At 35.8% G+C, this 228635-nt stretch carries 253 protein-coding genes, 5 pseudogenes, 4 riboswitches and 1 other annotated feature (2 of these 263 running past the window's edge); of the genes and pseudogenes, 177 read left to right on the plus strand and 81 right to left on the minus strand.

All coding sequences use genetic code 11. The features are described 5' to 3' along the window. The 3 genes from AB1280_RS00630 to AB1280_RS00640 all read right to left on the minus strand — a co-directional run. A protein-coding gene (locus AB1280_RS00630; protein WP_429754571.1) for a DUF4303 domain-containing protein crosses the window boundary here: on the minus strand, nucleotides 1–296 show its 5' portion. The gene continues 214 nt to the left of window position 1, outside the view; the window shows 296 of its 510 coding nt (coding positions 1–296); it begins with the start codon at nucleotides 294–296; its stop codon lies beyond the left edge, outside the window. 118 nt (nucleotides 297–414) lie between these two features. Continuing rightward, nucleotides 415–2088, minus strand: coding sequence for a single-stranded-DNA-specific exonuclease RecJ (gene recJ, locus AB1280_RS00635; protein WP_429754572.1), 1674 nt, complete (start codon nucleotides 2086–2088; stop codon nucleotides 415–417). A 147-nt stretch (nucleotides 2089–2235) separates the two neighbouring features. Then, nucleotides 2236–2580, minus strand: a complete 345-nt coding sequence (locus tag AB1280_RS00640; protein ID WP_429754573.1) for a helix-turn-helix domain-containing protein — start codon at nucleotides 2578–2580, stop codon at nucleotides 2236–2238. Nucleotides 2581–2759: 179 nt separating this feature from the next. On the opposite strand from AB1280_RS00640, the gene AB1280_RS00645 reads away from it, so the two are divergent. From AB1280_RS00645 to AB1280_RS00685, 9 genes are all read left to right on the plus strand, one after another. After that, on the plus strand, nucleotides 2760–3176 hold the full coding sequence (locus AB1280_RS00645) for a hypothetical protein (protein WP_429754574.1): 417 nt from the start codon (nucleotides 2760–2762) through the stop codon (nucleotides 3174–3176). Further along, the gene (locus AB1280_RS00650; RefSeq protein ID WP_429754575.1) at nucleotides 3157–4878 is read left to right on the plus strand and encodes a TnsD family Tn7-like transposition protein; all 1722 of its coding nucleotides are present in this window, start codon (nucleotides 3157–3159) and stop codon (nucleotides 4876–4878) included. The genes AB1280_RS00645 and AB1280_RS00650 overlap by 20 nt, the downstream gene beginning before the upstream one ends. A gap of 99 nt (nucleotides 4879–4977) precedes the next feature. Beyond that, nucleotides 4978–5475: a hypothetical protein gene (locus AB1280_RS00655; protein ID WP_429754576.1), complete on the plus strand. Its 498-nt coding sequence runs from the start codon at nucleotides 4978–4980 to the stop codon at nucleotides 5473–5475. Continuing rightward, the gene (locus AB1280_RS00660; RefSeq protein WP_429754577.1) at nucleotides 5472–5978 is read left to right on the plus strand and encodes a hypothetical protein; all 507 of its coding nucleotides are present in this window, start codon (nucleotides 5472–5474) and stop codon (nucleotides 5976–5978) included. The genes AB1280_RS00655 and AB1280_RS00660 overlap by 4 nt, the downstream gene beginning before the upstream one ends. Before the next feature lie 299 nt (nucleotides 5979–6277). Then, the gene (locus AB1280_RS00665; protein WP_429754578.1) at nucleotides 6278–7102 is read left to right on the plus strand and encodes a TnsA endonuclease N-terminal domain-containing protein; all 825 of its coding nucleotides are present in this window, start codon (nucleotides 6278–6280) and stop codon (nucleotides 7100–7102) included. Nucleotides 7103–7263: 161 nt separating this feature from the next. Further along, nucleotides 7264–9414: a DNA-binding protein gene (locus AB1280_RS00670; RefSeq protein ID WP_429754579.1), complete on the plus strand. Its 2151-nt coding sequence runs from the start codon at nucleotides 7264–7266 to the stop codon at nucleotides 9412–9414. Further along, a complete protein-coding gene (locus AB1280_RS00675) occupies nucleotides 9395–11008 on the plus strand; it encodes an ATP-binding protein (RefSeq protein ID WP_429754580.1) in 1614 nt (537 codons plus the stop codon). Before AB1280_RS00670 ends, AB1280_RS00675 begins: the two co-directional genes overlap by 20 nt. 30 nt (nucleotides 11009–11038) lie before the next feature. Further along, nucleotides 11039–11992 (plus strand): TnsD family Tn7-like transposition protein, encoded by a 954-nt coding sequence (locus AB1280_RS00680; protein WP_429754581.1) that lies wholly within the window; start codon nucleotides 11039–11041, stop codon nucleotides 11990–11992. A gap of 482 nt (nucleotides 11993–12474) precedes the next feature. Further along, on the plus strand, nucleotides 12475–13104 hold the full coding sequence (locus AB1280_RS00685; protein ID WP_429754582.1) for a hypothetical protein: 630 nt from the start codon (nucleotides 12475–12477) through the stop codon (nucleotides 13102–13104). 284 nt (nucleotides 13105–13388) lie between these two features. On the opposite strand, the gene AB1280_RS00690 is transcribed toward AB1280_RS00685, so the two are convergent. Beyond that, entirely contained in the window at nucleotides 13389–13772 is a 384-nt protein-coding gene (locus AB1280_RS00690) for a hypothetical protein (RefSeq protein ID WP_429754583.1), read from the minus strand. A gap of 128 nt (nucleotides 13773–13900) precedes the next feature. On the opposite strand from AB1280_RS00690, the gene AB1280_RS00695 reads away from it, so the two are divergent. From AB1280_RS00695 to AB1280_RS00730, 8 genes and pseudogenes are all read left to right on the plus strand, one after another. After that, nucleotides 13901–14605, plus strand: a complete 705-nt coding sequence (locus tag AB1280_RS00695) for a hypothetical protein (protein ID WP_429754584.1) — start codon at nucleotides 13901–13903, stop codon at nucleotides 14603–14605. Between the two features lie 244 nt (nucleotides 14606–14849). Beyond that, nucleotides 14850–15077 (plus strand): annotated as a pseudogene (locus AB1280_RS00700) (competence protein ComG); the annotation flags it as partial. Continuing rightward, entirely contained in the window at nucleotides 15074–15508 is a 435-nt protein-coding gene (gene comGD, locus AB1280_RS00705) for a competence type IV pilus minor pilin ComGD (protein ID WP_429754585.1), read from the plus strand. The pseudogene AB1280_RS00700 and the gene comGD, both read left to right, overlap by 4 nt. Beyond that, nucleotides 15498–15815, plus strand: a complete 318-nt coding sequence (locus tag AB1280_RS00710) for a type II secretion system protein (RefSeq protein WP_272186853.1) — start codon at nucleotides 15498–15500, stop codon at nucleotides 15813–15815. Before comGD ends, AB1280_RS00710 begins: the two co-directional genes overlap by 11 nt. Then, nucleotides 15787–16242 (plus strand): competence type IV pilus minor pilin ComGF, encoded by a 456-nt coding sequence (comGF, locus tag AB1280_RS00715; RefSeq protein WP_429757249.1) that lies wholly within the window; start codon nucleotides 15787–15789, stop codon nucleotides 16240–16242. The genes AB1280_RS00710 and comGF overlap by 29 nt, the downstream gene beginning before the upstream one ends. Continuing rightward, a complete protein-coding gene (comGG, locus tag AB1280_RS00720; protein WP_429754586.1) occupies nucleotides 16239–16616 on the plus strand; it encodes a competence type IV pilus minor pilin ComGG in 378 nt (125 codons plus the stop codon). The genes comGF and comGG overlap by 4 nt, the downstream gene beginning before the upstream one ends. Before the next feature lies 1 nt (nucleotide 16617). After that, nucleotides 16618–17115 (plus strand): shikimate kinase, encoded by a 498-nt coding sequence (locus tag AB1280_RS00725; protein WP_429754587.1) that lies wholly within the window; start codon nucleotides 16618–16620, stop codon nucleotides 17113–17115. A 36-nt stretch (nucleotides 17116–17151) separates the two neighbouring features. Beyond that, nucleotides 17152–17352: a YqzE family protein gene (locus tag AB1280_RS00730; RefSeq protein WP_272186856.1), complete on the plus strand. Its 201-nt coding sequence runs from the start codon at nucleotides 17152–17154 to the stop codon at nucleotides 17350–17352. Between the two features lie 250 nt (nucleotides 17353–17602). Here AB1280_RS00730 and AB1280_RS00735 read toward each other — a convergent pair whose 3' ends face one another. After that, the gene (locus AB1280_RS00735; RefSeq protein WP_429754588.1) at nucleotides 17603–18226 is read right to left on the minus strand and encodes a VC0807 family protein; all 624 of its coding nucleotides are present in this window, start codon (nucleotides 18224–18226) and stop codon (nucleotides 17603–17605) included. Nucleotides 18227–18460: 234 nt separating this feature from the next. Here AB1280_RS00735 and AB1280_RS00740 point away from each other — a divergent pair, with 234 nt between their 5' ends. Continuing rightward, on the plus strand, nucleotides 18461–18691 hold the full coding sequence (locus AB1280_RS00740; protein WP_272186858.1) for a hypothetical protein: 231 nt from the start codon (nucleotides 18461–18463) through the stop codon (nucleotides 18689–18691). A gap of 92 nt (nucleotides 18692–18783) precedes the next feature. Further along, a complete protein-coding gene (locus AB1280_RS00745; protein WP_090996252.1) occupies nucleotides 18784–18930 on the plus strand; it encodes a hypothetical protein in 147 nt (48 codons plus the stop codon). Nucleotides 18931–18981: 51 nt separating this feature from the next. On the opposite strand, the gene AB1280_RS00750 is transcribed toward AB1280_RS00745, so the two are convergent. Together AB1280_RS00750 and AB1280_RS00755 are read right to left on the minus strand one after the other, a co-directional pair. Beyond that, the gene (locus AB1280_RS00750) at nucleotides 18982–19776 is read right to left on the minus strand and encodes a YqhG family protein (protein ID WP_429754589.1); all 795 of its coding nucleotides are present in this window, start codon (nucleotides 19774–19776) and stop codon (nucleotides 18982–18984) included. Further along, a complete protein-coding gene (locus tag AB1280_RS00755; protein WP_429754590.1) occupies nucleotides 19763–21445 on the minus strand; it encodes a DEAD/DEAH box helicase in 1683 nt (560 codons plus the stop codon). Before AB1280_RS00755 ends, AB1280_RS00750 begins: the two co-directional genes overlap by 14 nt. Before the next feature lie 259 nt (nucleotides 21446–21704). On the opposite strand from AB1280_RS00755, the gene gcvT reads away from it, so the two are divergent. The 7 genes and pseudogenes from gcvT (at nucleotide 21705) to AB1280_RS00790 (ending at nucleotide 27003) form a co-directional block, all read left to right on the plus strand. Next, nucleotides 21705–22805: a glycine cleavage system aminomethyltransferase GcvT gene (gene gcvT, locus AB1280_RS00760; RefSeq protein WP_272186862.1), complete on the plus strand. Its 1101-nt coding sequence runs from the start codon at nucleotides 21705–21707 to the stop codon at nucleotides 22803–22805. 20 nt (nucleotides 22806–22825) lie between these two features. After that, nucleotides 22826–24169, plus strand: coding sequence for an aminomethyl-transferring glycine dehydrogenase subunit GcvPA (gcvPA, locus tag AB1280_RS00765; RefSeq protein WP_272186863.1), 1344 nt, complete (start codon nucleotides 22826–22828; stop codon nucleotides 24167–24169). Further along, complete coding sequence (gcvPB, locus tag AB1280_RS00770) at nucleotides 24166–25641, plus strand: aminomethyl-transferring glycine dehydrogenase subunit 2 (protein WP_429754591.1); 1476 nt, start codon at nucleotides 24166–24168, stop codon at nucleotides 25639–25641. The genes gcvPA and gcvPB overlap by 4 nt, the downstream gene beginning before the upstream one ends. Before the next feature lie 271 nt (nucleotides 25642–25912). Continuing rightward, nucleotides 25913–26137 (plus strand): DUF3929 family protein, encoded by a 225-nt coding sequence (locus AB1280_RS00775; protein ID WP_098914792.1) that lies wholly within the window; start codon nucleotides 25913–25915, stop codon nucleotides 26135–26137. A 58-nt stretch (nucleotides 26138–26195) separates the two neighbouring features. Next, nucleotides 26196–26387 carry a hypothetical protein gene (locus tag AB1280_RS00780; protein ID WP_020061612.1) on the plus strand — a complete coding sequence of 64 codons (192 nt, stop codon included), beginning with the start codon at nucleotides 26196–26198 and terminating at the stop codon, nucleotides 26385–26387. Nucleotides 26388–26486: 99 nt separating this feature from the next. Continuing rightward, a pseudogene (locus AB1280_RS00785) lies at nucleotides 26487–26866 on the plus strand (GntR family transcriptional regulator). 5 nt (nucleotides 26867–26871) lie between these two features. After that, nucleotides 26872–27003, plus strand: a complete 132-nt coding sequence (locus AB1280_RS00790; protein ID WP_429754592.1) for a hypothetical protein — start codon at nucleotides 26872–26874, stop codon at nucleotides 27001–27003. A gap of 255 nt (nucleotides 27004–27258) precedes the next feature. On the opposite strand, the gene AB1280_RS00795 is transcribed toward AB1280_RS00790, so the two are convergent. The 5 genes from AB1280_RS00795 to AB1280_RS00815 form a co-directional block, all read right to left on the minus strand. Continuing rightward, nucleotides 27259–27456 carry a DUF3975 family protein gene (locus AB1280_RS00795; protein WP_429754593.1) on the minus strand — a complete coding sequence of 66 codons (198 nt, stop codon included), beginning with the start codon at nucleotides 27454–27456 and terminating at the stop codon, nucleotides 27259–27261. Nucleotides 27457–27469: 13 nt separating this feature from the next. Then, nucleotides 27470–27784, minus strand: a complete 315-nt coding sequence (locus AB1280_RS00800) for a DMT family transporter (protein ID WP_272186866.1) — start codon at nucleotides 27782–27784, stop codon at nucleotides 27470–27472. Nucleotide 27785: 1 nt separating this feature from the next. Further along, nucleotides 27786–28118, minus strand: a complete 333-nt coding sequence (locus AB1280_RS00805) for a DMT family transporter (RefSeq protein ID WP_429754594.1) — start codon at nucleotides 28116–28118, stop codon at nucleotides 27786–27788. A gap of 75 nt (nucleotides 28119–28193) precedes the next feature. Beyond that, nucleotides 28194–28775 (minus strand): TetR/AcrR family transcriptional regulator, encoded by a 582-nt coding sequence (locus AB1280_RS00810; protein ID WP_272186868.1) that lies wholly within the window; start codon nucleotides 28773–28775, stop codon nucleotides 28194–28196. Between the two features lie 101 nt (nucleotides 28776–28876). Further along, on the minus strand, nucleotides 28877–29854 hold the full coding sequence (locus tag AB1280_RS00815) for a LacI family DNA-binding transcriptional regulator (protein ID WP_272186869.1): 978 nt from the start codon (nucleotides 29852–29854) through the stop codon (nucleotides 28877–28879). Nucleotides 29855–30102: 248 nt separating this feature from the next. Between AB1280_RS00815 and AB1280_RS00820 the strand changes: the two genes are divergently transcribed. Next, a complete protein-coding gene (locus AB1280_RS00820) occupies nucleotides 30103–30687 on the plus strand; it encodes a DNA polymerase III subunit delta (protein WP_429754595.1) in 585 nt (194 codons plus the stop codon). A gap of 31 nt (nucleotides 30688–30718) precedes the next feature. On the opposite strand, the gene AB1280_RS00825 is transcribed toward AB1280_RS00820, so the two are convergent. Then, on the minus strand, nucleotides 30719–31108 hold the full coding sequence (locus AB1280_RS00825) for a rhodanese-like domain-containing protein (RefSeq protein WP_272186871.1): 390 nt from the start codon (nucleotides 31106–31108) through the stop codon (nucleotides 30719–30721). Between the two features lie 167 nt (nucleotides 31109–31275). Here AB1280_RS00825 and AB1280_RS00830 point away from each other — a divergent pair, with 167 nt between their 5' ends. After that, a complete protein-coding gene (locus tag AB1280_RS00830; RefSeq protein ID WP_429754596.1) occupies nucleotides 31276–32112 on the plus strand; it encodes a lipoate--protein ligase family protein in 837 nt (278 codons plus the stop codon). A gap of 71 nt (nucleotides 32113–32183) precedes the next feature. On the opposite strand, the gene AB1280_RS00835 is transcribed toward AB1280_RS00830, so the two are convergent. Continuing rightward, complete coding sequence (locus tag AB1280_RS00835) at nucleotides 32184–33032, minus strand: hypothetical protein (protein ID WP_429754597.1); 849 nt, start codon at nucleotides 33030–33032, stop codon at nucleotides 32184–32186. A 529-nt stretch (nucleotides 33033–33561) separates the two neighbouring features. Here AB1280_RS00835 and mntR point away from each other — a divergent pair. Further along, nucleotides 33562–33990 carry a transcriptional regulator MntR gene (mntR, locus tag AB1280_RS00840; protein ID WP_429754598.1) on the plus strand — a complete coding sequence of 143 codons (429 nt, stop codon included), beginning with the start codon at nucleotides 33562–33564 and terminating at the stop codon, nucleotides 33988–33990. 39 nt (nucleotides 33991–34029) lie between these two features. Here mntR and AB1280_RS00845 read toward each other — a convergent pair whose 3' ends face one another. Both AB1280_RS00845 and AB1280_RS00850 read right to left on the minus strand, forming a co-directional pair. Next, entirely contained in the window at nucleotides 34030–34434 is a 405-nt protein-coding gene (locus tag AB1280_RS00845; protein ID WP_272186875.1) for an SA1362 family protein, read from the minus strand. Between the two features lie 81 nt (nucleotides 34435–34515). After that, nucleotides 34516–35439, minus strand: coding sequence for a DUF1385 domain-containing protein (locus tag AB1280_RS00850; protein WP_429754599.1), 924 nt, complete (start codon nucleotides 35437–35439; stop codon nucleotides 34516–34518). A 239-nt stretch (nucleotides 35440–35678) separates the two neighbouring features. Between AB1280_RS00850 and AB1280_RS00855 the strand changes: the two genes are divergently transcribed. From AB1280_RS00855 to efp, 4 genes are read left to right on the plus strand one after another with little or no spacing between them, the layout of a single operon-like run. Next, nucleotides 35679–36164: a YqhR family membrane protein gene (locus tag AB1280_RS00855; protein WP_272186878.1), complete on the plus strand. Its 486-nt coding sequence runs from the start codon at nucleotides 35679–35681 to the stop codon at nucleotides 36162–36164. A gap of 51 nt (nucleotides 36165–36215) precedes the next feature. Further along, nucleotides 36216–36656, plus strand: a complete 441-nt coding sequence (gene aroQ / locus AB1280_RS00860) for a type II 3-dehydroquinate dehydratase (protein WP_429754600.1) — start codon at nucleotides 36216–36218, stop codon at nucleotides 36654–36656. Nucleotides 36657–36659: 3 nt separating this feature from the next. Next, nucleotides 36660–37721, plus strand: coding sequence for a Xaa-Pro dipeptidase (pepQ, locus tag AB1280_RS00865; RefSeq protein WP_429754601.1), 1062 nt, complete (start codon nucleotides 36660–36662; stop codon nucleotides 37719–37721). A 20-nt stretch (nucleotides 37722–37741) separates the two neighbouring features. Further along, nucleotides 37742–38299: an elongation factor P gene (efp, locus tag AB1280_RS00870; RefSeq protein ID WP_272186881.1), complete on the plus strand. Its 558-nt coding sequence runs from the start codon at nucleotides 37742–37744 to the stop codon at nucleotides 38297–38299. Between the two features lie 143 nt (nucleotides 38300–38442). Here the strand turns inward: efp and AB1280_RS00875 are convergent, their stop codons facing one another. Next, nucleotides 38443–38763 carry a hypothetical protein gene (locus AB1280_RS00875; RefSeq protein WP_429754602.1) on the minus strand — a complete coding sequence of 107 codons (321 nt, stop codon included), beginning with the start codon at nucleotides 38761–38763 and terminating at the stop codon, nucleotides 38443–38445. A gap of 199 nt (nucleotides 38764–38962) precedes the next feature. Here AB1280_RS00875 and AB1280_RS00880 point away from each other — a divergent pair, with 199 nt between their 5' ends. Genes AB1280_RS00880 through AB1280_RS00920 form a run of 9 tightly spaced genes read left to right on the plus strand, consistent with a single transcriptional unit; the run spans nucleotide 38963 to nucleotide 44351 of the window. After that, on the plus strand, nucleotides 38963–39244 hold the full coding sequence (locus tag AB1280_RS00880) for a YqhV family protein (RefSeq protein WP_035429538.1): 282 nt from the start codon (nucleotides 38963–38965) through the stop codon (nucleotides 39242–39244). Between the two features lie 21 nt (nucleotides 39245–39265). Then, a complete protein-coding gene (spoIIIAA, locus tag AB1280_RS00885) occupies nucleotides 39266–40189 on the plus strand; it encodes a stage III sporulation protein AA (protein WP_272186883.1) in 924 nt (307 codons plus the stop codon). After that, on the plus strand, nucleotides 40186–40701 hold the full coding sequence (gene spoIIIAB, locus AB1280_RS00890) for a stage III sporulation protein SpoIIIAB (protein WP_272186884.1): 516 nt from the start codon (nucleotides 40186–40188) through the stop codon (nucleotides 40699–40701). Before spoIIIAA ends, spoIIIAB begins: the two co-directional genes overlap by 4 nt. A gap of 12 nt (nucleotides 40702–40713) precedes the next feature. Then, complete coding sequence (gene spoIIIAC / locus AB1280_RS00895; protein ID WP_272186885.1) at nucleotides 40714–40917, plus strand: stage III sporulation protein AC; 204 nt, start codon at nucleotides 40714–40716, stop codon at nucleotides 40915–40917. Between the two features lie 20 nt (nucleotides 40918–40937). Next, nucleotides 40938–41324: a stage III sporulation protein AD gene (gene spoIIIAD / locus AB1280_RS00900; protein ID WP_081625659.1), complete on the plus strand. Its 387-nt coding sequence runs from the start codon at nucleotides 40938–40940 to the stop codon at nucleotides 41322–41324. Nucleotides 41325–41335: 11 nt separating this feature from the next. Continuing rightward, on the plus strand, nucleotides 41336–42508 hold the full coding sequence (gene spoIIIAE, locus AB1280_RS00905) for a stage III sporulation protein AE (protein ID WP_272187005.1): 1173 nt from the start codon (nucleotides 41336–41338) through the stop codon (nucleotides 42506–42508). Nucleotides 42509–42520: 12 nt separating this feature from the next. Continuing rightward, entirely contained in the window at nucleotides 42521–43150 is a 630-nt protein-coding gene (spoIIIAF, locus tag AB1280_RS00910; RefSeq protein ID WP_429754603.1) for a stage III sporulation protein AF, read from the plus strand. Then, on the plus strand, nucleotides 43143–43781 hold the full coding sequence (gene spoIIIAG / locus AB1280_RS00915) for a stage III sporulation protein AG (RefSeq protein WP_429754604.1): 639 nt from the start codon (nucleotides 43143–43145) through the stop codon (nucleotides 43779–43781). Before spoIIIAF ends, spoIIIAG begins: the two co-directional genes overlap by 8 nt. A 12-nt stretch (nucleotides 43782–43793) precedes the next feature. Further along, on the plus strand, nucleotides 43794–44351 hold the full coding sequence (locus tag AB1280_RS00920) for a SpoIIIAH-like family protein (RefSeq protein WP_272186888.1): 558 nt from the start codon (nucleotides 43794–43796) through the stop codon (nucleotides 44349–44351). A gap of 4 nt (nucleotides 44352–44355) precedes the next feature. Here AB1280_RS00920 and AB1280_RS00925 read toward each other — a convergent pair whose 3' ends face one another. Further along, nucleotides 44356–44568 (minus strand): DNA recombination protein RecO, encoded by a 213-nt coding sequence (locus tag AB1280_RS00925; RefSeq protein WP_429754605.1) that lies wholly within the window; start codon nucleotides 44566–44568, stop codon nucleotides 44356–44358. Between the two features lie 763 nt (nucleotides 44569–45331). Between AB1280_RS00925 and accB the strand changes: the two genes are divergently transcribed. From accB to spo0A, 14 genes are all read left to right on the plus strand, one after another. After that, nucleotides 45332–45808, plus strand: coding sequence for an acetyl-CoA carboxylase biotin carboxyl carrier protein (gene accB, locus AB1280_RS00930; RefSeq protein WP_272186890.1), 477 nt, complete (start codon nucleotides 45332–45334; stop codon nucleotides 45806–45808). Between the two features lie 17 nt (nucleotides 45809–45825). Next, nucleotides 45826–47178 carry an acetyl-CoA carboxylase biotin carboxylase subunit gene (gene accC, locus AB1280_RS00935; RefSeq protein WP_035429950.1) on the plus strand — a complete coding sequence of 451 codons (1353 nt, stop codon included), beginning with the start codon at nucleotides 45826–45828 and terminating at the stop codon, nucleotides 47176–47178. A 22-nt stretch (nucleotides 47179–47200) separates the two neighbouring features. Then, nucleotides 47201–47593, plus strand: coding sequence for an Asp23/Gls24 family envelope stress response protein (locus AB1280_RS00940; protein ID WP_272186891.1), 393 nt, complete (start codon nucleotides 47201–47203; stop codon nucleotides 47591–47593). 346 nt (nucleotides 47594–47939) lie between these two features. Beyond that, nucleotides 47940–48323: a transcription antitermination factor NusB gene (gene nusB, locus AB1280_RS00945; protein ID WP_272186892.1), complete on the plus strand. Its 384-nt coding sequence runs from the start codon at nucleotides 47940–47942 to the stop codon at nucleotides 48321–48323. Between the two features lie 181 nt (nucleotides 48324–48504). Then, the gene (gene folD / locus AB1280_RS00950; RefSeq protein ID WP_272186893.1) at nucleotides 48505–49365 is read left to right on the plus strand and encodes a bifunctional methylenetetrahydrofolate dehydrogenase/methenyltetrahydrofolate cyclohydrolase FolD; all 861 of its coding nucleotides are present in this window, start codon (nucleotides 48505–48507) and stop codon (nucleotides 49363–49365) included. 27 nt (nucleotides 49366–49392) lie between these two features. Next, nucleotides 49393–50751: an exodeoxyribonuclease VII large subunit gene (gene xseA, locus AB1280_RS00955; protein WP_429754606.1), complete on the plus strand. Its 1359-nt coding sequence runs from the start codon at nucleotides 49393–49395 to the stop codon at nucleotides 50749–50751. Beyond that, a complete protein-coding gene (locus tag AB1280_RS00960) occupies nucleotides 50741–50971 on the plus strand; it encodes an exodeoxyribonuclease VII small subunit (protein ID WP_098914750.1) in 231 nt (76 codons plus the stop codon). Before xseA ends, AB1280_RS00960 begins: the two co-directional genes overlap by 11 nt. Beyond that, nucleotides 50971–51864 (plus strand): polyprenyl synthetase family protein, encoded by an 894-nt coding sequence (locus tag AB1280_RS00965; protein ID WP_429754607.1) that lies wholly within the window; start codon nucleotides 50971–50973, stop codon nucleotides 51862–51864. Before AB1280_RS00960 ends, AB1280_RS00965 begins: the two co-directional genes overlap by 1 nt. A gap of 306 nt (nucleotides 51865–52170) precedes the next feature. After that, nucleotides 52171–54063, plus strand: coding sequence for a 1-deoxy-D-xylulose-5-phosphate synthase (gene dxs / locus AB1280_RS00970; RefSeq protein WP_429754608.1), 1893 nt, complete (start codon nucleotides 52171–52173; stop codon nucleotides 54061–54063). Between the two features lie 3 nt (nucleotides 54064–54066). Further along, the gene (locus AB1280_RS00975) at nucleotides 54067–54906 is read left to right on the plus strand and encodes a TlyA family RNA methyltransferase (RefSeq protein ID WP_429754609.1); all 840 of its coding nucleotides are present in this window, start codon (nucleotides 54067–54069) and stop codon (nucleotides 54904–54906) included. Nucleotides 54907–55061: 155 nt separating this feature from the next. Beyond that, a complete protein-coding gene (gene argR, locus AB1280_RS00980) occupies nucleotides 55062–55511 on the plus strand; it encodes an arginine repressor ArgR (RefSeq protein ID WP_028411221.1) in 450 nt (149 codons plus the stop codon). Between the two features lie 279 nt (nucleotides 55512–55790). Continuing rightward, entirely contained in the window at nucleotides 55791–57530 is a 1740-nt protein-coding gene (gene recN, locus AB1280_RS00985) for a DNA repair protein RecN (RefSeq protein ID WP_272186898.1), read from the plus strand. A 119-nt stretch (nucleotides 57531–57649) separates the two neighbouring features. Continuing rightward, nucleotides 57650–58951 carry a SpoIVB peptidase gene (spoIVB, locus tag AB1280_RS00990; RefSeq protein WP_429754610.1) on the plus strand — a complete coding sequence of 434 codons (1302 nt, stop codon included), beginning with the start codon at nucleotides 57650–57652 and terminating at the stop codon, nucleotides 58949–58951. A 345-nt stretch (nucleotides 58952–59296) separates the two neighbouring features. Next, nucleotides 59297–60091 carry a sporulation transcription factor Spo0A gene (spo0A, locus tag AB1280_RS00995; protein WP_272186900.1) on the plus strand — a complete coding sequence of 265 codons (795 nt, stop codon included), beginning with the start codon at nucleotides 59297–59299 and terminating at the stop codon, nucleotides 60089–60091. A gap of 201 nt (nucleotides 60092–60292) precedes the next feature. Here the strand turns inward: spo0A and AB1280_RS01000 are convergent, their stop codons facing one another. Next, the gene (locus tag AB1280_RS01000; RefSeq protein WP_081904752.1) at nucleotides 60293–60439 is read right to left on the minus strand and encodes a YycC family protein; all 147 of its coding nucleotides are present in this window, start codon (nucleotides 60437–60439) and stop codon (nucleotides 60293–60295) included. Between the two features lie 563 nt (nucleotides 60440–61002). Between AB1280_RS01000 and AB1280_RS01005 the strand changes: the two genes are divergently transcribed. Further along, on the plus strand, nucleotides 61003–61731 hold the full coding sequence (locus AB1280_RS01005) for a glycerophosphodiester phosphodiesterase (RefSeq protein WP_429754611.1): 729 nt from the start codon (nucleotides 61003–61005) through the stop codon (nucleotides 61729–61731). A 238-nt stretch (nucleotides 61732–61969) separates the two neighbouring features. Here the strand turns inward: AB1280_RS01005 and AB1280_RS01010 are convergent, their stop codons facing one another. Further along, complete coding sequence (locus AB1280_RS01010; protein ID WP_272186916.1) at nucleotides 61970–62203, minus strand: DUF2627 domain-containing protein; 234 nt, start codon at nucleotides 62201–62203, stop codon at nucleotides 61970–61972. A gap of 139 nt (nucleotides 62204–62342) precedes the next feature. Between AB1280_RS01010 and AB1280_RS01015 the strand changes: the two genes are divergently transcribed. The 18 genes from AB1280_RS01015 to AB1280_RS01100 all read left to right on the plus strand — a co-directional run bounded on the left by AB1280_RS01015 (nucleotide 62343) and on the right by AB1280_RS01100 (nucleotide 79913). Next, nucleotides 62343–64415: a sigma 54-interacting transcriptional regulator gene (locus tag AB1280_RS01015; protein WP_429754612.1), complete on the plus strand. Its 2073-nt coding sequence runs from the start codon at nucleotides 62343–62345 to the stop codon at nucleotides 64413–64415. Nucleotides 64416–64612: 197 nt separating this feature from the next. Beyond that, the gene (gene yqiS / locus AB1280_RS01020; protein WP_429754613.1) at nucleotides 64613–65512 is read left to right on the plus strand and encodes a phosphate butyryltransferase; all 900 of its coding nucleotides are present in this window, start codon (nucleotides 64613–64615) and stop codon (nucleotides 65510–65512) included. Between the two features lie 104 nt (nucleotides 65513–65616). Then, nucleotides 65617–66717, plus strand: a complete 1101-nt coding sequence (locus AB1280_RS01025) for a leucine dehydrogenase (RefSeq protein ID WP_090913935.1) — start codon at nucleotides 65617–65619, stop codon at nucleotides 66715–66717. An 87-nt stretch (nucleotides 66718–66804) separates the two neighbouring features. Next, nucleotides 66805–67908 carry a butyrate kinase gene (gene buk, locus AB1280_RS01030; protein WP_272186919.1) on the plus strand — a complete coding sequence of 368 codons (1104 nt, stop codon included), beginning with the start codon at nucleotides 66805–66807 and terminating at the stop codon, nucleotides 67906–67908. Between the two features lie 5 nt (nucleotides 67909–67913). After that, nucleotides 67914–69335 (plus strand): dihydrolipoyl dehydrogenase, encoded by a 1422-nt coding sequence (gene lpdA, locus AB1280_RS01035; protein WP_429754614.1) that lies wholly within the window; start codon nucleotides 67914–67916, stop codon nucleotides 69333–69335. Between the two features lie 81 nt (nucleotides 69336–69416). Then, nucleotides 69417–70418: a 3-methyl-2-oxobutanoate dehydrogenase subunit alpha gene (gene bfmBAA, locus AB1280_RS01040; protein WP_429754615.1), complete on the plus strand. Its 1002-nt coding sequence runs from the start codon at nucleotides 69417–69419 to the stop codon at nucleotides 70416–70418. Between the two features lie 13 nt (nucleotides 70419–70431). Further along, nucleotides 70432–71415: a 3-methyl-2-oxobutanoate dehydrogenase subunit beta gene (bfmBAB, locus tag AB1280_RS01045; protein ID WP_035429503.1), complete on the plus strand. Its 984-nt coding sequence runs from the start codon at nucleotides 70432–70434 to the stop codon at nucleotides 71413–71415. A gap of 15 nt (nucleotides 71416–71430) precedes the next feature. Then, nucleotides 71431–72744: a dihydrolipoamide acetyltransferase family protein gene (locus AB1280_RS01050; protein WP_429754616.1), complete on the plus strand. Its 1314-nt coding sequence runs from the start codon at nucleotides 71431–71433 to the stop codon at nucleotides 72742–72744. 251 nt (nucleotides 72745–72995) lie between these two features. Then, entirely contained in the window at nucleotides 72996–73700 is a 705-nt protein-coding gene (locus tag AB1280_RS01055; RefSeq protein WP_429754617.1) for a DUF421 domain-containing protein, read from the plus strand. Between the two features lie 76 nt (nucleotides 73701–73776). Beyond that, the gene (locus AB1280_RS01060) at nucleotides 73777–74238 is read left to right on the plus strand and encodes an NUDIX hydrolase (RefSeq protein WP_429754618.1); all 462 of its coding nucleotides are present in this window, start codon (nucleotides 73777–73779) and stop codon (nucleotides 74236–74238) included. A 140-nt stretch (nucleotides 74239–74378) separates the two neighbouring features. After that, nucleotides 74379–74786 carry a YjdF family protein gene (locus tag AB1280_RS01065; protein WP_272186925.1) on the plus strand — a complete coding sequence of 136 codons (408 nt, stop codon included), beginning with the start codon at nucleotides 74379–74381 and terminating at the stop codon, nucleotides 74784–74786. Between the two features lie 152 nt (nucleotides 74787–74938). Beyond that, nucleotides 74939–75352 carry a BrxA/BrxB family bacilliredoxin gene (locus AB1280_RS01070; RefSeq protein ID WP_272187008.1) on the plus strand — a complete coding sequence of 138 codons (414 nt, stop codon included), beginning with the start codon at nucleotides 74939–74941 and terminating at the stop codon, nucleotides 75350–75352. 234 nt (nucleotides 75353–75586) lie between these two features. Next, nucleotides 75587–76366 carry a transporter substrate-binding domain-containing protein gene (locus AB1280_RS01075; protein WP_272186926.1) on the plus strand — a complete coding sequence of 260 codons (780 nt, stop codon included), beginning with the start codon at nucleotides 75587–75589 and terminating at the stop codon, nucleotides 76364–76366. Between the two features lie 36 nt (nucleotides 76367–76402). After that, a complete protein-coding gene (locus AB1280_RS01080) occupies nucleotides 76403–77062 on the plus strand; it encodes an amino acid ABC transporter permease (RefSeq protein ID WP_272186927.1) in 660 nt (219 codons plus the stop codon). Beyond that, complete coding sequence (locus AB1280_RS01085; protein ID WP_429754619.1) at nucleotides 77055–77777, plus strand: amino acid ABC transporter ATP-binding protein; 723 nt, start codon at nucleotides 77055–77057, stop codon at nucleotides 77775–77777. Before AB1280_RS01080 ends, AB1280_RS01085 begins: the two co-directional genes overlap by 8 nt. A 103-nt stretch (nucleotides 77778–77880) precedes the next feature. After that, nucleotides 77881–78849 carry an aromatic acid exporter family protein gene (locus AB1280_RS01090; RefSeq protein ID WP_429754620.1) on the plus strand — a complete coding sequence of 323 codons (969 nt, stop codon included), beginning with the start codon at nucleotides 77881–77883 and terminating at the stop codon, nucleotides 78847–78849. Nucleotides 78850–78866: 17 nt separating this feature from the next. After that, on the plus strand, nucleotides 78867–79454 hold the full coding sequence (locus AB1280_RS01095) for a L,D-transpeptidase (RefSeq protein WP_429754621.1): 588 nt from the start codon (nucleotides 78867–78869) through the stop codon (nucleotides 79452–79454). A 219-nt stretch (nucleotides 79455–79673) separates the two neighbouring features. After that, nucleotides 79674–79913, plus strand: a complete 240-nt coding sequence (locus AB1280_RS01100) for a DUF3894 domain-containing protein (RefSeq protein WP_272186931.1) — start codon at nucleotides 79674–79676, stop codon at nucleotides 79911–79913. A 25-nt stretch (nucleotides 79914–79938) separates the two neighbouring features. Here the strand turns inward: AB1280_RS01100 and prli42 are convergent, their stop codons facing one another. After that, on the minus strand, nucleotides 79939–80031 hold the full coding sequence (prli42, locus tag AB1280_RS01105; RefSeq protein WP_429754622.1) for a stressosome-associated protein Prli42: 93 nt from the start codon (nucleotides 80029–80031) through the stop codon (nucleotides 79939–79941). A gap of 400 nt (nucleotides 80032–80431) precedes the next feature. On the opposite strand from prli42, the gene AB1280_RS01110 reads away from it, so the two are divergent. Further along, nucleotides 80432–81550: a tripeptidase T gene (locus AB1280_RS01110; protein ID WP_272186932.1), complete on the plus strand. Its 1119-nt coding sequence runs from the start codon at nucleotides 80432–80434 to the stop codon at nucleotides 81548–81550. 272 nt (nucleotides 81551–81822) lie between these two features. Here AB1280_RS01110 and AB1280_RS01115 read toward each other — a convergent pair whose 3' ends face one another. Beyond that, complete coding sequence (locus AB1280_RS01115; protein ID WP_429754623.1) at nucleotides 81823–82743, minus strand: MBL fold metallo-hydrolase; 921 nt, start codon at nucleotides 82741–82743, stop codon at nucleotides 81823–81825. 361 nt (nucleotides 82744–83104) lie between these two features. Here AB1280_RS01115 and AB1280_RS01120 point away from each other — a divergent pair, with 361 nt between their 5' ends. Continuing rightward, nucleotides 83105–84343, plus strand: coding sequence for a DNA polymerase IV (locus tag AB1280_RS01120; RefSeq protein WP_429754624.1), 1239 nt, complete (start codon nucleotides 83105–83107; stop codon nucleotides 84341–84343). Nucleotides 84344–84578: 235 nt separating this feature from the next. Here the strand turns inward: AB1280_RS01120 and AB1280_RS01125 are convergent, their stop codons facing one another. Both AB1280_RS01125 and AB1280_RS01130 read right to left on the minus strand, forming a co-directional pair. Next, nucleotides 84579–84866, minus strand: a complete 288-nt coding sequence (locus AB1280_RS01125; RefSeq protein ID WP_429754625.1) for a hypothetical protein — start codon at nucleotides 84864–84866, stop codon at nucleotides 84579–84581. A 271-nt stretch (nucleotides 84867–85137) separates the two neighbouring features. Next, on the minus strand, nucleotides 85138–85386 hold the full coding sequence (locus AB1280_RS01130; protein WP_429754626.1) for a DUF3932 family protein: 249 nt from the start codon (nucleotides 85384–85386) through the stop codon (nucleotides 85138–85140). A 169-nt stretch (nucleotides 85387–85555) separates the two neighbouring features. On the opposite strand from AB1280_RS01130, the gene rnz reads away from it, so the two are divergent. The 3 genes from rnz (at nucleotide 85556) to sdaAA (ending at nucleotide 88399) form a co-directional block, all read left to right on the plus strand. Continuing rightward, a complete protein-coding gene (gene rnz, locus AB1280_RS01135) occupies nucleotides 85556–86479 on the plus strand; it encodes a ribonuclease Z (RefSeq protein ID WP_429754627.1) in 924 nt (307 codons plus the stop codon). Nucleotides 86480–86842: 363 nt separating this feature from the next. Continuing rightward, entirely contained in the window at nucleotides 86843–87502 is a 660-nt protein-coding gene (gene sdaAB / locus AB1280_RS01140; RefSeq protein WP_429754628.1) for an L-serine ammonia-lyase, iron-sulfur-dependent subunit beta, read from the plus strand. An 18-nt stretch (nucleotides 87503–87520) separates the two neighbouring features. Further along, the gene (gene sdaAA / locus AB1280_RS01145) at nucleotides 87521–88399 is read left to right on the plus strand and encodes an L-serine ammonia-lyase, iron-sulfur-dependent, subunit alpha (RefSeq protein WP_272186939.1); all 879 of its coding nucleotides are present in this window, start codon (nucleotides 87521–87523) and stop codon (nucleotides 88397–88399) included. 32 nt (nucleotides 88400–88431) lie between these two features. Here the strand turns inward: sdaAA and proI are convergent, their stop codons facing one another. Continuing rightward, complete coding sequence (gene proI, locus AB1280_RS01150; RefSeq protein WP_429754629.1) at nucleotides 88432–89271, minus strand: pyrroline-5-carboxylate reductase ProI; 840 nt, start codon at nucleotides 89269–89271, stop codon at nucleotides 88432–88434. Between the two features lie 174 nt (nucleotides 89272–89445). On the opposite strand from proI, the gene AB1280_RS01155 reads away from it, so the two are divergent. Together AB1280_RS01155 and AB1280_RS01160 are read left to right on the plus strand one after the other, a co-directional pair. Beyond that, nucleotides 89446–90396: an MBL fold metallo-hydrolase gene (locus AB1280_RS01155; protein ID WP_429754630.1), complete on the plus strand. Its 951-nt coding sequence runs from the start codon at nucleotides 89446–89448 to the stop codon at nucleotides 90394–90396. 9 nt (nucleotides 90397–90405) lie between these two features. Continuing rightward, complete coding sequence (locus AB1280_RS01160; protein WP_429754631.1) at nucleotides 90406–91200, plus strand: SDR family oxidoreductase; 795 nt, start codon at nucleotides 90406–90408, stop codon at nucleotides 91198–91200. A 165-nt stretch (nucleotides 91201–91365) separates the two neighbouring features. Here AB1280_RS01160 and AB1280_RS01165 read toward each other — a convergent pair. Together AB1280_RS01165 and AB1280_RS01170 are read right to left on the minus strand one after the other, a co-directional pair. Beyond that, a pseudogene (locus tag AB1280_RS01165) lies at nucleotides 91366–92071 on the minus strand (FtsW/RodA/SpoVE family cell cycle protein); the annotation flags it as partial. 263 nt (nucleotides 92072–92334) lie between these two features. Beyond that, nucleotides 92335–92520, minus strand: coding sequence for a YqzH family protein (locus AB1280_RS01170; RefSeq protein WP_429754632.1), 186 nt, complete (start codon nucleotides 92518–92520; stop codon nucleotides 92335–92337). A 235-nt stretch (nucleotides 92521–92755) separates the two neighbouring features. On the opposite strand from AB1280_RS01170, the gene argC reads away from it, so the two are divergent. The 7 genes from argC (at nucleotide 92756) to AB1280_RS01205 (ending at nucleotide 98791) form a co-directional block, all read left to right on the plus strand. Further along, the gene (argC, locus tag AB1280_RS01175; RefSeq protein ID WP_429754633.1) at nucleotides 92756–93793 is read left to right on the plus strand and encodes an N-acetyl-gamma-glutamyl-phosphate reductase; all 1038 of its coding nucleotides are present in this window, start codon (nucleotides 92756–92758) and stop codon (nucleotides 93791–93793) included. A 12-nt stretch (nucleotides 93794–93805) separates the two neighbouring features. Beyond that, nucleotides 93806–95029: a bifunctional glutamate N-acetyltransferase/amino-acid acetyltransferase ArgJ gene (argJ, locus tag AB1280_RS01180; RefSeq protein WP_429754634.1), complete on the plus strand. Its 1224-nt coding sequence runs from the start codon at nucleotides 93806–93808 to the stop codon at nucleotides 95027–95029. 11 nt (nucleotides 95030–95040) lie between these two features. Beyond that, nucleotides 95041–95835: an acetylglutamate kinase gene (gene argB / locus AB1280_RS01185; RefSeq protein ID WP_429754635.1), complete on the plus strand. Its 795-nt coding sequence runs from the start codon at nucleotides 95041–95043 to the stop codon at nucleotides 95833–95835. After that, on the plus strand, nucleotides 95804–96958 hold the full coding sequence (locus AB1280_RS01190; RefSeq protein ID WP_429754636.1) for an acetylornithine transaminase: 1155 nt from the start codon (nucleotides 95804–95806) through the stop codon (nucleotides 96956–96958). The genes argB and AB1280_RS01190 overlap by 32 nt, the downstream gene beginning before the upstream one ends. A 13-nt stretch (nucleotides 96959–96971) precedes the next feature. Further along, nucleotides 96972–97922, plus strand: coding sequence for an ornithine carbamoyltransferase (argF, locus tag AB1280_RS01195; protein WP_272186951.1), 951 nt, complete (start codon nucleotides 96972–96974; stop codon nucleotides 97920–97922). Nucleotides 97923–98026: 104 nt separating this feature from the next. Beyond that, nucleotides 98027–98578, plus strand: a complete 552-nt coding sequence (locus AB1280_RS01200; RefSeq protein ID WP_272186952.1) for a DUF2062 domain-containing protein — start codon at nucleotides 98027–98029, stop codon at nucleotides 98576–98578. A gap of 54 nt (nucleotides 98579–98632) precedes the next feature. Then, a complete protein-coding gene (locus AB1280_RS01205) occupies nucleotides 98633–98791 on the plus strand; it encodes a hypothetical protein (RefSeq protein ID WP_272186953.1) in 159 nt (52 codons plus the stop codon). 24 nt (nucleotides 98792–98815) lie between these two features. Here the strand turns inward: AB1280_RS01205 and AB1280_RS01210 are convergent, their stop codons facing one another. Both AB1280_RS01210 and AB1280_RS01215 read right to left on the minus strand, forming a co-directional pair. Continuing rightward, nucleotides 98816–99262 (minus strand): MarR family winged helix-turn-helix transcriptional regulator, encoded by a 447-nt coding sequence (locus AB1280_RS01210; protein ID WP_272186954.1) that lies wholly within the window; start codon nucleotides 99260–99262, stop codon nucleotides 98816–98818. 379 nt (nucleotides 99263–99641) lie between these two features. After that, nucleotides 99642–100421 carry a GDSL-type esterase/lipase family protein gene (locus tag AB1280_RS01215; protein WP_429754637.1) on the minus strand — a complete coding sequence of 260 codons (780 nt, stop codon included), beginning with the start codon at nucleotides 100419–100421 and terminating at the stop codon, nucleotides 99642–99644. Nucleotides 100422–100722: 301 nt separating this feature from the next. Here AB1280_RS01215 and AB1280_RS01220 point away from each other — a divergent pair, with 301 nt between their 5' ends. Next, the gene (locus AB1280_RS01220; protein ID WP_429754638.1) at nucleotides 100723–102921 is read left to right on the plus strand and encodes a bifunctional 2',3'-cyclic-nucleotide 2'-phosphodiesterase/3'-nucleotidase; all 2199 of its coding nucleotides are present in this window, start codon (nucleotides 100723–100725) and stop codon (nucleotides 102919–102921) included. Here AB1280_RS01220 and AB1280_RS01225 read toward each other — a convergent pair. Next, nucleotides 102869–103249: pseudogene (locus AB1280_RS01225) on the minus strand (Na+/H+ antiporter NhaC family protein); the annotation flags it as partial. The gene AB1280_RS01220 and the pseudogene AB1280_RS01225 sit on opposite strands and share 53 nt — an antisense overlap. Before the next feature lie 10 nt (nucleotides 103250–103259). Further along, nucleotides 103260–103481 (minus strand) — a binding site (T-box leader). Nucleotides 103482–103612: 131 nt separating this feature from the next. Between AB1280_RS01225 and AB1280_RS01230 the strand changes: the two are divergent. The 8 genes and pseudogenes from AB1280_RS01230 to AB1280_RS01265 all read left to right on the plus strand — a co-directional run bounded on the left by AB1280_RS01230 (nucleotide 103613) and on the right by AB1280_RS01265 (nucleotide 110396). Beyond that, a complete protein-coding gene (locus AB1280_RS01230; RefSeq protein WP_272186957.1) occupies nucleotides 103613–103960 on the plus strand; it encodes a hypothetical protein in 348 nt (115 codons plus the stop codon). A 123-nt stretch (nucleotides 103961–104083) separates the two neighbouring features. Then, nucleotides 104084–105463 (plus strand): adenosylmethionine--8-amino-7-oxononanoate transaminase, encoded by a 1380-nt coding sequence (gene bioA, locus AB1280_RS01235; protein WP_429754639.1) that lies wholly within the window; start codon nucleotides 104084–104086, stop codon nucleotides 105461–105463. After that, nucleotides 105463–106191 carry a dethiobiotin synthase gene (bioD, locus tag AB1280_RS01240; RefSeq protein ID WP_429754640.1) on the plus strand — a complete coding sequence of 243 codons (729 nt, stop codon included), beginning with the start codon at nucleotides 105463–105465 and terminating at the stop codon, nucleotides 106189–106191. Before bioA ends, bioD begins: the two co-directional genes overlap by 1 nt. After that, complete coding sequence (bioF, locus tag AB1280_RS01245; protein ID WP_429754641.1) at nucleotides 106157–107344, plus strand: 8-amino-7-oxononanoate synthase; 1188 nt, start codon at nucleotides 106157–106159, stop codon at nucleotides 107342–107344. Before bioD ends, bioF begins: the two co-directional genes overlap by 35 nt. Next, nucleotides 107341–108063 carry an alpha/beta fold hydrolase gene (locus AB1280_RS01250; protein WP_429754642.1) on the plus strand — a complete coding sequence of 241 codons (723 nt, stop codon included), beginning with the start codon at nucleotides 107341–107343 and terminating at the stop codon, nucleotides 108061–108063. Before bioF ends, AB1280_RS01250 begins: the two co-directional genes overlap by 4 nt. Continuing rightward, nucleotides 108056–108913, plus strand: coding sequence for a malonyl-ACP O-methyltransferase BioC (gene bioC, locus AB1280_RS01255; RefSeq protein WP_272186962.1), 858 nt, complete (start codon nucleotides 108056–108058; stop codon nucleotides 108911–108913). The genes AB1280_RS01250 and bioC overlap by 8 nt, the downstream gene beginning before the upstream one ends. Next, on the plus strand, nucleotides 108867–109865 hold the full coding sequence (bioB, locus tag AB1280_RS01260; protein WP_272186963.1) for a biotin synthase BioB: 999 nt from the start codon (nucleotides 108867–108869) through the stop codon (nucleotides 109863–109865). Before bioC ends, bioB begins: the two co-directional genes overlap by 47 nt. A gap of 191 nt (nucleotides 109866–110056) precedes the next feature. Further along, a pseudogene (locus AB1280_RS01265) lies at nucleotides 110057–110396 on the plus strand (hypothetical protein). A 98-nt stretch (nucleotides 110397–110494) separates the two neighbouring features. Here the strand turns inward: AB1280_RS01265 and ribH are convergent. From ribH to ribD, 4 genes are all read right to left on the minus strand, one after another. Continuing rightward, nucleotides 110495–110956 carry a 6,7-dimethyl-8-ribityllumazine synthase gene (gene ribH / locus AB1280_RS01270; protein WP_098310647.1) on the minus strand — a complete coding sequence of 154 codons (462 nt, stop codon included), beginning with the start codon at nucleotides 110954–110956 and terminating at the stop codon, nucleotides 110495–110497. Nucleotides 110957–111161: 205 nt separating this feature from the next. Continuing rightward, a complete protein-coding gene (locus AB1280_RS01275) occupies nucleotides 111162–112355 on the minus strand; it encodes a bifunctional 3,4-dihydroxy-2-butanone-4-phosphate synthase/GTP cyclohydrolase II (protein ID WP_429754643.1) in 1194 nt (397 codons plus the stop codon). A gap of 13 nt (nucleotides 112356–112368) precedes the next feature. Next, a complete protein-coding gene (gene ribE / locus AB1280_RS01280; protein WP_429754644.1) occupies nucleotides 112369–113013 on the minus strand; it encodes a riboflavin synthase in 645 nt (214 codons plus the stop codon). Continuing rightward, nucleotides 112994–114106: a bifunctional diaminohydroxyphosphoribosylaminopyrimidine deaminase/5-amino-6-(5-phosphoribosylamino)uracil reductase RibD gene (ribD, locus tag AB1280_RS01285; RefSeq protein ID WP_429754645.1), complete on the minus strand. Its 1113-nt coding sequence runs from the start codon at nucleotides 114104–114106 to the stop codon at nucleotides 112994–112996. Before ribD ends, ribE begins: the two co-directional genes overlap by 20 nt. A gap of 303 nt (nucleotides 114107–114409) precedes the next feature. Then, nucleotides 114410–114553, minus strand: a riboswitch (FMN riboswitch). A 167-nt stretch (nucleotides 114554–114720) separates the two neighbouring features. Here ribD and AB1280_RS01290 point away from each other — a divergent pair. Next, entirely contained in the window at nucleotides 114721–115125 is a 405-nt protein-coding gene (locus tag AB1280_RS01290; protein WP_429754646.1) for a fluoride efflux transporter FluC, read from the plus strand. Beyond that, nucleotides 115122–115475 (plus strand): fluoride efflux transporter CrcB, encoded by a 354-nt coding sequence (crcB, locus tag AB1280_RS01295; RefSeq protein WP_429754647.1) that lies wholly within the window; start codon nucleotides 115122–115124, stop codon nucleotides 115473–115475. Before AB1280_RS01290 ends, crcB begins: the two co-directional genes overlap by 4 nt. A 36-nt stretch (nucleotides 115476–115511) precedes the next feature. On the opposite strand, the gene AB1280_RS01300 is transcribed toward crcB, so the two are convergent. Then, nucleotides 115512–115715, minus strand: coding sequence for a CDGSH iron-sulfur domain-containing protein (locus tag AB1280_RS01300; RefSeq protein ID WP_020059450.1), 204 nt, complete (start codon nucleotides 115713–115715; stop codon nucleotides 115512–115514). A 143-nt stretch (nucleotides 115716–115858) separates the two neighbouring features. Here AB1280_RS01300 and AB1280_RS01305 point away from each other — a divergent pair, with 143 nt between their 5' ends. Then, the gene (locus tag AB1280_RS01305; RefSeq protein WP_090914031.1) at nucleotides 115859–116101 is read left to right on the plus strand and encodes a DUF2552 family protein; all 243 of its coding nucleotides are present in this window, start codon (nucleotides 115859–115861) and stop codon (nucleotides 116099–116101) included. 160 nt (nucleotides 116102–116261) lie between these two features. Here the strand turns inward: AB1280_RS01305 and AB1280_RS01310 are convergent, their stop codons facing one another. Then, on the minus strand, nucleotides 116262–117359 hold the full coding sequence (locus tag AB1280_RS01310) for a serine hydrolase (protein ID WP_429754648.1): 1098 nt from the start codon (nucleotides 117357–117359) through the stop codon (nucleotides 116262–116264). Nucleotides 117360–117633: 274 nt separating this feature from the next. On the opposite strand from AB1280_RS01310, the gene AB1280_RS01315 reads away from it, so the two are divergent. Further along, nucleotides 117634–118092, plus strand: a complete 459-nt coding sequence (locus tag AB1280_RS01315; protein ID WP_429754649.1) for a DUF4352 domain-containing protein — start codon at nucleotides 117634–117636, stop codon at nucleotides 118090–118092. An 8-nt stretch (nucleotides 118093–118100) separates the two neighbouring features. Here the strand turns inward: AB1280_RS01315 and AB1280_RS01320 are convergent, their stop codons facing one another. After that, entirely contained in the window at nucleotides 118101–119024 is a 924-nt protein-coding gene (locus AB1280_RS01320) for an alpha/beta hydrolase (protein ID WP_429754650.1), read from the minus strand. Nucleotides 119025–119370: 346 nt separating this feature from the next. Here AB1280_RS01320 and AB1280_RS01325 point away from each other — a divergent pair, with 346 nt between their 5' ends. Together AB1280_RS01325 and AB1280_RS01330 are read left to right on the plus strand one after the other, a co-directional pair. Beyond that, nucleotides 119371–120537, plus strand: coding sequence for a cation:proton antiporter (locus AB1280_RS01325; protein WP_429754651.1), 1167 nt, complete (start codon nucleotides 119371–119373; stop codon nucleotides 120535–120537). Between the two features lie 113 nt (nucleotides 120538–120650). Next, nucleotides 120651–121595 carry a LacI family DNA-binding transcriptional regulator gene (locus AB1280_RS01330; RefSeq protein WP_429754652.1) on the plus strand — a complete coding sequence of 315 codons (945 nt, stop codon included), beginning with the start codon at nucleotides 120651–120653 and terminating at the stop codon, nucleotides 121593–121595. A gap of 144 nt (nucleotides 121596–121739) precedes the next feature. Here the strand turns inward: AB1280_RS01330 and AB1280_RS01335 are convergent, their stop codons facing one another. Further along, nucleotides 121740–122741 (minus strand): alpha/beta fold hydrolase, encoded by a 1002-nt coding sequence (locus AB1280_RS01335; protein WP_429754653.1) that lies wholly within the window; start codon nucleotides 122739–122741, stop codon nucleotides 121740–121742. A gap of 168 nt (nucleotides 122742–122909) precedes the next feature. On the opposite strand from AB1280_RS01335, the gene AB1280_RS01340 reads away from it, so the two are divergent. Then, a complete protein-coding gene (locus AB1280_RS01340) occupies nucleotides 122910–123368 on the plus strand; it encodes a ribbon-helix-helix domain-containing protein (protein ID WP_429754654.1) in 459 nt (152 codons plus the stop codon). 80 nt (nucleotides 123369–123448) lie between these two features. Here AB1280_RS01340 and AB1280_RS01345 read toward each other — a convergent pair whose 3' ends face one another. Continuing rightward, on the minus strand, nucleotides 123449–125038 hold the full coding sequence (locus tag AB1280_RS01345) for a bifunctional metallophosphatase/5'-nucleotidase (RefSeq protein WP_429754655.1): 1590 nt from the start codon (nucleotides 125036–125038) through the stop codon (nucleotides 123449–123451). A gap of 367 nt (nucleotides 125039–125405) precedes the next feature. Here AB1280_RS01345 and AB1280_RS01350 point away from each other — a divergent pair, with 367 nt between their 5' ends. Beyond that, nucleotides 125406–125666: a YqkE family protein gene (locus tag AB1280_RS01350; protein ID WP_272186976.1), complete on the plus strand. Its 261-nt coding sequence runs from the start codon at nucleotides 125406–125408 to the stop codon at nucleotides 125664–125666. Between the two features lie 24 nt (nucleotides 125667–125690). Then, nucleotides 125691–126206 carry a GrpB family protein gene (locus tag AB1280_RS01355; RefSeq protein ID WP_429754656.1) on the plus strand — a complete coding sequence of 172 codons (516 nt, stop codon included), beginning with the start codon at nucleotides 125691–125693 and terminating at the stop codon, nucleotides 126204–126206. A gap of 39 nt (nucleotides 126207–126245) precedes the next feature. On the opposite strand, the gene AB1280_RS01360 is transcribed toward AB1280_RS01355, so the two are convergent. Continuing rightward, nucleotides 126246–127211 carry a quinone oxidoreductase family protein gene (locus tag AB1280_RS01360; RefSeq protein ID WP_429754657.1) on the minus strand — a complete coding sequence of 322 codons (966 nt, stop codon included), beginning with the start codon at nucleotides 127209–127211 and terminating at the stop codon, nucleotides 126246–126248. 308 nt (nucleotides 127212–127519) lie between these two features. Continuing rightward, nucleotides 127520–128266, minus strand: coding sequence for a class I SAM-dependent methyltransferase (locus tag AB1280_RS01365; protein WP_429754658.1), 747 nt, complete (start codon nucleotides 128264–128266; stop codon nucleotides 127520–127522). 246 nt (nucleotides 128267–128512) lie between these two features. Here AB1280_RS01365 and AB1280_RS01370 point away from each other — a divergent pair, with 246 nt between their 5' ends. Continuing rightward, nucleotides 128513–129088 (plus strand): DinB family protein, encoded by a 576-nt coding sequence (locus AB1280_RS01370; protein WP_429754659.1) that lies wholly within the window; start codon nucleotides 128513–128515, stop codon nucleotides 129086–129088. Between the two features lie 195 nt (nucleotides 129089–129283). Further along, nucleotides 129284–130111, plus strand: coding sequence for an aldo/keto reductase (locus tag AB1280_RS01375; protein WP_429754660.1), 828 nt, complete (start codon nucleotides 129284–129286; stop codon nucleotides 130109–130111). A gap of 27 nt (nucleotides 130112–130138) precedes the next feature. Here the strand turns inward: AB1280_RS01375 and AB1280_RS01380 are convergent, their stop codons facing one another. Beyond that, nucleotides 130139–131053 carry an aldo/keto reductase gene (locus AB1280_RS01380; RefSeq protein ID WP_429754661.1) on the minus strand — a complete coding sequence of 305 codons (915 nt, stop codon included), beginning with the start codon at nucleotides 131051–131053 and terminating at the stop codon, nucleotides 130139–130141. 53 nt (nucleotides 131054–131106) lie between these two features. Beyond that, nucleotides 131107–131235 carry a Z-ring formation inhibitor MciZ gene (gene mciZ / locus AB1280_RS01385; protein WP_429754662.1) on the minus strand — a complete coding sequence of 43 codons (129 nt, stop codon included), beginning with the start codon at nucleotides 131233–131235 and terminating at the stop codon, nucleotides 131107–131109. Between the two features lie 74 nt (nucleotides 131236–131309). On the opposite strand from mciZ, the gene AB1280_RS01390 reads away from it, so the two are divergent. Continuing rightward, a complete protein-coding gene (locus AB1280_RS01390) occupies nucleotides 131310–131849 on the plus strand; it encodes an NUDIX hydrolase (RefSeq protein WP_429754663.1) in 540 nt (179 codons plus the stop codon). A 63-nt stretch (nucleotides 131850–131912) separates the two neighbouring features. On the opposite strand, the gene AB1280_RS01395 is transcribed toward AB1280_RS01390, so the two are convergent. Beyond that, nucleotides 131913–132464 carry a GNAT family N-acetyltransferase gene (locus AB1280_RS01395; protein WP_272191178.1) on the minus strand — a complete coding sequence of 184 codons (552 nt, stop codon included), beginning with the start codon at nucleotides 132462–132464 and terminating at the stop codon, nucleotides 131913–131915. A 124-nt stretch (nucleotides 132465–132588) separates the two neighbouring features. Here AB1280_RS01395 and spoIIM point away from each other — a divergent pair, with 124 nt between their 5' ends. From spoIIM to corA, 9 genes are all read left to right on the plus strand, one after another. Further along, the gene (gene spoIIM, locus AB1280_RS01400) at nucleotides 132589–133239 is read left to right on the plus strand and encodes a stage II sporulation protein M (protein ID WP_429754664.1); all 651 of its coding nucleotides are present in this window, start codon (nucleotides 132589–132591) and stop codon (nucleotides 133237–133239) included. A 107-nt stretch (nucleotides 133240–133346) separates the two neighbouring features. Continuing rightward, nucleotides 133347–133802 carry a Fur family transcriptional regulator gene (locus AB1280_RS01405; RefSeq protein WP_272191175.1) on the plus strand — a complete coding sequence of 152 codons (456 nt, stop codon included), beginning with the start codon at nucleotides 133347–133349 and terminating at the stop codon, nucleotides 133800–133802. A gap of 319 nt (nucleotides 133803–134121) precedes the next feature. Beyond that, complete coding sequence (locus AB1280_RS01410; RefSeq protein WP_429754665.1) at nucleotides 134122–134352, plus strand: YqzK family protein; 231 nt, start codon at nucleotides 134122–134124, stop codon at nucleotides 134350–134352. 6 nt (nucleotides 134353–134358) lie between these two features. Continuing rightward, nucleotides 134359–135249, plus strand: a complete 891-nt coding sequence (gene xerD / locus AB1280_RS01415; protein ID WP_429754666.1) for a site-specific tyrosine recombinase XerD — start codon at nucleotides 134359–134361, stop codon at nucleotides 135247–135249. 136 nt (nucleotides 135250–135385) lie between these two features. After that, complete coding sequence (locus tag AB1280_RS01420) at nucleotides 135386–136132, plus strand: FixH family protein (protein ID WP_429757250.1); 747 nt, start codon at nucleotides 135386–135388, stop codon at nucleotides 136130–136132. 403 nt (nucleotides 136133–136535) lie between these two features. Beyond that, on the plus strand, nucleotides 136536–137720 hold the full coding sequence (gene deoB / locus AB1280_RS01425; protein WP_272191171.1) for a phosphopentomutase: 1185 nt from the start codon (nucleotides 136536–136538) through the stop codon (nucleotides 137718–137720). A gap of 12 nt (nucleotides 137721–137732) precedes the next feature. Then, the gene (locus AB1280_RS01430; RefSeq protein WP_272191170.1) at nucleotides 137733–138554 is read left to right on the plus strand and encodes a purine-nucleoside phosphorylase; all 822 of its coding nucleotides are present in this window, start codon (nucleotides 137733–137735) and stop codon (nucleotides 138552–138554) included. Between the two features lie 7 nt (nucleotides 138555–138561). Further along, nucleotides 138562–139866: a pyrimidine-nucleoside phosphorylase gene (locus tag AB1280_RS01435; RefSeq protein ID WP_429754667.1), complete on the plus strand. Its 1305-nt coding sequence runs from the start codon at nucleotides 138562–138564 to the stop codon at nucleotides 139864–139866. A gap of 77 nt (nucleotides 139867–139943) precedes the next feature. Continuing rightward, nucleotides 139944–140906, plus strand: a complete 963-nt coding sequence (corA, locus tag AB1280_RS01440; protein ID WP_272191167.1) for a magnesium/cobalt transporter CorA — start codon at nucleotides 139944–139946, stop codon at nucleotides 140904–140906. Nucleotides 140907–140937: 31 nt separating this feature from the next. Here corA and AB1280_RS01445 read toward each other — a convergent pair whose 3' ends face one another. Next, a complete protein-coding gene (locus AB1280_RS01445; RefSeq protein ID WP_272191165.1) occupies nucleotides 140938–142227 on the minus strand; it encodes an NCS2 family permease in 1290 nt (429 codons plus the stop codon). Nucleotides 142228–142361: 134 nt separating this feature from the next. Next, complete coding sequence (locus AB1280_RS01450) at nucleotides 142362–143021, minus strand: SIMPL domain-containing protein (RefSeq protein ID WP_272191164.1); 660 nt, start codon at nucleotides 143019–143021, stop codon at nucleotides 142362–142364. Between the two features lie 161 nt (nucleotides 143022–143182). Between AB1280_RS01450 and AB1280_RS01455 the strand changes: the two genes are divergently transcribed. Further along, on the plus strand, nucleotides 143183–143602 hold the full coding sequence (locus AB1280_RS01455; RefSeq protein ID WP_272191162.1) for a MarR family winged helix-turn-helix transcriptional regulator: 420 nt from the start codon (nucleotides 143183–143185) through the stop codon (nucleotides 143600–143602). Nucleotides 143603–143838: 236 nt separating this feature from the next. Beyond that, nucleotides 143839–144384, plus strand: coding sequence for a hypothetical protein (locus AB1280_RS01460; RefSeq protein ID WP_429754668.1), 546 nt, complete (start codon nucleotides 143839–143841; stop codon nucleotides 144382–144384). A gap of 12 nt (nucleotides 144385–144396) precedes the next feature. Here AB1280_RS01460 and AB1280_RS01465 read toward each other — a convergent pair whose 3' ends face one another. From AB1280_RS01465 to AB1280_RS01490, 6 genes are read right to left on the minus strand one after another with little or no spacing between them, the layout of a single operon-like run. Next, nucleotides 144397–145464, minus strand: coding sequence for an ABC transporter permease subunit (locus AB1280_RS01465; RefSeq protein WP_429754669.1), 1068 nt, complete (start codon nucleotides 145462–145464; stop codon nucleotides 144397–144399). Between the two features lie 50 nt (nucleotides 145465–145514). Beyond that, nucleotides 145515–146585, minus strand: coding sequence for an ABC transporter permease subunit (locus tag AB1280_RS01470; RefSeq protein ID WP_429754670.1), 1071 nt, complete (start codon nucleotides 146583–146585; stop codon nucleotides 145515–145517). 12 nt (nucleotides 146586–146597) lie between these two features. After that, nucleotides 146598–147656, minus strand: a complete 1059-nt coding sequence (locus tag AB1280_RS01475) for an ABC transporter permease (protein ID WP_429754671.1) — start codon at nucleotides 147654–147656, stop codon at nucleotides 146598–146600. 48 nt (nucleotides 147657–147704) lie between these two features. Continuing rightward, on the minus strand, nucleotides 147705–148787 hold the full coding sequence (locus AB1280_RS01480; protein ID WP_429754672.1) for an ABC transporter permease subunit: 1083 nt from the start codon (nucleotides 148785–148787) through the stop codon (nucleotides 147705–147707). After that, nucleotides 148777–149658 (minus strand): ABC transporter ATP-binding protein, encoded by an 882-nt coding sequence (locus AB1280_RS01485; RefSeq protein WP_429754673.1) that lies wholly within the window; start codon nucleotides 149656–149658, stop codon nucleotides 148777–148779. Before AB1280_RS01485 ends, AB1280_RS01480 begins: the two co-directional genes overlap by 11 nt. Beyond that, nucleotides 149624–150043 (minus strand): GntR family transcriptional regulator, encoded by a 420-nt coding sequence (locus tag AB1280_RS01490; protein ID WP_429754674.1) that lies wholly within the window; start codon nucleotides 150041–150043, stop codon nucleotides 149624–149626. Before AB1280_RS01490 ends, AB1280_RS01485 begins: the two co-directional genes overlap by 35 nt. A 166-nt stretch (nucleotides 150044–150209) precedes the next feature. On the opposite strand from AB1280_RS01490, the gene AB1280_RS01495 reads away from it, so the two are divergent. From AB1280_RS01495 to AB1280_RS01550, 12 genes are all read left to right on the plus strand, one after another. Then, the gene (locus tag AB1280_RS01495) at nucleotides 150210–151394 is read left to right on the plus strand and encodes a D-alanyl-D-alanine carboxypeptidase family protein (protein WP_429754675.1); all 1185 of its coding nucleotides are present in this window, start codon (nucleotides 150210–150212) and stop codon (nucleotides 151392–151394) included. A 195-nt stretch (nucleotides 151395–151589) separates the two neighbouring features. Then, a complete protein-coding gene (gene spoIIAA / locus AB1280_RS01500; protein WP_098914605.1) occupies nucleotides 151590–151940 on the plus strand; it encodes an anti-sigma F factor antagonist in 351 nt (116 codons plus the stop codon). Further along, nucleotides 151941–152381: an anti-sigma F factor gene (gene spoIIAB, locus AB1280_RS01505; RefSeq protein WP_272191148.1), complete on the plus strand. Its 441-nt coding sequence runs from the start codon at nucleotides 151941–151943 to the stop codon at nucleotides 152379–152381. Between the two features lie 12 nt (nucleotides 152382–152393). Then, nucleotides 152394–153158, plus strand: coding sequence for an RNA polymerase sporulation sigma factor SigF (gene sigF, locus AB1280_RS01510; protein WP_429754676.1), 765 nt, complete (start codon nucleotides 152394–152396; stop codon nucleotides 153156–153158). A 90-nt stretch (nucleotides 153159–153248) separates the two neighbouring features. Next, nucleotides 153249–153869 carry a stage V sporulation protein AA gene (locus AB1280_RS01515; RefSeq protein WP_429754677.1) on the plus strand — a complete coding sequence of 207 codons (621 nt, stop codon included), beginning with the start codon at nucleotides 153249–153251 and terminating at the stop codon, nucleotides 153867–153869. Then, the gene (locus AB1280_RS01520) at nucleotides 153862–154278 is read left to right on the plus strand and encodes a stage V sporulation protein AB (RefSeq protein WP_429754678.1); all 417 of its coding nucleotides are present in this window, start codon (nucleotides 153862–153864) and stop codon (nucleotides 154276–154278) included. The genes AB1280_RS01515 and AB1280_RS01520 overlap by 8 nt, the downstream gene beginning before the upstream one ends. Before the next feature lie 11 nt (nucleotides 154279–154289). Next, a complete protein-coding gene (gene spoVAC, locus AB1280_RS01525) occupies nucleotides 154290–154745 on the plus strand; it encodes a stage V sporulation protein AC (protein WP_272191144.1) in 456 nt (151 codons plus the stop codon). 37 nt (nucleotides 154746–154782) lie between these two features. Continuing rightward, nucleotides 154783–155790: a stage V sporulation protein AD gene (gene spoVAD, locus AB1280_RS01530; RefSeq protein WP_429754679.1), complete on the plus strand. Its 1008-nt coding sequence runs from the start codon at nucleotides 154783–154785 to the stop codon at nucleotides 155788–155790. A gap of 158 nt (nucleotides 155791–155948) precedes the next feature. Then, on the plus strand, nucleotides 155949–156299 hold the full coding sequence (gene spoVAE / locus AB1280_RS01535; protein WP_429754680.1) for a stage V sporulation protein AE: 351 nt from the start codon (nucleotides 155949–155951) through the stop codon (nucleotides 156297–156299). 5 nt (nucleotides 156300–156304) lie between these two features. After that, the gene (locus AB1280_RS01540) at nucleotides 156305–156883 is read left to right on the plus strand and encodes a stage V sporulation protein AE (protein WP_272191141.1); all 579 of its coding nucleotides are present in this window, start codon (nucleotides 156305–156307) and stop codon (nucleotides 156881–156883) included. Continuing rightward, nucleotides 156861–158333 (plus strand): spore germination protein, encoded by a 1473-nt coding sequence (locus AB1280_RS01545; RefSeq protein WP_272191140.1) that lies wholly within the window; start codon nucleotides 156861–156863, stop codon nucleotides 158331–158333. Before AB1280_RS01540 ends, AB1280_RS01545 begins: the two co-directional genes overlap by 23 nt. A gap of 91 nt (nucleotides 158334–158424) precedes the next feature. Then, on the plus strand, nucleotides 158425–159231 hold the full coding sequence (locus AB1280_RS01550; protein ID WP_429754681.1) for a Cof-type HAD-IIB family hydrolase: 807 nt from the start codon (nucleotides 158425–158427) through the stop codon (nucleotides 159229–159231). An 80-nt stretch (nucleotides 159232–159311) separates the two neighbouring features. On the opposite strand, the gene AB1280_RS01555 is transcribed toward AB1280_RS01550, so the two are convergent. Then, nucleotides 159312–160178 (minus strand): DUF1002 domain-containing protein, encoded by an 867-nt coding sequence (locus AB1280_RS01555; protein WP_429754682.1) that lies wholly within the window; start codon nucleotides 160176–160178, stop codon nucleotides 159312–159314. Between the two features lie 339 nt (nucleotides 160179–160517). Here AB1280_RS01555 and AB1280_RS01560 point away from each other — a divergent pair, with 339 nt between their 5' ends. Continuing rightward, a complete protein-coding gene (locus AB1280_RS01560; protein WP_272191137.1) occupies nucleotides 160518–160955 on the plus strand; it encodes a peptidylprolyl isomerase in 438 nt (145 codons plus the stop codon). A gap of 442 nt (nucleotides 160956–161397) precedes the next feature. Continuing rightward, nucleotides 161398–161763 carry a GNAT family N-acetyltransferase gene (locus AB1280_RS01565; RefSeq protein ID WP_429754683.1) on the plus strand — a complete coding sequence of 122 codons (366 nt, stop codon included), beginning with the start codon at nucleotides 161398–161400 and terminating at the stop codon, nucleotides 161761–161763. A 17-nt stretch (nucleotides 161764–161780) separates the two neighbouring features. On the opposite strand, the gene AB1280_RS01570 is transcribed toward AB1280_RS01565, so the two are convergent. Further along, entirely contained in the window at nucleotides 161781–162299 is a 519-nt protein-coding gene (locus AB1280_RS01570) for a DUF309 domain-containing protein (RefSeq protein WP_429754684.1), read from the minus strand. A gap of 126 nt (nucleotides 162300–162425) precedes the next feature. Next, nucleotides 162426–162521 (minus strand): YjcZ family sporulation protein, encoded by a 96-nt coding sequence (locus AB1280_RS01575; RefSeq protein WP_098914571.1) that lies wholly within the window; start codon nucleotides 162519–162521, stop codon nucleotides 162426–162428. A 169-nt stretch (nucleotides 162522–162690) separates the two neighbouring features. Here AB1280_RS01575 and AB1280_RS01580 point away from each other — a divergent pair, with 169 nt between their 5' ends. The 6 genes from AB1280_RS01580 (at nucleotide 162691) to phnF (ending at nucleotide 168080) form a co-directional block, all read left to right on the plus strand. After that, complete coding sequence (locus tag AB1280_RS01580; RefSeq protein ID WP_272191134.1) at nucleotides 162691–163422, plus strand: segregation/condensation protein A; 732 nt, start codon at nucleotides 162691–162693, stop codon at nucleotides 163420–163422. Nucleotides 163423–163510: 88 nt separating this feature from the next. Continuing rightward, a complete protein-coding gene (gene scpB, locus AB1280_RS01585; protein ID WP_429757251.1) occupies nucleotides 163511–164083 on the plus strand; it encodes an SMC-Scp complex subunit ScpB in 573 nt (190 codons plus the stop codon). A gap of 78 nt (nucleotides 164084–164161) precedes the next feature. Then, nucleotides 164162–165064 carry a ComEC/Rec2 family competence protein gene (locus AB1280_RS01590; protein WP_429754685.1) on the plus strand — a complete coding sequence of 301 codons (903 nt, stop codon included), beginning with the start codon at nucleotides 164162–164164 and terminating at the stop codon, nucleotides 165062–165064. Nucleotides 165065–165487: 423 nt separating this feature from the next. Further along, nucleotides 165488–166630: an N-acetylglucosamine-6-phosphate deacetylase gene (gene nagA / locus AB1280_RS01595; protein WP_429757252.1), complete on the plus strand. Its 1143-nt coding sequence runs from the start codon at nucleotides 165488–165490 to the stop codon at nucleotides 166628–166630. Next, the gene (locus AB1280_RS01600; protein WP_429754686.1) at nucleotides 166631–167419 is read left to right on the plus strand and encodes a glucosamine-6-phosphate deaminase; all 789 of its coding nucleotides are present in this window, start codon (nucleotides 166631–166633) and stop codon (nucleotides 167417–167419) included. Continuing rightward, nucleotides 167349–168080 carry a phosphonate metabolism transcriptional regulator PhnF gene (gene phnF, locus AB1280_RS01605; protein ID WP_429754687.1) on the plus strand — a complete coding sequence of 244 codons (732 nt, stop codon included), beginning with the start codon at nucleotides 167349–167351 and terminating at the stop codon, nucleotides 168078–168080. The genes AB1280_RS01600 and phnF overlap by 71 nt, the downstream gene beginning before the upstream one ends. A gap of 29 nt (nucleotides 168081–168109) precedes the next feature. Here phnF and AB1280_RS01610 read toward each other — a convergent pair whose 3' ends face one another. Then, nucleotides 168110–168925, minus strand: a complete 816-nt coding sequence (locus AB1280_RS01610; RefSeq protein WP_429754688.1) for an HAD family hydrolase — start codon at nucleotides 168923–168925, stop codon at nucleotides 168110–168112. 163 nt (nucleotides 168926–169088) lie between these two features. Between AB1280_RS01610 and glcT the strand changes: the two genes are divergently transcribed. The 4 genes from glcT (at nucleotide 169089) to ptsP (ending at nucleotide 174438) form a co-directional block, all read left to right on the plus strand. After that, nucleotides 169089–169937, plus strand: coding sequence for a glucose PTS transporter transcription antiterminator GlcT (glcT, locus tag AB1280_RS01615; protein WP_429754689.1), 849 nt, complete (start codon nucleotides 169089–169091; stop codon nucleotides 169935–169937). A gap of 326 nt (nucleotides 169938–170263) precedes the next feature. After that, on the plus strand, nucleotides 170264–172324 hold the full coding sequence (gene ptsG / locus AB1280_RS01620) for a glucose-specific PTS transporter subunit IIBC (protein ID WP_272191128.1): 2061 nt from the start codon (nucleotides 170264–170266) through the stop codon (nucleotides 172322–172324). Between the two features lie 138 nt (nucleotides 172325–172462). Next, a complete protein-coding gene (ptsH, locus tag AB1280_RS01625) occupies nucleotides 172463–172726 on the plus strand; it encodes a phosphocarrier protein HPr (RefSeq protein ID WP_020059386.1) in 264 nt (87 codons plus the stop codon). Next, nucleotides 172726–174438: a phosphoenolpyruvate--protein phosphotransferase gene (gene ptsP, locus AB1280_RS01630; protein WP_272191127.1), complete on the plus strand. Its 1713-nt coding sequence runs from the start codon at nucleotides 172726–172728 to the stop codon at nucleotides 174436–174438. The genes ptsH and ptsP overlap by 1 nt, the downstream gene beginning before the upstream one ends. 301 nt (nucleotides 174439–174739) lie before the next feature. On the opposite strand, the gene AB1280_RS01635 is transcribed toward ptsP, so the two are convergent. From AB1280_RS01635 to AB1280_RS01645, 3 genes are all read right to left on the minus strand, one after another. Next, nucleotides 174740–175042 (minus strand): DUF3915 family protein, encoded by a 303-nt coding sequence (locus AB1280_RS01635; RefSeq protein ID WP_429754690.1) that lies wholly within the window; start codon nucleotides 175040–175042, stop codon nucleotides 174740–174742. A 226-nt stretch (nucleotides 175043–175268) separates the two neighbouring features. Beyond that, nucleotides 175269–175487 carry a hypothetical protein gene (locus AB1280_RS01640; protein WP_429754691.1) on the minus strand — a complete coding sequence of 73 codons (219 nt, stop codon included), beginning with the start codon at nucleotides 175485–175487 and terminating at the stop codon, nucleotides 175269–175271. A gap of 332 nt (nucleotides 175488–175819) precedes the next feature. Next, nucleotides 175820–176437, minus strand: coding sequence for a nitroreductase family protein (locus AB1280_RS01645; RefSeq protein WP_429754692.1), 618 nt, complete (start codon nucleotides 176435–176437; stop codon nucleotides 175820–175822). A 325-nt stretch (nucleotides 176438–176762) separates the two neighbouring features. Between AB1280_RS01645 and AB1280_RS01650 the strand changes: the two genes are divergently transcribed. The 4 genes from AB1280_RS01650 to AB1280_RS01665 all read left to right on the plus strand — a co-directional run bounded on the left by AB1280_RS01650 (nucleotide 176763) and on the right by AB1280_RS01665 (nucleotide 180502). After that, nucleotides 176763–178058, plus strand: a complete 1296-nt coding sequence (locus AB1280_RS01650; RefSeq protein WP_429754693.1) for a sensor domain-containing diguanylate cyclase — start codon at nucleotides 176763–176765, stop codon at nucleotides 178056–178058. Nucleotides 178059–178156: 98 nt separating this feature from the next. After that, nucleotides 178157–179284, plus strand: coding sequence for a serine hydrolase domain-containing protein (locus AB1280_RS01655; protein WP_429754694.1), 1128 nt, complete (start codon nucleotides 178157–178159; stop codon nucleotides 179282–179284). Further along, the gene (locus AB1280_RS01660; RefSeq protein WP_429754695.1) at nucleotides 179281–180165 is read left to right on the plus strand and encodes an NAD(P)-dependent oxidoreductase; all 885 of its coding nucleotides are present in this window, start codon (nucleotides 179281–179283) and stop codon (nucleotides 180163–180165) included. The genes AB1280_RS01655 and AB1280_RS01660 overlap by 4 nt, the downstream gene beginning before the upstream one ends. A gap of 4 nt (nucleotides 180166–180169) precedes the next feature. After that, on the plus strand, nucleotides 180170–180502 hold the full coding sequence (locus tag AB1280_RS01665) for a DUF3909 family protein (protein ID WP_429754696.1): 333 nt from the start codon (nucleotides 180170–180172) through the stop codon (nucleotides 180500–180502). A 28-nt stretch (nucleotides 180503–180530) separates the two neighbouring features. Here AB1280_RS01665 and AB1280_RS01670 read toward each other — a convergent pair whose 3' ends face one another. The 6 genes from AB1280_RS01670 to AB1280_RS01695 form a co-directional block, all read right to left on the minus strand. Then, entirely contained in the window at nucleotides 180531–180809 is a 279-nt protein-coding gene (locus AB1280_RS01670; protein ID WP_272191121.1) for a hypothetical protein, read from the minus strand. 274 nt (nucleotides 180810–181083) lie between these two features. Continuing rightward, nucleotides 181084–181614, minus strand: coding sequence for a 1,2-dihydroxy-3-keto-5-methylthiopentene dioxygenase (locus AB1280_RS01675; RefSeq protein ID WP_272191120.1), 531 nt, complete (start codon nucleotides 181612–181614; stop codon nucleotides 181084–181086). Next, nucleotides 181592–182230, minus strand: a complete 639-nt coding sequence (locus AB1280_RS01680) for a methylthioribulose 1-phosphate dehydratase (protein ID WP_429754697.1) — start codon at nucleotides 182228–182230, stop codon at nucleotides 181592–181594. The genes AB1280_RS01675 and AB1280_RS01680 overlap by 23 nt, the downstream gene beginning before the upstream one ends. Continuing rightward, nucleotides 182227–182886, minus strand: coding sequence for a 2-hydroxy-3-keto-5-methylthiopentenyl-1-phosphate phosphatase (locus tag AB1280_RS01685; RefSeq protein ID WP_429754698.1), 660 nt, complete (start codon nucleotides 182884–182886; stop codon nucleotides 182227–182229). Before AB1280_RS01685 ends, AB1280_RS01680 begins: the two co-directional genes overlap by 4 nt. Then, on the minus strand, nucleotides 182883–184127 hold the full coding sequence (gene mtnW, locus AB1280_RS01690) for a 2,3-diketo-5-methylthiopentyl-1-phosphate enolase (protein WP_429754699.1): 1245 nt from the start codon (nucleotides 184125–184127) through the stop codon (nucleotides 182883–182885). Before mtnW ends, AB1280_RS01685 begins: the two co-directional genes overlap by 4 nt. A gap of 65 nt (nucleotides 184128–184192) precedes the next feature. Then, a riboswitch (SAM riboswitch) is annotated at nucleotides 184193–184299 on the minus strand. A gap of 51 nt (nucleotides 184300–184350) precedes the next feature. Then, the gene (locus AB1280_RS01695) at nucleotides 184351–185541 is read right to left on the minus strand and encodes a pyridoxal phosphate-dependent aminotransferase (protein WP_429754700.1); all 1191 of its coding nucleotides are present in this window, start codon (nucleotides 185539–185541) and stop codon (nucleotides 184351–184353) included. A 103-nt stretch (nucleotides 185542–185644) separates the two neighbouring features. On the opposite strand from AB1280_RS01695, the gene AB1280_RS01700 reads away from it, so the two are divergent. From AB1280_RS01700 to AB1280_RS01710, 3 genes are all read left to right on the plus strand, one after another. Next, complete coding sequence (locus AB1280_RS01700) at nucleotides 185645–186436, plus strand: carbon-nitrogen family hydrolase (protein ID WP_429754701.1); 792 nt, start codon at nucleotides 185645–185647, stop codon at nucleotides 186434–186436. 63 nt (nucleotides 186437–186499) lie between these two features. Continuing rightward, nucleotides 186500–186643: riboswitch (SAM riboswitch) on the plus strand. A gap of 86 nt (nucleotides 186644–186729) precedes the next feature. After that, nucleotides 186730–187914, plus strand: coding sequence for an S-methyl-5-thioribose kinase (gene mtnK / locus AB1280_RS01705; protein ID WP_429757253.1), 1185 nt, complete (start codon nucleotides 186730–186732; stop codon nucleotides 187912–187914). Nucleotides 187915–188063: 149 nt separating this feature from the next. Beyond that, a complete protein-coding gene (locus tag AB1280_RS01710) occupies nucleotides 188064–188225 on the plus strand; it encodes a YvrJ family protein (RefSeq protein WP_272188339.1) in 162 nt (53 codons plus the stop codon). 73 nt (nucleotides 188226–188298) lie between these two features. Here AB1280_RS01710 and AB1280_RS01715 read toward each other — a convergent pair whose 3' ends face one another. Further along, nucleotides 188299–189075, minus strand: coding sequence for a 3-hydroxybutyrate dehydrogenase (locus AB1280_RS01715; protein ID WP_429754702.1), 777 nt, complete (start codon nucleotides 189073–189075; stop codon nucleotides 188299–188301). Between the two features lie 166 nt (nucleotides 189076–189241). Here AB1280_RS01715 and AB1280_RS01720 point away from each other — a divergent pair, with 166 nt between their 5' ends. Then, the gene (locus AB1280_RS01720; RefSeq protein WP_429754703.1) at nucleotides 189242–189574 is read left to right on the plus strand and encodes a PadR family transcriptional regulator; all 333 of its coding nucleotides are present in this window, start codon (nucleotides 189242–189244) and stop codon (nucleotides 189572–189574) included. A gap of 41 nt (nucleotides 189575–189615) precedes the next feature. Then, nucleotides 189616–189759, plus strand: coding sequence for a hypothetical protein (locus tag AB1280_RS01725; protein WP_429754704.1), 144 nt, complete (start codon nucleotides 189616–189618; stop codon nucleotides 189757–189759). A gap of 94 nt (nucleotides 189760–189853) precedes the next feature. Here the strand turns inward: AB1280_RS01725 and AB1280_RS01730 are convergent, their stop codons facing one another. Genes AB1280_RS01730 through AB1280_RS01740 form a run of 3 tightly spaced genes read right to left on the minus strand, consistent with a single transcriptional unit; the run spans nucleotide 189854 to nucleotide 191303 of the window. After that, nucleotides 189854–190462, minus strand: coding sequence for an ImmA/IrrE family metallo-endopeptidase (locus AB1280_RS01730; RefSeq protein WP_272188337.1), 609 nt, complete (start codon nucleotides 190460–190462; stop codon nucleotides 189854–189856). Nucleotides 190463–190516: 54 nt separating this feature from the next. Continuing rightward, nucleotides 190517–190813, minus strand: coding sequence for a hypothetical protein (locus AB1280_RS01735; RefSeq protein WP_429754705.1), 297 nt, complete (start codon nucleotides 190811–190813; stop codon nucleotides 190517–190519). A 31-nt stretch (nucleotides 190814–190844) separates the two neighbouring features. Further along, nucleotides 190845–191303 (minus strand): hypothetical protein, encoded by a 459-nt coding sequence (locus AB1280_RS01740; RefSeq protein WP_429754706.1) that lies wholly within the window; start codon nucleotides 191301–191303, stop codon nucleotides 190845–190847. Between the two features lie 309 nt (nucleotides 191304–191612). On the opposite strand from AB1280_RS01740, the gene AB1280_RS01745 reads away from it, so the two are divergent. From AB1280_RS01745 to AB1280_RS01770, 6 genes are all read left to right on the plus strand, one after another. Beyond that, a complete protein-coding gene (locus AB1280_RS01745; protein WP_272188334.1) occupies nucleotides 191613–191906 on the plus strand; it encodes a DUF3928 family protein in 294 nt (97 codons plus the stop codon). A 127-nt stretch (nucleotides 191907–192033) separates the two neighbouring features. Continuing rightward, nucleotides 192034–192483, plus strand: coding sequence for an NUDIX hydrolase (locus AB1280_RS01750; protein ID WP_429754707.1), 450 nt, complete (start codon nucleotides 192034–192036; stop codon nucleotides 192481–192483). 274 nt (nucleotides 192484–192757) lie between these two features. After that, entirely contained in the window at nucleotides 192758–193933 is a 1176-nt protein-coding gene (locus tag AB1280_RS01755) for an acetyl-CoA C-acetyltransferase (RefSeq protein WP_429754708.1), read from the plus strand. A 161-nt stretch (nucleotides 193934–194094) separates the two neighbouring features. Next, nucleotides 194095–194838 (plus strand): hypothetical protein, encoded by a 744-nt coding sequence (locus AB1280_RS01760; RefSeq protein WP_429754709.1) that lies wholly within the window; start codon nucleotides 194095–194097, stop codon nucleotides 194836–194838. Nucleotides 194839–195098: 260 nt separating this feature from the next. Beyond that, the gene (locus tag AB1280_RS01765; RefSeq protein ID WP_429754710.1) at nucleotides 195099–195608 is read left to right on the plus strand and encodes an N-acetyltransferase family protein; all 510 of its coding nucleotides are present in this window, start codon (nucleotides 195099–195101) and stop codon (nucleotides 195606–195608) included. A gap of 70 nt (nucleotides 195609–195678) precedes the next feature. Continuing rightward, complete coding sequence (locus AB1280_RS01770; RefSeq protein ID WP_429754711.1) at nucleotides 195679–196053, plus strand: hypothetical protein; 375 nt, start codon at nucleotides 195679–195681, stop codon at nucleotides 196051–196053. Between the two features lie 14 nt (nucleotides 196054–196067). Here the strand turns inward: AB1280_RS01770 and AB1280_RS01775 are convergent, their stop codons facing one another. Then, entirely contained in the window at nucleotides 196068–196496 is a 429-nt protein-coding gene (locus tag AB1280_RS01775) for a DUF3997 domain-containing protein (RefSeq protein ID WP_429754712.1), read from the minus strand. A gap of 145 nt (nucleotides 196497–196641) precedes the next feature. Between AB1280_RS01775 and AB1280_RS01780 the strand changes: the two genes are divergently transcribed. Next, nucleotides 196642–197097 carry an RDD family protein gene (locus AB1280_RS01780; protein WP_429754713.1) on the plus strand — a complete coding sequence of 152 codons (456 nt, stop codon included), beginning with the start codon at nucleotides 196642–196644 and terminating at the stop codon, nucleotides 197095–197097. Between the two features lie 471 nt (nucleotides 197098–197568). Beyond that, nucleotides 197569–198042 carry an SDR family NAD(P)-dependent oxidoreductase gene (locus AB1280_RS01785; RefSeq protein WP_429754714.1) on the plus strand — a complete coding sequence of 158 codons (474 nt, stop codon included), beginning with the start codon at nucleotides 197569–197571 and terminating at the stop codon, nucleotides 198040–198042. Nucleotides 198043–198088: 46 nt separating this feature from the next. Here the strand turns inward: AB1280_RS01785 and AB1280_RS01790 are convergent, their stop codons facing one another. Continuing rightward, nucleotides 198089–199189 carry an ABC transporter ATP-binding protein gene (locus AB1280_RS01790; protein WP_429754715.1) on the minus strand — a complete coding sequence of 367 codons (1101 nt, stop codon included), beginning with the start codon at nucleotides 199187–199189 and terminating at the stop codon, nucleotides 198089–198091. Between the two features lie 274 nt (nucleotides 199190–199463). Here AB1280_RS01790 and AB1280_RS01795 point away from each other — a divergent pair, with 274 nt between their 5' ends. Next, nucleotides 199464–201140, plus strand: a complete 1677-nt coding sequence (locus AB1280_RS01795) for a glycoside hydrolase family 13 protein (RefSeq protein WP_429754716.1) — start codon at nucleotides 199464–199466, stop codon at nucleotides 201138–201140. A 79-nt stretch (nucleotides 201141–201219) separates the two neighbouring features. On the opposite strand, the gene AB1280_RS01800 is transcribed toward AB1280_RS01795, so the two are convergent. Next, on the minus strand, nucleotides 201220–202980 hold the full coding sequence (locus tag AB1280_RS01800; RefSeq protein ID WP_429754717.1) for an alpha-glycosidase: 1761 nt from the start codon (nucleotides 202978–202980) through the stop codon (nucleotides 201220–201222). Nucleotides 202981–203284: 304 nt separating this feature from the next. Here AB1280_RS01800 and AB1280_RS01805 point away from each other — a divergent pair, with 304 nt between their 5' ends. The 4 genes from AB1280_RS01805 to AB1280_RS01820 all read left to right on the plus strand — a co-directional run bounded on the left by AB1280_RS01805 (nucleotide 203285) and on the right by AB1280_RS01820 (nucleotide 208387). After that, a complete protein-coding gene (locus AB1280_RS01805; RefSeq protein WP_429754718.1) occupies nucleotides 203285–204547 on the plus strand; it encodes a sugar ABC transporter substrate-binding protein in 1263 nt (420 codons plus the stop codon). 78 nt (nucleotides 204548–204625) lie between these two features. Then, a complete protein-coding gene (locus AB1280_RS01810; RefSeq protein WP_429754719.1) occupies nucleotides 204626–205927 on the plus strand; it encodes a carbohydrate ABC transporter permease in 1302 nt (433 codons plus the stop codon). Continuing rightward, nucleotides 205928–206770 carry a maltosaccharide ABC transporter permease MalD gene (gene malD, locus AB1280_RS01815; protein WP_429754720.1) on the plus strand — a complete coding sequence of 281 codons (843 nt, stop codon included), beginning with the start codon at nucleotides 205928–205930 and terminating at the stop codon, nucleotides 206768–206770. A 588-nt stretch (nucleotides 206771–207358) separates the two neighbouring features. Next, entirely contained in the window at nucleotides 207359–208387 is a 1029-nt protein-coding gene (locus AB1280_RS01820) for a LacI family DNA-binding transcriptional regulator (RefSeq protein WP_272188318.1), read from the plus strand. 15 nt (nucleotides 208388–208402) lie between these two features. Here AB1280_RS01820 and AB1280_RS01825 read toward each other — a convergent pair whose 3' ends face one another. Together AB1280_RS01825 and AB1280_RS01830 are read right to left on the minus strand one after the other, a co-directional pair. Continuing rightward, nucleotides 208403–209560: an aminotransferase A gene (locus tag AB1280_RS01825; protein WP_272188317.1), complete on the minus strand. Its 1158-nt coding sequence runs from the start codon at nucleotides 209558–209560 to the stop codon at nucleotides 208403–208405. Between the two features lie 107 nt (nucleotides 209561–209667). Then, entirely contained in the window at nucleotides 209668–209868 is a 201-nt protein-coding gene (locus AB1280_RS01830) for a hypothetical protein (protein ID WP_272188359.1), read from the minus strand. A gap of 215 nt (nucleotides 209869–210083) precedes the next feature. Between AB1280_RS01830 and AB1280_RS01835 the strand changes: the two genes are divergently transcribed. Beyond that, nucleotides 210084–211370, plus strand: coding sequence for an ATP-binding protein (locus tag AB1280_RS01835; RefSeq protein ID WP_272188316.1), 1287 nt, complete (start codon nucleotides 210084–210086; stop codon nucleotides 211368–211370). 23 nt (nucleotides 211371–211393) lie between these two features. On the opposite strand, the gene AB1280_RS01840 is transcribed toward AB1280_RS01835, so the two are convergent. Then, on the minus strand, nucleotides 211394–212152 hold the full coding sequence (locus AB1280_RS01840) for a DUF3967 domain-containing protein (protein WP_272188315.1): 759 nt from the start codon (nucleotides 212150–212152) through the stop codon (nucleotides 211394–211396). A 260-nt stretch (nucleotides 212153–212412) separates the two neighbouring features. Between AB1280_RS01840 and AB1280_RS01845 the strand changes: the two genes are divergently transcribed. Then, the gene (locus AB1280_RS01845; RefSeq protein ID WP_429754721.1) at nucleotides 212413–212847 is read left to right on the plus strand and encodes a NucA/NucB deoxyribonuclease domain-containing protein; all 435 of its coding nucleotides are present in this window, start codon (nucleotides 212413–212415) and stop codon (nucleotides 212845–212847) included. Nucleotides 212848–212878: 31 nt separating this feature from the next. Beyond that, nucleotides 212879–213265, plus strand: coding sequence for a competence protein ComJ (comJ, locus tag AB1280_RS01850; RefSeq protein WP_429754722.1), 387 nt, complete (start codon nucleotides 212879–212881; stop codon nucleotides 213263–213265). 190 nt (nucleotides 213266–213455) lie between these two features. On the opposite strand, the gene metE is transcribed toward comJ, so the two are convergent. Then, nucleotides 213456–215747 carry a 5-methyltetrahydropteroyltriglutamate--homocysteine S-methyltransferase gene (gene metE, locus AB1280_RS01855; RefSeq protein ID WP_429754723.1) on the minus strand — a complete coding sequence of 764 codons (2292 nt, stop codon included), beginning with the start codon at nucleotides 215745–215747 and terminating at the stop codon, nucleotides 213456–213458. Nucleotides 215748–215875: 128 nt separating this feature from the next. Then, a riboswitch (cobalamin riboswitch) is annotated at nucleotides 215876–216063 on the minus strand. A 628-nt stretch (nucleotides 216064–216691) separates the two neighbouring features. Further along, complete coding sequence (locus AB1280_RS01860) at nucleotides 216692–218227, minus strand: MDR family MFS transporter (RefSeq protein ID WP_429754724.1); 1536 nt, start codon at nucleotides 218225–218227, stop codon at nucleotides 216692–216694. Between the two features lie 434 nt (nucleotides 218228–218661). Between AB1280_RS01860 and AB1280_RS01865 the strand changes: the two genes are divergently transcribed. Further along, entirely contained in the window at nucleotides 218662–219186 is a 525-nt protein-coding gene (locus AB1280_RS01865; RefSeq protein ID WP_429754725.1) for a hypothetical protein, read from the plus strand. Nucleotides 219187–219487: 301 nt separating this feature from the next. On the opposite strand, the gene AB1280_RS01870 is transcribed toward AB1280_RS01865, so the two are convergent. After that, the gene (locus tag AB1280_RS01870) at nucleotides 219488–219718 is read right to left on the minus strand and encodes a phage holin (RefSeq protein WP_429754726.1); all 231 of its coding nucleotides are present in this window, start codon (nucleotides 219716–219718) and stop codon (nucleotides 219488–219490) included. Between the two features lie 567 nt (nucleotides 219719–220285). Between AB1280_RS01870 and AB1280_RS01875 the strand changes: the two genes are divergently transcribed. From AB1280_RS01875 to AB1280_RS01885, 3 genes are all read left to right on the plus strand, one after another. Continuing rightward, entirely contained in the window at nucleotides 220286–220414 is a 129-nt protein-coding gene (locus AB1280_RS01875; RefSeq protein WP_429754727.1) for a hypothetical protein, read from the plus strand. Nucleotides 220415–220886: 472 nt separating this feature from the next. After that, the gene (locus AB1280_RS01880; RefSeq protein WP_272188356.1) at nucleotides 220887–221675 is read left to right on the plus strand and encodes a peptidoglycan-N-acetylglucosamine deacetylase; all 789 of its coding nucleotides are present in this window, start codon (nucleotides 220887–220889) and stop codon (nucleotides 221673–221675) included. Between the two features lie 56 nt (nucleotides 221676–221731). Continuing rightward, the gene (locus tag AB1280_RS01885) at nucleotides 221732–222352 is read left to right on the plus strand and encodes a YkyA family protein (protein WP_272188355.1); all 621 of its coding nucleotides are present in this window, start codon (nucleotides 221732–221734) and stop codon (nucleotides 222350–222352) included. Nucleotides 222353–222383: 31 nt separating this feature from the next. Here the strand turns inward: AB1280_RS01885 and AB1280_RS01890 are convergent, their stop codons facing one another. After that, nucleotides 222384–222842 (minus strand): YkyB family protein, encoded by a 459-nt coding sequence (locus tag AB1280_RS01890; RefSeq protein WP_272188308.1) that lies wholly within the window; start codon nucleotides 222840–222842, stop codon nucleotides 222384–222386. Nucleotides 222843–223158: 316 nt separating this feature from the next. On the opposite strand from AB1280_RS01890, the gene AB1280_RS01895 reads away from it, so the two are divergent. Together AB1280_RS01895 and AB1280_RS01900 are read left to right on the plus strand one after the other, a co-directional pair. Continuing rightward, the gene (locus AB1280_RS01895) at nucleotides 223159–224697 is read left to right on the plus strand and encodes a Ppx/GppA family phosphatase (protein ID WP_272188307.1); all 1539 of its coding nucleotides are present in this window, start codon (nucleotides 223159–223161) and stop codon (nucleotides 224695–224697) included. A 110-nt stretch (nucleotides 224698–224807) separates the two neighbouring features. Continuing rightward, a complete protein-coding gene (locus AB1280_RS01900) occupies nucleotides 224808–226916 on the plus strand; it encodes an RNA degradosome polyphosphate kinase (protein ID WP_272188306.1) in 2109 nt (702 codons plus the stop codon). 194 nt (nucleotides 226917–227110) lie between these two features. On the opposite strand, the gene AB1280_RS01905 is transcribed toward AB1280_RS01900, so the two are convergent. Then, complete coding sequence (locus AB1280_RS01905; protein WP_272188305.1) at nucleotides 227111–227323, minus strand: hypothetical protein; 213 nt, start codon at nucleotides 227321–227323, stop codon at nucleotides 227111–227113. Between the two features lie 106 nt (nucleotides 227324–227429). Further along, nucleotides 227430–228296: a metallophosphoesterase gene (locus AB1280_RS01910; RefSeq protein WP_429754728.1), complete on the minus strand. Its 867-nt coding sequence runs from the start codon at nucleotides 228294–228296 to the stop codon at nucleotides 227430–227432. Between the two features lie 198 nt (nucleotides 228297–228494). Between AB1280_RS01910 and fadH the strand changes: the two genes are divergently transcribed. Further along, nucleotides 228495–228635, plus strand: the beginning of a protein-coding gene (fadH, locus tag AB1280_RS01915) for a 2,4-dienoyl-CoA reductase (protein WP_272188303.1). Its footprint extends 624 nt past the window's final position; the window shows 141 of its 765 coding nt (coding positions 1–141); the start codon lies at nucleotides 228495–228497; the stop codon falls past the right edge of the window.

Raw genomic sequence — 228635 nt, forward strand, 5'->3', positions numbered from 1 at the left:
ACGGTTTCATGATATTTCTTAATAATTTTGTTCACTTCATCAAACATTCCGAAATCGTCCCATTCGCTCCACTCAACAGCTCCATATCTATAATAATTGTATAAAGGGTCCGATTTATTAACTTTGATCAGTCTTTCTTTATTAGCCACTGGTCCAATGCTATTAACACAATCGTCTGTTAATATGGAGTACCCATATATTGTGTCAACACCACACCTAGTTATAAGTTCGTTATAATGACAACGAATTGCATTTTTCAACTCAACATATAAACTTTCTTGAAGATGCATTTTCACCGTATTTCCTCCGTTCTTTTTGTAGCGACATGTTGTTACATACTTCAATCTTAACATGAAAGTCAACATTAAACGTTAACTGAGCCAAAAGAAAAAAGAGTACATGAAGAATAATTTCTTAGGTACTCTTTTTTCCTACAGTTACGTCATGTATTAAAAAGCTTCTTTTTATGTAACAATTAATTGAATATAAAATATTAAATCTATGTCTTTGAGAAAGAATACTATGCATATTTTGATTATTATAAGCATGAGCATGATATTTTTCTATTCTTATCTGTACATGTTCTTTGTTGTTGCCGAATGTCTTCCAGTTGACAGGCTGAATGTAATTTGAAAGAAATATGGGTTTTATGTTTTTTATACCAAACGGCTCAAGAGCATACATATCATCAAAAAAAAATTGTGGGATCTCTTGTATAGATAATTGGCTACTATAACGAATCAATGGGCTGTGGAGTTCTTGTTTCATAGCAGCTATTTGAATAGCGCTTCGAAATTGTTCAATGTGTATTAATTCATTTTTTATAGAAAAGCCTGCAGCACATGTGTGACCGCCATATTTTTTAAGATAACTTTTACATTCATCGATAACTTTAATAATAGAAAATGATGTTCCGTTTACACTTCGAGCAGAACCAACACCTTTTTGAGAAATTATAATAGTTGGTTTTTTGTAGAATTCAGCAATTCGAGAAGCTAATAATCCAATTAGTCCATAATGATAATCGCCATATAATACAATGACTTTATCCAAATGATAATGTGATTTCTGAATGTGTTGCTGCGCAATTAAAAATTGTGTTTGTGTAAGAACTTTCCGTTGTTGGTTTATGGAAATTAATTTTTGGACGTCTTGAATAGTTGCTCCAGATTGTTTTAACATATTAGCTGCGATATTGGGATCTCCAATTCGACCAATGGCATTAAATATAGGTGCAATTTGAAAAGAAAGAACATTACTATCAATTTTTTTTATTTTGAGAAAATCAAATAGCATTCTTAATACATAATGAGGGCTATAATTCATTTTTCTAATCCCTAGTGAACAAATTGTTCTATTTTCACCACATAAGGGCATTAAATCAGCAATGGTACCTAAAGCAGCAAGCTCTAAATGCTCAAAAGCATATTTTTCCCAAGGAATATTAGCTTTTTGCAAAATAGCTTGTGTGAGTTTCAAAGCCACTCCGGCTCCGGACAAATCTGAGAATGGATAGGAATTATCTTTTCTTTTAGGATTAATGAAAGAATAGCAGTTAGGTCTTGAGCCTAGTACCTCATGGTGATCGGTTACAATTACATCAATATTCCTTTCCCTAGCCAAATCTACTGCTGGGTAAGCACTAGACCCGTTATCTACAGTAATAATAAGTCCAATATCATCTCGTAGGCGTTGTACAAATTCGATTGAAAGTCCATATCCATTTTCGCGGAGCGGTAAGTATGTATAGACATGAGCTCCTAACTTTTTTAATGTAGAAAATAATATAGAAGATGAGGTAATCCCATCGCAATCATAGTCACCGAATATTACAATTTTTTCTTTATTCTCAATTGCTTTCATAATTCTATGTACAGCCTGATCCATTTCATTCATTAAAAAAGGATTGTGCAAATGAGAAATATTTGGATAAAAATAATCTTCTAATTGTTTTTTACAAGTTAGCCCCTGTATATATAAATGATATATAAGGAGGGGATGTATATCAAAATGACGTGATAAATAATAAATCCAGCTTTTTTCGGGATGGTTATCTAAAGAGTGAAACATCGGTATCCATTTATTCATGTGAATCCTCCCATATAATATAAAAAACGAGAACATAATCCATTTAATAGGTATGTTCTCGTTTTTTATTGAATTATATTCATTTAAATAAAATTTTCATTTATATGAATATAATCTTCTTTTATTGTCAAATATGGAGAAGAATATTTATTCCTTATCTGTATGGTAAATAGATAAAGCTTCTTCGAGCGTATCTAACCAAAAATCAAAGGCTTGAGGGTTAGATTCTTGAATTTGGATGAACTTACGAAAAACTTCGGATACTCTGCGGTCTGGGTACATTGCCAAATCTGAAATATAGTTGTCGTTTTCAAAGATATTCAATTTTTTTTGGATTTGGGATAGCAGTGATAGCTGGATTGTATCCGTTTTATTTGTCTCCAAGTTACTTAAATATCCAGGTGACACATTTAGTGTTTCGGCAAATGAATTTAAGGTAATCCCTTTTCGCTTTCTGTATTCTCGAATAGTAGCACCTAGATTCTTTTCCATTTATTTTCCCTCCGTTTATAATTTGAAGTTGTAATGGATGCTAAATTTTTTTACTTTATGCAGATACAGGTTGTCTATATTCATGGATTTTTTTATAAGATAGGATGATGTTGTAAACATTCCATATTGCTAAAAGAAATTCCTTCTAAAGCTAAATGAAGAAAGGATTGGTACTTCAAATGAAAGTAAATTTAAATCAGTTAATGGCAGGAAGTTACGAGGATGGTAAGCGTTTAAAGTGTTTTTTATATCAAAGTAAAAAAACGGGAGTATTATTTTATGAACCAAGTGTTTTTGAAATGAATGCCCAAATAGAATTTGATTTATACTTTGTGCATCAAGTAAGTAGAAAATCTGCAACTAATGCTTTCCCAATACCTGTTCAAGAATATTATGTGAATGAAAAACAGTTAGACCAATTTCATTATCTGAAAGATTACTTTGATAGATATTATAATGGAAGAGCAACTTTTTCATATAGTCAGTTTAAGTTGTACTCAGTGTTCTGGGGCACAAAATATGTTTGGTATTATAAAAAAGAGGGGCAACAAAAATATTGGGAGAATGTCGAGGGATATGATTCATTTTCATCCTAATAATTATCATGACGAATTAGTATATAGCATTGTGGCTCGTTATCATCGGATGAGTCCGAATCTTTTTAATTCACAGACAACAACGGACTTATTTGGAACAAAAATTACTTATTCATTTGCGGAGCTCCCTCTCCATATGAAATATTTTTCTGATTGTCTAGGATTATGCTTTGATGATGTTATTTACAATCACACTATGTTCCCATTGTATGCACCATTTATGAGTAAGGAAAAAGCTGAGGCAATTTATCGACGAATGATAGGAAAGAATGACAGTAGTAAAAGGGTTGATTCTGGAATTTATCAATGTGGGATTCCGTATACTAGGACATTAAAGTATTGTTCTATTTGTAAAAATGAAATGGAAGAAAAAGTAGGGGTTTCTTATTGGAGAAGAATACATCAGGTTTTTGGTGTGAAGATATGTCCGATTCATAGGATATGGCTGTGTGACAGCGGTATTATCGTTCCTAATAAAAAGAATTTCTTGGATTTACAAATACTTCCCTGTGAAATAGTGCAGCAAAAAACAGAAAAAAATGATGCGAATTATAATAATTACTTAGCTTTAGCTGAAGGGGTTCATTTTCTTTTAAATAACAAATTAAATAATTTATGTAAAAATGAATTAACAAGAAGATATATAGTTCTACTTCAACAAAAAGGAATGGCTTTTGGAAATGGACGAATAAAAATTAAAGAGCTCATTGAAGAATTACAGCTTTTTTACGGAGAGGCATTACTTAAAGAAGTAAATTGTGATTTTCAAAACGGACATAGATTTTCGTGGCTTGATCGTCTATTGCATGGAAGGGGCTCTTTTTTTCACCCGATACAACATTTACTACTTATTAACTTTTTAGATGATAATACTACAACTTTTTTAGATAAGAAAAATGAAACAATACAGTATCTTCCTTATGGATCAGGTCCATGGTATTGTATGAATCCAGTGTGTGACTTCTATAAACAAAGAGTGATATCCACATGTAATTTAAAGCAAAGAAAGGGATTAAAACATCCAATGGGCTCTTTTCGATGTTTATGTGGATATACTTATTCGAGAAAGAAACCGATTCAAAATGAAATGAATCGAAATGAAATTAGGGTACTGAAGTACGGAAATGTATGGGAACAAAAATTACGTTTAATGATTGATAAAGAAAAAATGTCTATTAAGAAAGCTGCTAAGCAATTAGCTGTTACATCATTAACTGTTACCAGATACATTAATAAACAAGAGAAAGCTTTAGTTGAAAAAAAAGAATCAAATGAATTCACAAAGCTAAAGCAAAGAAAGAAATGGCTGGAGATAATGGATAAGTATCCCAATTTAACTCGAACACAATTAAGAAAGTATTTACAGAAGGAATATATATGGTTGTATCGTTATGATCGCCAGTGGTTAGAAGAAAATTCGCCACCCTCTACTAGAGCGGTATGTAAGGAAGACAAAATCGACTGGGGTGAGAGGGATATTTTATTGTCAGAAAAAATTCCTAATGCTGTAAAGAATATAAAGGGTAGGAAGGATAAATTACAAAGGGTTACTATTACTACAATCGCTAAGTATATAGATGGTTATTCATATATTCCTAAATATCTTTCTAAGCTACCCCGAACTAAAAAGAAAATTGAGCAATTTATTGAAAATGACAAAGAATATTTGGAAAGAAAAAAGAGTAAATATAATGTCGAATAGACCCAACTCATTATAATTATATAAGAGTTGGGTCTATTTTGTTTAAGAATACAGAAAATTGTTAATAAATAGAAGTAAAATTAATGCGAGGGTTAAACAATGCTTTTATCGGAAGAGGTAAGAAAGTATTTAGAAGATATTCAAAAAAATGATCGACAATTTAATAGGTTTATTCATGATTTATATCAGATAAGTAAATCTGAAGCGAATATTAAATTACAACGCAATGAATTTAAATCTCAAGCCGAAAAATTTATTAATAAAGAAAGAGGCATGAACATTAATTCGTTTGATTTATATGTCCTAGCATTGAATAAAGAATATGATACAGAAATAATTTCTATTATTCCTATAAATGAGATGAATAATTGGCGGAAAGTTTTTCTCAGTATCACTAATGATATTGTGTTTCCTTATCAAATTGATTATAAAAATCCACAAAATAAGCAACTTCTAGTAGATCTGAAAGCTGCATTTATTAATTTAATATTATATTCTAGAGGGAAAACAGTGGCGGAATTTAAGGAGAATATAAGATTAGTGAACCAAATGATAGCTATTGGGATAGGGAATGCAAATAAGGGGATTGAAAAATGAATCGAAATATTCTTTTGTCTGAAAAAGTAAGGAAACGAGTTAAATATTTAAAATCTAATAGTACAGAATGGAATCAATTTATATTAAATGTTCAAGAAGTAATTCAATTATATGAAGAACGATTAGTGGAGCAAAAAGAAATTTTAAATCTGTTGAATAGGTATATTTATGAGGGAATTGTTAGTATGAAGGAATTTGATTATTATATTATGGCTTTAAATAAAATGAAACATATAGAAGTGGTTACTGTCTATAGTTTTCGTCATGATGATAAATTGTATAGAGCAACTAAGCAGGCAACTCAAGAAATAAGAAACAGATATCATTTAGAATATAAAAAATCTAAGGAAGAATTATATGATGTATTAATTAATATGATATTTACGATTATACAGTATTGTGAAGCTGAAGAAAAAGACGCATTCATTAAGAATCTGTTGGATTTAAATAAATTTTTTAATATTGGAATACAGCAAAGAATGGTACACCAAGGTAAGGAGTAATTCACAATATTAAAAAAGCATCCTATTGGACCTTCCGGATAGGATGCTTTTTATTTATAAGGAAGTTTGTTAAGAAGCAACTCAGTTTTTATTCTGAGTTGTTACGTATTTTGTCATACAAGAATGGAAAAAATCTGAGTAGATAGAATCTATTTTTCATAGTCGCTATTGGATTTAAAGTATACATACATATTAAAAGGTGAACTATAATAGTCTTTTTTTACCTAAATTTAACCAGTAGAATATTGTTTTTTTTGAGTTAATATTTTGGTGAATAGTTTATAGGAGATGAACTTATTATGGCAAAAAGAAGAAGTAAAGGATGGACAGAGAGAAAAATAAAACGATATGTCCAACAAGGTCGTGGAAAAGGTAGGCTGGAAAGCTATAAACCATGGTTAACAATTCATGATTTTTCATCCAAAGGGTTGGTATCACGTGTAAACGGTTGGAAAACAAATCGTGTACATCACTTTTTCTCTAATTTGGAATTACATTTATTTTATATTTTGGAATGGTCAGATGAAGTCATTGATATACAGGAACAATTCCCATTGGGACGAGAAAGAACAATGGAAATTGCCGATCAAAAGGGAATAGCACATCCTATTGATCCAAAAACAAAAGTTTTAATTGTCATGACTAGCGATTTTCTTATTACAATAAAAAAAGATAATGTAATCTATAAAATTGTTAGGTCTGTAAAACCGAAAAATCAATTACAAAATAAAAGAGTAATTGATAAATTAGAAGTCGAAAGAGAATATTGGGAGTCCGTAGGTGTTGACTGGGGAATTGTAACAGAAGATGAGTTGCCAAAGGTGCTAATTCATAATATTGAATTGTTCCACCCTTATTATTGGATTGAAACATTAGGAAGTGTAAGTGAAAAACAGCAAACATTATTACGAGATGTTCTAAAAGAAAGAATTCTTAATGCCAATAAGTCAATTTTAGCGGTTACCCAGGAGTTTGATATAGAGTTTGATTTGGAAGCAGGTACAGGATTGTTATTATTAAAAAATTTAATTGCCCGTAAGTATATTTTGTTTAATATGGATAAGAAATTTGTACCTAAACATTCAGTCGATTATTTAGAGATGAAATCAAAAGAAGAAAAATAAGGTATAGTTTCTTTGAAAATATAATAACGCATTTGTATTCATTTTAATGAAAAATTCATTTTTATGAATAAAAACCCCTTTAATTGGGGAATATATATATTACGACGAACTAAATGTGGAATCAGTATAAATGAATAATTGGTAAACAGGAGAGAGTTGTAATGTTACTGGTTAATCAACTTTTATATTGTAATAAAGAGGAGAAACTCTTCCGTATATTATGGATTGATGAGGGATACGTTATTTGTTACCTCATTGAAGTAGAAGCATCAAAAGGGTTTCCAGAAAAAAGGTTAATTTCTAATTTAGAAAAAATGCTTGAGCATGAAGAAATGCAACTTATAAAAAGTGATCCCTTTATAAGTTGTTTACAAGAAGATGAAATTAATCCAAAAGATAAAATGATAAGAAATAAAGCTTGGAGTATATTGGAATATTTAATGGATCAAAAAGATGAAAAAGATTTGTTCGAAAGAGAAAAAAGAGGACAATTCGTAAAAGAAGCATCAATTAAATATAATACAGCCCCTAAATATATCTACCAATATTTACGTCGATATTGGCAGCGGGGACAAAATAAAAATGCTTTATTACCAGATTATCGAAACTGTGGTGCTGCTGGTAGGGAAAGAAAAAGCGGAGAGAGGAAAAGAGGACGACCCCAAAAATATCCTGTATATGGAGTCGGTATAAATATAACCGATGAGGTCAAACAATTTTTTAGAATCTCTATTAATCGTTATTATCATAATTTAAACGAAACGTCGCTTAAATTTGCTTATCAATCAATGCTCAGTGATTTTTTCTTAAAAGAAGATGGCACCTTACAAGAAGAAATCCCCACAATTAGACAATTTCGATATTGGTATGAGAAAGAATATAGTATAGAACAAAAAATAAAAAAACGCCAAGGTGAAAATATCTATAATTTACAACATAGGGCTGTTTTAGGGTCGTCTACATTTAATATCGAAGGTCCTGGAGCGCGTTATCAAATTGATGCAACAACGGCAGATGTATATGTAGTATCAGATTTCAATAGAACCTGGATTATTGGGAAACCAGTTTTATATGTTGTAATTGACGTTTTCAGCCGCATGGTAGTAGGTGTACACGTAGCGTTAGAAGGTCCCTCATGGCAAGCTGCAATGATGGCATTAGTTAATGTAGTTACTAATAAAGTAGAGTTCTGTAAAAAATATGATATCAACATTAAGCAAGAAGAATGGGACTGTCATCATTTACCTAATGCAATCTTAGCGGATAGAGGAGAATTTGAGGGTAAATCAGTAGAAACGCTAATTAATACATTAAAAGTACGAATAGAAAATACACCACCGTTTCGAGCGGATTGGAAAGGAATTGTCGAACAACATTTTCGACTAATTAATGAACGTGTGAAGCCACTCTTACCAGGGGTTGTTAGACCTGATTTTGGAAAAAGAGGTGCACGTGATTATCGACTAGATGCGAAGTTAACTTTAAAAGAATTTACCAAAATTATTATCAACTGCATACTTTCACATAATAACAATAAATTAATAGCAGATTATCCCCTAGATAAAGAAATGATTGAAAGTGAAGTACGCCCTGTCCCTATGGAGTTATGGAAATGGGGAAGAACAAATCGAGCTGGTAAACTACGTACTTGTGATGAAGATATTGTTAAGCTTAGTTTATTACCGATTCACTCGGCGGTTATTACAAGAAGGGGGATTGAATTTAGAAAGATGTTATATTCATGTGAGAGAGCCATTAAAGAGTTTTGGTTTGAATCTGCGCATGCTAAAGGAAGAAAACGTATTAAAGTTTCTGTAGATCCGCGTAACATAAATAACATTTATATTCGCTCGAAGAACGGCTTAGATTATGATGTGTGTTATTTATTAGATCACCAAGAAAGATATAAAGATATGTCATTAGATGAAACAGAGTATTACCAAGCAGTAAAGAATATGCAGAAAAAAGAGTTGGAAAAGAAAGAATTAGAAAATGATATTAAATTGAATAAAGAGATTACATCAATTGTAGAAAAAGCTGTCCAGAAAACTAATGAGTTTAGCATACAAACTGTTAGTGATAGTGAGAGAAAACGGAATATTAAAGAGAAAAGATTCGAAACACAGGACGTTATTCGACAAGAAGAGGCATTTGTATTAAGTAAAGTTGTGGAAAACTTAGATCAAAGAGAAGAGCAGCAATCATTGCGAGATAACGAGGGAGAAGAAATTGCTAGTGTTGAAAATGACGGAAGATTAAATCTATTTAGAAGTGTAAGGAGGGAAAAAATGCATGGAAAGAAAGCAGAATGATAATTTAAATTTAGATATTCATAAGGCGATTTATACTGAACAATGTATTGAAGATTTTAAAGGGAATCCATTAATAGAAGCTTTGCCTCCCATTTTGACTGAAATGGATGTCATTGAAAAATTGTCCACATACCCTATCTACAATAAAAAAGAACTGGAATTAGATGCTCGTTATAGGTTTCATTGCGTCCAGCGATTAAAACGATATTTTCAGCCACTACCTGTACATTTAGAGTTGGAAGAAAAGTTTTCGAGAGCGATTCGTCAGGGATATTTAGCGAGAAATCCGCTGCATAGAAATCATGTAAAAGCGTTGAACGAGGGACATCATTTGATTCAAAGCGGTGAATATATACTAAATTATCAATCCAGTATGAAGACATCTTCTTATGGTTTTTGTTTTATTGGGATATCAGGAATGGGGAAAACAACAACAATGAACCGTATTTTAAATTTATATCCGCAGGTAATTGAACATACCTCCTATAAAGGTATACCACTTCCAATGTATCAAATTACACATATAGTTTTAGAATGTCCGCATGATGGTTCATCATTGAAAGGATTATGTATTAATTTTTTTCAAAAAATTGATGAAGCATTAGGGACAGAATATAGCAGAAAATTTGGGAGTAGAAATAGCTCTGAAAGTATTTTAATGGCACAAATGGCGCAAATTACAAGGTTACATTCGATTGGAATGTTAGTTGTAGACGAAATTCAACATTTAACCAATGCTAAATACGTTCGATCGGAAAGAATGATTAATTTCTTAGTTACCTTAGTAAATGAAATTGGGATTCCTGTTGTTCTAATTGGGACACCCAGAGCGCTAAGTATATTGCAATCAAAATTTCGAGAAGCGAGAAGGGCTATGGGGGATCAAGGAGAGGTATTATGGGATCGATTTATTAAAGATGAATCTTGGGATGTATTGGTTGAAGGGCTTTGTGAGTACAATTGGACTGAAAATGAACTGTTATATTCAGATGAATTGAGTGAGGTTCTTTATTATGAGAGCCAAGGCATTTTAGATATTGTTATTAAACTTTTTATGATGGTACAAATGTATGCTATTCGTAATAATATTAAACAAATTACACCTTCATTGATAGGGAAAGTTGCAGAAAAGGAACTCAAATTAGTCAAGCCAATGTTAGACGCTTTACGATCAGGTTCTTTACTAGATATCTCTCAATATGAAGATTTAAATCCGCTAGATATTGATAAATTTATTGCAGCGTTAGAACCCAAATTAGAATTGAAGGAGAAAGTAAAATTGTTAAAAGAAGCAATGAAAAACAAGAACAAAGAGAAAGAATATGAAATTGAAGAAGAGATTGTTCTTGGATTGTTGCATCTTTCATTAACCAATGAAAGAAATGCTAAAAGACTAGCAAAGCATGTTGTCGGTGAGTTCGGAGTAGATTTAAAACCAGGTGAAGCTGTTAAGTTGGCGATCAAAGAATTATATACTCAGACGCAAGAGAAGACAAACAATCATAAAAAAACTAAGAAAGTTATGAGTAATAGCAAGTTGCATAAAGAAGGAGCTATTGAAGCTTATACTAAAGAGAAGAAAATTCTCCCATAAATTATAGATAGAAAGCCTGAGGAAGAAAAAATGATTATGTATTTTCCATATCCATATCCGGATGAATTAGTATTTAGTTTAATGGCACGTTATCATATTCATTCTGCTAATCAAAACCGTGCTCAAACATCTCGTGATTTATATCAATTTTTAAATATACCAATCCGAAGTGGATTTCCAAATAATTTGGGGAGATTTATGGAGAGCATGCCGAAAAATTGGGAACTAAAAATGGATGATCTTATTCAAAAACATACTGTATTTCCATTATATAAAGCATTTTTACCGAACAAAACATCACTTTATATCGACATGAAAATTTCGGAAAATGCTGTTAATCCTGTTAATAATGTTATACCAAGTATTGATTTTAAATTGTATCCTAAGTTTTGGCAGTATTGTGATCGTTGTGTAAATGAGGATATTGAAATTTATGGTGAATCGTATTTAAGGAGAATACATCAAATCTTAGGATTTCCGATTTGTTTAATTCATGGAGATGAATTACTAAGGAGTAGTGCCAGTGTGAGTGATCATAACAATTATACTGTTGCATTAAGAGGGAGTTATTTTCTGGGTAATACGAGGTTTGAGAGCTTAGGTTCCATTGCTAAAGATATTGCATGGATTTTTCATCATATGCCACAGCCGGAAGAAATAAATTGTTCAGAAATATATCAGGAATATTTACTTAATAGCACAGATTTTGTTGATTATAAAGGGGATATAGAATTTAGAATTTTAGCTAAACAAATAGAGGAATTCTATGGTGAAACTTGTATTAGTCATATCGTTTATGAAATATTTGATCATACAGTTAAGGTTGAAGAATGGTTACAAAGGTTGATTTATCGACCTGACATAAACAGTCATCCCATTTTACACTTATTATTAATACATTTTTGGGGATTAACATACGAAGAATTTTTAAATCAAAGTTGTTTAAAAAGCAATCACGAATTGTGTGAAACGGTTCTCGTGTAAGAATTATTTTAGGGAAAGTTCTCGTCTAGATTTTCAACACTATCCACCAGAAACTTCTGAAAATGTTACGGAACCGAAGTTTGATTATAATAAAGAGATGTATGAAATTAAGAAGAAAGAAGTATGTGAGTAGATTACGTGTTAATTCAATTTATTATTGATTTTATAGGGTTTATGGACAAATTGAAGTTAAGATAGAATCGTAATTCGGATTATTTTTAGCAGGGTGACATAGGTTATTGTCACTCTGTGAATTTATTTGTCAATTCTATGCTAATTGCTATATTAAATTTTGTATTTCTGTGTAGGAAAAAGGAGGTTTTCTGGATATTTATGTTGAAATTGATAGGGAATATTCTTCAAATAACAAGATAGTTTAGTTAAAGAAGGCTTCTTAGCGTTTTTGGAAATCTATTGTGAAACTTTCGCTATATTTTCCCGTATATTTAATAAGTTCTATAAGCTTTGAAGGGAGTAATCTGATGACTGTTCTAATAGCTATTGCTTCAAATCCAAATACAGACCAAGTTCCGTATATTTTAATGGGATCCGATTCCTTAGAAATCAACCTAGACAAAGACTTAACTTTAATGAGTAGAAATGAAGATGCTAACAAAATTTATAAAATTAAAGATAAATTAGTTAGTATTTCGGGTCGATTTGATCCTAGCTTTAGAAATAGTTTCCTTGAATTCTTGAAAGAAAAAGACTGTGGGCTATCTAAGTTACATATGTTAGCCTATCAATATGTATATGAGCATATGGTAAATGTAGAAATAAATCCTGATGCTAAATGTGCTATCTACATAGGTTGTTGCAATAATTCAGTTCCAGAATTGGTGGAAATTAGAATTAAAAAGAGTGATCTTTCCAATACAGTTTGTACATATGAAGTTGCTGAAAAAACTCAATTTATAGTAAAGGTTGCAGGAAGTATAAGAGTTCCTAATGATGATGACCTCTCTGATCAATTTATGAGTAGGGTGGCAGAAAGATGCCCAACATTATCTTTAACTTGTGTTAGGAGAGCAGCTGAGGAATATCTAAACAAGGCTGCGGCAAGATATCCTGAAACTTGTAATCAAAATATTAAATTTGAAAGGTTACGGTAAAATAAGCTAGCGGTGCTTTATGTTGAATAAATAGGTATAAAAATGCTCTGAGCGAAAAAACTCTGAGCATTTTTATACTTTTATTTGCTTATGAAGTCGATAGCTAACTTTATAATGAATTTAACCACTGATTTCAATGGTGTATCTGAAAACTAAACTAAAATATCTGCAATTTGTACTAAAAAATAGCATATTATTTTACGTTTGGCATCTCACAAGTAAATCCATTAAATGAGAGTATAGAAGGTTTTTTAAAGGATACGAAAAGTTAATAAATATAAAATTTACATAAGTAACTCGAAAATCTCTAATTTATCTCTATTTAATAACACTTGGACAAGTTTTATTTTATTTAACATTTTACAAGTAGATGCTTTATTTTTTTTAAAAGTATCTATAAAGTCGGTAAATTCCTTGTGTATTATAATTGAAATATCTTCAGTTAAATGAAAAGTTTTTAATCTGAAGTTTAAATCTGGGTCCCAATAAATTTTCACGCCTTTGCCGCCGTTATGGTATAAATGACCAAACCATATACAAAAATCACTTGTAAATTCAATATTTAATTGTTCTCTCCAATAACGATTACTTGTAGGTTTTTCGAAGTATTTATCCATTATTTTGTAGGCGAAATTCTCTAGCTTTTCTTTTAATAAATTATTATCCATCAACATCCCTCCTCATAAGTTTACATTATTATTAAATATTAAAAGTCCTTGGAAATATTTTATTTTAATAACTGGATGCGTTGTGTAATGTAAAGAAAGTAATAAGTTATGGAAAAGAGGGATATGCGGTGTTTAGTAAAACTGATCATTATGATTTTAATTCAATATTTAATAATCCACAGGAGATGCTTCCGTCTATACCTGGTGAATATCCTGAAAGTAGTAGATTTCGTTTTCATGGTATGTATACTGTAATCGATAATGAATGGGTAATTCCTTTGGCTGAATGGATAAAGGGAATAATTAGGATAGGTAGATGGGAAGTAAAAGAAGTTATGGCAGGAAGAGGTTGGCTAGCAAGAGCTTTAAGCCAAGAGGAACTATATATTGAAGCCTCAGATGATGGTAGTGATTATAACCATAGAAAAATAATTTTAGAGTACGAAGAAGAAATTCTAAATGCTGTATACGATGTAGCAAAAGAGGATGCTATTTCTGTTGCTCAAAGAATTAAAATGGACAAAATGAAAGATGAAAAAAAGAGATCTATTGTTATAGTTGCTTATCCATCAGAGATGGATAAAGCTGCCTTTGAATTTGTAAGGCTGTTACCTAAAGATACATTAGTTATTTATATTGGAGATGATTTATTTCAAAATACAGCAGATGAAAATTTTAGAGATGCAATTTCTTGGATACATGAAGATGACACGCATCCTGATAAAGAAAAATTAAAAGGATTTCCATTAGATGCTGATATAGAAGGTGTAGGAAATGATGAAACTAAAGAGGATACTGTAAAAGTGGTTATCCGTTTAGGGACACCTAAATAAAAAAAGTAAAATGGATCTATACGAAAAACTTAATAAATACGATTGTTATCATATTCCAAACAAAGGAAAGAGGATATTCTCTTTCCTTTGTTTTATTAATCAAGGTATGAATTTTCCAACATTATTTGTAGAATAGAAAATTGGTTTTAAAACTGTGATTTGTAATTTTCCAATTTTATTTGTATTTGGATATGTTACAGAGAGACTTTTTATAGCTTTTATTTTCTAACTTTATTGTTATTTAACACCAAATGTGGTAAATCAGCGCTCTTCCGTACAAGGAAAGGGATGTGATGCCTTTGTAAAGTCTGTTGAATCACAAGTACAAGCATATCAATTAGAACATAATAAAATCCCGACAGTGGACGATTTGTATACAGGTAAGTATATTACATCTAAAACTTGTCCAAAAGGGGAGAGCATTACAATTGATGCTGCAAATGGAGAGGTTAAAGTTGTAGGGAAATCGTGAAGAAAAATGGCTTTACGCTATTGGAAATGCTCCTCGTATTAAGTGCTATTTCCATTTTAAGTGTTGTAACGTATTTTAATTTATCGTCGATTTATGAAAAGCAAAGGATGAATCAGTTTATGCATCAATTTTCTCAAGACATCCTTTTCATGCAACAAGTAGCGATGAGCCGCCATAACCGTCACACATTACGGTGGTTTCCTAATCAAGCCTCATACAGCATTACATCGTCAGGAGAAACAGATCCTGTTCTAGTTCGTTACTATTCATCTGATATACAAGTGAATATAAACACATTCCCTAATCCAATGAGTTACGGGCCGGACGGTAATATTAATAGAGGCGGAACAATTATTATTTCTTATAAATCCAAAACGTACCATGTTGTATTTCAACTTGGGAGAGGAAGATTTACGTATTATGAAGTGTGACAAAGGTTCGGTTATGCTAGAAATTCTTGTGTCGCTGAGTTTATTAATGATGGCGGTTTGGCTTTTGCTTCCGCAAACGCTTCTTATTATGCAGGAAAGAAAAAATATCCAGCTTCGATACAGAGCGCAGCTACTTTTGAAAGAAGCGGCAGCGGTATATATGTATGAGCATGTTGTTTCGCCAGTAATAGAAAAGCGCTATGAAAATACGGTATATACAATTCAATGGAAGACCGAGAAGGTGTGCGTAATGTGGAAAGATAGTAAACAGCGTGAGAATGAACGGTGTCGTTATGTTAAAAAGTAAGCAAGCTGGGTTTACGTTATTAGAAGTTATGATATGTTTTCTATTTTTATCTGTATTTTTTCTTCTTCTCCCGCGTCTTCATGTCTTCTTTATAGAACCGCCGTACCCTAAACAAATTACGAATTGGGAATGGAACGTTTTTTTAGAGCAAGTACAAATTGAATTTCGGGATGTAGAAGAAGGGGATAATGGGGAAGGAAAATTATTTTTCAAAACAAAGAAAGGAGAACATATCACATATGTTAAGTCTGGAAATAATGTTGTTCGAAAAGTAAATGGGGCAGGACATGAAGTTCTATTACAAAAAGTAGAGAACATTTCTTATCAATTAGCAGCTCATACATTAATGATAAGTGTGCGGGATATAAGCGGTAAAGTATACGATGGTGTTGTTACTCGTTATTCTGCTATTGAGGTGAAAGGATGAAATCGGAAAGTGGATTTACAATGCCGGGAACAATCATCCTCATATTTTTACTTATGTCTTTTTTAGTATACGAGACAAATATATTCCTATCAGATCAAAAGTTTTATACAGAAGCAGAAGAATTGTTTATATTAGAAGAAATAACGAGCCAAGCTGTTGCGGATGTAAAACAAGAATTAAAAGCTAAAATGGAAAAAAGAGAATTTTTTTATACGTATGAAAAAGGAGAAGTAAAGGGAGATTACACAATAGTAGATGGGAATGTTTATATTACTTTACAATGTATAACAAAACGAAAGCGCGCAAGTAAAGTTAGCTTTCGTTATAATACAAATAACGAAGCGATTACGAATTGGCAAGAGGAGAGAGGATAACATGCAAACATTATATATAACAGGTTTTATGGGAGCAGGGAAAACAACAGTTGGTAAAGCGTTAAGCAGTGCACTTCATTTGCCTGTTATTGATACAGACCAACGTATTGAAGAGAGGACAAAGAAAGTTATTCGGGATATCTTTTCAGAAGAAGGAGAGGATGAGTTTCGAAAGTATGAAAGTGAAGTGCTGCAATCATTACCGACCGATGATTACATTATTACAACTGGAGGAGGAATCGTTGAAAAAGCTGAAAATCGAGAGTGGATGAAAGGACATGGCACAGTAATTTATTTGTACTGTGATCCACATGTGATTGCAGAACGAATTGTTGGGGATACAACAAGACCGTTATTTCAAAAAGAAAATATAGGGTCGTTTATCGAGAAATTTGAAAAGCGTCAAGTTTATTATGAAGAAGCAACAGTGAAGATCGATACGACAAATAAAAATGTTGAAGCAATTGTTCAAGAAATTCAAGGGCTGATTAATAAATAAGAAAGTGGGCATACTAATCTAGTAGAGGTGATAGGTATGTCTACAAATGATTATATAAAATATGTCACACAACAATTTGTATCATATATGGATGCTCCAAAAGAGGATCGAAAACAAAAACGGCAGCAGCGTCGTGAAGAGAGAGAGCCATTTTTGAATCGTTGGTTTGGTATGTTGCCGTTAAGCGCCGCAATTTTTTATCGCCAAATGAAGAAAAAGAGGAAGAAATCAAGTTAAGTATTTCTTTGGAATCATTTACAACTAGAATAGGGTTTCATGTCATAGTACAATTTCTACGGCGAGTTGAACACGCCGTATATTCGACAATATAACCTAGAAAAGAAGCTCCACCGCTTACAAGTAGTGGAGCTTCTTTTTAATCCTACTTTAACGAGCAGTAAGACTCCCACCTCAAGATGTAGAAAGAAACAAGGAAGTAAGGTGGGAGATGAAAAGACTCCCACTGATAGAAGTTTCACTTTATGCGTTAAACTTCAGCTTCAGTCACTTGTTTAATTTTATTACTAATCCAAAGGAACCCAGCTCCAATTCCGATTGAAATGCACCAACCAACTCCTGTCATAATCGCTTTCATTTCTCCGTATCCGTCTACTCCAAATTTAGAAATCATATAAATCTTAATACTGCTAAGTACAATAAATTGTAAGCCAAAAAAGAAAGTAAAGTATTGGAACGATGGAAAGAGGCGTGGGTCACGATATAACAATTGCGATTTCTTTCGATCATCCCCTTGTAATGCAGCAAGGTCGGCTGCGAAATATAGCATGAGTGGTTGTTTGATAAAGATGGTACATATCACAACAATACCAAGTACAATGTGATAGTACACGTCGTTCCATAACATCTTTTCAGCTGATCCGGAAAGTAAATCTACGCTTGTATTTACAATCATCGTGATGAGGATAAAAAAGCCGGTCACATGAAATTGCCGTTCTTTCTTAAAACAATACAGTGTATAAAAGATGCCTGGCACAGAAGAAATGAGCATAGCATAATATGCATCCATATATTGTTTACCGAATTTCCAAATAACAAATGGAAAGATGAGATAAAAAATAATATCGTAGATTACTTTATTGTTTTGTTTCATTGAAATCCCCCTTTGTTTGTATTGTACAACAAGTATTCTGAATATTGAACTTGTTTGCATAATAACTAAAACGCTTTCATTTTTTTAGATTTGTTCACAGAATTGTCTAAAATACACTTTGATACTATGGCAATGTTGTTTTATAATGGAACTAATCATCTATACATGCATACATTGATTGTGAAATGAATAACATATTGAGTTTATATAAATGTAAACGTTATCAAAGGAGAGGTGGTACAAATGAGTAAATTTTTCTTTGATCAAAATCCTGCAACAGTTGAGGATGGAAGATTGATAGAATATGCAGAAACGATTTATGGAAAGGGCGGACGTTCTGTATTAGAGAACTTAGTTTTAAAGGCATCTATTCGACTACGTGATCGTTATCCTCATAAGTCAGATGAGCAGATATCTTATCTTGTGAATCAACAGTTGCATGATATGTTTCAAAAATATGTGTAAGGAGAGGTAATTACCTCTCCTTATTTTTTTGTATAAGGGGAATATGGATTGCGAAAACTAATGTTGAAGTATATACAAGTGGGGTGAACAAAATGAGTAACGGAGCAGGCGGTTCAAAGAAGAATAGAGAAACAGATGCTAATCATGTAAGTGCAAAAGATAGAGAATATCAAAAGAGAATGACAAAGATTCATCAGCAAGAACATAACGATGGCCGGAAATATAATGGGAAAATTTAAAATGAACTTTTACTTTTTAACATAAAAAAGCTCCTTGTAGAAGGAGTTTTTTTATATTAAAAAATGGTTCGCTGTCACATAAAAGAGTCCGCCGTTTATAATTTGCATCGTAATGCGCGGCTCATATTGTTCTTGCAAGGCTCGTTTTTCTATCTCAAAGCTTTCTGGTAATTTATCACTTTCCTCATAAAAACGGTTTAGTAGTTGTAAATCGTGATTCCAACGAACTTTTGCTTCTTCAGCCCATGTGTGATCGTCTGATGCAATGATACGTTTCATGGCTTCTTCAATTCTAGATAACCCGCTTTGCGGTTTAATAATTGGCGTTAATGTAAAACAAAAATCAGGAATTTTTGGTGTAAGACGAAGCGATGTTAATGCCTCGTGAAAATTTGTAATCATCGCACCAGAAATAAGGTGAATCCCGATGGAATACAGCATATCTTTTTTTCGATCACATTGATAGGAGACTTTTATATTAACGCCAAGCCAAGGGTGAAGCGGAGTGCTTGTTTTTCCGTTTGAATGTACATCTTCAAATAAACGAATGTAAGCACCTAATTCTTTTGTTGCTTGAAAAATTTGATGTAAGCGCGGAGAACCGTAGTGAATGAATTCACCTTCTTGCTCCTCATGTTTTGCATCAGTAATGAATGTAAGACGCATCGGATTTGGTATACCGCCCGTTTTTTCAAGATAATGCCAGTAAAACGGGCGGTTCATCAGTAGTTTGTCCATTTCAGTTGTTAATTGAACGTCTAATAAATGAGGAAAACGCTGCAAAATTTCACAGCCGTTTGCCTCAAAAAAACAATGTAGATAGTGATGAATTTCATGTTGCTGCATAGCCATGCACCTCAGCTTCATTTCGTTTGGCAAATTCAATAATCGACGTTAAATTTTCCATTTTAATTCGGATTTCTCCTTCACTTTTGGAATGAGCAAAAATATCATGAATGTGAGCATCGATGTTTTTCATATTAATTCTTGTTAAAATTTCATCTAAATCACCAATGACACGTTCAAATAAGTCAATTTTTTCATACAGCAGTTTTAAAATATGCTCTTCTACGGTATGTTTCGTTGCCAAATTATAAATATGAACGTCATGCCTTTGTCCAAGACGATGAATCCGTCCGATTCTTTGTTCAAGGCGCATCGGATTCCAAGGAAGGTCATAGTTGATCATGTAATTACAAAATTGTAGATTTATTCCTTCACCGCCTGCTTCTGTCGCAATTAATACTTGGGCATGGTTTTGAAACAATTCTTTCATCCAATCTTTTTTGCCGCGCTTAAATCCGCCACGAAATGGTACAGAAGAGATGCCGTGCTGCTTTAAAAACCATTGCAGATACATTTGAGAAGCACGGTATTCTGTAAAAATAACAACTTTATCATTAACTTCCTTAATAATTTCTAATGCTTTATTTGCTTTTGAATTAGAAGAAATACCATTAATTTTCTCCATTAACACATCTATGTATGGATCTACTGTATATTGCTCATTTTCTTTTTGCCGCTTTTCTACATGCTTTTTGAGTGAGAAATAAACAGCTTCGCGGCTACTGCACGCTTCACGCTTCAATGTTAAAGCAGAAAATGCTGAGGTAAATACATCTTGTCTTTTCCATCCTTCAATTGCATCGTATAAAGCTTTTTCTTGCTCATTGAAATCGACAAAGAGCGTATGAACGTGTCGTTTTGGCCATTCGATGCCAGTGTCGTGCCGTCGATTCCGTACCATTACTTTATTAATGAGTTCTTTTAAATGTTCATCTGTTTCAGCCGTGCGATTTTTCGAAGCGTAATATTCTTCAAAATTAGACTGGTTGCCGAGATGTCCAGGTTTTAATAACGAGACAAGATTAAAGATTTCATCAATGCGATTTTGAACCGGTGTTGCTGTAAGTAATAAGCAAAATTTTTTCTTTAATAGTTGCGCAAATTCATAGTTTTTCGTTTTGTTGTTTTTTAGTTTATGTGCTTCATCAATAATAATGAGATCATATTCTAAATTTAAAACGATATCACGGTGCGGCGAGCGCTTTGCTGTATCGATAGACGATACAATAACATCAGCTTGCTCCCAGGAGTAGCTTTTTCTCTGCATGGCGGCTGGAATGAAAAATTTTGTATTTAGTTCATATGCCCATTGTGAAACGAGAGATGCAGGGACAAGAATGAGCACTTTTTTCACAAGTCCGCGCACCATATATTCTTTTAAAATAAGTCCAGCTTCAATTGTTTTTCCAAGTCCAACTTCATCTGCTAAGATTGCTTTCCCGTTCATCTGTTCAATGACGGTTTGCGCAACTTCTAATTGATGTGGAAGCGGCGTGAAATTAGGTAAATGTTTAGGCGCCTGTAGCCCGTCAAATGTAGGAATGAGAAGGGACTGTTCAGTTTGATATGCGAGATGAAATAGTTCCCAGTTTGTCCACGGGCCATCTTCTTCTATTCGTTTTAAGAAGTTTTCTTGCCAAGAACGCTCTATTGAAATTTCGACATTCATGGATAAAATCTCACCTTCTATAAATTCTAAATTATTTTTTTAGCTAGAATATTGATGAAACGGCTCGAAAAATGTTAGGATAATGGTGTGAAATGTGTGGGATCTTTCGTATTTTATCCAAGAAAGCACTTTTTTATTTACGCTTTCATAAAAAAATAGAATGAGATTCCGTATATCCCATCTTTTAATAATGAAAATGTTTAGAAATGGGAAGCCAACTTTTATTGATTTGTCTTAGAAGGCGTAAGGGGGAGAGAGCATGATTACGTTACAACGTACACCGCTATTTGATGTATACGCGAAGTATGGTGGGAAAACAATTGATTTTGGTGGTTGGGAATTGCCAGTTCAATTTTCAAGCATTAAAGAAGAACATGAAGCTGTTCGCACAGAAGCAGGTCTTTTTGATGTTTCTCACATGGGAGAAGTAGAAGTAAAAGGTGCAGATAGTTTAGCATTTTTACAACGTGTAGTTACAAACGATGTCTCTATCTTAAAGGTAGGCGGCGCACAATATACGGCAATGTGTTACGAAGATGGTGGTACAGTAGATGACTTATTAATCTACAAACGCGGCGAAGAAGACTATTTACTAGTAATCAATGCATCAAACATTGAAAAAGATTATGAGTGGTTAGCTTCTCATGTAAGCGGCGATGTGCAAGTAGTCAACGTTTCTAGTGAAATTGCACAACTTGCAATTCAAGGACCAAAAGCAGAGGGCATTTTACAAAAAGTTGTATCAGAAGATTTGAAAGAAATTAAGTTCTTTAAATTTAAAGACCATGTTCTTGTGGATGGTGTAGAAGCACTTGTATCTCGTACTGGTTATACAGGTGAAGATGGGTTTGAAATTTACTGTAAGAGCGAAGAGGCTGCGAAGCTTTGGGAAAAACTTCTTGAAGTAGGCGAAGAAGACGGCTTAAAACCATGTGGCTTAGGCGCGCGTGATACACTTCGTTTTGAAGCAACACTACCTCTTTATGGTCAAGAGTTATCAAAAGATATTACACCAATTGAAGCTGGAATTGGTTTTGCAGTAAAACCAAATAAAGAAATGGACTTCTTTGGAAAAGAAACGTTAAAGGAACAAAAAGAAAATGGTGCACCTCGTAAATTAGTCGGCATCGAAGTAATTGAACGTGGTATCCCGCGCACGCATTACCCAGTATATGTGGGCGAAGAAAAAATCGGGGAAGTTACAAGTGGTACACAATCTCCAACGTTAAAGAAAAGTATCGGTTTAGCGTTAATTGATGTGAAATATACAGCAGTTGATACAGAAGTGGAAATTGAAATTCGTAATAAACGCGTCAAAGCAGTTGTTGTTCCAACACCATTTTACAAACGTTCAAAGTAACGGGGAGAGGGGAAAATTTCATGTTGCATCGTTATCTTCCAATGACAGAAGAAGACAAAAAAGAAATGTTACAAACAATCGGCGTTCAAACGATTGATGAGTTATTTTCTGATATTCCAGAAAGCGTTCGTTTCCAAGGAGATTTAAATATTAAACAAGCAAAATCAGAACCAGAACTTTTAAAAGAACTGTCTGAGCTTGCTAGTAAAAATGCAAACTTAAAAGACTATGCTTCCTTCTTAGGAGCAGGTGTATATGATCATTATGCACCAGTAATTGTAGATCATGTTCTTTCTCGTTCAGAATTTTATACAGCTTATACGCCATACCAACCAGAAATTTCACAAGGGGAATTACAAGCAATCTTTGAATTCCAAACAATGATTTGTGAACTAACAGGTATGGATGTAGCAAACTCTTCCATGTATGACGGAGGTACAGCGTTAGCAGAGGCGGCAATGCTAGCAGCGGGTCATACTCGTAAAAAGAAAATTCTTGTTTCTAAAGCAGTTCATCCGGAATCAAGAGCAGTCCTTGAAACATATGCAAAAGGTCAACACCTTGAGGTTGTTGAAGTTGATTATAAAGATGGTGTAACAGATTTAGACGCATTACAAAGCAAAGTAGATGATACAGTAGCTTGCGTAATCGTTCAATATCCAAACTTCTTTGGACAAGTGGAGAAACTGGCTGATATTGAGAGAATCGTTCATCAGCAAAAATCATTATTCATCGTTTCTTCTAATCCATTGTCATTAGGAGCATTAACACCACCTGGTAAATTTGGTGCTGATGTTGTTGTAGGCGATGCGCAGCCATTTGGTATTCCAACACAGTTTGGTGGCCCGCACTGCGGTTATTTTGCTACAACAAAAGCGTTTATGCGTAAAATTCCAGGACGCCTTGTTGGACAAACGGTGGATTCTGAAGGACAACGTGGTTTCGTATTAACGCTGCAAGCACGTGAGCAACATATTCGTCGTGATAAAGCGACATCTAATATTTGTTCAAACCAAGCGTTAAACGCATTAGCAGCTTCTGTTGCAATGACAGCACTTGGGAAACAAGGTGTGAAGGAAATGGCACGTCAAAACGTTTCTAAAGCACAATATGCAAAACGTCAACTTGAAGCAAAAGGCTTTACAGTAACATTTTCTGGACCGTTCTTCAATGAATTTGTTGTAGATTGCAAACGTCCAGTACAAGAAGTAAGCGATGCATTATTATCCAAAAATATCATCGGTGGTTACGACCTTGGCCGTGATTATAAAGAACTTACAAATCATATGCTTCTAGCTGTAACAGAGTTACGCACAAAAGAAGAGATTGACACACTTGTAAACGAAATGGGGGCTATCCAATGAAGAATCAAGACCAAGCACTTATTTTTGAAATGAGTAGAGAAGGACGCGTAGGATATAGCTTACCCCAATTAGATGTAGAAGAAGTAAAATTAGAAGATGTGTTTGAGAGCGAGTATATTCGCACGGAAGATGCAGAGCTTCCTGAAGTATCAGAACTTGATATTATGCGCCATTACACAGCACTTTCAAACCGTAACCACGGTGTTGATTCTGGGTTTTATCCACTAGGATCTTGTACGATGAAGTACAACCCAAAAATCAATGAAAATGTAGCGCGTTTCCCTGGCCTTGCACACATTCATCCACTTCAAGATGAAAAGACAGTGCAAGGTGCAATGGAATTAATGTATGACTTACAAGAGCATTTAATAGAAATTACAGGTATGGATACTGTAACGCTTCAACCAGCAGCTGGTGCACACGGTGAATGGACAGGATTAATGTTAATTCGTGCATATCACGAAGCAAATGGCGATTATAAACGTACGAAAGTAATTGTTCCTGACTCTGCTCACGGAACAAACCCAGCTTCTGCAACAGTAGCAGGATTTGAGACGATTACAGTGCAATCAAATGAAAATGGTCTTGTTGATTTAGAAGACTTAAAGCGTGTTGTGAACGAAGAAACAGCAGCGCTTATGTTAACAAATCCAAATACACTTGGACTATTTGAAGAGAACATTTTAGAAATGGCAGAAATCGTCCATAATGCAGGCGGTAAATTGTACTATGATGGTGCAAACTTAAATGCAGTATTAAGTCAAGCGCGCCCAGGAGATATGGGATTTGACGTTGTGCATTTAAACCTTCATAAAACATTTACAGGCCCGCATGGTGGCGGTGGTCCAGGTTCTGGTCCAGTAGGTGTAAAAGCAGATTTAATTCCGTTTTTACCAAAGCCAGTTTTAGAGAAAACAGAGAGCGGCTACCACTTTAATTACGATCGTCCACAAGCAATTGGACGCGTGAAACCGTTCTATGGTAACTTCGGTATTAATGTTCGTGCGTATACGTATATTCGCTCTATGGGTCCAGATGGACTTCGTGCCGTAACAGAATATGCGGTATTAAACGCGAACTATATGATGAGAAGATTAGCTCCATTCTACGATCTTCCATTTGATAGACATTGTAAGCATGAATTTGTATTATCTGGCCGTCGTCAAAAGAAACTTGGCGTGCGTACGCTTGATATTGCAAAACGTCTGCTTGATTTCGGCTACCATCCACCAACAATTTACTTCCCGTTAAATGTGGAAGAATGTATTATGATTGAGCCGACAGAAACAGAATCAAAAGAAACATTAGATGGATTTATCGATACGATGATTCAGATCGCAAAAGAGGTAGAAGAAAATCCAGAAGTGGTTCAAGAAGCGCCACATACAACAGTAATTAAGCGTCTTGATGAAACAATGGCAGCACGTAAGCCGATTTTACGTTATCAAAAACCATCTATGGTTCAAGTTTAATCATCAATAATAATTTGTAGAGAACTCGCTATATGCGAGTTCTTTTTTCATATTGTCGAAGAAAGTGTCATTACCTAAAAAAGATGTTACAAAATTGTAGGTTTTATGTAAGATTGGAGAATTATCGGACTTTCTCAACATTTTTGTTGAAAAAGTCCCTTTGATAAAAGTGTGTATTTTTGTTAGAATTTTATTGAAATTAAAGTGAATGAGAAGCAAAAATGTCAATTTTTCATACATATGTGAAGAAATGAACAAGGGGATGGAAAAGATGGGTTATAAGCGTTGTAGGATGGTGTACCATTTAGAAAATGGTGATATGATTAAGGATATTAAAGAATTTTATTACCAAGATACAGAAAAAATGTTAGAGAGAGTGAAGCATCACGTATTAGATAACAAAAGTGTAACTGCAATTGATAGTAAAGGAACACTTATTCCAATCGCTTGTCATGATATTGTGAAAGTTGAGCTAGATCATTTACAGGAAAGTTAGTCTTGAGTCATAGGGGATAATTCGTTACAATAAATGAGTAAGTAGAGAGGAGTTCGTTATGGGTAGTAAAAGACATTTCTATATGTTTATTGTTGCATTTTTACTTGTTGCAGCATTAACGGTATATTTAATTATTGATAGCCATTGGTATAACACAGTACATCCAGCATTTCTTATTTTTATGTATGTTGGGATTGCGATTGTGAGCTTTGGTATGAGAGATGAGATGTTAAATCGCTTTGAGAAGTGATACATATATGAAAGACCAACAGGAAATTGTTGGTCTTTTTTTGTTGCCAAAATAGAATGTATATACTGCATATATAATATACACGTTGTGGAGGGAAATATGAATATTATTATTTCAAACTCCTCACCAGATCTTATTTATGAACAAATTAGTAAGCGGCTTCGGCAACTTATTTTAAATGGGGATTTACAAGGTGGAGAACAATTACCGTCTATCCGAAGTTTAGCGAAGGAATTACAAATTAGCGTAATTACGACGAAATGAGCGTATGAAGAGCTTGAAAAAGAAGGGTATATTGAGATGAGACAGTTGCTGGAAAAGGGACGTATGTTTCTGTGCAAAATAATGAACTCATACGAGAACAAAGGTTGCGATTGTTGGAAAGTAAAGCTGAAGAAGTAGTAAATGAAAGTAAACTTCTCCAGCTGTCTCTTAAAGAGTTGCAGCATATGATTGCGTTTCTATATAAGGGGGAATGAGACACATGCTAGAATTAAAAAATGTTTGTAAAGATTATCAAGGTTTTTCAGTCCGATTAGAAAAAAGAAAATCATACGTTATGAAAGGTGTCTCATTACGAGACACCTTCTTTATTGCAACAAACTATGCACAATAATTTTATAAACCGATACCATACTCGGCGAGTAAACAGGTACGTTATATGTATGTAAGAGGAAACTAAAAAACACAACAAACATAATAAAGACGAAAAATAGCAGTAAAATCTGCTTATGTACAGAAGTTTGCATATCATCAGCTCCTTTTTTGTAGTATGTCCAAAGGAGGAAATGATATGAAAAAAAGACAGTTACTTCTTGTGAATTGAAGAACTGTCTTTTGAAAAGATCTTTTTCCAGAGTTTTGCGATACTCTAAATGATAATAATCCCAATAGAAGCGATAATGGACCAAAAAACAGAAGCGACCTCAAGAGCCATGTTTGGGAGAAACGTGAGGATTGCAAACGCTTTATGAAATAACCATTCTGCAATATGGAATATAGCTTGCAATAAGAATACAATGGCAATTATGATTCCGGTCATAATTTGTGGTACTCCTTTTTTCCACACTGCATTTACCTCATTAACTCATTAATTTTAAACCAACTGCACCGCATAAGATACAGCTTAAAAAGGCAAGGCGGCGCCAATCAGCGGATTCGCGAAAAATGAGAATACCAAGTAATGCACTTCCGGCGGTTCCGATTCCAGTCCAAATTGCGTAAGCTGTTCCCATTGGCAGTGTATCCATTGCGAGAGATAAGAAGAAGAAACTTACTGCGAAGTTGGCGATTAACATAAGCTTTGGCATCCAGCCTTTTTTTTCATTGGCTATCTTCATAAAGATAACACCAGTTACTTCACAAATACCAGCAATAATTAAATATACCCATGCCATTTTATGCGGCCTCCTTCTGTTCTTGTTCACCTGTTACTCGTTTTAAGCCGATAACACCTACGAAAATTAATCCGATAAATAAGATTTTTGTTATTGAAAAAGGTTCACCAAATACAAAAATTTCTGTTAGGACAATACCTCCAGCTCCAATTCCTGTGAAAACAGCATATACAGTTCCAACAGGAAGTTTTGCATAAGCTTTAAATAAAAGGAAAAAGCTAATAGCAATTGCAAGTACAACACCAATCCATTCTAGTGGTATTGTGGCATGCTTTAAGCCAATTACCCATACAATTTCAATGAGTCCTGCGATAACAACATAAATCCATTCCATCATTTATTCCCCTTCCTACCAGTCGTTAGGTAAAGGGCGCGGCTTGTCAAGCTGACGTATTGCGTGTGCAATCCGTCAGCTTGACAAGCCGCGCCAAAATACTTTCCAAGATGCATATAATCGATTTTCAAATGGTTGTATTCCAGCAAATAAAAATTCAACCATTAATCCGTCCATTAAACATAAATAAGCTGCAACAGCTTCCATTACTTCGATGCTACAAAGTTCTTTCTTTTCTTGTGCCTGTTCAAATATAGGTACTAAAAGCTGTCCGATGCTTTCGATGTATGCATTTGCTTTTTCAACAATTTGCTCGCGAAAGGCATCTGGTGGAAAAAATGAAGTGCGTAGCCAAAACATTGCTTCAATACTTTCTTGAAAGCGATGGCCATAATCTTTAAGAAGATGAAATAAAAAGTCTCCAAAGGGAGTTTCTTCTGATTTTTTCACATATTGTTTAAAGAATGCAAGATCCTTTTGTAAAGATTCTTCTAAGCAAATAAAATATAGCTCTTCTTTTCCTTTAAAGTGTGCATATATTGACGGTTTCTTAATTCCAACTTCATGTGCAATATTTGCTAGTGAAGTTCCTTCATAGCCATATCGTGCAAAGTGTGAAAGTGCTACAGATTTAATACGGTTTGCTGTCATACTCATCCCCTACCTACCGTTCGTTAGTTAAAGTGTAAAACAGAATAAGTGTATAGTCAAGAAGGGCAATCATGCAAAATTAATAAAAGCTCCAGTAATAGGAGCTTTTACACTGTTCCTCGTTCAATGAGACGAAACGGTAACTCTTCAGAAGTCCCTGTAATTTGTTCCTGTTGTACTTGTTCATAAAATAAGGAAAAAGCACGATTTCCCATTGCTAAGCCAGGATTTTCAATTGTTGTTATCTCTAATGCTTCAGAAATAGGATGGTTATCAAATCCTAAGATTGCTAAATCCTCTGGTACTCGCAGCCCCTGTTTTTTCGCTTCTGTTAATAATCCAGAAGCAACTTGATCGCTTGCAGCAAAAAGAGCGGTAGGACGATTTTTCATCGTTAGTATGCTTTGGATGATATTCGCACCGTCTTGAATTGTGTAGCATTGATAAAACTGCCAGTCTGTTTGCGAACGTTTACCTGCTGCATGAAGAGTGTCAAAGAAAGCTTGCTCACGCTGCTTCGTGCTCACGCTTTTTTTGCGTGCTAAACAAAATCCAATGTGTTCGTGTCCGTTTTGTAATAAATATTCTGTTCCAATCCGAAAGCCGTCGTAATGATTAACATAGATAGATGATATAAGTGGATGCACCAGCTTTTCGCATGAAATGATAGGTGCAAATTTTGCATAAGGTTCAATTGCTTCCCATGAGCTCGTTCGGGAGCAAATAATCATACCATCAAATTGTTTCATTTTCATCATTTCAAGAACACGCATTTCTTCGATGCTATCGTAGCTTGTTTGACAGAGGTTAATGCGATATCCAGCTTCAAGTGCTTTCGTTCCAATACCTTCTATAATTGTACTAAAGTAAGGCAGATTAATAAAAGGAAGCATGACACCAATTGTATGTGTTTTTCCTTTTAGAAGATGAACCGCATTTACATTTTTGGCGTAATTTAATTCTTCAACAGTTTCTAGGACGCGTTGTCGTTTTTCTTCACTGACATATGGATGCTCATTTAAGACGCGTGAAACAGTCGTAACGGAGACGCCAGCCGCTTTCGCGATTTGTTTTATATTTACCATATGTTTCACCTCTATTTCTATTATACAAGAAAAGGGTCAAAGAAATCTTGTGAAACTCTTGACATGAAAAGCGTTTCATATTCTATCTTGTTAATAAAGCTTTTGTTATTCGCGTAACGATTAAATTCGGCGTGAGAGTAGCAAAAGCTTTTTTGTCAAATTGTGTGAGATAAAAGGGGAAAGTTTTCAAAGGTAGAGCAGTAAGAAAAAGAGAATATGAACATAACATACGAAAGCCTGAAAAGAGAATGTTAGGAAAGGGCGGATACAAGTTGAAAAAACGGATGATATGTTTCGTATTTTCTAGTATGGTGTTAAGTGCATGTTCTTTTCAGCAAACTATGGTCGAAGAAAAAAAATTTGCTGAAAGTTTAGAGGCAAATGAAGATATGATGTCTGACCCAATGCCGGTACAGTCTGTAAAGAACGTTCTTCCTTTTTCTTTTTACACACCATCATTTTTACCGTATGACTCAACAGATAATCCAAAAGCAGTAGTTCGAAAAATGGGAGATAAGCGGATTGCTCTTGATATTAAATATGAACGGCAAGAGAAAGGCATGCGAGATTATATTGAATTAACAGTGGCAAACTTTTCGTACAATTTTCCTTATATCGTAGAACAAAATCGTTTTCAGGAGAAAGTAAGGCTTGCAAATGGTATAATAGCCTATTTTAAAAATAGTAACGAAGAAATGGACGGGGAAGATATGGCGACGCTCACATGGAAAGAAAAGAATGTGGAATATCAGTTGCTTTATCGGAATGTTCGTGATCAAGATAGTGAAGATGTTAAGAAAAATTTAGTATATATTGCTAGTAAAATGCAATAGCTAGCTTGTGTTCGACAAGCTAGCTATTTTATTATGAGTTTTTCTTTTTCACTTTACCAGACCAAGTTTTAAAGCCGCCTTGTAATTGATAAAATTCTTTATAGCCGTGTTTTTTTAAGAATTGTGCTGCGCGGCCTGTTCGGAAACCGTTTTGGCAGTACATATAAATCGGCTGATCAGTACGAAGTTCTTTGTAACGAAGACGTATTTGTGAAATCGGAATATTGCGCGCTCCTAAAATGTGACCAGCAGTATATTCGTCCGCTTCACGAATATCGATAAGCTGTGCCTTACGGTAACCAGCGCGAAATTCTTCTTCTGAAAGTGTTTTAATTAATTTCTTCTGATAGAAATACATCCATACAGAGTAGCCGATGAATCCTGCAGTTATGGCTAGTAAAATAATAACATTTGTTGACACGATTATATCGCTCCCTTTTTCTTATCCTACTCTCCATATTATAATGCCCATATGTATTTATGCAACAAGTTCATTTTGTATTAGAAGAAATTTCGTATTCTTTCACAAATTTTATCGAATTTGATAGACTAGAGAATGTGAAAAAAATTAGTTATATGAGGTGTGGGATGGAAAAGGAAAAATGGTGTTATATAAATTCCGGCAAATGCTCTCCGGCGTTTAATATGGCGTTAGATGAATGTTTGTTAAATTGGCAAAGTGAAAAGAAAATGCCGCCAACAATTCGTTTTTATGAATGGGAAGTTCCGACGTTAACAGTCGGTTATTTCCAGCGTGTTTCAAAAGAAATTGATATGGATGAAGTAAATAGAAATGGTTTTGGTTTTGTACGTCGTCAAACAGGTGGACGAGGCGTTCTTCATGATAATGAATTAACGTACAGTGTCATTGTGTCTGAAGAGCATCCAAACATGCCAAAAACAGTGACTGAAGCATATCGCGTTATTTCACAAGGATTGTTAGATGGCTTTAAAGCATTAGGTTTAGAAGCCTATTTCGCAGTACCAAAAACAGCTGAGGAGCGCGATAATTTAAAAAATCCACGTTCAGCAGTTTGTTTTGATGCTCCATCATGGTATGAAATTGTTGTAGAAGGGCGCAAAATTGCTGGAAGTGCACAAACTAGACAAAAAGGTGTTATTTTACAGCATGGTTCAATTCCGTTAGAAATTGATTTAGACGTGTTGTATGATTTGTTCCTGTTTCCAAATGAACGTGTGAAAGAACGCATGAAAAAAATGTTCTCTTCAAAAGCAATTGCAATTAATGAATTAACAGATCGTACTTTTACGATTCAGCAACTTGTCGATGCATTCCATATTGGATTTGAAAAAGGATTAAATGTGGAGCTTGTACCATATGAGTTAACAGAAGAACAACTTCATGAAGTGCAAACATTAGCAAAAGCAAAATATGAAAGTGATGAATGGAATTATAAGAAATAAGGAGATGGATACCCATCTCCTTTTTTATATGAATGAGAGCTCTCCAGCAGGAGAAAGCTTTTCTTTATTAATTATAATAAGTTCAATACTTTTTCCACTTTAATGCCTTTTTGTTTTAGTGAACGCAAACGGTTTACAATATCCATAATTTCTGCATCGAATGCTACCGATATTCCTTGTTTTTGTAACTCATTTTTTAAATTCTCAATAGAATCATCTACATCCATACCAAGTTCGTAATCTTGACATACATCTACAGCTTGCTTTACAAGACGAATATATTTTTCTTGTAATTCAGAATTTGGTTGATTTGTTACAGGTTGTTTAACTGAAGGTGTTGGCTTTGCTGGAGTTGATACCGTTACTACTTTTTGTACTGTAGTTGGTGCAACTACTTCTTTTTGTACAGGTGTTGGTGTTGCTTTAACGACAGGCTCTGGACGCACCGGCTTTGGAATTGGTACCTGTGTAGGTGCAACATTTACAACTGGTTTTGTTACAGGTGTCGTTTCTTTTGAAGTTTCAACTACTGTTTCTTTCTTAGGCGCCGACGTTTCAACAACGGATAGGGAATTTTCTTCCAATTCTACCGTTTCTTCTTTTGTTTCTTTACTCCACATCACGCGTTCAATTTGCAGTGAAACATTGTTTTTGTTCATGGCGCTTAATGTCACTTTCCCAACTTCGGCATTGCCAGTAAAATCGACAATTTTATAAATAACGCTCTTGTTCCAATCTACTTTTCCGCTCAAAAATAATTCTTCGTTACATTTTGGTGTTAAGCCCTCGATTTTAATTTCTGCGTTTACACCGTTTTCACTATACACCATAATTAGCGAAGCATTTACATCTTCGTCGGCTAACATTAGTTCACGTACCATTTTGCCGGTGCGTACTTGCGTTTTCTTCTTAAGTGACATCAAATTTCCCCTCTCAAAAATTTAGTAACAATAAAAATCCCATATAACGAAAAATAATTGCTCACGAAGAAATATGATACCGATAATAAAAGCATCACGTCAACAATTTACTTTAATTATTTTGCATTTTTCTTTTTTGTTTATGAAATTTTTTAATTTGTAAAATTAGACAGGAGAAAAACAGCCCTCAAAAAGAGCTGTTAAAATTTTGAAGTTTTATATAGGGATTTATTATGAAATGTAAAAGAAAAGGGTTAATAGAGCACCTTGCCAAATTGGTAAGTGATAGGATAGATAGCTTTGCTTTTTAAAATAAATATTAAAAAATACAGATGAACAAAATGGAATTGAAAAAGCTAAGCCAAATGTAATTCTTTGTTTCCAATTCATTGTTTGGTTAAATGAATCTCGTTTTGTGTGTTGCGGAAAATGGGGTTGTTTATCCCCTTGTCACAATATCCTTTCTGTTGTATCATTTTATTGATTGCTTGGTGCGGAATTTATAAACTGAATTGGATGGAGGAAAACGATGCCTACTCCTAGTATGGAAGATTATATCGAACAAATTTATTTGCTAATTGAAGAAAAGGGATATGCCCGTGTATCTGATATTGCTGAAGCGCTTAATGTACATCCATCCTCTGTAACAAAAATGGTCCAAAAACTTGATAAAGATGAATATCTTATTTATGAAAAATATAGAGGGCTTGTATTAACAACAAAAGGGAAAAAGATTGGTAAGAGCCTTGTTTATCGTCATGAATTGTTAGAACAGTTTATGCGTATTATCGGTGTAGATGAAAGTAAGATTTATAATGATGTAGAAGGAATTGAACATCATTTAAGCTGGGAAGCCATTGATCGTATTGGCGATTTAGTGCAGTATTTTGAGCAAGATGAGCTTCGCATTGAGAAGCTTCGTAGTGTTCAAAAGGCAAATGAAGAACAAGCGCAGTAATTGAACATATGAAACGATAAAAAAGAAAGACCACACTTCTTAAAAAGAAGCGCGGTCTTTCTTTTTACCTTTTTTACCTTCAATAACTGTTAAATGGGATTGCTTTCTTTTTCGTTTTAGGAAGGAAGTATTTCCTTTCTTTCCTTTCGTATCGGAAGCATTTTTCTTTAACAGATTGTTACTTAGGGGTGTTACATTTTGTTTTCCATATTTTCGGTTCGATTGTTTCGCAGCACGTTTGTAGGAAGATTTTGAGTTATTAGCTGAACTGCTCGAACTTGTAAGCATTTTATAAAGTAAATAAAAGACACCAACAACACCGAGCATGATCAGAATGTTTTTTACAACTCCCATTGGGTCTTCAATTGTGAATGATACAAGGTTAAATATTGCCAATCCAACAATTACAACAAATAGGGCGAACATAAATGAGCGACCGTTCATAAGGAACACCTCCTAAAAAGAAAGATATTTTAATTAGTTTATTAACGAAAGGCTAAGGAATTGAATAACATTACGAAAAAGTTATTGTTGTTTTCCTTCTAGACGCAGTAGTTCTTCAAATGATGCAATTGCTACTTCAACTTGATCATCTGTTGGTTCTTTCGTTGTTAACAGCTGAAGCCATAGACCAGGATATCCTAATGCGCGGAGCACTGGAACGTCCCGTAAGCTGTTTGTAAATTGCAACACTTCAAATGAAATGCCTAGCACTACAGGGATGAGCAAAATACGATTTAAAACGCGAACCCAAAGAGGATCGGTTGGAACGAGAAAATATACAAACATTCCGATAATAACAGTAAATATAATAAAGCTGCTGCCGCACCGGTAATGGAGGCGGGTTTGTTTTTGTACATTTTTTACTGTCAATGGAAGATTGTTCTCATAGGCATTAATTACTTTATGTTCTGCTCCGTGATATTGAAATACACGTTTAATAAGCGGAGTCAATGAAACAAAATAAATGTAACTAAGCAATAACATAAGTTTAATAACACTTTCAACAATGATTTGCCCTGCATGAGATGGAAAAACAGGTCTTGTTAGTTCTGCTAAAAGTGCAGGAGCTGCCGTGAAAATCACTTTTCCAAAGATAAAGGATAAAACACCGACTGCTGCAACGCTAAGTATCAGCGTTAACTTCGACTGCTCTTCTTTTTTCTGTGCGAATTGTGCATCCTCTGAAGGATCTACATCAAAGCGTTCTGAAGCAAAATTTAAATGCTTTGCTCCGTTTGCACTTGCATCAATAATTGCTGCGATTCCGCGTAGAAATGGAATTTTTTTAAACATAGATGATACTTTATTACGAACGCGTGGTAATCGATAAAATTCGATAGATTTATCTTTACGGCGAATCGCTGTAACAGTATATTCTCTACCGCCAAACATAACTCCTTCTACTACCGCTTGACCGCCGTAGATTTGTTTTGTCTCCTCTGCCATGTCAACACCAACCTGTATTTGTTTCTCTCTTATCAGAAAAGAGGTAGCGACTCTAGGTGATGTCAATATATTGTATGACATCACTACAGTTCCCTTTATTTTATCGACAAAAGTGCACTTCTGACAAGAAAAATCAGCAGGATGGGCGGACATTTCCTATTCTTTTTATAGACAAATTTCGCAGTATTTAAACATGCTTTAAATAAGTTTCGGACATACTAGTAGGCGGAGGTGTAGATGTGAAACAAGAACAATCTGTTACGAAAAAAATTGTCCAAATAGGTGTGTTTGGAGGTTTGTTTTGGGGATCTGTTTGGTACTTTCTTCATATTTTTTCTTTTACTGCCCTGGGACCTAATTATTTATTACTTCCGTTTGCGTTTGGAGATTGGAAAGAAGGAGTATGGGGAAATGTAGCTGGTATTATATGTATGGGGATACTTTCAATTCTTGTGGCGTTTATATATAAAGCAGTTTTGGGTAAGTTAGAAGGTCTCATTCCAGGTATTATATATGGACTTGTGTGGTGGGGATTATTATTCTTTGCAATTCCACCTGTTGCACCAGTTATAAAAAGCATGATGAAAATGCCTAAGGAAACGATTGTAACGACAGCATGTATTTTTATTTTATATGGTGTTTTTATTGCATACTCCGTTTCATTTGAAGTGAGTAACAACACTAGTACAACGGATGAGGAAAAGACAAACTATTCAAATAAGTGAGAGGTATGGTAGAATATTATATAGACATTTTTTTATTAAGGAGTTAGATATATGGAGAAGTTGCTCCTCGTTAACGGTCCTAATTTAAACCGTCTTGGTGTGCGAGAGGTTAATGTATATGGTACGGGGACGTTAGCGTCGTTAGAAATAGATATGAAGCAACAAGCAGAAAATTTGGGAGTGGAGCTAGAATGTTTCCAATCTAATCATGAGGGTGCCATTATTGATATCATTCATGAGGCTGAAGATACATATAAAGGAATTATTCTAAATCCAGGGGCATTTACGCATTATAGTTATGCAATTCGCGATGCAATTGCCAGTGTTTCGATTCCTGTTATCGAGGTACATATTTCAAATATTCATCAACGTGAATCGTTTCGCCATGTATCTGTTACGGCGCCGGTCACAGGGGGACAAATTGTAGGATTCGGTTTGTATGGCTATCATTTAGCGTTACTTGCATTAGTGGAGAAAATTCGGGAGGCGTAATTCATGGAGAAACTTACAAAATTAAGAAGTGCATTTGGAGAAGCGGGTATTGATGGTATTTTATTAACGAATCAACATAGTCGTAGATATATGGCAAACTTTACAGGAACAGCAGGCGTTGTATTAATTTCAAATGAACGAGCTTTATTTATTACAGATTTCCGTTACGTTGAACAGGCGCAAAAGCAAGCGGTTGGTTATGAAATCGTACAGCATACAGGTACGATTATTGAAGAAGTTGCAAAACAAGTAAAAGACTTAGGAATTCAAAAACTTGGTTTTGAGCAAGATATTCTTACATACAGCTCTTATACGGCATATAAACAAGAGGTTGATGCAGAATTTGTTGCAACTTCTGGTATTGTAGAAAAGTTACGCTTGATTAAGACTGATTCAGAGATTAAGATATTAAAGGAAGCTGCACAGATTGCAGATGCTGCCTTTGAACATATTCTATCATTTATTCGCCCGGGAGTGTCTGAGATTGAAGTGTCAAATGAACTTGAATTTTTCATGAGAAAGCAAGGGGCAACATCTTCTTCGTTTGATATTATCGTTGCTTCGGGACTTCGTTCAGCATTGCCGCACGGCGTGGCATCTGAAAAATTGATAGAAAAGGGAGATTTTGTTACATTAGACTTCGGTGCTTACTATAAAGGATATTGTTCCGATATTACTCGTACAGTTGCAGTAGGGGAGCCGTCTGATAAGTTAAAGGAAATTTATAATATTGTATTAGAAGCACAACTGCGTGGTGTAAACGGTATTAAAGCTGGTTTAACTGGTCGTGAAGCAGATGCTTTAACACGTGACTACATAACTGAAAAAGGATATGGTGAATATTTCGGGCATTCTACAGGTCATGGAATTGGTCTTGAAATCCATGAAGCACCAAGTTTAGCATTCCGCTCTGAAACGGTATTAGAGCCAGGAATGGCTGTCACTGTAGAGCCAGGAATTTATATTCCGAATGTAGGCGGAGTTCGCATTGAAGATGATATTATAGTAACGGCTGAAGGTAATGAAGTGTTAACTAAATCTCCAAAAGAACTTATCATTTTGTAATACACAGGAGGATTTTTTGCATGATTTCAGTAAATGATTTTCGTACAGGATTAACAATTGCGGTGGACAACAGCCTATGGCAGGTTATCGATTTTCAACACGTAAAACCAGGTAAAGGTGCTGCATTCGTTCGCTCTAAATTACGTAACCTTCGCACAGGTTCTGTTCAAGAAAAAACATTCCGTGCTGGTGAAAAAGTTGAAAAAGCGCATATCGAAAACCGTCGTATGCAATATTTATATGCAAGCGGTGATGCTCATGTATTCATGGATAACGGAACATATGAGCAAATCGAGCTTACTGATAAGCAAATTGAACATGAATTAAAATTCTTGAAAGAAAACATGGAAGTAGCGATCATGACATACCAAGGCGAAGTACTGGGTGTAGAACTTCCAAACACTGTTGAGTTAAAAGTTGTTGAAACTGAGCCGGGCATTAAAGGCGATACAGCTTCTAACGTAACAAAACCAGCTACATTAGAAACTGGTCTAGTTGTACAAGTACCGATCTTCATTAATGAAGGTGAAATGCTTATTATTAACACAGGAGAATCAAAATACGTTTCTCGTGCGTAATGAAAAAACACTCGTGGGTAATCAATACCACGAGTGTTTTTTTTATCCCACTATTCGAGGGCCGTAATACTCCCACTTTAAAATTCGCTAAAATAAAGAAGTTTGGTGGGAGATAAACTGCCCCCACTGATTAAGGTTTCACTTTATGTGAAATAAGGCAGGTAATAAATAACAGTTACAATAAAGCTAATGGTAAGTAGTAAAAGAGTCCCAGTCATATAGGGGTTCATTCGAATTTGAAAAGGTGTTACTTCTCCGCCGTCAAGGCCCGTCAAACCTTTTGTGATGACACGGTCTACATTTGCGTTTCGGTTCATATTTAAAAGAAAAAGCCATGTGAGTCCGAAGATGGCCACACTCCCCAAAAAGAAACTTTCCATAAATGTCCAATTAACAAATTTAGCAAATAAGAAAATAAGAGCTACTTCTAAAATGAGTGTAAGAGATATTTTTAGAATTTTCATTTATTTCCCCTTTTGATTTTAATATACCATATTTTCACAAAAAATGACTTAACTTTATTTGATAATCAAAAAATTCCTTTTTCACTTCTGAAATAGACAGCCTGTGCATATGGTTGTACAAACGTACTCTTTCATCTTGTTTAATGGGGTATATATGTGCTGTTAGGACGGTGTAAGGATAACGAGAGAAGGTGAGAGGATGAAACAATGGCTAGCGGCATTTGAAACGTCTGTGCTCGTAATGGCGCTTCTTAGAATCTTCTCGGGAAGTATGGAGATTTTCGCCGCGTTGCTTATGTTGTATTTCAATGATGCCAAAAAAGCATTGTTTGTAAATGGCATGCTTGCATTTGTTGGCCCAACCGTTTTAATTGTAACGATGTCAATTGGAATTGCGAGCGTTACGAATGAAATTTCTTTTTTGAAATTATTTTTTTTGGCGCTTGGAATTGGCTGTATTTTTATTGCGGTACTGAAATAGCGATATGATGGGGAGAGAGCTATGAAAGAAGTATTAGAGATGTTGCCAAAGCAAATCGAACATTTTATACAGGACTATAAAGAATGTGACGGATTAGAAGAAATACGGATTCGGATCGGAAGGCCGCTTGAATGTATTGCGCGCGGGGAAGCGCATTTTTATAACTATATTGTGACGAGAGAAGATGCAGCGTATTTGCTGAATAAGCTGAGTCAATATTCACTTTATACGATGGAAGAAGAATTAAAGCGAGGGTATATTACACTGCGCGGAGGACATCGCGTTGGTCTAGCGGGCAAAGTTATTATGGAAAAGAGCGCAGTGAAAATGATTCGGGATGTGGCGTCATTTAATGTTCGAATTGCTCGGCAAAAAAAGGGGATTGCTGAGCCGCTTATACCATATTTATATGAGAATCATTGGCTGAATACGATGATTATCGGTCCGCCGCAAACAGGAAAAACAACATTATTGCGTGATGTAGCACGCCTCATGAGTGCAGGTGTTCCAAGGCAACATATTCCATCTTGTAAAGTTGGTATTGTAGATGAAAGGTCAGAAATTGCGGGGTGCGTGAAAGGTGTGCCGCAATATGAGTTTGGAACAAGAGTGGATGTGCTAGATGCATGTCCAAAAGCAGAAGGTATGATGATGATGATTCGCTCAATGAGTCCCGATATATTAATTGTTGATGAAATCGGCCGGCCGGAAGATAGTGAAGCAATTATGGAAGCTGTTCATGCTGGTGTTCAATTGTTTACGAGTGTGCATGGACAAGGACATGAAGATATACTGAAACGCCCTTCGTTAAGGGAAATCGTAGAACTAGGCGTGTTTGAACGCTTTATTGAGCTTTCTAAAATAAAAGGACCAGGAACGATTATGGATATGAAGGATGGCAGCGGAAGGCCAATTCGCCGTGGAGAGAAGGTGCTGAGCGGATGATTAAATTTTTTGGTGCGGCACTTATTGTGGCTGTATCAACATTTTTTGGTTTTTCATATGCGAAGAAATATAGTGAGCGACCTCGCCAATTGCGGTTGTTAAAGGCGGCGCTGCAATCACTTGAGGCGGAAATTATGTATGGACATACCCCGTTGTCAGAGGCAGCTGCACGTCTTGTAAAACAAATGCCAAAGCCTTTGAACTGGTTATTTGATAGTTTTCATGAACGATTAGAAAGGGGAGAGCAAACAGTTCGGGAAGCATGGATGGATAGTTTACAAGAAAATTGGAAACTTACAGCATTGAAGCAAACAGAATATGAGATTTTACAACAATTTGGAGAAACGTTAGGACAACACGATCGTGAGTCACAGCAAAAGCATATTCGTTTATGTATTACTCATTTAGAGAGAGAAGAAGGAGAAGCAAAGGAAATGCAAATTCAGTACGAAAAGATGATGAAAAGTTTAGGAGTATTAGCAGGATTACTTATCGTTATTTTACTGTTGTAAGGGGGAATGGCGATGTCAATCGACGTTGGGTTAATTTTTCAAATTGCAGGAATTGGTATTATTTTAGCTTTCATTCATACTGTGCTGAAAGAACTAAAACGAGAAGATATTGCCAACTGGGTGATACTCGTTGGTTTTGTTGTAATTTTATTCCAAGTTGCCTTTCTAATTAACAGTTTATTTGACAAGATAAAAAGCGTCTTTCTTTTTCAGTAAAGGGGGCGATTCGAATCGAAATATTACAAATTGTAGGGCTTGGACTTGTAGCGACTTTTTTGGCAGCAGTATTGAATCAACATAAATCGAGTGTAACTTCATTGTTTATTGTATTTGTTAGTAGCGTTATGTTTTTACTTGTAATTGATCAAATTCATTCTATTTTAACGATGATTGAACGCATTGCAAATGAAGCGAAAGTGAGCAATGTGTATGTGGAAACGCTGCTGAAAATTATTGGAATTGCTTATATTGCAGAATTTGGTGCACAAATTACGAAAGATGCAGGGCAAGGAGCAATCGCTTCAAAAATTGAATTAGCGGGAAAGATTTTAATTTTAGTGATGGCGATTCCGATATTAACGGTTGTAATTGAAACGATTCTCGGTTTTTTACCAACCGGATAAAGGAGGGGTGAATTGTGCGCCTGTTTGGAATGAAGCTTTTGTTTGCTTTTTTCCTCTTTTTTTCTTTTCCAATTATCGTACAAGCTTCTCCACCAGCACAAAATGTCGTAGATGAACAATTAGGAAAGCTTGGGATAGAGGATGTAAAGAAGTATTGGGATGATTTAGTTGCAAAGTACGGCGGATATTTACCAGAAAGTCAAAAGGGAAGTTTTATGGAGTTTGTCAAAGGGGAAAAAGAGTTTTCAATTAACGAGTGGATGATTGGATTACTAAAGTATTTATTTCATGAATTAGTAGCTAACGGAAAGCTGCTTGGGACACTCATTATGCTTACTATTTTCAGCGCGCTTTTGCAATCACTTCAATCTGCTTTTGCGAAAAGTAGCGTCGGGAAAATAGCGGATGCTGTTGTATATATGGTGCTTATCGTCTTTGCTTTAAATAGTTTCTACGTTGTTATGACGTATACAAGAGACACCATTCAAACAATGATCGATTTCATTTTAGCACTTCTCCCTATTTTGTTGGCGCTCATTGCGACAGGAGGCGGTGTTGTATCTGTTTCCTTTTTTCATCCAATTATTGTTTTTCTTATGAATACGAGCGGAATGCTTATGAATTATATTGTTTTACCGCTTCTTCTCCTTGCTACAATTTTAAGTATTGTCAGTACAATGAGCGATCAATATAAAGTTACAAAATTGTCCAAGATGCTGCAAAATGTTAGCGTTAGCATCATTGGGATTTTTTTAACAATCTTTCTTGGCGTGCTCTCTGTACAAGGAACGACAACAGCAGTAGCGGATGGAATTGCTGTGAAAACAGCAAAGTTTGTAACAGGAAACTTTATCCCAGTTGTCGGTCGAATGTTTACTGAAGCAGCAGACACTGTACTTAGTGCATCGGCGCTATTAAAAAATACAGTGGGGATTGTTGGGGTTGTTATTTTATTACTTATCGTTGCTTTTCCTGCCATTCAAATTTTCTGCATTGCGTTTATTTATAAATTTGCAGCAGCAGTGTTGCAACCTGTCGGTGGAGGAGCAATTATTCAATGTCTGGATATTATTGGGAGGAGTATTATATACGTGTTTGCTTGTTTGGCCATTGTATCATTTATGTTTTTTCTAAGTATCACGATTGTTATCGCAGCTGGAAATATTACGTTAATGATGCGTTAGGAGCTGAGAGGGTTGCAATTTGTCGTGGAATGGATTCGAAATATCATTGTGTTTCTCTTATTAGCAACGATGCTTCATATGTTACTTCCTAATTCGAATTTACAAAAGTATGTCAAATTTGTTGTAAGTTTACTTCTAGTCGTTCTAATCTTAACCCCCTTATTTAAATTGTTTCAAACAGATATTCAAGATGTGATTGCAAATGCTAGTCAGGACAAGTATATAGCAAACGGATCAATAGAAAATAAAATTAGTGAAAAGAAAAAAGAAATACAAGCTTCACAACGTGCATATATTTTAGAACAGATGGCTGTCCAAATGAAAAAACAAGTTGGAAAAGAACTAGAAGAACAATATGGTATGGCCGTTACGAAGTTACAGATAAAAGTACCAGAAGACAAAAAGGAAGTGAAATCCCAGCAGGATATTCAGTCTGTTGTTGTATCGCTTAAGGAAAATGAACGAAGTCGAACAGGAGCTATTGAAACAATCCAAAAGGTAGAAATTAATTCGAAAGAACCTCAAAAGACGTCAAAACAAAATACAGCTGAAATGAAACAATTTTTCTCAAACAAATGGCAATTAGAAGAGAACAAAATTAAGGTTCAGGTGGAAGGGGGGATAGGCAAAGTAAATGAATAATAAATTTCAATTTCTTCGCAATCTTTTTAAAGGAAATGAAAAAGATGAGAAAGAGAAAAAAATTTCAGCAAAGTTTTTACTCATTTTACTCATACTTGGGATCATCCTTATGTTTTCTAGTAACCTTTTCCAAGCAAAAAAACCAGAAGTACCTGTTCTTAAATCGCAAACAGAACAAGTAAAAGATGTACCAACATTTGGACAAAAGAATAGTGACAACAAATCTAACATTGATAGATACGAAAAAGAATATGAACAACAATTAAAAGAAGCATTAGAAAGTGTTGCAGGCGTTAAAGAGGTAACAATTGAAATTAATCTTGATTCATCAGAAGAAAAAATACTTGATAAAAATAAAGTGAAACGATCGCAAACGACAGATGAAACAGATAAAGAAGGCGGAAAGCGAAAAGTTGAAGATGAATCGACAGATGAAAAAACAGTGATTGTACGTCAAGGTGATAAAGAAGCTCCGATTATACTTCGAGAAAATAAGCCAAAAGTTCGTGGCGTTCTTGTTGTTGCGAAAGGAGTGGATAATTTACAAGTGAAACAGATGGTAATAGAAGCAGTTACACGTATGTTAGAGGTTCCAAGTCACCGTGTATCTGTCTTGCCAAAAAAGAATTAGGGAGGAAATAAAGTGTTAAAAAAACAAACAGTTTGGTTATTAACAATGCTAAGCTTGGTTATTGTACTTTCGGTATACTATGTGATGACGCCAGATAATAAAACAAAGGAAGTAGCGACATCATTAGGAGAGGGAGCGAAGGAGAAGCAAGGCTCTGAAAAGGAAACGAGTAAAAAAGAAACAAGTCAGAAAGAAGGAAAAGTAACGAGCCATTCTGCAAGTGATGATAATTTTACAGCACTTCGTTTGAAAATGGAAGATCAGCGCAGTGAAGTGAAAGAAAAATTGCAGGATGTAATGAATTCAACAAACGCTTCTGCTGAAGAGAGAAATAAAGCCAAAAATGATTTTGATGCATTGACGGATATAGCGGCAAAAGAAACGTTATTGGAAACCTTAATTAAATCAGAAGGCGGTTATAAAGATGCGCTTGTGCGTAAAGATGGAAATGATATTAAGGTGACAGTAAAAGCAGCAAAACTTTCTGCAAAAGATGCAAATAAAATTATACAGCTTGTAAAAAGTGAGACGGGTTTAATGGCAGACGTTCGATATGAAATAGCAAAGTAAAAAGCTATCGATTTCTTCGATAGCTTTTTTTATCTGCTAGAAGTTCATCTAGCAATTGTAGTTCTGTTTCTGGGGTTTTTATAGGAGAAATTTGTTGTGAATGAAAAATCATCGGTTCTTGACAAAAGTGATTACTTTTTCCGCATTTCATTTGAAAAAAGAGTGCTAAGCTCCAAATAATAACAGCTGGTAGAAAGAGAATAAGCCAAATGTTCATGTCCCTCACCTCACTGTATATGATTCTACTTTTACGATACTATTCTTATATGAAGGGAATATGAAGTGAATGTAAATAAACTTCAAGTATTTAGTAAAAAATATATAAACTCACATAAATAAATGCAAATTGAAAAAACAACATAAAAACCCTTTTTTTTTTCGAGAGGCGAGTGCACCTGTCCGCGTATAGAAGCGGTCAGGTTATATTCTGCATAGTTGCGATTTGTGGGTTGAAAAATCAAAGTGGATTTATATAAATGAAGTGGATGAGAGTGTTTTTTAGGAAGTGGTCTTGCCAATTTTGAGTGAAACTTGGTATTATTACTAGGTAGTAAAATAGCATACTGTTATTTTCACAGGAATTTTCATACATTATACAGAAGAAATAAAGTTGGAATGTTAAAAATATTTATCGTAAGATGAATATATATATAAATGCATTTTAATTATTCTGCATATAAGTCGCTCTATGCAGAATAAAAAGTGATTGTCTCTCTTTATTTTCATATTGCACGTGTTAGGAAAGGGATCTGACCGTTTCAATACCTAGCCAGACGATCTCCCCCGCTAAAAAAACGGTGGTTTATATGCAGGTTTTCAATTTGTATTTATATAGTATGAAACTTCATAGTAGTTTTTCATTGACAGTACGAGAAGGAATTTATGATTGACTGTTCTAGCTGGATTCAGTAAATGGTATTTATTACTGATGGATTGAGCTGTTACAACAGGAAAAACAAGTATATAGGAGTGGATTTTACATGTTTAAAATTCAAGAAGTTCGCGAGTTAATTAAGCTAATTGATGATTCTAATATTGATGAATTTGAATACAAAAAAGATGGTACGACAATTAAGATGAAAAAGCGTGGCAATGAAGTGATTGCTGTGCAGCCTGCTCCAGCAGTGCAGAAACCTATACAAGCTATAGCGCCAGAAGTAGTTGCTGCGCCAGCTCAAGTTGAAGCTCCAAAGCAAGAAGAGAAACACGTAGATGAGAACTTACTTAAAATTACATCTCCAATGGTTGGAACGTTCTATGCTTCTCCCTCACCAGATGCACCAGCCTATGTAAATGTAGGAGATCGCGTTACAGAAGGGAAAATTGTTTGTATCGTAGAAGCAATGAAACTCTTTAATGAAATCGAAGCAGAAGTAAATGGAGAAATCGTTGAAATTCTTGTGAATAACGGTCAGCTTGTTGAATATGGACAACCGCTATTTCTTGTAAAAGCATAATAAGGGAGTCTAGAATTATGATTAAAAAAGTATTAATTGCAAACCGTGGGGAAATCGCGGTACGAATTATTCGTGCTTGCAAAGAAATGAATATTGAAACAGTTGCAATTTATTCTGAAGCAGATAAAGAAGCGCTGCATGTACAAATTGCGGATGAAGCGTACTGCGTTGGTCCGACTGTCTCAAAGGAAAGTTATTTAAACTTAACAAACATTATTAGCGTTGCAAAATTAACAGGTTGTGATGCAATTCACCCTGGATATGGATTTTTAGCAGAAAATGCTGATTTTGCAGAGCTTTGTCGTGAATGTAACTTGATTTTTATCGGTCCAAGCCCAGAAGCTATTTCAAAAATGGGCACAAAAGACGTTGCACGTGATACAATGAAGGAAGCAGGGGTTCCGATTGTACCGGGTTCACAAGGAATAATTAAAAATATCGAAGAAGCAGTAGCACTTGCAGAGAACATTGGATATCCTGTTATTATTAAAGCAACAGCGGGCGGCGGCGGAAAAGGGATTCGCGTTGCACGTACAGAAGAAGAGCTTGTAAAAGGAATTCAAATTACACAGCAAGAGGCAAGTACCGCTTTTGGAAACCCTGGTGTATACTTAGAAAAGTATATTGAAGATTTCCGTCATGTAGAAATTCAAGTGATGGCAGATAATCATGGTAACGTCATTCATTTAGGAGAGCGTGATTGTACAATTCAGCGTCGTTTGCAAAAATTGTTAGAAGAGTCACCATCTCCAGCTTTAGATGCTACGATCCGTCAACAAATGGGAGAGGCAGCAGTAAAAGCAGCAGCAGCAGTAGATTATACAGGTGCTGGCACAGTTGAATTTATTTACGAATATAAAACGAAAAGTTTCTATTTCATGGAAATGAATACGCGAATTCAAGTTGAGCATCCTGTAACTGAAATGGTGACGGGAGTAGACCTTATTAAAGAGCAAATTCGCGTTGCATCAGGAGAGCAGTTATCACTGCAGCAAGAAGAAGTACAATTTAACGGTTGGGCAATTGAGTGCCGAATTAATGCGGAAAACCCTGCCAAAAACTTTATGCCATCTCCAGGAAAGGTAGAAATGTATTTACCGCCAGGAGGATTCGGTATTCGCGTTGATTCAGCTGTATATCCTGGGTATACGATTCCACCTTATTACGATTCGATGGTTGCCAAGCTTATTGTTTATGGTAAAACACGTGAAGAAGCAATTGCGAAAATGAAACGAGCACTAAGTGAATTCGTCATTGAGGGTGTACATACGACGATTCCGTTTCATTTACAACTTCTTGACCACCCTGAATTTGTACAAGGTGAATTTAATACGAAGTTTTTAGAACAGCATGATTTAACGGCGCACTGATACATTTAAAGGAGGTTTTTTCATGGCTGATCATATGTTAGACATGGGACAAGATACAACTCTTGGTAAAGTAGAAATCGCACCGGAAGTAATTGAAGTAATTGCAGGTATTGCTGCTTCTGAAGTAGAAGGTGTAGCAGCAATGCGTGGTAACTTTGCAACAGATGTTGTTGAGAAGTTAGGAAAGAAAAATCATGGAAAAGGCGTAAAAGTAGAATTAGCAAATGATGATATTATCGTTGATGTATACGTATTAATGTACTTTGGTGTAGCGATTCCAGTTGTTGCACAAAACATTCAAGATAACATTCGTCAAGCGCTGTTTACAATGACAGGTCTTGAACCGAAAGAAATAAACGTTCATATCGTTGGTGTAACATTCGAGACACCAAAAACAGAAATTGAGCCAGTGTAATACTGAAAAAGGTGCCTTGTGATTCAGGCGCCTTTTTTATCGTTTGTATTCTTCATATTTAAATGGAAAAGATATTATATTATTTAAAAAAATGAAAAATTTCTAAAGGTGAACTTGTGTTTTTGAAAAAAACGTACATTGTGGTATGATATGGAACCTGAAGTTAATCTTTTTATTATTTTTCCGTTAGGGAACTCGTGTATGAAACGATAAATTGTGGTATTATCATTGTATTATAAGATTGAAAGCTGAGCAAAAATTATAAAGAATAAGTAATTCGATGGCTTATAAATTATAATAATATAACAAAACATAAGGAAGACTTGAAGCACAAAGGAGAGTTATAATGAAACGTAGGACGGCTAGAGAAAGAGCGATGCAAGCACTCTATCAAATGGATATTACCGGAGACTACAATCCGAAAGCAGCAGTAGAAAACACACTTGATGAAGGCGAAAATACAAATGAATTTTTAGAAGCACTTGTCTTCGGATGTGTAGAGCATAAAGAAGCAATTGATGAGCTTATTCGTCAGAATCTAAAAAAGTGGAAATTAGAACGCATTAGCATTGTTGATCGCAGTATTTTACGAATTGCGGTGTATGAAATGAAATACATGGAAGATATTCCACATAGCGTGTCTATTAATGAGGCAATTGAAATTGCAAAGGCATATGGGGATGAGGAATCTCGTCGTTTTATTAACGGCGTTTTATCTAGCATACAGTAAACCTTTCTTGAGCGAGAAAGCTTCATCATAGCTTAAGAAAGCCCTTACCAATCAAGCTTTTACGGGCAGTTATCTTTCATCTTTATTCTTTCTTTTTTCGGAATGTTAACGTGGAAGCTATACTGCCCGTTAGAGCGGGAGAAAAAAGTAGCTTTGTCATTTTTAAAGGGGGAATTTTGATATGGTAGCAGTAATCATCAAAGGAAATGAAGTTGCAGAGAAAAAGAGATCACAGTTAAAAGAGAAGGTTGCAGAACTAAAAAAACAAGGAATTGTACCAGGGCTAGCTGTTATTTTAGTCGGAGACGATCCAGCTTCTCATTCGTATGTAAAGGGGAAAGAAAAAGGCTGCGAACAAGTTGGGATTTATTCTGAGTTAATTACATTTCCAGATTCCATTACACAAGATCGTTTATTAGCGGAAATTGACCGTTTAAATAATGATGATCGTATTCATGGTATTTTAGTGCAATTACCGTTGCCAAACCATATTGAAGAGAAAGCTATCATTGAAAAAATTTCTCCAGAGAAAGATGTGGATGGTTTCCACCCGATTAGTATTGGTCGTATGATGACAGGACAAGATACGTTCCTACCATGTACACCACATGGTATTTTAGAATTAGTAAAAGAAACAAACCTTGATATTACAGGAAAGCATGTTGTTGTTATTGGACGAAGCAATATTGTTGGAAAACCGGTCGGACAACTGTTTTTAAATGAAAATGCAACAGTGACGTATTGTCATTCAAAAACAGCGAATATAAAAGAATTAACGAAATTAGCTGATATTTTAATTGTTGCAGTTGGAAGAGCGAAAATGGTAACAGCTGATTACGTAAAAGAAGGCGCAGTTGTAATTGATGTAGGAGTAAACCGTTTAGAAACAGGGAAACTGTGCGGTGATGTTGATTTCGACGATGTATTAAACGTTGCAAGTCACATTACACCAGTACCAAAAGGTGTAGGCCCAATGACGATTACAATGCTATTAGAAAATACAGTATTATCTGCACAGCGCACAGGTGTTGTTTGTAAATAATTGTAGGGCGGCTATGAGGAGAGAGAAATGGAAAAGCAATATTTAACCGTTACAGCGTTAACTCGTTATATGAAAACTAAAATAGAGTATGACCCTCATCTACAGTCTGTTTGGTTAAAAGGAGAAATTTCAAATTTTAAATATCATAGCCGTGGTCATATGTATTTCACATTAAAAGATGAAAATGCAAGAATTGCTGCGGTCATGTTTGCGAGTCATAATCGCAATGTAAAGTTCAGACCAGAAGACGGGATGAAAGTGCTTGTAAAAGGGAAAATCTCTGTTTATGAAGCAAGTGGTTCATACCAAATCTATATTCAGGATATGCAGCCAGATGGAGTAGGGAATCTTCATTTAGCGTATGAGCAATTAAAGACTCGTTTAGAAGAAGAAGGGCTGTTTTCACAAGTATATAAACAAATGATTCCTGCTTATCCAACAACAATTGGTGTGATAACTTCACCAACGGGTGCGGCAATTCGAGATATTATGACGACAATTGCCCGGCGTTATCCGGTTGGAAAAGTACTTGTATTTCCAGTTTTAGTACAAGGGGAATTTGCGGCTCCCTCAATTGTACAAGCTATCGAAAAGGCGAATGGAATGCAAGCTATCGATGTGTTAATTGTTGGACGCGGCGGAGGTTCAATTGAAGAACTGTGGGCGTTTAACGAAGAAACAGTAGCCCGGGCAATTTTTGCTAGTCAAATCCCAATCATTTCTGCTGTGGGACATGAAACAGATTTTACAATTGCAGATTTTGTTGCGGACTTAAGAGCTCCAACGCCAACAGCGGCAGCTGAACTGGCAGTTCCTCATATTCTTGAATTAGAAGAAAAAGTGATGCAGCGTACACTTCGCTTGACGCGAGCGATGCGTGAGATGTTGAACTCTAAACAAGAGCATTTGCATGCATTACAAAAATCATATGCGTTTCGCTATCCAAAGCAATTGTATGAGCAAAAGGAAGAACAATTGGATCGTACAATTGATAAGTTGATACAAACGAAAGAGCGTTACATAGAAAAGAAGACGAATCAATTTCAAAAACTGTCATTTTATTTAGGGAAGCATCACCCCACGCAAAAAATTGAACAAACAAGGCTTACGTTAGACACATTGCAAAAGCAGTTACAACGTGAAATGCAGTCTCTATTGCAAGGAAAAGAGTTTGCTTTTACAAGAGCGATAGAAAAGTTAGAAACGTTAAGTCCACTTAGAGTGATGATGCGAGGCTACGGTCTTGTTTATAATAATGAAAAACAGGTGCTAAAAAGCATAAAAGAAATTGGGCTTGGAGATGAAGTTACAGTACATATGCAAGATGGTGTACTAGACTGTAATGTATGGGGAATAGAGGAGCGTGAACTAGGCGATGGAAAATAAAGTAAGCTTTGAAGAAGCGATTGCAAAGCTTGAACAAATTGTTTCCAAGCTCGAACAAGGTGATGTTCCACTTGAAGAAGCAATTTCGTATTTCAAAGAAGGTATGGAACTTTCTAAACTATGCGATGAAAAATTAAAAGATGTGCAAGAACAAATGGCTGTCATACTTGGTGAAAATGGCGAACTTCGTCCGTTTTCTACTTTGGGAGAGGAAGTATAATGACGCATTTAACTTTTGATGCTTTTATGAAAGAAAGTAAAGCATTAGTAGAAGAAAATCTTGTGCGTTATGCAAACGCCTTGCAATGTCCAAAGGTACTTCGTGAGGCGATGGTGTATTCATTAGAAGCGGGCGGAAAGCGTCTCCGTCCGTTACTTTTATTTGCGACGCTGCAAGCGTTTGGAAAAGATAGAGAATTAGGGATAGGTACAGCTTGCGCATTAGAAATGATTCATACATATTCTTTAATTCATGATGATTTACCTTGTATGGATGATGATGACTTACGCCGCGGGAAACCAACAAATCATAAAGTATTTGGTGAAGCGATGGCAGTACTAGCTGGTGATGGGTTGTTAACATATGCATTCCAGGTTGTAACAGAGCAAGACCATAAAGAAATTACTCCCGAAACAAAATTACGCATCGCACTAGAACTTGCTAAAGCAGCAGGGCCAGAAGGAATGGTTGGTGGACAAGTTGCGGATATGGAAGCGGAAGGTAAGCAATTAAACCTTCGTGAGTTAGAATATATTCATAAGAATAAAACAGGACGTTTATTAGAATTTGCCGTATTAGCTGGTGCATTATTATCAAGGGCTACGGCTAGGCAACAAGAAAAATTACTTGCCTTTGCGAAGTATGTCGGACTTGCTTTTCAAATTCGTGATGATATTCTAGATGTAGAAGGAATAGAAGAAGAGATTGGAAAACCAGTCGGAAGCGATATGACAAACGAAAAAAGTACATATACAACGTTATTTACAGTGGCGGAAGCAAAGCAAATTTTAGAAGAAACCATTACGAAAGCAAAAGAGGCCATTTCTTCTTTACAATTACAAGACGAATATTTGTTAGTAATTTGTGATTTAATTGCAAAGCGCAACCACTAGTATAAGAATGTTTTCATTTGTTGAGCCATTCAAGATTTTATGGTATAAATGTAGACAAAGGTTTTTCTTTTCTTTTTTTGGCAAAAATATACGTAGATTACATTGCCGTTATCACTTTGTGTTAGCGGCTCTTTTTTCATCGTATAAAGTGAAACTTCCAACAGTGGGGTTTTCTTTATCCCAGTTAAGGCGGGATAAAATAAAGAATATGCTTGATTTTTGTAATACAATTAAGTGCAACTATATTTTACGGATGTATAGTAGTTGACATGATGAAAGATTATGAAACGAAAGTGAGTGATCCTGGTGGATCTGACGCAAATTCAAAATCCTAATTTTTTGAAGGATATGTCTATAAGCGAGCTAGAAGCTTTAAGTGAAGATATTCGAAAGTTTTTAATTGAAGAGCTTTCTCAAACAGGTGGACATATTGCTCCAAATCTAGGTGTAGTAGAACTCACAATTGCTTTGCATAAAATATTTGATAGTCCAAGAGATAAATTTTTATGGGATGTAGGACATCAATCCTATGTACATAAAATTTTAACGGGACGTGCAAAGGAATTTGGCACATTGAGACAATATAAAGGTTTATGTGGTTTTCCAAAGCGTTGTGAAAGTGAACATGATGTATGGGAAACGGGACATAGTTCTACTTCCTTATCTGCTGCCATGGGAATGGCACTTGCTCGTGATTTAAAGAAAACGAAAGAGTACATTGTTCCTATTATTGGTGATGGTGCATTAACAGGTGGTATGGCACTTGAGGCACTCAATCATATTGGACATGAACAAACAGATATGACGGTTATCTTAAACGATAATGAAATGTCGATTGCCCCAAACGTTGGTGCATTGCATAACGTACTTGGACGTTTGCGTACAGCAGGGAAATATCAATGGGTAAAAGATGAACTAGAATACTTATTGAAAAAAATCCCAGCTGTCGGTGGTAAAGTAGCTGCAACGGCCGAAAAAGTAAAAGATAGCTTAAAGTATTTACTCGTTTCGGGTGTGTTTTTTGAAGAGTTAGGCTTTACATATTTAGGGCCTGTTGATGGACATGATTATGAAAGTTTATTTGAAAATCTTCAATATGCCAAGAAAACGAAAGGACCTGTTCTTGTTCATGTCATTACGAAAAAAGGAAAAGGCTATAAGCCAGCTGAAAGTGATGTAATTGGAACTTGGCATGGTACAGGACCGTACAAAATTGAGTCTGGTGATTTCGTAAAGCCAAAAGAAGCTGCACCGGCATGGAGTGCCGTTGTTAGTGAAGCGGTTCGTAAATTAGCGAAGAATGATCAGCGTGTCGTTGCTGTGACGCCAGCAATGCCGGTTGGGTCGAAGCTTGAAAAATTTGCAAAAGAATTTCCTAATCGTATGTTTGATGTAGGGATTGCTGAGCAGCATGCAGTAACAATGGCAGCTGGTTTAGCAACGCAAGGCATGAAGCCGTTTTTAGCGATTTATTCTACATTTTTACAACGCGCTTATGATCAAGTTGTTCATGACGTATGTCGCCAAAATTTAAATGTCTTTTTCGGGATTGATCGAGCAGGATTAGTAGGAGCTGACGGAGAAACGCATCAAGGTATATTTGATATCGCATTTTTACGTCATCTTCCGAATATCGTTTTGATGATGCCAAAAGATGAAAACGAAGGTCAACATATGGTATATACAGCAATCAATTACGAAGATGGACCAATTGCGCTTCGTTACGCGCGTGGAAATGGACTTGGTGTGCCTATGGATGAAGAGTTTAAAGAAATTCCAATCGGTACATGGGAAACGCTTCGTGAAGGATCACAAGTAGCGATTTTAACATTTGGTACGACAATTCCAATGGCCATGGAAGCGGCAGAGTCCCTTGAGAAGAAAGGGATTTCTGTAAAGGTTGTAAATGCCCGCTTTATTAAGCCAATGGACGAAGCATACTTGCATGAGTTATTAGGAAAGAATATGCCAATTTTAACAATTGAAGAGGCTTGTTTAATTGGAGGATTTGGTTCTGGTGTGTTAGAGTTCGCTAGTGAACATGGATATCATAATGCGCTAATTGAGTGTATGGGTATTCCAGATCATTTCATTGAACATGGCAGTGTCTCTAAACTTCTCGAAGAAATTGGTTTAACAACAGATGCTGTTGTTGAACGTATTTGTACAATGATTCCATTAAAACAAAAAAGGGCGTAACAAATGAGCGGAAAAAAAGAACGAGTAGATGTACTATTAGTAGAACGAGGACTTGTTGAAACAAGAGAAAAGGCGAAGCGTGCCGTTATGGCAGGGCTTGTATATGCAAATGAAATGCGTTTAGATAAACCTGGTGAAAAAATACCGCAAGATACAGAAATTACATTAAAAGGGCAAGTAATGCGGTATGTAAGCCGTGGTGGATATAAATTAGAAAAGGCGTTAGAGATATTTCATATAGATTTGCAAGATAAAATTATGCTGGATATTGGTTCATCAACGGGTGGATTTACGGATTGTGCCTTGCAAAATGGTGCGAAGCTTTCATACGCTTTAGATGTAGGGTATAACCAACTTGCATGGAAATTAAGACAGGACGAGCGTGTTGTCGTAATGGAGCGGACGAATTTTCGCTATGTAACACCTGCTGATTTGCAAAAAGGATTACCGCAATTTGCAAGCATTGATGTATCGTTTATATCTTTGAAATTAATTTTACCTGTATTGAAAACGATGTTAACACCTGATGGTGAAGTTGCAGCACTTATTAAGCCGCAATTTGAAGCTGGGCGAGATCAAGTGGGGAAAAAGGGAATTGTTCGGGACCGTAAAGTACATGAAGCAGTTATAGAAATGATTGTCGATTTTGCGCTAGCAGAAGGTTACGATGTTCAAAACTTAACATTTTCTCCAATTACAGGCGGAGACGGGAACATTGAATTTTTAATACATTTAAAATGGTATGGTGAGCGTGAGCGGGGAGAAAATCAATCACCTGTTCAAGCGGAGGAAATTGTGAAAGAAGCTCATGAAGCCTTGAAACAAAAAGGAAAAGAGGAATAACAATTGTTATTCCTCTTTTTACTCATATAGAAAGTTAGAATTGTATAACGATTGTAAAAACAATTATGTACAAGTAGCCGATTATACGTTAACATAAATAAGTGAAGTATAACAATGGTAAAACTACGGTAAGAGATAGTGCGAGGTGCAAAAATATGAATAAAGGGCAGCGCCATATTAAAATTCGAGAAATTATTGCAAATAAAGAAATTGAAACACAAGACGAGCTAGTGGATATTTTACGTAACGAAGGTTTTAATGTAACACAAGCAACGGTATCACGAGATATTAAAGAATTACACTTAGTGAAGGTACCACTTCATGATGGACGCTATAAATATAGCTTACCAGCTGATCAACGTTTTAATCCACTTCAAAAATTAAAACGCAATCTGGTTGATTCGTTTGTTAAATTAGATACAGCTGGTCATATGCTTGTGTTAAAGACATTACCAGGTAATGCACATGCTCTCGGTGCGCTGATAGATCATTTAGAATGGGATGAAATTATTGGCACAATTTGCGGTGATGATACGTGTTTAATTATTTGCCGTACACCTGAAGATACAGGAGTTGTATCGAATCGCTTTTTAAATATGCTGTAACAAAAAGAATCTTGTTTGTTTTATTACTCAGAAGAGTAAATAAGCAAACAAGATATTTTTGTTATGGAGACATAAAAATCATAGAATAGCATGTGAAAATGTATATTTCCAGATAAGAATATCATTATTGCTGCATTGACCGTAAAAACAAATGTTTGGTACAATGAAGCAGGTTACATAACATATTCTCCATCAAAAAGAAGTAACGGAAGAATGTATGTGTAAATAGTTTAAGCCTCCCATGCGGAGTGTGAATGAAATAACGAGGTGAATGAGGCATTGTTATCGGAATTATCGATTAGAAACTTTGCTATTATAGAATCATTAAACATTTCTTTTCAAAAAGGGCTCACTGTATTAAGTGGTGAAACGGGCGCTGGAAAATCCATTATTATTGATGCAATTAGTCTTCTTGTTGGGGGACGTGGCTCAGCGGAATTTGTACGTTATGGGACGGATAAAGCTGAAATTGAAGGTTTATTTTATATTGAAGATGAACAGCATCCTTGTGCTATGAAAGCAGAAGAACTTGATATTGAAATTGAAGATGGCATGATCATTTTAAAACGGGATATCTCTGTCAGTGGAAAAAGTGTATGCCGTGTCAATGGAAAGCTTGTTACATTGAGTACGTTAAAGGAAATAGGGAAAACGCTTGTCGATATTCATGGACAGCATGAAACGCAAGATTTGATGAATGAAGACCGCCATTTATTTATGCTTGATCATTTTGAGGGAGATCATATTTTAGTTCAGTTAGAAAAATATCAAAATGTGTATAGGGAATATGAGCAATTAAAAAGACAATTGCACTCTTTAACAGAGAATGAGCAACAAATGGCACATCGTCTAGATTTAATTCAATTTCAACATGAAGAGATTCGAAATGCGGACTTGAAAATAGATGAAGAGCAAAATTTATTAGAAGAACGATTGAAGATTTCGAACTTCGAAAAAATTTATAAGGTATTGAGTGATTCGTATCGTTCATTAACGGAAGAACGTTCTGGTTTAGATCATGTTCGAAATGCAATGAATCAAATGGAGAGCATTACGGATTTGGATATTGCATATCAAGAAAATTACGATGCGATTGCAAATAGTTATTATTTATTAGAAGAAGTAGCTTATCAGCTCCGTGAAAAATTAGATATGATGGAGTACGATCCAAATCGTTTAGATGAAATTGAAACACGTTTAAATGAAATTCGTATGTTAAAGCGTAAATATGGAAATACTGTAGAAGAGATTTTAGCGTATGCGGATGAAATTGAAAAAGAGATATTTACGATTGAAAATAAAGATGTACACATTGAAACGACGAAAAAGAAACTAAAAGAAATCGAACAGCTTATAGTGAAAGAGGCGACGTTACTAAGTGATTTGCGTCATGATCTTGCGAATCGATTAACAACGGCCATTCATCAAGAATTAAAAGAGCTGTACATGGAAAAAACAAAATTCGAAGTAATGCTAAAGAAAAAAGAAGGAACAATTGACGATCCTCTTGTTGAGGGAGCTCCTGTCAAAATGACATATAATGGGTATGACAATGTAGAATTTTATATTTCCACGAACCCAGGAGAACCGTTAAAGCCACTTTCTAAAGTAGCTTCAGGAGGGGAATTATCCCGTATTATATTGGCGTTAAAGAGTATTTTCTCTAAACATCAAGGAGTTGCCTCTGTTATTTTCGATGAGGTAGACACCGGAGTAAGCGGACGTGTTGCGCAAGCGATTGCTGAAAAGATTTATCGCGTTTCTGTCAATTCACAAGTGCTATGTATTACACATTTACCACAAGTTGCATCCATGGCAGATTCTCATTTATTTATTCGTAAACAAATTGCGAATGAACGCACGGTTACATCTGTTACTGTACTCAGTCAAGATGAAAAGGTAACTGAAATTGCTCGTATGATTTCTGGTGTGGAAATTACTGACTTAACAACGGAGCATGCAAGAGAGTTGCTTTCGCAGGCGCGTTGTTTTAAACAAGCAGCAGAAGCTATCCAGTAATGGATAGCTTTTTTGTTAACAGTAATGATTTCTTAATTCTTCCGGTTATAAAGAGATGATAGCAAGGAGACATTAAAAAATGAAGCCGCTTGGCTGAATGTGGGTTAGGAGCGAGGAGAGTGAAAAGTTTGAAATTAGAGCAATTTCGAAAAATCATAGGGATTTGTCTCCTTGTTTCACTTGTCTTTATTGGGTGTTATAAACCACTTCGTGAGTTTATTTCATTTCCAAAGCAACTTGTTATATTTCAAAATCAAGATTCAAAAGTATCTTCTTTGCCTGTATTTCAAACAAAATCAACTGATGAAACAATTTTTACGATTGCTTCTGGGCTTGCTAGTGAAAAAACAATTTCAGTAAATGCACATCAAAGTGGAGAAGCTGATATGGTTTATGAGCTTGCAGGATTACCTGTGAAAAAAGTAAATGTGAAAGTACTAAAAGATTTCAAAGTAATTCCAGGTGGACAATCAATTGGTGTGAAATTAAATGCAAAAGGGGTACTTGTTGTAGGACATCATTTAATTCAAACAGAAAAAGGAAAAGTATCTCCAGGTGAGCTCGCAGGTGTACAAGTAGGGGATATGATTACTGAAATAAATGGTAAAACAATTGAACGAATGAGTGATATTGCACCATTTATTCATAATAGCGGGAAAACAGGGGAATCGCTTAATCTTGTTTTGCTAAGAGAGGGAAAATATATTCGAACAAAATTAACTCCACAAAAAGATGGTGGAGAACAGTCGTATCGAATTGGGTTGTACATTCGTGACTCAGCTGCAGGTATTGGAACGATGACATTCATTCATCCAGAATCAATGAAATACGGCGCGCTCGGTCATGTGATTTCTGACAATGATACGAAAAAACCAATTCAAGTTGAAGATGGACAAATCGTTCGTTCGACAGTAACATCTATTGAACGTGGGAGCAATGGAGATCCAGGTGAGAAATTAGCAAGATTTTCACCAGATCATGAAGTTGTTGGTAATATTACAACGAATAGTCCATTTGGTATTTTTGGTAAGTTAAATACAGAAATGAAAAATGGAATTATGGATGAAGCGCTTCCGATTGCCCTTTCTCATCAAGTGAAAGAAGGACCTGCGAAAATCTTGACAGTTATCGATCAAGATAAAGTAGAAGCGTTCGATATAGAAATTGTAAGTACAGTTCCGCAAAAGTTTCCTGCAACAAAAGGAATGGTTGTAAAGATTACAGATAAACGCTTATTAGAAAAAACAGGTGGAATCGTACAAGGAATGAGTGGTAGTCCAATTGTACAAGATGGAAAATTAGTTGGGGCTGTAACGCACGTATTCGTAAATGATCCAACATCTGGATATGGTGTTCATATTGAGTGGATGCTACATGAAGCAGGGATCAATATTTATACAGATCAGAAAAAAGCAAGCTGAACTTTGTATTCAGCTTGTTTTTTTTGTTTGTTTTTTAAAGTTGGGAAGAGAAGAAATCTCCTGATTGATAAAAAATTTCTTGTAAAGCCGTTGAAATGTTACAAAAGATTCGCAACGGGTGTTTTTTGTTGTAAAATAAAAGTAGAGCATGCATATTCGGCTGTAATCATATGATGGAATATGTAAAAGAACACTAAGAAATGGACGATAAAAATCTTTTTTTGTGATTTTTTCGGAATTTAAGAAAGTTTTAAAGGGGATTTTCACATAATTGTCGAACAATTCATGTAGTCTAGAAGGTAATACTTTCTGCCGGGAGAAATCATTAGTTAGGGAGGAAAAGCTGTGGAGAAAATTAAAGTGTGTCTCGTGGATGATAATAAAGAACTTGTATCTATGTTAGAGAGTTATGTTGCTGCTCAGGATGATATGGAAGTAATTGGTGTAGCGTATAATGGTCAAGAGTGCTTAAATTTATTAAAAGAAAGACAACCAGATGTACTTGTTCTCGATATTATTATGCCGCATTTAGATGGTCTCGCAGTACTAGAAAAAATGCGTCATATTGATCGTTTTAAACAACCGAATGTAATTATGTTAACAGCGTTTGGACAGGAGGATGTGACGAAAAAGGCTGTTGATTTGGGGGCGTCATATTTTATCTTAAAACCATTTGATATGGAAAATTTAACGAGTCATATTCGTCAAGTTAGCGGAAAATCAAGCGCTACCATTAAACGACCGCTATCAGCTTTTCGTTCTGTAACAACATCTGATGGAAAACCGAAAAATTTAGATGCAAGCATTACGAGTATCATTCATGAAATTGGTGTACCAGCCCATATTAAAGGATACATGTATTTGCGCGAGGCAATTTCTATGGTCTATAACGACATTGAATTGCTTGGATCAATTACAAAAGTACTATATCCTGATATCGCAAAGAAATATAATACAACAGCAAGTCGTGTAGAACGTGCAATTCGTCATGCGATTGAAGTTGCTTGGAGCCGTGGGAATATTGAGTCCATTTCTTCTTTATTTGGCTATACAGTATCCATGTCAAAAGCAAAACCTACGAATTCCGAATTCATCGCGATGGTGGCGGATAAGTTAAGGCTTGAACATAAAGCGAGTTAAAAATAACAGTAGGAATTAATGAGTAGTTTTGCTTATGAAAGAAAAGTGCGCATAACGCTTGCTTAATCAATAAATGATTGATATACAAACCGATGAACATTCTTTTTGGGAGTTTTAGATAACTGTCATGAAAGGAATGTTCATTTTTTGTTTTAGCAAATTAAAGCGTTATAAGAAAAGTCCTGTACACAACAGGACTGCCTATTCTTTCTCTTGATTTTGTTTTTCTAATTCAACGAGTTTTTGAATTAAAATATGCTGAGGCATATGCATAAGCTGTTCAAGTGGAACACCGAGAGCTTTTGATAACTTAATAGCTGTCTCTGGTGAAAGTTGTAATGGTCTCATAAAAGTACCTCCTTTTTGTATAGTATAACATAAAGTGAAATGAGCATAAGTGGAGAGGGGGGGATGATAACAGGTCGTATGATTATGTAAATGCAAGTTGAAAAAACGACATAAATGAGCAACTGGTTACGAGTAGAAGCCTGCCGCATGCATTTTGTATTCTACATAGCAGCGATTTATATCTTGAAAAATATATAGTTTGATTTACAACCTGCAATGATTTTTTGTTAACTTTTAAAGTGAGATAAAGTGAAACTTTAATCAGTAGGGGGTTTTTTCATCCCCGCTGATTATTAGCTCTCACCAATCGGGCGCATGCCAGCAGTTTATCTCCCGCCTAACTTCTTAAGAAAAGCGGAAGCGGCTCGCTCAGAATCGCAGGACGCCCACGCATAAGGCGGAGAGGTACTTTTTTCCTCGTCCAAGGGGACGGAACGACCGGAGGGTTCTAGCTGCTAGAGCTGGACAACAAAGAAATGTGGAAATGGACAATGATTTCGCCGAATTTGGAGGTGGGAGTATTTCCTGCCCGCGAATAGAGGGATAAAATTTGAGGTGAGAAGATGACGCTTATTTTTGGGCACCGCGGAGCTGCTGGAACGTATCCGGAAAATACGATGGTTTCTTTTCGGGCGGCAGAGAAATTTGGGGCTGATGGGATTGAATTAGATGTGCATTTCACAAAAGATAACAAAATTGTTGTCATTCATGATGAGACTGTAAATCGAACGACTAATGGAAAGGGGCCTGTTCGAAATTATGTATATGCAGATTTACGTGCGTTAGATGCGAGTTATACATTTTATGATAAGGTCGGTGCGCAGCACGTTCCTTTGTTGGAAGAAGTGTTAGAGTGGCTGAAAACAAACAACCTTTTTCTGAATATTGAATTTAAGAATAATAAAGTGCCGTACCTTGGTTTAGAAGAAGAGGTAATTACTCTTATTCGAAAATATAGTATGGAGGAGCGAACGATTCTATCTTCTTTTAATCATTATAGTATGAAAAAGTGTCATAGGATGGCTCCTGATATTGAAACGGCAATTTTATACAAGGATGGATTGCATAGCCCGTGGGCTTACGCGAAAAAGATGGGAGCGAGTGCTATTCATCCAAACTACCGGTATATTTCGGATGGAATTGTAGAGTTAACGATGGAAAATGGTGTATTTGTGCGTCCGTATACAATTAATGATGAAGAAGCAATAAGGAAATTTTTAAAGATGAATGTGACGGCTGTTATTACAGACTATCCAGAGTGTGTGAAAAAGATAATGCAAGGTGTAAAATGAGTCCTTTCTTTATGAGGGGGCTCGTTTTTTTATGGGAAACAATACTGAGACTTAAAGAGAAGAAAAAAAGAGAATTGGGAGAAAAACACCCGCTGATGGAAGTTTCACTTTATCCCGCTATTCGTGGGCGGTAAGATCTCGCCTCAAGATGGAGAGAAGCGGAAAATAACCGTCCGTAAAAGCCGATTGGTTCAACTAACCATTCGAAGGAAAAGCACCTTCGAATGGAAGTTTCACTTTATCTTCGAAATCGAGCTTGTACTTTATTTCGTTTTCGGTCGCGATATAAAACGAAGCCGCCAAAGATATAAAAACCAATTGCGAAACACAGTACTCCAATTACAAATTGTAACCATAATGCAGGGATTGGAGAGAAGAGAATACCGAAAACGGTATCTCTCATCAGTTTAATGCCTACTACAGCTAGTGAAATAGGGATAACTGCTAATAGGAGAGCGAGATAACGTTGCATAAGGAAGTCCCCTTTTTCTGATGATTTTGTATATACAAAATCATGTGATAATTTATGTTCGTTTGTCAAGGGGTTTTGGAAGAAGTAAGATAGAGGTGTGAAAAATTTTGCAGAGATGCTGCGGGAGGATTGGTAGCATATGAAACAAAGGGCATTAATTATTGGAGCGGGTGCTGGAGGAAGTGCGATTTTAGGTCTATTGCAAAAATCAAATATATTTGAAGTAGTTGCAATTGTGGATATTAATGAAAAAGCAAAGGGAATTCAACTTGCAAAGAGTCTTTATATTTCTACCGGAAGTAACTGGGAAGTGTTTATACGTGAGGATATTGATGTCATTTTTGATATGACAGGTGATTATAGTGTGTATGAACAAATTTTGGTGAAGAAACAAGAAGATGTGCTGCTTGTCCCAGGGGATGTTGCGAATATCGTTGTAAAGCTTGCGCATGAAAAAGAAATGTTGATTGGGAAATTAAAAGATCAAACGCAGCAGCGGGATCTTATTTTAAATTCGACGCACGATGGTATGATTGTTGTTGATAAAGAAGGGCAAGTATTGTTGTTCAATAAAAGTGCGGAACGGATGACGGGATATAAAAGAGAAGAAGTTGTTGATAAATATATTTTAGAAGTGATCCCAACAAGTAAGTTGCTTCGGATTATTCGTACGAAGCAAATTGAGATTAATCAAGAATTAACATTAGATAATGGGAAGAAAATTATTTCAACACGTATTCCGATTTTAAATGAAGTTGGAGAGGTGCAAGGGGCCTTTGCGGTTTTTAAAGATATTACTGAAATTGTAAATTTAGCCGAAGAGGTAACGGATTTAAAAGAAATTCAAACGTTGTTAGAAGCGATTATTCATTCTTCTGAAGAAGCAATTTCTGTTGTCGATGAGCAAGGGCGAGGACTTGTCATTAACCCGGCTTACACAAAATTAACGGGTCTTTCAGAGGAAGATATTATTGGTAAGCCAGCGACAACGGATATTGTAGAAGGAGAAAGTATGCATATGAAAGTGCTACGGACGCGTAGGGCAGTACGTGGTATTCATATGAAAATTGGGCAAAAGAAGAGGGATGTTATTGTAAACGTAGCTCCAGTTATTGTTGATGGGATTTTAAAGGGGAGTGTCGGGGTAATTCGCGACGTATCCGAGATTCAAAAATTAACAAATGAATTAAATAGGGCAAGACAAATTATTCGTACGTTAGAAGCAAAGTATTCATTCGACGATATCGTTGGAACGTCAGAAGGAATTGTGGCAGCGATTGAACAAGCGAAATTAGGGGCGAATACACCAGCGACGGTACTGCTGCGCGGGGAATCAGGAACTGGAAAAGAATTGTTTGCGCACGCCATTCATAATGGCAGCAATCGGAAGTACAATAAGTTTGTTCGTGTAAACTGTGCAGCAATCTCTGAATCGTTATTAGAGAGTGAACTGTTTGGTTATGAAGAAGGTGCGTTTTCCGGAGCGCGTCGCGGGGGAAAACGTGGTTTTTTTGAAGAAGCGAACAATGGGAGTATTTTCTTAGATGAAATAGGGGAATTGTCTGCGAATACACAAGCGAAGTTACTTCGTGTGTTGCAAGAGAAGGAAATCGTGAGAGTTGGAGGTACGAAGCCGATTCCAATTAATGTTCGAGTTATTGCTGCAACGCATGTGAATTTAGAAAAGGCAATTTTAGATGGTGATTTTCGGGAAGATTTATATTATCGGTTAAATAAAATTCCGATTCATATTCCATCACTTGGTCAGCGTAAAGAGGATATTGGTGAAATTGCTGAGCGATTAATTCAAAAGATTAATCAAGATTATGGACGTAATGTTGAGGGATTAACGGAATCAGCGGTGCAGTATTTACAATCATATGATTGGCCGGGAAATGTTCGTGAGCTTGAAAATATTTTAGGGCGAGCGATTATTTTTATGAATTATAACGAAATGTATATTGATGTACATCATTTGCCACCGTTACATCATGAGGACCAACATGAACTTATAGGGAGTAATTTACTTCCTGAATTAGAAGAAAGACCTCTTGAGGATTTAGTGGCTGAATTTGAGGGGAATATTATTCATGAGTATTTGTCTAGATTTAATGGGAACAAAACAAAAACAGCACAAGCGCTAGGGATTTCGGTTCGAAATTTATATTATAAGCTAGAAAAGTATGAGTGTGCAAAAAATAGCACGCAATAATTTGCATACCACGCAATAATTTGCGCGGTATGCATAATACGACAGTATTAGACAGAATTTTTTGTGTAGTTACAAAATGTTGATTTTTCTACGTTTTGAATGCGTTTTCAAAAATATTTAAATGAAATTAAAAAGTTGGCACGATATTTGCTTTAATATATAAGCGAGGGACGACGAGGAAGGGTTGATTACAAAATATGAAGTTACAAACTTTAATTGATCAAGCGGCAAAGCAACCGAAAAAAACAGTTGCTGTTGCAGTAGCTGAAGATCATGAAGTAATTGAAGCCGTTGCAATGGCTGTACAATTACAGTTAGCTCAATTTCGTCTATATGGAAATCAAGAAACAATTCTTAGTATGTTACAAGAGCATGGATTAGGACCTTCAGAACATATTGAAGTAATTTCTACTACATCTAACGCAGAAGCTGCTGAATTAGCGGTAAAAGCTGTAAGTGGTGGAGAAGCGGATGTACTTATGAAGGGCAATATTCCAACAGCTAATATTTTGAAAGCAGTATTAAATAAAGAGTGGGGTCTTCGTAAAGGCGGTGTGTTATCACACGTTGCAGCTTTTGAAGTACCGAATTACGATCGCTTTATCATCTTAACAGATGCAGCGATGAATATCGCTCCAGATGTACAGCAAAAAGCGGCGATTGCACAAAATGCAGTTGAAGTTGCCCGGGCAATAGGAGTAGAAGTACCGAAAGTAGCTCCAATTGCTGCTGTAGAAGTTGTAAATCCTGCAATGCAAGCAACGATTGATGCAGCTATGTTAACGCAAATGAATCGTCGAGGACAAATTAAAAATTGTATCATTGACGGACCACTTGCTTTAGATATTGCTGTTTCACAAATTGCAGCCGAGCATAAAGGAATTCAAAGCGATGTAGCTGGTAAAGCAGATATTTTACTCGTCCCAACAATTGAAGCTGGAAATGTATTATATAAATCGCTTGTATATTTTGCGGATGCAAAAGTAGGAGCGATTATCGCTGGAGCGAAGGCGCCGATTGTGTTAACATCTCGCGCCGATTCAGCAGAAACAAAAGTGCATTCATTAGCATTGGCAGTTGCGACTGCTTCTAAATAAACTTTCTTGCAATACATGTTTTATTTTCATTAATGATTAAGGAAATGAATCCGGTATAACGGACTAAAATGGAAAATGGTAAACATATCAAGGGGGAAATTACAATGACATTAGAAATCTTCAAATACTTAGAAACTTACGATTACGAGCAAGTTGTGTTCTGTCAAGATAAAGAATCAGGATTAAAAGCAATTATTGCAATTCATGACACAACTCTTGGACCAGCTCTTGGCGGAACAAGAATGTGGACATATGATTCTGAAGAAGCTGCAATTGAAGATGCTCTTCGTCTTGCAAAAGGTATGACATATAAAAACGCAGCAGCTGGTTTAAACTTAGGCGGTGCAAAAACAGTTATTATCGGCGATCCACGCAAAGATAAGAGCGAAGCAATGTTCCGCGCATTAGGACGTTACATTCAAGGATTAAATGGTCGTTACATCACAGCTGAAGATGTTGGTACAACTGTAGATGATATGGACATTATTCATGAAGAAACAGATTTCGTAACAGGTATTTCACCTTCATTCGGTTCTTCTGGTAACCCATCTCCAGTAACTGCTTATGGCGTATACGTTGGTATGAAAGCAGCTGCAAAAGAAGCGTTTGGTACAGATAGCTTAGAAGGTAAAGTAATTGCTGTTCAAGGTGTAGGAAATGTGGCTTATCACTTATGCAAACACCTACATGCAGAAGGGGCAAAATTAATTGTTACAGATATTAATAAAGAAGCTGTGCAACGTGCTGTAGAAGAATTTGGTGCAACTGCTGTTGAGCCAAACGAAATTTACGGTGTAGAATGTGACATTTATGCACCATGTGCACTAGGAGCAACAGTAAACGACGAAACAATTCCACAATTAAAAGCGAAAGTAATTGCTGGTTCTGCAAATAACCAATTAAAAGAAGATCGTCACGGTGATATCGTTCATGAAATGGGTATCGTGTATGCACCAGATTATGTTATTAACGCGGGCGGCGTAATTAACGTAGCGGACGAGTTATACGGATACAATAGAGAACGTGCATTAAAACGTGTAGAAGCAATTTATGACACAATTGAAAAAGTAATTTCAATTTCAAAACGTGATGGTGTGCCAACATATGTGGCAGCGGATCGTCTTGCTGAAGAGCGCATCGCAAGCTTAAAAAATACACGCAGCACATTTTTAAGTAACGGCCATAACATTTTAAGCCGTCGCTAATTCATAGAAAAAATAAATGTGAAAGCAGTAGCAGCTTCATTTAGCAGTTGCTACTGTCTTTCTAAATAAATGCTGGAGGGAGCAGTCTTGTCCGTGAATCGAATTCTTGTCATTAATCCTGGTAGCACATCTACGAAGATTGGTGTTTTTGATAATGAAAGACCTGTTTTAGAAGAAACAATTCGTCATGACGAAGAACAGATTGGGAAATATAAGCGTATCATTGATCAATATGAATTTCGTAAGCAAACTATTTTAGAGGTTCTGCATTCTCATGGCATTAATATTTCTAAATTAAATGCTGTATGTGGTCGCGGCGGACTACTTCGTCCGATTGAAGGCGGTACGTATACAGTAAACGAAGCAATGCTAGAAGATTTGAAGAATGGTTATAGTGGTCACCATGCTTCTAATTTAGGTGGAATTTTAGCATATGAAATTGCTTCTGGACTTAACATTCCAGCGTTTATTGTCGATCCAGTAGTTGTAGATGAAATGGAAGATATCGCTCGTATAAGTGGGATAGCTGGCATGGAGCGAAGAAGTATTTTTCATGCGCTAAACCAAAAAGCAGTAGCACGTAAAGTTGCAAAAAAACTTGATCGTAAATATGAAGATTTACATTTAATCATTGCACATATGGGTGGCGGTATTTCGATTGGTTCTCATAAAGAAGGAAAAGTTATTGATGTAAATAACGGTTTAAATGGAGAAGGACCATTCAGCCCAGAGCGTGCAGGAACGGTTCCAGTAGGTCAGCTTGTGGAAATGTGTTTCTCTGGTGACTATTACCGTGATGAAATGATGAAAAAAATCGTTGGACAAGGTGGCTTAGTAAGCTTACTTGGTACAAATGATGCAATTAAAGTAGAGAAAATGGTAGAACAAGGCGATCCTGAAGCAACGCTTGTTTATACAGCAATGGCATATCAAGTTGCAAAAGAGATTGGTGCGGCAAGTGCAGTTCTTCATGGCAAAGTAGATGCCATTGTTTTAACGGGTGGGCTTGCATATAGTAAAATTCTTGTTGATGAAATTAAAGAACGTGTTCATTGGATTGCAGATGTTATTGTGCATCCGGGTGAAGATGAATTACAAGCATTAGCAGAAGGTGCACTTCGTGTACTTCGTGATGAAGAAACTGCAAAAGAGTATGCTGTACGTGAAAAAGAAACAGTAGCTAGGGGTTGAGTGATATGGCAAAAGAATACGATTTAGTCATCGTTGGCGGTGGAACAGGCGGATATGTCGCTGCTATTCGTGCATCACAATTAGGATTAACAACAGCGCTTGTTGAAAAAGAGAACCTAGGTGGTACTTGCTTACACAAAGGATGTATTCCTAGTAAAGCATTACTTCGCAGTGCTGAAGTCTTTGCAACTGCAAAAAAAGGTGAAGAATTCGGCGTTGTAACGAGCAATGTAGAATTAAATTTTGCAAAAGTACAAGAACGTAAAGAAAAAATCGTTAGCCAACTTCATAAAGGTGTTCAGCATTTAATGAAGCAAGGGAAAATCGATGTATACGAAGGAATTGGTCGTATTCTGGGCCCATCTATTTTCTCACCGATGCCAGGTACGATTTCTGTTGAATTAGCAAGCGGAGAAGAGAATGAAATGCTTATTCCGAAAAATGTAATCATTGCAACAGGATCACGTCCAAATTCTTTACCAGGACTTGAACTTGATGGTGAATATGTCATGTCATCTGATCATGCCCTAAAAATGGAAACGCTTCCTAAATCTATCATTATTGTTGGTGGAGGGGTAATTGGTATTGAGTGGGCATCTATGCTTGCTGATTTCGGCGTGGAAGTAACTGTACTTGAATATGCAAAATACGTTCTACCGCTTGAAGATCAAGATGTTTCTAAGGAAATGCAACGTTTGCTTAAGAAAAAAGGCATTAAAGTTGTAACTGGTGCAAAAGTATTGCCAGAAACATTAGTGAAAGATAACGGTGTAACGATTCAAGCTGAATTGAATGGTGAAAATAAAGAATTTAAAGCTGAAAAAGTGCTTGTATCTGTTGGAAGACAAGCAAACACACAAAATATTGGCTTAGAAAATACAGATATCGTTGTTGAAAAAGGTTATATTCAAACGAATGAATATTATCAAACGAAAGAATCGCACATTTATGCGATTGGCGATGTAATTGGTGGCTTGCAGCTTGCTCATGTTGCTTCTCATGAAGGAATTGTAGCGGTTGAACACATTGCTAGAAAAGAACCAATGCCAATTGATTACTCGATGGTATCTAAATGTGTATATAGCAGCCCGGAAGTTGCATCTGTCGGTTTAACAGAGCAAGAAGCGAAAGAAAAAGGTTATAAATTAAAAGTAGGTAAATTCTCATTCCGTGCAATCGGTAAAGCGCTTGTATATGGAGAATCTGATGGTTTTGTAAAACTTGTTGTTGATGAAGAAACAAATGATATTCTTGGTGTTCATATGATTGGACCGCACGTAACTGATATGATCTCAGAAGCGGGTCTTGCAAGAGTATTAGACGCAACGCCTTGGGAAGTTGCACATACAATTCATCCACATCCATCATTATCAGAAGCAATTGGTGAAGCTGCGTTAGCAGTTGATGGAAAAGCGTTACACGGGTAAAAGTGAACCATTAAGAATGGATAGTATACCGTTCTTGCTTTATAATAGAGCGGGGTAAAAAGGATTTAGGAGGGTGTTAAAATGGCTGAAGTAAAAGCAAAACGCCATGAAGAGCTTGGGTTAAGCGATGAGCAAGTATTAGAAATGTATCGCACGATGTTACTCGCACGTAAAATTGACGAGCGTATGTGGTTATTAAACCGTGCAGGGAAAATCCCGTTTGTAATTTCTTGTCAAGGGCAAGAAGCTGCACAGGTAGGAGCAGCGTTTGCACTTGATCGTGATAAAGACTACGCTCTGCCTTATTATCGTGATATGGGTGTCGTGTTAGCATTTGGTATGACAGCAAGAGAGCTTATGTTATCCGGATTTGCAAAAGCAGAAGATCCAAACTCTGGCGGACGTCAAATGCCTGGACACTTTGGACAAAAGAAAAATCGCATCGTAACAGGTTCGTCACCAGTTACAACGCAAGTACCACATGCAGTAGGTATTGCGTTAGCAGGAAAGATGGAAGGGAAAGATTTAGTAACATTTGTTACATTTGGTGAAGGTTCTTCCAACCAAGGTGATTTCCATGAAGGTGCAAACTTTGCTGGGGTACACAAATTACCTGTTATTTTCATGTGTGAAAATAATAAATATGCAATCTCGATCCCTGTTGAAAAACAATTAGCATGTAAAAATGTATCTGACCGTGCAATCGGTTATGGTATGCCAGGATATACAGTAGACGGAAATGACCCGCTTGAAGTATATAAAGCTGTAAAAGAGGCAGCTGATCGCGGACGCCGTGGTGAAGGTCCAACATTAATTGAAACTGTATCTTATCGTTTAACAGCACACTCTAGTGATGACGATGATCGTGTTTACCGTGACCGAGAAGAAGTAGAAGAAGCAAAGAAAAAAGATCCAATCTATACATTTGCAAATTATTTAAAAGAAGTAGGCATTTTATCAGAGGAATCTGAAAAACAAATGTTAGATGATATAATGCATATCGTAAATGAAGCAACAGAATATGCAGAAAATGCTCCGTATGCAGATGCAGAGTCTGCATTAAAGCATGTATACGCGGAATAAGGGGGAACGTTTCATGGCTGTAATGTCTTATATTGACGCGATTACATTAGCAATGCGCGAAGAAATGGAACGCGATGAGAAAGTATTTGTATTAGGAGAAGACGTTGGTAAAAAAGGCGGCGTATTTAAAGCGACAAACGGATTGTATGATCAATTTGGTGAGATGCGCGCACTTGATACACCACTTGCAGAATCTGCAATTGCTGGGGTAGCAATTGGTGCAGCGATGTATGGAATGCGCCCAATTGCAGAAATGCAATTTGCTGATTTCATTATGCCAGCAGTGAACCAAATTGTTTCCGAAGCAGCAAAAATTCGTTATCGCTCTAACAATGATTGGACTTGTCCGGTAACAATCCGTGCACCATTTGGCGGCGGTGTTCATGGTGCATTGTATCATTCTCAGTCTGTAGAAGCGCTTTTTGCGAACCAACCTGGTTTAAAAATTGTAATTCCTTCTACACCATATGATGCAAAAGGTTTATTAAAAGCAGCAATTCGTGATGAAGATCCAGTATTGTTCTTTGAACATAAACGTGCATATCGCTTAATTAAAGGTGAAGTGCCGGAAGATGATTATGTATTACCAATTGGAAAAGCAGACGTAAAACGTGAAGGTGACGACATTACTGTTATCACATACGGATTATGTGTACACTTTGCTCTTCAAGCTGCTGAAAAATTAGCACAAGATGGCATCTCTGCTCACGTTCTTGATTTACGTACTGTATATCCGTTAGATAAGGAAGCAATTATTGAAGCAGCTTCAAAAACAGGTAAAGTTCTTCTTGTAACGGAAGATAATAAAGAAGGAAGCATTATGAGTGAAGTAGCGGCAATTATCGCAGAAAATTGCTTATTTGATCTTGATGCACCAATTGCTCGTCTTGCAGGTCCAGACGTTCCAGCAATGCCATATGCACCAACAATGGAGAAGTTCTTTATGGTGAATCCAGATAAAGTGGAAAAAGCAATGCGTGAACTTGCGGAATTTTAATCGGGGGGACTATACATGGCTGTAGAAAAAATTACAATGCCTCAGCTTGGGGAGAGTGTAACAGAGGGTACAATTAGTAAATGGCTTGTTTCTGTTGGTGATCACGTAAATAAATATGATCCGCTTGCAGAAGTAATGACAGATAAAGTAAACGCAGAAGTACCTTCCTCTTTCAGCGGGGTTGTTACAGAATTAATCGCTGGCGAAGGTGATACACTAGCTGTCGGTGAAGTGATTTGTATGATTCAAGTTGAGGGGGCAAATGAAGTAGCTGCAACAGCTGTAGAAGAGAAAACGAAAGAGGCGCCAAAAGCAGAGGTAGTTGCACCGCTATCCGCACCGAAAGCAAAGCAACCAACTGATGGTAAACCACGTTTTTCACCAGCTGTATTAAAGCTTGCAGGTGAACATAATATTGACCTAGATGCAGTAGTAGGTACAGGAGCAAATGGTCGTATTACGCGTAAAGATATTTTAACATTAGTTGAATCTGGCAATATTCCACAAGCAGGTGCGAAGAAAGAAGCTGCACCAATTACACCAGCAGCACCAAAAGCAGCAGCTGCACCAGCACCAGCAGCACCAAAAGCAGAAGTGGTAAAACCGGTATCTGTACCAACAATGCCAGGAGATATTGAAATCCCAGTGACTGGTGTTCGTAAAGCAATTGCTGCAAACATGCTGCGCAGTAAGCATGAAGCACCACACGCGTGGATGATGATTGAAGTGGATGTAACAGATCTTGTTTCATACCGTAATTCAATTAAAGGTGAATTTAAAAAGCGTGAAGGCTTTAATTTAACATTCTTCGCATTCTTCGTAAAAGCTGTTGCACAGGCTTTAAAAGAATACCCACAAATTAATTCTATGTGGGCTGGCGATAAAATTGTTCAGAAGAAAGATATTAACCTTTCTATCGCTGTTGCAACTGACGATGAATTATTCGTTCCAGTTATTAAGCATGCTGATGAGAAAACAATTAAAGGTATCGCTCGTGAAATTACTGAACTTGCAACAAAAGTACGTACGAAATCATTAAAAGCTGACGAAATGCAAGGTGGAACATTTACGATTAATAACACAGGGTCATTTGGTTCTGTTCAATCTATGGGTATTATTAACTATCCACAAGCAGCAATTTTACAAGTAGAATCTATCGTGAAACGTCCAGTAATTATGGATAACGGTATGTTCGGTGCACGTGATATGGTTAACTTATGCCTATCTCTTGACCACCGCGTATTAGACGGATTCATTTGCGGTAAGTTCTTAGGACGCGTAAAAGAAATTCTTGAAAATACATCTGCAGATAATACTTCTGTATATTAATGATAAAAAAGCTCGCCAATTGGCGGGCTTTTTTTTGTATATAAATTCACTTTAATTTTTGGTCATATAAGTTACTGCATGCAGAATACAACATACCCTGCACTCGCCCATCTAAAAAAGAGGTTTTTAGATGTCATTTTCCTCCTTTTTATATACTGAGTTACAGTTGAAACTTTATAATGTTTTTTACATAGACAATATAATTAAACGCAAACTAAAAGGAGGAATTTAATTAAGGGGTGCCATCTATTATGCATATGCACATATTTGAAGGCGCAAAGCATCTTTCGAGTTTCGAGTGGGTGCTCCGTGCTATAGTGGCATATATGTTTTTAATTATTGTGGCAAAAGCGATGGGACAACGCTCTATTGCCCAGCTTCGTTTTTTAGATCTTATTCTCGTGCTATTATTAGAGGGAAATCTAACGAATGCATTGTCTGATGAAAAAGTAGGTCTTTTGGGTTCTATGATTACATCGTTTATTCTCGTCATACTTCATATAGTAAGTTCTATTTTGACATTAAAGTGGGATCGGTGGAGACGGTTTTTAGAGCCTGCACCAATTATTCTTATACATAATGGTTCCGTTCAGTTTAATAATTTAAAGAAAGCGCGGATTACAGTCGAGTATTTATTTTCGGAGCTAAGATTGCAAGGTATTACAGATATTCAAACAGTAAAACTAGCTTTATGGGAAGCGAGTGGGGTTGTTTCTGTATTTCAATATGCGGCACATGAAACAGTGTCTCGAAAAGATATGAAAATATACGTAGAACAATCACCTATTACATTTATCATAATAAAGAATGGGAATATTCAAAAGGATGTTCTCGCTTTAATAGAAAAAACAGAGGAGTGGGTAAAAGACGAGTTAAAGCAGAAAGTACCGATTCAATCGATTCAATTAGCAACGGTAGATGAAAAGGGACAAATAAATATTTTGCTTAAAAAGTAAAAAAGTGATCATTTTTCCATTTTATACATATGATACAATGGTGTGGACAAGGAAATAAAAAGAAAGGTTTGTTGAAATGGGATATGTGGAGGAATTACGGAAAGTAGTTGGTCATCGCCCGTTAATTTTAGTCGGTTCAGTTGTTCTTGTATTGAATAAAGATGGGGAAGTATTATTACAACAAAGACAAGAACCGCATGGAAAATGGGGCCTTCCTGGTGGATTAATGGAACTGCGGGAGTCACCAGAAGAAACTGCATACCGTGAAGTATATGAAGAGACAGGCGTTCATGTGAAGAATTTGCAGCTTATTAATGTGTTCTCAGGTGCAAACCATTTTGTGAAACTAGAAAACGGTGACGAGTTTCAAGCAGTAACGACTGCCTATTATACGCATGATTATGAAGGAGAACCTACTGTAAACAAAGAGGAAGCAATACAATTAAAGTTTTTTTCGATTACAGAATTACCAGAGTATATTGTAGGATCGCATAAAAGAATGATTGAAGTATATACAGAAATGATACAGAATAAGTAAAAAATGTAATATAATAGTGATGGAGATGCAAAAATACAGTTCCGGTTGGTAGTCCGGACGCATAATTTTTTTTATGTCAATAACCTTCCCCTCCGGGATGTCCAGCATTTCTGAATATGCTTGTAAAGGAGGGACTGTCAGTGAAATTGACAGTATATCATGACGGTCAGTATTTTGTAGGAATGATTGAGCGAGAAGAAAAAGGGAAGTTGTATGCAGTACGGCACATTTTTGGTGCTGAACCGTCTGATGAAGAAGTGTTTTTATTTGTAAATGATACGTTATTACCGTATTTTAATCGTTATGCGAAATGCGGAGTAGAAATGAAACAGCAAAAGCGTCCGAAAAATGTAAAACGCATGATTCGGCAAGCAGCAAGGGAATTAAAAACTTCAAAGTTTACGAAAGCACAAGAAGCTATTCAGTTATCGTATGAAGTGCAAAAAAAAGAGAAGCAAGTGCAATCGAAAGAAATGCGAGAAATGGAAAAGCGGAAAAAACGTGCCTTAAAAGTGCAAAAAGCGAAACAGAAACATCGTGGTCATTAAGAAAAGCGTCTTCGAGCAAGGTCTCGAAGACGTTTTTTAGTGAAACATGGCTACAAAGCAAGTAAGTTTACTTGTATTTTAGAAATGGTTATTGGTAAGATACAGATAGAGATATGTGAGGAGGGAAAGCTTTGATTAACTTTAACTTTTTTATGAATGACGTTGTTCGTCAAGCACGTGAAGAAATCGTAGCAGCTGGTTATACAGAATTAACAACGCCGGAAGCTGTAGATGAAGCATTGCAAAAGAAAGGTACAACACTTGTAATGATAAATTCTGTATGCGGCTGTGCAGGGGGAATTGCGCGTCCAGCAGCAGCTCATTCTATTCATTATGATAAACGTCCAGATTACCTAGTTACTGTGTTTGCAGGTCAAGATAAAGAGGCAACAGCACGTGCTCGTGAATATTTTGAGGGATATCCACCATCTTCTCCATCGTTTGCACTATTGAAAGATGGAAAGATTGTAACGATGGTTGAGCGTCATGAGATTGAAGGTCATGACCCAATGCAAGTTATCGCGAAATTACAATCGTACTTTGAAGAACATTGTGATGAAATGTAATATACGTTTTTAGAACCGTTAAGAATGTAATCTTAACGGTTCTTTTTTATGTATAATACAAGTTGTTTATGCATATAATTATGCAGTGTATATTAATTAATTTCTGTTATAGAAAGAAAAATAAATTTATTTTTATTTTATTTATTGCATAAAAATCAATTTGTTGCTACAATACATTCATCGAATAAAAATTCTATAAAACAAATAAATATACATTAACTAGGAGGGAAAGTAATGAAGAAGTTTTTATCAATTTCAGTTGCACTTATTTTAATCATGAGTATATTCACTGCTTGTAGTAAGGGTGGAAATGCAGGAAGTGAAAATAAAAAGAAAGTGTTAGTTATGGGAACGTCTGCAGATTACAAACCGTATGAATATGTCGATGCAAAAAAGAGTGAAGATATTATCGGTTTCGATATCGATGTTATGAACTATATTAGTAAAGAATTAGGTTATAAAGTAAAAATTAAAGATATGGATTTTGGTGGACTGTTAGCATCATTAGAGGCTGGAAAAGTTGACTTTGTTATGGCGGGAATGACGCCGACAGCAGAGCGTAAGAAAAATGCTGATTTTACAGATATTTATTTTGTTGCTAAAAATGTAATCATCTCTAAACAAGGTGCAAATATTAGAACATTGCAAGATCTACAAGGGAAAAAAGTAGGAGTGCAAACAGGATCTATCCAAGAAGAAAAGGCGAAAGATTTACAAAAACAAGTATCGTTCCAATCTGAAGGACGTGATCGTGTACCAGAACTTATTCAAGAAATTCAAGCAGGGCGTTTTGATGCAATTATTTTAGAAGATACAGTAGCAAAAGGATATTTAGAAAAAAATAAAGAGTTAAACAGTGTGGAAATTCCAGAAGCTGCAGATGAAGCTGGTTCAGCGATTGCGCTTCCGAAAAATAGTGATAAGACAGCGGAGTTTAATAAAGTAATTAAGAAAATGAAAGAAAATGGAGAAATGGATAAATTAGTGAAGAAATGGTTTGGCGGCGCGAAATAAGCCGCCTTTCCTTCTTCTAGGGAGGATTGACTTAGGATGAACTTGGATTTTTCGCAAATAACGCCTTCAATACCATATATATTAAAGGGCTTAGAAGTTACATTAAAAATTGTTGTTGTTGCTTCTTTGCTTGGTTTTGCGCTAGGGACGCTATTAGCGCTTTGTAAAATTGCTAGGATAAAAGTTTTAAGTATAATTGCTGATTTTTATACATCCCTTTTTCGCGGTACACCTCTTGTACTACAATTAATGCTTATTTATTACGGTCTTCCGCAAATTACAGGTTATGATATTTCGGCATTTTTAGCAGCAGTGTTAGCATTTAGCTTAAATTCAGGTGCATACATGTCAGAAGTGATTCGTGCGGGAATTCAGGCAGTTGATAAAGGACAAACAGAAGCGGCAATGGCACTTGGTATCCCATATGGTAAGATGATGCGAAATATAATTTTACCACAAGCATTAAAAAATATTTTACCTGCATTAGTAAATGAATTTGTTACATTAACGAAAGAGTCCGCGGTTGTTACTGTAATCGGTGCAACAGATTTAATGCGCCGTGCGTATATTGTTGGCGGCGAGACATTGTCTTATTTTGAACCGCTTTTATTTGTCGGTATGATTTATTACATTCTTGTTATTATTCTTACATTCATTGGGAAAGCAGTTGAAGGGAGAATGAAGAAAAGTGATTAAAATAAATGACCTTCACAAATCATTTGGAAATAATGAAGTATTAAAAGGGATCACAACAACAATTGGACAAGGTGAAGTGGTCGCAATTATTGGGCCGTCTGGATCAGGGAAATCAACGTTTTTACGTTGCATGAATTTATTAGAGGAACCATCTGGCGGACAAATTTGGATTGATGATCAGGATGTAACGAATCCGAATACAAATATTATGGAAGTTCGTCAGCATGTTGGAATGGTGTTTCAACATTTTCACTTATTTCCTCATATGACAGTGCTAGAAAATATAACGTATGCTCCTCTTACTGTAAAAGGTACTGCGAAGGAAGAAGCAATAAAAAAAGCTGAAGAATTATTAGAAAAAGTTGGATTACTTGAGAAAAAGGATGCTTATCCAGATCGCCTTTCGGGTGGACAAAAACAGCGTGTTGCAATTGCGAGAGCATTAGCGATGGAACCGGACGTTATGCTATTTGATGAACCGACTTCAGCACTAGATCCAGAAATGGTAAAAGAAGTATTAGAAGTTATGAAATCTCTTGCAACGACAGGAATGACAATGGCAATCGTTACGCACGAAATGGGTTTTGCAAAAGAAGTAGCCGATCGTGTTCTCTTTTTAGATGGTGGGAAACTTGTAGAAGATGCGAAGCCAGAGGAATTTTTTACAACTCCGGAAAGCAAACGTGCTCAAGAATTTTTGCGAAAAATGTTGTAACATGTAAACGTTACGTGAATAATAAGGGAAAAAGGATGACATTTTGTCATCCTTTTCTTTATACTTATGTTGAAAGTAGTTCGTACATAATAGGAGCGTTAACATGTTTAAAATTGGATATCGAACAGTGAAAACAGCAGTTGGAACTGCCTTGGCTGTGTGGATTGCTCAATTACTTCATTTGGAATTTAGTAGCACGGCCGGAATTCTTGTCATTTTATGTGTACAAAATACAAAAAGAAAATCATTAGAAGTATCTATCCATCGCTTTGTAGCTTGTTTACTTTCTATGGTGTTTGCTTTTTTTATTTTTGAATCGATAGGCTATACACCGTTAACACTTGGAATTTTATTACTTTTGTTTATTCCAAGTGCAGTTATGCTTAAGATTCAAGAGGGGATTGTTACAAGCTCTGTTATTGTTTTTCATTTATATTCACTGCAAAAAATTACATGGCCTATTGTTGGAAATGAGATTGCAATTTTAACGGTTGGAATTAGTGTTGCTTTGCTAATTAATTTGTATATGCCAAGCGTTGAAGGTGAGCTAAAAGAGTATCAACAAAAAGTGGAATCTAATTTTAAGACGATTCTATTTGAAATGGCTGCCTATTTAAGAAATCGTGAAAGTGTGTGGAATGGAAAAGAGCTTATTGAAACAGAAACATTACTTGAGAAGGCAAAAGAGTTGTCTTTTATAAAGCTGGAAAATCAGTTTATGCGTGAAGATGATTATTACTATCGTTATTTTCAAATGCGTCAGCAACAGTTCGAAATTTTAGAAAGAGTTATGCCGCTAGTTGCTTCGTTATCTTGGTCATATGAACAAGCGGGTATGGTGGCGGATGTAATTGAAAATGTCGGGAATGGCATTCGCCCAGAAAGTACAGGGGTTATATCATTAAGACAGCTTCAAGAGATGCGAGAAATCTTTCGGGAAATGCCGCTTCCAGAAACACGAGAAGAATTTGAAACGCGTGCTAAGCTCGTTCAGCTCGTCTATGAAATAGAGCAATTTTTACTTATTAAAAGTCGATTTATAGGGAAATATAACATTAAAGAATTAATATAAGAAGGACGGAATGAGGTATGTCATATCTTCTTTCATTCATATTATGTATTTCCCTATCACCCCTTTGGCCGCTCGGTGATAATCCGCGTGTTGGCGATCCGCTTATTATCGTCAATAAACAAACGAACCAACTTGCATATATTCAGGATGGAAAGATACAAAATACATTTCCGGTCGCAACAGGTAAAACGAATGATTTAACGCCAGAAGGTACATTTGATGTTGTGATGAAGGTGAAAAATCCGTATTATATTGCGAAGAATATCCCAGGTGGTTCACCGGCAAATCCGCTCGGTTCAAGATGGATAGGTTTTAATGCAAGGGGTACTGATGGTAGTAAATATGGGATACACGGAACAAATCAGCCAAGCTCCATTGGCAAGTATGTTTCGCAAGGGTGTATTCGAATGCATAAACAAGATGTAGAGTATTTGTACGATCGTATTCCGATTGGTACAAAAGTATGGATTGTGAAATCAAAAAAATCATTTGAGCAGCTTGCGAAAGAAAAGGGTGCAATTGCTTACGAAGAAAGCCAGCAGTATCTGTTGGCTTTTTATAATGTTATATCTTGTCTTGACATGTGTTCATATAACATGCGTTAATGATGATAACATAAAGTGAAACTTCCCTCATTGGGGGAGCTTCATCCCCACAATGAGGATTAGTTGAACCAACCGGGCTTTTACAGGCAGTTTCTTCCTTGTTTCTCTCTGAAGTCTTACCGCCCGTTAAAGTGGGATAAAGTGAAATTTTCATCAGGAGAACTGGTACTACTCGTGAATACAGTATAAATAAAGATTATGTAAAAAGGAGTTGCTGTTATGTATACGAATCTTAGACTACCATACATTCAGTTCTTAATTGGTGCTCTTGCAATTATTACTTTCATATTGGCAACTTTTAATATATGTCCATTTTCATTAGCTGTCTTTTCTATTGCTCTTCTTAATTTTACTTTTGCACTAAGTGCTTATTATGAGCAACAATATCCAAACTTTGTTCTCTCACTAGGAATGGGAATTGCATTTAGTATTGCAGGACTTATTATTATGGCAACATAAAAGGGGGAGAATATCCCCTCTTTTTTTACCAAAACATGCTTATGCCAGTAAGCAGTGTTGCAACAAGCATTGAAATTAACATGACATAAACCATAATTTTTTGCATTTTTTTACTCATACATAGATCCTCCTTGCGAATCTTTTCAATCTTATTGTATATACAAACGAAATTTGGTACAAGGGTCTATTATGAGACATTTTCTACATAAGTTCATTTTAACCTTTCAACATATAGGTCTTTGCTATGTAGCAATAAAACAAGATTTGTACTTGCGTTCTCCTTTTGTTTTAATCCTTGCATGTGGCAGAAAAAGGTTCTGACCCCTTCTATGTACAGCCAAATGCTCTTGCTCCCCTAAAAAGAGTTTTTTAATCTGTAAAATTTGAATTCAATTAGCAGAGATAAAGAAAGCTTCAACTAATTAAAATTTCACTTTATATATCTTCTCCTTCGAAACTTTTACAGAATTCTGTTATAATAGTCATTGTTACATACATAACGCAGGAGGCGTATTCTCATGATTAATCAAGAACGTTTAGTGAATGAATTTATGGAACTTGTGCAAGTGGACTCTGAAACAAAATACGAAGCTGAGATTTGCAAAGTGTTAAAAGAAAAATTCTCTTCTTTAGGCGTTGAAGTATTTGAAGATGATACAATGGGTGTGACTGGTCACGGGGCTGGTAACTTAGTTTGTACATTACCAGCAACAAAAGAAGGCGTAGATACAATCTACTTTACTTCTCATATGGATACAGTTGTTCCTGGTAAAGGAATTAAGCCTTCAATTCAAGATGGTTATATCGTATCTGACGGTACAACAATTTTAGGTGCTGATGATAAAGCTGGACTTGCATCTATGTTTGAAGCAATTCGCGTGTTAAAAGAGAAGAATATTACGCACGGAAAAATAGAATTTATCATTACAGTTGGTGAAGAATCTGGTCTTGTTGGTGCAAAAGCATTAGATCGTGAACGCATTACAGCGAAATATGGTTATGCATTAGATAGCGATGGAAAAGTTGGAGAAATCGTTGTTGCAGCACCAACGCAAGCGAAAGTAAATGCAATTATTCGCGGGAAAACAGCTCACGCTGGTGTAGCACCAGAAAAAGGTGTATCTGCAATTACAATTGCAGCAAAATCTATTGCAAAAATGCCACTTGGCCGTATTGATTCTGAAACAACTGCGAATATCGGTCGTTTTGAAGGTGGTACACAAACAAATATCGTTTGTGACTATGTAGAAATCTTTGCTGAAGCACGTTCTTTAGTAGACGAAAAAATGCAAGAGCAAGTTCGCAAAATGAAAGAAGCATTTGAATCTACTGCTAAAGAAATGGGCGGGGAAGCAGAAGTAGAAGTAAAAGTAATGTACCCAGGATTTAAATTTGCTGATGGCGACCACGTTGTAGAAGTTGCAAAACGTGCTGCTGAAAAGATCGGCCGTACACCATCTCTTCACCAAAGCGGTGGCGGTAGCGATGCAAACGTAATTGCGGGTCACGGTATTCCAACAGTAAACTTAGCAGTTGGTTATGAAGAAATTCATACAACAAACGAAAAAATACCTGTTGAAGAACTAGTGAAAACAGCAGAGATGGTTGTTGCAATTATTGAAGAAGTAGCGAAGTAATCAAAGAATCGACCAAGTTGAAACGCATGGGTGAAATTACCCATGCGTTTTTTTATTGCTTTACGTAAATGGTTTTTAGCCATATAAATACAAGCTGAAAAAACGACATATAAACCCCTTTCAAGAGCAGTTGGTCATGCATAGTAGCGGTCACAGGGCCTTTTCCTGCCACGTACGAAGTTTTAAAACAAAGGAGGCAGACAAGTGCAGACCAATTTGTTTCTCTATAGCAACGGCATTTACGTCGAAAAAATAAAATGGATGTATATAGCTTAACAATGCAAAAGCTCTTTTAGTGTTTTTATATTTTGGTGATAGATTTGCGGAGACGGCCAATTTTTGTAGTCGTTAGGCAATTGAAGCGTTTCGATCTCGTTTTTTTCTTGTACAATGGAAGTTAAGTTATGTATATAATCGATTACTTGTAAGAAATTGATATTTGTACCAACCGAACCATGACCTGGTATTGCTATATCAATATCCATCTTTTCAACCTCTTTTAAAATCTGAATCCATCTTTGTGGATTTGATTCTTCGAAAAATGTGGGATGACAATCAACAAATAATAAATCACCCATGAATATCACTCTATCCTCTGGAATATACAACATAGCATCGCAAAGGGAATGTCCCCCTCCTAATGTGAAAAGCTTTGCGCTACGTTTCGTCCCACGGAACATAACTTCATCTTTAAAAATTTGTTGTGGTAACGTTAACTCTAGTGTAGGTAATGAGATTTCTAACTCACTTAAAAAATTAATTTGATCTTCTAAGTTCCTATCATAAGTTTGAGTTAATTGGTCCTTTAAAGATCGAATATAATTTCTTAGGCCATCAATATCATTTTTTTGTTTACTGATTCGTGATGGATGAGCGATTTTCATTTCGTCATATGTCATTTGGCTTGAAATAATGGTGCTACCCTTAAACGTTTGGTTCCCTCGAATATGGTCTCCGTGCCAATGACTGTTGATTACCCACGTAACGGGCTGATTTGCTATCGTTTCTGCTGCGTATTTTAAATCCAGAGAAGATTGTTGTGTATTAAATGTATCAAAAACAATAGTTGTACCCCCTAAATCAATAAATCCAGCATTTGCTGCAGCACCGCCACCTTCTTTTACAATTGCCGCATATATCCCGTTACGAATTTTTTCGAGCTTAAAATGTTTGCTATTAAATTCTTTATTCATTTTCTTCTCTCCTTAAGAGTGTTCGTTATTTTGATTCTATTGCCTTTACAAGACGGATAAACCAGTATAGAAAAATCTATGGAAGAATGTACAGAGTTGAAAATGACAATAAAGATGAAAGAAGTACGTGGGTATCAACGCCTATGATTGGAAGTAGGAAATAAATGAGTAACAAAAATAAAATGGCTAGTAAAGTTAGATAAAGAGGTTTTAGATGTGTAGTCATTTTTTCTCTTTGACCTCCTTGTAATTTCAATGTTGACATACTTCTATATAGTAACGATTTCATCCTTTCAAATATTGATTTTTTTATAAGTTTTTTGGTAAAATAAGAACAAATGTTCCTTTGGTGGTGAGAAAGATGCGTGAAATGTATCCGAAAAATGGTCGTGTCATTTTGCATGTTGATATGAATTGTTTTTATGCATCTGTTGAAATTGCCCGTGATGCATCGTTGCAAGGAAAACCGTTAGCGATAGCCGGTAATGTGAAAGAACGAAAAGGTATTATTGTAACGTGTAGTTATGAAGCAAGAGCGAAAGGAGTTCGTGCAACAATGCCTGTTTGGGAAGCGAAGCGGTTATGCCCAGAACTCATTGTAAAGCATCCAAACTTTGAGTTATATAGGGAGGCTTCTTTTGCGTTGTTTCAAATTCTGGCACGGTTTACAGAAAAAATTCAACCTGTTTCAATTGATGAAGGATATTTGGATATAACAGATTGCTATGGGCTTGGTTCGCCTCTAGAAATTGCTCAAATGATTCAACAAACATTACTTGCAGAATTACAGCTTCCGTGCAGCATTGGGATTGCTCCGAACTTATTTCTAGCCAAAACTGCCTCTGATATGGAGAAGCCGCTAGGTATTACAGTACTTCGTAAACGTGATATACAAGATATGCTATGGCCGCTTCCAGTTGGACAAATGCATGGAATTGGAAGGAAAACAGCGGAAAAGTTAAAAGGTGTACATATACATACGATTGGAGATTTAGCTACTGGAAAAGCTTCTATTATTCGTTCTGTAATCGGAAATCATGGATTGGATTTACAAAAGCGTGCAAATGGTATCGATAATAGAGAAGTTGACCCAAGTCAAATGGGGCAGTATAAAACGATCGGAAATTCTATAACGCTGCCAAAAGATGTAGACGAGGAGCAGGAGGTGTTAAGTACGTTAGAGCACTTGTCTCAATCTGTTAGTCGAAGATTACAAAAACGTACGCTTGTTGCATATAATATTCAAATTACGATTAAATACTATAATCGCCGAACGATTACGCGGAGTAAAATGTTAGATAATGCAATTTGGGAATGGGCCGATATTTTTCAGGCGACAATACGGTTATGGAAAAAACATTGGGATGGTGATCCTGTTCGATTACTTGGAATTACTGCTTGTGAATTAGAATGGAAAACAGAAGCGATTAAGCAGCTTGATTTATTTTCATTTGAAGAAGATGCGAAGGCAGAACCGCTTTTGACAGTGATGGAGCAATTAAATAATAAATATGGAGAGAAGGTTATTCAGCACGGTAGTCAATTGTTTCGGCAACAGGAGAGAACATTTCAACAAAAATTAGAGAATAAATTCACGTGAAAAGTTCGTATGTACGTATACATAAGTTGAAAAACGACATAAAAACCCTTTTCTTTTTATAGGAGGACGAGAGCATCTGGCGGTGCATAGAAGCGATGTATATGTCGGAAAATTAAAATGCATTTATATAAAACAAAATCTCGCAGGTGGTATCTTCTGCGAGATTTTTAGTACGTTTGTTCTTCTTAAGAAATGTAATAAGTTTTTTATTCGTGTTTGGTTAATATTAGTTATACTAGTATTTTTTTTTGTTATTTGGAGTTATTTCATTAGCAATTTCCATATTAGCCAAATTTAAATTTGTTGGCATGGTTGTCCTGTTTTTCAGGCCTCGGAATAACAGCTGGAATGATCTCATCATATTGAACTTTCGGCTTGCTGCTACCCCAAAAACTGTTCCTATACCTAGTAAAGAAATCCAAATCCAATTTCTATTATTTCGTCTAGTTCCAAACAATTGAAACACTCGCTGTGTTCCTCTTCCAAAATTGAATAATGATGTCAACCAATTTAAAATATTCATGTTCGACTCCTTGTGAAAAAATTAGAGATGGATAATTAACTCCATTCCCTATGGTTTATATTGTTGATATTTATAGGGATTTATAATGGGAACTTATGTTAATCATTTATATTCCACTTGCCTAAATATTTTTTCGAAAATGAAAAAAGGTAACGGGGGCAGCATCAACGGTTTTTATATAATTGATTTGTGTGTCTAAGTACTGCATTTCATCGATATTTCCTATTCATATAAACATAAAAAGGCATCGGAAGCCGATACCTTTTTATGTTTATATAGAATGATTTTCGTAAATTACAATGTCTGTATTGGTTGGAGTAGAGATGCGTTGTGCATAATATGTGACGGAAGAAGGGATATATGCTGGTATGGGTTGAACTGTATGCAATGCTATATATTCATGAATTAATTCTTTTAATGTAGACCACTGTAATTCTGATGGTGTTTCAGAAATAAATAAACTTACCCAACGATCAAAAGAAGAGGAGACGTCAGTTTGTAAACGAAATGCTTCTTTCATTGTTTTAGCCACCTTCTATAAATGATAGTATTATTTTACTACAAGACACGAATGGATGTTAGTGTTTGTTTTATATAAACATTCAAATTTCATACGGGGTTAATTTGCCATTTTTGTTTATATTTCGTAAGATAACAATAGAGATTATGAAATGCTTGGAGGATGCAACGTGGAATTTGTGTTTTTAGGAACAGGAGCTGGTGTTCCTGCAAAGGGAAGAAATGTATCAGCGATAGCTTTGCAATTATTGGAAGAGAGAGGTGCAACGTGGTTATTTGATTGCGGCGAGGCAACGCAGCATCAAATTTTACATACATCAGTGCGTCCGCGTCGCATTGAAAAAATATTTATTACACACTTACATGGTGATCACATTTTTGGATTACCTGGCTTGCTAGGAAGCCGTTCTTTTCAAGGAGGAACAACGCCGTTAACTGTATATGGACCAAAAGGGATTAAACAGTTTGTTGAAGTTGCCTTGGCAGTGAGTACAACACATGTGAAATATCCACTTGAGATTATTGAAATTACCGAAGAAGGTACTGTATATGAAGATAAACAATTTCTTGTGGAAACGAAGCGATTGTCGCACGGTATTGAATGCTTTGGTTATCGCATTGTAGAAAAAGATATTCCAGGGCATCTTCTTGTAGATAGATTATTCGAAGAAGGGGTTAAACCAGGGCCACTCTTTAAGCGATTAAAAGATGGGGAAACGGTAGAGCTTGAGGATGGACGTGTACTTTGTGGACAGGATTTTATCGGGCCACCACAAAAAGGAAGAATTATTACAATCTTAGGAGATACACGTTATTGTGAAGCGAGTATTCAATTAGCACAAGATGCTGATGTACTTGTGCATGAAGCGACGTTCGGTGCGGAAGATTCACAGCAGGCTCACGATTATTATCATTCTACAACCGAACAAGCGGCAAATATTGCGCTGCAAGCAAATGTGAAACAAATGATTTTAACTCATATTAGTTCTCGTTATCAAGGGGAAACGTGTAAAATCCTTCTCGAAGAAGCCAGGGAAGTATTTCCAAATACGGAAATTGCAGCGGATTTGAAACATTTTCTCGTATCAAGATAATGAAAAGAACAATGATAGAGGTATCAAATACATCTGTCATTGTTTTTTTTTATTTTAAGAATAAAATCCTTCCTTAATTTGAAATATTAAAAAATTTAAATTCTGTCAAAAAAGAGATATAATGAAAGCGGATTCATTTTTACTGTACAGTATAAGTTTATACTTTGTTGGCTTTTGTAAAAAATGTAGTAAATCAAAAAGTGACAAGAGAGCTCTTATATATTATGATAGCTGATGGTGTGTATCAGTTTATTAAGTGGATTCTATAAATTTATTCGTACATATAGAAAAGCAAAGAAAGCAGCAACTTAATAGATTATTAGTAAGTAACTTTTTCATAATGAAGATTTAGGGGGAACTGTTATGAAATATCGTTCAGTTTTTGACATTATTGGTCCAGTTATGATCGGACCATCTAGTTCGCATACAGCAGGTGCAGCAAGAATGGGGCAAGTTGCTCGTCAGCTGTTTCGTCATGAACCTGAGAAAATTATCATTTCGTTATACGGTTCGTTTGCGAAAACATATCGAGGTCATGGAACCGATGTAGCACTTGTTGGGGGAATATTAGGATTCGAAACGGATGATCCTCGTATTCCACAAGCGCTTGAAATTGCAAAGGAGCGCGGAATTGACGTTACGTTTATTGAAGAAGAAGCGCAAGCAGTCCATCCAAATACAGCGAAACTTCGTTTGTATAAAGGTGAGGATGAAATTGAAGTTGTTGCTTGTTCAATTGGCGGCGGGAAAATTGAAGTTGTGGAGCTCAATGGATTTGATTTGCAATTAACAGGTACAAGTCCGGCGCTTCTAATTGTAAATAATGACCGTTTCGGAACAATTGCTTCTGTTACATCTATTCTTGCGAAGCACGAAATTAATATTAGTATGATGAGTGTTTCACGTAAGGAAAAAGGAAGAAAAGCGTTAATGGTTATTGAAACGGATGAGTTGTTAGCAGATAAAATTATTGATGAAATTAAAGCGCAGCGAAATATTTGCCAAGTAACAATTATGGACTAATAGCAGGGGGGAAACAACATGTTTCGGAATGTAGCGGAACTAGTTGCACAAGCAGAAGAGAAAAATGTGAAAATCGCAGAGATTATGATTCAGTGTGAAATGGAAACAAGAAACCTTTCTCGTGAAGAAGTAATCGCTGGTATGGAAAAAAACTTAGTTGTAATGGAAAAAGCAGTTGAGCGCGGAATTCAAGGTGTGAAATCTCCGACTGGACTTACTGGTGGAGATGCAGTGAAAGTACAGGCGTATATGAAAAGTGGAAAAGGTTTGTCCGGGGATACAATTTTAGATGCAGTAAGTAAAGCTGTCGCAACGAATGAAGTAAATGCTGCAATGGGGATTATTTGTGCAACGCCAACAGCTGGTTCTGCGGGGACGGTACCAGGTGTACTATTTGCATTAAAAGAAAAATTAAACCCAACGCGTGAAGAAATGATTGAATTTCTATTTACAGCTGGTGCATTTGGTATGGTTGTAGCGAACAATGCTTGCATTGCCGGGGCAGCTGGTGGGTGTCAAGCGGAAGTCGGTTCAGCAAGTGGGATGGCGGCTGCAGCTGCTGTTGAAATGGCTGGAGGTACACAAAAGCAAGCAGCAACAGCAATGAGTATTGCACTTAAAAATATGCTTGGGTTAGTATGCGATCCTGTTGCAGGGCTTGTAGAAGTACCGTGTGTAAAGCGTAACGCAGCTGGTGCATCAAATGCGATGATTGCAGCTGATTTATCATTAGCTGGTGTAACGAGTATCATTCCGTGTGATGAAGTTATTGAAGCAATGTATCGCATCGGACAAACAATGCCAAGTGCGCTTCGTGAAACGGCAGAAGGCGGTCTTGCTGCAACGCCGACAGGACGCCGTTTACAGGAAGAAATTTTTGGGAAGAAAAGTGAATAAGAGAAAAACCTTGCTTACGCAGCAAGGTTTTTTTATTGTTTATTTACAAACTTCTCTAACGTTTCACCAAGCTCGTGAGAACGTTTTGTTGCTTCTGTTATACATTGAATAAGTGCTTCCTGAAATTGAAAGCTTTTCAATACTTCAATGCCAGCTTCTGTCGTTCCTCCTGGCGATGTAATTTCTTTTCTTAATATAGAAGGATGCTTTTCGTTTGTTTTTAACATCTCTGCGGCGCCAATCATTGTTTGGAGAATTAGTGATTTTGCAACAGTTTCCTCTAAGCCGATTTGTTTTGCTGCGTTTTCCATTGCTTCCACAACGTAATAAATATAAGCTGGACCGCTTCCTGATAAAGCAGTAACAGCATGCATATGCTTTTCTTCTACAACAGACACAAGGCCAATTGTTTCAAAAAGCGTTTTTGCGAGCATAATATGTTCTTCTTTTGCATGAACAGAAGGAGAAATGGCAGTAGCGGATTTTAAAATTGCTGATGATGTATTTGGCATTGCCCTAATAATAGGAACATTTTTTTTCAGTAAATTGACAATGGATGTCGTAGATACGCCGGCTAGTAATGAAATGATTAGTTGATTGTTTGTAATATAATCTCGTAATGGAGTAAGAGCTTCCACGACATCTTTTGGTTTCATTGCCAAAAATATAATATCAGCGTGAGCAATTAGCTCTTTTTTATCATGGGTACCATGTACACCGTAACGGTGATGCAACTCTTCTAGTCTTGTTTTATTAGAGTGGTTACTAACAGCAATTTGTTCTCCTTTTACAACTTGGGCTTGTAATAATCCAGCAATTGTAGCTTCGGCAATTGAGCCTGCACCGACAAAAGCGATTTTTTGTAATGACATGATGTGTCCCCCTTTTGCTATGCATATGAGAATAACTTACTTAAATTTACATACATTCGGCTTTTCGTAGAAAATCCCTTCTTTTTATCTGAAAATAATGACAAATTTTCTTGTTAGATGTAAACTGAAGGAAGATTCATTTTTTGAAACGGAGAAACAGAGGGGGCATATAGTATGACAGTTATTCATAGATTGGAAATTCCTGTTCCGTTTGCGGTAGAAATCGTTAATGTTTTTTTAGTGGAGGGAGAAACACTTACATTAATTGATACAGGAACGAATACAGAAGAAGCGAGACTTGCATTAGAGAAGCAACTACATGCACTAGGATATAAGGTAGAAGATATTGAAACAGTTGTGCTGACACACCACCATGCAGATCATTGTGGATTATTGGATATATTTTCTAGTCAAACAAATATTGTGGGCCATCCGTGGAATGAACCGTGGATTACACAGGATCCGCAATTTCTAAAGCGATATCATCAATTCTTCTTAGAAGAATCTAGACAATTTGGAGTTCCAGAAACATTTTTAAAACAAAGTGCATCGTTAATGAAAACAATGATTTACTCTTGTAAACGTTCACTTACACATACGGTAAGAGAAGGAGATAGCATTGCTTCGTTGCCGGGATTTACAGTGATTGAAACGCCAGGGCATGCGTCTACCCATATTTCTTTATACCGTGAAAAGGATGGATTGTTAATTGGAGGTGATGCCTTAATTGGACATATTTCTTCTAATCCAATTCTAGAACCACCATATGAAGGAGAAACAGAACGAGCGAAACCGATGCTGCAGTATAATGAAACATTAAAGCGCTTAGCTAATATGAATATTTCACGTGTTTTACCAGGGCATGGGGAAGATGTTACTGATGTGAAAAAATTAGTAAATGAGCGTCTCCAAAAACAAGAGGCGCGTGCTCTTAAAGTGTTAAATTTATTAAAGGAACAACCGATGACAGCATTTGAAGTATGCGTCAAACTATTTCCGGTGCTATATGAAAAGCAGTTACCGCTTATAATCTCTGAAACAGTTGGACAATTAGACTTTTTAGCATATAATCAACAGGTGATGATTGATAAGTCATCAGAGAAATGGATTTACTATGCAAAGTAGGTGACAGCCATGAATAGGCGTTTACAAGATAAAGTAATCGTCATAACAGGAGCTTCAAGCGGAATTGGGGAAGAGTTAGCGATGCAAGCAGCAGAGCGCGGTGCAATCCCTGTACTAATCGCTCGTAAAGAAGAAAAGTTACGGGCGCTCAAACAAAAAATTGAAACCATGTATCGTACTTCTTGTCATTATTATGTTTTGGATGTAAGTAATGAAGAAGAAGTGGAACTTGTTTTTACACAATTGCTTCAAGATATAGGACGTATTGATATATTAGTCAATAATGCTGGTTTTGGTGTGTTTAAAACGTTTGTTGATGCATCCGTACAAGAAGTTAAAGATATGTTTGATGTAAATGTATTCGGTTTAGTAGCGTGTACGAAAGCAGTTTTACCTTATATGATCGAACAAAATAGTGGCCATATTGTGAATATTGCTTCACTAGCAGGGAAAATTGCAACGCCGAAATCAAGTGCATATGCAGCAACGAAACATGCGGTGTTAGGGTTTACAAATAGCTTGCGTATGGAACTTGCAAATACAAACATTACTGTAACAGCAGTTAATCCGGGGCCAATTGATACAAACTTCCATACAATAGCGGATCAATCAGGTACATACGTAAAAAGTGTTGAACGTTACATATTGAAACCACATTATGTAGCGCAGCAAATTGTAAAAGCGATTGAAACAAAAAAACGTGAAGTGAATTTACCGAAATGGATGAGTTTAGGACCAATTGTCTTTTCCTTATTTCCTGGTTTATTCGAACGTGTTGCTGGAAAATCATTAAGTAAAAAATAGGAAATTCTCTATTTGAGAATCTCCTATTTTTTGTTGATTAAATCTTCTATGGCTGATACTAATTCAGTATTTTCTTTGTAATAATATCCGTTAATTTTAGAAGTCGTGAAACTACCTACTTGTTCGTTTTTGTTAAATTAATTTAAAGAAATTTTGGATTCAATTCTAAATGAAACTACTTGATATCAAATTTTTACGTCGATACACACTTAACACGATACCCATTAAAAACGCATGAAACAGAGTTGGTATCAATCCGTAGCTAATAAAAGGCAAGGATATAGAAGCAATCGGTAATAAACCTATGATCATGCCAACGTTATAAATGAACTGAACTACAAAAAGAGTCATTCCACCAACAAGAAGCAATTTACCATAATGATCATTTATTTTATAAGATATGACCATTATCCTTGCTACAAAAAGAGAAAGAATTAAGACAAGGATAAGTGCAAACAAATAACCATAATAGTAAGTCAAACTTGCAAACACAAAATCAGTATGTGCAGCCTGAATGAACCCCATTTTTCCAGTTGCACCAAACCACCCCGCTGACGACATTAACTCTTTTAAACGTAAATACATATAACCTGGACCATCTACGTAATTTTCTGGGTTTAAAAACCCTAAAATTCTAGCCAAATGGGGGCCCTTTACTGAGGGGCGAAAAAACAATTCACCGATGATAGATAAAGGTTGTTGAAAGACTTGGTATAGTTAAGAATAGACACAAAGAAAACAAGTACAAAATCCCAAGATGCCAAACCTTTAACCTACTATTATTAAAAAAAGAAGCCCAAGCTAGAAAAAAAAATGGTACAGCCATTAAACATCCAATTGTAATGGGACCAATTTTTATTAACGATTCTCCATACCGTTTTGTTAAAACTATCTTTATTCCAAGTTTAATTTTGCTTTACTAAAAATAAATCTCTTATTTTAACAAAGGCATATCCCTTTTGGTTTTCTAAATAATTCTCTACCCTAATTTCTTATTTTACTCCATGAAATTCATTATCCTGCCACCGTTCGTTTAATAAGACTTACTCAATGGAATGACCCGATTGTGCGGGATTTTCATTAGTGGGGGATAAAAAAACTGATGGAAGTTTCAATTTATAAATTTCACACTCTTTACGATAACGTAATGTATTCATACACGGCATCTTCTACAGCCTCATATAAATCAATTTCCGCATTGTTAGAAATAATATTTTGAATACGTTCTATGAGCATTTCGTAGTCTTCTTGTGAAGTTGGCGTACATTGATATTGTTGAAAACTTTTTGTAATCATTTTTTCGATTAATTTTTCACTCATGATTTTTCTCACCTATATGTGTATATGTATTGTTTTTATTGTACTTGAATTTGATAAGAAAATCTCTACATCTTCGTTTGTGCATAAAAATTCATTTGTTATAAAAGTTTTATTAGTAAAATGACCTTGTAATGTTATTTTTTTTATTGTTTATAAATTTATAAATATTTAATTGACTCTATAAATATACAATACTATAATCGTATTTAAATCTAAAAGGTAATGAGGAGGAATTATGAAAGCGGCAATTATTGGAGCGACTGGATACGGGGGGCTTGAGCTTTTACGATTATTAACACATCACCAAAGCTTTACAGTGACATCGTTACATTCTTTTTCGCAAATTGGAGAGGTTATGACAACACCATATCCTCATTTATCTACTTTTGTTTCTCATACATTAGCAGAGGTAGATGTTGAAGGGATTGCGAAAGAAGCGGATCTTGTATTTTTAGCAACGCCGGCTGGGGTGTCAGCAAATTTAACTCCGAGTTTACTAGAGGCTGGTGTAAGAGTGATTGATTTATCAGGAGATTTTCGAATTCGAAAACCGGCTATATATGAAGAGTGGTATAAAAAAACAGCCGCCAAAGAAGAAATATTACAACAAGCAGTGTACGGATTAACGGAATGGAAAAAAAGCGAAATCGCAACTGCAAATTTAATTGCAAATCCAGGATGTTATGCAACAGGGGCTTTGCTGGCGGCAGCTCCATTAGTAAAAAACGGAATCATTGCAGTGGATTCCCTTATTATTGATGCGAAATCGGGAGTTTCTGGAGCAGGAAAGACACCGACAAATATGACGCACTTCCCGGAAATTCACGATAATTTATTTATTTATAAAGTAAATGGACATCAGCATATCCCGGAAATTGAGCAAATGTTGGGGGAATGGGATGAGAACATGAAACCAATCACGTTTAGCACACATCTGATTCCGATTACGAGAGGGATTATGGTCACGCTTTATGCAAAGGCGAAGCAGGAGATAACAGATGCTGTGCTTCAGCAAGTTTATGAGGAAAGTTATTGTCATTCACCGTTTGTAAGAATACGAGAAAAGGGAGTTTTTCCAAGTCCGAAAGAAGTAAGGGGATCTAACTTTTGTGACATCGGAACGGCTTATGATAAACGAACGGGACGAATTACGATTGTAGCAGTCATTGATAATGTAATGAAGGGTGCAGCTGGGCAAGCTGTGCAAAATGCAAATATATTAGCAGGGGTGGAAGAGACGGAGAACTTACACTTTATGCCGTTGTATCCGTAAGGGGGAGAAAGCATGATTGAAACAGTAATATGTACGAAGATAGAAAACGGTTCAATTGTAACACCAAAAGGATTTGCCGCGATTGGGATTCATGCAGGATTAAGAAAAGAGAAAAAAGATATGGGAGCAATCGTATGTGAAGTACCGGCGAGCTGTGGGGCTGTTTATACGCAAAATCAATTTCAAGCAGCTCCTATTATTGTTACGAAAGAGAGTATTGCCGCTAAGCAAAAATTACAGGCTATTGTTGTGAATAGTGCAAATGCGAATTCTTGCACAGGTGCAAAAGGACTGCAGGATGCATATGAAATGCGTGCATTAGCTGCTAAGCAGTTTCATGTAGAGGAGAAGTACGTTGCGGTAGCGTCTACAGGGGTCATTGGAGAGCCTCTACCAATGGAGAAAGTACGAAGTGGTATTTCTTCGTTCCAACCCTCAACAGAAGTAGAGATTGCGACATCGTTTTATGAAGCAATTTTGACGACAGATTTAGTTGCGAAACAATCATGTTACAAGTTTTCAATTGAAGGGAAAGAGGTTGCAATTGCCGGGGCTGCGAAAGGATCGGGGATGATTCATCCAAATATGGCAACGATGCTCGGGTTTATTACGACTGATGTGAATATAGAAAGTGAAACATTACAAAGAGCTTTATCGCAAATTACAAATCATACATTTAATCAAATTACAGTCGATGGAGACACATCTACAAATGATATGGTACTTGTGATGGCTAGTGGGTTATCCAATACAACTGCAATATGCGAAGAACATCCTGAATGGGAGAAGTTTATACTCGCACTTGGAAAGGTATGTGAAGATTTAGCAAAGCAAATTGCAAAAGATGGAGAGGGAGCGACAAAGTTAATTGAAGTAAATGTGCATGGTTCGCGAACTGTGGAAGAAGCAAATATGATCGCGAAGCAAATTGTTGGCTCCAATCTTGTGAAAGCTGCTGTATACGGTGAGGATGCAAACTGGGGGAGAATTATTAGCGCAATTGGACAAAGTGGCATTGTGATTGAACCACATACGGTTGATATTTCTATTCAGTCGATTGCGGTGTTAAAGAATAGTGAACCTCAATGTTTTTCAGAAGAGGAGATGAAACAAATGCTGCAACAAGAAGAGCTTGTTATTGATGTATATCTACATATAGGCAAGTCAAGCGGAAGAGCATGGGGATGCGACTTAAGTTATGAATATATAAAAATTAATGCTTGTTATCACACGTAAGGAGAGAAGAGATGAGAGAACGTATTGTAATAAAATGCGGCGGCAGTATGTTGGCTCGTTTAGGTGAAACATTTTTTCAATGTATGAAACAAATTGCGCAAATGTATGATGTGATTGTTGTTCATGGCGGCGGGCCTGAAATTGATGCGATGCTAAATAAATTAAGTATTCCGATTGAAAAGAAAGATGGACTACGTGTAACAACAGCAGAGGTAATGAAAATTGTGCAAATGGTGTTATGCGGCAGCACAAATAAGACATTTGTTTCAAAATTAAATGAGCAAAAACTTGAAGCGATTGGACTATCCGGCTGTGATGGAAGGTTACTGCAAGTTGCTCCGCTAGAAGCGGAACTTGGTTTTGTTGGTGAAGTGAAATTTGTTCGAAAGGCGTTATTACAATGTTTGTTAGCAAATCAGTTTATTCCTGTTGTTGCACCTGTTGGAGTAATGGATGGACAGTTATATAACGTGAATGCAGATACAGCAGCAGCGGCGATTGCGACAGCAATCAATGCGGGGAAATTAATTTTTATTACAGATGTAGATGGCATTATAGATAAGAAGCAGCTCATTGAGAAAGCAAATGAACGGCAGCTTCTCGAGCTTATAAATAAGGGAACGATTACAGGTGGGATGATTCCGAAAGTGAAAGCTGCATTGACATCATTAGAACTAGGGGTAAAGGATGTTGTAATCGTGAATGGTACACAATGTTTTTTGACAAATGAAGGAGAGTGGATTGGAACAACAATAACAAAAGGGGGGAGAAGTAGTGGGAAAGCATATTTTTCCAACATACAGTAGACGAAATATTGAAATTGTGAACGGGAGCGGCACAAAGGTAACTGATAAACAAGGAAAGCAATATTTAGATTTTACTTCCGGCATCGCGGTATGTAATTTAGGACATTGTCATCCAGCGGTGGTAAATGCTGTAGAAGAGCAATTACAAACGATATGGCACATTTCCAATTTATTTCCTCATACCGTACAAGAAGAAGTTGCTAAGTTATTAACAGAGGGTCGCCAGTTACACTATGCATTTTTTTGTAATAGCGGAGCGGAAGCAAATGAGGCAGCGCTGAAGTTAGCCCGTAAGTATACAGAGAAATCAGTTGTGATTACGTGTAAACAATCATTTCACGGACGAACTTTTGCAACGATGAGTGCAACAGGACAATCTAAAATTCATGATGGATTTGGACCACTCCTTCCAAGTTTTCTACACATTCCTTTTAATGATATTACTGCGTTTCAAGAAGCGATGAATGAAGAAGTTGCAGCAGTTATGGTGGAAGTTGTACAAGGAGAAGGTGGTGTTTTTCCAGCAGATGTTCCATTTTTGCGTAAAATTGAGAAGTTGTGTCATACAAACGGTGCACTTTTCATCGTCGATGAAGTACAGACCGGAATTGGAAGAACAGGGACGCTATTTGCATATGAACAAATGGGAATATTACCTGATGTTGTCACGGTTGCAAAAGCGCTTGGAAATGGTATTCCAGTTGGAGCGATGCTGAGTAAAAAAGAGTTAGGATCCGTTTTTTCTCCAGGAACACACGGCTCGACGTTTGGTGGGAATTTTATTGCGATGGCAGCTGCAAAAGAAGTATTACAAATTGTTTCACAGCCTTCTTTCTTGCAAGAAGTACAAGAAAAAGGAGCGTATTTTTTACGGAAATTACAAAAAGAGTTCCAGGATATGGAGTGGATTATTGATATTCGGGGGAAAGGACTCATGATTGGAGTTGTTTGCAACGGGGAAGTCAGTGCGATGGTAGCGGCGTTAGAGAAAGAAGGCCTTCTCGTTTTGCAAGCTGGACCCAATGTACTGCGTATATTACCGCCGCTTATTGTAACGAAAGCTGAAATAGATGAAGCAGTGCATATGATGAATCGTGTATGTAAACAAGCATTGCTAAAATAGAGGAGGAATTTGTATGAAAACAGTTTCTGTACCAAAACTGCAAACAAAGGATATTTTAACATTAGAAGAATTATCACAAGAAGAAATCCTTGCAATTATTGAGTTTGCGATGTATGTAAAAAAAGAAAAAACGTTGCCACTCTTAGACAGAAAAATTTTAGGATTAATCTTTGATAAACACTCTACTCGTACACGTGTATCTTTTGAAGCTGGAATGATTCAGCTTGGAGGGTATGGTATGTTTTTAAACGGCAAAGAACTACAACTTGGAAGAGGAGAAAGTATTGCGGATACGGCAAAAGTGCTATCACAATATATAGATGGGATTATGATTAGAACGTTTTCACATGCGGAAGTAGAAGAATTAGCAAAGGAAGCGACAATTCCCATTATTAATGGATTAACAGATGATCATCATCCGTGTCAAGCATTGGCAGATTTAATGACGATTTATGAAGAAGCAAAGACATTTAAAAATATTAAGCTAGCTTACGTTGGTGATGGAAATAATGTTTGTCATTCACTGCTCCTTGCGAGTGCGAAAGTAGGGATGAACATTACAGTTGCAACGCCTCTAGGATATGAAGCGAATGAAGAAATCGTGAAGCGTGCAATTGAAATTGCAAAGGAAACAGGAGCTAAAATTCAGATTACATATAATGCAAAAGAGGCTGTCAAAGAAGCAGATTTTATTTATACGGATGTTTGGATGAGTATGGGGCAAGAAGACAATAGAGAGAAATATAAATTGTTTCAGCCATATCAAGTGAATGGACAACTTGTCCAAGAAGCAAAATCAACTTATCGTTTCTTACATTGTCTCCCAGCTCATCGCGAAGAAGAAGTCACCTCAGAAATCATTGATGGTCCACAATCCATTGTGTTTCAACAAGCGGGAAATCGCCTGCATGTACAAAAGACATTATTAGTCAGTTTATTACAAGATGAACAACCTTCTTCATAATAGAAGGTTGTTTTTGGTTCGAAATGTCTTATCTAGATTTCGCATTTTCTCTTTACATACTTTATAATAGTAAGAAACAGAAAAATATAAGAGAGATGATGTAGATGCGAGTAAATAAGAAAACATATTCATTCTTTCAGCGTATTTGGCGAGGGATGAAGTTAAATTATTATAAATTATTGCGTGCACCAGAAGGCGCAAAAATTGTATCGCGAGGATTTGCTGTTGGATTTGGAATGGAGATGTTAGTTATTCATACAGCTTCGCTCGTATATCTTATTTTTTATCCACTTGTTCGATTACTGAAAGGTTCATTTCCTGCAGCTGTGATCGGTAATATTATTGGGAAAATAACATTTTTACCTGTCCTTCTCATTCCTTTTGCGCATGCATTAGGAAAACTCATTTATCCTTTTGAAGTAAAAAAAATACCGCTTCACCATTATACAATAGGAGACTTTTTTTCAAGTAATGGACTAACAATATTAAGAAGTCTGTTACAAAGTGAAGTATATGTAATAATAGGTATGACAATTATAGGAGTTGGACTCGGCATAATTGCCTATTTTGTTATGCACTATTTATACGAGAAAAACCGCAAATTACGATTGACGAAAAGAAAGAAACAAATAAAAAGACCAATTGCACAACTATAATGAATGCACATCAATTTTCCTTTTTGAATATGCTTCTAAAAAGGAGGAAAGTTGATGTTTTTTTCTTATTATGATCCTAGGTACTACCCGCATGTTGTATATTATCCTGTTTCTTACGTAAGACAGACTGTTCAACCATCACAAGAAAGTAAACCATATTTAACTACTTGGCCGTATTCAAATGTATATTACGGAAACTATTATGAGACATAAAGCTGCTTCTAGTTAGAAGCAGCTTTATATATTGGCTTTCATAATTAAATTTTGGATAGTTTGCAATGAATGGGTTAACTGCTCCCGATCGTTTGCTGATAATGTTTGTAAATTCTCTTTTAGTTTTTTTAAAAGGAATTGTTTGTATTGATTGACTAATGATGTTCCTTCGGCTGTAAGAGACATTAAAATAACACGTCGATCTTTTTCGCTATAATGGCGCTCTACAAGCTCTTCTTGAATGAGTTTATTTAGCAATGGTGTCATATTCGGCCTTGAAATAGCTAATCGTTTACCGATTTCTGAAACTGCTAATGTATCTCGCTCATGCAATAACAATAATACCTGCGTATGTGATGGCGGCATATGTCGCTCAGAAGAGAACTCTCCAGGAAGCATAAACTTGCGATAAAAAAGAGGCACTAGCGAAAGGAGATGATCAACGATGCGTTCCCACTCACGTGAATCCATATAACAGGCCCCCCTTCTGTTCTTATTGTAACAAAAAAACATAATGTTATAAAAATAGAATGATTCTTTTGTGAATAAAAGGTGGAAAACCGTCTGTAAGGACCCGATTGGTTCAACTAACCATAAGTAGGAACCCTACCTACTTATGGAAGTTTCACTTTATCCCGCCCAAACAGGCGGTAGCTTGTGTGAAATCAGGAAGAAGAACCACCTGTAAGGACCCGATTGGTTCAACTAACCATAAGCAGGAACCCCATCTACTTATGGAAGTTTCACTTTATCCCGCCCAAACAGGCGGTAGCTTGTGTGAAATCAGGAAGAAGAACCACCTGTAAGGACCCGATTGGTTCAACTAACCATAAGCAGGAACCCCATCTACTTATGGAAGTTTCACTTTATATGATAACACTTGTTTTGCGAATGATTCTGCGATTATTTCATATCCTTTATCATTTGGATGAACTTGATCATACAGTAAATCTTTTTGATCATTTGGTAATAATTTACGAATCGGTAAGACGAGTGAAGGCTGATTTTCTTTTGAAATCGAATATATTGTTTTGTTCCAATTGTCTAAGAAAACATTTGCGTAAGAAGCAATGGAATCATCTAGTTTTAATGGGTTATAGAGCTCAGATAAAATGATGAGTGCATTCGGATTAGCGGAACGAATCGTTTTTACAATGTTTTGTAAATCTTGTTCAAAATGATCTTTTTCTTCATTTAATAATTTCATTCCTTCTATAATACCGACATTTCGATTGATGTGTAAAACGTTATTCCCACCAATGCTAATTGTAATCATATGAGCTTCTTTTATTTTTTGCTTTATTTCTTCGGTTTGCACCATTTGCAGTAACCGGTCTGTTGTTAAGCCATTTATTGCAAGGTTGTCGACTATAATTTGTTTTTGTAATTGTGTTTCTAATGTATGAGAAGCAACTTGTACATACCCACCTTGTGTAGATCCATAACCTTTTGCAAGAGAATCACCTAAGACAAGATGATGAAGCATCGCATCTGTTTGTGTATGAATCCAGTGCGGAACGGTTGCTGTAGAAGGTTCTTTTTGAATATTTGTCTCATGATTCTTGTCATAATACAAAAATGCAATGATAAGAAGGAGGAGACAAACTGTAGATAAAAGAAGTTTTTTCATTATGTTATCCTCCTTATAAATGGTTATTTTATCATATTCATAATGAGAAGCAATGGAATATATGTTACGTCTTCACGAAAATTTTACAATGTTTTTACAGAAATTTTGTAGAAGTACGTCAAAATTTGTTGACGATATTAACGCCTGTTCGTTATGATAAATTCCAGATGGGGTAAATTTATCCAACTTGCAAAAGAAGTAGGACAACTAACGTCTTGTCAATTTGGATGATTAAGAAGTAGGGACACTGATCCCATCGTATATTTTATAATTAGGGATTATGCTATAAGGGGGATTTTTTGTGAAGAAATCAACAAAAACGTTGGCTGGTGCTACACTTGCATTGGGTGTTATTGCTCCACAAGTATGGATTACGCCTGCATATGCAGAGGAAAGTAATGTAAAACTAAGAATATTAGAAACATCTGATATTCATGTAAATTTAATGAACTATGATTACTATCAAACAAAAACAGATAATAAAGTAGGATTAGTTCAAACAGCAACGCTTGTTAATCAAGCACGTGGAGAGGTAAAAAACTCTGTTTTATTTGATGATGGAGATGCATTGCAAGGAACGCCGCTTGGCGATTATGTGGCAAATAAAATAAAAAAAGAAGATCCAAGCTATGTGCATCCGTTATATCGTATGATGAATTTAATGAAGTATGATGTCATTTCTCTTGGAAATCATGAATTTAACTACGGTTTAGATTATTTAAAAAAAGTGACTAGCGAAACACAGTTTCCTGTAATTAACTCGAATGTATATGATGCAAAAACTGGTGAAAATTATTTCAAACCATATCATGTTTTTGAAAAAGAAGTAAAAGATGAGGCTGGACAAACGCAGAAAATAAAAATTGGAGTCATGGGCTTTGTACCACCGCAAATTATGGGATGGGATAAAGCAAATTTAGAAGGAAAAGTAATAGCAAAAGATATTGTAGAAACAGCAAAAGAAATGGTGCCGAAAATGCAAGCAGAAGGCGCAGATGTTATCGTTGCGTTAGCTCATTCGGGTGTTGATAAAAGCGGTTACAATTCTGGAATGGAGAATTCATCCTATTATTTAGCAACAGAAGTTCCTGGTGTTGACGCAGTACTTATGGGGCATTCTCACGCAGTAGTAACGGACAAGTATAATGGTGTTCCGGTTGTAATGCCAGGTGTTTTCGGAAATAATTTAGGTATGATTGATATGGAATTAAAGCAAGTGAACGGAAAATGGGAAGTACAAAAAGATAAATCGAACCCTGCTGTTCGTCCAATTGCAGATAGTAAAGGAAATGCTTTAGTAGAATCAGACCAAAAATTAGTAGACGAGATAAAGGATGATCATGAAGGAACAATTAAATATGTAAATACACCAGTTGGTGAAACGAAAGCGCCAATTAATAGTTACTTTGCGCTTGTACAAGATGATCCATCTGTTCAAATTGTAACGAATGCACAAAAGTGGTATACAGAGCAGAAGATGAAGGGTACGAAATTTGAAGGGCTGCCAATTTTATCAGCAGGTGCACCATTTAAAGCAGGTGGACGTAACGGCGCTACATATTATACAGATATTCCAGCAGGGACGCTTGCAATTAAAAACGTTGCGGACTTATACGTATATCCAAACACATTATATGCAGTAAAAGTAAATGGTGCTCAATTGAAAGATTGGTTAGAAATGTCTGCTGGTCAATTTAATCAAATCGATCCAAAGAACACAGATGAGCAAAAACTAGTGAATATTAACTATCCAACATACAATTTTGATGTATTAGATGGCGTGAAATATGAAATTGATGTAACGCAGCCTGCTAAGTATGACAAAGATGGAAAAGTTGTAAATGAAGCTGCAAATCGTATTGTGAACTTAACGTTTGATGGAAAGCCGGTATCGGATAGCCAAGAGTTTGTTGTAGCAACGAATAATTATCGTGGTAGCAGTAAAACATTCCCAGGTGTAAGCAAAGGAGAAGTGATTTTACAGTCTCCTGATGAAACACGTCAAATTATTGTAGAGTATATGAAACAAATCAAAACAATTAACCCGACGGCAGATAAAAACTGGGCATTTAAACCAATTGTTGGCGAGAAATTGAATGTTACGTTTGATTCTTCTCCGAACGCACAAAAATTTATAACAAAAGACGGCAATATTTCTTACGTTGGCCCATCAGAAAATGAATTTGCAAAATATACAATTGATGTAACGAAAAAAGAGGAACCAACTGGTGGAGATAAGCCAAATGGCGGCAATAATGGAACGAATCAACCGCCAACGCCAACAGATAATAATAATGGCGGAGATCAGCCGAAAACAACAGAAGATAATAAAAACGGCGAAGAGAACCCGACAGCAGCAGATTCAGGTAAAGAGCAAACGAAAACAGACAACAACTTGCCAAACACAGGAGCGAATGTGTTCACGACATTAGGGGCAGGTCTTGCGTTTATTGGTGCAGGTGCGATAGCGTTATTGAGAAGAAAGAAATTAAATAAATAATAAAGAAAAAAGTCCACTGCGAAGCAGCGGACTTTTCTTTATGTTCTTTATTCCATGAAAGGCCAAAGCCTTTGAATCCAACAAATAAAGTGATGATTGGACAAAGTAAACAGAAAACGGTGTATGGCAAGTAACTCATTGTTGGTACGTTTAGGAAATTTGAGAGAAATACACCATTAACTCCCCACGGTACAAGCGGATTAATCACTGTACCAGCATCCTCTAATACACGTGATAGATCGCGGTGCTTTAAGCCTAGTTCATCGTATTTTTCTGCAAATGCTTGACTTGGTAAGATATATTGTTCACCCGGAAAGAAGTTAACGCCCCTGCAATCATGCAGGAACGAAAATAGCGCGGTATCACCCTGAATTGTGAAATAAAAAACATTTCACCACTTTGCAGACATAACGGTCTATAACCGTCTTTCATTACTCCAACTGTTTCGTAAAAGAAGCTTAAGGGGGGAATTCATACTTCGTTCTGTACTGGTTCGCATCGTTCACCAGCTTTGTGAAATCATGAAGCGAAATATTACTAAATCCTATCATCGCTGATTCATATCATGTTAGTAAATTTTTATTATATAAAATAAGGAAGTGTCAACAGTTATTTTTGAAGTCGTCTGATAGAGAAAAAGGGTACAAATTACTTTTTTTGTTCGTTATAATGAATGTAAGGAGGGCAAAATATGAAGATGAAAATCATAATTATTTCAATGTTGTTCACAATCATTGGTGGTGCTGGAATTTATACAGCATTTGCGTCATCTCCGAATTCAATAAAGAAAAGTGTTGAAAAACCAAAAGAAACAGTAAGACAAGATGAAGAAGAAAAAATGAAAAAAACAGCAGATAAATTTGGGATTTCTACAGAAGGAAAAACAAAAGAACAGATTCAAAAAGAAATAGGTGCAGTGCGTTCTGAAAAGCGTCAAGAACTTCTTAGGGAGCATGCAAAAGAACGTGGAATCGACGTAGAAGGTAAAACGGATGAACAATTAATTCAAGAGATTGGTAAACTGAAGCATGGTCAATAGGGCGACTTATCATAGGATAAGTCGTTCTTTTTTTAGAATATGATTCTATGAAAAAGAATTGACAGTATTTGTTTCCTAATGTTAACCTTTAAATAAAATAAGTTAACATTAGAGGTGGCAATTATGACTGTGAGGAGCATGGATCAAACTTTTACATATGAGGAACTAACTCAAAAAAATAAAGATTATGTGTGGCATCCATTTACTCAAATGAAAGATTATTTGGAAGATGATCCTGTCATTATTGAACGAGGAGAAGGAAGAAAATTATATGATGTGAATGGGAAAGGCTATTGGGACGGCGTGTCTTCTATTTGGCTCAATGTTCATGGTCACCATGTTCAAGAGTTAGACGATGCGATTCGTGAGCAATTAAATAAAGTTGCACACTCGACATTACTCGGTATTGCGAATGTACCAAGTATTTTATTAGCCGAAAAAATTATTGAAATTGTACCTAATGGACTGAAGAAAGTTTTTTATTCTGATTCTGGTGCAACATCAGTTGAAATTGCAATTAAAATGGCCTTTCAATATTGGCAACATAAAGGAAAGCCTAAAAAGAAAAAATTTATTACGATGAAAGAAGCGTATCATGGTGACACAATTGGAGCCGTATCTGTCGGGGCGATTGATATGTTTCACCAAGTGTATAGTACGCTTTTATTTGATACGTTAAAAGTACCATATCCATATACATATCGTTCTCCTTATGGGGAAGATCAACAAATGATTGTGAAAAAACATTTAGAAGAAATGGAAGATTTATTGCGAGAGAATCATGAAGAAGTAGCAGCTGTTATCATCGAACCACTTGTCCAAGGAGCGAGTGGGATTATTACAATGCCAGATGGTTATTTAAAAGGGTTAAGAGAGCTTTGCACAGCATACAATGTTCTTCTTATTACAGATGAAGTAGCAACAGGATTTGGCAGAACCGGAAAAATGTTTGCATGCGAACATGAGGGGATCACACCGGATATTTTAACTGCTGGAAAAGGGCTAACAGGGGGATATTTACCGGTTGCAATTACTGTAACGACAGATGAAATTTATCGTGCTTTTTTAGGCGATTATGAGGAACAAAAAACGTTTTTCCATGGTCATAGTTATACAGGGAATCCATTAGGCTGTGCAGTAGCACTTGCAAATTTGAAATTATTTGAAACGACTAATCTTATAGAAGCTGTTAGTCATAAAGCGGAATATATCGAAAAACGCTTAGAAGTTTTACGGGGGTTTAAGCATGTAGGAGATATTCGTCAGCGAGGCTTTATGATTGGTATTGAGCTCGTACAAAATAAAGAAACGAAGGAAGCATATTCTTGGCAGGAACGAGTCGGTGTGAAAGTTTGCAGAAGAGCACGTAATTTAGGAATGATTCTTCGTCCGCTAGGGAATGTCGTTGTCTTTATGCCGCCGCTTGCTTCTACGATAGAAGAACTGGATGATATGATTGCGATTTTACAGCAAGCCATTCAAGAGGTAACGGAGGGAGAATGATGAGTGGTTTCTTTGTGACAGCAACCGATACAGAAGTAGGAAAAACGGTTGTAACAGGTGCATTAGCGGGTTTGCTACGTGAGCGTGGTTATAATGTCGGTGTCTATAAACCATTGCAGAGTGGTCATCTTTCCTCACACCGAGAAGGAGACGCTGCTCGGTTGAAAACAGCTGCAGGTGTAACAATATCATGTGAGGAGATTTGTCCTTACTCAGTTGAAGAACCGCTTGCGCCTCGTTTAGCAATGAAGCGGGCAGGAAGGCAAGTATTATTATCAGATATTACAAGTCATTATGAAGAATTATCGAAACAATTTGACTCTTTGTTAGTAGAAGGTGCTGGTGGACTTGTAGTTCCTTACACAGACGATGCCCTCGTTGTCGATTTTGCGAAACAACTGCAATTACCATTGCTTATTGTAGCAAGGCCAACACTTGGGACAGTGAATCATACGATTTTAACAACTTCTTATGCAAAAGCACACGGCCTATCAGTTGCGGGGATCATTTTATCCGGATGCCGAGAACAAGAAAAAGAAAGAGTATTAGAAAATAAAGAAATGATAGAAGAATTAAGCGGCGTACCGGTTATTGGATTGCTGCCAGAGCTTCGCGAAGATTTTACAAGAAATGAATTATTACAAGCGGCAGAAGAGAGTATTGCTATCTCAAGGTTAGAGGAGTTTTTACGCAATGAATCCAGTGTGGGAAACGCATTTTCAGTCTAAGCTAGCGAGTCTTATCGAAACATCACAGCACCGAAAATTATTTGCAACGGAGCACGCTGAACAAGCGTGGCTTATTCGAAATGGAAAGAGATTATTAAATTTAGCTTCAAACAATTACTTAGGATTAGCTGGTGATGAACGATTAAAAGAAGCTGCAATAGAAGCGACAAAAAAGTATGGGACCAGTGGGGCGGCATCACGTCTGGTTGTAGGGAACTATCCGTTATATGAAGAAATTGAACAGCATATATGTGCTTGGAAAGAAACTGAAAAAGCACTAATAGTGAATAGCGGTTACATAGCAAATATCGGAGCTATTTCTTCACTTGTAAGTCGTCATGACATTGTGTTTAGCGATAGGCTGAATCATGCCAGTATTGTAGATGGCATCGTATTAAGCGGTGCCGAACATAAGCGCTATCGTCATAATGATTTAGAACATTTAGAGAAATTGTTGAAATCTGCAAAGGTAGAAAAACGAAAACTAATTGTTACGGATACTATTTTTAGTATGGATGGAGATAGGGCTCACTTAGAAGATTTAGTGATGCTGAAAGAAAAGTACGGAGCGCTTCTTATGGTTGATGAGGCACATGCAGGCGGAATATATGGGAGAAATGGCGCAGGTCTTGCTCATGAGTATCCCCGATTGGCTAAGTCAATCGATATTCACATGGGCACATTTAGTAAAGCAATGGGCTGTTATGGTGCGTATATTACTGGAAGTGCTGTTTGTATCGAGTATTTGATCAATACGATGCGCAGTTTTATTTTTACAACCGCGTTACCTCCAGGAACGCTTGGCGCAATTGGGAAAGCGATTGATATTGTGAGAAAAGGTGAAACACATCGTCATAGATTAATAGAAAATGGCCAATATTTTCGAACCGCTCTGCAAAAATCTGGTTTTCATATTGGAGACAGTACCACGCATATTGTTCCTGTTATTGTAGGTTCTAATGAAGCAGCGCTCCGTTTTAGTATGAAATTGCAAGAAGCAGGGATAGCGGCAATTGCGATTCGACCGCCTACTGTACCGCAGCATAGTTCCCGCATCCGGTTTGCCGTAACAGCGCAGCATACGAATAATGATTTGCAGTGGGCAACGCAACGGATTGTACAAATTGGAAAAGAAGAAGGAGTGATTTCATGACGCAGCCTACTCTTATTCTTATACCCGGATGGGGCATGGAAGAACAGGTTTGGGAAGCATTCCTTCCGTATTTACATGATTTTCCCGTGCATGTCGTTCATTGGCGTAATAGTGAAGATGAGCAGGACTTTCAACGCCGAATTATAGAGGTAGCGCAAGGTAAAAAAGTAATTTTAGTTGGCTGGTCGCTTGGGGCATTGGCTGCTCTTCAAGTGCATCATTTATTGCAAACGAAAGGGATTGTTTTACTAGGAGGAACAGCGAAATTTACAACAGATTCCGATTACATACATGGCTGGAAACACTCTTTTGTCGACCGAATGAGCCGAAATCTTTTGAAACAAAAAGATGATACGTTGAAACGATTTTATATGAGTATGTTTTCCAAGGCGGAGCAGGAAAGCGAACAAGACAGGGCGTTTCTGAAAATAGCTGAACAGTTTCAAGGTGATTCGATTCATTCTTTGCAATGTGGACTCCATTATTTAATAGAAACAGATGTTAGAGAACAGCTAGTACAAGTAGATGTGCCAGTACTACTTCTTCATGGAAAAGATGATGTGATTTGCCCTCTCTCTGCAGCGGAGTATATACAAGGAAAAATAAACGCATCACTCACGATTATAGAAGAAGCTGGGCATGCACTTTGTTTCACACAAGCAAAGCGATGTGCACAAGAAATGATACAGTTCGTAAAGGGGATAGAGCGAAATGATTAACAAGACGTTGTTACAAAAACGATTTAATCAAGCTGCTGTGTCCTATGATCAATATGCAAATGTTCAAAAAAAGATGGCGGATTGGCTGCTTGCTCATATGAAAGAGCATTTCGATGAAGCGGCACAAATTCATATTTTAGAACTTGGCTGCGGCACAGGTTATGTCACAGAGCAACTAGCAACATCCTTTCCGAAGGCAACGATTACCGCTGTTGATTTTGCAGAAAGTATGATTGCGAAAGCAAAAACAAGGTGTAATGTAGAGTCTGTTACATTTCAATGTGAAGACATTGAACGTATTATACTTCATGAACGATATGATGTAATAATTTCTAACGCAACATTTCAATGGTTAAATAATTTATCAGCTACGTTAGTACATTTATATAAAAATTTACGTGAAGATGGTGTGCTGTTATTTTCAACATTTGGAACTGAAACGTTTCATGAGCTTCATACATCATTTCAGCGTGCGAAAACAGCATGTGCCATAGAGGATACTACAACTGTTGGGCAAAACTTTTTTACAGGATTACAGCTGCAAGAATTATGTAAAAGAATAACAGGGGATATACAGGTTACTGAAACATGTTACATAGAAACATTTGCTACAGTTCGTGAATTTTTACAATCGATTCGTAAAGTTGGAGCAACGAATAGTAATGAAGCGTCTTATTGTCAAAGTCCTTCTATCTTTCGCAGTATGCTTCGCATATACGAACAAGATTTTACAGAAGGTGAACGAATTGTAGCAACATATCATGCTTTATTTTCTTATATGAAAAAAGAGGGGAAGAGAAGAAATGAAACAGGTACAAACGAAAACAAATTGGAAGCAAATCGCATTTGAAGTATTAGAGGGAAGAGATGTAACGAAAGAAGAAGCACTTAGTATTTTACAAGCAAAAGACGAAGAAATCTTAGAAATTATGAATGCGGCGTATGTGATTCGTCATCATTACTTCGGGAAAAAAGTAAAATTAAATATGATTATTAATACGAAGTCAGGTTTATGTCCAGAAGATTGTGGGTATTGTTCCCAATCAATCGTATCCGAAGCTCCGATTGATAAATATGCTTGGTTAACACAAGAGAAGATTGTCGAAGGTGCACATGAAGCCATTCGTCGTAAGGCGGGCACATATTGTATCGTAGCTTCTGGCCGTCGCCCAACGAATAAAGAAGTAGATCATGTTATTGGAGCGGTAAAAGAAATTCGCGAAACGACTGATTTGAAGATTTGTTGTTGTTTAGGATTCTTAAATGAAGATCAAGCAGAGCGCCTTGCAGAAGCTGGCGTGCATCGTTACAATCATAATTTAAATACGCATGTAGATAATTACGAAAGCATTTGTTCAACTCATACGTATGACGATCGTGTTGATACGGTTGAAAAAGCGAAGCATGCGGGTATATCACCGTGTTCTGGTGCTATTTTTGGAATGGGTGAAACGGAGGAACAACGCGTAGAGATTGCATTTGAATTAAAGCGTTTAGATGCAGATTCTATTCCATGTAACTTCCTTGTTTCTGTAAAGGGGACACCGTTAGAAGGACAAAAAGAATTAACACCAATGCAGTGCTTGAGAGTATTAGCAATGATGCGCTTTGTGAATCCGTCAAAAGAAATTCGTATTTCTGGCGGACGTGAAATTAATTTACGAGCTGTTCAACCGCTGGGTTTATTTGCAGCCAACTCAATCTTCGTTGGTGATTATTTAACAACTGCTGGCCAAGAGCCAACAGCAGACTGGGGAATGATTGAAGATCTAGGGTTTGAAATTGAGGAATGTGCATTGTAGATCCTATGATAACTTGTGAAGAAAGCTCTCCATGAAGGAGCTTTCTTTTTTTTGTAAATAAAATGTAATAAAGCGTATATAAGTGTTGGAATCATTGGATTTGTAAAGAGATGACATATTATGTGTTCGAATTTCCCATTCTGCAATTGTACATAGTAAGAGAGAATTTAATCGTGATTTGGGGGATTCGCATGCATCAATATATATTAGCAGTTATGAGTTTTCTTATTTTATTGAAGGCAGTTAGTGTAGACCCAGTAAAAGTTGCTGAAAATCCTGAACAGAAAGATTTGCAAAAGAGGGTCGAACAGCATTTTCGGCACCAAGCTGCGTATTTTGGAATCAATACAGAGGGGAAAAATTTAAAAGAAGTGCGGGAAGAGCTGCAAATTATACAAGAAGGACACGGGGAAGGAAAAATGGAAAAATAAAAAGAGACAGAAGCCTCTCTTTATTTTAAACTTGAAATGTAATCGGTTTTTTCCCACATTAATGGGTAGTTTCATTTCACCCCGCTCAAACGGCTGGTAAGAAATAAGAGCAGAAAGAAAATCAAACCAGCCATAAGAGCCCAATTGGATGGGCTAACCTCTTGTGAGGAAAAGCGTCTCACAAGAGGAAGTTTCACTTTATGCCCACTGGCGGGATAGATTTGCCATCTCAATCGCTGCAACGGCAGATTCCCATCCTTTATTGCCAGCTTTTGTACCAGCGCGTTCAATTGCTTGTTCAATTGTTTCTGTTGTTAAGACGCCAAAGATAACAGGAATTTCTGTTTGTAATGAAAGGGAAGCTACGCCTTTTGCCACTTCATTACAAACATAATCATAATGCGTCGTTGCGCCGCGAATCACTGTTCCAAGTGTAATAACAGCATCGTATTTTCCGCTGTTTGCCATTTTCTTTGCGATTAACGGAATTTCAAATGCACCAGGTACCCAAGCGACATCAATGTTGCTTTCTTCTACTCCGTGACGCTTTAAACCGTCTAATGCACCGCCTAATAGTTTGCTTGTAATAAATTCGTTAAAACGACCAACGACAATACCTACTTTTAATCCTGTACCAACTAAATGACCTTCGAATACCATCATGTATCTCTCCCTTAATCTATATAAATTTATTTTAATTTTTCCGAGCATAGAAATCGTTGCTCGGAAAAATATGATTTGCTCGCGTTTTCTATCTTTGTTTTAATCCATGCGCGTGGCAGGAAAAGGCTCTGACCGCTTCTATGCATAGCCAGATGCTAAAAAGAAAGTTTTTTATGTCTTTTTTTCAAATTGTAGTTATATATTACAGATTTAATAAATGACCTAATTTTGTTGATTTCGTTTGTAAATATGCTTTATTTTCTTCTTTTGCTGGCATTTGGAGCGGCACGCGTTCCACAACTTCTAAATCATAACCTTGTAAGCCTGCGATTTTCCGTGGGTTATTTGTTAAAAGGCGAAGCTGTTGTAACCCTAAATCTTTTAAAATTTGTGCGCCAATACCATAATCACGAAGATCAGCTGCAAAGCCAAGCTTTTCATTTGCCTCTACAGTATCGTAGCCTTCTTCTTGCAGTTTATATGCTCGTAATTTATTAAGTAGTCCAATGCCTCGTCCTTCTTGACGCATATATAAAAGAACTCCTTTTCCTTCTCGTTCAATTTGAGCGAGCGCTGCATGAAGCTGTGGGCCACAGTCGCAGCGGCAAGATCCAAATACATCGCCAGTTAAGCACTCAGAATGGACACGCACAAGCGCTGGTTGACCTGTAGCAACATCGCCTTTTATAAGAGCAATATGTTCTTGATTATCCAGAGAATTAGAATAGCCAATGGCCCGAAATGTACCAAAGTCGGTTGGTAATGTAATTTCGACTTCGCGCTGCACTAACGTTTCATGATGACGGCGATACGCAATTAAGTCTTCAATTGTAATCATTTTTAGACTAAATTGCTTGGCAATTTCTAATAAGTCAGGCACTCGTGCCATCGTGCCATCTTCATTTATAATTTCACAAATAACACCTGCCGGCTCTGCGCCACATAATTTTGCTAAATCTACAGCAGCTTCTGTATGCCCAGCGCGGCGAAGAACCCCCCCTGCTTTTGCGATTAAGGGAAAAATATGTCCAGGGCGTTTAAAATCACTTGCTTTCGCTGTAGGGTTTAATAGTTTGCGTACAGTTGCTGCACGTTCATGAGCGCTAATACCAGTTGTCGTTGAAATGTAATCAACACTAACTGTAAAAGCCGTACCGTGTGAATCTGTATTTTGTGAAACCATAGGTCCTAACTCTAAACGATCGGCATATTCTTCTGTGATAGGAACGCATACAAGGCCGCGCCCATGTGTAATCATGAAGTTGATTGTTTCTGGGGTAATATACTCGGCTAAAGAAATAAAATCCCCTTCATTTTCTCTATTTTCATCATCGCATACGATAACAACTTTTCCTTGTTTTAAATCTTCTAGTGCTTCTTCAATTCGATGAAACATTTCATTTCCTCCCTTATAGGAATCCATTGTCTTGTAAAAAGTTTTCTGTAATTGAGCTCTTTTTAGATGTTGGCTTTGTAATAAAACGTTCAATATATTTTCCAATCATATCGCACTCAATGTTCACGATATCGCCAGCAGTTTTTGTTCCGATTACTGACTGACTTAATGTGTGTGGAATGAGAGAGATTGTGATGGAAGATTCATCAACTCCAAAGATTGTGAGACTTGTACCATCAATGGCAACGGACCCTTTTTGTAAACAATAACGAAGTAATTCGTTTGGCAATTGTATTTTGTAATATACAGCGTTATAGCTTCGTTTTTTATCAATAATTGTTCCCGTGCCGTCAATGTGTCCTGTCACAAAATGCCCACCGAAGCGGCCGTTTGCACCCATAGCACGCTCTAAATTTACTGCCCAGCCACGGCTCAGTGATTGAAGAGACGTGGCTTGCATCGTCTCGGGCATGACATCAACGGTAAAAGAAGTGGATGTAAAAGAAGTGACAGTCAAACATATCCCGTTTACAGCAATGCTATCACCTAAGTTTACGTCTACCAAAACGGTTTTTGCTGAAATTGTCAGCTTCATAGCATCGCCGGTTTGCTGCATATTAGCGATTGTTCCGAGTTCCTCAACAATTCCTGTAAACATAAGGCACCTCTTTTCTTGGAGTGGCAGTTACTTTTATATCATCACCAATTTGTTCCATCGATTGAATGTGCAGCGAGAGTGCATCTTTTAGTTGTGTAAAACCATTTCCGCCAAAACATGTTGGGGCTTCTTTACCACCAATTAGCTTTGGACTAATATAAGTAATCAGTTCCTGCAAACATTTTGCTTCTAAGAAACTTGCATGAACTGTTTGTCCGCCTTCGACAAAGAGAGAAAGAATATTTTTTTCTCCGAGAAGATCGAGTAGTTCGTTTATTTCAATACGATTCGTTTTCATTTGCAATACAGATACCATATCTGATTGAAATTTTGCGATTTTTTCTTTTGAAACGTCATTTCCAACGATAAACCATGTTAGTGCTTCGCCATCTGTAATTACATGAGATGAAAGCGGGGTTCGCAAATGTGTATCAAGTACGATACGAATCGGATTTTTTCCGCCATTTACAATCCGCGTTGTTAAATGCGGATTATCGGTAATAATTGTATTTACACCGACGAGAATGGCATCGTGTGTATGGCGATAACGGTGTACATCAGCACGTGCTTCTTCACCTGTAATCCATTTACTTTCACCAGTATGAGTAGCGATTTTTCCATCTAAACTCATTGCTGTTTTTAGTGTGACAAATGGACGCTTTGTTTTCATGTAGTGGAAAAAGTAACGATTTAATTCTTTTGCTTCTTTTTCCAGTACACCAATTGTTACGTCAATTCCAGCTTTCTGTAATCGCTTGACACCTTGACCTGAAACGAGCGGATTGCTATCGAGTACTGCAACAACGACTCGTTTGATGTTCTTTGCGATGAGCAAAGAACAGCAAGGAGGCGTTTTTCCATGATGACTGCATGGTTCTAGTGTTACATATACGGTTGCACCGTGCGCGTTTTCACCAGCCATGCGAAGAGCGTGAACTTCAGCATGTTCAGTTCCTGCCCGTAAGTGGGACCCTACTCCAATGATATTCCCGTCTTTTACAACAACAGCACCGACCATAGGATTAGGACTTGTTTGCCCAGCTGTATGTTTTGCTAATTGCAAAGCAAGTGCCATATATTCTTGATCTGTCATAAACTCACCTCTCCTAAAAAAAATCAAAAAACCCCAAGGATTATAATCCTTGGGGTGAGAGAGACGATGTTTCTAGAAATATAAGAAGGATACGAGAGTATGCGAAAGAAACCTAGCGTTGATCGCTATGTTTGCATAGGAAAGAAGCCTAGCAAACATTTATTTTTTACATGCTAGTGTTATCGTATGATTTCAGCAATGAAAAGAATGGTATGCGAAAGCAAACATATGTATGTTTAAAAATAAACAGTACATATGTGCATGCTGAAATAAACATAGTATCCCATTATACGTACTAGAAAACATATCCTTCTCCCATCCAGACTATACTGTCGGCCCTAGAGTTTCACTAGATCCACCGTTTTCAACTTGAAAACGGGTCACGGACTTAGAAGTGTACACTTCATCACCGCCGGTTGGGAATTTCACCCGACCCCGAAGGATGCTGTTTGCTCACATTATAGCACAAAAAAGACAAAAGGCTATAAAAAAATATTTGAATGTGAAGAATTGTATGAAAATAAAGGAGTGTTTACATCTTGCATTAATGAGAACATAAATTTGTTATACTAGTGTAGAAAAATTTTATACATTATCTAAAACGAGGTGAAAATATGAAATATATTGCTGTAGGAATAGGCGGTGTTATTGGAGCTTTAGCTCGTTATGGAGTAGGGCAGCTCTTTGAAATAACATCGCTTACTGGTTTTCCATTAGCAACATGGTTAGCTAATATGAGTGGCAGTTTTTTATTAGCATTTTTAACGATGTCTATCTTTCGGATGAAACAAGTTTCACTGCTTATGATAAGTGCTATTGGTACAGGGATAATTGGTTCATATACAACGTTTTCAACGTTTAGTGTGGACACGCTGAAGCTATTGCAGCATGAAGCGTTCACAATGGCTTTTTTATATGTGATTGCGAGTATGATAGGTGGATTGCTTTTCTCTTTTGGCGGATTTTATGTTGGGAATATGCTATATGAACGCGGTGTGAGGAAAGAAGGAAATATATGAATATTTTACTTGTTAGTATCGGTGGCTTTTTCGGTGCCATTGCCCGTTTTTTTATTAGTATGATAGTAAAAGAAAAATATGGGGATTCTTTTCCGTATGGGACATTTTTTATAAATATAATCGGTTCGTTTTTACTCGGTCTGTTATATGGTGCTGAAGTAGCTAAAATGTGGATATTATTATGTGGCACAGGATTTATGGGGGCATTTACGACATTTTCGACATATCAACTGGAAATGGTACAATTGATACATAAACGAGAAGGGCAAAAGGCATTACTATATTTTGTTATGAGTTATGTAATAGGTATTGGTAGTGCTTTTGCTGGATTTTATATGGGAAGTATGTAAAAAACACGCGCACATTTTCTTGTGCGCGTGTCTTTTTTATTCCTTTGGTGCACGTACAACCGATTCAAATTTTCCTTTATGTGAACCATCGCAATACGGCATATTTTTGGATAACCCACAGCGGCATATCGAAAATGCTGGCTTTGCTGGAAATGCATTTCCTTCTGCATCGATTAGTTCCACATCCCCTGTAATGCGGAACGAACCATTATCATTTACTTTAATTTGTACTTTCCCCATTGTTACACCTCCTCACCAAACGCATATGTTTATCATATACTTACTAGAATGACTTGACAATGTTTAGAAACAATGCTTTTTGTGAGAAAATAGAAATGATATAATAAGCTATATACTGAAAAAATAGTAAGGTGAACATAAACATGAATAAACAATTACGTACATTACAAAACATTGCAACAGAGCGAACGTGGGTATCGTTTTTAAATGATAATCATCCGTACAGCTTACTTCATTGGTCAATTGCTGGTGTGCAACAAGAAGTGAAGGATGTATGGTTATTACAAGATGAAGTAACATTTCAAACAACAGAGTTTCCATCACTTGATGAAGCAGTAAAGTGGATTTCTGAAAATATGGATCAAGTTACAGATGTATTGGCGTAACAGGCCATTGTAAATTTGATAAAATTTTTGCTGTTGGTTTGGATCGGAAGAAGGCTAATTCACCTGGAGATGAATTAGCCTTTTTGTATGTAATCATATTTTTATTATTTTGGGAGTAACTAGTTCCAGTAGCTTGATAACTGTGGGATAGATTTCTTAATTAATCTAAATTTTTAATTAAGCGGTTTCTGGATTTTAGGTCTTTCAAAATTTTTAATTGGAATTTATTATAATTTTCACTCAAGTTCATATATTCAGTTTCAGTTAAGTTATTAAACATAAATACTATTTCCGTCATATTTCCATCTTTATCCTTTGCATAAAGGGAATTTGTCAATAAAAATGCTGTTGAACCACCTTTTTGTCCTGCATGTATCAACCACTTCTTGTTATTTGGGTTTTCCATTAGTGATTCGACAATCTTGTCTAACTCTTTTTGCACATTCGATGGAAAATAGTCTTTACGATTCAGTCGTTCCATCAATAGCAGATAGTCTTTTGCGGATGCGGCTGGTAAATTATCTGACCAAATTCTTTGAAATTTCATATCGCTAAGGTATGGGATATTACGCTGTTTAAATTCAGTAGGATTTTTCATCCATTGGTGAATCTTAATAGATTCCCTAGAAAATTCTTGTTGTGACATAGCTTTCAATTTTTTATAGGTTTCGTCTTCGGTTAAGTTCTCTTCTTTTTTTAAATTGCCAGCAACGTATAAACTAGATACAAGTGGATATATTTCTTGATGGTGAGGCAATTGTAAATTTTTTATCGTTTGATTAATGTTTTCAAGACCTAATTTGTCTATTAAATAATCGGCATTTGCATTAGAACTAAACTGTAACATTCCTTTTGCAACTTGTTCTAATGTTACTTGATTATTTTGAATAAGGTTTTTTTCTTTTAAATAATGAATCCAATCTGGATGAGCAGAGCCATCAGTATCTTTCACATAATAAGCCTCTAAATCACTTAAAGGAATTTGTTGATCAGCTTTAATTGTTCTTTCGGCCGATTGTTTAGCAAATTCTACAGCAATCATCAGTTTCATCATGCTTGCTAAAGGAATTACCTCATCAGAATTTATACTAACTAGATTTTTTCCGTCTCTTTGTAGAATAAAAGATACATTTTTATCTGCCTTATGTGTTTTTAAATATTCCATAACGGGGTCATGACTTTCCTTTTGTTTATATACAATAAAGAAAATTGAAACGATTAGTAATATAATGCTTAGCCTTTTAATTAACTTCAACACAACTGCTCCCTCTGTATAGTTATTTTGTAAATTTTTGTAATATAATATTATCATGAACTTTCTTTATATTACATACTTTTCCAAAAAAAGTTATTCCTCTAAAATTAAAATTTTACATATCAAAATCAGCTTTAATGGCAGATTAAAGCTGAATCAATTATCTGTCTAAATGAAATGAAAATCGTACGATTTTCACACGTTTTTTTCAAATGTATAAAAACATACAATGTGTGCAACATACAACCGATAGAAACTACAAAGAAGGTGGTAGTTGTTGTGGAAACGATTGTTGATAGTAAATATTATCATTTCTTTTTGTATAGCTGGATGCAATAGAGGAGAGCAGGCTAATCAATCAAGTGTAAAAGGAAATTTATCCGCTCATCAAATAGATTTTGTTATTAAAAATGTAAGTCGTGTACCAAATTATGATGTATGGACTGCAAAAAATAATTACACGCTCCTTGTTGTGGACTTTTCTTTAAAGAACAGTAAAAACAAAAGTATTATTGTTAAGCCTTCGCAGTTTAATGTTATTTCGGAGACCGGAAAAATATATGGAGTCGTTCAAACGAAAAGGGAGACAAGTATATTGCATGATAGAAAGTTAAAATCATACGATTCATTGCAATCGAGCATTATATTTGAAATACCTAAAGAAGAGACGGCATCTGAATTATTATTTGCTCCTTCGTTTGCTAAAGATAAACCAATTGTTATTTCATTAAAATAAAAACAGGCTTATGCGAGCCTGTTTTTTGTTTCGTTTACGTATGTTGTTAAAAAGTGATCAACTGCATATTCATATTCTTCTCTATTTTCTGCATAAGAACAAGCATGAGCGCCTTTTTCGGCAATAAAGAGTTCTTTTGCATCTTCTTTTGCCTCATATAATGATTGTGTCATATTGCATAAAATGTAATCATCATCTTTACTGTGGATGAACAATACAGGATTTTTAATGTTTTTCACACAATCAATTGGAGAAACCTCCCGAATTGTATAACCATCACGCACTTTTAAAAATGCATTAGCGAGTGGTAAAAGAGGCCATTTTGGTAAATGAAACTCCACCTTTAAACGATAATGAAGCTGTTCGTAAAAATCAGAGAATGGACAGTCAGCAATATAAAAATCAGCTCCGTCTTCAACCATACCTGCATATTGTAATAACGTTGCTGCTCCCATTGATTCACCATGGATACCAAGCGTAATATTTGAACCAAATCGTTGTTTGAGCCAATCTACCACTGTCTTTAGATCGTGTTTTTCGTAATAGCCATAACTTGTTGTTTTGCCTCCTGTTTGGCCGTGGCGGCGATGATCATAAATAAATACGTTGAACCCTTTGTTTAAAAATAAATTTGCATATTTTATAGAATTTATTTTGTTTACGGTAACGCCGTGACAAAAAATCATGAACTTATTTGAATGGCTAACAGGAATAAAGTAACCATGAATGCTATAACCAAATTGAGAAGAGAGACATACTTCTTCTTTCTGTAGAGCTTCATAATCCTCTAAGCGAAAATGCTGTTTTGTTTCACGTTCTAAAATTTCTTCTTCTGTTTTTTTCTTTAAATACATGACTTTATTCGTAAAGAAAATGCCAATTCCAATAAGAGTACCGATTATCGTTAATAATGTCGTCCAAAACGTTTTCATACTCTATCCTCCAAGTTACAGTACATATGATAATTACATTGTATCATAACCATATGAAAAGGTGAGAGCGGTAAGCGGGAAGGGGTGCAAAAAATAGAAAAATTGACTATGATAGAGAAATAATCTTACATAAAATTTAGTTTGAAATTTTTTTTGTCAGATTAATAAGCAGTTTGAATAAGAAAAATATCTATGTTTTATAAATAGGAAGTTTTTTTGTAACAAGAAATTATTGGAAATAAATAAGCGTAATAATTACGTAAAGTTGTGGATTTGATAATTTCACAGACTGGTATAAATCATATATAGTTATTCTAATGAGTAAAGTAGGAAAAGGAGAGATGAGATGATATTTTTCTTTCAATTAGCAGTAATTTTACTAAGTACAAAACTTGCGGGTGACTTAAGTGTTAGGCTAGGACAGCCGTCTGTACTTGGAAAACTTATTGTAGGTATTATAATTGGTCCAGCAGTACTAGGATTAATTGATAATACGGATTTACTAAGGCAGTTAAGTGAAGTTGGGGTTATTCTTCTCATGTTTATGGCTGGTTTAGAAACGGACTTAAAAGAACTGAATGAAAACCGCAATTCTTCTTTCGCAGTAGCAGTTGGCGGAATTATTATGCCGTTTTTAGGTGGTTATGTTGCTGGTCTTATTATGGGAATGGAGCAAGCAAATGCAGTATTTTTAGGCTTACTTCTTTGTGCAACTAGCGTTAGTATCTCTGTGCAAACGCTTCGAGATTTAGGGAAAATGAAAACACGTGAAAGTACAACAATGCTTGGTGCAGCGGTGTTTGATGATATTCTTGTTGTTATTTTACTTGCATTTGCAATGAGTTTCTTAGGTGCAGATGATGTAAATTTAACAATGGTTATTTTGAAGAAAGTTGTCTTTTTTGCAGCTATTATCCTAATTGGATGGAAGGGCGTTCCGATGATTATGCGCTGGCTTTCTCCGCTTCGCGTATCGGAATCTATTATTAGTACAGCTCTTATTATTTGTTTTTCTTTTGCATATTTCGGAGAATTATTAGGAATAGCAGGCATTATCGGAGCGTTTGCGGCAGGGATTGCTATCTCTCAAACAGATTATAAACATGAGGTTGAGAAGAAAGTTGAACCAATTGCCTATGCAATGTTTGTTCCTATTTTCTTTGTAAGTATTGGGATGAATATTACGTTTGCAGGAATTGGAGATAAAGTTTGGTTTATTGCTATCTTAACAGTAATTGCTGTATTAACGAAATTAATTGGTTGTGGTCTTGGAGCACGTATGACAGGCTTTGATTTACAGTCTTCTACAATCATTGGTTCTGGAATGGTTTCCCGTGGTGAAGTGGCGCTCATTATTGCTGGACAAGGTCTTGCGTCAGGGCTATTAGCAAAAGATTACTTTACAGCAATTGTAATTGTTGTTATTTTAACAACAATGATTACACCACCGATGCTGAAGAAAACATTTGCGGTAAAAGACAAACAATTGGAAGAGGGAAGAAGTGCTATGTAAGCACTTCTTTTTTATGTAACAATTTTCAGAAATATAAAATAATATTCTTGACGTATTATTCAATTTGTTTTACGGTGAAATTGTAAACTATTTCCATGTTGAGGGGTGAAGAGGTGGCAACGATTCGCGATGTTGCAAAGTTGGCGGGAGTTTCAGTCGCAACAGTTTCACGAGTATTAAATGAAAAAGGATATGTACATGAAGATACGGTCAAACAAGTGAAAAAAGCAATTGAGGAGTTGCAGTATAAACCAAATGCGGTGGCTAAAGCTTTATTTAAAAAGTCTTCCACCATGATTGCTTTACTTGTATCTAACATGCAAGATCCAGCATCCTTATCCTTACTTACAGTTATTGAAGAAGAAGCATACAAAGAAGGATATCAAATCGTTATATGTAATGTGAAACATAAGCGTGGTTATATGGATGTATTTGAACAAAATAATATTGCCGGTATTCTTATGACGCGTGATGTATATGAAGGATTACCAAAAGAAAGAGTATCAGTTCCATTTGTAATTATCGATTCAAATGAGGAAAGGGCTTCGCAGTACTATAATGGAGCAATACAAGCTGTTTCGTTACTAGCAGAGAAAGGATGCCGCTTTCTTGCTTATATTCATGAAGGGCTGAGTCATGAAGCGATGGAAGAACATTTCACGGGTTTTTTGGACGTGGTTTGGGAGAAAAACATATCTTACCGAGTGATCGAAATGTGTAGAAGAGAGAAGAATTCAGAACAAATAGCTATGGATGTATTGCGAAAACATCCATATATAGATGGCATCGTCACTTGTAGTGATACCGCCGGAATTAATTTTATCCGTGCTGCGCACTCATTACATATTTCTATTCCAGAGTGTTTGCAAATTATTGGTTTGAATGGAACCGTGCAAGGAGAGTGGTCTACACCGTCTTTAACGACAATTGCTCAGCCGATAACAAGTGTTGGGAGAGCTGCTATCCAGAAATTAATTGCAAAAATAAAAAAGGTAGAAGATAACCATGAGATAGTAAATTTAGATTTTGTTCTAATTGAGAGAGGATCAACAAGATGAAAGGTGCGTGAGTACACGCACCTTTTTCTATTTTGCTTTATGTAGACAGCAAGAGTCCGATTGACGGAAATTTCATTTTGAACAAGAAACATGCTTCAAGCAGTACACCATACTTTTCATGAAATATAGAAAAAATCGGAGTATTCACGGGTGTAGTAAGAAGTGCTCTTGTTTAATTTCAAGTAACGTTTTTGCAAAACGTTCATGTTCTTCAAAGTGTGGCGAATGAGCTGAGTTAGGAAACCAAATCATTTTTTTAATAGGCGCGTTCAGAACATCGCAATATTGTTGTACAAGTGCATAAGGTGTTTGATAGTCGTAACGTCCAGAGCAAAAATAAACAGGAAACGAAACGCTTGGAATTTGTGAAAAGAAATTAATAGTTAACATTTCTCTCCATAATTCTCCAGATTTTATATTTCCGTTTAAAAATTTTATCCAATCTATCAATGTGTATTCAGATGATAAAAATCCTTTTCGAATGAACGAAAAAAATGTCCCATTTTGAGTAGCGCCGCCAAAGATACCAAGCCATTTCCTTTGAATAAGCAGTCGTCTTGTATCTAGAAATGGTGGTTTTCCAAGCTTTTTTAAAGATGCGAGCGCTCGGTCATGTCTAAGCTTCTTTGCGGATCGAATTAAATGTTCAAAAAGCAATGTCTCATTTTGCTTCATATGCACAATTTGACCAACTCCAATATAGGCTTCGATGAATTGGGGAGATTGCTGTGCGGCAGATAATCCAATAATGCTACCCCAGGAGTGCCCAAGAAGAAATAACTTCTTTTTTTGAAACTTGTTTAGAAGATAATTGATTAGTTTATGTGTATCCAAAATAAATTGCTCAATTGTTAGCGCCTCTTTGAAATCTTGCCATGAAAAAGATTTTCCTGCTCCGCGTTGATCCCAGTTGACAACAATAAAATGTTTCTCAAGTTCTCCTTGGAGATGGCGTGCAAAGCCAATATGAGCCATTCCAGGTCCACCGTGCAAACATAATAAAAGAGGTTGTTGGAGATCTTGCCCACGAATAAGCAACGATTGTTTACGTTTGTTTATAAGCACATTTTCAATTGTTGCAATGCTATTTGGAATCAGTTGTTTATTTTTATCGTAAAAAGAGGGGGTGCAGCTGCGACTGAACATGAGAGAGACCTCCTTTTGAGTGCAATATAGTGAACGGTGTTGATTTGTCATCATACACTAAATTATACGAATAAGAAATCATTGTATCTTAACATAATAACTTTAACCTGCATGAATGAGAAGTAAAATGCCTAAAGATAGATATATATAAGAGAGAGGAGGGAGGAGGTGAAGATTGGTGAAATTATTGATCGCTTAAATAATCGTGAATCAATTGCGATGGTTGCGAAACGACTAGAAATGAGTCCGTATACACTATCAAAAAAATTACGATTGCTTGGATATGAATATGATAGTGAGCAGAAAAAAAGGATGTTTGTTGGGGAGGGAAAAGAGCCGCGTCATTTACAATTAAAAGAAGCTGTGAACACACAACAGGAAAAAATAGATTATCAACGTCTTATTTATGAACAATTGCAAAATATTTATAAATTGTTGCAAAAACAGGAGTATGGAATATGTATGACTTCTGTCCAAACAGGAGAGAAAAAAAGACGTACGTTCTCTCTTTCAAAACAAACTTTAGAGCAGCTAGATTGTTTTTCTATTAGAAATGGTGTACACAAATCTAAAGTTGTTGAAGTTGCGCTAGAAGAATATTTAAAAAAATATCGTGAAAAAGAATAAAAGCGGGATGTCCCGCTTTTATTCTACTAATTATAGATAATAAGGTTTGTAAAAAATTTAAAATTTGTATTCTATAATTACTAATTTATTTTTTGAATACGACCTTCAATTTTGGCTTCAATTGGTGATTTTGCTTGTTTCACATAATCTACTAGTGCCTCTAAATCATTTGGTCCTGTTTCTGCATTTTTTCCATTTCTAAATGAAACGAAACCATCCCCGCCAGAAGCTAAAAAGGCATTTGCTACGACAGTATATGTTTGTGAATCAACGAGAGATTGACCATTTGCTAAGTGCACATCAACGACTTTTTCACCAACTGCTTTACTATCATCCCATTTATATGTGATGCCAGAAATTTGGAGCATACGTGTTCTATCTTTTTGCCACTGCTGATTTAAAATGTCACGAATATCTTTTCCTGTCAATGTTGACTTTATTAATTGATTTCCAAAAGGTTGAATGCCATATAATTCTCCCCACGTAATATCTCCAGCATCTAAATCGTTGCGAATACCACCAGGATTCATAATGGCAATTTGGCCATTCATCGCACTGCGCTGTGCATCAGCTATTAAGTTACCAAGTGTAGATTCCCCAGCTGGTGATTGTGTTCTATCTAAAGCAACTGCAGATTTACCGATAACTTCACTTACAAGAGGAGCGACTTTTGCTTGATACTGTTCCATTTTTTTCTTAATTTGCGGATCTGGTTGGATGCCGTCATGGAACGTTGAAACAATCTCAGCCTTTTTCTCTACAATATCTTTTGTTTTCTTATCAATTTTTAAATCAACATCTGCGAAAGCCATGCCGTACGAATAAGCTTGTACAATAAGTTTTCCGTTTACAGTACCGTTTACATATGCATGGTTATGACCGCCAAAAATGACATCTACTTCTGAGTCGGTATTTTGCGCTAAGCGAACGAGATCTCCATCTGTAATCCCTTTATCATCTGTTGTACCAGGATTATGTGCTAGTACAACAATTGCTTTTACGCCTAATCGTTTTAATTGTGCGGCAGACTTGTTAATTGCTTCTACTTCATCTGTGAACTGTACATTTTCAACCCTTTTCGGTATAACAACGTTTGGTGTTTCAGTTGTAACAACACCAATAAAACCAACTGGAACTCCTTGTACCATTTTTACTGTAAATGGTGGTAAAAATAAGCGTCCTGTTGTTTTATTGTAAACATTAGCTGCAACGTAAGGAAATTGAGCACCTTTAAAGTTTCCAGTTTTTTCATGATAACCGCCATAAATAAGGCGACGCATTTCGTCTATCCCTTCATCAAATTCATGGTTACCAATGGTTCCGACATCAAAGCCAAGGTCATTGAAGATTTCCATTGTTGGTTCATCTTGTAATAAAGCTGAAACTGGTGGACTTGCACCAACTGCATCTCCAGCATGAACAAGTAGCGTATTTGGGTTTTGTTTTTCGCGATTACGTAAGTGTGCAGCTAAGTACTCGACACCACCTACATCCTTATTGTTTAATTTTTTCACAGTGTCCAATTGACCGTGAAAGTCATTAATACCTAGCATTTGAACATCAATATAACGATTTTCCTGTGCTGGTGTAGAAGTTGGTGGTGCTGCAAATACACTTGAAAATGTAACAGTACTTAAAACAGCGACGGCAGGTATAATTTTTTTCCACATGTTTTTTTCTCCTCCTTTTATGTAAATCTGACATTATACGACATAATTTTAATAGATTATGAGGAAACAATCTATATAAAGTTTAATATTTTAAGAAAATTCATAAAACATCCTTTTATTTTTATATAGAAAATAAATAATCAATTGTAAGCGGTTAACTATATAAACCTATTTTTACTTTTCAACATATAAGTGCAACTATGTAGAACAAAAAATGCTTGCACTTGCTTTTTATTTTCACTTGGAAGGAAAAGGTAGGTTGTGTTTATACAGTCATTAGAGCAAGAATTTGCGGTACTATTCTTTTGGTTGCTGCCAAATTACATTTTCTACTATAATAAAGAAAAAAGTAAAAGGTGATTTAATTATGGCAAAGAAAAAACAAAAGCAAGGGCAGAATCAAACAGCAATGAAGATGGAAAAGGAAGCAATAACAATTGGAGATCAATTGAACGAAGCTCTAATGAAGCAACTAAAAAGTAAACAGAAAGAGTTAAAAGAACAAGAAGAACAGAAACAAGAAATGGAATTAGAGAGAAAGCGTAAAGAACAGCGTGAACGTGAAAAAAATAAATCATTTGAAGAATTATTAGGTGAAAGTAGTTTGTCATGGAAAGACTTTAAGTAAGAAACGAATATAAGGAGGATGGGCATGAGAAAAGTGGAAGTAGTGCCCTATGAAAATCATTGGGCAGAAAAGTTTCAGAAAGAAGCAAAACGTTTAAAGGAGGCAATGCCTGAACATGTGAAAGTTCATCATATTGGCAGCACATCTGTGCCAGGGTTAGCGGCGAAACCTATTATTGATATGATTATGGAAGTTACGAATATTGACAAGGTGGATAGCTGGAATGATATTTTCCAAAAACTAGGTTATACATCGAAAGGTGAAAATGGTATTTCGGGACGGCGTTTCTACATACACGGTACGGAAGAAAAGCGAAGCTATCATTTACACGTATATGAGACAGGTAATCAAGAAATTATACGTCACCTTTCTTTTCGCGATTATATGATGGTGCATTGTGAAGAAGCCGAGGCGTATGCAACGTTAAAGCAAGAGCTTGCGAAACAATTTTCATGTGATATCGAGCGGTATATTGAAGGAAAAGATGCATTTGTTCGAGAGCGGGAACAAAGAGCTATCGAGTGGATGAAGAAAAAATAACGTGCCATATGTGAGTGGCACGTTATTTTCATAATTGTTTTACAGAAGTAATAAAATTTTCCCTGTGCTTTTTCTACTTTCTAAATAATGGTGTGCTTTTGCACCTTCGCTTAATGGAAATGTAGTTGGTTTAGATAACTTGATCTTTCCTTGTTGAATCCACGTGAATAGCTCTTCAGAACGAAGAATGCGTTCTTTATGAGAAGTGAGTACATTCCATAAATCCCCGCCGGTTAGCGTCTTAGAGGTATCCATAAGCATGCGCGGGTCTACAGGTGCTGGATCACCTCCTGCCATTCCGTAAAAAACAACAGTTCCTCCAATGCGTGTTGCCTCAAAGCTATCCATCAACGTAGAACCAACAGATTCATATACGACATCGACACCTTTTCCGTTCGTCGCGTGCATGACTTTCTGTTTCCAATCATCCTCATATAAAAAGGCCCGGTCTGCACCAACATCTTCGGCAGCTTTTGCTTTTTGAATAGAAGAAGTAAGTGCAATAACTTTACCGCCTAGTAATTTTATAATTTGTACAAGTAGTTGGCCAACACCACCGGCAGCAGCGTGCACGAGCGCAATATCTCCCTCTTTTATCGCATAGCTATCTCGGGTTAAATAGTGAGCTGTTAAACCTTGTAGTAAAATAGAAGCAGCAGTTTCATGTGAAATATGATTAGGAAGTGGAATTGTTTTCTCTATTGGCACCGCTACCAGCTCTGCATTTGCATAAGGAACATCTGCAAATGCAATAGAGTCTCCTTGCTTGATTGTCGTAACATTAGTTCCGACCATTTCGACAATTCCAGCACCTTCGTATCCTAAAATGTATGGCGGTTTACCGGCAAGGTGATAATTACCTTTTCTTCTATAAACATCAGCAAAGTTTAAACCAATTGCTTTCATTTTCACAAGAATTTCTTCAGGTCCAATAATAGGATTAGGGATTTCTTTATATTGTAATACCTCTGGTTCTCCAAATGTGTTAAATATAAGAGCTTTCATCTTTTATCCTCTACTTTGTGTATTTTATTTTACGCTTACACTGTAAGATAAAAGAATGAAGAAAGCAAGGAATTACACTTTGGAAAAAATGGGAAAGGGCGCTGGTTGCTTCTAGGTATGGACAGATGTTGGTTTGAAATAAAGTTGAACTGATTTGAAATTCTTAAAATCTAAAATATATAAAGTCATAAAAAATAAAGGGTAGTACATATTAGTCGTGACTAGTATGTACTACCCTTTTACTTCTTGTTTTACAAACATACCAGATTGCGGAAGATAAGAAAGCCTAATATGAAAAATATCATACACTACAACTTTTGACTTTTAATAATAACAGTAGTGGGAAGTACTTTTGCTTTTTCATAAGAATACCATCTGTTTGAGTGCCGTTGAATATCTTCATCGGACAGGCAAACATCCTCAACCATTCTTTCAATTTTAAATCCATTATTGATTAATGTATTGATATATGTGCTTAGTCTATATTGTTGCATAATTGCAGGATGACTCCATGCTTCATGATAATAAGAACCTTCCTCATGATAGGGTTTATGAAACGTTAGGGTACCGTTCGTATTACTTACACGATTATAAATTGGATGTTCCCAACTGAAGATAAATATGCCACCTTGTTTTAGATATTTATTAACATTTGCTAATGTTTTTTCTAGATTAGTTGTCCATCCTATTGCGTATATAGAAAAAGCAATGTCAAAATAATTAGTGGGTAAGCCAGGATTATCCTCCATTGGCGATTCAAATAACTTTACCGGTGAATTAGAATTCTTTAATAACATTTTTGCTGCATTTATCTGTTTATTTGACAGGTCCAGCCCCCACAATTCACCAGCTTTCTTTTGGTCCATATATTGTAATGAATGCCCACTTCCACAACCAATTTCTAAAACTTTTAAATTTGTAACATCGCCAAACAAATTTAATTTCTCCTCACTAGGTGCCAGTGGCCCATATTCGGGAAGAGGATTTCTACCAAAAAAACGATGTGCTGCTTCATCCCAACTATGCTTATTTATGGTAAGAGACTCAACATCCATTTTCTTAAACCTCCCTAATAATTATAAAAACATCAATTCTATACTTCTCATTATTCTCCTGCAAAAGCTATCTTTTGTAGATTTAAAATAAAGTTGCACTGTAGTTTATTTTCTATAAAAAAGAAACTTTTTTCTTCTTGTACTAAAGAGACATTTAAATTGAACAAGCAACAATATTTTTGATAAAGTTGAATTGTATTATCGTCGGGTGAAATTTTAATTTAATTTTGAGTGAGGTGGAGATTTATGATTCTAGATTTAAAAGGTGAATCTCAAATGGATTCTATTGTAGGCATGCTTTATTCTGCTGTAGATGGTAATTATAAGCGATTAAAATCCATTGTTGCAGGTATGTCACAGGAGGAATTAGATTATAAAGGTCCAAATCAGAAATATAACAGTACAGCACAATTAATAAGGCATTTGGCATATGTAGACCTTAACTGGGTTTTTAGGATTAAAGGTGAACTAGTACCAAGTCTTCTTGAAGATAAGTACGGACCTATGTTGGATAAAAACAATGAAATCCCATTGATTTATGGAGTTTCATTAGAAAGAATTCTCTCTGATTATGATGAGGTATTTAACATGTTTAAGTCTATTTGCTTTCAGTTAACTGATAAACAATTAAATAAAATAGTTAATTATGAGAATGAAGAAACTGCAACTATTAGGTGGGGCATTTGGCATATATCAGATCATAATAGATATCACCAAGCGCACATTAATCAACTTCGCAAATGGTATAAAGAAGAGAAGGAGATAAAAAAGAAGTCTACTAAAACAAGTGATACTACATGTTATTCTGCTAACGTTCAATAACATGCTTTTAAAGTTTAGCGATGATTGTTAGTACATATTTAATCAAGGCTTATTTCAAATTAACATCTGGTTAAACTGTAAAGCAGGAGTTTTTAGGGCGGATTCCTTAACATAACAAGATTATGTGAACAAACCGCATTTCTTTTGACTTTTTATCCTTTTCTTGTTGAAATGTAGAAAAAGGAGGAGTTTTTTATGCATATTCCAACAACAACACTTCATAATGGCGTGAAAATGCCAATGCTCGGTCTAGGAGTATATAAAGCGAAAGAAGGAGAGGAAGTAAAACGAGCGGTGCAGACTGCACTTGAGATTGGATACCGTTCTATTGATACAGCTGCTATTTACGAAAATGAAAGCGGTGTCGGAGAAGCGATTCGTGAATTTGGAATTGCCCGTGAAGAGCTGTTTATTACAACGAAAGTATGGAACGATGAACAAGGGTATGAAACGACGCTGAAAGCTTTCGATACGAGTTTAAAGAAATTACAGATGGATTATGTTGATTTATATTTAATTCATTGGCCGATACGTGGGAAGTATGTGGATACATATCGTGCACTAGAAAAATTGTATGAAGAAGGGAAAGTACGCGCGATTGGTGTATCAAACTTTCATATTCACCATTTAAAGCATTTATTAGAAAACTGTCATATTAAACCAATGGTGAATCAAGTTGAACTCCATCCAATGTTGGCACAATTTGAACTTCGTAATTTTTGCCAACAAGAACAAATTCAAATGGAAGCATGGAGTCCACTTATGCGAGGAGGAGAGGTGTTTGAACATCCTGTTATTCAAGAAATCGCTAAGAAATATGGGAAAACACCTGCTCAAGTTATTTTGCGCTGGGATATTCAAAGCGGCATTGTGACCATTCCAAAATCTGTTACACCATCGCGCATTGCTGAGAATTTTCATGTTTTTGATTTTTCATTAACAGAAGAAGAAATGTGCCAAATTGATACTTTAGATTGTAATAAGCGTTCAGGAACGAATCCGGAGAAATACGATACGATGTAAAAAGCTACCGATTTTCGGTAGCTTTTTTTAGCGATGAGATTCGTATGTATCCAATTTTAAAAGTGATTGAATGTGTTTGTATTGTTCGTCTGTCAATGAATGTGTAGTGCCTGCTTTTACGTTTTCACGTAACTGATCAATTGAGCTAGCACCTGGAATGAGAGCTGCAATTGCGGGATTATGCAGGCAATATTGAAGAGCGGCTTCTGTTAGAGAGAGCTCATTTGTTATTTCTTTCATACTGGATATGATGTGTTTTACTTCATCGTAGTTGTAAGAGAGATAGCCTTTTTCTTTCACTTTAGCTAATTTCTGTTCATTGTTATTCGTTAATAAACCTTTTGCAAGTGGGCCGCGAGCAATAACGCTAATATTATTTTCTTGTAAAAATGGGAACCATTCTTCTGGGCGACGATTGAACATGCTATATTCCATTAATACACTTACAATATTAGAGCGTTCTGCATATTGACGAATCACATTAGGACGGATGGAAGAAATACCGTAATGACGAATAAATCCTTCTTGTTTTAGTTCTTCAAATGTTTCAATGACTTCGTCGATATGATCTTCAATTGTTCCGCCGTGCAGTTGATATAAATCGATATAATCCGTTTTTAATCGGCGTAGGCTTTCCTTTATCTCCTCTTTTATATACGTCTTAGAAGGATCCCAAGACCAACCATTTTTTTCTTCTGTCCAGCGGTTTCCAACTTTTGTGGCAAGGATAACTTGCTCTCGTTTTCCTTGTAATGCTTTTCCGACAAACTCTTCATTTAATCCATAATTGTATAAATCGGCCGTATCTAAAAAATTAATGCCTAAATCTAATGCTTCATGAATGATTTGAATGGCTTCTGTTTCACTTGTCCCAAGTGACATGCACCCAAGTCCAATCTCACTTACATATAAATCTGAATTTCCTAATTGACGTGTTTTCATAATTCTCCTCCTTACTTTTATTGTACGAAAGCGTAAGGAGTTACACAAACACTTTACTTTTGTGTATTTGTAATCCAGTCATGAACAGTTTTATAATGTTGTTCATATTGTTTTAGCATATGACGAATTTCCCAAGCTTTTCCGACTAACGTTACTCGATTTGGTAAAATATACACTTTCATTTTCGTTTCGCTCCTTTCAATGTGATAGAATGTATGAAGAAAGATTAGGAAATAGAACAGGGAGATGAAGTCTTGTGAGTAATCTTGAAGAAAGAACGGTCGCGACTGAGCCTATTTTTGATGGAAGAGTAATTAAAGTTCGTGTTGATGAAGTAGTATTGCCAAATGGTGAGACGAGTAAACGTGAAATTGTGAAGCATCCTGGTGCGGTAGCGATTATTGCTATTACAGATGATGAGAAAATTGTGTTAGTTGAACAGTATCGTAAAGCGATGGAAAAAGAGCTTGTAGAAATTCCTGCTGGAAAGTTGGAGCAGGGAGAAAAACCTGAAGCAACAGCAATTCGGGAATTAGAAGAGGAAACAGGGTACATATGTGAAAATATGGAGCTTATTACGTCATTCTACACTTCACCGGGGTTTGCAGATGAAATTGTATACGTATATGAAGCGACTGGCTTGAAGAAAAAGGAAGATAAAGCCGATCTTGATGAAGATGAGTTCGTTGAGTTAATGGAAGTATCATTAGAAGAAGCATTGCAACTAATAAAAGAGCAACGTATTCATGATGCAAAGACAATGTTTGCCATTCAATATTTACAATTGAAAAAATAAACACTCGCTTTATGCGAGTGTTTATTTTTGTGAAATGTGAAGATGACTAGCTGTAACGTCTTTTTATTGTATTTTTGCATATACACATGTATCGCGTAAACTACCATCAGGAGCAAGGAAATCATTTTCGAGCGTACCTTCTAGAATAAACTCTAGGCGCTCTGCAACTAATCGTGCATTTGTATTATTCGCATCACAACGAATTTCAAGACGTTTTGCTCCAAGTTTATCGAAAGCGAATTGAACAGCTCCTTTTAATGCTTCTGTCATATATCCCTGTTTTGTATAAGAGCTATGAAGCCAAAAACTTATGGAAAACTTCGGGATTTCCCAATTTTCTGGATGAAGAGTGAGTGCACCGATGAAAGTACCCGATGTTTTCTCGTATAGATGGAACGGTAATGTCTCGCGAAGTAAAAATTTTCCATGTGCTTCTCTAACTGCTGATTCTGCTGTTTCTTCAGTTTCGTGTGTAATAGCCATCCATGGCTGCAAGTCTTCTAAAGAAGCTTGAATAGCTTCGTAAACATCCGCTCCATCACCTGGGAACGGTTTCCGCACTTGTAAGCGCTCAGTCTGAAATAATGTTGGAAAATCCAATAATAGTTGTTTCAAACGAAATCCCTCCTATTCTCTTCTTTTAAGTTTAGCAAAGTGGCGTGGAATTTCAATGTTAATTCGTCATACTTTTTTCTTTCTTTCATACATTCTAGTAAGAGAAAGAACGGAGGGACAGAATATGCTAAGGAAATCATCTTGGCAAGATAGGGTAACATATCATGTACAAGAACATGCCTCACTATATGTATTTGTAGCAGTTCTTTTATTAATGGGAGTTATTTTTGGAGCAATTCTTGTGAATAGTTTACAAGTAAGTCAAAAGCAAGACTTGTACTTTTATTTGAGTCGTTTTTTTGGACAAGTTTCTAAAGGACAATTTGCAAATGCAGGTGAGATGTTTCGAGAAAGTTACTTATCGCAACTGAAATACATCGGCTTTATTTGGATTTTAGGTATTTCCATCATCGGTTTACCACTTATTTTTATTTTATTATTTTTAAAAGGAGTTGTTGTAGGGTTTACAGTAGGATTTTTAGTGAGTCAACTCGGATGGAACGGACTATTATTAGCGTTTGTGGCTGTACTTCCACAGAATGTAATTATCATACCAACGTTTCTTATTATGACGACGATTGCAGCTAGCTTTTCATTGCGGATGATTCGTCATCAATTTATTCGGAAAGTAAATGAACCATTACTACCACTTTTTATGCGCTACACTTGCTTTTTTCTTACTATCGGTGTGGTGTTAGCAGTTGCTTCAGGAATAGAAGCGTATGTATCACCAACTTTTATGAAACAAGTCATGGATAATATTAATAAAAAATAATTATACTTTGAGAATTATTATCAAGTAATCTTGATTATTTTTCTTTTGACAGTTGCCCTTCTTCTGATATAATGGGGTAAGAGTGGCGAGGGAGGGAGTAGTACCGAATGGAAGAAAGAATTGATCGAATTAAGAAGCAATTGCATGCAGCGAGTTATAAATTAACACCACAACGTGAAGCAACAGTTCGCGTGCTGCTAGAAAATGAAGAAGACCATTTAAGCGCGGAAGATGTTTACCTCCTTGTAAAAGAAAAGTCGCCAGAGATCGGACTTGCAACCGTTTATCGGACTTTGGAGTTATTATCCGAGTTGAAAATTGTCGACAAGATTAATTTCGGTGACGGTGTTTCGCGCTATGACTTACGCCAAGAAGGAGCATCACGTTTTCATCATCATTTAATTTGTACGGAATGCGGTGCAGTAGAAGAAATTCAAGAGGATTTACTTGGCGAAGTAGAAAAAAGGATAGAACAAGAATGGCGCTTTAAAGTAAAAGACCATCGTTTAACGTTCCACGGTGTTTGTGAAAATTGTCAAGAAAAATTAACAGAAGAAAAATAACCTTTTCCTATTTAATTAGGAAGAGGTTTTTTATTTGTAATCAGGTATAAATGATGAAAAGCTTGGCATATGTTGTAATAACATATATTTTGGAGGTTCATCACTGTAACAAGGGTTTGACTTTTTGAAAACGAATCATTTTTAATACACGGAACGGAGAGTGGTGACTCCTGTGGGGATAGCGAGGGAAGTGAGACCCCGCAGGCTTGCCGAGAAGGCTCGCTCTCGCCCGCGGAAAGCGTCCACTCGGAGTGGAGTGTACATCTATCTATATGTCACCCCCGTCTTTTGGTGATGAACTATTTTGGAGGAATTTACAATGCGCCGAGCAATGAAAGTTATTTTTGATGGTATGAAAGTATTTTTATTGTTTACCAGTTGTACCATTTTGTTTTATTTCGCTATACTATGGATAAATGAAGAATATGAAAGCTATCATCGTTATGAAAAACCGAAAGAAGAAATGGTAGAAAAAGTATCTGGAACAGAAGAACCTGCGAGAGATGCTTTCGTAAACAGAATGATTTTTTTCTATGAAAATGGGGAGTAGAGAAGATTGAAAGATCAATTACAAGATTTTATTCATTATATGGTTGTTGAAAAAGGGTTAGCTAAAAATACAGTTGTATCATATGAACGTGATTTAAAAAGTTATATGAAGTATTTACAAAAAGTAGAGGGAATTATATCTTTTCATGATGTGACGCGAATGCATATTGTAAGCTTTTTGCATCATCTAAAAGAGAATGATAAATCTTCGAAAACGATGGCGCGTCACATTGCATCTATACGATCGTTTCATCAATTTTTATTACGTGAACGCGTTGTGGAACATGACCCATCTGTACATATTGAAACGCCTCAAGCTGAGCGTAAATTACCGAAAGTGTTATCTATTGATGAAGTAGAAGCATTATTACAAACGCCAAAAGCAACGAGTGCCTTCGGAATCCGTGATAAGGCTATGCTAGAGTTATTATATGCAACAGGATTACGTGTTTCTGAGTTAATTGAATTAAACATTGCTGATGTACATTTAACAATGGGTTTTGTTCGTTGCATAGGAAAGGGAAACAAAGAGAGAATTATCCCTCTTGGCAGCTTAGCGGCAGAGGCGATTCAGCATTATATTGAAAAAGGAAGACCGGAACTATTTGGAAAGCAGACGGTCGAAGCACTCTTTTTAAATCATCATGGAAATCGTTTATCACGCCAAGGGTTTTGGAAAATTTTAAAGCGACTTGCAAAAGAAGCAAACATTCAAAAAGAACTTACACCGCATACGTTGCGTCATTCTTTTGCAACACATTTATTAGAGAATGGGGCAGATTTAAGGGCGGTACAAGAAATGCTTGGTCATGCCGATATTTCAACAACACAAATTTATACACACGTTTCAAAAACTAGATTAAAAGATGTATATAAACAGTTCCATCCAAGGGCATGAGTTTTCATGTCCTTTTGCTATTATGGTGAAAAAACTTCACAAAAACTTCACAAACATTTCGTACATTGTTTTCAGCAGAAGGCTAGAATATGAACGTATATTTCCTCTATACTAATATAGTACGAAGGAGGAAGTTATAATGAAGAAACTTTTAATTACATTATTTATCGCCATGCTAGCATTAGCTGGTTGCAATACGAAATCGGACGAAAAAGCGAAAAATGATAAGCCGCTTGAAGAAGTAAAAGTAGCAGTAAAAACAAACCCTGAAACAATAAAGCCAAATGAAAAAGTAGAAGTGCAAGCAATTGTTACACAAGGGAAAGAAAAAGTAACAGATGCAGATGATGTGAAATTTGAAATTTGGAAAGATGGCGAAGAGAAAAAAGAAATGGTAAATGCGAAGCATAAAGGGAACGGTGTTTATACAATCGATAAAACATTCCCATCTGACGGTGTTTACCATATTATTGCACATACAAATGCACGTGATATGCATGTGATGCCAGAAGTAAAAGTAGCTGTTGGAAATGCAAAAGTAACAGAAGAAAAGAAAGCTCATGATAGTCATGAAGCGGGTCATGGTGATCATAAAAGTGAGACAATGATTCATCTTATGGCAGATGGTGTAAAAGCAAATACAGAATCTACAATGAAAGTACACTTAAAACAAAAAGAAGAAGCGTTAACTGGTGCGGAAGTTCAACTTGAAATTTGGAAAGATGGTGCCGAAAAGCACGAGTTTGTTCCAGCAAAAGAAGGTAACAAAGGTGAATATACAAGCACTCATACATTTAAAGAAGCAGGTACGTATAAAGTGAAGGTTCATGTACGAAAAGGTGATCTTCATGACCATAAAGAAGAAACAGTTGAAGTGAAGTAAGGAACAGCTCTTTGAAAGAGCTGTTTTTATTTATTATTGATATACATTCCAATAACAAAAGCTTTTCTTTTAGGCAGTAGAGAGCATCTAGCCACATGCAAGAATTAAAACAAAGAGACAAAACGAGTGCAGATCGCGTTTTGTTCTACATAGATAGCAGCGACTGATATGTTAGAAAAAACAAAATAGATTTATATATTGGTTTTATTAGCGCTTCTCGGCAGAATAGATTACAATGAAAATGTGTAGAAAATATGAAATATGATAAAAATTTCTTAAAAAGAAAGCGCGAACATGTTATGATAGCTGTGAGAGATGTCTGACATCTGACTTAGAAGAAGAAGGAAGTTTTTAAAGCGATTTGAACATACTACATTAGTAGCATATATAGGAGGTTACAGTTGTGAGCAAATATAAACGTATTTTCCTTATCGTAATGGACTCCGTAGGAATTGGAGAGGCACCAGATGCCGAGAAATATGGCGATAAAGGTTCTGACACATTAGGTCATATTGCAGAGCATATGAATGGATTACAGATGCCAAACATGATGAATTTAGGTCTTGGTAACATCCGTGAAATGAAAGGGATTTCAAAAGTAGAGAAGCCGCTTGCATATTATACAAAAATGCAAGAAAAATCTACGGGTAAGGATACCATGACAGGGCATTGGGAGATTATGGGTCTATACATTGATACGCCGTTCCAAGTGTTCCCAGAAGGATTCCCCAAAGAATTGCTGGATGAGTTAGAAGCGAGAACAGGGCGTAAAATCATTGGGAATAAACCAGCTTCTGGAACAGGGATTCTCGATGAACTTGGACAAGAGCATATGGAAACAGGCGCATTAATCGTGTATACATCTGCTGATAGCGTACTGCAAATTGCTGCTCATGAAGAAGTTGTACCACTTGAAGAATTATATAACATTTGTAAAATTGCACGTGAGTTAACACTTGATGAAAAATATATGGTTGGTCGTGTGATTGCCCGTCCATTCGTTGGAGAGCCAGGAAACTTTACACGTACACCGAATCGTCATGATTACGCTTTAAAACCATTCGGTCGCACAGTTATGAACGAATTAAAAGATGCTGACTATGATGTAATTGCAATTGGCAAAATTTCTGACATTTATGATGGAGAAGGTGTAACAGAGTCTCTTCGTACAAAATCAAACATGGATGGTATGGATAAACTTGTAGATACATTAAACATGGACTTTACTGGTTTAAGCTTTTTAAATCTAGTTGACTTTGATGCACTATTCGGTCATCGTCGTGATCCTCAAGGATATGGAGAAGCATTACAGGAATATGATGCACGCCTTCCTGAAGTGTTTGAAAAGTTACAAGAAGACGACTTATTACTTATTACAGCTGACCATGGTAATGACCCAATTCACTACGGTACAGACCATACGCGTGAATATGTACCATTATTAGCGTATAGCCCAAGTATGAAAAATGGTGGACAAGAATTATCACTTCGTCAAACATTTGCTGATATCGGTGCAACAGTTGCAGAAAACTTCAATGTAACAATGCCAAAATACGGAAAAAGTTTCTTAAACGAGCTAGGTAAATAGGAGGAATATAAAATGAATCGTGAATTAATTTCAAAATCTGCATCATATTTAAAAGGTAAATTTTCAGAAAGACCGACAGTAGGACTAATCCTTGGTTCAGGTTTAGGTGTATTAGCGGATGAAATCGAAAATGCAGTAGCTGTACCATATAATGAAATTCCTGAGTTTCCTGTATCAACAGTTGAAGGTCATGCTGGCCAACTAGTATTCGGTACACTTCAAGGAGTTACAGTTGTAGCAATGCAAGGTCGCTTCCATTACTATGAAGGATACGATATGCAAAAAGTAACATTCCCAGTTCGTGTTATGAAAGAATTAGGTGTAGAAACAGTTGTTGTTACAAACGCAGCTGGTGGTGTAAATACATCATATGAGCCAGGCGATTTAATGTTAATCTCAGATCATATTAACTTTATGGGATACAATCCATTAATCGGACCTAATGATTCTGAAATGGGTGTACGTTTCCCTGATATGTCTGAATCTTATAGTAAAGATCTTCGTGCAATGGCGAAACAAGTTGCAGCTGATTTAAATATTAAAGTACAAGAAGGTGTATATGCGGCGATGACAGGTCCTGTATACGAAACACCTGCAGAAATTCGTATGATCCGTACGGTTGGCGGAGATGCTGTCGGAATGTCAACTGTACCAGAAGTTATCGTAGCACGTCATGCTGGTATGAAAGTACTTGGTATTTCTTGTATTTCAAATATGGCAGCTGGTATTTTAGATCAGCCGCTTAATCATGAGGAAGTAATTGAAACAACAGAACGTGTAAAAGCGAACTTCTTAGCACTTGTAAAAGAAATTGTAAAACAAATGAAGGGATGAGTTTACAATGAGAATGGTGGACCTAATTGCGAAAAAGCGTGATGGCAAAGCATTAACGACAGAAGAAATTAATTTTATCATTGAAGGGTATACAAATGGTAATATTCCGGATTACCAAATGAGTTCACTGGCAATGGCAATTTTCTTCCAAGATATGAACGAGCAGGAACGTGCTGATTTAACGATGGCGATGGTAAATAGTGGAGATACAATTGATTTATCAGCGATTGAAGGCGTAAAAGTAGATAAGCATTCAACAGGTGGTGTTGGTGATACAACTACACTTGTATTAGGTCCATTAGTAGCTGCTCTAGGTGTACCAGTTGCGAAAATGTCTGGTCGTGGTCTTGGGCATACAGGTGGTACGATTGATAAACTAGAAGCGGTTCCAGGATTCCATGTAGAAATTGAAAACGAGGAATTTATTCGTCTTGTAAATGAAAACAAAATTGCTGTTATTGGGCAAAGTGGTAATCTAACACCTGCTGACAAAAAGTTATATGCACTTCGTGATGTGACGGCAACGGTAAACTCTATCCCGTTAATTGCCAGCTCTATTATGAGTAAAAAAATTGCAGCTGGTGCGGATGCAATCGTTCTTGATGTAAAAACAGGTGCGGGTGCATTTATGAAAACGGATGAGGATGCGAAGCGATTAGCAGAGGCGATGGTTCGTATTGGTAACAATGTTGGACGTAAAACAATGGCTGTTATCTCTGATATGAGTCAGCCGCTTGGTGAGGCAATCGGTAACGCTTTAGAAGTGAAGGAAGCGATTGATACATTGCAAGGAAAAGGACCAAAAGACCTAGAAGAGTTATGTTTAACACTTGGAAGTCAAATGGTATACTTAGCTGGACAAGCTTCTTCTTTAGAAGATGCACGTGAAAAGCTACTTGAAGTGATGAACAATGGCAAGGCATTAGAAGCGTTTAAAACCTTCCTAGCAGCACAAGGCGGCGATGCTTCTGTTGTTGATGATCCAATGAAACTTCCGCAAGCGCAATATAAGATTGAAGTGGAAGCAAAAGAAGATGGCTATATATCTGAAATTGTCGCAGATGAAATTGGTACAGCAGCGATGCTTCTTGGTGCAGGACGCGCAACGAAAGAATCTGAAATTGATTTAGCAGTTGGTCTTATGCTTCGTAAAAAAGTTGGCGATAGCGTAAAGAAAGGCGAATCACTTGTAACAATTTACGCAAATCGTGAAAATGTAGAAGATGTAAAACAAAAAATTTACGAAAACATGAAGGTATCTGCGGAACACGTCAATGTACCGAAGTTAGTACACGGTATCATCGAGAAATAAAGTGACAATTTGTCCACGAATCATGAGATAAAAAAGCTAAGGAGTTTTCTCCTTGGCTTTTTTTGCATATAATAATAATGGGTGAAATTATGATAAGAATTTGTGCAGTAACAAAAGAAAATGAAGTATTATATGACGTGTCATTAGAAGAAACGAAGCGAGAAGATATCGTATGGTTTTGGCTGGATTTATGTAAACCGACGAAAGAAGAGTATACATATATTTTACAAGATTATTTTAAATTCCATCCCCTTGCGATTGAGGATTGTTTGGAGTACGTGCAGAGACCGAAAGTGGATTTTTATGAAGGATATAATTTTTTAGTACTTCATGCTTTTAGTGAAGAGGGACTCGAGCCTCATGAAATTGATATATTCGTTAGCGATCAGTTTGTTGTATCTTTTCACTTTTCGCATAATAAGGCGATTGAACGAGCTTGGAATAAACTTGGAGAAAAACAGCGTGTAAAGAGAAGTACTCTTCATGTGACTCATATGATTATTGACCAAATTGTCGATGATTATTTTGCTCCGGTATATTATATTGAAGATCATTTAAATGCTATTGATGACAATTTAACAGGAGATACAGCTGGTGCTGTATTAGAAGAGGTATTTGATATTCGTTCTGATTTATCAAAATTACGACGAACAATTGTACCGATGCGCGATTTATTATATCGTATTTTAAATTCAACGCGCTTTTATGGTGCAAGTGACCATGAAATTTATTTTAAAGATATTCACGATCATCTTTTAAAGCTTGCTGAAATGATTGAAGCAAGCCGAGAGTTGACAGCTGATATTCGCGATAGCTACTTCTCGCTTAACTCTCATCATATGAATAATATTATGAAGACATTAACGGTTTTTTCAACGATTTTCATGCCGTTAACATTTATAGTTGGTGTATATGGAATGAACTTCGATCATATGCCAGAGTTAAAGTGGGAGTATGGCTATTATATTTGTTTAGCCGTAATGGCGTTTATAGGTGGCGGAATGATGGTCTGGTTTTATAAGAAGGGCTGGTTTAAATAATAAAACGCCGGGAATTCCCGGCGTTTTTGCTTTAGCCAATGGCATGCAGTACAAACATGGCTAAGAAGAGACATGTGATAACATAAAGCGGTTTTGCAACTTCTTTATGTTTACCAAGTGCTACTTTTAAGATTGGATATGCAATGAATCCAAAAGCAATACCATCAGCAATGCTATATGTGAGCGGAATCATAACGATGATTAAAAATGCTGGAAATCCTTCTGAAAAATCGTTCAGAGGAATTTGTTGAATGTTTGTAATCATTAAACCGCCAATAATAATTAAGATCGGAGCGATTGCGCTATCTGGAATTAATTTTACAAATGGCAAAGCAAATAATGAGGCAAAGAATAATCCGCCAGTGACGATAGACGTCAGACCTGTTTTGCCGCCCGCTGTAATACCAGCAGCACTTTCTATTGTAGAAACAGTTGGACTTGTGCCAAATAGACCGCATGTCATCGCTGAAATTGCATTTGCTTGATACGCACGAGGGAATTTACGCTGATCTTCTAATAAACCGTGCAAAAGTCCCATGTTTTCAAAAATGAGTACCATACTTAATGAGAACGTTGCGATTAAAAACGGTAAAGAAGTTAGTTTCCCAAACGACATTGCGCCAAAAACATTCCCATAGTTTGCAAATGAAAAGGAGCTATTACCAACTTGACTTGTATCAACAATACCAAACAACCAAGAGATTCCTGTTCCAATTGCAATCGTCCATAAAAAGTTTCCACGTACGTTACGAATAAATAAAACTAAAGCAACGATAAGAGTAAGCAGTGTTGCTAGAACAACTGGACTACTTAATTTCCCTAATGCAACAGCAGTATTCGAATTCGCAACAACAAGGCCGCCTTTTTGCAAGCCGATAAACGCTAAAAAGAGTCCGATACCAACAGTTATCGCTTCTTTTAACGATTGTGGAATTGCGGCTGAAAGTGTGCGAGCAATTGGTGTAAATGCGGCAACCATAAAAATAATACCAGCGACAAATACCGCTGCTAATGCTTCTTGCCAAGTTAAACCAAGCGTATGCACAGCTGTGTACGTAAAAAACGCATTTACTCCCATACCTGGTACAAGAATCGCCGGTGCATTTGCCCAAAATGCCATCAATAGACATCCGACAAATGAGCTGAATACTGTTGCTAAAATTCCTGCTTCAAGAGGAATGCCGGCATCTGATAAAATGGATGCATTCACAATCATAATATAAACAATCGTGAAAAATGATGTTACACCAGCAAGTATTTCTTGTTTTGGTGTTGTGTGATGTAAGTCTAATTTAAATGTTCTTTCGAGAATTCCTTTCATGTTAAACCTTCTTTTTCATATCCCTCTCCCACCCGTGATATCCCTATGTAAGGTTCACCGTCTATTATTATATCAAAACAAAAGTTTTTTACAACAATTAAATGAGAACGTTTTCTTTTTTGCTAGACATACAATTACATATAAGTAAAAACAGCACGTACAGTTGAAATAACTTCTATTTCACCTGATTGAATAGGGGGAGCACCGCTATGAACAGCAGAGTAAGCAACAAATTCCCGAGGCATATGAGAAGACTCTTCAACGAGAGAAAGAGGAATAGGATTTATATTTAGATTATATGTACTAGCAATTGTCCTTGCTTTTTCTTGAGCGTTTTGCACAGCGAGTACTAATGCTTGTTTGTAGTAAGCATTAGGTCCAGAAACGCGAAATACAAGTCCCCTGGCGACGTTAGCTCCGTTTGTTACAGCTGTTTCATATACTTCGCCTGCTTTTTGTACATTAAGCACAATAACTTCATATAAATGCTCAACTTGATAACCTCTCAATACAGGCTTTTCGTTTATGTATTCATATTGAGGTGTAATAGTGTAAGAAAGTGTCTTAATATTTTGCTCTGTAATTCCAAGTTGCTTTAAAGCAGCAAGTAAATTAGCAGAAAGAGCAGCATTTTCTGCTTGTGCTTGTTTTATATTTTGATCTTCAGTACGAACACCGATTGTTAAGACGACAACATCCGGTTTTGCTTTTACGACACCTTCACCTTGTACAGTAATCGTTGCTTCTTTGCCATTACGTAACTCATGTGGATAAGAGGGCATGCCCATTTGCATGATTGTTCACCTTCCTTTCTTTATTTATATGAGAGAAGGGTGTCCAATTTTTCCTTAAATTTAGAAATATAATAGAAAATCTAAGTAGAAAGAAAATATATACAATTTAGGTATTCATGCATTATAATATGTGTAAATATTATAAAAAAGGATCGAGAACAGTGAACGAAAAACGAGAAGCGCTTATTTTAAACTTATCTACTTCCTTTCGGAGAATGCTTCGTTTATTACAAAGTGATATTAATGAACTTTTTTCTGAACATATGCCATGGAATGAGTTTTCTGTACTGCGTGCGTTATATTGGAAAAGCCCGCAAATGGCATCGCAAATTGCAAGTGAAGTGGATGTTACATCCAGTCATATTACAGCGGTTACAGATCGTCTTGCTCGTAAGGGGCTCGTAATGAGAAAGCGATCTAATTCAGACAGACGCATTGTGTATTTAGAAATTACCGATAGCGGGCGAGAAGTTGCTGAAAAACTTGAAAATGTCCGAAAAGAATATTATAGAGAGAAGTTTCAGGGCTGGAGCGACCAGGAAATTGAAATGGCGTTAGATCTCTTCGATAGAGTTCTATGAAGATGGAAAAGCAATGATTGCTTTTCTATTTTTTTATGTGAAAATAGAAATTAAAAAATCGATATAAAACCTTTTTTCTTTTTAGGTAGGCGAGAACATCTACATGCAAGGTTTAAAACGAAGAGGAAAAATACTGTATTTTACGTAGCGACGATTTATATATTAGAGAATCGATGCATTGTATAAAAATAGCCTGAAATTCTTATACTTTACGTATATGGAATAGGAGGCATACGATGAAGCGGATTGTTTCTTTTGGCATTATCGGTATTTGTTTATTATGGTATGGCACTGAGATAAGTGCAGCGTCTCCAAATCAAATTGTCCAAAAAGAACTGGAATATATATCAAATCATAAAACCATTCTATATTCAAAGCTATGGATGCGTTCGATGCAAACGTCTGTATTATTTCATCACAATGATCGCATTCATCATCAAGATACTTTACATAATATAAAGTATTCTTCTCTCGTCGGTATAAAGCAAATGTCATTAACGAAAGCTTCCGTTTATATGCCGCGAGTTTCTCAGTATGTATCAAAATTTGGAAAAGAAAATGTACAAGTGTACTATTTAGCTGTGCAGTATGATGTGAAAAAAGAAAACGTATATCAAATGAATGGAACGAACTACTTCTTACAAGTATTTGTACAAGAGTATGGAGAGTGGAAAATTGCTGAAAGTATTGTTGCACCGACAGATCAAATTGTGGCAAATGGTAATGGATTCGGGACAGATGAGGAGAAGAACTATAGTGAAAGAAGAAAGAATGTAAAATAGCCTCCGAGGAGGCTATTTTGCATATAAAGAAAGTTTATGTTTTAACACTCGCTGTAAAATAGCATATGTCAAAATGCCAAACCCGATAAAATACATATAGTGAAGTGGGATTGATTTACTGCCATCAGTGAAAACTTCGCTGCCAAGAAGTCCGAAACAAATGGAAGTACATATTGAAAAATAGATTTGAAGTTGTTGATATAGTAATATCTTTCCGTTATGCTCATTCGGTGAACGTACATATAAATAAGCTCCTAATGGAAGACAAATGAGTATATAAATTGTAGGGCTCAGTAGTGTCCAAGCAGACGGGATATGATGATAAGCAGGCCCCGCATGTACATCTCCGTATTCATCTTGTATAGCTTCTCTTTGCGGTTGATAGTCATAGTTAATGCTAAAATAGGTAAGAGGAGCTAATGTACTTGTATTTTCTATATACATGGAACCTTTACGATGGGCATTGTCATATTCTTTTTCTGATAAATCAACATGTAATACAAAGAAAGGGAACGCAAGCTGAAAAATGTAAATAGGTAAAACCATTAAAATATAACTTAGCGCACCTTGTGAAACAATATTTCCTGTAATGGTTCCGATAAAAAGAGCTAGTGTATAAACTGCAATTAATGTCATGATTGTATAGACAAAGTATAGATGAAACGGTGTAAATGATTGATAATCGGCGTGTATCGTTGTGTTGTAGACAATATACATAAGAATCCAATTTACGCTTAGTGTACTGATAATATGAACGGTACCAAACACCCATTTTGATAAAAATATGTGTGACCGTTTAAATGGCATAGACCATAAAAAATCATTTGTTTGATTATGACGCTCCCAACCTATTAATATGACTGCTAATCCAATTAAAAGCAAGGTAGGGAAAAATGTAGGACTATCTCCGTTCAAATGATAGGAATAATACGTATCCGTTGTTTCGCGTAAGTACTGAGCTCTGTGCAGTGCGTCTCTAAAATATCCATATGGTAAGAGATATAAGGTACTGAGCCAGAATAACGCAATGACATATTTCCCTTGCTTCCAGTTTCGCATCCATAATGCTTTATGGAACATATAATTCACCTCAATTAATAAGTATATTTGTATTGGTTAGAATAGTATCGCTATCTTCCTACGAAAGAAAATTTCCATTTTAACAGACGAGATAGAATGAGGTAAGTGATAACTCCTGTGCCTAAAAAACCTATATAATAACTTACCAACGAATTGATTCCTCCTAGTAAACGAGCACCAAGTAAGGCAAAGCACGTTACTGTACAAACGATAAAGAGCTTTTGTAGCTTTGGAAAAAGTAGTATTTTTCCGTTTTGTTCGTTAGGTGACCGAACATATAAATACGTACTTAATGGTAATAAGATCAGTGTATATACAATAGGGCTTATTAATGTCCAGAGAGACGGAATAGAACTAAAGTTAGGCTCAGTGATTCGTTTTCCTGTTGTATCAGTATAGGCAGACTGTGGATCGTAATTAAAATAAATTTGAAAATGTATCATAGGTGAAAAGACAGTAAGTTTTTCAGATTTATTCATATATGCATTTTCTTGTTCATAAGTGTTAGTATACGAATTATTGGTATGAACAGAAATGAATCCAGTAATTAAAATAGGCAATACGAATGGTAAAAGAAGAGCAATTGCAGTTAACAGACCTTGTGAAACAACATTTCCAGCAATTGTTCCAATACATAGCGTTAACGTATAGATTGCAACGAGTACGATTGCTGCGTATAGAAAATAATAGTGAAAAGGTGAAAATATTTGATACTTATTATGAAAAGTTGTTTTTTTCAAAATAGCAAAAATCCCCCAGTTCAATACTAGAACACTCAAAATATTACATACACCAAACAGCCATTTTGTAAGAAAGATATGTGTTCGCTTAAATGGCATCGACCAAAGTAGATCGATAGATTGATTGTGACGATCCCAGCCGATGACTACACAACCTAAAACAATAACAAGTGCACCTTGTATTATTATAGTTTCTTCAGGAAAAATATAGTGGTAATGAAAACGATAACCCCATTTCATATTATCGTGAAAATAGTTTAGTTGTTCTGCAGCTGCCAAATAATATCTGCACGATAGTATATAGAAGTTAATGAGCCAAAATAACCACACGATATATTTACTTTGCTTGTATGTTTGAAGCCATAATGCTTTCTGAAACATAGGATCGCTCCTTTAAAAAATTTTATATTTGGTAGCACGAGATAGCAGGAAATAGGTGATGCCCCCAAGTAAAAAGAAGCCGACGTAGTAATTCAATAATAAGCCAAAAGGATTATATAATCGCCCACCTATTAAAGCGAAGTAAATTGTAATCCCCCATATCCATAGCAAGCGATGCTTTTGAAAAAGAAAAATTTTCATATTATTTTCATTTCGTGTCCGCGTAAAAAGAAATGTGCCAAGTAGTAAGCAACAAATTGTATAAAAGACAGGAACTAGCATTGCTTTGGCAGAATAATATTGATGAAATGCAGGACCTTTTAGAGTCTTTTCAGTATCATCGGTACGACGATTTCTTGGATCATAATTGTAATCGATAGTAAATTTGTTTATAGGAGCGGAAATACTTGTCTTGTCATTGAGTTCATAAAGTATTTCAACCCTTTTCGAATAATTTTCTTTGTCTATTACATGCCAATGAGTAGTTAGAAAAGAGAATCCTAATGAAAATACGCCACACCCCATAATTAAAAAAGTAATGCTAAAAATACCTTGTGAAATAACGTTCCCTGTAAATGTTCCAATACATAAAGTAGCTGTATAGATTGCTACGTACGAAACAATTGCATAGAAAAAGTATCGGTGAAATGGATAAAATGATTGATATTGAAAGTGAATGGTTGATTTATAAATGAGATACATAAGTATCCAACTTATGAAAAAAGAACCTACAATATGAATCACTCCAAAGAGCAACTTTGATAAGAAAATATTACGTCGATTAAACGGCATTGCCATAAGCATATCCTCAGATTGATTTCTACGTTCCCATCCGATTAAAATACATCCTAAAATAATTACAATAAAGGCTATCCAAAAACTATTAGAGGAATAAAAAGTATATTCATAATAAAACTTTCCTTCTGTGTGACGTTTATGATAAGAATTAAGTTGTTGCTCTGCTGCTTGATAATATTTATATGGGAAAAAGTAGAGACAACTAAGGAAGAATAGTAATACAATATATTTTCCTTGCTTCCAGTTTCGCATCCATAATGCTTTATGGAACATGTAATTCACCCCTATTTGTATGTGTGCGCTTCTTGATTAAAAATATCGTTATCTTCCACTAAAAGAAAACTTCCATTTTAGTAAGCGAGTTAAAATCATATAACTAATAAATCCTGCTCCTAAAAACGTTATATAGTAAATCCATAAAGCATTTATTCCAAATGTTCGTCCAGCGAGTAATGCAAAGCAAAGGACTGTGCAGCCAATAAACCATTTTTGTAGCTGTGGAAACAATAGAATTTTTCCGTTTTGTTCATTAGGAGAGCGTGTATATAAAATGATTGCTAATGGTAAAAATAGAATGATATAAACGAATGGGTTCAGCAATTTCCAAATAGGTGGAATCCATATATTCTTCATAGGGTCTACGGTAGGTGATTCCGAGATTTTATGACCGTCACGATCAAATGTCATTTCAGGATGGTAGTTGTAACTAATATGAAATTCATGGAACGGTGCAATGATGCTTACTTGTTCTAAGTAATATCTAGTTTTACTCTCAATTTTATATCGATCCTCGATTGCCTCTCCAGTATGAACAAAAATAAATCCAGATACCAATAAAATTAAACCATAAGGAAGATATAAAATGACCGCAGTTAAAGTGCCTTGTGAAAAAATATTTCCAGTAATTGTTCCAATGAATAAAGAGAATGTATAAATAGCAATTAGCACAATTGTTAGGTAGATAAAATAAGTATGAAACGGACTGAAATCTTGATAAGCATTATGAAAAGATGCTTTTTTAATTCCCCACATACTAATCCAGCAAATAAAATTTACGGTTATAACATTGACAATGCCAAACAACCATTTTGTTAGAAAAATATCTTTTCGCTTAAAAGGCATAGAGAAAAGAAAATCCGCTGATTGATTGTTGCGTTCCCATCCAATTAAAACACAAGCGAGTGCGATGAGCGCAATGCCTTGTATCAGGACAGGTTCGTCTAATTGAAAATGATAGGAATAATAATATACATGATCATCCCATTTCATTTTTGACTGTCGAAGCTCTGATTGTGCAGCACTATAATATGCATAAGGAAGTATATATAAACTACTTAACCAAAAGAGTAGAAGCACATATTTCCCCTGTTTAAACGTCCGCATCCACAACCCTTTATGAAACATGTGACCCCTCCTCAAAAGCCGTAACAAATACATCCTCAAGTGACATTGGCAATTCTTCTAATAAGAGCGGCTGCTCTTTATGAAATTTTTCTAACGTAGTTGCTACATTGCCTTCGATTAAAACGGTGTATACTTTTCCGGTTTGTTGTAATACTTTCACATTACTTAAGTTTTCTAGTTTTTGTGGTAGTGAACGTTCATAAGCGACTTGAATTTTTGCATATCGCGATTTTGTATCGTCTAAAGCTGTAATTGATGCAATGGTATGATCTTTTAAAATGATGACTGTATCTGCGATTTTTTCAATTTCATCTAAGTGATGCGTCGAAATGAGAATGGTAATTTCACGTTCTGCTACTTCTTCAATTAAAAATTGTAAGATTTGTCTTTTTACGATTGGATCCAATCCGTTTGTTGGCTCATCTAAAATTATGTATTCTACGCCAGTAGAAAAGGCTAAGATCATCGCTAATAATGCCTTCATTCCGCGGGAGTAGCTACGAATGCGTTTGTCTGGTAAGTTAAAACGCTCAAGTAACTCATAGAAATAGTCTGCATTGAAATTATGATAGACTGCTTTGTAAAATTTTACGATTTCTTTTACTGTGTATCCGCTTAATACATTTGTAGAGTCTGGAACGTATACAACTGTTTGTTTTACTTCAGGATGTTTGTGCACGTCAACGTCGTTATATGTAACGGTTCCTTCATCTGGAGTTAAAATTCCAACGATTGTACGTAATAATGTTGTTTTTCCAGCTCCGTTTCTGCCGAGTAATCCGGCAATGCTCCCTTTTTTTAAAGTAAATGAAATATCTTCTAATATCGTTTGATTATCAATTGTTTTCTTTACGTTCGTCACTTTTAACATGCGTATTTCCTCCTAATTCTTTATAGTATGAATCAATCCAATCATGAATTTTTTCTTTTGAAATACCAAGATACGAAGCTTCTAGTAACAATTGATGAAATTGTTTTTCTACCATAGCAATTTTCCTTTCATCTTGTGCGGGAGTAATGGATTGCGAGACGAATGTTCCTTTACCACGCAGCGTTTCAATAATTCCTTGCCGCTCTAATTCTTGATAAGCCTTACTCACTGTGTTTGGATTAATCACAAGTGAAGAGGCGAGTTCACGAACGGAAGGGAGTTTATCGTTAGATTCGAGCATCCCTTTTAGAATTAGCTCTTTAACATTATGAACAATTTGTTCCCATATCGGAGTGTTGCTTCTTGGATCTAGTTGAATGTGCAAGAGCAAAGTCTCCTTTCTAAATAAAAGTATGAGTGTACTAATAGTTGTAATACACTTAATACAATATATAGTACATGATAACTTGTCAACTGTATTTTTAGAAAATTATGGTATAAAAACCCTCCGTTTGGAAAAAATAGGTGTGATATAGAATGGAGGGTTAGTCATGAAGCGATTAATAGGAATACTTGTTTGTTTCATGTTATTGCTTTCCGCTGTTCCAGTTGGTTTTGCACAATCTGAGAAAAAAGAAGTGGAAGCGGAAACAAAACCGAAACTGGCGGAACAAGCATCGTCAGCAATTGTGATTGAGCAGGATACAGGGAAGGTTTTATTTGAAAAAAATCCAAATGAAAAGTTGCCGCCTGCTAGTATGACAAAAATTATGACCATGTTGCTCATTATGGAACAAATTGAAAAAGGAAAATTAAAACTGACAGATAAAGTAAGAGCGAGTGAACACGCAGCTTCTATGGGAGGTTCACAAATTTTCCTTGAGCCTGGTGAAGAAATGTCAGTTGATGAAATGTTAAAAGGCATTGCCATTGCATCTGGAAATGACGCATCAGTTGCCGTTGCTGAACACATCGCTGGATCAGAAGAAGGATTTGTAGATAGGATGAATAAAAAAGCAAAAGATTTAGGACTAAAAAATACTCATTTTCAAAATCCAACAGGTCTTCCGGCAAAAGATCATTATTCAACGGCATATGACATGGCAGTTATGGCAAAGGAATTGATGAAATATCCATTAATCCGTAAATATACAGGGAAATATGAAGATTATTTACGTGAAGATACGGATAAGAAATTTTGGCTTGTAAATACAAATAAGCTTGTTCGTTTCTATCCAGGTGTTGACGGTGTGAAAACAGGGTTTACAACAGAAGCAAAATATTGTTTAACAGCATCAGCAGAACGAAATGGGATGCGTGTTATTTCTGTCATTATGGGCTCTCCAACATCAAAGGAACGAAATGCAGAAGTAACAAAGCTTCTGGATTATGCATTTAGTCAATATATGACGAAAAAGATGTTTACAAGAGGAGAAAAAATTCAAACGGTAAAAGTAGGAAAAGGAAAAAAAGAAACAGTGGACTTAGTAGCTTCTGAAAATGTTTCTCTTCTAATGAAAAAAGGAGAAACAATGAAGAATGTTAAAAAAGAGGTAGTTGCTGAGGAGAAGGTGAAAGCTCCAATTAAAAAAGGAGATGCCTTAGGTACACTTGTTATAAAAAAAGGTAATGAAGTGCTACTCAAACAAACCATTGTTGCCAAAGAAGATGTGGCAGCAGCGAGTTGGTGGGAGTTATTTAAACGAAGTTTTGGGATGTTTTCAACATCGAAATAGCGGCAATATAGTTGCCGCTTTCTCTTTTGTTCATTCTACTGTGATTTCGATAGTAAGATATGGTTCTTGAAGGTTCTTTTTATGACGAAATAGTACTTCTTTTGTCAGGTGGAAGGATTCTACATTTATTTTAGAGAAAAACTTCTTATATATTTTGCGTGTATACGCGAATTTTGAATGTAAGGAGGAAATAGAGTGAGTCTTTCCATCCATTTAGAAGTAAAGCGTGACGTCTTATGTGTTCGTTTAGCAGGCGAACTAGATCATCATACTGCCGAAGAGTTGCGAGCAAAAGTAACTGATATGATTGAGACGCATCATGTTCATCATATTATTTTAAACTTAGAGCAATTAGCATTTATGGATAGTTCTGGCCTTGGTGTTGTATTAGGAAGATATAAACATGTCAAAAGCTTAGGCGGCGAAATGGTTGTTTGTGCAATTTCTCCTGCTGTAAAGCGCTTATTTGAGATGTCAGGGCTATTTAAAATTATTCGTTTAGAAGAAAATGAAGCGCATGCGCTCGCGACATTGGGGGTGGCATAGATGAGAAATGAAATGAACCTTCAATTTTCAGCGTTAAGTCAAAATGAATCGTTTGCTCGCGTTACAGTTGCTGCTTTTATCGCGCAGCTTGATCCAACGATGGAAGAGTTAACGGAAGTGAAAACTGTTGTGTCTGAGGCAGTAACGAATGCCATTATCCATGGATATGAAGGGAATCAAGATGGCGTGGTGTATATTACGGTTATTTTGGAAGATGGTATGGTAAAGTTAACAATTCGTGATGAAGGGATTGGAATTCTAGATTTAGATGAGGCAAGGCAACCCCTTTTTACAACAAAACCCGAATTAGAGCGTTCTGGAATGGGATTTACCATTATGGAAAATTTTATGGACGAAGTAGAGGTTATTTCTAATGAATCTTTCGGGACAACGATCCATTTGACGAAGTATCTATCAAAAAGCAACGCTCTATGCAATTAAGGAGAATTGCCTATGGACATAGAGATCAGGAATGAAAAAGGAAAAGGAAAAGGGCAGTTAAAGGATCAGGAATTAAAAGAATTAATTAAAAGAAGTCAACAGGGCGACCAAGGAGCGAGAGATTTAATTATACAAAATAATATGAGGCTTGTTTGGTCCGTTGTACAACGCTTTTTAAATCGCGGTTATGAGCCGGAAGACTTGTTTCAAATTGGCTGTATTGGGTTGCTAAAGTCTGTCGACAAATTTGATCTATCTTTTGATGTAAAGTTTTCAACATATGCAGTTCCAATGATTATTGGAGAAATTCAACGTTTTTTACGTGATGATGGAACGGTGAAGGTAAGTCGTTCTTTAAAAGAAACAGGAAATAAAATTCGTAAAATGAAAGATGAATTATCAAAAGAATATGGCCGTGCACCGACAATTACCGAAATAGCAGAGGCGTTACAATTAACGCCAGAAGAAGTTGTAATGGCACAAGAAGCAAGTCGAACGCCGTCGTCGATACATGAAACGGTGTATGAAAATGATGGTGATCCTATTACTATTTTAGACCAAATTGCGGATCGTTCTGAAACAAAGTGGTTTGATAAGATTGCGTTAAAAGAAGCAATTCGTGAATTAGATGAGCGTGAACGATTGATTGTATATTTGCGGTATTATAAAGACCAGACACAATCGGAAGTAGCAGATCGTCTAGGGATCTCTCAAGTGCAAGTATCAAGGCTAGAAAAGAAAATATTAAAGCAAATGAAGGAACGAATAGGCGAATAGTCTATTCGTTTTTTATTTAAAAAAAGTTGTATTAGAAAAATTTCCAATATCCATACTACAACTACGAGGAATAGTTAAGAGGTGATTGGAGTGGAGCAAACGATATATGTAAAGATGAGGAATCGTCTGCAAGTGTCGCCTGCTTATGAGATTAAAATTGGTGACGTTGCACAAGTAGTTGGAGAATCACGTATTGTAGATGAGATAAAACGACAGGTTATTTACAAAATTACAAAGAAAGATAAAACGCATGTTGTAATTGATGTGATGAAAGTGATTCAGAGTATTCGGCAGTATTCTAGCAGTTTAGAAATTAATTTGCTCGGTTCAGCACAAACGATTGTTGAAATTGTATATGAAAAAAAACAAGTAAATCCAGTTTTTTTTGGAATGGTGTGGTTATTACTGTTTGTAGGAGCAGCTCTTGCAATTATTTATTTTCATGAAGATGTTAGTATGCAGCAAGTGCATCAACGTTTGTATTACATGATTACAGGAGAAAGTAACAAAAAGCCGCTTTTATTTCAAATCCCATATTCGTTAGGACTTGGACTTGGAATGATTCTTTTTTTTAATCACGTATTTCAAAAGCGTATTAATGAGGAGCCAAGCCCATTAGAAGTTGAAATGTTCCAATACCAACAATCTCTCGATCAATATGTAATGATGAATGAAAATAAAGAAATGATAAAGAACATCCAAAATGATTGAATATATTGGGGTAATCTTTATTGGATTTTCTGGTGGTATTGCTGTTGGAGGAGGATACGTTGCATTTTTAACTGTATTAGGTGTGATTCCAAGGCTTGCTCAGTTAACGAAAAGTAATCATCGTGTGCAATCTTATGAATGGGCTGTTGTGAGCGGTGCACTAGGCGGTACGTGGTGCAGTTTACGCGATGTTACATTGCTTGCTTCACCATATTGGCTTTTGCTTCTTGGCTTGTTATGCGGCACATTTATCGGAATGCTTGCTGCTGCTTTAACAGAAGTGCTGAATGTACTTCCAATATTGGCAAAACGTGTTGGGGTTGATGGGAAAATTGTTATTCTTCTTATCGCACTTGTTCTTGGTAAGGTAGTAGGATCTTTATTTCATTGGATTTACTTTGTGAAATAGGAGGTATGTCAGTGGCACTGCATAAATTAAAAGACGATTATACGAATAATGTGAAAGCGTATCATCCAAAACCTAACTATATGATGAATTGTATAAAGGCTTTTGTTGTGGGAGGACTTATTTGTACATTAGGAGAGGCTTTGATGAAGATGTATATACACTATTTTGATTTTACGGAGAAAAATGCGGGAAATCCCGCAATCACAACGCTAATATTACTGTCGGCCATTTTAACAGGACTTGGTGTATATGATAAACTTGGCCAATTTGCAGGAGCCGGGGCGGTAATTCCAGTAACTGGATTTGCAAATTCAATGGTGAGTGCAGCAATGGAACATCGCAGCGAAGGGATTGTTCTAGGGATTGCCACAAATATGTTCAAGATTGCTGGAAGTGTAATTGTATTTGGTGTTGTTGGGGCGTATGTTGTAGGTCTCATTCGGTATACATGGAAGCTCCTCCAATGAAGGAAGTTTCAGCTAATGTAAGTAAAGGAGAAGGTAGATGAGATTAACAGGGAAGCAAACGTGGCTATTTCAAAACGATGTATATGTGAATGCGACGGGGACGGCTGTTGGACCGGATGAGGCAAAGGGGCCGCTTGGAGATAGTTTTGATATTACATATGATGATTTGCATTGCGGAGAAAAGAGCTGGGAGTTAGCGGAAAGAAGGTTAATGAGAGAATCGATTCAACAAGCATTACGAAAAAAAAAGATGCAAGCATCTGATATTGATTTTTTTTTAGCTGGAGATTTATTAAATCAAACAGTTACGGCAAATTATGTTGCAAGAGAGCTTGCAATCCCATTTTTAGGCATGTTTGGAGCGTGTTCCACGTCGATGGAGACGTTAGCTGTTGGCGCAGCATTTATTGATGGTGGATTTGCAAATCGCGTGTTAGCAACAGTGAGTAGTCATAATGCCACTGCTGAACGGCAATTTCGTTATCCAACAGAGTATGGAGGACAAAAGCCAACTACAGCGACATTTACCGTTACAGGAGCTGGCACAGCTTTAATTAGTCGTGAAAGAAGTGCAATTAAAGTCACATCAGCAACTATTGGAAAAGTTCAAGATTTAGGTATAACAAATCCGTTTGATATGGGCTCTGCAATGGCTCCTGCTGCAGCTCATACAATTAGGCAGCATTTTGAAGATTTAAATCGAAGTGCTGCCGATTACGATTTGATTGTAACTGGTGATTTATCGGGAGTTGGAACACCAATTGCGCGGCAGCTTTTGTTAGATGAGGGTTATGATCTAGGGAATGTTTATAATGATTGCGGTTTAATGATTTATAGAGATGACCAGCAAGTATTTGCGGGAGGAAGTGGCTGTGCTTGTTCCGCAGTTGTAACATATGGACATTTAATGAAAGAAATGGAAAAGGGGAATTTCGAGCGAATTTTTGTCGTCGCAACAGGTGCTTTATTAAGTCCGATTATGATTCAACAAAAAGAATCGATTCCAACGATTGCACACGGTATCGTATTTGAAAGAATAAAGTGAAACTTCCATAATTTTTGGGGCTTCATCCCAAAATTATGGTTAGTTGAACCAATCGGGTTTTTACGGGCAGTTATCCCCCACCTATCTTCTTCGTTTTTCTCTCAATCTGGAGGTGGGTGCTTACTGCCCGTTAATGCGGGATAAAAGGGGTGTAATATGTGGAATTTATATATGCGTTTTTAGTTGGAGGAGCAATTTGTGTTGTCGGACAACTCCTGTTAGATTTTACGAAATTAACACCTGCACATGTTATGGCGATTTTTGTAGTAGTTGGTGCTGTTTTGGATGGTTTTGATATTTATGACAAACTGATTCAGTTTGCAGGGGCGGGAGCGACTGTTCCGATTTCAGGTTTTGGTCATTCTTTATTGCACGGGGCAATGGAAGCGGCAGAAAAGTATGGTTATCTTGGGATTGGAATGGGAATGTTTAAGTTAACATCTGTTGGAATTTCAGCAGCGATTTTGTTTGCATTTTTAGCAGCACTTATTTTTAAACCGAAAGGATAAATAAGATGAGAAGAAGGGTTATTTTGGTGACAGATGGAGATGAATATGCGCAGCGAACAATCGAGTTACTGGCAAAGGAGTTTGGGGGACGATGTATTTCGGCATCGCAAAGTAATCCAACGAAATTAACAGGGAGAAAGATTGTTGAGCTTATCATGCAAACACCACATGACCCTGTTTTTGTTATGTTTGATGATAGTGGATTTATTGGGGAAGGATCAGGAGAAAAAGCATTAAAATATGTGGCAACGAACAAACAAATTGATGTGCTTGGCGTGTTAGCGGTTGCTTCGAATACGCATCATTGGGAATGGGCACGTGTTGATGTAAGCGTCGATCGAGAAGGACGATTAACTGAGTATGGCGTTGATAAATTTGGTTTGGCGGATGTTGAAATAGGAAGAATTAACGGTGATACCGTTTACTGTTTAGATGAGTTACATGTTCCTATCATTGTTGGAATCGGTGATATTGGAAAAATGTACGGCAATGATGACTGGAAACGTGGGTCGCCAATTACAAAGCAAGCAATTCAATTAATTTTAGAAAGGAGTGGGTTTTATGACCAAAACAAAAAAGACTAATATACCAATTTCTTCATTTTTAAGTGACAATGAAAATTATTTGAAGCAAACAGTTGGACTTGGCGTTACCTTTGATGTGGGGATTCGTAAATTTCATATTCTAGATAAAGAAATTGGTGTTTTATTTGTGAATGGTTTATGTGACACAAACTATATCATACACATTCTTGAAGAGGCTATTGATACGAATGAAATACAAAGGTATGGAGAAGGTACAGTAAAGTTGTTAGAAAATCGTCTGATTCATCAGCAAGTAAGTAAAGTAAAGACGATGGATGATGTCATATTGCAAGTTTTATCAGGCTTAATCGTTATTTTTGTTGAGGGAGAGACAGAAGCGTTTGTAATCGATGTTCGTAGCTATCCAGGACGAACCCCAACAGAGCCGGATACGGAGAAAGTCGTTAGAGGTGCGCGCGATGGATTTGTTGAAAATATTATTGTAAACACAGCTCTTATTCGAAGACGCATTCGTGATCCTCGTTTGCGACATGAAATTATCCGAGTAGGAGAGCGGTCACACACAGATCTTTGTATCGCATATATACAAGATATTGCGAATCCTGATTTAGTAAAAATAATAAAGCAAGAGATAGAAAATATTCAAATCGATGGTGTCACAATGGCAGATAAAACAATTGAGGAGTTTCTTGTGAAACAAGGGTATAATCCTTTTCCGCTTATTCGCTATACAGAAAGACCAGATGTCGCAGCGAATCATTTGTTAGAAGGACATGTTTTACTCCTGACAGATACTTCTCCTAGTGCAATTATTACACCGACAACATATTTTCATCATGTACAGCATGCAGAGGAATTTCGGCAAAATCCTGCCGTTGGAACATTTTTGCGGTGGGTTCGTTTTGTAGGAGTTGTATTTTCGCTGTTCTTATTGCCACTTTGGCTTGCGTTTGTAATGGATCCTGCTTTATTACCAGACAAGCTAGCGTTTATAGGGCCGAATAAAGTGACCAATATACCAATTGCCTTGCAGATTATTTTATCAGAAGTAGGGCTGGAATTTCTGAGGATGGCATCGATCCATACACCAACGCCACTGTCGTCAGCAGCTGGGTTAATTTCCGCTATATTAATTGGTCAAATTGCAATTAATGTCGGTCTATTTGTACCAGAAGTCATTTTATATACTGCCATTTCTATGATTGGATCATATGCAACGCCAAGTTATGAATTGGGATTAGGAAATAAAATAGGTAAATTATTCCTTATCCTATGTACTGCTTTGTTTCAAGAAATAGGATTTGTTGTCGGAATGACATTGTTAATTTTATTTTTAACATCCATTAGAAGTTTACAAACACCATACCTTTGGCCGTTTCTTCCATTTGATTGGGAAGCGTTGGTGAAAATTTTAATTCGCCCATCTATTTCTAGTTTGAAGGTACGTCCTAGTATCGTCCATCCTCAAAATATAAAGAGGCAAAAATGAGCAGAAAAATAAATTCTGCTCATTTTTGTTATAAATTTATCTGTTATTAACAAAAGCATAACATTTCTTTTGTACACTAGAAGTAAATATGATGTATGGAAGGGGAGATTACATGATTAAGTTATTTGTTAGCGATTTAGATGACACACTCGTTTATAATGTGAATCGGATTCATCGTGACGATGAAAAAGCATTATGCTGGTTAGCAGAGAAAGGCACAAATATTTGTTTTGCTTCTGGTCGTTTTACCCACCGTATTCACGCTGTTGTGAAACAATTCGCTTTCCCTTATTATACAACAGGATTAAATGGCGCCGTTTTATTTACGAAAGAAGGAGAAATGTTAAACGAATCAACGTTTGATGGAGAGGTTGCCCGGGAAATATATAAATATATACATGAAAAAAAGTTGGCGGATATTGTATGTGCGAAAGAGCATCGATATACAAAAAAGAAAAATGAACATCATCGTATGTTTGAGGAATACATTCAAGGAGAAATTACAGAAATAGAGACATTAGAGGAAGAGTTCGGACAAACTATTCATCCAGCAAAATTATTTGTTTATGGGGAGGAAGAGAAAATTACAATGTTAGATCAAGAGTTGCGAAAACAGTTTCAAGGCGAGGCGGAAGTCGTAATTTCAGGGAAAAAATACGTGGATATTATGCCAATTGGGATTAGTAAAGGAAGTGCACTGCAGCTTCTAATGGAACATTTACAAGTTGAAGCGCATGAAGTAGCGTGTATTGGGGATTCTTTTAATGATGTTTCCATGTTTTCAGTAACACCGCATTCTTTTACACTGCATCATGCTCATCCATATGTGAAAGAAAAAGCGAGTTATGTTGTTCGTTCAGTAGAAGAAGCGATTATGAAATTACCATTGTTAGCATAAAGTGAAACTTTTATCAGTGGGGGCTTACTGCCCACGAATAGCGGGATAAGAAAAAAGCTCGTTATTAACGAGCTTTTTTCTTACTTGAATAATGATTTTATAAAGTCTATAAAGCTAGAGAATACACCTTTTAACTTGTCTAAAAAGCCTTGACCTTCTTCAGAACCAAGAAACGCTGAAACGTGTTCTTTTGCTTTATTTAATTGGTTACTAACTTGATTCCAATCAATATTTAAGTTTTTCATTTTGTCAAAGAGCGCTACTAAATTATCAAGTTGTTCATCAGTTAATGTAATGCCAAGCTGATCTGCAATCTTTTTAATGAGTGAGCGTAAATCTTCTGTTGTTTTTGGTTGTTCTTTTGCGATTTCTTCTTTAACTTTTGCAACAAGTTGTACAGCTTTGTCATTTCCGATTTGGTCACCGAGTTTTGCAGTTTGAACCATTTCTTCATTAGCGACTTTTTTCACTTCTTCTGGAATTTCTTTTTTCGATGTTGTCTCGTAAGCTTTCATTAAGCCTGTCAAAGCGGCAGTTCCTGATACTTTAAATGGTGCTGTAATGTAAATATTCGCATCTTTTACACCCGCTGTAATTAATGCGTTTGTATACATTGCATCTGTTACCCAATTAATATTATGCGCTTGTACAACAAGACCAGATCCTTTTTTTGTATACGTAATCATAGAAGAAGAAATTGCTTTCGTACCAATTTGAGCGTTTGGTACAACTCCATCTAAATATTTATGTTCCTCCGCATTTGATACCTTAATAATTTGCGCATCTTTTGGCGCTTTCATTTCTTGGAGAAGCTGTTGTTTTTGCTGTTCTGTTAAATTTTCTCCTAATGTAACAATAGACTCTCCCTCAATCACGTCTGCATATGAAGCTATTGGAACTAAAAAGACCATAACAGCTAATAGCAGTGCTAACAATTTCGTTTTCACGAAAAATCGCTCCCTTTCTCTTTCTGAAATTTTCGGGTAACAAAGTAATTATAGTATATTTTTTGTATTTGTCATCCGCCTTAATAATGATTCTTAAAAGAAACAGTAGGATTGTCGGATTTTCTCCTACTATTCGTGTGCAATAGAGCGTTGCTGGCTAAGGTTTTAATTAATTAGAAGGTATTGGCGTTGAAATAGAGAAGTATATGTTTAGCATATTATTCATTTGAAAGAAAGAGAAGCATATTAAATTTAACACGGTTTTCACAATAATATTTTTGTTTATTTCAGTGATTGTGGTAATATAAGGCTGAGATTGTTGAAAGGAGCTTATTATACATGAAAACTTTAGGATACATATTAATGGAGAACGGTGAAAAAATCGAATTAGAATTTTTCGCAGAAGAAGCACCAAAAACAGTAGAAAATTTTAGAAAGTTAGCTAATGAAGGCTTTTATAATGGAGTTACTTTCCACAGAGTAATTCCTGGTTTTGTAAGTCAAGGTGGCGATCCAACAGGAACAGGAGCAGGCGGTCCTGGCTACTCTATTCCTTGTGAAACAGATGGAAATCCTCACAAACATAAAGTAGGGGCACTTTCTATGGCGCATGCTGGAAGAAATACTGGAGGAAGCCAGTTCTTTGTTGTACATGAACCACAACCACATTTAGACGGCGTTCATACTGTATTTGGTCAAGTAACAAGTGGTATTGAAACAGTGTTAAATATGCGTCAAGGCGATGTTATGAAAGAAGTTAAAGTTTGGGAAGAGTAAAATGTTAAGAGGGGGCAAAAGGCTCTCTCTTTTTTATTTTAAAGAGAATGTGTGTATTTTTTGTGCCATTTACATTTTTCGATATATAAGTTGCTACTATGCAGAAGTGTGATTGTCACTTGCTTTCTTCTTTTGTTTTAAACATCGCAAGTGGCAGAAACAGGTTCTGACTGTTTCTATCCATGGCCAGACGCTTTCGCTCACCTAAAAAAAGAGTTTTTTATATGATTTTTTTATTCACATAGGTTCGAACAGTACAATGCTATTAGCATAATGTAAACAGAATATCAACATTTGACTTCCTCTTTCCGTCTTTGTATGATTATAAAGTTGTTTTAGGCAAGCCTTCTCAGTGTGTTAGAAATGTTGTAAAATAGACATGATATGAACATGCTGATTAAGGGGATATGATTTGTAACTTTTGTAAGAAGGGATAAATTTCATGTTAATTCGTTTTAAAAAAAGTTATGAAAAAATTGCAATGGGACTTCTTTCTTTTATGCCAATGGAAAAAGATATAAAGCGATTGCAAGCGACGATGAAGGATTATGAACAAAATGATGATTGGCAGCTTTACTTATGGAAAGAAGATGAAGCGATTGTTGGAATTATTGGGACGGTAAAACAAGCAGAGGGCGTATTAGAAATTCAGCATATTAGTGTGAATCCTTCACATCGTCATGCTGGAATTGGAACAAAAATGGTACAAGAATTACAAATAATGATGTCGAATATTACGGTATGCGGAAATGAACAAACATCTAGTTTTTGTGAGAAATGCAAAGAAATTGAGCAGAACGTGTATTAATAAAAGCAGAGATAACATTATCTCTGCTTTTTCTTTTTTAATTGCATATTTCGCTCGCTAATCACATCTTCACGATTGCGGCGGGAGTGTTTATGAATAATGTCCTCACTTGGCGTGAAAGAAGTGTCTTTCCAAGGCAGTCCTTTCGTTTTGCATAATTGTATACATATGTTTTCTAAATTCGAATCAGCAAAAGGAAGGAATAATGTTGTATAAGACTCATGATTTTTTATGATGTGCAATCGCTCTTTAAGAAGCAATAGCAGTTTTGAATAGTTTAAACCTAATGCCTCTACATGCAGCTTTTCGTTTTGTAAAATGAATAGCGCACTTTTCATCATTTTTTGTGCACCGTTCCAATTACAGCGCCTATGGTGATATAAAGCAACGGCAATTTGGATAAGTCCCACCCAATGTTGTTCTCGCTCTCCACGTGGTTTTGTTTTCCAATGTTCTTCTAAGACTTCGTGACATTCAAAGTAATCATAATCACTATGAAAATGAATTAAAAACTGTATGTATGCTTTGTGATACATGCTTTTCACTCCTATTCTAAGCAGCGTTTTATCTAGTGTAGCATAAAGTGAAACTTCCATCGCCCCACAATAATAGCGGGATAAAATATAAAGCGACTAGAGAGTGCTCTAGTCGCTTTATGTCAGTTAGCAAAAACAAGCTGCACCGACAATAATTAATAAAATAAACAACACAACCAGTAAAGCGAATCCGCCGTGGAAACCTCCAGTAACATGACCCATAGTTTGTGACCTCCTACAATGTACTCATTACACTGTCATCATATGAATGGGATGGGCATTGTGGCCTAGGTATACGTCTATTTTTAATTAATTTTTTGAAAAAGGTTGGATAGTCCATAAGTATACACTATACTTATGGTGTTACAGAAAAAATGTGGTGGGATGATTTGTGCAATATAATTTTAAAGTTGAGGCATTTGAAGGCCCTTTAGATTTACTATTACATTTAATTAATCGTTATGAAATTGATATTTATAACATTCCTGTAGCGGAAATTACAGAACAATATTTATCATATATCCATACGATGAAAGAATTACAGCTTGATGTTGCAAGTGAATATTTAGTTATGGCAGCGACGCTATTACAAATTAAAAGTAAAATGTTGCTTCCAAAGTATGAAGAGGATGTAGAGGATAGCAGCGAAGAGTTTATGGAAGATCCTCGGCAAGAGTTAATGGAACGCTTAATTGAGTATAAGAAATATAAGCAAGTTGCTACTCAATTAAAGGAGAAAGAACAAGAACGAGCGCAGTTATATACCCGGCCTCCTCTTGATTATATGATGTTTCAAAAAGAAGAGGCGGAAAGGCTGCCGATTGACGTTACATTATATGATATGTTAGCAGCGTTTCAAAAGCTCGTGCGCCGAAAGAAAATACAGCGGCCAGTAACAGCTACAGTTACTAGGCAGGAAATTCCCATTGAACAAAGAATGGACGATGTTTTAAAACAATTGGACCTTGCAGGCGGTCGCCAAAGTTTCTATGATTTATTTGTAGATGATAATCGAGATATGGTCGTTGTTACATTTTTAGCAATTTTGGAACTCATGAAACATCAGAAAATTGTTATTGAGCAAGAGCGTAATTTTGATGAAATCTTTTTAAAGAAACAATAGCTGTAATCTTTGACCGAACGCAATATATTGATGTTCGGTCTTTATGATGTATATGGAGACAAAGAATGTGAGAAAGGAGCTTTTAGCGTTGGATAGACAAGAACAAAAGGCAGTTATAGAGGGGCTGCTATTTGTAGCAGGAGATGAAGGAATCTACCCAGAACAAATTGCAAAAGTATTAGAGGTAGAAGTGAAAGCGGTAATAAAGCTTGTAGAAGAACTGCAAGAAGAATATGAACAAATGCACCGAGGTTTGCAAATTGTTCAATTTGCAAAAGTGTATCGCTTTACGACGAAAAAAGAGCATGCCCCGTATTATCAAAAATTGATGGATGCACCAACAACTGCATCTTTATCGCAAGCAGCGTTAGAAACATTAGCGATTATCGCCTATCGTCAGCCAATTACAAGAACAGAAATTGAAGAGATACGCGGTGTGAAAACAGATCGAGCACTCCAAACGCTTGTATCTCATTTATTAATTAAAGAAGTAGGGCGTGCAGAAGGGCCGGGACGTCCTATTTTATACGGCACAACAAAAGAGTTCTTAGATACATTTGCATTACAAACAGTAGATGAACTCCCTCCTTTATCAGAAGACGGAGAGGGAATGAATGAAGCGGATTTATTCTTTGGTTCTCTACAAGAAGTTTCGAAGTGAAAGCTTGGCATTTTGCCGAGCTTTTTTTGTATATGAAATCTAAGCTGCGTCATACTAAATAGAAAAAGGAGACGGTGTATGAAAGATATGCGTATCGCTCTATTTCTATTTGCGGCAGTATTATGTATAACTTTAAATTGTGCATCCCCTACACGTCAGTATACTTCTATACATACGGCTTCCTCCTTTTCAAGTCAGCGTACACATTTAGGTAAGATGACAGTAAGTTTTTTAAGAGTCGGACAAGGAGATGCAACAATTATTTCTTTACCGAACGGGAAAACAATTTTAATTGATGGTGGACCGTATGAAGCGGGGGAGCCTATTATTGATAAATTAATGAGAAAAGGAATCAAACGTCTAGATGTTGTTATCGGTACACATCCTGACATGGATCATATCGGAGGGTTAATTCCAATTATTGAACAAATGCCAGTTGCACTTGTGTTAGATAGCGGGAAATTATATAGTTCATTTACATATCATACGTATATCAGAAGTATTAAAAAAAGAGGAGTTCCATTTTTACGTGTAAAAGAAGGACAGTATATTCCCCTGGATCCCCATATTGCTATTCAAGTATTAAATGATGGTAAAGCAAAACGAGAAAATAATGAGTCATCTATCGTATTGAAAATTCGTTATGGTAAGGCTGATTTTTTATTTATGGGGGACGCTGATACACATACTGAGGAAGAAATTGTAAGAGAATATGATGTTCATGCAGATGTATTAAAAGTTGGCCATCACGGTTCATATACATCAACGAGTGAACAGTTTATAACGGCTGTTGCGCCGCAATTTGCTATTATTTCATATGACAAAAAAAATTCGTACGGTCACCCGCATCGAAGTGTGATGAAACGTTTAAATCGGCATGGCGTCACTGTACATACTACTATAAAAAGTGATGTTGAAATTGAAACAGATGGTGAGAGTATTTCCATTCAGCATCAGTTACCTTTACCTCTGTTAAAATAATATAAGTATAATGCAGTGACGTTCTGCAATTTTTCTTGATATCCATGTAATAAAGTGCCTAAGTTATGTACTATACTATGTATTTTTCCGAGTGTAGTTGCTTTCTTTATTTCGTTGTATGAGGTGCCGTCTGTTACAAGTTTTTTATAAAGCACTTTTAACAGACGGTATATGCTGTTAAAACACTTCTGTAATTTAAATTTGGTTACAAAAATAATAAATAAAGTAATGAACAACTTTTTCATCAAGTGTGAATCTATCCTTTTAAATAAGTTATAATTATATAAGAAAAATAAATTATCTTTTTCTTATGCTACAAATTCGTCTTTAATGTATAGACAACTACTCGTGTATATATTATGATGGAAATAGAGAAATGGGTAATAATACAAGTAGGGATTACATGAGAAAGGATCGATGAAAATGAAAACGCAAGTCGTCATCAATGCCAAAATTTATACAGGTCGTGAAGTGTTAGAAAGAGGTTTTATTCGGTACACCGATCAAATTCAAGAACTGGGGTTGATGGCTCAATATGTATCACAAGAAAATGAAACGATTCATGATATAAAAGGGAATATTGTGATTCCAGGCATGATTGATGTTCATATTCACGGTGGATATGATATTGATGTAATGGATGCAAATAGCGACGGATTAGTAGCTCTCGGTAAACAGATGTTACAAGAAGGGGTTACAACTTTCTTTCCAACAACAATGACACAGTCTCCTGAAGCGATTGAATCGGCGTTGAATGCTGCAAAAGAAGCAAAGGAAAAAGGTGCACATTTCGAATATATTCATTTAGAAGGCCCTTATGTTTCAAAAAAGCGTGCAGGTGCACAACCGTTAGAATACATTGTCCCTGCAAATATTGAGCAATTTAAACAATGGCAAAAAGCAAGTGGGAATTTAATTAAACTCGTAACATATGCTCCTGAAGAAGAAGGTGCGCGTGCGTTTGAACAATACCTTGCAGAAGCTGGTGTTATCGGTACGATGGGACATACAGATGCAACGAATGAACAATTAACTGGTAGAAACATTACACATGCAACACATCTTTACAATCAAATGCGCGGTTTACATCACCGTGAACCAGGTGTAGTTGGTCATGTGTTGTTAAATCCAGATGTAATGGTTGAAGTGATTACAGATGGCATTCACATTCATCCGGATATGGTGAAATTAGCCTATAAATTAAAAGGACCGAAAAAAATGAGTGTCATTACAGATGCGATGCGTGCAAAAGGTTTAGAAGATGGATTATATGAACTTGGCGGGCAACCGGTTATCGTAAAAGATGGTAGTGCACGATTAAAAGATGGCACATTAGCAGGTAGTATTTTGAAAATGGATGCAGCATTGCGCAACGTAATAGCGTTTACTGGATGCTCTGTTGAAGAAGCTGTTCTTATGACATCGGTTAACCAAGCGGAGGAATTTGGTTTAGTAAATAAGGGAGCATTAGAAACAGGAAAAGATGCGGATTTTGTTATTATGTCTGAAGAATTATATGTACAAGATACAGTTCGATTAGGAATTCATATGAAAGAGGGGAAATAAATGAATATCGTTGTTGTGAAAACTCCAGAAGAATTAGCAGAAGCAGGTTATAAAGCAATTGAAAAAATTGTAAAATCAAAAGAGAATCCAGTGTTAGGAATGGCTACAGGAAGCTCTCCATTAGGAGTTTATGCATTAATGAGAAAAAATAAACTTGATACAAGCCGTGTAACCACTGTAAACTTAGATGAGTACGTAAATTTATCATATGAAGACAAAAACAGCTATCATTATTTTATGCAAGAACAGTTGTTTAATCATCTTCCGTTTAAAGAAACTTATGTACCAAATGGAATGGCAGACGATCTACAAGAGGAATGTAAGCGTTATGAAAGTATTATTGATGCCAATCCAGTTGATTTACAAATTCTTGGAATCGGTGAAAACGGTCACATCGGATTTAATGAGCCTGGAACATCATTTGATTCTGTAACTAACATTGTGAAATTAACAGAATCTACCCGTCAAGCAAACCGTCGTTTCTTTGAAAAAGAAGAAGATGTGCCAACACATGCTATTACAATGGGAATTGGTAGCATTATGAAAGCGAAGCAAATTTTACTTGTCGCTTCTGGAATGAAAAAAGCAGAAGCAGTTAAGGAAATGCTACAAGGGGAAGTAAGTGAAGTGTGTCCGGCTACAGTTTTACAACGTCATCCGAATGTAACCGTAATCGTAGATCAAGAAGCTCTATCTTTATGCAGTGAGGCGATTGCTGATGAACATCGACAAGTATTCACCATTTCCGATCTATTATCAGATTCAGGAGTGGGTGAAGCAACTAATTGAATCCGGTGAATGGAAGCCGGGATATAAAATTCCATCTGAAAATGAATTATGTGATAAGTTTGAAGTAAGTCGAATGACAATCAGACAGGCGATAAATAACTTAGTCGAACAAGGTTATTTATATCGAAAGCGTGGAATTGGCACTTTTGTACAACTTCCGAAGGTTGAACAAAAGTTGCAAGGCATGACAGGCTTTACAGAGGATATGCTCTCTCGTGGAATGAAACCAAGTAGTGCGTTATTAAGCTTTCGCCTTGTTCCAGCTACTGCTAAAATAGCAGATAGGCTTAGAATTCAAGAGGGAGAATCGATTTACGAAGTAAGGCGTATCCGCTTAGCTGATGAAGAACCAATTGCGTTTGAGACAACGTATTTGTCACCATCTCTTGTGAAAGATATTAATGAAGAAATATTGCAGCAATCATTGTATGAGCACTTAGAAAAAAGACTAGGCTTTAAACTAGTTCGTGCTACGCAATCTATTGAAGCGTCTATTGCAACAGACGAAGAGGCAGAACATCTTCATATTCCGAAGAAAGCACCAGTGCTTGTAATGAGACAATGGTCATATGCAGAAGATGAGTTGCCGCTGGAATATGTGAAATGTATTTACAGAGGGGATCGTTATAAATTTATTACGAATATTTCACGCAATAAGTAAACGTGATGAAATAAAAATACGACTCAACCTTATAAGGAGGGAGTCGTATTTTTATGTTCTTCATTATAACGAAGGACATATTCAATTGCATCTTTGACAGAAGGAGCAATATGTGATGCATGCTGCTTAACTTCATCGTCTGCACCAGCCATTGCAAAGCTATGAGGTGTTAAAGCAAACATAGGAATATCATTATATGAATCACCAATGCAAGCTATTTCATTAGGCCTGATATTAAATTCGTTTAATAAAACAGAAATAGCGGAACCTTTGCTAATGTTAGGGGGCATTACATCTAAACATTGCTCGGCAGAAATAAAAGTACTTACTTTTTCTTTAAAGTTTTCCTCAATTTGTTTTTGAAGAATAATTAAATCTTCTTTTGTACCACCGACTGAAATTTTATTTGGGAAAATTACTGTATCAATTTTTTCGAGCAAGTTTGGTTCTTCAACGGAAGTCATTTTGACCTGCTTTTCGAGTTCATAAATAAATGGTGTTTTTTCCTCGATGTAATAATTATATTCATCACTTACATAACGAAAGAAAGGGTCTTTATTTGTTATAGACAATAATTCGGGTAAAATAGTAGAATCAAATGTTGCAGATAATAGTTGTTTATTTTCGTGTGTATATACAAATACTCCATTCACACTAATCCGATGAAAGTTGATATCAACTTTATTCATTAAATCGGCAATCTCATTATCAAGTCTTCCAGAGGCGAAACAAAGAATTATATTTTGGTCAGCAAGGCTACGGAGTGCATTTACATCTTGAGTATCAATTACACCTCCGTGTTGCATCATTGTGCCATCAATATCGCTTATAAACATTTTAATCATACTATTGCTCCTTTCGATTAGACGTATGCCATTACATTATACGCATCTCGTCCATTCATGTCTAAAAAATGACATTTCTAAAATGGCAGATGTTTGACATTGACGAAAAATAAGATTGTTCTGTAACATGAAAGTGACATTTTACGCGCGAGGGTGGTGTTGTATGGGGAATTGTCTCGAAATTAAAAAAGTTTTAAATAATAATGTTATTATTGCTGCTCATCCAGAACATGAAGAAGTTGTTGTTATTGGAAAAGGAATTGGATTTGGAAAAAAAGTAAAAGAGATGTTGCAAGTAGAACAAATTGAGAAAATGTTTGTGTTAACAAACGAACGTGAGCGCGAACAATACAAACTGCTTGTTCCGCATGTGAGCGAGAAATTGATTGAATTAATGAACGATCTTATGTTTTATATTCAAGATCGAGTAGAAACACCATTAAATGAGCATATTCATATTGCTTTAACAGATCATATTGCTTTTGCAATAAAGCGATTAAAGCAAGGATTTACAGTTGATAATCCATTTTTAGTGGAAACAAAAGTATTATATCCAACAGAATATAAAATTGCAGAAGAAGTTGTAGAATTAATTAATTCCCGCCTAAATATTCATCTTCCTGAAGGGGAGATTGGATTTATTGCACTGCATATTTATAGCTCTGTGACAAACTCTGAATTATCTTCTGTTAATCAAAATTCTAAATTAATTGCCCACCTTGTTTCTTTAATTGAAACAAACTTACAAATCGAGTTAGATAAAGAGAGCATTCATTATTTACGTCTCGTTCGTCATCTACAATATGCAATTGAACGGGTAAAGAATGGTGAGAAAGTGGAAGAATCACAAAGTTTTGCAGATCTTTTAAAAGCTGAATTTCCAGAGTGTTATAATTTGGCTTGGAAACTTGTAAAAGTCATGCAAAAACAATTACAACTGCCTGTGTATGATGCGGAAACGATTTATTTAACAATGCATTTACAGCGACTAATGAAGGTTGAACAAGCTTAAATATTGTCGAAAATGTAAACGTTAAAAAAAGTTGTTGAATCGCTTACAATTGTTATGTATAATCAACAGTACAAAGTTCTACTAAATTCGACAAATGAATAACAGTACACAAAGAAAACGTTTGCTTAAATTTGTGAACTTATTATGTATACCTATTTTTGACACGTGTTACTGATTCGATCAGGCATGAGTGGAGAAAAGTTAGGAATGTAAGCTAAAGAAAGGGATATACTACCCTTTGTATAGCTATCGTTCTATCTTTTTTTCCCTCATGCCTTTTGGCGTTTGTCGAAAGTATCAATTATATTAAGAGAGGAAGGATATTTATGTTTAAGAAGATCTTTGGTGTTCTTCAAAAAGTCGGTAAAGCGCTTATGTTACCAGTTGCAATCTTACCGGCTGCAGGGATTTTACTTGGATTTGGTAACGCTTTTCAAAATCCACAATTAACAAATCATATCCCTGCGTTAAAAGCAGATTGGTTTGTTCTAGTTGCAAAAATTATGGAACAATCTGGTGACATTATTTTCGCAAACCTTGCACTATTATTCGCAGTAGGGGTTGCCATCGGATTAGCAAATGGAGACGGAGTAGCTGGGCTAGCAGCATTCGTTGGATATTTGATTATGAACAAAACGATGAGCGTATTCTTAGGAGTAGACAAGCTAGTTCAAGTAACAAGCAAAGCTGGAGATCCAATTAAAACTGGATTTGCAGATCCATCGTATGCAAACGTTTTAGGAATTCCAACACTGCAAACTGGGGTCTTTGGTGGTATTTTAGTCGGTATATTAGCAGCATATTGTTATAATAAGTACTTTAATATTGAATTACCATCATACTTAGGATTCTTTGCTGGTAAACGTTTCGTGCCAATTGCAACAGCAACATTCTCTTTAATTTTAGGAATTGCAATGTGCTTTGTTTGGCCGACAATTCAAGGCGGTTTGAATTCATTCTCGCATCACATGATTGATACAAATAAAACATTAGCAGCATTTATATTCGGTTTAATCGAACGTTCTTTAATTCCATTTGGATTACATCATATTTTCTATGCACCATTCTGGTTCGAGTTTGGTCAATATACAAGTGCAGCGGGTGACGTTATTCACGGTGACCAAAAGATTTTCATGGCACAATTAAAAGATGGTGTTGAGTTAACAGCTGGTACATTTACAACTGGTAAATTCCCGTTCATGATGTTCGGTCTTCCAGCAGCAGCGTTAGCAATGTATCATGAAGCACGTCCAGAAAATAAAAAACTAGCAGCAGGTATTTTAGCTTCTGCAGCGTTAACATCTTTCTTAACTGGTATTACAGAACCGATTGAGTTCTCATTCTTATTCGTAGCACCTGTACTATTTGGAATCCACGCAGTATTTGCTGGGTTATCATTTATGACTATGCAAATTTTAAACGTTAAAATCGGGATGACATTCTCTGGTGGTTTAATTGACTTTATCTTATTCGGTGTATTACCAAACCGTACAGCATGGTGGTGGGTAATTATTGTTGGTCTTGTACTAGCAGTGATTTACTACTTCGGATTCCGCTTTGCAATTCGCAAATGGGATTTAAAAACACCAGGTCGTGAAGTAGTTGAAGAAAATGATGGAGCAGGAAAAGTAGAAGCAGGCGAGCTTCCAGGTGAGATTTTAGTAGCACTTGGTGGAAAAGAAAACATCGCTTCTTTAGATGCTTGTATTACACGTTTACGTGTGCAAGTAAAGGAACAAAAGGATGTAAATAAAGATCGTTTAAAAGAGCTTGGAGCAGCAGGTGTTCTTGAAGTTGGTAACAATATTCAAGCTATCTTCGGTCCAAAATCTGATACTTTAAAATCACAAATTCAAGATATTATGGCAGGTCGTGCAGTGCATGTTAAAAAAGAAGCACCTGCGAAAGTAGAAGCACCTGTACAAAAAGATACAAATGAAGTAATCGCGATTCCAATTGAAGGTAAAATCTTACCAATTACTGAAGTGCCAGATCAAGTATTCTCTGGGAAAATGATGGGTGATGGTTTTGCAATCGAACCAACAGAAGGAACAGTAGTATCTCCTGTAAATGGTGAAATTGTGAACGTATTCCCTACAAAACATGCAATCGGTATTCAATCAGAAGGCGGAAAAGAAATTTTAATTCACTTCGGTATTGATACGGTAAAATTAAATGGTGAAGGCTTTGAAGCGTTAGTTTCTCAAGGAGATAAAGTAACACAAGGCCAACCGTTATTAAAAGTAGATATAGCATTTGTAAAAGAAAATGCACCTTCTATTATTACGCCAATTGTTTTCACAAACTTACAAGAAGGCCAACAAGTTGAAATCAAAAAGCAAGATAATGTCAAAAAAGGTGAAACAAACGTTATTGATATTCACTAAAATTTAGACGTAAAATGTTTATAATTATAATAGGCGATGTGGTTGACCGAGCATCGCCTATTATATACAATATAGATAGTGTGATACTCACATCTATACAACTTCAAATATACTGTAGTTTAAAGGAGATAGATCATTATGGAAAAAATCTTTAAAGTAACTAGCGACTCTGGAATTCATGCTCGTCCAGCAACTTTACTTGTAAACACTGCAAGCAAATTTGGTGCGGATATTAACTTAGAGTATAATGGAAAAACTGTAAACTTAAAATCAATTATGGGTGTTATGTCTTTAGGTATTCAACAAGGCGCAGAAATCAAAATTACTGCAAACGGTGATGATGCAGCTCAAGCAGTAGCAGCTATCGAAGAAACTATGAAAAACGAAGGATTAGGAGAATAATGACTCTTAACATTAAAGGGATTGCTGCATCAAGTGGTATTGCCATTGCAAAGGCGTTCCGTTTAGAAAATCCTGAATTTAACCTTGTAAAGAAAACGATTTCGGATGAAGCTGCAGAAATCGTACGCTTAGAAGCTGCGCTTGAAAAATCAAAATCTGAATTAGAAGCAATTAAAAATCATGCTTTTGCTGAGCTTGGTGCTGATAAAGCTGCTATCTTTGAAGCGCATTTACTAGTATTAAATGATCCAGAACTAGTAAATCCAGTGAAAGATAAAGTGAATAACGAAAAAGTAAACGCTGAATTCGCGATGGATGAAGTTGCATCAATGTTCATTAGTATGTTTGAGAGCATGGATAATGAATATATGAAAGAACGAGCAGCGGATATTCGTGATGTGACAAAGCGTGTTATTGCACATCTACTTGGAATTAACTTCTCAAACCCTAGCACAATTTCTGAAGAAGTAATTATTATTGCAGAAGATTTAACGCCATCTGATACAGCTCAGTTAAATCGTAAATATGCAAAAGGTTTTACAACTGATATTGGTGGACGTACATCTCACTCTGCAATTATGGCTCGCTCTATGGAAATACCAGCTGTTGTTGGTACAAAAGTTGTTATGGAACAAATCCAAAACGGCGATATCGTAATTATTGACGGTTTAGACGGAGAAGTAATTGTAAACCCATCTGAAGAAACTCTTCGTGCTTATGAAGAAAAGAAAGCAAAATTTGAAGAACAAAAAGCAGAGTGGGCAAAATTAAAAAACGAAGCGACAGTTACAGCAGATCAACACCATGTTGAGCTTGTAGCAAACATCGGTACACCGAAAGATGTAAAAGGTATTATTGATAACGGTGGTGAAGGTGTTGGCTTATATCGTACAGAATTTTTATATATGGGCCGTGATAATCTTCCAACAGAAGAAGAACAATTTGAAGCATACAAATCTGTTCTTGAAGGTGTAGGAGAAGGTCAACCAGTTGTCGTTCGTACACTTGACATTGGTGGCGATAAAGAGCTTCCATACTTACATTTACCAAAAGAAATGAACCCGTTCTTAGGCTACCGTGCAATTCGCTTATGCTTAGAAGAACAGGATATCTTCCGTACACAACTTCGTGCTTTGCTTCGTGCGAGTGTATACGGCAACTTAAAAATTATGTTCCCGATGATTGCAACTCTTGATGAATTCCGTCAAGCAAAAGCAGTTTTATTAGAAGAGAAAGAGAAACTTGTACAAGCTAATGTAGCTGTTTCAGACGCTATTGAAGTAGGTATGATGGTTGAAATCCCTGCTTCTGCAGTATTAGCTGACCAATTTGCAAAAGAAGTAGATTTCTTCTCTATTGGAACGAATGACTTAATTCAATACACAATGGCAGCGGATCGTATGAATGAACGCGTATCTTATCTATATCAACCATATAATCCATCGATTTTACGTCTTGTAAAAATGGTTATTGATGCAGCTCATAAAGAAGGAAAATGGGCTGGTATGTGCGGTGAGATGGCAGGAGATGCTCTAGCAATTCCATTGTTAGTTGGATTAGGATTAGATGAGTTTAGTATGAGTGCAACATCTATTCTTCCAGCGAGAACACAAATTCGCAAGCTTTCAAAAGCGCAAATGGAAGAATTAGCACAAAAAGCTTTAAACATGTCAACTGCTGAAGAAGTAGTAGAACTTGTAAAAAGCATTTAATGAAAAAACCTGGGATTGATTTGAAATCGGTCCCAGGTTTTTTTATACAATTCATTTTTGGTGGATTTTGTATTCCCTATAAATACAAGATGAAAAGATGATATAAAACCTCTTTCTTTTGAGCAGAAGGCGAGAGCATCTGGTCGTGCGTGGAAGTGGTAATATTGTATTCTGCATAGCAGCGACTTATATGTCGAAAAATTAAAATAGACTTATAAATTTATTTGTTTTCGGGTCAATCAGCCTCCAAAATAAATAAAGCCAGGAAAGCTATTGCTTTCCTGGGAAGTACTAACTCTTATTAGAAAACGATTGCTACAACGTCGTGTGGGCAAACACGTAATAAACCTGAACCTGTAATGTTTCCTCCTGAGAAAAGTGCTACGCCATTTGAGAAGCCTTCAAATACAACATTTTCGAAAGAACCGTTATCTCTAATTGTTAATAGAGCAATTTGAGTACCGATTGAAAGGTTTCTTAGAACGTTGCATAAAGGAGTTCTATTTCCATCATCGTGTCTATTGTGGTCGTGTTTATTGTGGTCGTGTCTATTATTGTGGTCGTGTCTATGACATCCATCATCAAATCCAAAACATCCGAACATAATTCTCACCCCCTTCACATTAATAAGATATGCTCTAGGTACATGCTTTGCTTGGACGTAGTAAAAAAATTTTTAAGATTTTTTCCTGTTTTTCAGGAAAGGAATAAATGCTTTAGGTAGAATGTTGCTATTTCTCTTATAACATATGAGAATAGGAAAATGAGAGTTTGGACAAAAAGCGGATATATATAGAAAAAAGACTGCCTCTTTTTCATAAAGACAGTCTTTATATTTTTTTACTTTTATATAAAACAATGATATATACAGGAAGTGCTAATAGTAATGGTACAAAGGAGCGAGAGGTATACTGACTAATTTCTGATTGAAGCGTTGTTTCTTTTGAAAACTGTAACATCGCAATATTTGTCATATCCCCAACGAAGTACAGAAGTAGTACTGTGACTATGTAGCACAATATGGCGATAAAGCTTCCATATAAATTCAACGAAAATCCCTCACTTGTTATCAATTTGTTACTATTGTATCACAATTGTAACAAAAAAGCACCTTTAGATTACATTCTGCTATTCCTAGGTAGTAATCCGTTCTTAATATTTAGAGAAAATTGAAGCAGATAAATATGTGCAAATTAAAAAAATGACATAAAAATTCCTTTCTTTTAGAGGAGAACGAGAGCATCTGGGCGTGCATAGACGTGATTTAAATGTCGAAAAATTAAAGTGGATTTATATAGGTGGATAATAGCGGCTGTCATATCCAAAGTTGGTGAGAGTTTCATTAGTGAGGGATGAAAAAAACCTCCACTGATGGAGGTTTTTATTTTGCCCATTCTGTTACTTGTTCTACGCTCATGCGTGGTGCTGGGTGCCCTGCTAATGTAGATTCACCGATTGTAATTAACATAATTGGAATGTAACGAGAAGAAACGTTAAACTCTTCCATTAATGCTTGTGGATTAAATCCTCCAATTGCACATGTATCCCAACCAGTCGCTTTTGCTGCAAGCATAAGTTGCATTGCTGCTAAGGATGCATTTGAGAACGCTGCATCACGCGGGTATTGTTCACGTTGATAAGCACTTTCAATATTTTGGGCTAAACGATTTTTTGCTTCTCCTTGCATAAGTCCTTGCTCTACAAGTGGGCCGTATACAGAATCAACACTTTTATATGCTTCTAGGTCACCTAATATGGCAACAACTGCAGAGGCATCGAGAATTTGTTGTTGATTATATGCGATTGGATGTAAACGACGTTGTACATCTTCTCCTTGGAATACAAGAAATTTCCAATGTTGTAGATTCCATGCTGATGGTGCTTGGCCAGCAGCTTTTAAAATATCATTTAGTTCCTCTTTTGAAATTTCTTTTTCAGGGTTGAAAGCACGATTAGATGTACGTTCGTATAAAACAGTAAAGAAATCTTGCTTTGTCATTATAGTTCCTCCAAGCTTCGTTTCTAATTATAAATAATTCGAATGAAAAAAACGTTCTTTACTTACATTTTGTAAGTTGGTACTGTAAAAGGATATAATATATGCATTTCTATTGTCAAGTCCTTTAAAAAAGATATGGATAATAGAAGATATTCGCACAGACGTCTTATTTATTGGTGACATACAATAAAAAGATGATACAGTGCTTTAATGGTTTTATATAATGTGAAACTGCTATACGATGGTTTGTTGAACAATCCAAGTTCTTAAGAGTAACTTTGTAGTAGAGTGTAAGAATGGGATAAATGAAGTGAGTGAAGGCCTAATGGTTCACATTCTACGTTTTTTGTTGGAACATACAGTTTTTCAAAATGTATTACATGATCTCGATATGAATGTATTATATATTGAAGAAGGACATAATGAGCAGCAGACAATTGCGATGTTAAAGCCAAAGTGCTTGTTTTTGGCACATAGTTTTAAGGAAGGCAAAATATTGTTTGAAAAAGTTCAACCGCAAATTGTTATTATATACATCTCTCAAGCTTCTCAGGTTGATTTTGTAAAAGAACTCTTCACTACAGATATTTCGTTTATCATTGTATGGAGTGAAGAAGTAACATCTCAATTTGTGGATCTTATTAAACTTGGTATACGAAATATTGTATTACCTCCAATTACATCGCAATCTGTACTTGCTGAAGTGCAAAAGAGTGTGTATGAGTTATCATTAGTAAAACAAGTCATGTTACAGCAAGAGTTACTTCAAATGATATTTGATTTTCAGAATGATTTATTCCTTATTTTAGAAGATGATGAAATTATAGATTGTAATACGAACTTTTTGCGCTTTTTCGGATATGAAGATCTTATGTCATATCATGAGCAGCATATGACATTTGCAGAATATTTTGCCCAAGAGAATGGGTATTATATTGCGGAAAATAATACAATGTGGATTGATGATTGCTTAACGCACGCAAGAAAAATTAAAATGTATAATGAGGTGGGCGAAGGGAGAGTATTCTTGTTACGTATTGCTCCGCTACCTAATGATGTATCGAGATTCATCGCGACATGTACAGATATTACAGAGCTAGAAGAAGAATATAAAGAGCAAGAGCGTTTAGCAACAACCGATTCTCTTACAAATATTTACAATAGGGTGAAGTTTCAAAGACTATTTTCAGAAGGCTGGGAAACTGCTTTAAGAATGAACCAATCATTTGCTCTTGTTTTATTTGATCTGGATAACTTCAAACAAGTAAATGACACGTATGGGCATGATTTTGGAGATTTAGCATTGATACAATTGACGGAACTTGTAACAGCAAAATTACAGCCACATCATGTTTTTGCGCGGTGGGGCGGAGAAGAATTTATTCTTTTTCTGTCTCAAACAACAGAAAAAGAAGCATTTCAAATCGCAGAATCGCTTCGTTTTTTTATTGAAACAAAAAAATTTTCTGGAGTTTCAAAGATAACCGCAAGTTTTGGTGTCGCTGCATTTGAAAATGGAATTACAAAAGAAATGTTAATGCATCGAGCAGATGTTGCATTATATGAAGCAAAGAAGAAGGGGAAAAATCAAGTTTGCTTATATCGAAAAGAAAAAATGTAATGTTTTTTCGCAACAAATTGTTGCGATTTTTTTTTATTAACGGATAATGGTGAAGAGGGGGGAGTAAATATTTAAGCTGCGATGGAGGATTTTTAGAAATGAAGACGTTATGGAGTACAATTATTTTTTTACTTTCTGTTTTATTAGTAGGAAGCTATTTCTTTTTTAAAGTACCTGCTAAAAAAGAAGCGCAATCAATAAAAACTGCTGTCCCTGCTAATACAACGAAAGAAAAAGAAAAAGAGAAAGAAATTGATTATACTGCTGTTACCCAAAACCTGGATCAGTATCTAAAAGATAAACAATTTAATGGATCAGTCCTTGTTTCCTATCAAGGTCGTACAATATTAAATAAAGGGTATGGCTATGCGGATATACAAAAACAAATTGAAAATACACCACAAACAAAATATCGAATTGGTTCTATTACAAAAATGGCCGTTGCTGTATCGATTTTACAGTTACAAGAACAAGGGAAGTTAAATATACAGGAAAATGTACATACGTATATTCCGTCTTTTCCTGTTAATAAAAATATTACATTATATCATTTATTAACGCATACATCGGGACTTCCTGAACACGGGAAAGGGAAAGTTAATGCGGCATCTCGACTTAATTTAGTAACGTGGCTTGGACAACAACCAACTGCTTTTCAACCGGGACATGGCTGGTTATATACAGATTATAATTATATGTTGCTAGCTTATATTGTAGAAAAAAGTACGGGACAATCTATAGCACAATACGTTAAAGAGCATATCTTTATTCCAGCCGGAATGACAGAGTCTGGCATGGGAGAGACACCGGAAGGAGATGCGAATTTTTCAAAAGGATATAAAAAGAAAGAGAATGAACTTGTATTAGCTCCGAATTTAATCATGAATTGGTTATATGGATGCGGTGAGATGTATACAACGGTGAATGATATGAAAAAGTTAGACGAAGCAATTATGACAAGTAAGCTTATTTCACCTGAAAGTTTAAAGTTAATGTTAACACCACCCGCAGATAGAAAATACGCATTTAGCTTATATATATATCCAGATTATTATCACAATCATGGTGTACTTTCAGGATGGAATACATTTAATAACTTTAATTGGGATAAAAAACTATTTGTCACTGTATTTTCAAATGTGCAAAATGGAATTAATGATGATTTTAATACTGAATTTCGCAAACTTGTGAGTGATTTGTTAGAAAAAGAGGAGATGAAAAAATGAAGCAGTTATTACCACCAGCTTCTATTGGTTTTGTTGGTACCGGTGTTATGGGAAAAAGTATGGTGCGTCATTTACTAAAGGCAGGCTATACGGTGCATGTATATAATCGTACAAAAGAAAAAACTGCAGATTTAATTGAAGAAGGTGCACAGTGGTGTGATTCTCCAAAGGAAATTGCAAGAACAGTAGATGTCGTAATGACTATGGTCGGGTATCCGCATGATGTAGAGGAAGTATACTTTGGTGAAAATGGAATTCTTACTCACGCAAAACAAGGAACGATTACAATCGACTTTACAACATCAACACCAACATTGGCGAAACGTATTTACGAAGAAGGAAAGAGTAAGGGGATTTATGTATTAGATGCTCCTGTATCGGGCGGAGATATTGGAGCAAAAGAAGGGCGTCTTGCAATCATGGTTGGTGGAGACGAAGAAGCATATAAAGCATGTCTGCCATTATTTGAACTGTTAGGTAAGAATATTATGCTGCAAGGAAAAGCAGGCAGTGGTCAGCATACAAAAATGTGCAATCAAATTGCGATTGCATCTAATATGCTTGGTGTATGTGAAGCACTTGCTTATGCTAAAAAGGCAGGATTAGATCCAGAAAAAGTGTTACAAAGTATTTCTACTGGTGCAGCAGGCAGCTGGTCATTAAGTAATTTAGCACCTCGTATGTTACAAGGTGATTTTGAACCAGGGTTTTACGTGAAACATTTTATGAAAGATATGAACATTGCTTTAGCAGAAGCAGAGCAACTTGGATTATCTGCACCTGGCTTAACTCTTACGAGAGAATTATATGAGCAATTGATGCAAGATGGTGAAGAAAATAGCGGAACACAAGCATTATATAAACAGTACATAAAGGAGTGATTGAATGAGTTTAGAAAAGTTCGATAATATTATTCGTACAGTACAGTGTACAGAAACGACTTTTATTAATGACAAGCAACTAGCTGCGTTTAAAAAGAAATATAACTTTGAACCAGTATTTGAATATGGCAGAGATGCAACAGGTCGTTATGTTATTCGAACAACGAAAGAAATGCTAGAAGAGATGGAATTTTATTTAGCATTAAAATATGAGTGTGATCTCATTGATTTATATATGAATGCCGAGGTAGACGGGAAATTTTATGTTTCGGTTAGCTACGGTGACGATGCACTTCATTTACAAGAGCTATTTCAATTTTTAGAAGAGAATAAATAAAAAAGTCCTCATATGAGGACTTTTTTATTTATGAAAGACTTGTTGCTCGGCGTACTTTTTCAATTGGAAAGGGAATCACTTCAGCCATTCTGTTTCGAGTAAATCGTTTTGTGCGAGCGTGACGTAATATATATAATGCAAACAGTAACCCAACAGGAACAGCACCATATAAACTAAAAAATAAAGCGCTTACAGTGGATGCGACGAAACCAATCATACCAATTTCTAACTCATCCATAATAGCCCCCACAACAGCAGGTATAGACCCACAAACGACACCAAAAAGAATTGCTATTATTAACTCCATATATTCCCTTCCTCCTTTTTACAATTTCGTTCTTTTCTTCTATTATTTGTATTATAACACATTTTAAACAGAATATTCAGAAAAAATTCATAAAATGTTCATAATTTTGTAAAAAATATTCAACAAAAAAGAAGGTTTATCTCATAAAAGGAGATAAACCTGTCCAAAGGAGGATGTATATATGTAGAGTGAATAAAGGAAAGGAAAAGGGGAAACCAATTCTCTTTATTCAACATGCTACCTTAATAAAGTGAAACTTTCATCAATGGGGGTCTTACTGTCCACGAATAGTGGGATAAATAGGAACCCAGCCTTCAGTTGTTACAAAAATACGAATTGCCACAATTTGACGATCGTTTTGAAGGGAAAAATAATGTCTCGTGTTTTCAGGAACCGAAATTAAATCTCCTGGTTCAAGTTCAACGTCAAAGAACCGATCATTTTTTCCTTGGATGGTAAAAATGCCATGTCCGCTAACGATAAATCGGACTTCATCATCAGTATGGTGGTGTTCTTGTTTAAAGTTTACTAACAATTCATCTAGATTAGGTGTTGCACTAGAAAGTGAAATAACATCGCTCGCTTGATAGCCGCGGCGCTTAGAAATCTCAGTAACTTCTGGCGCAAACACTTCTAAAATTTCATTTTTATTTTCATCAGTTAATGCGTAGTTTTCTAGTAAATGACCAGGAAGTTTTGTAATATCCCATTTTTCATATAGAACACCTTCATTTTGTAAGAACTGCTGCACTTCTATTGTATTTTCAATACGTGTATTCATTTCATGAATACGTATTTGCACCATGTTGAACACCTCCTTTAATTGATAAAAGTTTAATGTGGAACTGGAATAGAAACTCGTATGCTTCTAATCTTTTTTTTGTATCAAACCCATCTTTTCCCCACACGGTAATACCGTGATTACGAATTAAAACAGCACCTGCATCTTCATGAATATGCTTACGGAATTGCTCACCCAAAGTTGGAATATGTGCATAATTTTCGATAATTGGAATTCGAATAGAAGCTCCTTCTTCCCAAAGGTTGAGCGCTTTAATAATTTCTTGATTGCAGAGTACAACTTCTTGATCGTATACGTTCGTAATGACATTATTATCAGTCGTATGAATGTGTAAGACACATGCAGCATTTGTCAGGTTATAAATGTGAGTGTGCAGCAGTGTTTCGGCAGAAGGGCGTAAATTAGTTTCTAAAACAGGATTGCCGTGTTGATCAACTAACAAAAAGTCATCCGGTGTTGTTTTTGTTTTATCTCTTCCACTTGCTGTAACGAGAAAGGTAAGAGGATTATCACTCACTTTTATTGAAATGTTACCGCTTGTTGCTGGAAACCAATTTCGGTCAGTTAATTCTTTTTTCAGTTCACTCAGTTCTTGCCACTGACGAAAGAGCTGTCTCACTTTATCACCCCTAACAATTTTTCTACTTCGTTTTGTATATTATGAAATGTTTCAAATGGTATATAAGGAATATGGTGTTCTATACATTTAGTAATCAAAAAGTCACGAGCAAATACTTTGTCAGCAAGTTTTGCTGCTTGAAAATCTGTAATAGAATCACCAATTACAATTTTAAAATCGCCTTGTGAGCTTAAATTACGAATAAGCGTTGATTTACAGAGACCACATTTATTTTCACAATGTTCATCGCACGAATGCGGCCAATTTACTTGAATTGTGTCATTGGAAAAATCAGTTGTATTACAGTAAATGTTGTCAAAATCAACAAGTCCTTCGAGAAGAGGATAAACAAAAAAGTCCATTCCCCCTGATATGATATAAAGTGAGATATTATTTTTTTGTAAATAATGTACAAATTCTGTAAAGCCAGTACGAATGCATGCGGTTTCTTTTATAAAAGTTGTAATTTTAGCCTGTAAACTTGAAGGTAATAGAGAAAAAAGTTTTCCTACACCTTCTTGAATAGAAAGTTCTTGCGATAAAATTTGTTGTTTAATAGTTTCGGCCTCTGGTGGAGCAAATTGTTGCATAATGGAAACAATATTATCGTTATTTGTAACTGTGCCATCGAAATCACAAAAAATTTGAATGCTCATGCTTTTACCTCTTTAGCTGGATTGCCCCATAGGCGCAAGGCAGCTTGTAAATAAGAGTCATCACTCTTATGAAGCGGCGTGTTTGTTAATGCTGCATCGATAGCAGCTCGAAATGCTTTTCCGCCCCCCTGTGCGCCGGATGGGTGGCCGTGAATACCGCCGCCAGCATTAATGACACATTGCTCACCGAAGTCACGAATGAGAAGTGGAACAAGTCCTGGATGAATGCCAGCAGATGGAACAGGAAAGCTACGCTTAAAGGGTTCGTTTTCATCTGTAAGTGCTTTAGCTAAATAAAGTGCTTCTTCTTGTTGTAAAGCGACATTTCCATATGGTGATGGAAACAATGAGAGATCTGCACCAGCATAGCGAAGAAGCTTGCCAAGTAATAAAGATGGAGAAAATCCGTATAATCTAGATGCTATGTAAGTTCCGCTTACTGCTGGATGTGCCATAATTGGGATAGAAATATCATTGTCTTCCGCTAAAGCTTGCAACACATCAAGTCCATATGCAAATACGTTGAAAAGTAATAGATCAGCTCCAGCAGCAACGGCTTGTTTTGCCTTTTCTTTTAAATCATAAGTCCGTCCTGAAAGATTAACAGCATATAACGTTTTATGACCATATGTTTCATAAACAGATTGTAATACTTCTTTTCCGGCGTGAATCCGTTCTGACAGTGGTGTTAACGGATTATCAAATAAAATTTCATCATCTTTTACAATGTCAACACCGCCGCTTGCTTGATCGCGAAGCTGTGTTTTTAAATAACCGATATTCCGGCCGATCATTCCTTTGAAAATACTCATGAGAAGAGGTCGATTGTGAACATTTAAATTGTTTCGTATTTCATCGATGCCAAATTTAGGACCAGGGAAGCTCCTTTTGATTTCATCAGAAAATGTTAAATCAATTAATTTAATTTCTCCGTCCAAGGATAATTTCCCGAAAACAGTTGTAAAAATGGCTGGTAAGTCGGTTGTGAAGTTAGCAGCTGGATAGTGAATTTTAATCAGTCCACGTGTTACTTTTTTATCAAGATATATGTTTGTTTTTTCATCATCTTCTAATTTTTCTACGCTAACGACTGAACCTTTATATTGTTTTAATTGTTCTTGTAGCAAATGGGGTAAGTGTGTCCACGAACCAACTGTTAAACCGAGAGCAATTTGCTCTGCTTTTTTGATTAAATTATGAGAATCATCGTGAATGAAGTAAGTTGCTGTTATTCCGCTCATTTTCATAACCTCCTAGTTGAATAAAAAAAACCTCTCAGCTAAGGAGAGGTTTTTTTACAACCAGCTCCTTATCTGTCAGCGTAACGCTGCGAGAATTAGCACCGTGCCTACATAAAGTAGATCGGTTGCCGGGTTTCATCGGGCTCGTCCCTCCACCAGCTCTTGATAAGAAGTATTTGGAAATGTTTAAAAATTTTAATAACTGAATTTTGACAGAGAATTTTTACGTTGTCAATGATTTTTTGAAAATTTTTAATTTAGCAATTCTATGAACTGCTTCTTGAAGGCGTTCCTCTGAATGTAATAAACCGACGCGAATATAACCTTCCCCGTGTTTTCCGAAGCCGATGCCTGGGGCGACAGCAACGTGCGCTTGTTTTAATAGTACATCAGCAAATTCCTCTGACGTATACCCATCTGGAATGGGGAGCCAGGCAAAGAAAGAACCTTTCGGTGAAGTGACATTCCAGCCGATAGAACGACAAGCAGTAATAAAAGCATTTTTTCGAGATTCATAGCGCTCTACGAGTTCATCGACACAAGTTTGCGGGCTTAATAATGCTTCGCGAGCAGCTTCTTGTACAGCACCAAAAATACTAACATACATATGATCTTGTAATAAGTTAATCGTTTCAATAACACTTTCATTCCCAACGGCAAACGCGATGCGCCATCCTGCCATATTATATGTTTTTGATAACGTATAAATTTCAATACCAATATTTTTTGCCCCATCGATTTGTAAGAAACTCATCGGCTTTTTAGTATCAAAACCGATGGCGCCATACGCGAAATCATGGCAGACTAAAATGTCATGTTTGTTTGCAAACGATACAGTTTCCTCAAAGAATTTTGTTGTTGCAACGGCTCCGGTTGGATTGTTTGGATAGTTTAAAAACATTAATTTTGCTGCATCGGCAGTTTGTATATTAATCTTTGTATAATCAGGTAAAAATTTATTTTCTGCTAGTAGTGGCATTGTAGCAATCTTTGCCTTTGCTAAGGATATCCCTGATAAATAGTCTGGATAACCTGGATCAGGAACAAGGATTGTATCATTTGGATTCGTAAAACAAAGTGGTAATTCAACTAAGCCAGCTTTCCCGCCAAATAGAATAGCTATTTCTGTTTTCGGGTTTAATTGTACACCGTATTCACGCTCATAAAATGTAGCGACAGCCTCTTTTAAACTTTCATGTCCTCGAAATGGAGGATATTTATGATGAATCGGGTGTTCTGCTGCACGTTGTAATGCTGATACGATGTGTGCTGGTGTTGGTTGATCTGGATTTCCTTGCCCTAAGTTAATAACATCATGACCAGCCTGCATTACTCTATTTACTTTGGCGACAAGAGAAGCAAAAAATTGTGTTGGTAATGATGTTAATATCTCAGAAGATTGAAAATGTTTCATACTTTCCACCTCTTTTGAAAGTTGTTGCAATTATAGTGACAAATGATATAATCTTTCCAACTTTTTGTAAAGAAAAAAATAAAAAGGAAGAAGGAAGAGCGTAATGAAAATTGCTTGTGTACAAATGAATATCAGTTTTGGTGATGTTGCAAAAAATATAGAACATGCTGAAACAAAAATAAACGAAGCGATGAAGGAAAATCCAGATGTTATTGTATTACCAGAGTTATGGGCAACAGGTTATGATTTAGAGCGTCTTCCTGATATTGCTGATCAAGATGGCAATTATACGAAATGGTTATTAGCGAAGTGGAGTAAGCAAAATGGTATAAATATTGTTGGGGGTTCGATCGCAAAGCAGACAGAGAATGGTGTTACAAATACGATGTATATTAGTGATCGAACCGGAAACATTGTGGCTGAATATAGTAAAGTGCACTTGTTTCAGCTGATGGATGAGCATAAATATTTGATTGCTGGAAATGAAACGGGGCATTTTCTATTGGAGGGTATACCATGTGCAGGAACAATTTGCTATGATATTCGTTTTCCAGAGTGGGTGCGCGTTCATACTGCGCATGGGGCAACCGTGTTATTTGTTGTAGCGGAGTGGCCGCTTGTTCGTTTAGCGCATTGGCGAGTATTGCTTCAAGCAAGGGCGATTGAAAATCAATGTTATGTTGTGGCTTGCAATCGTGCTGGGAGTGATTCTAATAATGTTTTTGCAGGACATTCCCTTATTATTGATCCTTGGGGAGAAATTGTTACTGAGGCTGATGAAACAGAAACGATTTTGTATGGAACGTTAGATATAAAGAAAATTTCTGAAGTACGTAAAGGGATTCCTGTTTTTTTTGATCGTCGTCCAGAATTGTACGCGACAAAAAAATGTTGACAAACAAATTTTATTCTTGGTATAGTCAGAAACGAAAATAAAAAATTCAGATAACTATATATACTCTTATCAAGAGCAGGTGGAGGGATTTGGCCCGATGAAACCCAGCAACCGACCGTAATACCATTGTGAAATGGGGCGCATGATTGGCGCCTAGTAAGGCACGGTGCTAATTCCAACAGAAAGAAACTTTCTGGTAGATAAGAGGGGAGAAGTGAATCTTCAAACCTCTTTCGGTGTAGAAAGGGGTTTTTCTTATGATGAAAAGCCCTAATATATTAGGGGGAATCAAAGTGGGATACAAGCAGTTAACAGAAAAAACGGCCGTAACATATGCGAAAGAGAATGGTTATTTTTCAGAAGAGGCAGTTGTTACTTGTGAAGAAATTGGTGATGGGAATTTAAATTATGTGTTTCGTTTGCATGATGGGAAGAAGGGGCTCATTCTTAAGCAGGCTCTTCCATATGCGAAGGTAGTAGGAGAAAGTTGGCCGCTATCTTTACGCCGTGCAACAATTGAAAGTAATGCATTGCAAATTTTTGTGAAATATGTTCCAGAATATGTTCCGAAAGTATATGGACACGATGAAACGTTAGCAATTATTGTTATGGAAGATTTATCAGCATTAACGATAACAAGAAAAGGATTAATAGCCGGAGAAGATTATCCGTTATTATCTCGGCATATTGGCCGTTTTTTAGCCCGTGTTCTTTTCTATACATCAGATTTTGGATTACAAGCAGAAGAAAAAAGAGTGTTAGATAGTCAATTTGTAAATCCAGATTTATGTAAGATTACAGAAGACCTTGTATTTACTGATCCATTTGCAAATTATGAAACAAACGACTATGAAGAAGAATTACAAGATATTATTGACGAACTTTGGTGTGATAAAAATTTGAAGCTACAAGTAGCACAATATAAATATAAATTTTTAACAAGAAAAGAAGCGTTAATTCACGGTGATTTACATACGGGAAGTATATTTTCTTCCTCTTCCGAAACGAAAGTGATTGATCCAGAATTTGCGACATTTGGTCCGCTTGGATTTGATTTAGGTCAATTTATTGCAAATTTATTAGTAAATGCGTTGTCGCGTGAAGAGAATAAACGCAGTGTATTATTTTACCACATCGAACAAACATGGAGCGTTTTCGTAGAAACATTTACAAAACTATGGATGCTTGAAGGGATAGAGCCATACACGCGAGAAAAACAATGGTTACCAATTGTACTGAAAAATATATTCGCTGATGCAGTTGGGTTTGCGGGATGTGAGATGATACGCCGGACAATCGGGTTAGCTCATGTTGCTGATTTAGATGGAATTTCTCAAAGTGAAGCAAGGTTACTAGCGAAACGGCATGCATTACGTTTAGGAAGAAAGCTACTTCTACATGAAACAGAAAATGCGGATGCTCGTTTATTCGGTATACAATTTGAATCTATTGTTTTTGAAAAGGAAGTGAGGGTATGAGTAGTAGTAGTCCCACCCTCTGTTATGTGGAAGAATGTGTATAGTGGTATTTGCAGATATTTTGAAAAACAGTTGAAATGATTTAGTTTGTTTTAGTTACCACTTTTCTGTCTCTCCGCTTATTTATAATAAGAAGGGAGGAGACAACGATGGAGGAATGGATATCAGTTATTGGCAATGTTGGCTTTCCGATTGTTGTTACGCTATACTTGCTTCATAGAATTGAAAGTAAGTTAGATAGCGTTATTGTTGCGATTGAGAAGCTACCAAAACAAATGCAAAGATATGAATCTCCAAAAGAAAATATGTAACGGAAACGGATTGTGTGGAAGAAGCACAATCCGTTTCTTATATTGATATAGAAGAAAAATAGTTTGTTGAATTTTACTGTGCCGTATAACCACCGTCAATGACAACTGCTTGTCCTGTAATCCCTTTTGCTTTTTCGCTTGCTAAAAATAAGGCGTAGTTTGAAATTTCTTCTGTATGTAATAATCGTTGTTGCGGTACAAGCGGGTAAATAATATCTTCTAGTACATGTTCAAGCGGGACATTTCTTGTTGTGGCTAAATCTTGAAGTTGATTACGAACAAGAGGGGTATCAACATATCCGGGACAAAGTGCATTTACGGTAATACCATATTCAGCGCCTTCTAGTGCAGCGACTTTGGTAAGGCCAATTACTCCATGCTTGGCGCTATTATATGCAGATTTGCCTGCAAAGCCAACGAGACCATTAATAGAAGCAATGTTAATGATGCGACCGTATCGTTGTTTTTTCATAATAGGAAATGCATGTTTTATTGCAACAAACGGTGCAATTTGCATAATTTTAATAAGCATTTCAAACTTTTCAGTAGGGAAATCTTCAATTGGAGAAACGTATTGCATACCTGCATTATTAATTAATACATCAAGTGAACCAAATTGTGTAACAGTTTCAGAAATAGCTTGTTCAATCTCATGTTCTACTGTTACATCACACTGCATTCCAAATACTTTATATCCTTCGTTCTGTAATTGTTTCACTGCCTCTTGTACTCGGACCTCTAACAGATCCGTAATTATAACAGTTGCGCCCTCTTTTGCAAAGGACTTTCCCATTTCGTATCCAATTCCGCTTGCTGCACCTGTTAAAAATACAACGCGATTTCTAAACATGTTTTATTCCATCTCCTCTATGAATATAGTTAACTCTAATGCTCTATTTATAGAAACGAAGTGGGAAATCCTGCAATCTTTTTGGGGAAATACGCAAGCTATCTTGCTTTGTAAGATACTTATACTTATCTATCTTGTAAAACAGGATAGAGGGAGGATTTGAATGATGTCGACGAGTCAAATGTTAAAAGGTATTTTGGAAGGATGCTTACTTGCCATTATTTCTGAAGGAGAAATATATGGATATGAAATGAGTGAAAAATTGGCGCAGTATGATTTTACGATGGCAAGTGAAGGAAGTATTTATCCGCTATTAATTCGCATGCAAAAAGAAGGATTGATTACAAGTACGATGAAGGAGTCGCCATCTGGTCCAAAGCGGAAATATTACACATTAACAGAAAAAGGTGAAGATGCACTATATGGTTTCATGGAACGGTGGGAAGCCATGCAAAGTAGTGTACAGCGCTTGTTGGAGGGAAAAGGAAGGAAACGATAATGCTGACGCGATGAAAGTAAATCAAAAATGGGGGAGATGACATGCAAGTTTCTAAAGAAGGAGAAAAGTTTTTAGTTGATATGAAAGTGTATTTGAATATTTTAAAATTAATAATACGGGATGGGGAATTTAGAGCCAATTGTGTCGTATGGAAGCTTAGTACTGCTTATGATGCGGGATTCTAAACGTCAAAATATTGTACAGAGATAGTTAAGATAGATGCTTTCAAGGGAATCAAAGCAGAAGACATAAAATCTTTTTTAGAAGAAACTACAGCACTTACTTACGTAATAAAGGACTTTGTAAAGATAATTCTCTTTGGGTATTTGTTAATAAGGAATCTATTTGTGATTTATGAGGGGTAGGAACGATATAATGCATAAGATTCGTAGGAGAAGGATGGTGCTCGGAACCGTTTGGACATTCGGGATCTGCATTTGTAAGCTTATCTTGTACACGGCGTGTGAATAAAATGTGACCAATTTCGTGTGCAAGAGTGTAGATGTTCTTCGAAGCTGAAGCTGCATTTGTTAATACAATGTAACCTTTAATTTGTTTACGAATTGATATGGAATAAGCACAAGCGATAACAGATTGTTCTTGAAAATAATCACTGCCGATATAACAAATATAAATATCACAGTGTGCTGCACGCTTAGAACATTCAGCAAATAAAGAAGTTAATTTTGGTTGTGATTTTAACGAAGATACGTAACTAATTTCACAATCATGAAAACGATAGGATTCATCTAGTACGCTGACATCTTCAATTTTAAATACGATAGGATGCCAAATATATTTAGCAATTGCAATATCTTGAGCAATTCGTTGGTTGTCAATATGAGATCCAGGAGTAATGCAAATACATAAATTAATGTAAGGACACATAGGAGACACCTCAAATATTATGGATTTTTCTATCTTAATAGAAATGAAATGTACTTAACGATTGAAAAAAGGAGGAATAAATGTTTTTAATGTATCGACATTGTTTTTTTGCCGAATCCTGTACGGGGAATATTCTTTATTTGATAAGAGCTGAGGAGGTATAGCGTCCTCTTTGTTTAGCAAACTGTTAAAATTAGTTATCATATGAGTGAACTGTTCATCCGTAATCATACCGCTCGTATGCCAATAACACATCATCGCATAGGCAATAGAGCTTGTATCGACGTTTACGGTTATATTCACATTAGAGTTTCCGCTATTTGAAATATTGGAGCTATTTCGCCGCAGCATAAAAATCCTCCTTACAAAAATAGGCTACTGTTTAGTAGCCTATTCCTTTTTGGTTATTGTGGTTTTGATTTTGGTGATTTAGGTGATTTTGGTGATTTAGATGATTTTGATTATTTTGCGGAGGTTGAGCAGCATTATTTAATACGTTTGTTAAAAATGGGAGCAGGGCCGCTAATAATTGGTTTGTAACATCTGTATTCAATTGCCCTTGTCCTTGTACCTGTCCTTGCCCCTGCCCTTGTGGCTGCCCCTGCCCTACATCAGTAGACTGCTGATTAGTAGCAGTTGTATCAGTATCAGTATCTATATCAGAGTCTACGTTTAAATTCACCTGAGAATTTCCACTATCTGAAATCTGAGCAACGTTATGATTATGTGTATGATTCTTTTTATGTTCTTCCTGTGATTCAGATTGATCGTTCTGATCATACTGATTATTTTGATCATACTGGACTTTTCTTCGGCAGCGATCATAATAATAATAAGACAACAAAATCCTCTCCTTTAATAACTACAGAAAATGTCTATACCATACTTTATGTGAAAAGAGAGAATGTGTATGGACAAATGAACTATCGTTTAGAGCGGTTTTTAATACTGTTACAGCCTGAGTTATTAATAATGTATTTTATTTACATGAATTTGTGAGCAGTTTTAATAATTAAATATGTTTGTTCATGTTTTTATTACGTAAAAATAGTGGGATAATAATTTTGGAAAAGAAGTCGGAAAATAGTCAAATTTTGACACAATTATATACCCATTTTTTGTTATAGTAAAAGAAAAAGGGGGGGAAAACATGTATACATTAAAAATTGTTTCAGATCGTGAAGCTGTTTATCAATTTGCAAGTTATGTTCAAGTTATACAAGGGGTAGAAAATGTATATGTGGAAGTGAGCGAAGCATTGTATGAACATCCACTTATGAAATTTTATGTTCATGTCTCAATCGAAGAAAAGTATGAACAAGGAAAAGCATTGCGGGAAATTGCGCGTTTAGTAGAGTTAGGACGTTTTACATATGTCCATTACCGAGATGAAGAGATTGAAAAAGCATTCGAGGACGTAAAATACGAAAGCCATATTGGCTAGATAATAAGCAATGAAGAGGCTAATGTGAGTTAGCCTCTTTTTGTGTATGAAAATATTTTATAGGTGTCAAACAAATAAATAAAGAATTTTGCTATTATAGGAGAAGGATAGAAAGGGGAGTTATATAATGGGGTATATACAGGAACTAAGAAAATTAGTTGGAACAAAACCACTTATAATAGTAGGATCAGCAATAATTGTTTTAAATGAAAAGAATGAAGTATTATTACAACTTCGTTCTGATACATATGATTGGGGATTGCCAGGGGGAGCAATGGAGTTAGGAGAAACAATTGAACAAACCGCAGAGAGAGAATTAAGAGAAGAAACTGGCTTACAAGCAGATTATTTACAGTTTCTCGGTGTGCTCTCTGGTCAAGACTTATATTATCGGTATCCGCATGGAGACGAAATTTATAATGTAATCAATGTATTTCAAGGGCATCGTGTGTACGGTGAAATACAATGTGATGAAGAAGGATTGGATATGAAGTATTTTTCAATTGATAAATTACCAAAATTGAATACAACAACAGAAAAAATTCTTCAAAAATATTTATTGGCATTAACTGAATAAGAGGGGACGAGAGTATCTGGATGCGCATAGAAACGGTCAGGGCCTGTTCCTGCTACATACAAGGTTTAAAATAAAAGAAGAAAGTGAGTACAGGTCACGCTGTATCTTTCATAGCAGTGGCTTCTATACGAAAAGTTTAAATGAATATATGTATCTTTACTTTATTAAATATTTTGATTTTTTAGTTACTTCCTAATATAATTGACATAGATATGCATCTTGCGGTATTTCATCCGAAATTTACTAGGATACATAAGAGAGGAGAAAGTACACGATGCGTAATGTAGTCGTCACAGCTGCAGTTCGTTCACCGATTGGAACATTTGGAGGAGTTTTCAAAAATGTAAAACCAACTGAACTTATAGTTCCTGTATTACAGGAGGCTGTAAAAAGAGGTGGTGTGTCGCCTAATGAAATAGATGAAGTGATTTTAGGTCACTGTATTCAGCGAACAGATGAGGCAAATACAGCAAGAACAGCAGCTCTTATGGCGGGATTTCCTAATACAGTTACTGGCTATACAATTCAGCGTCAATGTGCTTCAGGTATGCAGGCGCTAATTTCAGCAGCAATGCAAATTCAATTAGGTGTAAGCGATGTTGTTGTTGCAGGTGGAGTAGAAGCGATGAGTTCTAGTCCGTATGTATTAAAAGAGAACCGCTGGGGACAGCGACTACAACATGGAGAAATTCGTGATATGGTGTGGGAAGTACTAGAAGATCCAATCCATCGTATTATGATGGGAGAAACCGCGGAAAATCTTGCAGAGCAATATGGAATTTCTCGCGAAGAACAAGATGAAGTAGCGTTGTTAAGTCATCAACGTGCTCTTCACGCAATCGAAGCGGGCTATTTTGATGAGCAAATTGTTCCGATTACGAAAAAGGAACGTAGAAAAGAGATTGTCGTTTCCAAAGATGAACATCCTCGTGCAGATATTACGTTAGAAAAACTTTCGAGTTTAAAAGCAGCTTTTCGCAAGGATGGAACAGTAACTGCCGGAAACGCATCGGGTATTAATGACGGAAGTGCAGCGTTAGTCTTAATGAGTGAAGAAAAAGCGAAAGAAAAAGGGCTTCAACCAATAGCGAGAATTGTTGGACACTCTGTAGCGGGTGTAGATCCTAAATTTATGGGGATAGGGCCAGTGCCGGCAATTCAAAAAGGGCTGCAAAAAGTCAATTGGTCAGTAAATGATGCGGATTTATTCGAAATTAATGAAGCGTTTGCTGCACAATATTTAGCGGTAGAGAAAGAATTAGGTTTAAGTCGCGAAAAGGTAAACGTAAACGGTAGTGGAATTGGTCTTGGCCATCCAGTTGGGTGTACAGGAGCACGTATTACAGTAAGCTTGATTCATGAATTAAGAAGACGAGGATTGGAAAAGGGAATTGCTTCTCTTTGTGTCGGCGGCGGTATGGGAGTAGCGTTATTTATAGAAGCATTATAATAAACAAAACCAGCTAGTGTGTCCACTAGCTGGTTTTGTTTATGGACGGAATAAATGATGGAATAGTCTTTCGCGATCTTTAAAAAAGAGTTTCGGGGTATGTATAGTATAATAGTATATGAAATGATAATTTCATAGAATGTAATGACAGGAGAAAGATTATGAAAATCAGGAATGTATTTTATATGTTATGCAGCATTCTTATAATTTTAAGTGGGTGTGTTCAGCAAGAAAAAGTGAAGCAGCCAAAGAAACAGGCTATTCCTGAGACAAATGAATATGGCGGTTTACAACTAACAAAAGTGGGCCGAGAGATTAAGCAAAAAAACTGGGGGACTTTAAAATTAGAACAAATCAAACATGTAAATGAAACATTTACAGTTGGAACGATGAAAATTTATGTAGATAATCTCAGAGTTATTACATTATCAAATATGGAAACTGACACAAAAGAAACGCTTAAAATGTATACAAAATTAACTCCAGAAGAAGTGCAACATCGCTTAGGTGAGACATTGGAGCAAACGGAAGCAGAATTGTATGCATCATTAAGTGGACAAGATATTGGTGATACCGCTAAATATATTGAAATTACATATAAGGTTGAAAATGCAGGCGACAAAGAGATGAAGTTCTTTTCGATGAATGATGTAACTGTAAATGAAACGCAATCATTTCATGTACCAGCAAAAAACTTTTTATATGCAGAAGATACACTTGTTGGTACAAAAAGTGTATCGAGAGAGGGGTATAGTCCTGGTGAAAAAAGGGATGGCTTAATTGGACTTTTACTAAGTGATCCTAATGAAAAAGTAAAAACAGTTTCTTTTACAACAGATATATTGGCGGTAGGAGACTCACATGAAAAAATAGCGGAACCACAAACATTTACCATTTCACTATAATAGTGAAATGGTTTTTCATTGTTATATAAGTTAAAAAATGACATGAAAACTCTTTTCTTTTGAGTAGGATGAGAGCGACCAGGGCCTAATTTTGCCACAGGCAATGTTAAAACAAAGAGAGCGAGTATAGGTTATGTTGTATCGCTACAAAGTAGCGACCCATATGTCGAAAAATAAAAATGGATTTATAGAGTAGGAGAGGAAATATGTCGTTTTATAGAGAATGTATATTTATATAGTGAATAGTAGGGAGAGAAAAAATGTATATTGTCAAAGCAAATGTAAATGATGCAAAAGAACTCGCACGTGTTCATGTTGATAGTTGGAGAGAAACATATGAAGGGATAATACCGAAAGAAGTATTAGATAAAAAGTCGTATGAGAAACGAGAAGCATTATGGCTAAAAATATTACAGGAACAGCAGTCGTATGTCTATGTTGCCAAAACAACTGACGGGAAAATCATCGGTTTTGCAGATGGTGGGAAAGAAAGAACGGGTAGTTATGAATATGATGGAGAGTTATATGCGATATATATTTTAAGAGAATATCAGCGTAATCAACTTGGAAAAAGATTAATAAAAGCGGTAGCTGCGGATTTATATGAGAATGGCTGTTGTTCTATGCTTGTATGGGTAGTGACAAGTAATCCTTCTAAATATTTTTATGAAGCATTACAAGGCTCTTTTGTAGATAAGAAACAAATTGAAGACTTACACGTAGAAGAAATTGCATACGGTTGGAAAGATATAAAAACTTTTCTTAAGTAGTACAACCCCCCGCTCGTTTTATCGCTTCGTGAATATAATGGAGTGAATCGAGTGAAAGGGGAGACAACCCGTGAGAGGATTCACGGTGTTAATCGGAGTTATATTAGCGGTTTGTTTTCAAATAGGCTTATTATATATGTTACAAAGAATTGAGCAACTATCACTTATTTATCTTCTATATGAAATTGTATATATAGGAGTACTATTTGGAGTTGGAATGAGTATTGCACATTATTTTTATAAACACAAAATTTATATATTTATATTGATATTTGTTTTTTTCTACGGATGTGGATACTATAACGGTGAGATTGTTCAAGACATTTTGCGATTGCATATTGTATTGATTCAACGGGCATTCATATTATTATTTTGTATTATGTTTGGAACGATTGTTTATGGAATGTTGTTTTATAAAGAAAATAATGACAAAAAGGTCAAATGACACATTTGACCTTTTTAAGATTCTTGTTTTTTAAAGTAAGTTTTCACGTTTTGTAATTGCAATTGTTCTGAGATACGAAATTCGTGTTTTTGTTCTTCAAATTGTTTTTTTGTATAGGGACCGAATCGACGGTTATTTTTTAAATCAATAATCCAATAATTTTCTTTCGCTTGATTAGTAATAGAAGCGTCAGGGTTATTAGGGTCATCTGTTTGTTCTATTTGCTTTGCTAAAATATAAGCGTCGTTCCAAGCAACTTCTACAATTTTTGATGGAATATATTGAGAAGCATACAAGGCGTCTGATTTTGGGAAAAGTTCTAGTGCGTCACCGGTAACATTAATGAGCTCATATTCATCGCTAACATTGTAATGAGAGTGCTTAGAATCTGTTGAACAACTAACTAAAAGTATGAAAGAGCAAAAGATGATGAATCGTTTCAATATGAGCTCCTCCTTCCGAAATGTGATTGATACATATTGTACAGGAAAAGAGAGTAAAACACCAATTTATGAGTTGTTTACATCTGTTTTTAGACATGATACGATGAAACAGTTAATAAAGGATAGAAAAAGGAGACGACACAACATGAACCTGAAAATACATCGTCCTGCGATCGTTATGAATCGCATCGGGGCTGCAATTATCGATATGTTTTTCATTTCTGTTCTGTACGGTGCTGTTGTCGCAATTACAACAGGAAACTATAAAGCAATCTTGAATCGTTTTAATGTAAGTTCAGGAGACATCCGTTATGACCTTGGGCTTGTATGTTTATTAATGGCGCTTTATTTTATTGTTCTACCATTCATTTGGAATGGATATACACCAGGGAAAAAATTTACACGTACAAAGCTTGTATCACTTACACATGAAAAGCTAACGTTAGGAATATTAACAATGAGGTTTTTGGTATTGTTAATACCAAGTATTTTATTTCTTGGGATTCCAGTGATATGTAATGTATATATGATGCTGTTTAGAAGTGATAATAGCGGTTTCCATGATCTTATAGTAAAAACAAAAGTTATGAGTGTCGTATAGAGAAAGAGAAGCAGCCGCTTCTCTTTTTATTAGTAATATTTTTGTAAAGAGGGAAAAATTCAATAAAAATTTTCAAGAAGTCTAAATTTTTACAAAATTCGATATTTTTAATTGGTATAATAGAATTTATATAGGACGGGCATCTCCTATATAGTACCCTCCATATTGATGGCGCGTCACGGAAAGGCGCGCTTTTTTCATTTCATTTAGATTGAAAATTGGCAAAAATTATATATTTATAATAAAGAGTAATAAATTTATATTAGGGGAAGCGAAATGATGGGAGGAAGTTTATTATTTTTGGGGTTCTTATTTTTGTCGGTTTAGCTTTTGACCAGTATAATAGTAAGAAAAAAGAGAAAGTTCGAAAGTAAACGATTACATCTTATATATCTATCTTTTTCTGCTTGCGGATGCTTTGAAAAAAGGAGTATACTGTGACGGTAAGACTAACCAGAAGGAGTAATGGCGATGAAGCTAGCAGAAAAAATTGTCGTTGTAACAGGTGGTGGCATCGGTATTGGGCGTAGCACGGCTCTTTTGTTGGCAGGGCAAGGTGCAAAAGTAATTGTGACAGATATTGATGAGGAAAGTGGACAAGCAACAGTTGATGAAATTGTAGAATTAGGTGGAGATGCAATTTTTGTTATTCACGATATGAGTAAGCGAAGTGATTGGCGACATGTTATAGAAGTTGCACTTGAAGTCTATAATAGAGTTGATATGTTGTTTAATAATGCTGGATTATATAAAATAGATCCAATATTTTCTCATGAAAAAGAGAACGATTCCACTAAGCTTTGTATAAATGACGTCTGGATAGAGATAAAACAATTGACGTCATCTTTTATGAAGCAGCAAGACGAAATGATGTTAACAGATTTACCGATTTCTGGTGTTATAGGAGCAAGGCAACAATCATTTCATACAGCAGAAGTAGTATAGTATTATAATGGAAAACCGCCCATGTATATGGACGGTTTCTTTGTATTTAGCGAATGCGTTTTTCAGTTTTTACATCAAAGAAGTGCGCTTTATTCATATCAAAAGCAAGCTGGATTTGATCACCGTTTGTAAACATATGTCTCGCATCGACACGTGCTGCAAAATCTTGATTTCCAAGTTTCATATATAAAATAGATTCTGCACCTAATAGTTCAGCAACATCAATTTTTGTTGTAAATGTTGTATCTTGTGAAGCTTCTAAAAATAAGAGTTCATCATGAATATCTTCTGGACGAATTCCTAAAATAATTTCTTGGTTAATGTAGCCTTGTTCAGTCAGTAGTTTCATTTTTCCTTCAGATACTGTAATTTTTATCTTATTGTCTATTACAAAGTGATTTTCTGTTAATTTACCATGGAAGAAGTTCATCGCAGGAGAGCCGATAAATCCGCCTACGAAAATATTTTCGGGTGTTTCATATACTTCTTTTGGCGTTCCAATCTGCTGTATTTTCCCATCTTTCATAACAACAAGGCGTGATGCCATTGTCATAGCTTCTGTTTGGTCATGTGTTACATAAATAGTTGTTGTTCCTAGTTTTTGATGAAGCTTAGAAATCTCTGATCGCATTGTTACACGTAATTTTGCATCAAGATTTGATAACGGTTCATCCATTAAGAAAACTTTTGCATCACGAACAATGGCGCGTCCTAATGCTACACGTTGCCGTTGACCTCCGGATAATGCTTTTGGTTTTCGATTTAAATATTCTTCTAGTCCTAAAATACGAGCTGCATCTTTCACGCGGCGATCAATTTCTTCTTTTGGAATTTTACGAAGTTTTAAGCCGAATGCCATGTTATCATAAACACTCATATGCGGATAGAGTGCATAGTTTTGAAAGACCATTGCGATATCACGATCTTTTGGAGGAACATCATTCATTATCTTGCCATCAATTGAGAATTCACCTTTTGAAATATCTTCTAAACCAGCGACCATTCGTAATGTCGTTGATTTCCCGCACCCAGATGGACCAACAAACACGATAAATTCTTTATCTTGTATGTGTAAATTAAAGTCTGTTACCGCTGTTACATTGTTATCGTATATTTTATAAATATTTTCTAATTTTAGTTCTGCCATGATTTTTCCTCCTAGCAAAATTATGCAAACGTTTTCTTTGGATTTATTATAAACGAATGCATGAAAAAAATAAATAAGAAATTTAAAACGTTTTCATTTTTTTAAAGAGGTGTAGTTTAAGTATTGTATATTTAATGTTAATCGAGGAAGAAGTTTATATTTTTTGATGATAAAAAATGTAAGTCTATTTTCATTTTTTTTTAAATCTGTTATCATTCACTCATGAAAACGTTTGCGCCTGTTCTGTAATTAAATAATGAAATGGGGGAGCAAGATGGAGAAACAGTGGTGGAAAGAAAGTGTTGTATATCAAATTTATCCGCGTAGCTTTATGGATAGTAATGGTGATGGAATCGGTGATCTTCGTGGAATTATTTCAAAGCTTGATTATTTACAAGAACTAGGTATAGATGTCATTTGGTTATCACCAGTTTATGAATCTCCAAACGATGATAATGGTTATGATATTAGCGATTATCGTAAGATTATGGATGAATTTGGGACGATGAATGATTGGGATGAATTATTAAGTGAAATGCATAAACGTAATATGAAATTAATGATGGATTTAGTTGTTAATCATACTTCAGATGAACATCATTGGTTTGTTGAATCTCGGAAATCCAAAGATAGTCCATATCGAGATTACTATATTTGGCGTAAAGGGAAAGAGGGAAAAGAGCCAAATAATTGGGGAGCTGCTTTTAGTGGATCGGCTTGGCGCTATGATGAAACGACGGACGAATATTATTTACATTTATTTTCAAAAAAGCAACCTGATTTAAATTGGGACAATGAAAATGTACGTAAAGAGATTTATGACATGATGAAATTTTGGCTTGATAAGGGAATTGATGGTTTCCGTATGGATGTCATTAATTTTATTTCAAAAACAGAGGGGCTTCCAGCTGTTGATACCGAAACGGAAGGGTATGTATCCGGGCATCAATACTTTATGAATGGACCTAATATTCATACGTATTTACATGAAATGCATCAAGAAGTGCTGTCTAAATATGACATTATGACAGTTGGTGAAATGCCGGGTGTAACAACGGAAGAAGCTAAACTTTATACAGGTGAAGAGCGTCAGGAATTACAGATGGTATTTCAATTTGAACATATGGATTTAGATTCTGGAGAAAGTGGTAAATGGGATGTGATACCATGTTCGCTCCATACACTAAAGCAGAATTTAACAAAGTGGCAAAAAGCATTGGAGCATACAGGATGGAATAGTTTGTATTGGAATAATCATGATCAGCCGCGTGTTGTTTCTCGCTTTGGTAACGATAAATCTTATCGTATTCCGTCAGCGAAAATGTTAGCGACGGTACTTCATATGATGAAAGGAACTCCTTATATTTATCAAGGGGAAGAGATTGGAATGACGAATGTCCAATTTGCTTCAATTGATGAGTACCGTGATATTGAAACGTTGAATATGTACCATGAAAAAGTAATGGAACGTGGTGAAAATCATGAAATGGTGATGCAATCTATTTATACGAAAGGACGCGATAATGCTCGGACACCGATGCAATGGGAAGACAGCGAACATGCTGGATTTACAACAGGTAAGCCGTGGCTACAAGTAAATCCTAATTATAAAGAGATTAATGTGTGGGAGGCATTACATGACCCAAAATCAATTTTTTATTATTACAAGAAATTGATTGAACTTCGTAAAAAGCATGAGATTATTGTATATGGTACATATGATTTAATTCTAGAAGATCATCCATCAATTTTTGCTTATGTGAGAACATGGAAAGATGAGAAATTACTTGCTATTGCAAACTTTACTGAGGAATTATGTGTCTTTGAGTTGCCAGAAGAGATAACATATAGTAGTTCAGAGTTATTAATACACAATTATGATGTGCAGAGTGAATTAATTGAAAATATTACTTTACAGCCTTATGAAGCGAGGGTGTATAAACTGAAATGAGCAGATAGAAATTATAGAATATAACACATCTCAAGCGACTAGCGAAAAAGCCTTGTATAAAAAACAAGGCTTTTTCTATTTACCATGTTAAAATGGAAAATCCGTATGGTGGAAGTGTAACTTGTAGTGAGTTTGTTTCGGCAGAAAACTCTTCTTTTGTATATAAGTTTGTAATCTTTTTACCGGCGATATCATAAGGAAGAGGAGCTGAAACTTTACGATTTGTTGGATTTAAAACAAAAAAGATTGTTTTCTGCTTGTATGTTTTTATATAAGAAATATAATTGTGTTTGTCGTTTGCCTCAATCCAATGAAATGAACCGTGTCCACTAAAGGCTTTATGTTGCTTTCGTAGTGAAATTAATGTTTGTATATGCTGAAATAATCCTCTATCTTGTTTATCTTCCTCCCAAATCATACATTTTCGGCAGGCTGGATCCATTCCACCCTCCATTCCAATTTCATCACCGTAATAAATACATGGCGAACCGATGAAGGAGAGCTGAAATACATAAAGTAATTTCATTTTTTCTTTATTACCATTGCAGGTTGTTAAAATTCGTGGTGTATCATGACTATCTAATAGGTGAAAAGCAGCTTCGTTTACATTCATGGAATATGAATGTAAAGATGATGTAATTTGTTCCATAAATTCACTAGCTTTAATTGTTTCGTGTGCAAAATAAGAAAGAAGGGCATTTGTAACAGGGTAACTCATAACAGCGTCGAATTGATCACCTTGTAACCATGGCAATGCATCATGCCAAATTTCTCCTAAAATATATACATCAGGGTTAATTACTTTTATTTCACTGCGGAATTCTCTCCAAAAGCTATGATCGATTTCGTTAGCAACATCAAGTCGCCAACCGTCTATGTGAAACTCTCGTACCCAATAACGTCCTACTTCTAGTAAGTATTCTTTTACATCTGGATGAGAAGTATTTAGTTTTGGCATATCGGGTGTAAACGCGAATGTATCATAATTAGGAACAGGTTCTGTTTTAATTGGGAATTCATGAATGTGAAACCAATCTTTATAAGGAGAGTGTTCTCCTTTTTTTAGAACATCTTGGAATTTATCAAAAAAGTATCCGCTATGATTAAATACGGCATCTAGCATAATCTTTATACCGCGTTGATGACATGCTTCGACAAGCTTTTGAAATGTTTCTTTCGTTCCGAATTGCGGATCGATTTCCATATAGTCGATTGTGTCGTATTTATGATTTGAATGTGCCGTAAAGATTGGAGTAAAATAAATCCCGGAAATACCAAGTGCTTCAAGATAATCAAGGTGCTGTATAATGCCGGCAAAATCCCCGCCGAAAAAATTTGTTGCAGTTGGCTCTGCGCTACCCCAAGGAAGAGTATTCGCTGGATTACATGTATCATCTCCGTTCGCAAAACGTTCCGGGAAAATTTGATACCACACTGTATCTTTTACCCATGAAGGAGCCGTAAAAACATCCTTTTCATGTATAAATGGGAAGCAAAAGTAATGGCCGACGTCATCGGTAGGTGCTTCAGAGAAAAATCCTCTTTCTGTATAAATGATTGTTTCTGTGCTGTTCTTTAGTTCAAATCCATATCGTAAGCGCTTAAATTTTGGTTCAATTGAAACAAACCAATAATCGAATAAATCCGTCGAACCGCTTTTTTTCATTGTTAGGTTTGCTGTGAGCCACTTCCCGTTCTGCCATTCATATGGATCCCCATAAATGAAGGACACTACATCTACATCGTTTTTTTTCGTGCGTAGCCGAATATGAAGTGTTTTTTCATCGTAAGCATATGCGTAATTATCTTTTGGTCTATGGTATATTGCTTCCTGTAACATGAAAAAAATCCTCCTTTACTATTTTGAAAAATAAAGATATATCGCAAACGATTGCTTTTTATATAACTTTAATATTGTTTATAAGAGTAGTACTCATTTTATGTAAAGTCAATGAATATAAAGAATGACCACATAAATTTTTTGAAAAATAATATTTGCAAAATCTATAAAAGAATGTATAATGATAGACAAATAGCGCAAACGTTTTCATAGATTAGAAAGTCGTTTGTGCTTCTATTAAACTATTGTATGCAAACGTTTTCATTTTTGGTTATTATGTACATATTTTGGGAGGTATTTAGGGATGAAGAAGAAAGCGTTATCTTTATTAACAGTTTCAGCTTTGACAATCGGAATGCTGTCTGCATGTGGTCCGAAAGATTCAGGAAAAAAAGAAGCTAGCAAGGAGAAGAAAGATTATGATCTTCTTGTTTGGGAAGACCAGAAAAAAGGTGTTGGTTTAGACCCAGCAGTAAAAAGTTTTGAAAAGAAATATAATGTAAAGGTAAAAGTTGTAGAAGTTCAGATGACAGAACAAGTAAAAAAACTGCGTCTTGACGGTCCAGCTGGCACAGGACCAGATGTTGTAACATTACCACATGATCAAATCGGAAACGCGGCAACAGAGGGGCTTCTTTCTGAAATAAAAGTAGATGATTCTGTTAAGAGTAAGTTTACTGATTTATCACTAAAAGCACAAACATACGATGGGAAATTATACGGATTACCGAAAGCGATTGAAACACCTGTATTCATTTACAATAAAAAATTAATGCCAAAAGCACCAGAAACGATGGATGAACTATATAATTTTTCAAAAGAGTTTACAAAGGGCGGAAAATACGGATTTTTAGCATTAGGAGATAACTTCTACTTTGCGAATGCATTTATGTCAGGTATGGGTGGTTATGTATTTGGTGAGAAAGATGGTAAACCAAACCCGGCAGATATTGGATTAAACAATAGCGGTGCAGTACAAGGTGCAGAATTTATTCAAAAATGGTATAAAGAGAAACTATTCCCAGAAGGAATTATCGGTGAGTCTGGCGGATCAGCTGCAGATGGATTATTTAATGAAGGAAAAGCAGCGTCTATTATGAACGGTCCATGGGCATTTCAAGCGATTGAAAAAGCAAAGATTGACTATGGTGTAGCTCCAATGCCAAAATTACCAAATGGTCAACCGATGAAAACGTTTGTTGGTGTAAAAGGATGGCATGTAACAAGCTTCTCAAAAAATAAAGATTTAGCAACAAAATTCACTGATTGGGTAACAAATGAAGAAAATGCAAAAATTCGTTTCGAAAAAACAAAAGAAGTTCCTCCAGTGAAATCAGTGATGGAAGATCCAGTTATTAAAGACAACGAAGCTGCAAAAGCAGTAGTAGCACAAGCAGAAAATGGTGTTCCAATGCCGAATATTCCAGAAATGCAAGAAGTTTGGAAACCAGCGGGTGATGCGTTGCAATTAGTTGTAACAAACAAGCAAGATCCAAAAGCAGCACTTGATGGGGCTGTGAAACAAATTAAAGGAAACATTGAAGCAAATCATAGTAAGAAAAAATAATATAGAATTCGTGTCTTTTGTATGCAAAAGACACGAATTCTCCTCCTTCCAAGGGGAAGAAAAAAAGGGGGAAGAACCATGCAGACATCCTTTGAACCAGCTCATGCAGGAAACGGTTCCAAACACCGAAAAGCAGCGGCAGCGTTGTCGATTATTCCAGGCATTGGTCAACTGTACAATAAACAATATGTAAAAGGTATTATTTTTCTAATATTAACTGGTTCGTTTTTTGTAGCATTTGCTGACTTATTAAATATTGGGTTGTGGGGGATTGTAACACTCGGTACAGAAGTTCCTCGTGATCATTCTATCTTTCTATTAGTAAAAGGTATTTTAGCGCTGATCGTTACTGCATTTGGACTGGGTATATATGCTTTTAATATATATGATGCGTATCAAAATGGGAAAAAGCGTGATGAAGGAATACCGTTACACTCTGTAAAAGAGCAGTACCATCATTTACTAGACCAAGGTTTTCCATATATGATGGTTTCGCCAGGATTTCTGTTATTAATCTTTGTTGTTGTACTTCCAATTATTTTCGTCATACTCATTGCATTTACAAACTATGATTTATATCATTCTCCTCCTGCAAAACTTGTAGATTGGGTTGGTTTTAAAAATTTTGTTGATATTTTCACATTACCAATGTGGCGAAATACATTTATAAGTGTATTTTCTTGGACAATTATTTGGACGTTTTTGGCAACAACATTGCAAGTGTCACTAGGAATTTTCTTGGCAATTTTAGTGAATCAACCAGGAATTAAAGGGAAAGCTGTAATTCGTACAATCTTTATTTTGCCTTGGGCCGTTCCAGCATTCGTATCGATCCTCGTATTTGCTGGTATGTTTAACGAATCATTTGGAGCAATTAATAATCAAGTGTTGGCTCTATTTGGAATTAAAGAAATTGCTTGGATGACAGATCCATTTTGGACGAAAGTCGCTTTGATCTTCATTCAAACATGGCTCGGTTTTCCTTTTATCTTTGCGATGACGACAGGTATACTGCAATCGATTCCGGGTGAATTGTATGAGGCTGCGACGGTAGATGGTGCGACAGCTTGGCAACAATTTCGTAAAATTACATTGCCTCTCGTTTTATATGCAACTGCACCTATTTTAATTACACAATATACGTTCAACTTTAACAATTTCAGTATTATTTATCTGTTTAATGGCGGCGGTCCGGCTGTAGCGGGACAAGATGCAGGTGGGACAGATATTTTAATTTCTTGGATTTATAAGTTGACGATGACATCGGCTCAATATGGGAAAGCAGCAGCACTTACGATGATTTTATCGTTAATTGTTATATCAGTTGCTTTATGGCAATTTAAAAGAACAAAATCATTCCAAGAAGAGGATATGATGTAAATGAACATAAAACGACAGAAGATATTACGTCTTTCATTAAGTTATTTTGTAATTTTCATGATGTGTGTGATTATTTTCTACCCACTATTATGGATTATAGGATCATCATTTAACCCAGGAGATAGTCTCTCTGGATCAAGTATAATTCCTAAAAATGCAACGCTGGATCATTACAAAAAACTACTTGATATTTCGCAAAGTAACTATGTACTTTGGTATAAAAATACGTTGAAAGTTAGTATTTTGACAATGATTTTCTCTGTATTGTCAATTAGTTTTACAGCATATGCATTTTCGAGATATCGTTTTGTTGGAAGAAAGAATGGGTTACTAACATTTTTAATTCTTCAAATGATCCCAAACTTTTCAGCATTAATTGCATTGTATATTTTAGCTCAGCTGACAGGATTAATGGATACACATCTAGCGTTGATTTTAATTTATGTTGGCGGTGCAATTCCGATGAATACGTGGCTCATGAAAGGATACTTTGATACGATTCCAAAAGAATTAGACGAATCAGCCCGTATGGACGGGGCAGGGCATTTTCGGATTTTTTGGCAAATTATTATGCCTTTAGCAAAACCAATTGTTGCGGTTGTAGCGTTATTTACTTTTATTGGTCCATTTACTGATTTTATTTTAGCGAGTATCATTTTACGTACACCAGAAAATTATACATTAGCTGTTGGATTATATGAAATGGTAGCGAAAAAATTCGGTAATGAATTTACAACATTTGCAGCAGGTTCGGTATTAATTGCGATACCAATTTCAATTTTGTTCTTATCTTTGCAAAAATATTTTATTTCTGGTTTAACTGCTGGAGGAACGAAGGGATAAATGGGACGCTATGTCCCATTTTTCTTTTTTTATCCCGCTATTGGGGGCAGTAAGACACCAAACTCAAGATTGAGAGAGAAGCAAAGAAGAAAGGTGATGGAAGTTTCACTTTATCGAAGAATCGATTTAGAAAGTATAGGAACAAAGAAAAATTCAAAAAAATAGTGTATGGTATAGGAAAATAATCATCTATCCATTACAATACATGAAGAGGGAAAATATAGATTGACATTAATAAAGGTTTCTGTGAATGGAATAAAGCATATATATCCAAGTTGAAAAAACGACATAAAAACCTCTTTTTTTAGGGAGGGACAAGAACACCTGGCCGTGCATAGAAGCGGTCAGAGCATTCTTCTTCCGCATGCTAGGTTTAAACCAAAGGGAGCAAGCGAGTAAAGGTCGTGTTGTATTCTGCGTAGGATCGATTTATATGTCGAAAATTTATAATGAATTTATATCGAATATCTATTTTCTTCGTTTTCTCTGAATGTTAAGGTAGAAATCGTACTGCCCGCAAATGCGCAATGAAAATAGAAGCAACTAGTAAAAATTATATAAGTCAAAGAAGAGAGGGGGAACAAATTTATGACAGTTACAATTAAAGATGTAGCAAAAAAAGCAAATGTCGCTCCTTCTACAGTTTCACGTGTAATTGCTGATAATCCGAGCATTAGTGAGAAAACAAAACGACGTGTTCGTAAAGTAATGGCTGAATTAGGTTATCATCCGAATTTAAATGCGAGAAGCCTTGCAAATCAAACACCTAAAACGATTGGGCTTGTTATGCCGAGTTCTGCAAATAAATCGTTTCAAAATCCGTTTTTCCCAGAGGTTATTCGAGGAATTAGCTCATTTGCACACGGAGAAGAATACTCATTGTATATGTCGACTGGAGAGACGGAAGAAGAGATTTTTAATGGTGTTGTGAAAATGGTGCAAGGAAGACAAATTGGCGGTATTATTCTCTTGTATTCCCGTATGAATGACCGTATCTTAGAATATTTACAGGGACAAAATTTTCCGTTTGTTCTTATTGGTAAACCATATGACCGAAAAGAAGAGATTACATATATTGATAATGATAACTATGCAGCGGCGCGAGAAGTAACGGAATATTTAGTTTCACTTGGACATAAACGAATTGCGTTTATCGGTGGTGATTCAGATTTACTCGTTACGAAAGACCGTCTTGCTGGGATGACAGATGCATTAAAATTAGCTGATATTTCTCTGCCAGCTGAGTATGTTTTAAATCTTGGTTTTTTACAAGAAAGTGGTCAAAAAGCAGTGGGAAAACTTATGACACTAAGTGAACAGCCAACAGCTATTATGGCAACGGATGATTTGATTGGATTAGGTGTATTAAGTGCTTTATCAGAAAAGGGAATATCTGTACCGAAAGATATTTCTATTGTTAGTTTTAATAACGTATTGTTATCTGAAATGGCAAATCCTCCATTAACAACGATAGATGTAAATATTTATCAGCTAGGTTACGAAGCAGCAAGATATTTAGTTGATAAAGTTGAACATTGTGAAACTTCACCAAAGTGTATAATTATTCCTCATAAATTGGTGAAACGTCAAACTTGTAGTAAAAATGAAAAAAACTAAGAGAAGAATTTTCTCTTAGTTTTTTTGTTGTATAAATGTTTCTAAGCGATCACAGCCTGCTTTCAGCATTTCCATGCTGTAAGCATAAGAAATACGAATGTACCCTTCACCGTATTCAGAAAATGCTGAGCCGGGAACAACAGCAAGTTTAGCTTCTTTCACAAGTTCGATTGCAAAATTAAAAGAAGAGGAAGATAAATGGCCAATGTAAGGAAAGAGATAAAATGCGCCTGTTGGTTTTTCTACAGTTAGTCCCATTTGTACAAGACGGTTGTATACATAATTAAGGCGTTTTTTGTATTGGTGACGCATCATACGGGGAGCGTCTTTTGCTATTGTTAATGCTTCAATTGCCGCATACTGAGCAATTGAAGTTGCACATGTAACGTTATATTGATGAACTTTTAGGATCTGACTTGCCAAGAAGTTTGGTGCAAATAAAAAACCGATGCGCCATCCTGTCATAGAATGAGATTTTGATAAACCGTTAATGACAATTGTTTTGTCGCGCATTTCTGGGAAATTTGCAATAGATATATGTTTATCTTGATATACAAGTTCACTGTAAATTTCATCAGAAAGTACGAAAATATCTTTATCCTTTAATACTGCTACAATTTCTTCGAGTTCTTCTTTAGATAACGTTACACCAGTTGGATTTGATGGATATGGTAGTACGATGCAACGTGTTTTGTCTGTAATTGCTTCTTCAAGTGCTTTTGCTGTTAAGCGAAATCCAGTTTTACGAACGTCTACGAAAACAGGTTTTGCACCGCAAAGGTGGATAATCGGTTCATACCCTGGGTAGATAGGAGCTGGTAAAATTACTTCCGTTCCTTCTTCCAAAATCGTACGAAAGGCGATATCGATTGCTTCACTTGCCCCGATAGTAACAATTGTTTCATTCTCAGGAGAATATACTAAATCATAGCGTTCTTTTAAAAAGTTACAAGCTGCTTGCCGAAGCTGTAATAAACCGGCATTATGTGTATAGCTTGTAAAGTTTTCTGTAATGGCCCGTTTAGCAGCTTCTTTCACTAAAGAAGGTGTTGGAAAGTCGGGTTGTCCAATTGTGAGTGAAATAAGATCATCATAATGTTGAATCATGTTAGAAAATTGGCGAATTCCAGAAATTTGAATATCCTTTACGCGAGGGTTAATAAATTGTTCCATTTTGTCTCCCTTTCTTCCGTTGCAAAATTTATTTTATTTTATCATATTTATTATATAATCGCTTTGAAAAGCTACAAATAAAAAAGGCCGCTAAGGCGACCTTTTACTTAATAACCGTATTCCCAATCGATTTCGTCTTCACTCCAAAGAACAGAAGAAACTTTTCCTAAATGTACTACTGAGTTGTTTATAGAGCATGTGCAATCATTTGTACCTGTTCGCTCTTGTAATTCTTCATACACCGATTTCTCAACATTTTCTAATACAACCAGATTTTCCTCATTTAAGACGAGCGCAGTTCCTGTCATTTTCTCTTCCTCCAATCGAATTCTTATCCTGTATTTATTGTATATGGCACGTGAGCGATTTGATACATGGTTTACAATCATTTCGAAAAGTTGTAACACTTGTGAATTAATCTTCACAAATTATTTACGGAAATGTTTAGAATGATCAAAAAAATAAAACAAATTTGTCAATAAAATGGTATAATCATATCAAAATGAATATAGGGGATGAGGGGATGGGACTTATCCGTGATTTAATGATTCAAGTAGCTATCATCATTTTGCCGCTATTTTTGTATGAAGCAATTCGTTTAAATCGTTATCAAAGTATGAATCAAAAGCCCAATCGCTATTTTATTGTATTATTATCAACAATTACGCTTATCCTTTCGATGACATATCCGATTTGTGTTTGGGAAACTTGTAATTATGATTTTCATCAAATTTCAATTATTAGCGCACTTTTGTATGGTGGTATAGTTGGTATCATTCCAGCTATAATTGCTATTTTATACGATGGGTTTCTCAATGGTTTAAGTTGGTTGCGGGTACTAGAAGTTATTTTTATCTCTATCATTCCTTTATTATTGTCTAAAAAGTGGAGTGCATTTTCGAGACATAAAAAAATAGTTTTATCTTTTATATTGGCATCTTTTTATACTCTAATTTCTTTAGGATTTGAAATGTTTGGTTTGTTATTTGGGAAGGGATTTACACCAATGATATCTTATTTATATAGCGAATACATATTTGCATCCTTTATTATGATCATGACGATGACCTTCCAAGTTTATTTAACAGAATATTTATATGAAAATGCAATGTTACGAACAGAAATGCAAAAGTCTGAGAAATTAAATATTGTTAGCGAGCTAGCAGCGAGCGTAGCTCATGAAGTTCGTAATCCACTTACAGTTGTACGCGGATTTATCCAATTACTAGAAAGTACAGAAGATGTGAGAAATAAAGAATACATGCAGCTTGTTTTAGCTGAATTAGACCGGGCAGAACAAATTATTTCAGACTATTTAAATTTAGCAAGGCCACAAATTGATAAGAAAGAACAGATTTGTTTATCAGCACAACTGATTGAAATGACTACGTTAATGTCTTCATTTGCTGCAATGAGAGGCGTATATTTACAAGTTGAAATTGCGGAAAATTTATATACGATAGGTGATAAAACAAAATTAAAACAAGCGATTATGAATGTCGTGAAGAATGGGATTGAAGCAATTCAAGAAAATAAAGGATATTTAAAGGTAACTGCATGGCAGAAAGATGAATCTATCGTTATCCGTGTCAAGGATAGTGGTGTCGGAATGACGAAAGAGCAGCTGGAAAGACTTGGACAACCATATTATTCATTGAAAGAAAAAGGAACAGGGCTTGGATTAATGGTTACATTTAGTATTTTGCAAGCTCATAGTGGTACACTTGTATATAAAAGTGAGATAGGAAAAGGAACGGAAGCGATTATTACCTTACCAGATGCAATGCAAAACATTATACATAAAGATTAAAAGTTACCAAGGTATGGTAACTTTTATTTATTTATTTCTCCTGTTTTTTCAGATTTAAAGCGGACGAATAAACTTTTAAACGATTTAAAGAAACTTTGTTCTTGCGACGCGGCAATTAATCGTTTTGTTTCTTGAATTTCTCGAATTACTTGCATGAGTTGGACATCACGATTGCTTTCTTTATTATAAACTTGATTCATAAGTTTGTTCATTTTTTCTTCTTGTTTGGATTCCCGTTTATACATATGATTCATGAGTAAATCCATTTTTTCTTTTTGCAGCGCATCAGTTTCTGCGGCATGATCCACAAGATTTTGCAGCATTTCCTCTTGTTTTACCTCTTTTACATATACTTGGTGTATTAATTCATTTAGCTTTTCATCTTTTAAACGATTTTGCGTAATAAGGGTGGAATTTTGATGAATAATGGCTTCGTTTAATTGGGCGAGCATATCTAATTTGTGCATGAATTCTTCAAATTTTTTGCTTTGTTCACTCAGTTGCAAATCGTTATTTTCTTCTACAATAGCAGGAGATTCTGCTGGAGATTCTTCCTCTTTTAGTATGGAAGTAATTGTTTCCATAATGTCTTCTTTCAATGTAGCGGCTCGTTCATGAATCAATTTTAATATCCGTAAGTCACCCATTTTATACGTACGAGATTGAGATGTTTTATCAATAAAATAGCCATGTTCTTCTAAAAGTTGGCTATATTTGCGAACTACATTTTTGGGGATTCCCGTTTTATTTGTGACATCTTTCGTTTTATATGTTCCCTTCATGACATTTCCTCCCTAAAAAGTATCATGTATATCAATTCCATTTCTTGTTTTGTACTTCCTTTGAAAAAAAATGTCGGAAGGTTGAAAGTTTTCTACACGATTAGTGGAATGCTGCATGAAACAGCAGGTTTTTGCTGGAAAAGAAGATAGGAATATAGAATAATGTCTGAAAACATAAGAATATGAAATTTGTTATAATGACAGAAAGAGAAGGAGAATCGTTCCATATTTACGGCAAGAAAATGGAGGACTTAGTCTAGATGAAACAAGTTAAAGGTACTTTAATTACAATCGTTGCAATCCTTTCGTTATTAATTGGTATATACGAAATTTTGATAGAACCGGAATCAGGAAATAAGAAAGACGTAGCATACGACCAAGTTCTTGAGTTTCCGAAAAAGCAGTATCCTGAAACAGGAAAACATATTGCAAATGCAATACAAGAAGGTCATTCGCAAATTTGTACGATTGATCGAAAGGGTGCTGCGGATAGAAGAAAGCAATCACTAGCTCCATATCCATCAAAAAAGGGCTATGATCGTGATGAATGGCCAATGGCGATGTGTAAAGAAGGCGGAAAAGGAGCACACATTGAATATATTAGTCCTACAGATAACCGAGGTGCAGGTTCGTGGGTTGGGAATCAACTTGATCAATATCCAGATGGAACACGTGTGAAATTTATTGTGAAGTAAAAAGTTACCTTGTATCAAAGGAGTGAAAGAGATGGAATTAACAATTTCCTATTCGCAATTCATGGTGATGAATCAAGATATGACACCTCCACATGTAGACTGGACGGATAAGGATTTTGAAAGGGGCTATGCAGAGGCTGGAGGATCAATTGTATTTGAAGCATTATCTGATTATACGTGTGAGATAATGGTGTATACTCGGAAATTTGCAGAAAACAAAGGAGCAGTGCGAATCGTATCAGCTCCGTTTACAGTGTTACAAGAAAGAGTGTTTATAAGTAGTGTATTAACAAGTAAACTTCAATTCTTTGTTCCTTCAGGGGATTACATAGTAACTATGCAAGCAGTTCCGCTAGAAGAACCTTCAGCAGATGACTTGTATAAAGTAAAATATGAATTGTTTTTTGAAGAGAACTAATATAAATTAAAAAATGATATCAAACCCACTTTTTAGGTGATCGAGAGATTCTAGGCATACGTATCAGCGACTTATAAGTTGGAAACTTTATATGGTGAAATAAGAAAACTACTGTCCAAGAGACAGTAGTTTTCTATTTTATTACAATATTAGTAGATAGTAAGCTTACACTGAGGGAAGTTTCACTTTATCATCGCGCACCTGTTTGTAGAAGTTGACGTGCTTTTACAGCTGCTTTTACCATATGTTCTAGTGCAGGAATAACTTCTTCTATTTTTCTTGTTTTTAAACCGCAATCTGGATTAATCCAGAAATACTTTGGATCACACACCTTTAATGATTGTTCTACAATTACATACATTTCATCTATACTTGGCACACGCGGACTATGAATGTCATATACACCAAGGCCAATTCCTTTTTCATATGGGTGTTCTTTTAATGTATGAATAAACTCCCCGTGGCTTCTTGATGTTTCAATAGAAATAACATCTGCATCAAGTTGACGGATTGCTTCAACAATATCTCCAAAATTACTGTAACACATATGTGTATGAATTTGTGTTTCATTTTCCACTGAAGAAGTAGAAAGGCGGAATGCTTGGACAGCCCACGTTAAATATGTTTCCCAATCTTTTTCTTTTAACGGCATTCCTTCGCGTAATGCAGGCTCATCAACTTGAATAACACGAATACCGGATGATTCAAGTAATTTAATTTCATTGCGAAGTGCCAGGGCAATTTGATAAGCAACTTCTTTTCTAGAAATATCATTTCGAACGAAAGACCAATTCAAAATTGTGACAGGACCAGTTAACATACCTTTCACAACTTTATTCGTACAACTTTGTGCATATGCTGTTTCTTTTACTGTCATACCATTAATAAACGCAACATCACCATAAATAACAGGAGGTTTCACGCAGCGAGAGCCGTAAGATTGGACCCAACCGTTTTTCGTAAAGGAGAAACCAGCAAGCTTTTCACCGAAATATTCTACCATATCTGTTCGTTCAAATTCGCCGTGAACAAGGACATCAAGACCAATTTCTTCTTGATATTGAATCCATTTCTTTGTTTCTTCTTCAATAAATCTTTCGTATTGCTCATTTGAAATATCGCCGCTGCGCCATTGTTTTCTAGTTTGACGAACTTCATGTGTTTGCGGGAAGCTACCGATTGTTGTTGTTGGAAGTAATGGTAGATTCAGAGCTTTTTGTTGTAAGTTATAGCGATTTTCAAATGAAAGAGGACGAGAAAAGTCTTCCGCTTGTAATGTTGAGAGTATAGATTGTACATCTTTACGATTACGAACTGCCGAAGTACGAATTGCTTCATGCGTATGTCGATACGTTTGTAATTCATGAGAAATACTTTCTATTCCATGTACGAGAGCTTTTTGTAAAATAGTAAGTTCGTCTAATTTTTGATTTGCAAAAGCGAGCACATCGTATAATTCGTCTGCAAGGTGTGTTTCATTTGTCTTGTCGATAGGAGTATGAAGTAAACTACAAGACGGTTGTAAAATCCATCCTTTCGGTTGTACGGCTTCTTGCAATGTATGGAAAAGAGTGAGAGTTTCGTCAAGGTTTGATCTCCAAATGTTACGGCCATCAATACAACCGAATCCTAATACCTTATCGGATGGGAATCCATGTTGTAGTAGTGCGCGCAAGTTACCTTCTTTACCGTGTACAAAATCAAGTCCAATCCCAGTGACCGGGAATGAAATAACCTCTGCATAGTTTTCTTCTATGCTATCAAAGTACGTTTGAAGCATAATAGATAGATTTGGAACAGCTTTATGGATTGTTTCATATAATTTTTTGGCAATATTAACTTCTTGTTTTGATAGAGAAGTTAATATTGGTTCATCAATTTGAACCCAGCGTACACCAGCATCTTGTAATTCTTGTAACAATTGAATGTATGGTTTTGTTAATTTTTTCAAAATGGTTGTGAATTGTTCTTTTTTATAACCTTTGGCTAAACTTAAAAATGTATAAGGTCCTAATATAACAGGCTTACCATCAATTCCTAGTTCTTGTTTTGCTTCTTCATATAAACGAAGTGGTCGATTCTCTTTAAGAGAAATATGCAAATCTTCCTCATATTCTGGAACGATATAATGATAATTTGTATTAAACCATTTCGTCATTTCAGAAGCGACGTGATCTTTTGAACCACGTGCCATGCCAAAGTATACGTCAAGTTCTGATGTATACTTTGAAAAACGAGAAGGGATAAACCCGAGCATATATGCTGTATCAAGGACGTGGTCATAATATGTAAAATCACTGATTGGAATGAAATCGATTCCTTTTTCTTGTTGTACTTTTAGATGCTGAAGGCGAATCTCTTTCATTTGTTTCACAAATTGTTGTTCATCCACTTTGTTTGCCCAAAAAGCTTCTAAAGTTTTTTTCCATTCGCGTTGTAATCCAATTCGTGGATACCCTAAGTTACTTGTTAAAAGTATCATTGTAAATTCCTCCCTAAATATAAGTAAGCATTTCCGTATACTCGGAAATGCTTTTAACGAAAAGTAAACATAGAAGCAGAAAACACTTCTCTTTCGTTAAAAACACCTCCTCATCATCCGTGAGTCTATCAGTGCCGTTAAAATAGGCAGGTTTCCTGACTCATGCATCAGCGATTTCGATCACCTTCCCGTTTTCACAGTGGTATATAGAAAGAAATCTTTGCACTTACAGTGGCGGGACCGCGTTGGCTTTTCACCAAACTTCCCTTTTAAACACGAAAATAATTTTTCGTGTACCTATTTCCTTTTGGAAAGGAATGTAACTAGCGGATATGATATTGAAACAGATTTTATCATGAATTTTCGAAAAATGTCCACTATTTTTAAAAATAAGATATTTAATTTGTTAAAACAAACAATTTTCTAAATGCCACCACCAATGTGATCGTGGATATGTATGTGAAAAAACAGAGTAGGAACACTGTATGCGTTTATATATATCGCGAGCGTGATGAAAGAGTAATCGGTCATAGGATAGTAGTTCAAGTTGCTCATTGGGGTGTAATGAATGGGACTGAAAAGCGATTTCGCTTCGAAGCATTAGTATGTATAAACTTTGCTTTTGTAAATTGGAATGGTAGTATACGGAGAATCCGTATTGTTTAATTAAATGACCTTTCATAAGATCTCGCCTCCTTTATATATTTGTATTGTAATGAAAAAGGAGAGAGGTTACAAAAAAGAAAAATGGGAAAAACCGCTTCAGAAAATCCGTTTTTATAAATAGAAAAAACAGCCACTCTTGGTGACTGTTTATATATTTATTAGTCTGATTCTGGATTGATTTCTGAAAGCTTTCCTACTTTTGCATCCTTATATAGTTGTTTTAGCTATTAAAGTGGAGCAGAAGCATGATCAATAACATTTTACAAATACGAGGAATGTTAACTCACTTGTTTTTGTTTCTTGTTTGTTGGTGCAACTAATCGGTCTTTTCCCATAAATAAGATGCATATAATGCTAAGCGATGCAGGAATAAGTGCCCATAAAAATGTGTCAGCGATAGAGTTTGCTAGCGCATCTTTAATGCCATGTAAAATTTCTGTTGGTATTTTTTCAGTAGCATTTGGAGATAATAAGAAACTTGTATCGCCGCCTTTTGGAGCCATTTTTGCTAATTCTGGCGGAAAAATAGATTTTAGTTTATCTGTAAATGCATGATTTTGAATGGTACCAAAAATTGTTACGCCAAGCGTCATACCAAGTGAACGGAAGAAAGAGTTTGTTGATGTTGCAGAGCCGCGTTCTCTCATACTTAAATTATGAATAGAAGCCATACTTAGGACAGAGAAGGAAAATCCAACGCCAAATCCAGCTAAAATCATAAAGACTGTTACCATTGTCCGTGAGGTATCTATTGTTAATGTACTTAATAAATACATACCAAGAATAAAGAAAATACCAGAGATCGTCATTATGTTACGATAGCTTGTACGCGTTGTTAACTGTCCGCCTATTTGGCTTCCGATAACAGATCCTACCATCATTGGCGTTAAAATAAGTCCAGCGTTTGCTGCAGATCCACCAAGAACACCTTGTACGAAAATTGGAATATAGACTGTACAAATAATAAACGTTGCACCATAGAAGAAAGCAACGCCTTGACTTGCTGCAAATAAACGTTTTCGGAATAAATGGAAGGAAATAATCGGTTCCGCCACTTTTCGTTCAATAAAGAAAAAGATAATAAGCATAACAGCAAATGTAGCAAATAGGCTAATAATTACACTTGAATTCCAGTCGTATTTTTTACCACCAAGTTCTAAAGCAAACATGAGAGAAACGATACCAATAATTAAAGTAATGGCACCTGCCCAATCAATTTTTTGTTTACTATATTGTAGAGATTCTTTGTAGTATTTTGTAATGAAAAATAGCGAGACAATCCCTAATGGAATATTAATATAAAATACCCAGTGCCAACTAATATAGTCGGTAATATACGCACCTAGAAGCGGTCCAAACACGCTTGATGTTCCAAAAACAGCTCCAAATAGTCCTGTCATTTTACCTCGTTTTTCTGCTGGGAAAATATCATACATAATTGTAAAGGCAATTGGCATAAGAGCGCCTCCGCCAATACCTTGAATGGCGCGGTATATACTTAATTGTTCAATACTATTGGCAGTGCCGCAAAGCATTGAACCAATTAAAAAGAGAAGCAATCCTCCTATGTAAAAACGTTTACGTCCGTACATATCTGATAGTTTTCCAAAAATAGGCATCCCGGCCATAGTAGCTACCATATAGGCAGAAGTAACCCATACAAACTTATCAAATCCGCCTAAATCACCTACAATGGTAGCCATTGCAGTAGCAACAATTGTATTATCCATTGCTGCTAATAATATTCCAAGTAACAATCCAGTTACAACGAACTTTGTATTACTTGCTTGCTTTTGAGTTATTTGTTCCTCCAAGCATAGCCCTCCTTTGTACACCAATAATAAAGTGAAACTTCTATTAGTATGTTCTCATCCCTTCTGATGGTTAGAACGGGATAAATTATATTATAGTCAAAATTGACTAAATCACAAATAATTTCATTTAGTAAAATTATTTTGCCGTCTGTATGAATCTTTTAGTCGAAGATTACATATTTTTATCAATAGGAGAGTTTTTACTTGGAGTTAGTAGAGAATAAAGAAGTACAAGAAAAAGCTGTACATAATGTGCAGCTTTTTTAGAATGTTTTTTTCCTTTGTTTATTGAATACTATATAAAGTAAAGAGTATAAAGTGAAACTTTAATCAGTGGGGTCTTATTGCCCACGAATAGTGGGATGAATTTTGGGTACTGTTAATGGCAGAAGTAAGAGAGCTATACATTTAATATGAGAATGAGGTGAATTTGTATGGTGAAAGATTGTGGTGAGTTAGAAAAACAAAATAAGTTTACTTTGAGTATACAACCTACTTTATGGTCAGGGAGTACGGACAAAGATTTAGTTTATAAGCAATATATCCCTCGTATAGAAGCAACACTTACCGTGTGCGATATGAAACAACACTCTTCGTTTTCAAACACTGTTTATTATGAAATTCAAGATATAATTGCAATTCAAATTGAGGTAGATAATCAAGGGGAAGAGGCTGTTTCTCGCATATTTGTCAGTCATATGATTAGAGATCAGTTATCGTATGTACCAAATACTTTAACATCCAATAATGGGGAAAATGAATTTCTGTTTCAGCTTGTTAGGTGGCGTATAGATAACTTATTACCGAAAGAAAAAGCACGTTTAGTATGGCGAGTAAAAGCTGAGCGTAACAGTTTACCATCTTCTTTGCCTCTTTGTGCCACGTATACATTTCAACATAATAACCAAGTGTATGGACCATTGCAAACAAAGGAGGCTATGCTGATAAAAGCGACATGAAGATTTTTTCTTTTTAGGTGGACGAGAACATTTCATTATGTATGGAAGCGGTTAGGATCTTCACATCTAGCTACAAGGGTGAATAAAAGTACAGGTCATGTTTTCTTTTGTATAGTATGTGGGGAAATTAAAGTGGATTTATATATAAGTATAAATAGGTGAAGAAGGAAATTGTCCATGTATAATGGATAATTCCCTTCTTTTATGACGATCCAACATGTTTTCAGTTTTCTCTTATAGGGAGGTTCTAAAATCTATCCTATGAGTATGAAGAACAGTTTTTAGTAAAAGCGTCCCTTCATTAGTGGAGTTTGTGTTTTTTCAAAAGTTCTTTTTGTTCAAGTCCTTTTTTTCCTAAATAGTTATTTTTGTATCCGAAGTATAAGATAAATAAAAAAGAGGCAACATTGACAATTGCATCGATTTGTCCATTTGAAATGAAATGTAACCCAAATGATTCAAATAATAGCTTTAATGATAAAAGAAACCCAGTAAGAAAACGGATAATGTCGGAGAAATTTTCTGTTTTCATGATATGTCCCTCCTTATGTTATATGTTTTATATAATATGTATATGAAAATAGAAATGAAAGAAATACAAGCTTATAGTATTTGTAAGCACATTTTTTGAAACAACTCAGCCATACATGTCATTTAGAAGTTTGGTAAGGGGGATTATTCCAGTGAAAATACGCCCCTTTATTATAGAAAGTTATTTTCATTTTTCAGCGTATAGGTTGCTGCCATGAAGATAAAAATGGACTTACATCTTGCTACCTTTCTTTGTTTTCAAACTTTGTGCGTGGCAGGAAAAGGCCCTGACCGCTCCTATACATAGCCAGTCTCTCTCGACTATTTAAAAAATGCTTTTCTATCGTTTTTTCATAGAGTGACTGAGTAGTTACCATTTTTTTATTTAATAGAAAAGCAACAGTTACATAGCGACACATAATAATTGAAGAGTAGTATTTTAGAATCAAAACTGGAGTAAATCATTTTAAGGATAGAACAAACATTAGTGCGAAAAACGGATGTTATAACATACTGAAAAGAAAATAAATATGTAATAACTGCAGGGAGATATGAAGAATCGGCATTAATGAATCGAATTAATAAAAATTTTACAAATGTGTGGCAAGTTGATATTGTGCACATCACATTTATGTTTGGTAGCGCAATATATCCATTAGAAGGAGATTCATTTGAGGAGCTGTTAGAACTAGTGTAAACGAGGTTATATTAAAATAGAGACATACAAATAAGAGGGATTAAAACATTATTATTTCGAAACATTTTTTGCAATTTTGTTACAATATATTGTGTATTTTGTAACAACCCCCTTTAAAAATATAGTTAATCATCATATAATTAATGATGGACGTATCAGTACATTTTGCACAATGATTTCTTATTAAAAGTGTAGAGTTGGAATGACCTCTACACTTTTCCTTTTGAAGACGTTTTGAAAATAAACGGCATGTATTATATAAATTCATTTTGAGTTTTCAACATATAAGCCGCTGCCAATGGCTAGATGCTCTTGTCAATATAAAAAGAATGGTTTTTTTATGTCGTTCTTCAATTTGCATTTATATATTGCGTCGATTTATTTATGCTGTGTAAAATGAAAAAAGTAAAGATGTATAGAAAAATAGAAAGGAAATGATAGAATGGTAGACGTTACAAACCGTCGCTCTACAATGATTAAACGGTTGGGTATTGCTATTATTGCAATTTGTGTTGTAGCGGCAGGGTTTTTTATGTTTCAATCCATTACTTCTCCTGCAAAAGCAGTTGCGAATCAAGAAAATACTGTTCAGTTTGCAAGTGAACAACCTAAAGTAGAGATGAAAAAAGAAGTGCCAGAAAAATATAACGGTCAAATGCGTAAAATAGTATACTTAACATTTGATGATGGTCCAAGTGAATATCAAAAGGAACTATTAGATATTTTAAAGAAGAATAATATAAAGGCAACATTCTTTATGATTGGTGGGAATATTCCAGCTCATAAGGATAGTGTAAAGCGTTTAGTAAAAGAGGGGCATTATCCGGGTGTTCATAGTATGACGCATAATTATAACAAACTGTATAAAGAAGGTAAGTTTGTTGAGGAAATGAAACAGGCTCAGGATATTATGAAAGAGGTAACAGGTATTCATCCGAATCTTGTTCGTTGTCCATATGGAAGTATGCCGGGTCTTACTCAAGCTTTGCGTGATCAAATGACTTCTGTTGGTATGAAAGAATGGGATTGGACAGTTGATTCTTTAGATTGGAAGTTACCAGGAAATCCTAATGGGGTCATTCAAAATGTTGTTCCTCATGTTAATAAAGAACGAGAAGTCGTTTTAATGCATGAAAAGAAGCAAACAGTGGAAGCTTTGCAAACAATCATTGATGATCTTCGTAAAAAAGGATACGACTTTGAAGTATACGATGAAGCAAATCACTTTTCATTAAATTTTTGGCATGATAATCGTATATAAAATAGGAGGAATTGAAGTTGAAATATAAAAAAGTAGCAATAGTAACAGCTATATCAATGAGTTTACTTGCAGGTTGCTTCGGACCTAAACCAGAAGAAGAGTTGTATGTAGCATTTGAGAATGCTGCAAAAAAAGAAAAAACAATTTTTGAAGATGCGAAAACATTAGAAACATTAGAAAAGCAAGGGCAAGAATTATATAACCAGGTTGTAAAAGACGGAAAAGATAACAATCAAGTGGTAAAAGAGAAGGTAGATCAAGCAGTAAAAAGCGTTACTGACCGTGAAAAAGTGTTAGATAAAGAGAAAGAAACGTTAGATAAAGCGCAAGCAGAAACAAAAGATGTTGATAAATATGTAAAGGATCTTAAAGATAAAAAGTTACAAGAACAAGCAAAGAAAGTACAAGATTCATATAAAGGCCGTTATGATGCTTTTAAAAAGATGTATGATAGTTATAAAAAATCCTTAAAACTAGAAAAAGAATTATATACGATGTTGCAATCGAAGGATGAAAAATTGAAAGCGATTAGTGAAAAAGTAAAAGCTGTAAATCAATCTTATCAAGAGATTGATGCTCCGAAAAATAAATTTAATGAATATACAAAGCAATATAATGATGAAAAACTAGCTTTCTATAAGCAAGCAAACATTAAATTAAAAGAAGATAAAAAATAAAGAAGCTTTGGCCGTTTGGGCCAAAGCTTCTTTATTTTTTTGTGTAAGTCCGACGATACCAAGGGGTTGGTTCGCTTAACTTTTTTTCTTGTTGAAATGCTTCTTTTCCAATATACTGCTGGAGCATTTTTTTGGCAGAGGTTAAGGATAGATGTGTTTTTGGGTTTCGATATGCACAATCAAGGTTGCCGAGATGTGGAAGGCTACGAAAATCGTCTTTCGTAGGAGGGATATGGAAGTAATAATTACCTGCTCGGACAAGGACGTCAGATTGTTGCTGACTAAACCGTGGATTTTTAGAAAAATGTAAACCTTCTTTCGTAGCTTGTTTTTCTACAATTAATCGTTCTAAAGCTGTTTTTTTTAACCAGTATAAATATTTCGGATCTGTAGCAGATTTTGCATGTCGGTTGACACTGAAAATTGCTTCAGCAAGTTGATGAACCGAAAATTGGTTATAGGAACGAGACTGGGGTTGTGAAGATTTCATCTTAGCACTCCTTTCCTGTCTACATTATCATAATTCAATAAAAGTTAGCAATTTTTCTATGTAGAAAGCTAATTTTTGTATTTTCAATATTAAAGCAATGTTGTGACAAAAAACAACTATTCTGTATAATAGATAAATACAAATTGAAAAATGAAAAAGAATTTATATAGTTATATCTTTTTTTAGTAAGTCAATACTTTTATTTAATTGAGAGAAAAAATGGGAAGGCTTTTTTATGAATTCATTTAGGAGCTCTTATACCACTGTGGAAGAGTATTGTAATGTAAATTAACAATATAATGATACGAAGAAAAGGATGACGAGAGTGTTGAAAAACCAATATGGAATTATTGATATCGGATCGAACACAATGAGATTAGTTATTTATGAAAAACAAAGTGGTGGCTTTTATAAAGAGATTGAAAATACAAAGGTAGCTGCTCGTTTACGGAATTATTTAGTAGATGGTGTCCTAAACGAAGAAGGAATTCAAATATTATTACATACTTTGTTACAATTTCAAGAAAGCACGCGGTTTCATCAGTTACATAAAGTATTGTGCGTAGCAACGGCAACAGTTCGGCAGGCTGAAAATCAAATGGAAATTAAACGTCTTGTTGAAAGGTATACTGATTTTAAGCTTCGAGTATTGTCAGAATATGAAGAAGCGCGGTATGGATATATAACTGTTACAAACTCTACCTCTTTCACGGAAGGGATTACTGTTGATATTGGAGGAGGAAGTACAGAAATTACGTATTTTCAAAATCGAGAAATTGTAAACTATCATAGTTTTCCGTTCGGCGCGCTGTCGTTAAAACAACAATTTTTTCGAAATGATACACCAACTTCAGAAGAACTTGAAGAATTAAGAAGCTATTTATGGTATCAGTTTCAATCTCTTTCGTGGCTTAAAAGTAAAAAATTACCGTTAATTGCAATTGGAGGTAGTGCACGAAATATGGTGAATATTCACCAGAATCTAATTTCTTATCCAATTTCTGGATTGCATTTATATAAGATGAAGCCAACTGATATTGAATATGTGCATGAACATTTATTAAGACTGTCCTTTATAGAATTGCAAAAGTTAGAGGGGCTTGCTAAAGATCGCGCAGATACTATTATTCCGGCATTAGAAGTGTTTAGGATGTTAACAACTATCGTAGAAGCCCCGTCCTTTGTATTAAGTAGAAAGGGACTACGCGAAGGTGTATTTTATGAAGAATTAGTTCGTTCACTTGGAATTACTTATTATCCAAATGTAGTGGAAGAAAGCTTACACTTACTTGCTCATGAATATGAGATGGACATGAGCATTGTGATACAGCTTATAAAAAATGCGACGATAATTTGTAAAGAGTTAGAAAAAAATGGGGTTATTTCTTTCGAGAAAGAAGATTGGACTGCGCTACATAGAGCGGCAAAAGTATTTAATATTGGAAAATATATTGATGAAGAGTCAAGCAGACAGCATACGTTTTATTTATTAGCAAATAAAACGATAGATGGCATGATGCATAAAGAACGAATTAAATTAGCATTAATTGCATCTTATAAATCGAAATTGTTGTTTAAACAATGCATCGAACCGTTCGTAGGTTGGTTTGAAAAAGACGAACAAAGAAAAATCCGATTATTAGGGTCAGTTTTGCAATTTTCAGCAGCGTTAAATGTAACGAATCGCAATCTTATCGAATCCGTCCGTATTGTAAAAAGAGAAGGTGGGCTTGATTTTTATACTTACTGTAAGCGGTCAGCTCTATCTGAAAAAGTACAAGCAGAAAAGCAGAAAAAGCAAATAGAGAAAATTTTAAAGATGAACATTGACCTGTATTTTAAAGAAGAATGTTAAGTTGTACGAACTTCTTTACAAAAAATTTACATTTATCCCAGTAAAAATTTGTTAAAATAAATATAACTAAATTATATTGAGAAAGCTTTAGAGGGAAGTGTGAGGGGAATATGGAAGCGATGAAAAATAGTCTTATAAATTTGAATGATACAGCTTATTATAACAATCGTGAATTAAGCTGGCTTGCCTTTAATGAACGAGTATTACAAGAAGCACAAGACGACAGTAATCCATTATTAGAGAGATTAAAGTTTATTAGTATCTTCAGCTCAAATTTAGATGAATTTTTCATGGTGCGTGTTGCGGGGCTAAAAGATCAGGTGAAAGCTGGATTTAATCAACCAGAAAATAAGGCGGGACTAACACCGAAAAAACAATTGGGGAAAATTTCATCTAAGGCACATGAATTAATGCAAGTGCAGTATGATACTTATCGAAATGTTTTACTTCCTGCACTACAGGAAGAAGGAATTGAGCAGTTGTCTTTTCATGATTTAACGAAAGAACAACGAGAATTTATTGAAGAATATTTTGATGAGCAAATTTTCCCCGTGTTAACACCTGTAGCAATTGATGCGTATCGACCGTTTCCTATGTTATTAAATAAAAGCTTAAATTTAGCTGCTATTTTATATGACGACAGACAAACAGTAGAAGAAAATCGGACAAAGCTTGGCATCGTCCAAGTTCCATCATTATTAGAACGTTTTATTTTTTTACCAAATGAAGATAATAAGCAAAAATTTATTTTATTAGAAGATGTGATTAGTAACTTCACTCATAAATTATTTACCGGATACACAGTATCCTCTGTTACGCGTTTTCGAATTACGCGTAATGCAGATTTAACAATTCATGAGGAAGGTGCACGTGATTTATTGAAAGTCATTGAGAAAGAATTAAAAAAGCGAAAATGGGGAGCCGCGGTTCGTTTAGAAGTAGGAACAGATAATTTAGATGAAAGAGTATTGTCTCTATTATACGAAGCGTTAGAAGTGAGAGATGAAGATGTATACATGATTGAGGGACCGCTTGATTTAACGTGCTTATTTGCGCTTTATAAGAAGTTAGCATCTACATATGAGCATCTCATCTATCCTGCATTTATTCCTCAGCCACCTCAAGATTTAGATGACGAAGAAGATATATTTGAAAAAGTGTTAGAAGAAGATGTGTTATTACATCATCCATTTGAGTCATTTCATCCTGTCATTGATTTTGTAGCAGACGCAGCTGAAGATCCGGATGTATTAGCAATCAAACAAACACTATACCGTGTAAGCGGAGATTCACCCGTTATTCAAGCTTTAAAAACAGCAGCAGAAAATGGAAAGCAAGTGACAGTACTTGTGGAATTAAAGGCCCGTTTTGATGAAGAAAATAATGTTCAGTGGGCAAAAGAATTGGAAAAAGCAGGTTGTCATGTAATTTATGGTGTTAGCCATTTGAAAACACATAGTAAAATTACGCTTGTTGTAAGGCGAAAGCATGGGAAAATTGAAAGATTTGTTCATTTAGGCACAGGGAACTATAATGATGCGACAGCGAAGTTATATACTGACTTTGGGTATATTACATCGCGCAAAGATTTCGGAATTGATGCAACAAACTTTTTTAATTATTTAAGCGGTTATACAATGAAACCACATTTTCACCGTATATCAGTTGCTCCGTTTGATATTCGTCTGCAATTTATTGAACTCATTGATGAAGAGATTCGTTATCATAAACAATATGGAAATGGCTACATTATAGCGAAAATGAATTCGTTAACAGATAAGCCGCTTATTCAAAAATTATACGAAGCATCGCAAGCAGGTGTAAAAATTGATCTCATTGTAAGAGGAATTTGTTGTTTGCGCCCTCAAATTTCAGGTGTAAGTGATAATATTCGTGTGATTAGTGTGGTAGGTCGTTATTTAGAACATAGTCGAATTTATTATTTTCACCATAATGGAGAGGAAAAAATATTTTTATCTTCAGCTGATTGGATGACGCGTAATATGGAAAAACGTGTAGAAATTTCATTTCCTATTTTAGGATTTGATATGAAAACGCGAATTAAAGATGTTTTGCAACTTATTTTAGATGATAATGTAAAAGCGCGTGAACAAAATGAACATGGAGAATATTATTATGTGGTAAGGGATCTTATAGAAAATATTGAAAGTCAAGTACAGCTCTTTCAAATGGCATATACACATACTGAAGAAGAATAAACTCTATAAATATAAATTGAAAAAAAGAAATAAAAACCCCTTTCCTTTTATGGGAGAGCATCTGGACATGCATAGCGGTGATTTACATGTCGAAAAAATGAAAATAGATGTATTTGCATGTAGTGGAATAAGATATATGTATAGAAAAAAGGCCTCGATTTGAGGCCTTTTTTCTATAGTTGGTTCAACTTACATTAGTAAAAAAATGGTGTTGGACAAGGAGGGCCGTAGCAAGGATAAAATGGAGGTGGATAGTATGGTCTAGGCCCAAATGCCAATGCCCCGCCGAGTAAACCTCCTGCAAGACCGGCTAAAAAAGGAAATCCAAGAAATGGTATGAATCGTGAATCTCCGATTGGACCAACTGGAACTGAACGGAATGGAATTGGCTGATATTGTGGATACATGTCAAAACCTCCTTCAATGAACTCATTGTTATCATATGGGAAAATAACATGGATGAGCGAGTACAAGAGAGAATGATGCAGAAAATAGGCGAAACACAGTTCTATATTATGTCGATTGTAATGTGAAGAGTGTAATTTCCGGTTTTGCTAAAAATCGAAATGGTACACGTGTTGTTCCAATGCCTCGATTTACATACAATAATAATTCATACTTTTTCTTAATAGGATAAAAACCTTCAATATAGTGTTTTGCAAATGTAGGAGTAATAATGGCGCCAAAGAAAGGGAGCTGTACTTGTCCACCGTGACTGTGGCCGGAAAGTTGTAAATTAATAGGGAAATTTGCAATATGGGGTGCAACATCGGGTTCATGTACGAGAACAATTGTATAAAGATGATCTTGCGCTTGTTTTAAGATACCATGTATGTCAGGGTTTCCGAGCATGATATCGTCAATACCAAAAATAGAAATTTCACTTCCATCTAGTAGACGAATGCGTTTTTCTGCATTTTGTAATATTTCAAATCCAGATTGCTTCATGATGTGACCGTAGTATTCTGTCCCATATCCACCGTGATCGTGATTACCGAAAATAGCAAATTTACCGAGCGGAGCATGAATTGTTTGTAAAATTGATGAGACAAATGGAGTACCTTCATATGTTTGATAATTGTCGATTAGATCCCCAGTAAAAAATACGATGTCAGGTTTTTTTTCATTTATTTTTGCAACTACTTTAGAAAGTTGTTGCAGTGAGTAATAATATCCTAAATGTAAATCGCTAAATTGAATAATTTTAATGCCGTTAAATCCATGTGGAATGAGTGGAGAGTGAAGTGTATGATTTGTAAAAGAGAGAAGTGATGGTTCTATAAACTTTGCATAATAGTAACCTGTACCAGTCGTTATACAAGTATATAATAGTGTGCGAATGCCTTTTTTAATAAAATTTCTTCTTGTTATTTGATTCATATTTATATGAGCGAGATGATAGAAAATGATAATAGTAGAAAGATGTGATTCGTTAGAATGAGTCGCTGCATATCTTCTCTCCTTTCGTTATTAAATATTGTATTTTATTAAAAGATATCAGAAAAATTTAAATTTATAAAGAATTCTGTCGTGTAAAATGATAAAATGAATATGTATTCATTTTAGGGAGGGAAAAATATGAAAGAAAAGGTAGTTGTAATTACAGGTGGTTCAAGTGGAATGGGAAAAGGAATGGCAACTCGTTTTGCAAAAGAAGGAGCGCGAGTTGTAATTACAGGACGTACATTAGAAAAGTTAGAAGAGACGAAGAAAGAAATT

Source organism: Bacillus sp. S10(2024) (assembly GCF_050473865.1).
Classification (GTDB): Bacteria; Bacillota; Bacilli; order Bacillales; family Bacillaceae_G; genus Bacillus_A.

What these genes read in the sequence shown, in the direction of transcription:
- recJ (WP_429754572.1), bottom strand. Translation starts at nt 2,088, where the DNA reads ATGAATAAATGGATACCGATGTTTCACTCTTTAGATAACCATCCCGAA.
- AB1280_RS00640 (WP_429754573.1), bottom strand. Translation starts at nt 2,580, where the DNA reads ATGGAAAAGAATCTAGGTGCTACTATTCGAGAATACAGAAAGCGAAAA.
- AB1280_RS00645 (WP_429754574.1), top strand. Translation starts at nt 2,760, where the DNA reads ATGAAAGTAAATTTAAATCAGTTAATGGCAGGAAGTTACGAGGATGGT.
- AB1280_RS00650 (WP_429754575.1), top strand. Translation starts at nt 3,157, where the DNA reads ATGATTCATTTTCATCCTAATAATTATCATGACGAATTAGTATATAGC.
- AB1280_RS00655 (WP_429754576.1), top strand. Translation starts at nt 4,978, where the DNA reads ATGCTTTTATCGGAAGAGGTAAGAAAGTATTTAGAAGATATTCAAAAA.
- AB1280_RS00660 (WP_429754577.1), top strand. Translation starts at nt 5,472, where the DNA reads ATGAATCGAAATATTCTTTTGTCTGAAAAAGTAAGGAAACGAGTTAAA.
- AB1280_RS00665 (WP_429754578.1), top strand. Translation starts at nt 6,278, where the DNA reads ATGGCAAAAAGAAGAAGTAAAGGATGGACAGAGAGAAAAATAAAACGA.
- AB1280_RS00670 (WP_429754579.1), top strand. Translation starts at nt 7,264, where the DNA reads ATGTTACTGGTTAATCAACTTTTATATTGTAATAAAGAGGAGAAACTC.
- AB1280_RS00675 (WP_429754580.1), top strand. Translation starts at nt 9,395, where the DNA reads ATGGAAAGAAAGCAGAATGATAATTTAAATTTAGATATTCATAAGGCG.
- AB1280_RS00680 (WP_429754581.1), top strand. Translation starts at nt 11,039, where the DNA reads ATGATTATGTATTTTCCATATCCATATCCGGATGAATTAGTATTTAGT.
- AB1280_RS00685 (WP_429754582.1), top strand. Translation starts at nt 12,475, where the DNA reads ATGACTGTTCTAATAGCTATTGCTTCAAATCCAAATACAGACCAAGTT.
- AB1280_RS00690 (WP_429754583.1), bottom strand. Translation starts at nt 13,772, where the DNA reads ATGGATAATAATTTATTAAAAGAAAAGCTAGAGAATTTCGCCTACAAA.
- AB1280_RS00710 (WP_272186853.1), top strand. Translation starts at nt 15,498, where the DNA reads ATGAAGTGTGACAAAGGTTCGGTTATGCTAGAAATTCTTGTGTCGCTG.
- comGF (WP_429757249.1), top strand. Translation starts at nt 15,787, where the DNA reads ATGAACGGTGTCGTTATGTTAAAAAGTAAGCAAGCTGGGTTTACGTTA.
- comGG (WP_429754586.1), top strand. Translation starts at nt 16,239, where the DNA reads ATGAAATCGGAAAGTGGATTTACAATGCCGGGAACAATCATCCTCATA.
- AB1280_RS00725 (WP_429754587.1), top strand. Translation starts at nt 16,618, where the DNA reads ATGCAAACATTATATATAACAGGTTTTATGGGAGCAGGGAAAACAACA.
- AB1280_RS00730 (WP_272186856.1), top strand. Translation starts at nt 17,152, where the DNA reads ATGTCTACAAATGATTATATAAAATATGTCACACAACAATTTGTATCA.
- AB1280_RS00735 (WP_429754588.1), bottom strand. Translation starts at nt 18,226, where the DNA reads ATGAAACAAAACAATAAAGTAATCTACGATATTATTTTTTATCTCATC.
- AB1280_RS00745 (WP_090996252.1), top strand. Translation starts at nt 18,784, where the DNA reads ATGAGTAACGGAGCAGGCGGTTCAAAGAAGAATAGAGAAACAGATGCT.
- AB1280_RS00750 (WP_429754589.1), bottom strand. Translation starts at nt 19,776, where the DNA reads ATGCAGCAACATGAAATTCATCACTATCTACATTGTTTTTTTGAGGCA.
- AB1280_RS00755 (WP_429754590.1), bottom strand. Translation starts at nt 21,445, where the DNA reads ATGAATGTCGAAATTTCAATAGAGCGTTCTTGGCAAGAAAACTTCTTA.
- gcvT (WP_272186862.1), top strand. Translation starts at nt 21,705, where the DNA reads ATGATTACGTTACAACGTACACCGCTATTTGATGTATACGCGAAGTAT.
- gcvPA (WP_272186863.1), top strand. Translation starts at nt 22,826, where the DNA reads ATGTTGCATCGTTATCTTCCAATGACAGAAGAAGACAAAAAAGAAATG.
- gcvPB (WP_429754591.1), top strand. Translation starts at nt 24,166, where the DNA reads ATGAAGAATCAAGACCAAGCACTTATTTTTGAAATGAGTAGAGAAGGA.
- AB1280_RS00775 (WP_098914792.1), top strand. Translation starts at nt 25,913, where the DNA reads ATGGGTTATAAGCGTTGTAGGATGGTGTACCATTTAGAAAATGGTGAT.
- AB1280_RS00780 (WP_020061612.1), top strand. Translation starts at nt 26,196, where the DNA reads ATGGGTAGTAAAAGACATTTCTATATGTTTATTGTTGCATTTTTACTT.
- AB1280_RS00790 (WP_429754592.1), top strand. Translation starts at nt 26,872, where the DNA reads ATGCTAGAATTAAAAAATGTTTGTAAAGATTATCAAGGTTTTTCAGTC.
- AB1280_RS00800 (WP_272186866.1), bottom strand. Translation starts at nt 27,784, where the DNA reads ATGGCATGGGTATATTTAATTATTGCTGGTATTTGTGAAGTAACTGGT.
- AB1280_RS00805 (WP_429754594.1), bottom strand. Translation starts at nt 28,118, where the DNA reads ATGGAATGGATTTATGTTGTTATCGCAGGACTCATTGAAATTGTATGG.
- AB1280_RS00810 (WP_272186868.1), bottom strand. Translation starts at nt 28,775, where the DNA reads ATGAGTATGACAGCAAACCGTATTAAATCTGTAGCACTTTCACACTTT.
- AB1280_RS00815 (WP_272186869.1), bottom strand. Translation starts at nt 29,854, where the DNA reads ATGGTAAATATAAAACAAATCGCGAAAGCGGCTGGCGTCTCCGTTACG.
- AB1280_RS00820 (WP_429754595.1), top strand. Translation starts at nt 30,103, where the DNA reads ATGTTAGGAAAGGGCGGATACAAGTTGAAAAAACGGATGATATGTTTC.
- AB1280_RS00830 (WP_429754596.1), top strand. Translation starts at nt 31,276, where the DNA reads ATGGAAAAGGAAAAATGGTGTTATATAAATTCCGGCAAATGCTCTCCG.
- AB1280_RS00835 (WP_429754597.1), bottom strand. Translation starts at nt 33,032, where the DNA reads ATGTCACTTAAGAAGAAAACGCAAGTACGCACCGGCAAAATGGTACGT.
- mntR (WP_429754598.1), top strand. Translation starts at nt 33,562, where the DNA reads ATGCCTACTCCTAGTATGGAAGATTATATCGAACAAATTTATTTGCTA.
- AB1280_RS00845 (WP_272186875.1), bottom strand. Translation starts at nt 34,434, where the DNA reads ATGAACGGTCGCTCATTTATGTTCGCCCTATTTGTTGTAATTGTTGGA.
- AB1280_RS00850 (WP_429754599.1), bottom strand. Translation starts at nt 35,439, where the DNA reads ATGGCAGAGGAGACAAAACAAATCTACGGCGGTCAAGCGGTAGTAGAA.
- aroQ (WP_429754600.1), top strand. Translation starts at nt 36,216, where the DNA reads ATGGAGAAGTTGCTCCTCGTTAACGGTCCTAATTTAAACCGTCTTGGT.
- pepQ (WP_429754601.1), top strand. Translation starts at nt 36,660, where the DNA reads ATGGAGAAACTTACAAAATTAAGAAGTGCATTTGGAGAAGCGGGTATT.
- efp (WP_272186881.1), top strand. Translation starts at nt 37,742, where the DNA reads ATGATTTCAGTAAATGATTTTCGTACAGGATTAACAATTGCGGTGGAC.
- AB1280_RS00875 (WP_429754602.1), bottom strand. Translation starts at nt 38,763, where the DNA reads ATGAAAATTCTAAAAATATCTCTTACACTCATTTTAGAAGTAGCTCTT.
- AB1280_RS00880 (WP_035429538.1), top strand. Translation starts at nt 38,963, where the DNA reads ATGAAACAATGGCTAGCGGCATTTGAAACGTCTGTGCTCGTAATGGCG.
- spoIIIAA (WP_272186883.1), top strand. Translation starts at nt 39,266, where the DNA reads ATGAAAGAAGTATTAGAGATGTTGCCAAAGCAAATCGAACATTTTATA.
- spoIIIAB (WP_272186884.1), top strand. Translation starts at nt 40,186, where the DNA reads ATGATTAAATTTTTTGGTGCGGCACTTATTGTGGCTGTATCAACATTT.
- spoIIIAC (WP_272186885.1), top strand. Translation starts at nt 40,714, where the DNA reads ATGTCAATCGACGTTGGGTTAATTTTTCAAATTGCAGGAATTGGTATT.
- spoIIIAG (WP_429754604.1), top strand. Translation starts at nt 43,143, where the DNA reads ATGAATAATAAATTTCAATTTCTTCGCAATCTTTTTAAAGGAAATGAA.
- AB1280_RS00925 (WP_429754605.1), bottom strand. Translation starts at nt 44,568, where the DNA reads ATGAACATTTGGCTTATTCTCTTTCTACCAGCTGTTATTATTTGGAGC.
- accB (WP_272186890.1), top strand. Translation starts at nt 45,332, where the DNA reads ATGTTTAAAATTCAAGAAGTTCGCGAGTTAATTAAGCTAATTGATGAT.
- accC (WP_035429950.1), top strand. Translation starts at nt 45,826, where the DNA reads ATGATTAAAAAAGTATTAATTGCAAACCGTGGGGAAATCGCGGTACGA.
- AB1280_RS00940 (WP_272186891.1), top strand. Translation starts at nt 47,201, where the DNA reads ATGGCTGATCATATGTTAGACATGGGACAAGATACAACTCTTGGTAAA.
- nusB (WP_272186892.1), top strand. Translation starts at nt 47,940, where the DNA reads ATGAAACGTAGGACGGCTAGAGAAAGAGCGATGCAAGCACTCTATCAA.
- folD (WP_272186893.1), top strand. Translation starts at nt 48,505, where the DNA reads ATGGTAGCAGTAATCATCAAAGGAAATGAAGTTGCAGAGAAAAAGAGA.
- xseA (WP_429754606.1), top strand. Translation starts at nt 49,393, where the DNA reads ATGGAAAAGCAATATTTAACCGTTACAGCGTTAACTCGTTATATGAAA.
- AB1280_RS00960 (WP_098914750.1), top strand. Translation starts at nt 50,741, where the DNA reads ATGGAAAATAAAGTAAGCTTTGAAGAAGCGATTGCAAAGCTTGAACAA.
- AB1280_RS00965 (WP_429754607.1), top strand. Translation starts at nt 50,971, where the DNA reads ATGACGCATTTAACTTTTGATGCTTTTATGAAAGAAAGTAAAGCATTA.
- AB1280_RS00975 (WP_429754609.1), top strand. Translation starts at nt 54,067, where the DNA reads ATGAGCGGAAAAAAAGAACGAGTAGATGTACTATTAGTAGAACGAGGA.
- argR (WP_028411221.1), top strand. Translation starts at nt 55,062, where the DNA reads ATGAATAAAGGGCAGCGCCATATTAAAATTCGAGAAATTATTGCAAAT.
- AB1280_RS01000 (WP_081904752.1), bottom strand. Translation starts at nt 60,439, where the DNA reads ATGAGACCATTACAACTTTCACCAGAGACAGCTATTAAGTTATCAAAA.
- AB1280_RS01005 (WP_429754611.1), top strand. Translation starts at nt 61,003, where the DNA reads ATGACGCTTATTTTTGGGCACCGCGGAGCTGCTGGAACGTATCCGGAA.
- AB1280_RS01010 (WP_272186916.1), bottom strand. Translation starts at nt 62,203, where the DNA reads ATGCAACGTTATCTCGCTCTCCTATTAGCAGTTATCCCTATTTCACTA.
- AB1280_RS01015 (WP_429754612.1), top strand. Translation starts at nt 62,343, where the DNA reads ATGAAACAAAGGGCATTAATTATTGGAGCGGGTGCTGGAGGAAGTGCG.
- yqiS (WP_429754613.1), top strand. Translation starts at nt 64,613, where the DNA reads ATGAAGTTACAAACTTTAATTGATCAAGCGGCAAAGCAACCGAAAAAA.
- AB1280_RS01025 (WP_090913935.1), top strand. Translation starts at nt 65,617, where the DNA reads ATGACATTAGAAATCTTCAAATACTTAGAAACTTACGATTACGAGCAA.
- lpdA (WP_429754614.1), top strand. Translation starts at nt 67,914, where the DNA reads ATGGCAAAAGAATACGATTTAGTCATCGTTGGCGGTGGAACAGGCGGA.
- bfmBAA (WP_429754615.1), top strand. Translation starts at nt 69,417, where the DNA reads ATGGCTGAAGTAAAAGCAAAACGCCATGAAGAGCTTGGGTTAAGCGAT.
- bfmBAB (WP_035429503.1), top strand. Translation starts at nt 70,432, where the DNA reads ATGGCTGTAATGTCTTATATTGACGCGATTACATTAGCAATGCGCGAA.
- AB1280_RS01050 (WP_429754616.1), top strand. Translation starts at nt 71,431, where the DNA reads ATGGCTGTAGAAAAAATTACAATGCCTCAGCTTGGGGAGAGTGTAACA.
- AB1280_RS01055 (WP_429754617.1), top strand. Translation starts at nt 72,996, where the DNA reads ATGCATATGCACATATTTGAAGGCGCAAAGCATCTTTCGAGTTTCGAG.
- AB1280_RS01060 (WP_429754618.1), top strand. Translation starts at nt 73,777, where the DNA reads ATGGGATATGTGGAGGAATTACGGAAAGTAGTTGGTCATCGCCCGTTA.
- AB1280_RS01070 (WP_272187008.1), top strand. Translation starts at nt 74,939, where the DNA reads ATGAATGACGTTGTTCGTCAAGCACGTGAAGAAATCGTAGCAGCTGGT.
- AB1280_RS01075 (WP_272186926.1), top strand. Translation starts at nt 75,587, where the DNA reads ATGAAGAAGTTTTTATCAATTTCAGTTGCACTTATTTTAATCATGAGT.
- AB1280_RS01080 (WP_272186927.1), top strand. Translation starts at nt 76,403, where the DNA reads ATGAACTTGGATTTTTCGCAAATAACGCCTTCAATACCATATATATTA.
- AB1280_RS01090 (WP_429754620.1), top strand. Translation starts at nt 77,881, where the DNA reads ATGTTTAAAATTGGATATCGAACAGTGAAAACAGCAGTTGGAACTGCC.
- AB1280_RS01095 (WP_429754621.1), top strand. Translation starts at nt 78,867, where the DNA reads ATGTCATATCTTCTTTCATTCATATTATGTATTTCCCTATCACCCCTT.
- AB1280_RS01100 (WP_272186931.1), top strand. Translation starts at nt 79,674, where the DNA reads ATGTATACGAATCTTAGACTACCATACATTCAGTTCTTAATTGGTGCT.
- prli42 (WP_429754622.1), bottom strand. Translation starts at nt 80,031, where the DNA reads ATGAGTAAAAAAATGCAAAAAATTATGGTTTATGTCATGTTAATTTCA.
- AB1280_RS01110 (WP_272186932.1), top strand. Translation starts at nt 80,432, where the DNA reads ATGATTAATCAAGAACGTTTAGTGAATGAATTTATGGAACTTGTGCAA.
- AB1280_RS01115 (WP_429754623.1), bottom strand. Translation starts at nt 82,743, where the DNA reads ATGAATAAAGAATTTAATAGCAAACATTTTAAGCTCGAAAAAATTCGT.
- AB1280_RS01120 (WP_429754624.1), top strand. Translation starts at nt 83,105, where the DNA reads ATGCGTGAAATGTATCCGAAAAATGGTCGTGTCATTTTGCATGTTGAT.
- AB1280_RS01125 (WP_429754625.1), bottom strand. Translation starts at nt 84,866, where the DNA reads ATGAATATTTTAAATTGGTTGACATCATTATTCAATTTTGGAAGAGGA.
- AB1280_RS01130 (WP_429754626.1), bottom strand. Translation starts at nt 85,386, where the DNA reads ATGAAAGAAGCATTTCGTTTACAAACTGACGTCTCCTCTTCTTTTGAT.
- sdaAB (WP_429754628.1), top strand. Translation starts at nt 86,843, where the DNA reads ATGAAATATCGTTCAGTTTTTGACATTATTGGTCCAGTTATGATCGGA.
- sdaAA (WP_272186939.1), top strand. Translation starts at nt 87,521, where the DNA reads ATGTTTCGGAATGTAGCGGAACTAGTTGCACAAGCAGAAGAGAAAAAT.
- proI (WP_429754629.1), bottom strand. Translation starts at nt 89,271, where the DNA reads ATGTCATTACAAAAAATCGCTTTTGTCGGTGCAGGCTCAATTGCCGAA.
- AB1280_RS01155 (WP_429754630.1), top strand. Translation starts at nt 89,446, where the DNA reads ATGACAGTTATTCATAGATTGGAAATTCCTGTTCCGTTTGCGGTAGAA.
- AB1280_RS01160 (WP_429754631.1), top strand. Translation starts at nt 90,406, where the DNA reads ATGAATAGGCGTTTACAAGATAAAGTAATCGTCATAACAGGAGCTTCA.
- AB1280_RS01170 (WP_429754632.1), bottom strand. Translation starts at nt 92,520, where the DNA reads ATGAGTGAAAAATTAATCGAAAAAATGATTACAAAAAGTTTTCAACAA.
- argC (WP_429754633.1), top strand. Translation starts at nt 92,756, where the DNA reads ATGAAAGCGGCAATTATTGGAGCGACTGGATACGGGGGGCTTGAGCTT.
- argJ (WP_429754634.1), top strand. Translation starts at nt 93,806, where the DNA reads ATGATTGAAACAGTAATATGTACGAAGATAGAAAACGGTTCAATTGTA.
- argB (WP_429754635.1), top strand. Translation starts at nt 95,041, where the DNA reads ATGAGAGAACGTATTGTAATAAAATGCGGCGGCAGTATGTTGGCTCGT.
- argF (WP_272186951.1), top strand. Translation starts at nt 96,972, where the DNA reads ATGAAAACAGTTTCTGTACCAAAACTGCAAACAAAGGATATTTTAACA.
- AB1280_RS01200 (WP_272186952.1), top strand. Translation starts at nt 98,027, where the DNA reads ATGCGAGTAAATAAGAAAACATATTCATTCTTTCAGCGTATTTGGCGA.
- AB1280_RS01205 (WP_272186953.1), top strand. Translation starts at nt 98,633, where the DNA reads ATGTTTTTTTCTTATTATGATCCTAGGTACTACCCGCATGTTGTATAT.
- AB1280_RS01210 (WP_272186954.1), bottom strand. Translation starts at nt 99,262, where the DNA reads ATGGATTCACGTGAGTGGGAACGCATCGTTGATCATCTCCTTTCGCTA.
- AB1280_RS01215 (WP_429754637.1), bottom strand. Translation starts at nt 100,421, where the DNA reads ATGAAAAAACTTCTTTTATCTACAGTTTGTCTCCTCCTTCTTATCATT.
- AB1280_RS01230 (WP_272186957.1), top strand. Translation starts at nt 103,613, where the DNA reads ATGAAGATGAAAATCATAATTATTTCAATGTTGTTCACAATCATTGGT.
- bioA (WP_429754639.1), top strand. Translation starts at nt 104,084, where the DNA reads ATGACTGTGAGGAGCATGGATCAAACTTTTACATATGAGGAACTAACT.
- bioD (WP_429754640.1), top strand. Translation starts at nt 105,463, where the DNA reads ATGAGTGGTTTCTTTGTGACAGCAACCGATACAGAAGTAGGAAAAACG.
- bioF (WP_429754641.1), top strand. Translation starts at nt 106,157, where the DNA reads ATGAATCCAGTGTGGGAAACGCATTTTCAGTCTAAGCTAGCGAGTCTT.
- AB1280_RS01250 (WP_429754642.1), top strand. Translation starts at nt 107,341, where the DNA reads ATGACGCAGCCTACTCTTATTCTTATACCCGGATGGGGCATGGAAGAA.
- bioC (WP_272186962.1), top strand. Translation starts at nt 108,056, where the DNA reads ATGATTAACAAGACGTTGTTACAAAAACGATTTAATCAAGCTGCTGTG.
- bioB (WP_272186963.1), top strand. Translation starts at nt 108,867, where the DNA reads ATGAAACAGGTACAAACGAAAACAAATTGGAAGCAAATCGCATTTGAA.
- ribH (WP_098310647.1), bottom strand. Translation starts at nt 110,956, where the DNA reads ATGGTATTCGAAGGTCATTTAGTTGGTACAGGATTAAAAGTAGGTATT.
- AB1280_RS01275 (WP_429754643.1), bottom strand. Translation starts at nt 112,355, where the DNA reads ATGTTTCATCGAATTGAAGAAGCACTAGAAGATTTAAAACAAGGAAAA.
- ribE (WP_429754644.1), bottom strand. Translation starts at nt 113,013, where the DNA reads ATGTTTACAGGAATTGTTGAGGAACTCGGAACAATCGCTAATATGCAG.
- ribD (WP_429754645.1), bottom strand. Translation starts at nt 114,106, where the DNA reads ATGACAGATCAAGAATATATGGCACTTGCTTTGCAATTAGCAAAACAT.
- AB1280_RS01290 (WP_429754646.1), top strand. Translation starts at nt 114,721, where the DNA reads ATGAAATATATTGCTGTAGGAATAGGCGGTGTTATTGGAGCTTTAGCT.
- crcB (WP_429754647.1), top strand. Translation starts at nt 115,122, where the DNA reads ATGAATATTTTACTTGTTAGTATCGGTGGCTTTTTCGGTGCCATTGCC.
- AB1280_RS01300 (WP_020059450.1), bottom strand. Translation starts at nt 115,715, where the DNA reads ATGGGGAAAGTACAAATTAAAGTAAATGATAATGGTTCGTTCCGCATT.
- AB1280_RS01305 (WP_090914031.1), top strand. Translation starts at nt 115,859, where the DNA reads ATGAATAAACAATTACGTACATTACAAAACATTGCAACAGAGCGAACG.
- AB1280_RS01320 (WP_429754650.1), bottom strand. Translation starts at nt 119,024, where the DNA reads ATGAAAACGTTTTGGACGACATTATTAACGATAATCGGTACTCTTATT.
- AB1280_RS01325 (WP_429754651.1), top strand. Translation starts at nt 119,371, where the DNA reads ATGATATTTTTCTTTCAATTAGCAGTAATTTTACTAAGTACAAAACTT.
- AB1280_RS01335 (WP_429754653.1), bottom strand. Translation starts at nt 122,741, where the DNA reads ATGTTCAGTCGCAGCTGCACCCCCTCTTTTTACGATAAAAATAAACAA.
- AB1280_RS01345 (WP_429754655.1), bottom strand. Translation starts at nt 125,038, where the DNA reads ATGTGGAAAAAAATTATACCTGCCGTCGCTGTTTTAAGTACTGTTACA.
- AB1280_RS01350 (WP_272186976.1), top strand. Translation starts at nt 125,406, where the DNA reads ATGGCAAAGAAAAAACAAAAGCAAGGGCAGAATCAAACAGCAATGAAG.
- AB1280_RS01355 (WP_429754656.1), top strand. Translation starts at nt 125,691, where the DNA reads ATGAGAAAAGTGGAAGTAGTGCCCTATGAAAATCATTGGGCAGAAAAG.
- AB1280_RS01360 (WP_429754657.1), bottom strand. Translation starts at nt 127,211, where the DNA reads ATGAAAGCTCTTATATTTAACACATTTGGAGAACCAGAGGTATTACAA.
- AB1280_RS01365 (WP_429754658.1), bottom strand. Translation starts at nt 128,266, where the DNA reads ATGGATGTTGAGTCTCTTACCATAAATAAGCATAGTTGGGATGAAGCA.
- AB1280_RS01370 (WP_429754659.1), top strand. Translation starts at nt 128,513, where the DNA reads ATGATTCTAGATTTAAAAGGTGAATCTCAAATGGATTCTATTGTAGGC.
- AB1280_RS01375 (WP_429754660.1), top strand. Translation starts at nt 129,284, where the DNA reads ATGCATATTCCAACAACAACACTTCATAATGGCGTGAAAATGCCAATG.
- AB1280_RS01380 (WP_429754661.1), bottom strand. Translation starts at nt 131,053, where the DNA reads ATGAAAACACGTCAATTAGGAAATTCAGATTTATATGTAAGTGAGATT.
- mciZ (WP_429754662.1), bottom strand. Translation starts at nt 131,235, where the DNA reads ATGAAAGTGTATATTTTACCAAATCGAGTAACGTTAGTCGGAAAAGCT.
- spoIIM (WP_429754664.1), top strand. Translation starts at nt 132,589, where the DNA reads ATGCTAAGGAAATCATCTTGGCAAGATAGGGTAACATATCATGTACAA.
- AB1280_RS01405 (WP_272191175.1), top strand. Translation starts at nt 133,347, where the DNA reads ATGGAAGAAAGAATTGATCGAATTAAGAAGCAATTGCATGCAGCGAGT.
- AB1280_RS01410 (WP_429754665.1), top strand. Translation starts at nt 134,122, where the DNA reads ATGCGCCGAGCAATGAAAGTTATTTTTGATGGTATGAAAGTATTTTTA.
- AB1280_RS01430 (WP_272191170.1), top strand. Translation starts at nt 137,733, where the DNA reads ATGAATCGTGAATTAATTTCAAAATCTGCATCATATTTAAAAGGTAAA.
- AB1280_RS01435 (WP_429754667.1), top strand. Translation starts at nt 138,562, where the DNA reads ATGAGAATGGTGGACCTAATTGCGAAAAAGCGTGATGGCAAAGCATTA.
- corA (WP_272191167.1), top strand. Translation starts at nt 139,944, where the DNA reads ATGGGTGAAATTATGATAAGAATTTGTGCAGTAACAAAAGAAAATGAA.
- AB1280_RS01445 (WP_272191165.1), bottom strand. Translation starts at nt 142,227, where the DNA reads ATGAAAGGAATTCTCGAAAGAACATTTAAATTAGACTTACATCACACA.
- AB1280_RS01450 (WP_272191164.1), bottom strand. Translation starts at nt 143,021, where the DNA reads ATGCAAATGGGCATGCCCTCTTATCCACATGAGTTACGTAATGGCAAA.
- AB1280_RS01460 (WP_429754668.1), top strand. Translation starts at nt 143,839, where the DNA reads ATGAAGCGGATTGTTTCTTTTGGCATTATCGGTATTTGTTTATTATGG.
- AB1280_RS01465 (WP_429754669.1), bottom strand. Translation starts at nt 145,464, where the DNA reads ATGTTCCATAAAGCATTATGGATGCGAAACTGGAAGCAAGGGAAATAT.
- AB1280_RS01470 (WP_429754670.1), bottom strand. Translation starts at nt 146,585, where the DNA reads ATGTTTCAGAAAGCATTATGGCTTCAAACATACAAGCAAAGTAAATAT.
- AB1280_RS01475 (WP_429754671.1), bottom strand. Translation starts at nt 147,656, where the DNA reads ATGTTCCATAAAGCATTATGGATGCGAAACTGGAAGCAAGGAAAATAT.
- AB1280_RS01480 (WP_429754672.1), bottom strand. Translation starts at nt 148,787, where the DNA reads ATGTTTCATAAAGGGTTGTGGATGCGGACGTTTAAACAGGGGAAATAT.
- AB1280_RS01485 (WP_429754673.1), bottom strand. Translation starts at nt 149,658, where the DNA reads ATGTTAAAAGTGACGAACGTAAAGAAAACAATTGATAATCAAACGATA.
- AB1280_RS01495 (WP_429754675.1), top strand. Translation starts at nt 150,210, where the DNA reads ATGAAGCGATTAATAGGAATACTTGTTTGTTTCATGTTATTGCTTTCC.
- spoIIAB (WP_272191148.1), top strand. Translation starts at nt 151,941, where the DNA reads ATGAGAAATGAAATGAACCTTCAATTTTCAGCGTTAAGTCAAAATGAA.
- sigF (WP_429754676.1), top strand. Translation starts at nt 152,394, where the DNA reads ATGGACATAGAGATCAGGAATGAAAAAGGAAAAGGAAAAGGGCAGTTA.
- AB1280_RS01520 (WP_429754678.1), top strand. Translation starts at nt 153,862, where the DNA reads ATGATTGAATATATTGGGGTAATCTTTATTGGATTTTCTGGTGGTATT.
- spoVAD (WP_429754679.1), top strand. Translation starts at nt 154,783, where the DNA reads ATGAGATTAACAGGGAAGCAAACGTGGCTATTTCAAAACGATGTATAT.
- AB1280_RS01540 (WP_272191141.1), top strand. Translation starts at nt 156,305, where the DNA reads ATGAGAAGAAGGGTTATTTTGGTGACAGATGGAGATGAATATGCGCAG.
- AB1280_RS01545 (WP_272191140.1), top strand. Translation starts at nt 156,861, where the DNA reads ATGACCAAAACAAAAAAGACTAATATACCAATTTCTTCATTTTTAAGT.
- AB1280_RS01550 (WP_429754681.1), top strand. Translation starts at nt 158,425, where the DNA reads ATGTATGGAAGGGGAGATTACATGATTAAGTTATTTGTTAGCGATTTA.
- AB1280_RS01560 (WP_272191137.1), top strand. Translation starts at nt 160,518, where the DNA reads ATGAAAACTTTAGGATACATATTAATGGAGAACGGTGAAAAAATCGAA.
- AB1280_RS01565 (WP_429754683.1), top strand. Translation starts at nt 161,398, where the DNA reads ATGTTAATTCGTTTTAAAAAAAGTTATGAAAAAATTGCAATGGGACTT.
- AB1280_RS01570 (WP_429754684.1), bottom strand. Translation starts at nt 162,299, where the DNA reads ATGTATCACAAAGCATACATACAGTTTTTAATTCATTTTCATAGTGAT.
- AB1280_RS01575 (WP_098914571.1), bottom strand. Translation starts at nt 162,521, where the DNA reads ATGGGTCATGTTACTGGAGGTTTCCACGGCGGATTCGCTTTACTGGTT.
- AB1280_RS01590 (WP_429754685.1), top strand. Translation starts at nt 164,162, where the DNA reads ATGAAAGATATGCGTATCGCTCTATTTCTATTTGCGGCAGTATTATGT.
- nagA (WP_429757252.1), top strand. Translation starts at nt 165,488, where the DNA reads ATGAAAACGCAAGTCGTCATCAATGCCAAAATTTATACAGGTCGTGAA.
- AB1280_RS01600 (WP_429754686.1), top strand. Translation starts at nt 166,631, where the DNA reads ATGAATATCGTTGTTGTGAAAACTCCAGAAGAATTAGCAGAAGCAGGT.
- phnF (WP_429754687.1), top strand. Translation starts at nt 167,349, where the DNA reads ATGAACATCGACAAGTATTCACCATTTCCGATCTATTATCAGATTCAG.
- AB1280_RS01610 (WP_429754688.1), bottom strand. Translation starts at nt 168,925, where the DNA reads ATGATTAAAATGTTTATAAGCGATATTGATGGCACAATGATGCAACAC.
- glcT (WP_429754689.1), top strand. Translation starts at nt 169,089, where the DNA reads ATGGGGAATTGTCTCGAAATTAAAAAAGTTTTAAATAATAATGTTATT.
- ptsG (WP_272191128.1), top strand. Translation starts at nt 170,264, where the DNA reads ATGTTTAAGAAGATCTTTGGTGTTCTTCAAAAAGTCGGTAAAGCGCTT.
- ptsH (WP_020059386.1), top strand. Translation starts at nt 172,463, where the DNA reads ATGGAAAAAATCTTTAAAGTAACTAGCGACTCTGGAATTCATGCTCGT.
- ptsP (WP_272191127.1), top strand. Translation starts at nt 172,726, where the DNA reads ATGACTCTTAACATTAAAGGGATTGCTGCATCAAGTGGTATTGCCATT.
- AB1280_RS01635 (WP_429754690.1), bottom strand. Translation starts at nt 175,042, where the DNA reads ATGTTCGGATGTTTTGGATTTGATGATGGATGTCATAGACACGACCAC.
- AB1280_RS01645 (WP_429754692.1), bottom strand. Translation starts at nt 176,437, where the DNA reads ATGACAAAGCAAGATTTCTTTACTGTTTTATACGAACGTACATCTAAT.
- AB1280_RS01650 (WP_429754693.1), top strand. Translation starts at nt 176,763, where the DNA reads ATGGTTCACATTCTACGTTTTTTGTTGGAACATACAGTTTTTCAAAAT.
- AB1280_RS01655 (WP_429754694.1), top strand. Translation starts at nt 178,157, where the DNA reads ATGAAGACGTTATGGAGTACAATTATTTTTTTACTTTCTGTTTTATTA.
- AB1280_RS01660 (WP_429754695.1), top strand. Translation starts at nt 179,281, where the DNA reads ATGAAGCAGTTATTACCACCAGCTTCTATTGGTTTTGTTGGTACCGGT.
- AB1280_RS01665 (WP_429754696.1), top strand. Translation starts at nt 180,170, where the DNA reads ATGAGTTTAGAAAAGTTCGATAATATTATTCGTACAGTACAGTGTACA.
- AB1280_RS01670 (WP_272191121.1), bottom strand. Translation starts at nt 180,809, where the DNA reads ATGGAGTTAATAATAGCAATTCTTTTTGGTGTCGTTTGTGGGTCTATA.
- AB1280_RS01675 (WP_272191120.1), bottom strand. Translation starts at nt 181,614, where the DNA reads ATGGTGCAAATACGTATTCATGAAATGAATACACGTATTGAAAATACA.
- AB1280_RS01685 (WP_429754698.1), bottom strand. Translation starts at nt 182,886, where the DNA reads ATGAGCATTCAAATTTTTTGTGATTTCGATGGCACAGTTACAAATAAC.
- mtnW (WP_429754699.1), bottom strand. Translation starts at nt 184,127, where the DNA reads ATGAGCGGAATAACAGCAACTTACTTCATTCACGATGATTCTCATAAT.
- AB1280_RS01695 (WP_429754700.1), bottom strand. Translation starts at nt 185,541, where the DNA reads ATGAAACATTTTCAATCTTCTGAGATATTAACATCATTACCAACACAA.
- AB1280_RS01700 (WP_429754701.1), top strand. Translation starts at nt 185,645, where the DNA reads ATGAAAATTGCTTGTGTACAAATGAATATCAGTTTTGGTGATGTTGCA.
- AB1280_RS01710 (WP_272188339.1), top strand. Translation starts at nt 188,064, where the DNA reads ATGGAGGAATGGATATCAGTTATTGGCAATGTTGGCTTTCCGATTGTT.
- AB1280_RS01715 (WP_429754702.1), bottom strand. Translation starts at nt 189,075, where the DNA reads ATGTTTAGAAATCGCGTTGTATTTTTAACAGGTGCAGCAAGCGGAATT.
- AB1280_RS01720 (WP_429754703.1), top strand. Translation starts at nt 189,242, where the DNA reads ATGTCGACGAGTCAAATGTTAAAAGGTATTTTGGAAGGATGCTTACTT.
- AB1280_RS01725 (WP_429754704.1), top strand. Translation starts at nt 189,616, where the DNA reads ATGCAAGTTTCTAAAGAAGGAGAAAAGTTTTTAGTTGATATGAAAGTG.
- AB1280_RS01730 (WP_272188337.1), bottom strand. Translation starts at nt 190,462, where the DNA reads ATGTGTCCTTACATTAATTTATGTATTTGCATTACTCCTGGATCTCAT.
- AB1280_RS01735 (WP_429754705.1), bottom strand. Translation starts at nt 190,813, where the DNA reads ATGCTGCGGCGAAATAGCTCCAATATTTCAAATAGCGGAAACTCTAAT.
- AB1280_RS01745 (WP_272188334.1), top strand. Translation starts at nt 191,613, where the DNA reads ATGTATACATTAAAAATTGTTTCAGATCGTGAAGCTGTTTATCAATTT.
- AB1280_RS01750 (WP_429754707.1), top strand. Translation starts at nt 192,034, where the DNA reads ATGGGGTATATACAGGAACTAAGAAAATTAGTTGGAACAAAACCACTT.
- AB1280_RS01755 (WP_429754708.1), top strand. Translation starts at nt 192,758, where the DNA reads ATGCGTAATGTAGTCGTCACAGCTGCAGTTCGTTCACCGATTGGAACA.
- AB1280_RS01760 (WP_429754709.1), top strand. Translation starts at nt 194,095, where the DNA reads ATGAAAATCAGGAATGTATTTTATATGTTATGCAGCATTCTTATAATT.
- AB1280_RS01765 (WP_429754710.1), top strand. Translation starts at nt 195,099, where the DNA reads ATGTATATTGTCAAAGCAAATGTAAATGATGCAAAAGAACTCGCACGT.
- AB1280_RS01780 (WP_429754713.1), top strand. Translation starts at nt 196,642, where the DNA reads ATGAACCTGAAAATACATCGTCCTGCGATCGTTATGAATCGCATCGGG.
- AB1280_RS01785 (WP_429754714.1), top strand. Translation starts at nt 197,569, where the DNA reads ATGAAGCTAGCAGAAAAAATTGTCGTTGTAACAGGTGGTGGCATCGGT.
- AB1280_RS01790 (WP_429754715.1), bottom strand. Translation starts at nt 199,189, where the DNA reads ATGGCAGAACTAAAATTAGAAAATATTTATAAAATATACGATAACAAT.
- AB1280_RS01795 (WP_429754716.1), top strand. Translation starts at nt 199,464, where the DNA reads ATGGAGAAACAGTGGTGGAAAGAAAGTGTTGTATATCAAATTTATCCG.
- AB1280_RS01800 (WP_429754717.1), bottom strand. Translation starts at nt 202,980, where the DNA reads ATGTTACAGGAAGCAATATACCATAGACCAAAAGATAATTACGCATAT.
- AB1280_RS01805 (WP_429754718.1), top strand. Translation starts at nt 203,285, where the DNA reads ATGAAGAAGAAAGCGTTATCTTTATTAACAGTTTCAGCTTTGACAATC.
- AB1280_RS01810 (WP_429754719.1), top strand. Translation starts at nt 204,626, where the DNA reads ATGCAGACATCCTTTGAACCAGCTCATGCAGGAAACGGTTCCAAACAC.
- malD (WP_429754720.1), top strand. Translation starts at nt 205,928, where the DNA reads ATGAACATAAAACGACAGAAGATATTACGTCTTTCATTAAGTTATTTT.
- AB1280_RS01820 (WP_272188318.1), top strand. Translation starts at nt 207,359, where the DNA reads ATGACAGTTACAATTAAAGATGTAGCAAAAAAAGCAAATGTCGCTCCT.
- AB1280_RS01825 (WP_272188317.1), bottom strand. Translation starts at nt 209,560, where the DNA reads ATGGAACAATTTATTAACCCTCGCGTAAAGGATATTCAAATTTCTGGA.
- AB1280_RS01830 (WP_272188359.1), bottom strand. Translation starts at nt 209,868, where the DNA reads ATGACAGGAACTGCGCTCGTCTTAAATGAGGAAAATCTGGTTGTATTA.
- AB1280_RS01835 (WP_272188316.1), top strand. Translation starts at nt 210,084, where the DNA reads ATGGGACTTATCCGTGATTTAATGATTCAAGTAGCTATCATCATTTTG.
- AB1280_RS01840 (WP_272188315.1), bottom strand. Translation starts at nt 212,152, where the DNA reads ATGAAGGGAACATATAAAACGAAAGATGTCACAAATAAAACGGGAATC.
- AB1280_RS01845 (WP_429754721.1), top strand. Translation starts at nt 212,413, where the DNA reads ATGAAACAAGTTAAAGGTACTTTAATTACAATCGTTGCAATCCTTTCG.
- comJ (WP_429754722.1), top strand. Translation starts at nt 212,879, where the DNA reads ATGGAATTAACAATTTCCTATTCGCAATTCATGGTGATGAATCAAGAT.
- metE (WP_429754723.1), bottom strand. Translation starts at nt 215,747, where the DNA reads ATGATACTTTTAACAAGTAACTTAGGGTATCCACGAATTGGATTACAA.
- AB1280_RS01865 (WP_429754725.1), top strand. Translation starts at nt 218,662, where the DNA reads ATGGTGAAAGATTGTGGTGAGTTAGAAAAACAAAATAAGTTTACTTTG.
- AB1280_RS01870 (WP_429754726.1), bottom strand. Translation starts at nt 219,718, where the DNA reads ATGAAAACAGAAAATTTCTCCGACATTATCCGTTTTCTTACTGGGTTT.
- AB1280_RS01875 (WP_429754727.1), top strand. Translation starts at nt 220,286, where the DNA reads ATGAATCGAATTAATAAAAATTTTACAAATGTGTGGCAAGTTGATATT.
- AB1280_RS01880 (WP_272188356.1), top strand. Translation starts at nt 220,887, where the DNA reads ATGATTAAACGGTTGGGTATTGCTATTATTGCAATTTGTGTTGTAGCG.
- AB1280_RS01885 (WP_272188355.1), top strand. Translation starts at nt 221,732, where the DNA reads ATGAGTTTACTTGCAGGTTGCTTCGGACCTAAACCAGAAGAAGAGTTG.
- AB1280_RS01890 (WP_272188308.1), bottom strand. Translation starts at nt 222,842, where the DNA reads ATGAAATCTTCACAACCCCAGTCTCGTTCCTATAACCAATTTTCGGTT.
- AB1280_RS01895 (WP_272188307.1), top strand. Translation starts at nt 223,159, where the DNA reads ATGACGAGAGTGTTGAAAAACCAATATGGAATTATTGATATCGGATCG.
- AB1280_RS01900 (WP_272188306.1), top strand. Translation starts at nt 224,808, where the DNA reads ATGGAAGCGATGAAAAATAGTCTTATAAATTTGAATGATACAGCTTAT.
- AB1280_RS01905 (WP_272188305.1), bottom strand. Translation starts at nt 227,323, where the DNA reads ATGTATCCACAATATCAGCCAATTCCATTCCGTTCAGTTCCAGTTGGT.
- AB1280_RS01910 (WP_429754728.1), bottom strand. Translation starts at nt 228,296, where the DNA reads ATGAATCAAATAACAAGAAGAAATTTTATTAAAAAAGGCATTCGCACA.